Genomic DNA, 230,686 nt, shown 5'->3' on the forward strand with positions numbered 1-230,686 from the left:
GCTGCCAGAAAGCTTCTGTCCAGTTTTTAGGAGCTGCTGGAGTTAATGGCGAGCCTAGCGCCTCTGCCATGGCCTTGCTGAAATTGAGCAGTTGCTCGGTAGCATTCCCATCGTGCACCCCCGAAAGTTCAAAAATAAGCTGTTCCCGGAAGACCGAGCGTATCAGGAAAGTCTTCCCAACCCTTCGCCTGCCAAAAACCGCTAGAAGTTCCGATGAAGACGAGGCAAGCGCCTCAGATAGTATTTTTTTTTCCGGTATTCTTCCAATGAGCAATTCCATCTTTCTCCTTTTTAATGATTAAAACAAATTATCTGCAGCCAAAATGTATTTCAAATATATGGTTTTGGCTGCGGATAAAAAAGTATCTGCAGCCAAAACTCATGTAAATCATGTTAATTTGGCTGCGGATAAGTTGCTTTATCTGAACGCTCTCATTATACAAATAGAGATTAAATCAGACTTCTGGAAACAAGCACGAGCCCAGGAAGTCCCAGGCGCGCCAGTGATCGCAGCTTACCTTTTTGCAGGTTCATATACGGCAACTGCAACCCTCGAATCGGCACATCCATAGTATAAAAACCATTTTTGCTGATGGAAAATAAGCCCCTCTACAAATACAGTTCCTGCCGGATATTGCCCGCTTTTTTCAAAAGATTCTGTAGGGACAAAGAATGGCTTGTCTAGCCGGCCGATTACTTTTTCTGGATTTTTAGCATCAAAAAGTACCTGTCCGGCCGCGTAGGTATTGGCCGTATAATTTTTATCTGCTTTGTCGCCAGATGCATTTTTTCCATTGTACAATACCAGTATTCCTTTGTCAGTTAACAGGGCAGGAGGTCCTGCTTCTGTAAGGTCGCTGTCGAAATAATTTCTTCTTGGTTTGATCAGTTCCTTGATTTTTCCTTCTGCATCCAGTGCAGGTGCCCAGTTTACAAGATCGTCAGAGGTTGCAGCATTCAGAAACTTTTCGCCCCAGTACATCAGGTATTTTCCATTCACTTTTGCGATGACCTGCTTTCCATTTACCAGTTGGGTAACGATGGAGGCAGATTTGGTGAACATATTGTAAAATTTACCATTGTAGGCCTTTGCAAATGCTGGCCCGTGTTTGGTCCATTTAATGAGGTCTTTGGAAGTGGCAACACCCAGGCGGGCAACTTTTTTGTTCCACTGCGTGTAAAACATGACATAAGTGCCATCGCTGGTTACCGCTATTCTTGGGTCTTCACATCCTCCCGGATTTTCAAGTTCTTTTTGGCTATCGTTGCCGGGATAAAACACAGGTTCAGCTTTTCTTTTAAAGGTTAGTCCGTCTGTGCTATAGGCATATCCAAGTCTGGATGTTCTGTGGCCAATTCCAACACCTGACTTGTCTTCGGCTCTGTAAAGCACCACAATCTCTTTTCCTTTTACAGTAGCACCAGGGTTAAAAGTATCGTTAGATTCCCAGTCGACATATTTACCTGAGAGCGGATCAAGAAAGGTTGTACTGGTGTTTGGTGAGATGATTGGGTTTACACCAGCAGGTCTTAAAAAAGGACCTAAAGCCCATTCGGGCAGTTTTTCGACAGCTGTTTGTGCCTTGGTCTTTTCTGCAGGTAGCAGCAAAAGGAAGCCGATTAAGGCATATGGGAAAAACTTTTTCATATTATTCTATTCCGAATTGTTTGTTTGGTTGTGCGCCCATGACCAGTTCCAGTTTACCTCCGCGGGTGATGTCCTGATGGTCTAAATAGGCCTTATTATAGGGCTTGCCGTTAAGCTTAGCGCTTTGGATGTAGATGTTTTGTGCACTGTTGTTCTTAGCCTCAATTGTGAAGCTTCCGCCTTTATAAAAGTTCGGATCAAGCCTGATCTGGGTTTTGCTGAAAACCGGGCTGGTAAGCTCATATCTGGTGCTTCCGGGGGTAACGGGGTGGAAGCCGCTGGCGGCCAATACGTACCAGGCCGACATCTGTCCTACGTCTTCATTCCCAACCAAGCCTTCCACAGCGTTGTGATAGGCACGACTACAGATTGCCCTGGTCCACTTTTGAGTAAGCCAGGGCGCGCCAACGCGGTTAAACAGAAAAGGCACATGATGTACCGGTTCATTGGCATGGTTGTAATAATCGTTCCACATCATGTTTTGAGGAACTCTCTCAAAGAAATTGGTCAGGTCTGCCAATACTTTTTCCTTGCCACCCATTAAAGCGGTCATTCCCTCTATATCCTGAGGTACAAACCAGCCTTGCTGGTATGGATTGGCTTCTACTGATCCGTACCATTGTTTCAGTCGGCCTTCCTGCGGCCAGGGTTGCCATTTACTATCTTTATCTTTAGGTCTGAACCATCCTTTTTCGGGATCAAATATGTTTTTGTAAGATTGCGACCGCTTAAAATACTTTTGCTGATCACCTGGCTTTTTCAAAGCTTCGGCCATTTTAGAAACACACCATTCAAAATAGGCATATTCCAGGGTATTTGAGATGCCGAAAGGTTCATAGGCGTATCCCAGTTCCCCATTGCCATATTTCTCTACGCTGTTTACGCAGAGCTCGTATGCTTTCGGGACATTGAAATTTCTTAAGCCTTTGGCGTAAGCATCAGCAATGACCGATACAGCGGGGTTGCCAATCATACAGCCACTGTAAGCATTGAGAAATTCCCAGCGCTCCAGGTAGTTTTCCTGTTTCTCATCGGCCAGGGTAACCAATGAATTGATCATATCGGTTACAACCGAGGGGTTAATTACAGTTTGTAAGGGCATCTGACTTCTGAATACATCCCATCCGCTGAAGATGGTTCTTTTCGTAAAGCCATCTGCTTTATGTGCCTTATGATCGCCACCGTAATATTGCCCGTCTGCATCCTGAAAGGTGCGGGGATCAATCTGGGTGTGATACAGGGCAGTGTAAAACACTGTTTTTTCTTCTTCAGTGCCACCTTCGACTTTTATTTTTGATAGCGACTGGTTCCATAGTTTGTTGGCATTGGCTTTTACTTTATCGAAATCCCAGCCCTGGATATCGGTATGGAGGTTCAGCTTTGCACCCTCCATGCTTACGAAGGAGATGCCGCTTTTCATGATGACCTGTTCGTTTTCACTGGTCTGGAATTCAGTGAAAAAACCTAAGTGCTTTCCTTCTTTTTCGTTTATGTTGTTTAAAATAGCGGCCTGGGCTACCCTTTGCTGGTATTTGTCGCTGGTAACATCCTCAAGCTTTCTTTTCCAGTCGTCAGGAATATCGGCTGACCATATGCCATATTGGGTTAGCGGCTTACTGAATTCTGCGTAAAAATAAACGGTGTAGTCAGCCTTTCCATCGCCATTTCCCCATCCGCCTCCATCAGGAGTGCATTTCATCCATCCCTGGATGGTGTTTTTATTGACAACTTTGATGTATTGAATGGTAGAGGTTCCCCCAACCCTTCGGGCCAGGTCAATTTGTATGCGGGATTGTTTGCTCGCGGGAAAAGTAAAGCGCAGCATTCCACTCCGTTTGGCTGCGGTTGCCTCTGCTTTGATGTGGTTTTCTGTGAGTATTACCGAATAATAGCCTGCAGAGGCCTGTTCAGACTGCTTATCGTAACTGGAACGGTAACCGGATTTGGGGTCACCTGGTTTGCCTGCGCTGGTTTGAAGTTTTCCGATGGTTGGCATTACCAGGAAGTTTCCCAGATCTCCGTACCAGCCTATGCCACTCATTTGCGTAAATGCAAAGCCCTCAATGGAAGTATGCTCGTTACTGTAGCCCGAACCGTTATCGCCACCGGTAATGGTGTTGGGGCTTACCTGAACCATTCCGTATGGAGTGGTAGCTCCCGGGAAGGTTTTACCCAGGCCATGATAGGTGCCTGCAGCATCGGCACTGGTACTTGCACCAATAAAAGGATTAACATAGTCGGCCGGCAGTTTTTTGTCAGGATTTTTATAGGCCGAAAGGGCAACTGCGAGTATAAGAAGGAAAAAAAGTCTGGAATGTTTCATTTGGTTAATGGCAAAAAGGGCGCCTCTTCTTTTATTTGCTAAACCTAAATTAAGTTAAAATAAAGCGTTTTAGCAAATCGATCAAATTTGATACAAAAGTTTTTATGAATTATCGTTAAAAATTATTAACTCACACTTATTATGAGAAAAATAATTTTATTTCTGTTCGGTGTTTTGTTGTATACCCATGGTTTTGCCCAGGAGACGACTTACGAAACAAAGAAAGACATCAGCTATTACCCGGCATCAACCAAAGGCGATGCCTATCGTGATCAAAGGTGTAAGCTGGATGTATATTACCCTAAAAATAAAACCAGTAGCTCAACGATAGTCTGGTTTCACGGCGGTGGCCTGACCGGAGGCAACAAAGAAATACCAAGGGAATTGCTTGAAAAGGGCTTTATCGTAATTGCAGTGGGTTACAGACTGTCGCCTAAAGTACCTGTTAAAGATATCATTGAAGATGCAACCGCATCTGTAGCATGGACTTTTAATAACATTACGAATTACGGAGGAAATAATAAGTTGATTTTTGTTTCGGGTCATTCGGCGGGAGCTTACCTTGGTATGATGCTGACCTTAGATAAAAAATACCTTGCCGCGTACAACGTAGATGCCGACTCCATAGCAGGGTTGATCCCTTTTAGTGGACAGGCCATTACCCACTTTACGGTAAGACAGGAGCGCAAGATAAAAGATGTTCAGCCTATAATTGATGAATATGCCCCGTTATATCACGTTCGTCCAACTGCACCACCAATGTTATTGCTTACCGGCGACAGAGAAATGGAAATGCTGGGGCGCTACGAAGAAAATGCCTATCTGGCAAGGATGATGAAATTAGCAGGAAACAAGACCTCAGTGTTGCATGAGTTGCAGGGGTATGGACATAATATGGTTTATCCGGCGATTCCTTTGCTGATAGAAGAGGTAAACAGGCTTAGTAAAGAGATCAAGACAAAGAATAAGATCGGGTTATAAAACTACATTTAATTATTATGTTGTTTCTGTTCCTGGTCTTCAAGTCTTATGTAGCTTTTGGACAGAATCCTCACGCCTAAGTTTTTGCATTTGCTGAAAAAATGGCGAAATTCCTGAGCATACATTGTCTCAACAAATCGGTGTGAATTACCCTTGTTCATTAGGCAAAATGTTGAGTTCATCACAAGTTCATTCGAAAAAATGTAATGATCAGCAATAACATGTACGTATATGTGTATGGTGGTGCCCTGGGTGGCCGTTCACAGCCAGTTGCTTAGGAATTGCTTCATCGCCTCTTTGTACTGTTCTCCGATGGTGATATTGATGCCCCCGATCTGTACAGTATTTTTGGTGACTGCATCAATTTTATCCAAAGAGATGATAAATGAGCGGTGTACCCTCATGAAAAGGCGGGTTGGGAGTTTATCCTCCAGCGATTTCAGGGTAATCAGCGATAGCAAGGGTTTGGCCTGTTCGACCAGATGGATCTTTGCATAGTCTTTTAACCCTTCGATGTAAACGATGTCCTTTATGGCCACCCGAACCAGCTGATATTCGACTTTTAGAAAAATGTATTCCTCATTATCGGCGGCAGGTTGCCTGGCAGTTAACATCTCGGAATATGTTTTGGCCTTGCCTGCTGCTTTTAAGAACTCCTCATAATCATAAGGCTTTAAAAGGTAGTCAAGCGCATCCACCTTATATCCTTCTATGGCATAATTGTTAAATGCGGTGGTAAAGATTACCCTTGGTTTTGCGTTTCCCGGTTTGTTTTCCAGTGTTCTTGCCAGCTGGATGCCGGTTAGATCGGGCATTTGTATGTCCAGAAAAATAAGGTCTATATGCTGATCGTGCAAAGCCTCTAAAGCCTTTATACCGCTGGAAAAGCTTCCCGCCAATTTTAAGAAAGGCGTTTGCTCAATAAAACTACAGATCAGACCTAGCGCTAGTGGCTCATCATCAACTGCTATGCAATTCAGTATCATCGAGGGTTAGGTTTAAGTTAACAATAAATGCTTTGGTATCTGCTGTGGTATGGGCACTAAAGGTGTGCTTTCCGGGATATAACAATTCAAGCCTTCTTTTGGTGTTGCTTAAGCCAATTCCACCATAGTCATCGGCTGTTATCGAATTGTTTTTAAAAATGGAGTTTTTTACGACCATTGTTAGTTCTTTATCCTGTAATTCGAGCGATATAGATATGGTAGAAGGTTCGGTGGTACTGACTCCGTATTTAAAGGCATTTTCAATATATGGAAGGAATAGCATTGGTGCGATCTGCGGATCCGATTTCAGGGTCGGCTCCTGGAAAACCACGGTAGTGGTATCGTTTAAACGCAGTTTCATGAGTTCAATGTAATCGACAATAAAGGAAACTTCTTTGCTGAGCGGGGTTATACCCGATTGGGTTTCATAAAGCAGGTAGCGCATCATCCGCGACAACTTGTGTAAGGCTTTCCTGGACTTGTCGACATCTACATGGGTTAACGCATAAATGTTGTTTAAGGTGTTAAAAAAGAAGTGAGGATTGATCTGTGCTTTTAGAAAGGACAGTTCTGAACCTATCTTTTCTTTCTCCAGGGCCTCTCTGCTTTGTTTGTCTGCCTGCCATTTCTGAATTAAGGTAACGCTGGTGCTGATACCCACCATAAACAAGGTCATCATGATCTGGAAAACATCAATTCTATTTGATCTTTTTGGCGGCCGGGGTATTCCTAATTCACTAAATGCCTTTGACATCAGCTCCGGTAAGTCCAGTGCGTTGTCTATGATCTTTACCAGGGGACCGGCTAAAATGGCTATGGCCAGAATAACCAATACAAAGGTGAGTGTTTTGTTTCTTAGCAGCAGCCCAGGGACAAGGATTTTGCTGTTTACATAAAATACAGTGATCAACATCACCAGGATACAGCCCTGCTTAACCCAGAACTCAGGAGGTAATGTAATATTCCATGATAAAGGCTGGTGAAAAAGAAGCACAAAAGCAAATAGCATCCATGAAAATACATGGAGTAATATGCTAAGGTAGGAACGGCTTTTTAGGGAAACCATTGGTTTAAAATTTAATGATTATTAAGTGTGTACAAGGTAGGGAACCTATCCAGATAAGTGCAAATGTTTCCGTCGATTCATAACAACCCTCGGTCGATGTGTTTGGTATGCCGGTCTATCGCGTTTTTTTTAGATGCTAAATAGCTGTTGATTTGATCAGTTAATATAGTTTTTTATATAGAGATATGTCAAAATTAACAATGAAAATTCTGCTGCTTTTATGCATCACCTGCTTTAGCCTTCGGGGCTTTAGCCAGGATACCGCATTAAAAGTTTTGCCACCGGTCTGGGATCTGGAAGCATGCCTGCAGTACGCAAAGACAAATAACATTCAGCTTAAGAGCTTGCAGCTGGATAAGCAAAGCGCCGAGCAGGATAAGCTGCTGGCAAAATCGGCATTGCTGCCTGATCTTTATGGCTCGGCTTCGCAATCCTTTAATCATTATAACATGGCTACCAACGGGAGTAATGGCGGGCTTAATTATTCAGGGTCATATGGCTTGAGTTCTTCCTGGACGCTATATAAAGGAGGCTACCTTAAAACTGATATAAAGCAAAAGGATTTGTCAGTCCAGTCGGCAAACTTCAGCATTCTGGAAAATGAAAACGACATTACCTTACAGATTACGCAGGCTTACCTTAATATCCTTGTGGATAAGGAGAGTATCATTTACAACCAGGACCTGGTAAAAACATCCCAGGCTCAGCTTGAACAGGCAAAACGCCAGTTTGCTGCGGGATCGGTGGCCCGTAAAGTGGTGGCACAGTTTGAGGCACAGCTTGCTTCGGATCAATACAATCTGACCACTTCCCAGAATGCCCAGCGCCAGGATAAAATATCCCTTAAACAGTTGTTGCAGTTACCGGATGCTGAAGATTTTGATGTAGTGAAACCAGATACGGTAATTTCGACAGCAGGCATCACCGATCTGAGCACCGTAAAGCAATATGCTTTGCAAAACCGTCCGGAAATAAAGAATGCAGAACTGGGTGTACAGATTTCGGACCTTGGGCTTACCAAAGCGAAAGCAGGTTACCTGCCATCGTTAACGCTGGGTGCAGGGATGGGTACAAGTTATGCGAAAGACCCAAACTACAATGCTTTTAGACAGTTTGATAATAACTTTTATCAGCAGGCGGGCTTAACCTTGTCTATCCCAATTTTTACCAAAAGGCAAAATAAAACCAATGTTGCCAAAGCAAAGATTGACATCGCACAATCTAAGCTAACCCTGGAAAATACGAAGACCACGCTGGCTTTGAATACAGAGAAAGCATACATCAATGCGCAGAATTCTCAAGGGCAGTTTGCATCAGCGGCGGAGCAGTTGAAGTTTAACCAGGAAGTATACCGTATTGCCAACCAGGAATTAAAGATTGGGGTTGCAAATATTGTAGACTTCTACCAGCAAAGGAATTTATATGTACAGGCAATGCAATCGTACATACAAGCAAAATATAATGCAGCCCTGGCTGCAAGAATCTATGAGTTTTACTTAGGAACACCCATTAAATTATAAGTCATGAAGTCCAGAAAAATTATTCTAATCATTATCTCCATTATAGTTGTACTTGGTTTAGTATGGTACTTCTTTTTAAGGGCTAAGCAGCAGCCCGTCGTGCTGACCAAAGAGCAGCCTTTGAGGGGTTCAATTTCAACAAGTGTAACTGCTACAGGAACAGTACAGCCGGTGGATACAGTTACCGTAGGTACGCAGGTATCGGGAACCATTTCTGCATTGTATGCCGATTTTAACTCTACTGTTAAGAAAGGACAGTTGCTTGCAGAATTGGATAAGACGCTGATACAGGCCACGGTTGATCAGGCAAAGGCCAGTTTGGCACAATCTCAAAGTAACCAGACCTATCAGCAGGCAAACTTTAGTCGCCAGAAACAATTGTTTGAAACGGGATCTATCAGCAAGGCAGAATACGACCAGGCTTTAAATACCTTACAGGTGGCAACCGCTAATGTAAGTAACGCAAAGGCACAGCTGAGATCGGCAGAAAGGAACCTTTCCTTTACCCAGATCTATTCTCCAATAGACGGGGTGGTATTAGGGCGAAGTGTTAGCATAGGACAAACTGTTGCGGCAAGCTTTAATACACCGACAATTTTTACCATTGCCAAAGACATTACGAAAATGCAGGTTCAGGCAAAAGTGGATGAGGCAGATATAGGTAATGTAGTTAAAGGTCAGCGATCGACTTTCACCGTGGATGCTTTTATAGACGATACTTTTAACGGAACGGTAAAGGATATTAGGTTACAACCATCCATATCAGCAAACGTAGTTACCTATGCCACACTGATTGATGCGCCAAATGATGATAAGAAATTAAAACCCGGCATGACTGCGAATATTATAATTTACACCAAAGAAGTAAATAATGCTTTGCTGGTTTCGGCCCAGGCCTTAAAATTTAATCCGGATTCGAGTTTACTTAAAGAATATGAAATTGTGCCGCTGCCAGGAAGAGGAATGGGGAGAAAAGGTGGTAAAGGCAGGATGAGAAAGGATACCAGTGCGACTAAGCAACTGAAAGCACCAGTTGGAGAAACGGAAAAGATGGAGCCTTCTTTTGTGTGGGTATTGCAAGGCAAAAAGCTTATCCAGAAAAGAATAAAAACCGGACTGAATGACAATACACATGTAGAGGTACTTGAAGGGTTGAATGAAAATGATGTAGTGATCAGCGCAGTGGATGGCGGCTCGGCAGGAGCTCCGGCAGCAGCGGCAGCCTCAAGTCCATTTATGCCAAAAAGACCAGGAGGAAACAGACGATGAGCCACAAGATTCTTCAAATAGAAAATGTAAAGCGTGAGTTTAAAATGGGTACCGAAACAGTGAGGGCCTTAAAGGGAGTTTCATTTGATGTGGATTCGGGCGAGTTTTTAACCATAATGGGGAGCAGCGGGTCTGGTAAAACGACCTTGTTGAATATGCTGGGCTGTCTGGACAAACCTACAGAGGGTACTTATATGCTCGATAATGTAAACGTAAAAGAGCTGACCAGAGACGAACTTGCAAAATTAAGGAACCATAAGATAGGCTTTGTTTTCCAGTCGTATAACTTATTGCCACGGACCTCTGCGCTTGAAAATGTGGAGCTCCCACTATTGTACAACCCCACTATTGGCACGAAAGAGCGGACAGAGCGTGCTATTGCAGCCCTACAGGCCGTAAAGCTTGATGGACGCTTTGATCATATGCCAAACCAGTTGTCGGGCGGACAGCAGCAACGTGTTGCTATTGCCAGGGCATTGGTGAATGAGCCTGTTATGATCCTCGCAGATGAGGCTACAGGAAACCTGGATACGCGGACATCTTACGAGATCATGTCGCTTATGCAGGAGCTGAATCAAAACGGGAAAACCATTGTGTTCGTTACCCATGAGCCGGATATTGCCGCATTTAGCACCAGAACAGTTATGCTAAGGGACGGAAAGGTTCAAAAAGATTCGATGAATAAACACATTCGTTCGGCTAAAGAAGCATTGGCTTCCCTGCCTGCGACAGACGATTACTAAGGAGGAATTTATGAAATTTATTAATCTCATCAGACTGGCCATTAAAGCCCTGCAACGTAATAAACTACGTGCACTGTTGACGATGCTCGGCATTATTATAGGCGTTGCATCAGTAATTACCATGATGTCTATTGGAGAAGGCTCAAAGCAGAGTATTAATGCTTCGCTTGCCAGCATGGGTTCGAATATGATTACCATTATGCCCTATAGCAATGAACCTGGTGGCGCGAGGATGATGGGCAGCAGTCTTAAAACACTTACCATTAAAGATGTAGATGCCCTGAAAAACAATGCAGTTAATATTGCAGAGATTTCTCCGCTGGCATCCTCGAGCGGACAATCTATTAACGGCGCAGCCAACTGGCCTACTTCTATTCAGGGGGTGAGCCCGGAATACCTGGATATCAGAAAGCTATCAGTTAAAGAAGGGATCATATTTTCAGAGCAAGACGTCAGGTCCTCGGCCAAGGTATGCTTGCTAGGTAAAACAGTTGTTGATAACCTGTTCCCTAACGGAGAAGACCCGATTGGCAAGATCATCAGGTTTGGTAAAATCCCATTTCAGGTAATAGGAGTGCTCACCCCAAAAGGTACAAGTAACTTTGGTCAGGATCAGGATGATATCATTATTGCCCCGTACACAACGGTTCAGAAAAGGATTTTATCGTCCATTTATTTTGGACAGATCTATGCATCAGCAACCAGTGAAGCCGCTTCGGACGCTGCCGTTGCAGAAATAACCAGCACACTTAGAGAAACACATCGGTTAAGAGATGCTGAGGACAATGACTTCCAGGTAAGAACCCAGGCAGAATTAATGACGATGATGAATTCTACAAGCAGTATGATGACTGCGCTGTTAACTGCAGTGGCAAGTATCTCGCTGGTAATTGGAGGAATAGGAATTATGAACATCATGTATGTTTCGGTTACAGAGCGAACCCGTGAAATAGGTTTGAGGATGTCGATAGGGGCAAGGGGCATAGATATCTTGTTACAATTCCTGATAGAGGCTATTGTGATTAGTGTAACCGGCGGGGTAATTGGCGTGATATTGGGAATTTCGGCAGCCCTGATTGTTCCGGCTTCATTGAACTGGCCGACGGTAATTTCTGAATTCTCTATTGTAATATCCTTTTTGGTTTGCGCAATAACAGGAATTTTCTTTGGCTATTATCCGGCACTAAAGGCATCAAAATTAGATCCTATAGAAGCGTTGAGGTACGAATAAGGGAAGCGGTGTAAGGTTAATTATCGCAGAAAATAGCGTCTTAACCTATGAATTTAGCCCGTTAATCTCAATTAACATTTGTTAACATATGAATTTTACTATTACTTGGATTTACAGGCGTCATGAGCATCTGATTACTGATAAATCTTATAAACAGGTTAGCGGTTTTACAGAAATTACCCCGGGAACTTATTCTTTTGATACCAAGAATGCTGCTGAAGGAACAGTTATGAATACTTTAACCAGCACTGTTCTGGAAGCACGGCAGTACTACACGGTTATGGCGATAGGATTGGTACAACCGAATGATGTAGAGGAATCATTTAAATCGCAGATTTACACCCACAAATAGGCGGTATTATTTTTCGTTTTTACCAACCATGTAAACCTTACGGCCGCATGATCCGCATGCGTATCTTTTCAGGTCGAGCCAGAATAAGAGTGATTTAACTAAAGTGCCTCTTTTAACTCTCGAATCTAAGTCTCCTTGTTTGCAATAGGGGCATTTTTTGTAGGTTTTGTTGGCATTTAACCAGGTCATTTCTGAGGTTTTCATTTCTTGGAAGCAATAAAATTATCGCTGAGCTTAAATATTAGATATAAATAAATTTATTTATTATTAACAAATGTAATCAATAGGTTATCTGCTGGCAAGAAAAGGAAAGAGAATTAAGTCCTGATTTATAATGCGGGACTTAATTTTGTCCGGACCTGGCATATTCAGAAGGAGTCATGCCGGTATGTAACTTAAATTCAGCAAAAAAGGCACTTCTTGATGAAAATCCACCTTCTTTTCCTAGCGCCTCTATGGTGAGGTGTTGCCATGCGGAGGTGTTGTGCAATTTGTTTCTGACATAATCCACTCTATAGCGATTTATAAAAGCAGTGAAACTCTTTTTGTAATGGAAATTTAATACATGTGATAGCTGATGAGTAGGGATTCTAAGGTCGGCGGCCATCTTCGGCAGGGTTAAACCATGCTGTTTAAATGCCTCCTGATTCCTCATATAATCTTCAATTAACTCGAAATAAGTTTGTACTGAAGCCTCATTTGGCTCTTTTGCCTTTTTCAAAATCTTATGGGGTGTTTCGGGCTTTATATCTAGCAGATCGGCAATATATTGAGGGGGGATTCTTTGTATATTATGATTTGTTGTGCTGAGGTAGAATTCATATTTCTCCTGGGCCGATCCCATTCTGACCAGATTAGACCTTTGGTGTGCAGATTTGTAAAAGGACTCGACCATTTTTCTGATGATGATGTTCAGCTCAAAAGAAGTTTGGAGCCACTGCAGCAGGTTGCGTATTGGTAAGCCGATCAGAAGGGAATCCTCTACGGCATAAATACTTTCGCCGGAGGGGCCATCGCCATACATTCCATTTATAGCTGAAACAGATTCACCTTCCAGACATATATAAGTGGTGAGTTTTTTATTTTTAAGTGTGGTGTAGCCAACTACCAGACCTTTAATGATCAGATACAAGTATTCACTTGTTTCGCCCTGCTTCAGCAGGTATTCATTTTTCTTAACCCGGACTTCAAACAAACACGCTTTGATTTCCTTTTCGAGCACTTTGGGAAGGAGGTGATAGGAAGAAAGATGATTGATGACCAGATCCATTAACTCCGGATCTGGCTTTACAAATGGTTGATGCCTTAACGTTGAGGCGTCTGGCATTAAGAGGCCATTGTTTTGGTAGTTCTGCTTACGGCAATCTTTTTTACGGTATTAATAATTGCTGTTGTGTCATAACCACATAAAGCCCATAACTCAGCCTGCTCGCCGTGCTCAATAAAGTCATCAGGAATACCCAAACGGATTACCTGAGCACTGTAGGCATTGTCGGCCATAAATTCAAGGATTGCACTTCCTACGCCACCTTGCACACATCCATCTTCAATTGTTATGATGTGTTTGTATCTTTTAAATACATCATGAAGCATCCCCTGGTCTAAAGGTTTGGCAAAACGAAGGTCGTAATGTGCAGGATGTATGCCTTCGCTATTCAGTTCCTTGCATGCATCTACTGCAAAATTACCGACGTGACCGATGGTAAGTATGGCGAGGTCTTCGCCGTCACAGATTTTTCTGCCTTTTCCTACTTCTAATGCTTTTAGCGGACGTTTCCAGTCGACAATAACACCGTTTCCTCTAGGGTAACGTATGGAGAAAGGCCCCATGTTGTCTTGCTGGGCAGTATACATTAAATTACGTAATTCTTCCTCATTCATTGGAGCGGCAACTGTCATTTGAGGGATAGAGCGCATGTAGGCCAAATCATAAGCGCCATGGTGTGTGGCGCCATCGGCACCGGCTAAACCTGCGCGATCCAGACAGAATACTACGTTTAAGTTTTGTATTGCAACATCGTGAATTACCTGATCATAAGCCCTTTGCATAAAGCTTGAGTAGATATTGCAAAATGGAATAAGTCCCTGAGTAGCCAATCCTGCGGAAAAAGTAACGGCATGCTGTTCGGCAATGCCAACATCAAACGCGCGGGTAGGCATTGCTTTCATCATGATGTTCATTGAAGATCCGGATGGCATAGCAGGGGTTACACCCACAATTTTTTTATTGGCTTCTGCGAGCTCAACCAAAGTGTGACCAAAAACATCCTGGTATTTTGGAGGTTGTGGTTTATCAGGAACAGATTTTTTAATCTCCCCGGTAATTTTATCAAAAAGGCCAGGTGCATGCCACTTGGTTTGATCTTTCTCTGCCAGGGCAAAGCCCTTGCCTTTTACAGTTACACAATGTAAAAGCTTAGGGCCGGGGATGTCTTTTAAATCTTTAATGACCTGGGTTAGGCGGACCACATCGTGACCATCTACCGGGCCGAAATATCTGAAGTTCAGTGCTTCGAACAAATTACTTTGTTTAAGCAGTGTGCCTTTTATGCTTTTCTCAATTTTCTTAACAAATTTATGTGCATTGGGACCCAGCTCAGAAAGCTTGATGAGCACATTAGAAATGTCATCGCGGAAGCGGTTGTAAGATTTTGAGGTCGTAATGTTTGTTAAATATTCTTTTAGTGCACCAACATTAGGATCGATAGACATGCAATTGTCGTTCAGAATCACCAATAGGTTTGAATTTTCAATGCCGGCATGATTTAGCCCTTCGAAGGCCAATCCGGCCGTCATTGCACCATCTCCAATCACTGCAACATGCTGACGATCGGTTTCTCCCTTATAATGGGACGCTACGGCCATTCCTAAAGCTGCTGAGATGGATGTAGAAGAGTGCCCTACACCAAAAGTATCGTACTCACTTTCACTGATTTTAGGGAAACCGCTAATGCCGTTTAATATCCTGTTGGTATGAAAAACAGGCCTGCGTCCGGTAAGGATTTTGTGTCCGTAAGCCTGATGTCCAACATCCCATACTAATTTATCATAAGGGGTATTTAGTGCGTAATGTAAGGCTACTGTAAGCTCAACAACGCCAAGACTGGCACCAAAATGTCCACCATTTACACTAACAACATCTATAATATATTGGCGAAGTTCCTTGCAAATTTGTTCAAGGTCTTGTTCCTTATACTGCTTTAAATCAGTAGGATAGTTTATGTTGGGTAGTAATGGACCGTTAATATCTTCCATGCAGGGGTTTTATCAATAGAAATACAAAGTAAGGTATTTTGTTATCAAAGTAAGAAGGAAAATTGCTAATTTTACAAAAATATACTTCGATAAATGACTAGAGATACTTTAATTTTTGATTTGATTGACAGGGAATTGGACCGTCAGGAAAATGGACTTGAACTGATAGCTTCAGAAAATTTTGTAAGCAAACAGGTAATGGAAGCCGCTGGTTCTTGTTTAACAAATAAATATGCTGAAGGCCTTCCGGGCAAAAGATATTATGGTGGATGCCAGGTGGTAGATGAGGTGGAAACTATTGCTATTGAACGCGCAAAGAAACTTTTTGGTGCGGAATGGGTGAATGTACAACCACATTCTGGTGCACAGGCGAATGCTGCTGTAATGCTTGCTGTAATTCAACCCGGAGATAAAATTTTAGGATTTGATCTTTCTCATGGTGGTCACTTAACTCATGGTTCTCCGGTTAACTTTTCAGGAAAATTGTATCATCCGTTATTTTACGGTGTTAAAAAAGAAGATGGTTTAATTGACTATGCTAAGCTTGAAGAATTAGCTTTAGCTGAGCGCCCAAAATTAATTATTGTTGGTGCTTCCGCTTATTCAAGAGAGTGGGATTATGCTTTTGTACGTAGTGTGGCTGATAAAATTGGCGCATTGGTAATGGCAGATATTTCTCATCCGGCAGGTCTTATTGCCCGTGGATTATTAACCAACCCGCTTCCGCATTGCCATATCGTTACCACCACTACACATAAAACATTACGTGGCCCACGTGGCGGTATGATTATGATGGGTAAGGATTTTGAAAACCCATTCGGATTAAAAACACCTAAAGGCGAAATCAGAATGATGTCGTCAGTATTAGATATGGCTGTTTTCCCGGGTACACAAGGTGGTCCATTAGAACACATTATTGCCGCAAAAGCAATTGCTTTTGGGGAAGCTTTAAGTGACGATTATTTGGCCTATATTAAACAAGTGCAGGCAAATGCGCAGGCAATGGCAAAAGCGTTTGTATCAAGAGGTTACGGAATTATTTCTGGTGGAACTGATAACCATCTGATGCTGATTGATTTACGGAATAAAAATATCACAGGTAAACTTGCTGAAAATGCGCTTGAAAAAGCCGACATTACAGTAAATAAAAATATGGTTCCTTTTGATGACAAGTCTCCATTTGTTACCTCGGGTATACGCGTGGGAACTGCTGCTATTACCACAAGAGGATTTAAAGAAAAAGAAATGGACCTTATTGTTGATCTGATTGACCAGGTAATTACCAATGCTGAGGACGAAAATAACCTTAAGCAGGTAAAACAAAAGGTTATTGAATTGGTAAGTAAGTTCCCCCTATATAAGTAGAAAGGGAGTTATAAATTAAATGTTATTGAAGAGCCGGGATTCATCTGCCAGTGAAAGTGAGCGTATTAAAGCATTGCATGAGTATAATATTTTGGACACACCTTCAGAGGAGAAGTTCGATAATATTACCAAGCTTGCAACTTTAATATGTAATGCACCTATTGCGGTTATTATTCTGGTTGATGAAAGCCGGCTTTTTTTGAAATCCTTTATCGGTATCGGAAATGCTGATGTTGCAAAGGACGTATCTTTTAGTGCAGAAACCATTAAAGGAAACCAGATACTTGAAATACCGGATACTTTAACCGATAAGAGGTTTAAAGATCATCCTATGGTTACCGGTAAACCCGGTGTTCGTTTCTATGCCGGTGCGCCCCTTCTGGATGAAAATGGTTTTAAAATAGGTGTTATTGCAGTGTTTGATGTAATAACCCGATCTTTAAGCGATGACCAGAAAGATGGTTTGGTAACCCTTGCCAATGAAACCATTACCCATATTACTTTAAGGAAAAAGACGATAGAGCTGGAAGCCAAAACCAAGCGTTTTGAGGAACTGCTAAATCTATCAACCGTTTCGCCGGAGATTCATTGCATTTTAGATTATTCAGGCAAAATCCTATTTATAAATGATGCCGTCACCAGTATACTTGGTTATACTGTTCCCGAAGCTATAGGATTAAGTATATGGAAGTTTTGCAATAAAGAAGACATCAACAGGTTGGTGGGTATTATTGAAGAAGGGCTGAAGAAAAAAATTAAAGAATTCCATGTAGAATTTAGGGTAAACAGTAAGCAGGGCCCTGTGCGTTGGCTTAGCTGGAATATGGTGGCCCGTGAGGGACGCTGGTATACGTATGGAAGGGACATAACCGAAAACAAACGGGTAGAGAGTGAATTGGTTAAGCTGTCTTTTGTGGCAAGTAAGATCAATAATGCGGTAGTGATCAGCGATGCGAATAACCACGTAACCTGGGTGAATGATGCCTTTGAAAAGATCACTGGATATACCATTAATGATTTAAAGGGAAAACGCCTGGGTGACTTGATAATTGGCCCCAAAACTGATTTGGAGCTATTGAAAAAGGCAAGACTCCTGATCAAGCAAAACAGGTCTTTTACAGTAGACCTCCTTTCCTATAGAAAGGATGGCCAACCAATTTGGCTATCTATTTACAATACAGTGGTGCTGAATGATAAAGGGAAGGTTGATATGGAGGTTGAGATCATTATAGACATTACTGAAAAGAAAAAGGCAGAAGAAGAGCTGCAGGTGCTTTCTTTGGTCGCAAGCAAAACCAATACTGGGGTGAACATCTCCGATGCGGAAGGTAAAACTACATGGATAAACCAATCCCTTAAAAGGTTAACCGGTTATTCCTTGGCAGAGCTGAAGGGCAAGGAGCTGGGCGATATCCTGTCTAAAGATGAAGTGCATAAAGAGCTGATCTTAAGCTCCAGGGCAAAGTCGCTGAAAAATGAATCTTATCAGATAGAAGTACAAGCCAAAACCAAGGATAGCCAATCTATCTGGCTTTCGGTTTCTAATACCCCAATTATAAACGATAAGGGCGCGCTTGAGCGCCAGATTGATCTGATCTCGGATATCACTCAGCGTAAGCAGATAGAGCATGAGCTACTTGAAGCTAAAGAGCAGGCTTTGCAGCTGAGCGAGGCTAAAGAGATGTTCCTGTCTGTAATGAGCCATGAGATTAGAACCCCATTAAATGCAGTAATTGGAATGACCCATTTACTGATAGATAATGATCCTAAAGCATCACAGATAGAAGATCTGAATGTGCTTAAATTTTCTGCGGAAAATCTTTTGCATATTATTAACGACATCCTGGATTTTACAAAAATAGAAACCGGTAATCTGCAACTGGAAGCGATACCGTTAGACATAAAAAGTCTGGCCAGCGATATTGTGAATTCCTTGCAAATTAATTCCGCACAAAAAGGAAACAAGCTGACATTGGAATGTGATGATCAGATACCCGTGAATATTCTTGGGGATAAGACCAGGTTGTATCAGATCCTGATGAACTTACTTGGAAACGCAATTAAGTTCACAGATTATGGAGCAATAGAACTAAAGATTTCACTTGTGAGTGAAAATGAAGAAGCTGTAGTAATGCACTTTGTGGTAAAGGATAATGGCATTGGAATTCCTGAGGATAAACAGTCGTACATTTTTGAAACTTTTACTCAGGCTAAAACGGATATATCACGAAAATACGGTGGCACAGGTCTTGGTTTGGCCATTACCAAGAAGCTGTTAAAGTTATATAAATCAGATATTGCAGTAAAAAGTAAGGAGGGAAGCGGAACCGAATTCTCTTTCGAGATTCAATTTGGCAAAGCAACACAAAAGACCAGACTTGTTAAATCAATAGAACCACCTGCCTCATTTATTGGAAAAAAGATATTGGTTGTTGATGATAATGAAATTAATATTCTGATTGCAAACCGCATACTTAGTAAATGGGGCTTTGAGCTTGAGTTTGCCAGAAATGGTAAAGAAGCCATTGAGAAGGCGATGACCAAGACCTTTGACCTTATTTTTATGGATATTCAAATGCCCGGTATTGATGGGTTTGAGACTACAAGTATTATAAGGGAGCTGGATGACCAGTATTTTAAAACTATTCCTATAATTGCCCTTACTGCATCTACACTACAGGATGAAAATAGCAAGTTCAAAGCTTGTGGTATGAATGGACATATATTGAAGCCATTTAAGCCTGAAGAAATAAAGAATATTATTTCTATAAACTTCTCTCAGTAGTAAAATTTAATTGGATTTTTTGTAAAAGATAAAGGGCCGATAGCCCATTTGCATGGAATTATCGACCCTTAAATTAACGCTCTCATAACAAAGGAACGAATTATTTTTTAATTGCCAAAAAATAAAAGACTTATTTGAAAATAAAAAGTAAAGGGCCGGTATTTCTATTAAGAATACCGACCCTTACCATCTAAATTAACGCTCTCATTAACATAAACGACCTTATATTGAAATTGTTATAATTGATGTGAGTTTTTTTAATTATACGCGTAGCACCGGACTCGGGAAAGCCGGGATCAATATTTAACCTCTGTAGTTATTCCTTTAACAAACTAAGATAAATTTATTCTGCAAAGGCAGTGGCGGATGGTAATCTGTATAACGAATGGTATATAAACATTTACTGCATAGAAATGACTCGCCAAGGTAAATGCTGACACCACAATCGCCGCATAGATTTGGAAATAGCAATCCGATTAGACCTTGAAAGCGTTTGTTAACGAAGTTCATCCGCTAATCTATTCTCTTTTTGGGCTTAAATGGTTGGAATCTGGTGATTAATTTTGCTGTTTTACTGCAAGCTGCCCGCAGGCCGCATCAATATCTTTACCACGGCTGCGTCGGATATTTGTAGTGATGCCCTGGCTTTTCAGATAATTAGAGAAAGCATCGATTTTATCCCCTTCGGCATTGACAAAATCAGCGAACTGAATCGGATTGTATTCAATCAGGTTTACCTTGCAGGGAACATGTTTACAGAATTTTGCAAGCTCTATGGCATCTTCAATTTCATCATTGAAGTGATTAAATACAATGTATTCGTAGGTTACCGCGTTTTTGGTTTTGGAATAATAGTATTTTAATGCTTCTTCGAGCGCTTTTAAGGTATTGTGCTCATTGATGGGCATAATTTCATTGCGCTTTTTATCATTGGCTGCGTGTAATGACAAGGCAAGATTGAACTTAACGCCATCATCGCCCAGCTTTTTTATCATTTTAGAGATGCCTGCTGTAGATACTGTAATTCGTTTGTACGACATGTTTAAGCCGTCAGGAGCAGTGATCCGCTCTATCGACTTTAATACATTGGCATAGTTAAGCAGGGGCTCCCCCATACCCATATATACGATATTTGTTAACGGGGCATTGTAGTTTTGTTTAGCCTGCTGGTCAATTAATACGACCTGGTCATAAATCTCATCAGCATTGAGGTTACGTTTACGATCCATGTAGCCTGTTGCACAGAATTTGCAAGTTAAGCTGCAGCCAACCTGAGAGCTTACACAAGCAGTCATGCGGTCGTCCATTGGAATTAAAACGCCTTCTACAATGTTGCCGTCATATAGTCTGAAAGTATTTTTGATGGTATGGTCATTACTGAATTGAGAGTTATTAACCTCAACTACGTTGATGGCATAATTTTCATCAAGCTTAATTCTAAGCTCTTTTGAGAGATTACTCATCTGGTCAAACGTGCGTGCTGATTTTTCCCAAAGCCATTGGTAAACTTGTTTGGCTCTATAAGGAGGTTCTTTCATGGCGGTAAAGTGCTGTTGCAGCTGCGCCAGGTCTAATGAACGTATATCAGTTTTCTTTGTCGTAAGCATTTGGCTGCAAAGCTACCTAAAAAATATTCTTTCCCCGTCATTGATAATTCATTTCAACGCGGCGGGGAATTTTGATGCCAACAACTATTATCGTTTGGGACTTCTGGTTTTTGCAGCAGGGGCGCCGGATCTGCCTTTTGTTGGCCTTACAGGTCTTTTGCTTGGTCCGTTGTTTTTGTTCCAGTCAGTACTTGAAGAAGCGGATTTGAAACCTCCGGCAGATTTTGGTGCCGATTTGCCTTTGCCACCAGCGGGACGATCGGCTCTGCTTACCGTACCTGAAGATGCCTTGCTATAAGGTTTTTTAGGGCCGCCGGGTTTGCCTGAAGACTTTCTTGGGGTTACATTTTCTGATAAATCCTCTTCTGCCCTGGCTTTAGGTTTTTTATTTACTCTTTTGGGAGCAGCACTTTCGGAACTTGATTTTGCAACCATGTTAAATATTTCAGTCTGTTCAGCCGGAGTAAGCTCGCGCCATTCGCCAACAGGAATGCCTTTTATACTGATGTTCATAATCCTAACGCGTTCCAGCTTTGTTACTTCAAAACCAAAATGCTCGCACATGCGTCTGATTTGTCGGTTTAGACCTTGAATGAGTATGATTTTAAATACAAAAGGACTCTCCTGAGTTACCTTACATTTTTTGGTCATTACGCCCAATACCGGTACACCTTTGGCCATGCCGGTTAAAAAGGATTCCGTAATCGGTTTATTTACAGTAACTATATATTCTTTTTCGTGATTATTACCAGCTCTAAGTATTTTGTTTACCAGGTCGCCGTTATTGGTAAGGAAGATTAACCCCTGAGAGTCTTTATCCAGACGTCCGATTGGGAATACCCTTTCACTATGATTTACGTGGTCAACAATATTGCTTTTTACGCCAGCCTCAGTAGTACTGGTAATGCCAACAGGTTTGTTGTAAGCAATAAGAACAGAGTTCTCGACTTCTTTAGGCTCAATAGTCTGTCCGTTGACAGTAACAATGTCTCCAAAGATGACCTTGTCGCCAACCTTAGCCCGTTTGCTGTTGATAAATACATTGCCCTGCTCAATATATCTGTCGGCCGCTCTACGAGAGCATAAACCGCTTTCACTAATGTATTTATTTAATCGGATGCTAGAATCAGACATGGATATTGAAGTTATAAATTGATTTCTTTTTTACAAAGGAATCAATTTATAACCAAATATGCTATCAAAATATTTTTAAGCAACTTATTTTAGAAAGAAAAGCATGGTCATTCTGATCACAAAATGACCCCATTTTAAAATAAAGCAAATCATTTTAAAAATCCATTTCATCAGCACTGGGACCAAAACTTCCCGGAATTGGGATGTCAAGAAGTCTTAAAAACACGCCTAACTGAGCCCTGTGGTGGATAATTTGATTGATACTCATTCGGATTACGTCTGCTTTTGGTTCAACACTATAAATCTGCTGTCCATTTCTTAAGGTCCAGTCCTTATCTAAAAGATTTTCATTTTCTGCTTTAAGCTCAGATCTGCCATCGGCCAGTGAACTTTCAAAATAAGCCAATAATTCTTCGGTAGTATTTACATCAGCAGGTTGATAAGGGTTGTCGGCGAAGTCAAGTTCATCGGTTTTGATGGCCATGGTAATCCAGGTTGGGAGCTCAGCAACGTGGGTGGCCAATCGCTTAATGGTCATGCTTTTTTCATGTGGCTGCCAGGCAAACTTATCAGTAGGCACTCTTTGCAACATTTTACGTGTGGTTAAAGCCTCTTGCTCAAGTTCCTTTAAATACATTTTAATTCTGCTCATAACTTTGTTTTTTGTTTTGTAGAACAAAGTAAAACACGGCAACTGACAACCCTATGGCAGTCTGTTTTTGAGAAAGAAAATTTATTTTAATAATTGACCGGAAGGAGCTTCATATACTTACTTAATTGCATGTGCTCGGTTTTTCGGAACGGGATTTCTAAATTTTTTACGGACTCAATTCGGGATACTTTAAAATCACGATATTCACAGCGAAGATGGCACCATGCGATTAAATGCCAGCTAAATGCATAAAATATGAGTCCGATTGGCTCCAGTTCCCGTTTAGTAGTGTGCGCTTTGTTATTTGTATATGCTATTTCTATAATGCACTGCGAGGAAATGGCGTTTTGCAGGGCCGAAAGGTATTCAAATTCATTTTTTATTGAATCTGGTAGTTGCATTATCATGTTGTTGTTTAGCAGTTCCAGTTTCTCTTTCTGATTACTGCGCAGTACCGCTTTTACCTTATTTAATGCGGTGGTGTAATGCTTAAGAATAGATTGATCGGTGAAGCCGGAAACCAAACGTTCCATAATTAATAAGGCATTCGCTTCTTCAGAATTAAACGATACGGGCGGGAGAAAGTATCCCTGGACAATGAAATACCCTTTTGGCTGCTCGAAACTAATTGGAATTCCCTGTTCAGTAAGTGCTTTAATGTCGCGATAAACGGTACGGATGCTAATCTCAAATTGATCCGAAATTTTGTCGGCTGTAACATATTTTTTTGTCTGAAGTAGGACAAGTATTCCAAAAAGTCTGTCTATCCGATTCATTTATAGTGTTGTTGATGTTTGCAAATTGATGTAAAATAGCTTTTAACGGGTACTAATTTATAGATTTCTGCGCTTATTATCCGTTCTTTGTAGTTATGATTTCTTATATATCTGCGTCTTACGTATTTCCTGTGGTTGGGCCACCAATAAAAAATGGGGTTATAGGAGTTGAAATTGATGGCACAATAGCCAGTGTTTTAACACCTGAAGAAGCCGGAAATGAGAAAATAAAGGACATAACCCATTATGAGGGTTTATTGGTCCCGGGATTTGTGAATACACATTGCCATTTGGAATTGTCGCATTTAAAGGACCAGATAGAAACACGTACAGGGTTATTGGGTTTTGTGCAGACCATAATGAAATTGAGGACCTCTGATGAAGATGCGCTGGATCTGGCCATGCTGAGGGCAGACAGAGAAATGTTTGAGAATGGAATCGTTGCCGTTGGTGATATTTCCAATCAGATCATTTCAAGGGGAACTAAGCTTGGAAGTCCTATTTATTACCATACTTTTCTGGAGATTATGGGTTTTAATCCCTTAACGGCAAAAGAATCTATAACACGTGCGCTCGAATTTAAGGAAAAGCTTGCCCCGCTTAAAGTTTCAATTGTTCCGCATGCCCCATATTCAGTTTCGGCTGAGCTATTTAAAGAACTGCGCGGCAATGGTGAAACGAACAGGGAGTTGCTGAGCATTCATAACCAGGAAACGGCTGATGAGAATTTATTTTTTGAACGTAAAGAAGGAGGTTTTTTGGAATTGTATAAAGTTCTGGGACTTGATATTGACTTCTATGAAGCCTCTGGTAAAACATCGTTACAAACATTTTTACCAATGTTATCTGATAAACAGAAAACGCTGCTGGTTCACAATACTTTTACTTCCAAAGCAGATGTTGAATTTGCAGAAGCATACCATCCTAATTTATATTGGTGCCTTTGTCCGAATGCGAATTTGTATATAGAGAACAGGCTGCCGGATGTAGATATGCTGAGGAATGCCGGAGTTAAAATTACGTTGGGTACCGATAGTTTAGCCAGCAACAACAGGCTGAGTATATTTGCAGAGATGCAGACCCTGCAAATCAATTTTGGAATTGACTTTGATGATCTTTTAAAGTGGGGCACCATTAATGGGGCTGAGTTTTTAGGGGTTGAGCAGCGTTATGGCAGTTTGGAGCCAGGAAAAAGGCCGGGCATAAACCTTGTTGATTTTGAAGAGATAAGCGGGATAATAATGCTAGGATCCAGAGTAGAAAGATTGTTTTAAGTTTTATTTAGATAAATATCTTTTCTTTGCATCTGATGAAGAATAGAATTGCAGCTCTTTTTAGTATTCAATATCCAATTATCCAGGCCGGGATGGTTTGGTGTAGTGGATGGAGACTGGCTTCTGCGGTGTCTAATGCGGGTGGCTTGGGCATTATTGGTGCCGGGTCTATGTATCCTGAAGTTTTGCTGGAGCATATTCAAAAATGCAAAAAGGCAACATCAAAGCCATTTGCGGTAAACGTTCCCTTGCTTTATCCTAATGTGCAGCAGGTAATGGATATTATCGTTGACCAGGGGGTAAAGGTGGTATTTACATCGGCAGGAAATCCTGCCAGCTGGACGGGGTTTTTAAAAGAAAAGGGGATTACGGTGGTACATGTTATTGCCAATACAAAGTTTGCATTAAAAGCAGAGGCTTGCGGAGTAGATGCGGTTGTGGCCGAAGGGTTTGAAGCAGGCGGACATAACGGAAGGGAAGAGACTACCACAATGTGTTTGATACCCATGGTTAAAGCTGTGGTTAAAGTTCCCCTGATTGCTGCCGGAGGAATTGGAAGTGGAAGTGCAATGCTTGCCGCTTTTGCATTGGGTGCCGAAGGGGTGCAGATAGGATCGGCATTTGCTGTTGCCCAGGAGTCATCAGCTCATCCCAATTTTAAACATAGGATAGTAGAGGCACTGGAGGGGGATACTAAGCTGACCATGAAAAAATTGGTCCCTGTACGGTTATTGAAAAATGAATTTGCAGACGCAGTAGCTAAAGCAGAGTCGGAAGGTGCAAATGCCGAAGCCTTGAAGCATCTTTTAGGCAAGGCGCGCGCTAAACTGGGTATGTTTGAAGGAAATATGGATGAGGGAGAGTTGGAAATAGGTCAGGTATCGGCTATGCTACAGGATATTAAGCCGGCAGCGGCTATACTACACAGCATTTGGTCGGAATTTTTAGAAGAAAAAAATAGGTTAAGCGCATTAGAATTTAGCGATTACCGTTAAAGGTTTAAAGTTTACATGGAAACGAAACATATAGATATTAAAATAACAGGAAAGGTGCAGGGGGTATCTTTTAGAGCTACCACTAAGGCTGTTGCGGATCAGATGGGCATTAGAGGTATGGTAAGGAATGAAAAAGATGGTTCATTATACCTGGAAGCAGAGGGTGATGATACTTTACTTGAAGTTTTTGTAGAATGGTGTAATGAGGGGCCAGACAGGGCTAAAATTGAAAATATTGAGGTTACACCCGGGGAGGTGAAAAACTATCAGAATTTTGAAATCATTAAGAAGTAGATGTCGGTATTAAAGAAGTTTCTGGGTCAAACGGCGGTTTATGGTATAAGTACTGTATTCTCCAGGCTGTTTAATTTTATACTCACACCAATTTATACCGGTAAATTTGCTGCAGGTACTTATGGTATATTTACCACAATGTACGCCTATGCTTCATTAATTAATGCTGTATTGGCTTTTGGAATGGAGAGTACTTATTTCCGTTATCTGAATAAGCATGAAGATAAAAAGCAAGAGGTATACAACAACTCTTTTCTGTGCATAGCCTTTATCTCGGTTTTGTTTTTAGTGACCGGATTGGTTTTTACCAATCCAATTGCTGCGTATTTAACGGATGATCCTAATCAGCTTGCTGATTATAAAAGCTACCTCCAGTTCTTTATCTGGATTTTATTTATAGATGCTATCTGTGTGATCCCTTTTGCTAAATTGAGGGCAGACAATAAAGCATTCAAATACAGCCTGATTAAATTTTTAAACATTGGCTGTTTTGTAGGGCTCAACCTGATCTTTATTTATATTATTCCTTTGATTATTAAGCATCATTGGCCTTTATCGGAGTGGTTTGGTTCTTGGTACAGAGGTATTTGGGTAGGCTATGTTTTTATGGCAAACCTAATTGCCAGTCTGGTTACTTTCTTTTTGTTACTCCCTGAGTTTTTGAAACTTCAGCCGAAATTTGATAAGGAATTGTTCGGTAAAATGTTCTCTTACTCCTGGCCTATTCTAGTGGCTAACCTATCTTTTATTGTTAATGAGAACTTAGATAAAATTGTGCTGAGCAGGTTACTGCCTGATGCCATAGCGGACCATCAGGTAGGTATTTATGGTGCGGTCTGTAAAATAGCGATCTTCATCAGTATTTTTATTACAGCTTTCAGACTGGGAGCGGAACCTTTCTTTTTCAGTCATGCTAAAAATGCAAATGCCAAAAAGACCTATGCCTTCATCCTGCATTATTTTGTGATTGCTCTGGCTGTATTATTTGTAGGTCTGATAGCGAATATAGAAATACTGAAGTATTTTATCCGGAAAAATGAATACTGGGTAGGATTACCCGCTGTGCCTTATCTCTTATTTGGTTACGTTTGTTTAGGGATATATATGAACTTGTCTATCTGGTATCGTTTATCCGATCAAACCCGTTTCGGCTTGTACATTTCTATAGTTGGGGCGTTTATTACCATTGTCTTAAATTTTGTGCTAATCCCTAAATACAGTTATATGGGTTCGGCATGGGTATCTATGCTGGCATATTTTGTAATGATGGTTATCTCATATGTTTTAGGACAAAAATATTATCCTATTCCTTATGATCTGAAAAGGATTTTGGCATATTTGCTTATATCAGTGGTTCTTGTAATACTTTCCTTTTGGGTATTTAACAGGAATATTTATATTGGTAATGCGTTATTGCTCGCATTCCTTGGGGGCATTACTTATTTTGAAAAGGATCAGTTGAAATCTATATTATTTAAAAAATGAACATAAACATCATAAACAATTCCCCACACCCATTGCCTCAATATGAAACTGAACATGCTGCCGGTATGGATATTCGTGCTTTTATAGAAACTGAAATTACGATTAAACCTTTACAACGTATTTTGATTCCAACAGGTTTACATATTGAACTTCCTGTAGGTTATGAAGCGCAGATACGCCCGCGTAGCGGCCTGGCTTATAAACATGGAATTAGTATTGTGAATTCGCCCGGTACGATTGATGCAGATTATCGCGGTGAACTGAAAGTTTTATTGGTTAATCTATCTGATACGGATTTTGTGGTGAATGATGGCGATAGGATAGCTCAAATGGTGATTGCAAAACATGAAACAGTAAGCTGGAAATCGGTAGGCGAGTTGAGCGACACAACGCGCGGCGCTGGCGGTTACGGACATACAGGGAAATAATTTGTTATGAGAAGAGGTCAGTGGTTTTTAATGTTATTGCTTTCCGGCAGCACCACAGTGTTTGCCCAGGAGCCTGTGGTTTCTGCAATGGACAGCATGGCTATAAAAACGCTCTTCTTTGCCGGGTTAAAAGAAAAACTGAATGAAAATTATCCGAAGGCAGCTGAGAACTTTGATAAGTTGTTAAAGATCGATCCTGATAATTCTGCTGCTTATTTTGAGATTGCTACGCTGAATTTCAGACAAAATAAACTGATGGAATCGGAAATGGCCGTTAAAAAAGCGACTTTCCTGAGCCCTAATAACGTTTGGTACTGGAAATTACTAGCAGAGCTTTATAAGCGAAAAGGAGATATGGATAATCTGGTTGGCGTTTTTGATAAGTTAATTGCGCTTTCTCCTGATGAAGACTCGTATTATTTTGATAAATCCAATGCTTTGCTTTTAGCGGGTAAAGAAGAAGCAGCTTTGAAAGGGTATGATGTACTGGAAAAGAAGTTTGGTCCTTCAGATGCTTTAACAGAAGCCAGGCAGCGCGTTAGTATGGGGAGAGATGACGGGCTTGATAAGAAGGAGGTTGAGAAGATCCTTGCTGAAAATGTAAAGGATGTTAAGAGTTTACTATATACAAGTGGTGTACTGGTACAAAAAAAACAGAACGCTGAAGCTTTGGCCGTACTTAGCAAAGCAAAGGAACTGGAGCCTGATGATTTTGAGGTGGACCTAGCTATGGCTGATGTTTACAGTGCCTTAAAGAATAATACAGAGGCGCAGATGTCCTTAAAAAAGGCTTTTGGGAATGTTATGATGCCTGTTGACCAGAAAGTTAAAATTGTAGTGATGCTTTTGGGAGGCAAGAAAGATCAGTTAAGGCTAGATGATGCTGCTGAACTTGCAATGATCGCAACGAAAGTTCATACGGATGATCCTAAAGTTTTTGCTTTGTACGGTGATGTACTTTATCAGCAAGGAGATTCCCAGGGCGCATTGACACAGTTCAAATCTGTATTAAAGCTGACTGATCAGCTCTATGCAGTATGGGAACAGATGTTGAATATACAAACTTCGCTTGGTTTATATAAGGATGCAATCAAAACTGCTGATGATGCTTTGTCGGTTTATCCGAATCAAGCCATTTTATATTATTACATGGCATTGGCCCTTCAAAATGATAATCAAAATGCATTGGCTTTAACAAATATTAAAACAGCATTGCAGCTGGATGCAGAAAATCCGTTATATATAGAGTACTATGGTGATGTTTTATTTCTGAAGGGAGATAAAGATTTGGGATTGGCACAGTGGAAAAAGGCCAAAAGCGCCGGAAATGATTCAGAGAAGTTAAATAAGAAGATTAATGAAAAGAAATATATTCAATAGCTTGCTATTTGTTGCTCTTGTTTCGGTAGTAATGGCTTGTAAAACGAAGAAAGCCATTGTTAAACCGCCAACGGCAGCAGAAACTCCGGCTGATAATAAGAGATCGGAAACGATAACCGTGCTTAAAGCGAAGGATATTTCTTTTAGTACACTTTCGCTTAAAGCAAAGGCTAGTCTAGATATTAATGGGAACACAAATAATGTGAACATGAACATCAGGATAGAGAAAAATAAAAAGATCTGGGTAAGTATTACCGCTTTGGGTATTGAGGTGGCAAGGGCATTAATTACTCCTGATAGCATTAAGGTTAGAAATAATTTACAGGGGGTTTATTTAAAGAAGCCTTTTAATTACGTACATACTTATACCAACAAGCAGGTTAATTTTGAATTATTACAGGCTATTTTCTCTGGAAATACGGTTAAAGACTTCTTTAGGGATGAGACCTTGGTCGCGCAGGAAAACGGCGTTTGGACGCTTAGTGGCGTGAATGAAGGCCTGGCTTACAGAGTGATTTTTAATACCTTGCTAAAGGTTAATGAAAACAATTTGAATGATATTGCTTCCGGAAGATCTTTGCGGGTTGTTTATGGAGAATATCAGAATATTAATGGGGCTCTTTTTCCGACTAACCTGAAAATTAACTCTATGGCCGGGGATAAAAGAATTAATATCAATTTGGACTTTTCGAAAATTGAAAGCAATCTTGCTCTTGAATTTCCGTTTAATGTTCCAAATAAGTATGAGGTAATAAACTGATTTTTTATACTTTTGATGCAATGAAGCTAAACAAATTACTTTTACTCCTCTTATTTTTACTATCTGCCTCTGTTGTTTTTGGACAAAGTAGTGCAGAGTTGAAAAGAAAAAAAGAAGCCATACAGCGCGAAATTGATTTGTTGCAGAAAAATGCAAATAAAGCAGCAAAGAACAAAAAGCTTACTTTAAGTCAGATCAATGCACTAAATGCCAAAATTGGCTTAATGCAAAGCAAGATCTCTGTGATCAATTCGGAGATGAAAAATCTTGACAATCAGATTCATGAAAACACGAACGTTGTTCATAATTTGAAGGGCCAGCTCGGGCAGCTTAAAAAAGAATATGCAAGTATGATCAGGTTTGCACAGCGGAACAGGAACTCTTATGATAAGATGATGTTTATTTTTGCAGCCAGCGACTTTAATCAGGCATATAAACGGATTAAGTATTTACAGCAGTTTGGTCAGTACCGTAAAAAGCAGGCCGACTATATACAGGGTAAGCAGAAAGATCTTAATTATAAGATCGTAATTTTAGATAAAAACCTTAAAGAAAAGAGCAATCTTTTGCATGAACAGGAGCAGGAGAAAAGTAAGCTTGGTAAGAATAAGAGTGAGCAATCCCAGGTACTGAATAAGTTTAGCAGGGAAGAGAAGAAATATAGACAAGACATCGCAACGCGGAAAAAAATAGCTGCGCAGCTTGATAGAAATATCCGTGCGGCAATTGCAAGGGAGATCGAGAAAGCAAGAAGAGAAGCAGAAGAGGCACGTTTAGCCGCCGAAAGAGCAGCTGCCGCCAAGGCAAAAGCTGAAAATAAGCCTGCTCCGGCTGTCGCTGCACCAAAAGCAAAAACAAACAGCGGATATTTAACGGCAACTCCAGAAGCTGCAAGGTTGTCATCACAATTTGAAAGTAACCGCGGCTCGTTGCCATGGCCTGTGGCTACCGGTTCAATTACGGAACGTTTTGGAAGACATATGGAGGGCCAGGCATCGTATACCAACGATGGTGTAAACATTGAAACTGCTGAAGGAGCTGCTGTACGTGCGGTATTTAATGGTAAGGTTACTACGGTGATGGAGCAATATGGTAGATATTTTGTGTTGATTAAGCATGGTGAATATTTCACGGTTTACCAGAACTTAAAATCGGTTAGTGTATCTAAAGACCAGACAGTGACTACAAAACAAACAATAGGTACTGTGGGGACAACCGAAGGTACACCTCAGCTGCAATTCCAGATTAGAAGAGGGATGGCCGCGCAGAATCCAGAAGCATGGATAGCAAAATAGGATATTGTGGATTATAAATGTTTATATTTGTATTAATTAATTATAAATCGGTAAGAAAATGTATAGAGGGACGTTAATAGAATTCCTGAACATGGGTGGCGGCGAGATTATGCTCATCCTGGCGGTGGTACTTTTGTTATTTGGAGGTAAAAAATTACCAGAACTAGCAAGAGGTTTAGGGAAAGGAATCAGAGATTTTAAAGATGCCTCAGAAGGGGTTAAAAGAGAAATCCATCGTAACATAAATTCCGTAGGTATTGTTGATGATATCGAATCGGTTATTAATGACACCAATGCTAATCGTCACCATCCTTCTGAAACTACTCCGGAGCCGCAAGCGCAGGCTGTAGAGGAGGGTAAGGAGTCACCGGATTTTGAGAAGCAGGACCTTGTTGCTGCCAGTAACGATACAGAGAACACAAAAATAGAAACAGATAAAACTAAACTTTAACTAAAATATCATGTTAAACACAACGATATCAGCCGCGTTAGGTGGCATGGAAATAGCCATTATTCTTGTCATAGTACTTCTGCTTTTCGGAGGTAGAAAGATTCCGGAACTAATGAAAGGTCTGGGAAAAGGTATTAAAGAATTTAAAGATGGCAAAGACGGAGTTGATGATAACGAAACGGTAGAAAGAAACCGCACCAACAAACCGTTATAGGTTTTAGGACCTAATTTTTAATCTTAATGTATTCTTGAATTTGAAGAAGTATAGCTCCTTAACAGAGATACAAACTCTTATTGGTCAAAAAAAGCTCAGCTTAACTGAGTTGTTAGATTATTATTTTAAGCAAATAGAAGCTCATCAACACCTCAATGCATTCAATGAGGTGTTTTTTTATTCAGCTTCAGAGCAGGCAAAGCTTGTGCAGAAAAAAATCGATAGTGGAACTGCTGGTAAGCTTGCGGGGATGGTAATTGGTATAAAAGATAATATATCTTATAAAGACCATATGGTTACTGCATCTTCCAGAATGCTTGAAGGTTTTGTATCTCCCTATTCTGCTACCGTTGTGGAAAGACTGATCAGTGAAGACGCTGTTATTATTGGCAGGTTAAATTGTGATGAATTTGCTATGGGCGGCTCTAATGAAACTTCCTATTATGGCCCGGTAAGTAATGCTGCAGATATTGAAAGGGTAGCAGGCGGATCATCAGGTGGATCGGCTGTAGCTGTTCAGGCAGATTTATGCTTGTCGGCCTTAGGAACCGATACCGGGGGATCTGTTAGACAGCCAGCGGCTTTTTGTGGATGTATTGGGTTTAAGCCAACTTATGGACGTATTTCGAGATATGGGGTAATTGCTTATGCTTCCTCATTTGATCAGGTAGGTACCATAACATCCTCAGTGAGTGATGCGGCAATATTGTTAGAGGTTTTGGCCGGAACTGACGATTATGACAGTACAGTTTCTAAAAAAGAGGTGCCTGCTTATTCTGCAGCCCTGGGCAATGGGACCAAAAAGAAAATTGCAGTGATAAGGGAAACGCTGGAAAGCGAAGCCTTGGATCCTGCAATTAAGGATTCGATATTGAATGCTATAGAACGATTTAAAGCACAGGGACATACCGTAGATTATGTGTCATTTGATTTGCTGGACTATTTGGTTCCTGCATATTATGTGCTTACTACTGCAGAGGCTTCCTCTAATTTATCCCGTTATGATGGGGTGCATTATGGTCACCGTAACCTGGAAGCCGGCAATTTAAATGAATTGTATAAAAAATCAAGAGCTGAGGGTTTTGGAGAAGAAGTGAAAAGACGGATATTGTTGGGGACCTTTGTTTTAAGTGCCGGATATTATGATGCGTATTACCAGAAAGCACAGCAGGTAAGAAGGTTGATCAGAGAGAAAATGGAAGAGATGCTTAAGGAGTTTGATGTGATTTTAACCCCTGTAACTCCCACACCGGCTTTTAAAATTGGCGACAATATAGATGACCCGTTGGTGATGTATATGGCAGATATATTTACTGTATTGGCCTCTTTAACCGGGATTCCGGCGGTAGCAATACCTTTGGGCAATAATGACGATGGTTTGCCGTTAAGTATTCAATTGATGACCAAACATTTTAGGGAGGAAGAACTACTTTCCTTGTCCCAAACATTTTTAAATGATAGTTTAAACTAAGGAGGTTTTTTTAGAAAAGCCTTGAAAGCAGAATGAAATGCCTATGAAAATAAAAGTACACTTCGTATCCTATTGCATTTTAGCATTAATTAGCTTTTCAGCATCGGCCCAACAACGTGGCTTAATTTTGAACGACACAACTTCAGTGCCTGAGGTTGATGAAACGCCCCTGTTTAATAACTATAATTACAATTACAAGAACAGATTAGATTCTATTGAGAAGACCGTTCCGCTTACTTACAATGAATATGTACAGAAGTACATAGACATTTACAGCGGAAGGAAGGAAATGATGGGCAGAATGCTGGGCATGTCTGACTACTATTTTCCGATTTTTGAAAGAGCGCTTAAAAGCCTTAATATCCCGGAGGAGATTAAATACTTGCCAATCATAGAATCATCTATGAACCCCTATGCCGTTTCCCGAGTTGGCGCTACCGGATTATGGCAATTCATGTTTGGCACGGCCAGAGAGTATGGTTTAAATATGGATAATTTTGTTGACGACCGAAAGGACCCGATACAAGCAAGTTATGCTGCTGCAGCCTATTTCAGAGATGCTTACGAGGAGTTGGGTGACTGGCTTCTGGCAATTGCCGCCTATAATTGCGGAATGGGAAATGTGAAGCGGGCAATGCAGAAAGCCAACTCCAGTGATTTCTGGGAGCTTAGAAGATTTTTACCAACCGAAACAAGAAATTATGTGCCTGCGTTTATTGCTGCAGTGTATGTAATGAAGTGTTCCGATAAACACCATATTAGTTCACAGCGGCCATCTTATATCAAGATTACAGATACTATTCAGGTTAATCGTTTTATTTCTATCCCCACTTTAGCTAACGCTTTGAATATGGATGAAGAAGAACTTTGTACCTTAAACCCTTCTTATAAGAAGAAGATTGTTAACGGTACAGAATCGACGCCGAAGCGTGTGATTGTCCCAAAAGTTAGCTTAGCCAACTTTGCCCGAATCTACGAGGTACTGAATCCGGAAACAGAAACCAACATGAAAATGGTATTGGCGTCAAATGAAGAGAGACGGCCTGTAAGGAATGTAAAATCAAGACCGGTCTTCTTCTATCATAAGGTTAAACCCGGACAAAATTTAGGAGCGATTGCCAATAAATATCATGTTGAAGTTCAGGATCTTAAAGTCTGGAATAAGTTAAGAAGTTTAACGATTGTTCCAGGACAGAAAATAAAAGTGTATAGCACACATCCCGATAATGACACCCCAAGTCGCCTGAAAAGCTAGCGTTCAGTTTGTTTATTTTCCTGTTCATTTTGTTCATAATTGCATTTAAACACGCGAAATCCGTAATTTAATTGCCTTTTTTTTATTTTAAGCCCTAATAAAAGAATTGTAACTTTGACCCTTTACAATTGACAATTTTATGACTAAAATAAACAGGAAGCAGGATGCTTTAGATTACCATTCGCAGGGGCGACCTGGGAAGATTCAGGTTATCCCAACAAAACCAACAAACTCTCAAAGAGACCTGGCGCTTGCCTATTCACCTGGGGTTGCAGAGCCATGTTTAAAGATTGCTGAAAATACTGAAGACGTTTATAAATATACAGCTAAGGGGAATTTAGTGGCTGTAATTAGTAATGGCACTGCTGTATTAGGCCTAGGTAATATTGGGCCGGAAGCAGGAAAACCTGTAATGGAAGGAAAGGGTCTCCTTTTTAAAATATTTGCAGATATTGATGTTTTTGACCTTGAACTGGACACCACAAATGTGGATGATTTTGTTAAGATCGTGAAAGCCCTTGAGCCTACTTTTGGCGGAATAAATTTAGAGGATATTAAAGCACCTGAGTGCTTCGAAATAGAGCGTCGTTTAAAGGAAGAAATGAAGATTCCTGTAATGCACGATGATCAGCATGGTACTGCCATTATCTCAGCAGCGGCATTGTTAAATGCCTGCGAACTGCAAAAAAAGAAAATAGATAAGGTTAAAATAGTCGTGAATGGGGCAGGTGCTGCCGCTATTTCCTGCTCACGCTTATATGTTTCTTTAGGTGCAAAAAAAGAGAATATTGTGATGTGTGACCGCTCTGGCGTGATCCGGGATACACGCGAGAACCTTGACGCAATTAAAGCTGAATTTGCAACTTCCAGAAATTTAGATACACTGGCAGAGGCAATGAAGGATAGTGATGTGTTCATTGGCTTATCATCTGCTAATTGTGTAACAGAAGATATGCTGAAATCAATGGCAAAAAATCCTATCGTATTTGCTATGGCAAATCCCGATCCGGAAATTGCTTATGAGCTGGCTCTTAATTCCCGCAAGGATATTATTATGGCTACCGGTCGTTCTGATTATCCTAATCAGGTGAACAACGTTTTGGGATTCCCGTATATTTTTAGAGGTGCGCTTGACGTAAGGGCAACCGCCATTAACGAGCCCATGAAGATCGCTGCGGTAAGAGCAATTGCCGAGCTGGCCAAAAAACCAGTGCCTGAGGCGGTGAATATGGCCTACAATGAAACCAACATTAAGTTTGGTAAAGATTATATTATTCCAAAACCAATGGATCTTCGTTTAATGACGAATGTATCTACAGCTGTAGCCAAGGCAGCAATTGAGTCTGGTGTTGCGCGTAAGGTGATCACCGATTGGGATGCTTACATTGAGGAATTGAAACACCGATTGGGTGGTGATGATGCGATTATGCGTGCGATTACGAATAAGGCTAAATCTGATCCTAAGCGCGTTGTGTTTGCTGAAGCTGATAACTATAAAATATTAAAGGCTGCTCAAATTGTAAAAGATGAGAATATAGCTATCCCGATTCTGCTTGGAAACAAGGAAGTCATTAAGAAAATAATTGAGGAAAATGCACTGGAATTAGATGGCGTTACCATAATTGACCCTTTTGAAGAGCAGCAGCGCATGAGTAAGTATGCGAACTCATTATATGAGAAGAGACAAAGAAGAGGAGTGACTTTAATTGAGGCAACCAAATTTCTGCGTGACAGGAATTATTTTGGTGCTTCTATGGTTGAGTTTGGAGAAGCTGATGCAATGATTTCTGGTTTGACTAAGAATTATGTGTCGACAATTAAACCAGCTTTGCAGGTTATTGGTACTGAAGAAGGTGTAAATCGTGTTGCCGGAATGTACATGATGATGACCAAGAAAGGGCCTGTATTTTTCGGAGATACGACTGTGAATGTTGATCCCACTGCAGAAGAATTAGTAGATTTAACGTTGCTTTTGGAGCGTTCTGTAAGTAAATTTAACATACAGCCAAGGGTGGCGTTACTTTCATATTCTAACTTTGGGTCTAATGAAGGTATTGTACCGGAAAAGGTTAGGAAAGCTGTAAAGATATTACACGAGAAATATCCGCACATCATGGTGGATGGTGAGATGCAGGGGAACTTTGCCATTAATAATGAGATGTTAAAAGATAATTTCCCTTTTAGCAGATTAATAGGCGCCCCAGCCAATACGCTGGTTTTCCCTAATCTGGAATCTGGTAATATTGCTTATAAACTATTACAGGAACTTGGAGAGGCGGAAGCTGTTGGCCCGATCTTACTGGGTCTGAAAAAACCAGTACATATTGTGCAGCTTGGTAGTTCAGTAAGAGAAATTGTAAACATGGTAACCATTGCGGTTTTAGATGTACAGGCTAAAGAACAAGAAGCAAATCCGAAAAAAGGTCTATTAAAAAGAATTTCAAAAAGATAAAATATGTTTGCATATATTGATGGTAAGTTAACCTTTAAATGCCCCGCGTATATTGTAGTGGAAGCCGGTGGCGTAGGCTACCATATTAATATATCTCTAAATACCTACAGCAGTCTTGCCGATGCGGAGCGATGTAAAATCTATACCTGGCTTCATATTAAAGAAGATGCGCATACTTTGTATGGTTTTGCTGATGAAGGTGAAAGAAGACTATTTCTGCACCTGATTTCGGTATCTGGTATAGGACCCAATACTGGAAGAATGATGCTTTCATCTATTACTCCCAATGAAATTCAGTCGGCTATTATTAGCGGCGACCTTCCACTTATACAACGTATTAAGGGGATAGGTGTCAAGTCTGCACAAAGACTTGTGCTTGAGTTGCAAGATAAATTAAAGAAAGAAGGAACGGGGTCGTTAATTGCGGCCCCTTTAAACAATACTGTAAAGGAAGAAGCTTTATCAGCTTTAATGATGCTCGGGTTTGCGAAACCCGCATCTGAAAAGGCAATTGATAACGCGGTGAAGGTGGGTGGTCAGGATCTGTCAGTAGAACAAATGATTAAGCTAGCCCTAAAAAATTTATAACTTTTTTTACTCTTGAAAAACAAATTAGCGCTAATATCATCTCTCCTTTTGGTTACACTCTTTTGGGGAAAAAATGCTGTCTCTCAGGTAGTGGTAGGGCGGTCTGCCAGTGATACGTCAAGAAATTTATTCGGTTTAAAAGAAAAGCAACGGCTGGGCATTAGGCCGTTATCAAATCCCTTTAAGCCCTTGCCAGATAATGTGAAACGGGAAGTTGAATATGACGCAGTAAATAAAAGATACATAATAAGACAGCTGGTAGGTGATAAGTTAATTGCCGCCCCTCAATACTTAACCATTGCCGAATATCAGCGGTTGATCAGTAGTGAAATCAAGCGTGAAAACTGGAGGACGCTTTCCAATGAGGAGATCAATGATGTAAGAAGAACGGGGATCATTCCAAGTTTGAGCATCAATAGTAAAGCCTTCGAGAAAATATTTGGTGGGAACACCATTAATATCCAACCGCGAGGGGAAGCGGAACTTACTTTTTTGGGTAGAATAAACAGAAATGAAAACCCCTTGTTTAATGAACGCCAGAGAGTACAGGGGAATTTTGACTTTAACCAGCGCATCCAGATGGATGTTATTGGTAATATCGGTACCAAGCTGAAAGTTAATATGAACTACAACACTGAAGCTCAATTTGATTTTGAGAACCAGATTAAGTTGGATTATACGGGTGGTGATGACGATATTATAAAGAAAATAGAGGCAGGTAATGTAAGCCTTCCTTTAAATACGACCTTAATTAGCGGGACACAAGCGCTATTTGGGATAAAAACACAATTGCAGTTTGGTAAACTGAACGTAAATACTGTTTTTACCCAGCAAAAATCACAGTCGAGGGAAATACAGATCAATAATGGTGCGCAACAGAACGAATATAGGATCAGCGCAGATAATTACGAAGCAAACAAACACTATTTCCTTGCTCAGTATTTCAGGGACAATTATAACAAGGCCTTATCCAATCCGCCTACGATCACTTCGGGTATTATCATTACCAAAATAGAAGTTTGGGTTACCAATAAGGCCGGCAATACTCAGGATTCCAGAGATGTACTTGCCTTTATGGATCTGGGAGAGAATAAGCCGTATAATACTACACTGACCGGAGGAACTTCCGTGCTTCCGTCGGCATTTAAGAATAATCAGTTTCCAAGGCATTCAAATAATTTATTGGATAGGTTACCGGCAGATGTGAGACAAACCAACTCTAATGCAGTTATTTCTTTCTTTCAGCAAAGCAAGGGTACAGACAACTACGCGAAGCTCACTTATGCCAGAAAACTAACTGAAAGAGAGTTTACTTTTCATCCTAAACTGGGTTACATCTCTCTAAATAATGCCCTCAATACAGACGAAGTGCTTGCCGTTGCGTATCGCTATACTTATAATGGAGTAGAATATCAGGTGGGTGAGTTTACTACCGATGTTCCATTTGACCAGGGGAGCCCTAAAGTTTTGTTCGCAAAATTATTAAAGAATGAAACGACCAAAGTCAACATGCCTACCTGGGGACTGATGATGAAAAATATTTATTCTATTGGTGGATACCAGATCAGTCAACAGAACTTTAAGCTGGATATCTTTAGAATAGACGAGAAAACAGGTATTGAGAGGCCAGTTATTACAGAGGGGGAGAAGCTGGATAAATTTAAGCGGCCACTGAAAGATAAGTTATGGATACAGGTAGCTGGTTTGGATCGTTTGAATCAGCAGGATGAAGCAAAACCGGATGGGATTTTCGACTTTCAGGCAGAGAACAACCCTTTTAATTCAAATTCTAATCAGAATGCTTCAAACACATTTGGGAACAATAGCGCTTTTAACAATACGGGTACGATTAATAATACAAACGGAAATACAGCCTATGTACTTTCAAACACCAAAAGTGGATACATTACTATAGATCCATTAAATGGCAGAATAATTTTTCCGCTTGTTGAACCTTTTGGAAGAGATTTGGCGAGCCAGTTCTTGCCAACTGAACAAGCTTTTATTGATAAATACACCTATACTGCATTGTACGACTCTACCAAGGTTGTTGCCCAGCAATTGTTTACCAAACAGAACAGGTATATTATTAAAGGAAGTTATCAATCAGATATTGCCTCTGAGTTTAGTTTAAATGCCATCAATGTGCCGGAGGGTTCGGTGCGGGTTTTTGCGGGAACAATTCCGTTGCAGGAAGGAGTAGATTTTACAGTAGACTACCAGGGAGGAAGGGTAAAGATATTGAATACTGGAATTTTAATATCAGGTCAGCCCATAAGAATATCAACAGAAAATAATGAACTTTTTGGGTTGCAGCAACGATCCTTATTTGGGGCAAGGCTAGACTATAAAGTAAATAATAAATTGAATTTGGGAGGTACAATCATGAACCTTTCAGAAAAGCCGTTAACGCCAAAAGTAAACATTGGAGAAGAACCCATTTCCAATACCATATGGGGGTTGGATATTAATTATAGCTCACCTTCAAGGTTTTTAACCAAGTTGGTTGATAAATTACCTTTTCTTTCTACTAAAGCTCCTTCGAGCATTACATTTTCAGGAGAGTTTGCCCAATTGTTACCCGGTCACCCCAGGGCACTTAATTTCGGAGGTCAAAAAGGTGGTGTAAGTTACCTCGATGATTTTGAAGCCTCGAGATCTATAATAGATCTGAAAAGTGCTGTAGCATGGCAGTTGTCGGGCACCCCTCAGCTGTTTTCTGAATCAAATTTGATCAATGACCTTGCCTATGGCTACAATAGGGCGCGTATCGCATTTTATAATATTGATCCGACTTTTTACAACAGAAACGCAAGTAATTTACCTGCCAGTATAAGAAGTAACCGTACGGAATTGTCTAATCATTATGTGCGCGAAATTATAGAGCAGGAGGTTTTCCCTTTTAAAGAAACAAGTACCGGCCAATCGATCACCCTGCCAACCTTAGATGTTGCCTTTTATCCAACGGTGAGAGGCCCTTATAATTATGCGCCAAATGGATTTGGGTCTAATGGTTTGTTAAATAATCCAAAATCAAGATGGGGTGGTTTATTCAGAAGAATTGAAACCAATGATTTTGAGGCTTTGAATATAGAATTTATAGAATTATGGGTTATGGACCCGAATATATATAAACCAAATTCTGCCGGAGGTGATTTATATTTTAATGTTGGAAATCTTTCAGAAGACATTCTGAAGGACGGACGTAAATCATTAGAGAATGGTTTACCTGCAAATGGAGATCCAAGTAAATTTGATGAAACCAATTGGGGCAGGGTACCTAAACTGCAACCGGTGGTTCAGGCATTTGACAATGATCCAGCGGCCAGAAGAAGCCAGGACGTAGGATTGGATGGGTTGTCCAGTAATGATGAACGTGCCAAATTCGCCTCGCTTATTAATCAAATAAAAGGGCAGTTAAATCCAGATGCTGCTGCCGAATTCGAAGATGACCCATCATCGGATGACTATTCCTATTATCGGAGTAATGCACTCGATCAGGCTGGTGCAGGAATTTTAAAACGCTACCAGAGATACAATGGTACTGAAGGAAATTCTAAGACCCCTGAACAATCTCGGGAAGATTTTGGTGTAGAGAATTCAGCTTCTACTTCCTTACCCGATGGAGAGGACATCAACAGAGATAATAACATGACCCAGTCTGATGAGTATTTCCAGTATAAGGTGTCAATGCGTCCGGGGGATTTATTGGTTGGACAAAATTTTGTTACTGACAAGGTAACCTCACAGGTTAAACTTGCTAATGGGCAAACACGGCCTGTTACCTGGTACCAGATCAGAATTCCGTTGGCACAATACCAGCAAAAGGTTGGAAATATCCAGGATTTTAAGTCGATCCGTTTCATTAGAATGTTTCTGACCAATTATGCCGATACCACCGTGCTCAGGTTTGGAAAGATCCAGTTGATAAGAGGTGAATGGCGTCAGTATAATGCAAATAATGATCCTGCACAGGTAATTGTTGACCCGATATTACAGCCAATTGGAGCAGACAATTCGACAATAGAAGTAGCTACGGTGAATATTGAAGAGAACGGAAAACGTACTCCAATACCATATGTTGTTCCTCCTGGCATTGAAAGGGAACGCGATTTCAGCAACTACCGTGGTGATACCAGACAAAATGAACAGTCGCTGTCAGTAACGATCAAAAGTTTAAGGGATGGATACGGAAGAGCTACATTTAAAACCGCTATTAATGATTTTAGATCATACAAGCATTTGGAAATGTATATTCACCTGGAGGCCCTTGGTAGCAACATATTGAATAACAATGATCTGAGTGCCTTTTTAAGGATCGGAACCGACAATCAGGATAATTATTACGAATACGCACAGCCTTTAAGGGTTACTGGTCCTGGAACAAGCGATCCTTATGCCATCTGGCCGGATCAGAATAAACTAGATATTGAACTTGAGATTTTTCAAAAGGCCAAAATAGCCAGAAACAAAGCCATGCTTAACGGACAGCCATGGCCGGTAAATATCCCTTATGAATTTATTGAGAATGGAAAAACAATTACCATAAAGGGCCAGCCTGATATGAGTAAGGTTAGGGTGTACATGCTTGGTGTAAAAAACCCGCTTAGAAATCCTGCAAACCCTGGTGAGGACGATGGACTGGATAAAAATGCAGTGGTATGGTTTAATGAATTAAGATTAACCCAATTTGATGAAAGAGGGGGCTGGGCTGCAACAGCAAGGATGAATGCCCAACTGGCAGATTTTGCTGATGTAAACATTTCGGGAAGTAAATCTACCATTGGATTCGGTTCCCTGGAAAAAAGAGTGAGTGAAAGAAACAGAGCTGATAATGTATTTTTTGATATCTCTTCGAGCATGGAGCTAGGTAAGTTTTTACCCAACAAATCGGGGGTAAAGATTCCTATGTTTATTAGTTATTCAAGTCAGATCAGTACACCGCAGTATGATCCCAGAACGCCGGATATTGAGTTGAAAACAGCATTGGAAGGAGCCACGAAAGCAGAGAAAAAAGAGATTCTGAACTATGCACAGGATTACACCACCCGTAATAGTATCAGTTTTACAAATGTAAGAAAGGAGCGTACCGATCTTAATAAAAAACCTCAGCTATGGGATATAGAAAATCTAAACGCAAGTTATGCCTATACAAAGTTTGCGCATAGAGATTTTATAAATCAGAATAACATTCAGCAGACTTACCGGGCCTCGCTAGCCTATAATTATGCAGGACAATCAAAAAGCTATGAACCGCTTGCCAAGATCATTAAATCAAATACGCTGGCATTATTAAAAGAGATAAACTTTAGCTTATTGCCTAATTCGATAAACTTTAGGATCGATCTGGATCGCTATTATTCGGAAAACAGCCTGCGCAACAATGACCCTAATAATGCCATTCCTATAAACACGACGTTTAATAAGAATTTCCTCGTTACCAGGGTGTATGGTATTTCGTGGAATTTTACACGTTCACTTACCTTGGATTTTGATGCCACCAATTACTCTATTATTGACGAACCTGAGGGCCGAATTGACGGATTGAAAAGAGACACACTTTGGCAGAATTTAAAGCGACTGGGCAGAACTACAGACTACTCCCATAATTTAAATGTTACCTATAATTTGCCGATAAATAAGATCCCGGGAATGGACTGGTTAAATGTGACTACCCGTTACGGAACAAGCTTTAACTGGCAGACTGAACCGTTATCAACACTTAGAAATCCACTTATTGATTTGGGAAATACCATTCAGAATTCCAGAATCATTCAGATTAATCCAAACCTGAACCTTGCAAGTCTTTACAACAAATTTGGATTTGTTAGAAAGGCAGGTACAAGTACTACGGACAAGCAATCGGGAACAGGATTTTTTGTGGGGTTGCTTACAGGAATTAAAAATATTGTAGGTGCTTATACACAGACCAGGGGTATATTTATGCCCGGGTATTTACCTAAAACCAATTATTTTGGTATTGATGATGTGACTGGAGCTCCAGGGCTGGGATTTGTGTTTGGAAGTCAGCGTGACATCAGAAGCATGGCCGTTAATAATGGATGGCTCACTACCGATACCTTACAGACACAGCTTTATGTGAATACCCTACGGGAGGATCTAAGCTTTACCAGTTTAATTGAGCCCATTCGGGATTTGACCATTACCCTTACTGCAAATAAGAATAGAACATCGAATTTCTCTACAAATTACAGGTATGATAGTGACAGTCGTGAATTTGAGGATTTAAGTCCATATACAACCGGGGATTATAGTATTTCATTTATTTCTTTACGCACCTCATTCTCAGAAAAATCAGGCAGTACGGTTTCTAAGTTGTTTAATCAATTCATGGCAAACCGGCAGGTGATTTCGCAGCGTTTGGGGGCACAAAATCCAAATTCCAGAGGAATAGTTGATGGGTATGCAGATGGCTACGATAAGAATGCCCAGGATGTAGTTGTTTCGGCATTTTTGGCAGCTTATTCCGGCAGAAGTGCATCATCCGTTAACCTGAATTCTCTTCCAAGCATTCCTTTGCCGAACTGGCGGTTGAATTACCGTGGATTAACCCGTATTGCTTTTCTTGCAGACCGGTTTAACTCGATAGACATCAGGCATTCGTATCGCTCAATTTATAGTGTTAACAGTTTTAACTCTTTATTGCGGTATCAGGAAAGTAATGGTTCTGTAATTAGCAGAGAGGATGCCAGTGGAGGGAATTTCTTGCCTAAGTTCCAGTATTCTCAAGTAACCATTGCTGAACAATTTGCCCCACTAATTGGTGTTGATACCCGATTGAAAAATAACATGACTGCTAACTTTGAGTATGGTCGATCGAGGTTGCTGGGATTAAGCCTTGCAAACAGTCAGCTGGCTCAATTAACGGAAAATAATATGGTTTTTGGTTTGGGCTACAGAACAAATAAATTCAGGTTCCCGTTTGGATTATTTAAAGGATTAAAGACCGATAATAATATGGACTTTAAGTTAGACATTGCATTAAGAGATAATAAGACGGTGATTTATCGTGCAGATATTACTGAGGCAGAAGTTTCATCAGGAGCTCAGAACATAACCTTCAGACCTAGTGTGGATTACGTTCTTAACCAGCGTTTTAATGTGCGGGTGTTCTACGATTCTAACGTTACCAAGCCATATACTTCGCAGACCTTTAACACCTCTTTCAGTAATTTTGGTTTTAGTCTAAGGATTACGCTAAATTAAGGATTGCTATAAACACTGATATTAATTACCTTTGAGCGCGCGCAGCTTATTTAATGTGTTGAGCGGTAAAAGATTTACGAAAAAATAAATTTAGAGAAATGAATTTTCCATCAGAATTGAAGTACACTAAAGACCACGAATGGCTTAGAATTGAGGGTAATGAAGCTTATATCGGTATTACTGATTTTGCACAGCGTGAGCTAGGTGACATCGTGTATATTGACATTAATACCGTAGGAGATCAAGTGAGCAAAGATGAGGTATTTGGTACTGTAGAAGCGGTTAAAACAGTTTCAGATCTGTTTATGCCGGTAACTGCTACTGTGACAGAAACTAATGCTGCGCTAAATGACAACCCGGAACTTGTAAATTCTGATCCTTATGGACAGGGATGGATGGTTAAGGTTGCAGTTTCTGATCTTTCGGAAGTTGAGGGCTTGTTAACCGCGGATGCTTACAAGGCACTTGTAGGAGCATAATTGATGAATAAATTCGGGGAATTAAAATATCAGGTCTGGGCCATTGTATGGACCATTGTGATTTTAGTGCTTTGTAATATGAAAATGCCTGATACCAGTGGATCAGGCATTTTTTTTGAAGGCTTTGATAAATTGGTTCATTTAGGGTTCTTTTATGTGCTTACTATTCTTTTGTTTTATGGTAAAATAAAACATCAGCATAATTATAGCTTCCGCTCGCTGACCATATTTAAGATCATTCTCATTACAGCAGCACTTGGAGGTGGTATTGAAATATTACAATGGAAGTTTTTCACTTACAGATCAGCAGAGTGGTGGGATTTTGGGTGTGATATGACAGGTGTTTTTATGGGCGTTTTTAGCTATGTTTTACTACACAAATCTAATTACAATGAAAAGACGATTTAATTTATTGGTGCTGTTAATGTTAGTGGGATTAATTAGCAGTTGCAGCATTTTTAAACCAGGTTGTAAATGCCCAAAAGTTAGCTATTCCAGCTACCCACGCAAGTAATGCTATCAGTTTAGCAAGTAGCCCCTTATTTATTAGAGGGCTTTTATGACTATATATAAATCCCTGCTTATTTGGATTTATTATAAATTAAGTCTAAATTGCGCCTCAAAATAACAATATACATAGATGAAACTTTCACAGTTAAATCCAGGAGAACAGGGTACTATCGTAGCGTTTACAGATTTAGAAATGTCTGTAAAATTAATGGAAATGGGATGCTTGCCTGGTGAAACAGTAGAAGTAGAACGTTTTGCGCCACTTGGTGACCCAATAGCTATTCGCGTTGCAGGATATCAACTTTGTTTGCGTAAAAACGAAGCGTCTATTATTATAATTCAATAATAATTTTGGCAAAAGATATTAAAATTGCTTTAGTTGGTAACCCCAACACTGGGAAATCTACACTTTTTAACCTACTTACGGGATTAAATCAAAAGATCGGAAATTTTCCGGGTATAACTGTTGACAAGAAAGTAGGCTATTGCAAATTAGCCGATAACAAACAGGCTGAAATAATTGATTTACCTGGTACATATAGCCTGTATCCGAAAAGCAAAGACGAAAGCATCGTATTTCAGGTGTTGGCTGATAAAAATAATTCAAGTCATCCTGATCTTGTTGTGCTGGTCGCCGATGCGACAAACCTTCGAAGAAATTTATTGCTTTATTCGCAGGTCGCCGATTTGGGTGTTCCAATGGTTCTGGCACTTAATATGACCGATATGGCCAAAAAAGAAGGAATTGATATCAATATCAATAAACTTTCTGAGCGGCTGGGGATACAAGTAGTCGCAATTTCTGCAAGGAGTAATTCAGGCTTAACCGAGCTAAAGGAAGCTATTCATAATACTACAAAAATTGCTACTCAGGTAGCCGGAGCGGATATGCATGTACTGGCGCCAGAGGCTATTGATTTGGTTAAGCAGCGCATCAAGACAGAAAATAATTATCTGTCCTTACAAATACTACATCAGCACGAGCATCTTAATACATTTTCCCTTCAGGATCATGAAACCTTTGAGCGGATAAAGGCTGAACATACTTTTGAGTCTTCTAAGTTACAAGCGGCTGAAACCATTGCCCGCTACAGATATTTAAGCACCATTTTAAGTGGGGTGGTAGAAGATACCGGAGCGGCGAGAAAATTCGTTTTCAGTGATAAACTGGATTCGGTACTTACCAATAAATTTTGGGGCTTTCTGATCTTCATTGGGATTCTATTTTTTATTTTTAATTCTATTTTCTCCTGGTCATCTTATCCAATGGAGCTAATTGAATATGCTTTTGTCTGGCTTACTGAATACGGACACCAGCATCTGCCGGATGGTATTTTAACCAATCTTCTTTTGGATGGCGTATTGGCCGGTTTAGGTGGTGTAGTGATATTTATACCTCAAATAGCGATCTTGTTTGCTTTTATATCTATACTGGAGGATACCGGCTATATGGCCCGAGTTACCTTTATGATGGATAAGATTATGCGCAAGTTTGGCCTTAGCGGAAAATCTGTAGTACCCATGATTGGAAGCCTGGCGTGTGCCGTTCCCTCAATCATGAGTGCAAGGAATATTGAAAGCTGGAAGGATCGTATTATCACTATTATGGTCGCTCCTTTGGTAAGCTGCTCTGCCAGATTACCTGTTTATACCTTACTGATTTCATTGGTTGTTCCAGAAAAAATGGTATGGGGCTTTATCAATTTGCAAGGCTTAACCCTTATGGGGATGTACGTTATTAGTATTTTGGCGGCAGTTGTGGTGGCTTTTGTAATGAAGTTCCTAATAAAGGCGAAAGAGAAATCATATTTCATTATGGAGCTGCCTGTGTACAGAATGCCAAGATGGACAAATGTGATTTATACCATGTATGAGAAATCAAAGACTTTTGTATTTGAAGCAGGTAAGGTGATTATTGCCATCTCTATTATCCTTTGGGTATTGGCAACGTACGGGCCCTCTGACAGATTTAAAGAAATTGACGATAAATATGCGGCTATAGAAGCCCAAAAAGATAGTGTGCAAGTTAGCACATTGGAGAGAGATAGAGCCGCAGAGAAGCTTGAAAACTCCTATGCAGGTATTTTAGGGCATGTGATAGAGCCTGCAATAAAACCATTAGGATTCGACTGGAAAATAGGCATCGCTTTAATTACCTCATTTGCTGCCAGAGAAGCTTTTGTGGGTACAATGGCCACTATTTATAGTGTGGATAATGACGGGGAGGTTGCTACCATCCGCAATAAAATGCGGGGGGCGCGAGATCCGGATACCGGACTGCCAGTATTTACATTTGCCACAGCATTTTCCCTGATGTTATTTTATGCTTTTGCAATGCAGTGTATGAGTACGGTGGCAGTAGTATTCAGAGAAACGAAATCGTGGAAATGGCCTATTATTCAAATTGTGTATATGACTGGAATGGCATATGTAGCAAGTCTGATAGCCTATCAACTTTTAAAGTAATTTAATTATCTTGGCCTTTGTGAAAAAGGAGAATATCTTAGCACAATACATGCCTGTTGCCGCGGCTCCAATTATAGCCCGGTGGATAGATTATTTTCAATGCGAATTTAAGATTTCTAAAAACAGGGCAACAAAGCTTGGCGATTACGGACATCCCTTTAAAGGGGCAGGACATAAGATTTCGGTTAATAATGATCTTAATGCTTATGCTTTTCTGGTAACCACCGTTCATGAGTTTGCACATCTGCTGACCTGGAACGATCATAAAAATAAAGTAAAGCCTCATGGCGATGAATGGAAACGGAATTTTAAGCGCATGATGGTGCCTTTTATTGAACAGAACATTTTTCCCCAGGATGTACAATCTGCAATTGTAAGCTATTTAAATAACCCATCTGCTGCCAGTTGCACCGATTTGAAGTTGTCGAGAGCCTTGAAAAAATATGATCTGCTGTTAAATGTTTCCCGCCTGGAAGAGCTTCCTATAAACACCGTATTTAGCATAAAAGACGGAAGACAATTTAAAAAAGGAGAGCGACTGAGAAAGAGATATCGTTGTGTATGTCTTGATAACGGTAATACTTATCTTTTTAATCCGTTAGCCGAAGTAACACTGGCAGCTACCGGTACATAGACCGCCTCTTTATCTTTTACCTCCCACTTTATATTCAATTTTTTGTCTTTAAAATTTGCTGGGTCTTTCAACAGACTATCCACATAGCTGTCCGTATCCTTTATTGAAACGCTTGCGGTATAGCCACTGGCGATTTTACTTTTTAAGAGAATATACCTTTCATCCGGAGCAGATATCACATTATCGAAAACCAAGTCAAATTTATCAGCGCCATTAACTGCATCGTTTAACAATTTTAGGTCTTCATTATACGCTTTTGTCTGATCAGGGGCAGTTTTCTTTCTGATTTGGAAGGGCTCAGCTTTAAGCAATGAGAGGGTGGGCGAACTGCGGTATTCTTCTTTAAACGGGATGTTGTTTCTAAGGTATGTACGATGGTCTTCAAAAATATCTGTTCCCTGTTTGTTGATTTTAGCTCCTTCCTTCAATAAAATCAGGCTATCATTTTTGAAATAATACTTTTTTATTTCATTGCTTATTCCTTCATCATTTTTATACTGAGAAAACAATACCGGTTTGCCATTCCAACTGTATTTTTCTACACGCATGGTTGCCTGCCCTAGTTGATAAACCAGGCTGATATTCTTTTCATAAGTGTTGAGGGTTGCGTCAATGGAGTCTGCGTAAAGTAATATCGAAGCCTCAGTCATTGGAGTGCCGGTGCGTGCATTAACAAGATCGGCTTGAGGATGCTTAGGGCCCTGATTACAGCTCATAATGGTCATAGTGAGCAGGGAAAATAGACATAATAATTTCATATTTTAAACTTAGCTTATGCTTAACTAACAGGCCATTATCATGCCAAGTTAAACTAGTAAGCCAACAGGCGTTTCACGGTATCGGGCAGACTGCTTTTTGCCAGGAAACTATCTTCAAGTGTTTTACTCATAGGTATGGCTGTATCGGCACTTGCGCAACGCATAACCGGAGCGTCGAGGTTTTTAAAGCAATGTTCAGAGATCCATGCTGCCAGTTCAGCACCAAAACCACAGGTTAATGTATCTTCATGTAAGATCAAGGCTCTGCCCGTTGTTTTAACTGCTGTGGCAACAGTTTCTTTGTCCCATGGCTGCAAACTTCGTAAGTCGATTAAAGTGGCTGAAATCTCCGGATTTTCACCAAGATAAGAGAGGGCCCAGTGAACACCTAATCCATAGGTTATGATCGTTAGTTGTGTTCCATGCTTTAAAATATTAGCCTTTCCAATCTCTATGTTATAATATCCGGATGGTACATTGCCACTCAAACTACGATAAAGGTATTTATGCTCGAAATACATTACAGGATTAGGATCGTCTATAGCCGAAAGTAGCAATCCTTTGGCATCGTAAGGAAAAGCCGGATAAACAACTTTTAATCCAGGGGTTTTGGTGAACCATACTTCATTGCTTTGAGAGTGAAAAGGGCCCGCGCCAGTTCCTGCTCCTGTGGGCATGCGGACTACAACATCAGCTTTTTCTCCCCACCGGTAATGGGTTTTAGCCAGATTGTTCACAATCTGATTAAAACCGCAGGTAACAAAATCTGCAAATTGCATTTCTACTACTGCTTTATATCCATTTATTGAAAGTCCTAAACCAGCACCAACAATAGCGGATTCGCAGATGGGAGTGTTTCTGACCCTTGCTTTTCCAAATTCATTTACAAAACCATCAGTAATCTTAAAAGCTCCGCCATATTCAGCAATATCCTGCCCCATCAAAACAAGGTTTTCATGTTTTGTCATGCCAGTTCTTAGTCCATCTGTAATGGCATCTAAGTAACGCATTTCTCCTGGTGGACCGGTTGGTTCGGTAGCTTCAAACAGGTAGGGTGAATACATGTCGCTAAGTTCTGTCTGCAGATCGGCAATAGGCTCTTGGTCCTGAAACGCAATTTCCACCTCCTGGTCAATAGCTGTTTTAAATGAGGCTCTTATTTCCTGAACTAAGTGCGCTGTAAGAATATTTTGCTCAACTAAGTAATGCTCAAAGTTTTTAAGGGGATCTTTTGCAGCCCATTTATCGAATAGCTCCTGAGGAATATATTTAGTTCCCGAAGCCTCTTCGTGTCCTCTCATTCTGAATGTAAGGCATTCAATTAAAACTGGTCGCGGGTATTTCCGGATGGAAGTAGCTATCGAGTTAAGGGTATCATATACCTCCAGAATATTGTTGCCGTCTACCTGGATTCCTTCAATCCCATATCCTATAGCCTTATCTGCAAGATTTTTGCATTTGAATTGCTCATTAATAGGAGTTGAGAGTCCATAGCCGTTATTTTCTATAAGAAAGATCACAGGTAAATTCCATACCGCTGCAACATTTAATGCTTCATGAAAATCGCCTTCACTTGTTGCGCCTTCACCGGTAAATACTAAAGTAGCTTTCTCTTTATGTTCAATTAAATCTGCAAGTGCAATCCCATCCGCCAGGGCCATTTGCGGGCCCAGGTGAGATATCATTCCAATAATCTTATAGTCCTGAGTCCCAAAATGAAAGGAACGGTCTCTTCCCTTGGTAAAGCCCGTAATTTTGCCTTGCCATTGGGCCATCAGCTTTCGTAAGGGAATATCACGGGTAGTAAACACACCAAGGTTACGGTGCATGGGCAGAATATATTCATCAGCACCCATTGCCATGGTACTGCCTACAGCAATAGCTTCCTGACCAATTCCTGAAAACCACTTGCCTATCCGGCCCTGGCGCAGTAGAATTAACATTTTCTCTTCGACCATTCTTGGATAAAGTAAACGCTTATAGAAATTCAATAATGCGCTGTCACTTTTGTCTTTTCGGTCGAAGGTCATGTTTATAAGTTTTTAGGTTCCTTATTTTTTTCTTCCCATTGCTTGGCAAAAGATTTTGGAGATATTACCGGCATGGAACGGTACTTACCCCATATTTTTCTAAATAGATTTTTGAGGAAGAAGTTCTTGATCTTTCCGCTCAGGAAGTCCATTCTTGATCTTTTTAACATTCCTACCTTCCAGATTCTCCAACCCACTTCCTCAGCCTTACTATTGTCGTGGTTGGTAGCGGCATCTCTTCTGTTCAGCAACAACATTTTATGAATGTCTATTTTAACAGGACAAACTTCCGAGCATTTTCCGCACAGGCTGGATGCATAGCTTAAGTGCTTGAAATCTTTCATCCCTTTAAGATGCGGGGTGATGATAGAGCCAATAGGCCCACTGTAAGTCGTGTTATAAGTATGGCCGCCAATATTTTTGTAAACCGGGCAAGCGTTAAGACAGGCGCCGCAACGGATGCAATACAGGCCTTGACGCTGTTCTTTTTGCGCAAGTAAATTGGTACGTCCGTTATCAAGCAAGATTACGTACATTTCTTCCGGACCATCAGTTTCCTCACCTCTTCTGGGTCCACTCAGAATCGTATTGTAAACGGTTAGGTTTTGTCCTGTGCCATGGCTTGCCAAAAGCGGCCAGAAAAGGTCCAGGTCGGCCATCGATGGAATGATTTTTTCGATACCGACAATAGCAATGTGAATTTTGGGGAAAGTTGTACATAGCCTGGCATTACCTTCGTTTTCCGTTAATGCAATGCTTCCGGTGTCGGCTATTAGAAAGTTTCCCCCGCTAATCCCAATATCAGCTTTCAGGTATTTATCTCTTAAAAGCTCACGTGCCTTTTGAGTAAGCTGCTGAGGGGTATAGTCTACAGGAGTGCCGAATTTTTCATGAAATAATTTGGCAATATCCTCTTTGCTTAAATGCATTGCAGGTGTTACAATATGATATGGGGGTTGCCCCAGTAATTGTACTATATATTCACCAAGATCACTTTCTAGGGACTCAATATCATTTTTTTCAAGGAAATCATTTAAATGAATCTCTTCTGTGGTCATGGATTTCGACTTAATAACTGTCTTTCCACCATTCTTTTTAATGATATTCAGAATTTCTTTTTGGGCTTCATTGGTGTCGTTTGCCCAGATTACTTTGCCGCCTCTGCGTTGGAAATTGGATTCGAACTCTGGTAAAAACTTATCCAGATTCTCCATCACGCGCCACTTAATTACGTGTGCTTTTCTTTTGGAGTTTTCTAAATTTTCAAACTTGGATAATCCGCGTTCAACAGCAACATTATACTTGCCGATGTTATGATTAATAGTGTTGCGATGTCCTAAATCGAAGGCCTTCTCATCCGCCTTCTCCAAAAATTCCTCTGATATATCCATCGTTTTCACCTGTTTTTATTTACCTATTCAATTCTCAGATATAGCTTTTTAAGGCTTTAAACCATTTCCCCTGGTTTTGAATCTTGCTGGTTCCAAACTTAGATAAAACTATGCAAGAATTCAGGAAAAAAAGTAATTTGACCATTACATCTTTGGCGTGCCGTCCTCGTTTTTATTAACCATAGGACGTTTTAGACCATTTGCAAGCTCCCAGGCGGTAAAATAAACTAATTTTGCTCTTTTGGCAAGCATAGGAAAATCTATCTTGCTTACTTCATCTCCGGGCATGTGGTAATCATCATGTACACCATTAAAATAAAAAATTACCGGTATGCCATGTTTGGCAAAATTATAATGATCAGAGCGATAATAAAACTGATTAGGGTCTGTGCGGTTATTATATTTTTCATCAAGGTTGATGTTCACATAAGTCTTATTGGCTTTTTTACCAATTCGATCCAAGTCAGCGCTCAACATGTCTGATCCAATGATATAAACGAAGTTATTATCACTTTCGTGCGCCTTGTCTCCGCGGCCAATCATATCGATGTTTAAGTTTGTAATGGTATTTTCTAAAGGAAAGACAGGGTTTTCAGAATACCATTCAGATCCTAGCAATCCTTTTTCTTCACCCGTAACAGTCATAAACAAAATACTTCTTTTAGGGCCCTTGCCTGCTTTCTTGGCTTTTGCAAAGGCTTCTGCGATTAATAAGACACCTGTGGTGCCAGATCCATCATCATCGGCACCGTTGTTGATTTTATCATCGCCTTTGGCATCAGGTGTAATCCCAATGTGATCATAGTGGCCTGTTATTACTAAAACTTCGCGCTTTAATTTAGGATCAGAACCCGGCAAAAAACCTAAAACATTATCTGATTTAACTTTTTTCTCGACCTTGCTTGCACTTGCACATACGCTGATTTTAATTTCTTGTGGAGATGGTTTTCCACTGTCGGTTATTTTCTTTTTAAGGGCATCGATGTTCGTGCTAGCCCCCGCAAGAATTTTATTTGCAAGCGAAGTTCCTATTGTGATAACCGGCATGGTTTGAGGGACATCCTGGCGGTCCATCGTTTCCTTATTCTTTAATGCCATTTCCTCCGATTGGAGATAGCCTTTTAAATTGTCAGGCATATTGTCAACAATGGGGTCAATAAGCAGAACTGCCTGTGCTTTTTGTTCGGTCAGATATTTAAGTTTGGCATTTAAAGCGCTGGAATTTCTTATAGATGCAGTAGGGGCAGGAGATCCGGCTTCTCCAGACTTAAAGATCATGACTACCTTTCCGGCTACGGTTTGACCAGCATAATCATTGTAATCATCTTTGGTTAAGCCATATCCGGCGAATAATATGCTGTTGGCATTAAAAGCAAAACCTTTGGCCGAAACTGTTCTGGGGATAATGAAAAAATCAGTTAAAGCCTCGGCAGGTTGACCATCGACTGTTACTATTTGTGAAAGGCCAAACGATACAATGTCAACTGGCTGAAAGTAGTCTCCGGATACAGGACCTTTTAAGCCAATACTTTTAAAGTGGTTCTTAATATACTCGGCTGCCATCCAGCCACCTTTTTTGCCGGTTTCTCTACCTTCATATTCATCGGATGCCAATACTGACAGATGTTTATACGCATTGTCTTTATTGATGGTTTGACTGAATTTTATGGCGTCTTTATTTTGTGCTACAGCACTACAGCCAATAAGTAATAAAAAACTTGAATATAAAAGCTGCTTTTTCATGCCGGCCGGATTAAATTTCTTAGGTTCTGTTATTTCGATTGGTTTTTAGCAGGACATTTTTCCAACCCTTATGCCATGCCTGCCTCCTTCAAAAGGTGTGTTGATGAAGGTTGTTGCCATTTCCTTTGCAAGATCTTCTGAAACAAATCTGGCAGGAATGCACAAAACATTTGCATTGTTGTGTTGTCTTGCGAGAGCGGCAAGCTCATTAAGCCAGCAAATCGCTGCTCTTATTTGCTGATGCTTGTTTGCAGTTATTGCAACGCCATTTGCACTTCCACATACTAGAATGCCAAAGGTATACTCCCCACTTTCAACTGCTGAGGCTACAGGGTGTGCAAAATCAGGATAATCAACAGATTGGCTTGAATAAGTTCCAAAGTCTTTAACTTCATAATCAGTTAGGTAAGATTTTAATAGCTCTTTATATTCAAAACCTGCGTGATCTGCGCCTATTGCAATTTTCATTTTTTTATCTGTTGACATGTTAAAACTTTGTTATTTAATTAAATATTGTATTAAGCCTATTTTACCTTGGCTACACCATAAATATCTTTATTTCTTTTCTTCTCTATATTTGCAGATATAAAGATACTCAATTCATAAAGCAAGAATAAAGGTAGCGCCACAATAAGCATTGTATACGGATCAGCGGTAGGTGTAACTACAGCTGCTATTATTAAAATAAGAACAGTTGAGTACCTTCTGCTCGCCCGCATAAATGCCGGGGTCATTATACCTAATTTTGATAAGACATAGATGATAACCGGTAACTGGAAAATTACTCCCGAACCAAGTGTTAAGGTCATTACTGAGGAAAGATAAGAGTCGATTGTAAAGGTGTTTTGAATCTCAGGACTTACCGTAAAATTGGTTAGGAAGTTGATGGATAAAGGGCAAATGATATAATATCCAAATAGTATACCTAAGAAGAATAGGAAGGAAGCAAAAGCAACAAAACCACTGGCTGATTTTCTTTCGTTCTCGTGTAGTGCAGGTTTTATAAATAACCAAAGTTCAAATAGCAGGTAGGGGATACCCAATATGATACCGACCATCACACATGAATTCAATTGAAGTGTGAACTGTCCGGCCATCTCTGTGTTAATGATTTTTGCATCAATTTTTGTAATACATAAATCGTGGTCTAATGAGGGAAAGCGATCTACCAACCTGCACATCATACGATAGGTCCAGAAGCTGGGGTTCTTGGGACCCATGATGATCGTATTAAAAATAAAATCGGTATAGTAAAATGCTCCGATGGTAAGGACCAGAACAACGCCCAATGCACGCAATAAATGCTTTCTAAGTACGTCAATGTGGTCAAAGAAAGACATTTCTGCTTCTAATGTTTTCCCTTTTTCTTTTATAGCACCAATAAGGTCCCTTTTTTTAGTATCACTCATGTACGTTATTTGTAAAACAAAAATACCATTCTATTTTATTCAGAATGGTATTTACGTTTTAAATCTTATAAATAGTTTTTTCTATTCTGAAAATTCGAAGGTTTCCATAAACTTCGTGGTAAAATTACCGGCTCTAAAGTTAGGATCTTTCATCAATTTTAAGTGAAAAGGTATCGTAGTTTTTACACCTTCAATTACAAACTCACTTAAAGCACGCTCCATAGTACTAATTGCTTCCTCACGCGTTTGTGCAACACAGATCAATTTAGCAATCATAGAGTCATAGTTAGAAGGAATTTGATAACCAGCATAAACATGCGTATCAACCCTTACACCATGGCCTCCAGGAGAGTGGAAGTTAGTTATTTTACCTGGACAAGGTCTGAAGTTGTTAAAGGGATCTTCAGCATTAATCCTGCATTCAATTGCATGCATATCGGGCAGATAGTTTTTGCCTGATATAGGAACACCCGAGGCCACTTTAATTTGTTCTTTGATCAAATCGTAGTTGATTACTTCTTCAGTTACCGGATGCTCAACCTGAATACGGGTATTCATTTCCATGAAATAGAAATTGCGGTGTTTGTCAACCAGGAATTCAATTGTACCAGCACCTTCGTATTGAACAGCAATTGCACCTTTTATTGCAGCTTCACCCATTTTCTCTCTCAACTCAGGAGTCATGAAAGGAGATGGCGCTTCTTCAACAAGTTTCTGGTGACGACGCTGTATCGAACAATCGCGCTCAGATAAGTGACAAGCTTTGCCATACTGATCACCAATGATCTGGATCTCGATATGACGTGGATCTTCGATGTATTTTTCTAGATATAATGCATCATTGCCAAAAGCAGCACCCGATTCTTGTCTTGCACTGTCCCATGCACTTTCAAACTCTTCATCTTTCCATACCACACGCATTCCACGACCACCACCACCTGCTGTTGCTTTCAGGATAACCGGATAGCCCATGCCATTGGCAATTTTTATACCTTCTTTAACACTTTCAAGCAAGCCTTCGGATCCTGGAATAGTAGGGACGCCTGCTTTTTTCATCGTTTCTTTAGCCGACGCTTTGTCGCCCATAGAGTTGATTTGTTCAGGTGTCGCTCCAATAAATTTAATCCCGTAATCACGGCAAACTGAAGAGAATTTAGCATTCTCTGATAGAAATCCATAACCTGGGTGAATTGCATCCGCATTTGTTAGTTCAGCAGCAGATATAATGTTAGGAATGCTCAGGTAAGAATCTTTACTTGGTGGTGGCCCTATACAAACAGCTTCATCAGCAAAGCGTACATGTAAGCTTTCCCTGTCAGCAGTAGAGTACACAGCTACCGTTTTAATGCCCATCTCTTTACAGGTGCGGATAATTCGCAATGCGATTTCGCCCCTGTTGGCAATTAATATTTTCTTAAACATATATTTTTCCTTTTCGTCATCCTGAATTTTCAGGAGTAGTATTTATTGATTTTTTGTTTTCAAGAATGCTACGCAGTTTATTTCGGGATTTATTCTTAATATTCGTTAACACATATTAAAGATACCGAAATTTAGCATGACGGATTAAATTGGTTCTACTAAAAACAATGGCTGATCGTATTCTACCGGTGATGCATTGTCAACAAGTACTTTTACGATTCTTCCAGAAACTTCACTTTCTATTTCATTGAACAGTTTCATTGCTTCAATAATGCAGATTACTTTACCAGCAGAAATCTCGTCACCAACGTTTACGAATAGTGGCTTATCAGGACCGGCTGAGCGATAAAATGTTCCGATCATTGGAGATTTAATGGTAATGTATTTTGAAGTGTCCTCAGCTGCAGGAGCTGCTTTAGTTTCCGTAGCTGACACCGGTTGTGGCGCTGCGGCTGCAGGGATTGCAGACGTAACAACAGGGGCTGGAACAGTAGCATGAACAACTGTTGGGGTCTGATTTGTTTTAATAGTTATCTTGAAGTCTTTTTGCTCAATAGCGACTTCATTTACGCCCGAACGAGAAACAAATTTAATAAGTTCCTGAATTTGTTTGATATCCATTTTTTGGTGTTATTTTAAGAAAACAATGTGTTTTTAGAATTAACTAAGTTATGATTAATTATGATAAAATCATCATGAGTTTGCATTCAAAAAATCGATAAATGTGGCTCATAACGACTTAACAGTCTTTAAGTTGTATTCTGATTAAAAATTTAATAAGCCCATTTTAAGTAAACCGAACCCCATGTAAAACCACCGCCAAAGGCTGCAAGTATAATGTTGTCGCCTTTCTTTAACTGACTTTCCCACTCCCACAAACATAGAGGGATGGTACCGTTAGTCGTATTGCCATAGCGCTGAATATTGATCATCACCTTTTCAGACCCAAGCCCCATTCTTGAAGCTGTAGCATCAATAATGCGTTTATTGGCCTGATGAGGTACTAACCACGTTACATCTTCAGAGGTAAGGTGATTACGTTCCATAATTTCAGCTGCAACATCTGCCATATTGGTCACGGCAAATTTGAAAACGGCCTGCCCTTCCTGATAAACAGCATGCTCATTGTTATCAACTGTTTCATGGGATGCCGGTCTTGCCGAACCCCCGGCTTTCTGGTGCAAAAATTGCCTGCCAGAACCATCGCTTCTAAGGATTGAGTCCATTACCCCCAAGCCTTCTTCGTTTGGTTCCAACAGTACGGCGCCACAGCCATCGCCAAAAATAATACAGGTGGTACGGTCCTGGTAGTTAATGATGGAAGACATCTTATCGCCTCCAACTACCAATACTTTTTTGTGTTTACCAGATTCAATGAATTGAGCACCGGTTGAAACACCATAAATGAAACCAGAGCAAGCAGCCTGAAGGTCGTAACCCCATGCATTTTTTGCGCCAATTTTGTCTGCCAGTATATTCGCAGACGCAGGGAAAGGTAAATCAGGTGTAGTGGTACAGAAGATGATCAGTTCAATCTCTTCAGCAGTGATTCCACGTTTTTTAAGTAATCCATTAACGGCATGAACTGCCATATCTGAAGTGCCTAAACCTTCACCTTTTAGTATTCTGCGCTCTTTTATGCCTGTTCTGGACGTTATCCATTCATCCGTAGTGTCTACAATCGATTCTAGCTCTTTGTTTGTAAGCACGTATTCGGGAACGTATCCATTAACAGCCGTAATCGCAGCATGAATTTTACTCATTTCTTGATATTAATTATTAAAAGCGGCTTGTATTTTGCCTACCAAGCCTGTAGTAATCATGTCTCTGGACTGTAATATCATATTTTTTACTGCCGTCGGACTAGAGATTCCATGCCCTATAACAACCGGAGCATTTACGCCCAGAACCGGGCTTCCACCGTAGTTCTCGTAATTAAAGCGGTCAAAGAATTCGTCTTTCAAACCTCTTTTTAAAGTTAGTACATAGAATGATTCTGCCAGTTTAAGCATTACATTTCCAGTAAAGCCATCACAAACAATTACATCGGCTTTATCGTTAAATAAATCCCGGCCTTCTACATTACCGATGAAGTTAAACAGGTTGGTTTCTTTCATTAAAGGGAATGTTGCCAAACTAAGCATATTTCCTTTTTCATCTTCCTCACCAATGTTCATCAAGGCTACTTTAGGATTACTTATACCCATTACATTTTCTGCGTACAAGCTTCCCAATACGCCAAATTGTAATAAAGTATCAGGCTTGCAATCTGCGTTTGCGCCTACATCCACCATTAAACCTACACCACCGCTAAGCTTGGGTAAAAAAGTAGAAAGACACGGTCTGATGATTCCGGGAATAGTTTTTACACTAAAAACGGCACCAACAAGCATGGCTCCCGAATTACCGGCGCTGGCAAATGAATCAAGTTTACCTTCTTTAAGTAAATTGAAACCTATAGAAATACTGGAATTAGGCTTCTGAACGATAGCCTTAGTGGGATGTTCACCCATACCTATTACCTCCTCGGTATGAACATATTCAAAGAGATCCGGATCAAATCCGTTTTCGGAGAGTAAAGGTTTAATCTGCTTCGTATCTCCAATAAGCACTATCTGCTCATCTGGAGATAACAATGGATGGGCTGCTATTGCTCCTAAAACATTTGCTTTAGGAGCATAGTCTCCGCCCATTATATCGAGACCTATTTTCATAGTAAAAAATCAGTTTGTGTATAAGGTAAAATCACCCTTGTTTCCAGTCTCTAAGTTAAACTTTCAAAGACTTAAAACACAAACTATTTTTCAGAAAATTAACCTATTGAGGTGTTTTCAATAACCAATTTACCGTTGTAGTACAAGTTACCATCAACGTTGTAAGCGCGGTGAGGTGTGTGGATTGCACCTGTTGTTTGACAAGTAGCTAAAGAAGGAGCTTCTGCTTTATAGTGGGTTCTTCTTTTATCTCTTCTACTTTTAGAAATCTTGCGTTTTGGATGTGCCATTGCTGATTTATTTAATTATTATTTTAATTTTTTTAATGCTGCCCAACGTGGGTCATCATCTTGTTGTTCTTCTTCTTTTTGTGTTCCGATAGAAAGACTTTCCAGTCTTGCTATCATTTCCTGGTCGCATTGCTGGCCTTCGCCATTCTGCTCGCATATTTTTATATATGGTACAGATACCGTGATGAATTCATAAATAAGCTCTGATACATCGATCTCACTTTCTTTCTTACTAAGAACAATGATCTCCAGATCATCACTCTCTAACTCATCTTCAGCAAATTTTACAATCTGCCTTTCCTGTACGCTTATCGGTGCTCCAAACTCGGCTAAACATTTGTCGCAGTCTAAAATTATAGTTCCTTCAATGTGGAACTGTAAAATCAGCATTGTTTCTTGTTTGTCTAATTCAACGCTAGCTTTTAAATCACCTTTTTTTACTAAAGAGTATTCAAAAGCATCAAAAAAGCTGTTATCAATCTCAAAATCAAACTGATGTTTGCCAATTTTTAAGCCGGTAAATGGGATTGAAAATTGTTTTAATGGTTTCAATTGTAACAAAATTTTAGCCCGCAAATGTAAGAATTAATTTGACATTTCTAAAATGTTATTGAAAAATAAAATAAGCTTAATTTGCATCATCCTTCATGTCTGCTGCAGTTTCAATAATTTTTCCACCACTGCGGAGTTGATTTTTTAATAATTCTTCTTGTTCTCTACGGTTTTTTACAATATGGGTAGCGGCAAAAACAGCTTCTATAAACGAAGTTGGATCTGCAACATTCTTTCCTGCTATATCGTATCCGGTGCCATGGTCTGGCGAAGTACGTACAATCTTCAATCCAGCACTATAATTAACCCCTGTGCTAAAGGCAATTGTTTTAAAAGGGATAAGGCCCTGGTCATGATACATCGCTAGTACCGCGTCGAATTGCTTATGTCCGCCGTTACCAAAAAAGCCATCGGCAGGATAAGGACCAAAGCAAATTACTCCTTTGTCGAAAGCCTCCTGAATAGCAGGTGTAATGATATCAGCCTCTTCTTTTCCTAATAAACCATTGTCGCCAGCATGAGGATTAAGGCCCAGTACTGCAATTTTTGGTTTTTCTATCCAAAAGTCTTTCTTAAGACTTTCATTCATCATGACCAGTTTCTTTACAATTTTGTCTTTGGTAATGCTTGCAGGTACCTCTGTAATTGGAATGTGCCCAGTTACCACACCTACACGAATGTCCTCGCTTATTAAAAACATCAGCACATCATCGCTACCGCTGCGTTGCTGCAAGTACTCTGTATGTCCAGGGAAATTAAAAGTATCAGATTGGATATTGTGTTTATTAATAGGGGCAGTTACCAATGCATCAATATTGCCATTAATGAGGTCGTCAGTGGCTTTCTCTAACGATAAAAGGGCATATTTACCACCAATTTCGTTAGAAACTCCTAAGTCTATTTTAACATCTTCTTCCCAGCAATTGATCAGGTTTGCTTTTTTTGGATTCGCTGCATCAGCGTTATTAATCACATTAAAAACAAGGTCATTCATGCCCAATGCCTTGCGGTGATAAGAAGCAACTTTAGTATGGCCGTAAACAATTGGCGTACAATAATCCAGGATGCGGTTTTCGGATAAGGTTTTAAGGATAACCTCCAATCCTATGCCGTTTACATCACCTATACTTATACCGATTTTAATTTTATTGCTCATGTCTAAATAGAAAATTTAGCGCAAATTACAGAATTTCACCTTAATGTTAGTCCGATACTAGTAAAACTTTACTTATTTTGCAGCTTTTAATAGATCAGGATATGAGTTTGGTAAAGGCAAAAAAACATTTAGGGCAACATTTTTTAACGGATAAAAACATTGCGGCAAAAATAGTAAACGGCCTTATTCATACCGATAAATACAAACAAGTACTTGAGGTTGGCCCTGGCATGGGGATCTTATCAGATATCTTGCTGGAACGGACAGACCTTGAAACTTTTTTGATTGATATAGATGTTGAATCGTATCGTTTTCTGAAGGAAAAGTATCCTCAGCTAGGCGATAGACTAATAAATGGTGATTTCCTGGCCTTAAATCTCTCTGAGATTTTTCCTGACAAATATGCGATCATCGGAAACTTCCCTTATAATATTTCTTCTCAAATCCTGTTCAAGATTCTCGAAAACAGAGCTCATGTAGTAGAAATGGTTGGTATGTTTCAGAAGGAAGTTGCAGAACGTTGTGCATCTAAAGCAGGTACCAAAGATTACGGTATTTTAAGCGTGTTGATCCAGGCTTATTACGATATTGAATACCTGTTTTCTGTTAAGCCCGGTACATTTAATCCGCCACCAAAGGTAAATTCCGGTGTGATCAGGCTGAGCCGGAATGATGTAGAAACACTGCCGTGTGATGAAAAGCTTTTCTGGCGTACGGTAAAAGCAGGTTTCAATCAAAGAAGAAAAACATTGCGTAATGCACTATCCGGGGTTGTACCTAAAGATAAAATGGATGGTCATGTGTTTTTTGATAAACGTGCGGAGCAGTTAAGTGTTGCAGATTTTATAACACTTACGCAGCATTTAGCACAGTTATCCCAGTAGGATTAAATCAGTAGACCCCGTATTTTTGCATAAATAGAATTCTAATAATGACCAAAGGGAAAATATTAATAGTTGACGATCTGCATCCGGCATTTAAAGAAAGTGCCATTGCACTTGGATACCAGGTAAATGATCAGCCATTAATTACAAGAGCCGAAACGCTTGCTGTGATTGCTGAATATGAAGGAATAGCTGTTCGAACAAAATTTTTAATTGATAAAGAACTTTTAAGCGCTGGCGTTAAGTTAAAATTTGTTGCAAGGGCAGGAGCGGGCCTGGATAATATTGATGAAGCATTTGCAGAGGAAAAGAATATTGAACTGCTAAATGCCCCGGAAGGGAATATGGATGCAGTTGGGGAGCATGCTACAGGCTTGTTGCTCGCGCTTATGAATAACTTCCGCAGGGCAGATATTGAAGTAAGAAACGGTGTTTGGGACAGGGAGGGCAGTCGTGGATTTGAACTTAAAGGTAAAACCGTAGGGATAATAGGCTATGGTTTCATGGGTAAAAGCTTCGCGAAAAAAATGGCTGGTTTTGAAGTTAACGTAATTGCATATGACAAATATAAAACAGGCTTTACCGACGCTTACGCCAAAGAAGTAAGCATGGAAGAGATTGTAAAGCAAAGCGATGTGCTGAGTCTGCATGTTCCACTTACCTCAGAAACCAGGCAGATGGTAGATCAGGAGTACCTGTTTCACTTTCGCAAGCCAATATTTTTTATCAATACCGCAAGGGGAGAGGTGGTCAATACCAAGGCAGTTTTAAATGCAATTGCAGCAAATAAAATACTCGGAGCAGGGCTTGATGTGCTCGAAGTTGAGAAATTTCCTGCTTTGGGAAATCAGGACTGGTATCAGGACCTCGCTAAATCCGACAAGGTGATATTAACACCACACGTTGGCGGCTGGACCTTCGACTCTTATCGTAAAATTTCAGAAGTTCTGGCTGAGAAGTTAAGCAACTTATAATTTCTTTTGCCAAATATTATCAGAAGGCCTGGCATCCATAAAAATGCCGCCATCTAACGTAATGGATCGTACGGGAGCATTGGCTCTGATTTCAAAAAGTGTCTCCTTACGGTTGTTTTTCCAGGTTTCCGGGCTGCGATGAATGAGCTGTTCCTTACCATCGTTATAGATAACCTTCAGGTCAAAAGGAATGGCAAATCCTCCTGCATTTTTTATTGAAACCGTATAATTGTTCCCCTTTACAATTACCTTTTCAATAGCAAGGTCTATGTAGCTGTTGCTAAAAAACCAATTGTTCCAAAACCAGTTTAAGTTTTGTTTTGTGGCATCATTAAAGGAATAAAAGAAATCCCATGGAATGGGGTGCTTACCATTCCAACGATCCATGTAAGTATGCAGGGCTTTTCCAAACACCTCGTCTCCAAGTAAATCTTTTAAAGCCAGGTATGCCAGTGAAGGTTTACCATATGCATTATTGCCATATCCGGCATCGGATACCTGGGTGGACATAGAAATTATTGGTTGATCTTGCTCTGTTGAGGGGTTGGATATCCAACGTTGTACCCTGAACTTCTTATAATTTTCGGCAGCTTTTTCTTTGCCCAATTGCTGCTGCCCTATCAAATATTCTAGTGTGGTGGCCCAACCTTCATCCATAAAGGCATAGCGTGTTTCATTGGTGCCCATGTAAAAAGGAAAATAAGTATGGGCAATTTCATGATTAAGTACAAATTGCGAAAACTCAAGGTCAGGGGTGCTGGAATCGTTCACCATCATTGGATATTCCATGTCCGCAAATCCCTGAAAAGCGGTCATTTTGGAGAAAGGGTAAGGCACTCCAGGCCAATTGTTCGAAAACCAATCCAGTGCAAGCTTTCCCCATTCAACTGCATGAGAAAAATCATTCGCGGCTTCATTATAAGCGGCCTGAACACTAACTCTTCTATTGGTTTTCTTATCAACCACAACACTTCCTGCGTCCCATAAATAGCTGCTGCTTAATGAAAAAGTAACATCGCTTATATTGTTGGCTTCAAACTTCCAGGTGTTATCGTCTTTTGGTTTTGTTACCCCGCCTTTTTTCATTTCGTCAGCAGTGGCAATATGTATTACCTCATCAGCAGTATAAGACTTTTTAAGCCTTGAAGCGTATTCCGCTTCCAATACTTCATCGGGGTTTAGCAGATCGCCGGTTGCCCAAACTACGTAATTTTTTGGCGCTTTAACAGCAAGTTTATAATCGTTGAAATCGTTATAAAACTCAGTCCTGTCGCTATGCGGAATCATATCCCATCCATTGTAGTCATCATACACAGATATTCTGGGGTAAGCATAGGCAACAAAAAGAGAAGTGTTGTCAATTTGTCCCTCGCGACCGCTCTGCTTTGACAAGGGATAATTCCATTCGATCACAAATGTTGCCGATTGACCAGGGGGTAGTGCGTTCTTAAGTGCAACACTTGCAACCGTACCCCAATCGGTACTGTTCACTTCATAGGTTTGGCCATTTACTGCAAATGAGGTAATCTTTAATCCGGAAGTTAAAAAATCAGCACCCACATAACCCGATCTTGGAGCTTCTGGTTTGTGGATATTGTTTACAAACCTAATTGCTGTTGATTTTAACGTATCCGGACTATTGTTTGTGTAGACAATTGTTTCTTTTCCTGTTACGATCTTGTTTTTTTCGTCAACCGATACCTGAATGTCATACTTCCCCCGATTTTGCCAGTAATTTTTACCTGGTTTCCCATCGTATGAACGTGTTCCATTATCATATGCATTTTTTATATTTCTTGGTGTGTATAATTCTTGTGCACTAACTGTAAATGAAGCGATTAAGAATAGAAATAGGGTTTTTAAAGTATTCATTGTACAACTGTTAACTTAATGGAAATATAAAAATAGCCTTATTTTGTTCATAACTGCATCATTTTAGATCAATAATTTGTTTTTGTGGTATTACCCCATTATCTTCGTTTTAATTGAAGCAAGACTATGTAGGTTTAGAATCCCATGTAGTCTTGTTTGTTTTTTAGAGTAACTAACATAATAAACGAGCTATGACAGAGGTAACATATTATACCCAAGATGGTTTAGAGAGACTAAAAGAAGAGGTACACTATTTAAAAACTACCGGAAGGCAGTTAATATCTAAAGCGATAGCGGAAGCAAGAGATAAAGGTGACCTTTCTGAGAACGCGGAATATGATGCAGCAAAAGAAGCCCAAGGTTTACATGAAGCCAAGATAGCTAAGCTTGAAACAACACTTTCAACAGCAAGGCTAATTGATGAATCGAAACTGGATACTTCTAAAGTATTGGCATTATCAATCGTAAAGATCAAAAATGTTAAGAATGGCGCAACAATGAGCTACCAATTGGTAGCGGAGTCGGAGGCAGATTTAAAAACAGGAAAGATTTCTGTAAAATCTCCTATTGCCCAGGGTTTATTGGGTAAGTCAGTTGGCGATAAAACTGAAATTCAAGTGCCGGCCGGTAAAATTGAATTCGAAATATTGGAAATCACGAGATAAAACCCAAAATCATGTCAAGCATATTTTCAAAAATTGTTAATGGTGATATTCCAGCACACATAGTTGCAGAAACCAGCGAATTCCTTGCTTTTTTAGACGTTAGTCCGTTAGTGATGGGGCATGTTCTGGTTATTCCTAAAAAGGAAATCGATTACATCTTTGATATGGATGACGAAAGTTATTTTGGACTAACCTTGTTCGCTAAAATAGTAGCTAAGGGGGTAAAGGAAGCTTTTCCTTGTAAAAAAATAGGCGTAGCAGTAATCGGACTTGAAGTACCACACGTACATATGCACTTGATTCCAATGAATGCCGTAAACGACATGAATTTTAGTAAAGAAAAGCTAAAACCTACAAACGAGGAATTAGCAGAAGCGGCAGCTAAAATTAAAGCAGCACTAACCCTCGATTAAAACATTATTTTTAAATACCTGAAAAGCAGCGTCTAAAAACGCTGCTTTTTTTAATAGATGTTCCCATTATTTAATGTGATCTTCATGATGACTATCCATCAGCCCCGCTCGCTCTGAAGAATACCTTCAATTATATATGTTTAAATCTTCACCATCATCCTCATTTTAGCTTCTCGTTGTTTTTATGTCTTTGCGCATCGCGGATATTTTTTTTAACCAGGTTCTTCTCCAGAGCTGTGGTTAAGTCAATACCTGTCTGGTTGGCGAGGCATATCAACACAAAAAGCACATCTGCCATTTCATCACCCAAGTCAACTGCTTCGTCGCTTTTCTTAAAAGATTGTTCTCCGTACTTTCTTGACATGATTCTGGCTACCTCACCAACCTCTTCCATTAAAATGGCGGTATTGGTTAGTTCATTAAAATACCTGATGCCTGTAGTATTAATCCATTGGTCTACAGTTTTCTGTGCTTCTTCTATTGTCATTTTTAGTCCTCTTTCATTTCCGCCCTTAAACGGGCATTGATATCAATTTTAGCGTTCTCCAGTAAATACACTGAAGTTCCATATTCACGGGCCATTTTATTTTTAATAGAGTTGATTTTCGTTACCCGTTCAAATATAGGTTTTTCCACTTTCCGATCGGGATCATCATCCTCAATACTGGTAACAAGAATCACATTTTTAATTTGTTTATCGAGGTTAACCCAGGTAATGTAGTCTGCGCTGAATGAAACAGCATTGATGTTCTTGAAAACAGAATAATGATTTATAGCTCCGGCTTCTCCATAATTATCACAAAGAATAATCAGATTTTCCTTTTGCGGAATCTTTTTATAGACCTCATCTACCATCTTTGCCAATTCCTTCCAGCCAAGCATATCTGCGAAATCCTGCGGAAGGTGATGATTTTTCCCGTCTTCCCATCGCATAACGCCTAGTTTTTCAAATTTCTCCTTTTTAAGGGTGATTTCTCCGGGGGTTAATATTGGATAGGCATAAGGAAGGATAAGAAAGAACATTCCTATAGCAGTAATTAAAGGGACAGCCCTAAGATACCTTTGCCATCCAGTTTTAAGCGCAGCGGCAAGATAAACAGAGCCGCAAGCTAATAAAACAGGATAAAGTCCGGCTGCATAATACGCTTTTGCCCTAAACCAGGTAAATAAGACAATCGCAATCAGGTAGCTTAAGCCAATCCATCTTAAACTTTTAAATGGTTTATAGACAAAAAAGGCAATTGCAGCCGCAAATAAAATCCACAGATCACCAATGTAATAAAGCAGCTGATCTTTGAGAAAATCTATCCGGTTAATTTTATCCAGTTGGGTTGCTGCAAGCTCCTTCATATGTTCAACCACAGGAAAATGGTTCTGATATTGCCATAAAAGGTTTGGTAAAACCAGCAGTAAGCCTATGGCAATGGCGAAGTATAAGTGTTTTACAGAAAATATACGCCGTTGCCTAGATATGGAAAATCCCAGTGCTAAACCGACAACCAAAAAAGCAATGCTGTATTTGTTTAAAAAGCCAATTGCAATGACAAATATTGCATAATAAATAAACCTGGGCGTATTTGTAGAGATGTATTTTATAAAGTAGTAGTATGTGGCTGTCCAGCAAAGAATATCAAAAGCATTGGGCTGAAATAACATATCCAAACGCGCAATGGCACATGCAAACAATGCCACCATACATAACACCTTAGCAAACAGATCACCTTTTAGCTCTTTTACAATAAACCACGAATATACTAATGTGCCTGCGCCAAAACACGCAGTAACCAGGCGTATTATAAAAGTGCTGCCGCCGAGCATTTTTATGATCCAGGCGAAAATAGAGGTGACGGGAGGGACAGATTGGAAACCCCATGCCAGGTGGTTTGCCTGATCAAGGTGTAAAAACTCATCACGGTGTAATTCGTATGCCGGATTAATCAGGAAACAGTGTAAAAAAAGCTTCAATACAACAAAGGATACTAAAACAATGGTTTCAGTGCTGGTTTTTTGGAGTTGCATACCAGTAATTTAGGTAAGATTAATTTATGATAGAAATAAATTTACCCAAAATTCAGGAAAGCTGCTACGCTTTGTTTTTAGTGTCGATAGTGATGGTAACCGGGCCATCGTTTATAAGGCTGATCTTCATGTCTGCTCCGAATATTCCGGTTTGTACTTCTTTATTAAGCAACCAAGACAATTGCTTAATCATGGATTCATATAGTGGAATGGCCTTATCAGGCCTTGCTGCCTTGGTAAAGCCGGGTCTGTTCCCTTTTTTAGTAGAGGCAAATAAGGTAAACTGACTGATCAGTAAAATATTTCCATCAATATCCGTAAGCCCCTTATTCATTAGCCCGTTTTCATCTCCAAAAACCCGCATGTTCACTATTTTTTGTGCCAGCCAATCCAGGTCTTGCTGTGTGTCGGCATCTTCAATACCTAACAACACCAGAAAGCCATCAGTAATAGCACCTGTTATTTTGTCATCAACCTTGCAGCTGGCTTCAGTAACTCTTTGGATAACCGCTCTCATATAGCTTAGGCCCGTGTTTCGTTGCCATTGTAAATACTAAGGTAGCTTTCGTATCGGCTCAGCTCTATTTCACCGTTTTCTACCGCTTTTATCACTGCACATCCTGGTTCATTAACATGCCGGCAATTATTGAATTTACATTCATTCATCAAGTCCCTCATCTCTCTGAAATAATGACCAAGTTCTTCAGGCCTGATGTCAAATATGCCCAGCTCTCTGATGCCCGGGGTATCTATAAGATAACCTCCAAAAGGTAAAGTATGCATCTCTGCAAAGGTTGTCGTGTGTTGGCCTTTGTCGCTAGCTTCTGATATTTCACCAGTCTTAATGCTTCTTCCGGGTAGCAGTGCATTAATGAGACTTGATTTTCCTACGCCGGAATGACCAGAAAACAAAGTCGTTTTATCTTTAAGTAAAGTTTCAATCTGAGGGATATTGGTGCCCTCTATAGCAGATACAGTATAGCACGGATAGCCGATGTTTTCGTAAATAGCTGCATATTCAGCTAAAATGGCCAAGCCATCTTCATTAAAGAGGTCAAGTTTATTGAAAATCAGAACTGCAGGAATGGAATAAGCCTCGGCAGTTGCCAAAAAACGATCAATAAAACCCAAAGAGGTGCGCGGCGAGGCAAGGGTAACTACCAGAAAAGCCTGATCCATGTTGGCCGCAATAATTTGGGCTTGCTTGGATAAATTGATGGACTTACGGATAATGTAGTTTTTCCGGTCGTGCAACTTATGGATCACTCCATTGTCGGAATTTGGCTCAAGTTCAAACTCTACCTGATCACCAACGGCAATAGGGTTTGTGGTCTGGATACCCTGAATTCTAAACTTGCCCTTAATCCGGCAGTCATAATTGATGCCATTTTCTGCATGTACCTGATACCAGCTTCCTGTTGATTTAATTACTAATCCTCGCATATAAAGGTGTAAAGGTAAGAAACCTGGTATAAAATATTTTTATAATCATTTGCTAATTAGAAAAATATAACTTTACTTTACACCACGGCACACTAAGTGTAAAAAATACAATGTATATGAACTCAACAATTACTACCACTACCACCACCACCGGGATTACTCGGAGGAAGGTAAGCTAATGGTGTAACTGAAAAAATAAAAAACCACGAAAAGCGCCTTCCTCTAAACCGGGAAGGCGCTTTTTTTTTAACCAACAACTATGAATATTTTAAAATTTGGAGGCACATCAGTCGGTTCTGTCGATAGCATAAGCGCTTTGATAGAGATACTTAAACCACTGCAGGGAGAGGAGAACCCTATAGTAGTTTTATCAGCAATGGGCGGTGTTACCAACGCATTACTCGACATGGCAGAAAATGCCCGGAACCTAAGAGACTACGGCGACGCATTGAAACTTGTTGAGGAAAAACACTTCAAGGTAATCAGAACTTTATTGCCTGCAGTAGCACAAAATCCAGTGCTTACTAAGCTTAAAATTTACTTCAATGAACTGGAAGATATTTTACAGTCAGTGTATAATCTTCGTGAGCTTAGTGCCCAAACCAAAGATCTGATTCTTAGTTATGGAGAAAGATGCGCTACCATAATGATCAGCCACATTGCCAAACAACAATTTCCCAACGCGGTGTATGTTGATGGCGCAGAGCTGATCAAAACAGACAGTAATTTCGGCCAGGCTAAGGTAAATACTTATATGACCGAGATGCTCATAAATGATTTTTATGAAGCCAACCAAGGCAAGCTTTTGTTTGTTACGGGTTTCATATCAAGCAATGATGATGGGCGTGTAACCACCCTTGGCCGTGGGGGCAGCGATTATACCGCTGCAATATGGGGTGCAGCTTTGAATGCATCAGAAATACAAATCTGGACTGATGTTGACGGAATGTTAACTGCAGATCCGCGCATCGTTAAAAAAGCTTTTTCATTACCTGAACTGAGCTATACAGAAGCAATGGAGCTTTCTTATTTTGGTGCCAAGGTGATCTATCCTCCAACCATGATCCCTGCTTTTTTAAAGAAGATTCCAATTGTAATCAAAAACACCTTCAATACTGACTTTGCTGGAACATACATTAAGCACGGTATAAGCCCTTCAAACCTTCCGATAAAGGGAATCTCGTCAATTGATGAGATCAGCGTTTTAAACCTTTCAGGAAGCGGTATGGTAGGCAAGGCAGGCTTTAGTGGCAGACTGTTCTCTATGCTTTCACGTGAACAGGTTAACGTAGTACTAATCACTCAATCGTCATCTGAGCACAGCATCACCTTTGCGGTAAAACCAGCCGATTCTTTAAAAGCATTGTCATTAATCAATAAAGAATTTGAACTGGAGCTTCAAGCCAGAAAACTTGAATATCCTGAAGTAGAAAACGGGCTGTCGGTGGTAGCGATAGTTGGCGAAAACATGAAGCGTACACCAGGTATGTCTGGTAAGCTGTTTAGCTCCCTTGGCCGTAATGGTGTAAATGTAAGGGCCATTGCACAAGGTTCTTCAGAATATAACATCTCGGTAATTATCTCAAAAACAGATTTATCTAAAGCGGTAAATGCCATTCATGATGCATTTTACGCAGATCTTAAAAAAACCTTACATGTGTTCTGCCTGGGTACCGGTAACATAGGTAAAACCCTATTTAAACAACTTCAGGATCAGATGCCTTTCCTTGCTGATAATAACGATCTGCAAGTAAAAGTTATGGGGGTGAGTAATACCCGTAAAATGTATCTTGACCCAAGAGGAATAGACCTTAACACCTGGGAAGAAGACCTAAACAACCAGGATACAAAAGCAAGTTTGCCTGATTTCATCAGACGCATGAAGGCGATGAACCTTCCGAACTGTGTGTTTGTTGACAATACTGCAAGCCATAATCCGGTTGAGTTTTATCTGGATATATTACAATCGAGCATCTCTGTAGTTACCTGCAACAAAATAGGAAACTCTGCCGATTACGAACAATATGCAGCCTTTAAACAAGCAGCAAGAACTTACGGAGTCGACTTTTTCTACGAAACCAATGTTGGAGCAGGCCTGCCAATTATCCGTACACTTAAAGACCTGATGTTAAGTGGCGATAAGGTAGCTTGTATAGAAGCCATCCTTTCGGGTACCATCTCTTACATCTTTAATAACTATAAAGACGGAGTTCTTTTTCATGAGGTAGTAAAAGAAGCACAGGAAAAAGGTTATACCGAACCTGACCCAAGAGATGACCTTAATGGTAAGGACTTTATGCGTAAAATGCTTATTCTCGCCCGTGACGCCGGATATGCATTAGAAGAAAAAGATATAGAATTAGAAAATATGTTACCTCCATCGTGTATGGCTGCAGAAAGTGTGGCCGACTTTTATAAAGAGTTAAAAAATAATTCAGCATACTTCGAGAACCTGAAAAAACAGGCAACCCAAGACAATAAAGTATTAAGATATATTGGTAAGCTAGAAGACGGTAAGGTTTTCATTAACCTGCAAATGGTTGATGAGAATCACCCATTCTATACCCTTTCAGGTAGTGATAACATTATCTCGTTTACCACTAATCGTTATAAAGACAGGCCTTTGGTTGTAAAAGGACCTGGTGCCGGTGCAGAGGTAACTGCTGCAGGTGTATTTGCTGACATCATAAACGTAGGTAAACGATGAGAAAGTCTATAAAAGTTTTCGCTCCCGCTACTGTAGCAAATGTGGTTTGTGGGTATGATGTTTTGGGTTTTGCCGTAAACCAACCAGGTGATGAGGTAATTATGAGCCTTACCGAGGGCAAGGGTATTTCCATTTCAAAAATTACAGGTGATGATGGGAAGCTGCCATTAAACCCAACAAAAAATACAGTAAGTGCCAGTGTACAACATTATTTAAACCATATTGGTAAACCTGATCTGGGTGTAGAAATTGAACTGCACAAAAAGATGCCAATAGGCAGTGGGCTTGGCTCAAGCTCTGCAAGTACCGTAGCCGGTTTGTTTGCTATAAACACATTGATGGGCAATTTACTAACCAACAAGGAACTTGTTCCTTTTGCCATGAAAGGCGAGGAACTGGCTTGTGGCTATGGTCATGCCGACAATGTTGCGCCTGCTTTAATGGGTGGTTTTGTATTGATCAGAAGCTATCAGCCTTTGGACATCATTAGCCTGCCTTTTCCTGAACAGATGCACGCTGCAATTGTGTATCCCGAAGTGGATGTGCCAACTAAGGATGCCCGCCAGATGATCCGTTCTAAAGTGTTATTAAAGGATGCTGTAACCCAATGGGGAAATGTGGCCGGCCTGGTTAGTGGATTGTTTATGAAGGATTATGATTTGATTGGAAGAAGTATGACAGACATACTTGTTGAACCAACACGTTCCATCTTAATCCCTGATTTTTATAAACTGCGCACCATTGCAATGAAGGCGGGTGCTGTGGGTTTTGGTATTTCAGGATCAGGACCATCGGTATTCGCGCTTACAAAGGATGTGGAAACTGCAAACAAAATCACTGAAAAGCTAAAGCAGCATTTAAAGAGTATTTCGATAAACAGTCTGTCTTTTGTTTCGGAAGTAAATAAAAGAGGCCCTATTATATTGGATTAATAACCAAACATGATGAAACTATACAGTACCAATAACCACAGTTTAAAAGTAGATTTTGCCACTGCTGTTTTTAACAGCATGCCTTTGGATAAAGGCTTATATATGCCGGTTCACATTCCCGAATTGGATAAAGAATTTATTGATAATATAGATCAGCTCACTTTATCGCAAATTGCCTTTAAAGTAGCTGCAGCATTACTTAAAGATGCTATACCTGTAGAGGATCTTCAAAGCATCATTGATGATGCTATCAATTTTGAAGCTCCTGTGGTAACACTTGATCAAAACACTGCAGTACTAGAACTATTCCACGGCCCATCACTGGCTTTTAAAGACTTTGGCGCCAGATTTATGAGCCGTATTATGGCTTATTTCTTAAAGGATAACGAGAAAACCCTGGATGTGCTTGTTGCCACATCTGGCGATACCGGCGGGGCTGTAGCATTAGGCTTTTTAGGGGTTCCTCATACCAGGGTAACCATTCTTTATCCTAAAGGAAAGGTAAGCGAAATTCAAGAGCTGCAGCTTTGTACAAACGGGCAGAATATTCATGCAGTAGAGGTAGATGGAACTTTTGACGATTGTCAGGCCTTGGTTAAACAGGCTTTTGCAGATGAAGAGTTAAATGCAAGGTTAAGGTTAACCTCGGCAAATTCTATCAATATTTCCAGACTAATCCCCCAAACATTCTACTATTTCAATGCGTATGCCCAGCTAAAGAGACAAGGTAAACAGGAGGTCGTGTTTTCTGTGCCAAGCGGAAACTTTGGGAACATTGCCGCAGGCCTTTTGGCTTATAAGATGGGATTGCCCGTAAAGCAATTTATAGCAGCAACCAATGTAAATGATACTGTTCCGAGATTCTTAGAAACAGGTGTTTATGAAACCAGACCATCTGTACAAACCTATTCAAATGCAATGGATGTAGGGGCACCAAGTAATTGGGTAAGGATAATGGACTTGTTTAAAAACGATAAGGAAGCATTGCAGCAGATTGCGCAAAGCTATCGCTTTACCGATGAGGAAACACTAACCGGAATAAATGCAATATATGAACAGTTCAATTATATTGCCTGCCCGCATACCGCAATCGCATGGCTTGCATTACAAAAATATAAAGGAGAACATCCTGACGATAATTATACCGGCGTTTTCCTTTCTACAGCGCATGCCTGTAAATTCCCTGATGTTTTTCCGGAGGCAATCAAAGCAAATATTGAGTTCCCAGATCAGGTAAAAGATCTTTTGGCCAAACCAAAAAAAGCAGAAAAGCTGAATACAGATTATGAGTCGTTTAAAAAGTATTTAACTACTTTTTACTAAACCGCATAATAGCGATATCGCCCATCATAAAGTTAAGGGTGGTATCGCTGGTTACTGAATAACTGCCTACTTTCTTTAACATTTGTACAAATGTAGATTCCCCTTCGCCCGGACAAGCCATTTTTGTCATTGCAAAAGGAGCCGTAAAGTTGATGGATATATCATCAGCTACAAGTGCTCCTGAGTAAGAATTACAGCTGGTATTACCACTGAATTTTTTATCTGCCACTTCGAATGTGATCGTAGGTTTTTTACCCGGATATAAACCATTAAATGCTATTCTTGGACCCGAAATATAGTTCAGTTCCCAGGTTCCGCTCAATTGAGATAACCCGCCATTTCCTATTGTTCCGGACTTTATAGTAGTACAGGCAGTAAAGGCACTTGCAATTACAAGTATAAGCAGCATCAGTTTTTTCATCGCGGTAAAGTTAGTTTCTTACCCTAAAGGTACAAAGACTATTTTAAAAACGATCGGTATCCTGATTTTTTTAGGATGCCGATCGTTTTGATGGTACTGTTTCTTAAAATATTGCCTGAGCGATCTTTTTGGTAGGTTCAGGGTTACTCATTGTATAAAAGTGCAATACAGGTGCACCAACCTGGATTAGCTCCTTGCATTGATGTATCATCCACTGTATGCCCACTTCTTTCACCTGTTTCTCATCCTTGCAAGCCTGAACTGCTTCAGTTAGCTCTTCCGGAAGATCGATGTGAAATACCTTTGGTAAACTGATTAACTGCTTAGAAGAAGTAATTGGTTTTAAGCCTGGAATGATAGGTACGTTGATCCCGTTCTCTCTGCATTGCTGTACAAAATTCACGTATTTGGTGTTGTCAAAAAACATTTGCGTTACAATGAACTCTGCACCCATATCCACTTTTTGTTTCAGATACTTAAAGTCAGTTTTCAAATTGGGTGCTTCGAAATGTTTTTCCGGATAACCGGCAACACCGATACAAAAATCTGTTTTAAATGCCGAATGATCTTCGTGTAGGTACTTTCCGCTGTTCATGTCAGTTACCTGTTGCAGCAAATCGGTTGCAAAAGCATGTCCGCCGGGGGTAGGAATAAAAGACGAATCTGCATGGCGGGCATCTCCTCTTAATACCAATACGTTGTCGATACCCAGAAATTGAAGGTCAATCAATGCATTCTCTGTTTCTTCTTTGGTAAAACCACCGCAAATCAGGTGAGGCACTGCATCTACTTTGTACCTGTTCATTATAGCAGCACAAATGGCTACTGTACCCGGTCTTTTGCGATAAGAAACTTTTTCTAACAGGCCGTTACTGTGTTGTTTATAGATATAGTCTTCTCTGTGATAGGTCACATCTATAAAAGGAGGGTTAAACTCCATCAACGGATCTATCGCTTTATAAATTTCGTCTATGCTCTTGCCTTTTACAGGCGGTAATAATTCAAAAGAGAACAAGGTCTTACCCTTGGCATTATTAATATGATCTACAATTTTCATTTTGGTCAGTGTGTTTGGTTAATTTAATAGGCAAGATTAGGACTTAGCCATCTTTCTACTTCTTCTACAGGCATGTCTTTTCTGATCGCATAATCATCGATCTGGTCTTTGGTTATTTTACCAAGACCAAAATACCTTGATTGCGGATGGGCAAAGTAGAAACCACTTACCGCTGCGGTAGGATGCATGGCATAGCTTTCAGTTAAATGCAGGCCAATTCTATTCTCCGCATCAAGCAATTCGAACAAAGTGCCCTTTTCTGTATGCTCTGGACAAGCGGGGTAACCCGGTGCCGGACGAATACCTGCGTATTCCTCTTTAATCAGTGCCTCATTGTCCAGATTTTCATCCTTTGCATAACCCCAGTAATCCTTACGGACAAGCTCATGCATTTTTTCAGCAAAAGCCTCAGCAAGCCTATCGGCCAATGCTTTAGCCATAATACTGTTGTAATCATCATAGTTAGCCTCAAATTCAGCTACCATTTCATCACAACCAATCCCTGTAGTAAGCGCGAAACCGCCAAAATAATCAGGAACACCCGTTTCCTGTTGTGCAATAAAATCTGAGAGCGCATAATACGGTTGTCCGGCAACTTTTTCAGCCTGTTGACGTAAAGTATGGATCACCACCTCTTTACCTTCAACATCAAGCACAATATCGTCGCCTTTTGCGTATGCAGGCCAGAAGCCGATTACCGCTTTTGCGGTAAGTAATTTTTCGTCAACAATCTTTTTTAATAGTACTTTGGCATCATTAAAAAGTTTTTTAGCTTCATCGCCAACAACTTTATCCTCAAGGATACGCGGATAACTACCACGCAATTCCCAGGTCTGGAAAAAAGGAGTCCAGTCTATATAAGGAACCAGCTCCTCTAGCGGATAATTCTCAAATACCTTGGTTCCTGTAAAAGAAGGAGCAGGAGCAACTAATGCAGTATCTATCTTAAAGTTATCTTTTCTGGCTTCTTCAATTGTTTTAAAGCGTTTATCAGAACGCTTGTTTAAGTGCGCTTCACGCGCTTTATCATATTCTTCGCGGATACCCCGAATGTACTCATCGCGCGTATCTTTGTTCATTAAAGTACTGCAAACAGTTACACTTCTCGAAGCATCGAGCACGTGTATGGCCGGCCCCGAGTAGTTCGGTGCAACCTTAACAGCAGCATGAATCCTGGAAGTAGTAGCGCCGCCGATAATTAAAGGAATGGTAAAGCCTTCGCGCTCCATTTCTTTGGCAAAGTGCACCATTTCATCAAGCGAAGGGGTAATTAAGCCACTCAACCCAATAATATCCGCATTTATTTCTTTGGCTTTTTTAATGATTTCCTGTGCAGGAACCATTACACCCATATCCACAATTTCGAAGTTATTACAAGCTAAAACTACGCCTACAATGTTCTTCCCGATATCATGAACATCACCTTTTACAGTAGCCATTAATACCCTTCCGGCCGATGAATTCTGATCCTGATCCGGGTTATCTAGCTTTTCCTGCTCAATAAACGGCAACAGATAAGCTACAGCCTTTTTCATTACGCGGGCGGATTTTACAACCTGTGGAAGGAACATTTTGCCGGCACCAAACAGATCACCTACAATGTTCATTCCGTCCATTAATGGGCCTTCAATTACCTGGATTGGTCTGGCGTATTTCTGGCGTGCTTCTTCAACATCGGCATCAAGGTATTCTATAATTCCTTTAACTAATGAATGAGAAAGCCTTTCTTCGACACTGGTTTTACGCCATTCTTCATCCCTAACAATCTCTTTGCCTTTAGATTTGATGGTGTCTGCAAATTCAACCAACCGCTCTGTAGCATCATCTCTGCGGTTTAACAATACATCCTCAACAAGCACTAAAAGCTCTGGCGGAATTTCCTGATAAACCTCGAGCATCCCCGCATTTACAATCCCCATATCTAAACCAGCTTTGATGGCGTGGTATAAAAATGCAGAGTGCATAGCTTCCCTAACGGTATTATTACCTCTGAACGAGAAGGAGATGTTTGAAACACCACCACTTACTTTTGCATGTGGCAGGTTTTCTTTAATCCATCGGGTAGCATTTATAAAGTCTACCGCATAGTTATTGTGTTCCTCTAATCCGGTTGCAACGGTAAGGATGTTCGGGTCAAAGATGATGTCCTGAGGCGGAAAGCCAATTTCATCAACTAAAATATCATATGATCTTTTACAGATCTCTTTTCTTCTTTCAAAATTATCGGCCTGTCCTTGCTCATCAAACGCCATAACTACTATGGCAGCACCGTAAGTCATGATTTTGCGTGCACTTTCGCGGAATTTATCTTCGCCCTCTTTAAGAGAGATGGAGTTTACAATTCCTTTTCCCTGCAAGCATTTTAATCCGGCTTCGATAACCGTCCATTTAGACGAATCGACCATGATAGGCAACTTGGAAATATCAGGTTCAGAGGCAATCAGGTTAAGGAATTTGGTCATCGAGGCTTCCGAATCAATCATTCCCTCATCCATGTTCACATCAATAACCTGTGCGCCACCTTCAACCTGCTGACGTGCAACAGCAAGTGCAGCTTCGAAATCTCCGCCTAAAATGAGTTTAGAGAATTTCGGAGAACCGGTAATGTTTGTACGCTCACCAATGTTTACAAAAATACTCTCTGGAGTTATGGTAACCGGCTCTAATCCGCTTAAACGCAGATAAGGGTCTATTTGAGGTATTTTACGCGGCGCTACATTTTTCGCTTTTTCGGCGATACAGCCGATATGCTCAGGTGTAGTTCCGCAGCAACCACCTACAATATTTACGAAGCCATGCTGAATAAAATCTTCTACCAGATGAGCCGTTTCATGAGGCATCTCATCGTAAGCACCAAATTCATTTGGCAACCCCGCATTGGGGTATGCAGAAACATAGCAGCCTGCCTTAGCAGAGAGTTCTTCTATGTGCGGCCTCATGTCTTTTGCCCCTAAGGCGCAGTTGAAGCCTATGCTTAACGGGTTGGCGTGTATTACAGAATTTAGGAAAGCTTCGGCAGTTTGACCTGACAAAGTTCTTCCGGAAGCATCAGTAATGGTTCCCGAGATCATGATCTCTATTTTACGGCCAATTACATTCTCATATTTTTTGATGGCAAATATCGCAGCCTTGGCATTTAGGGTGTCAAAAATGGTTTCAATTAACAGCAGGTCTGAACCGCCATCAACCAGTCCGCGTATTTGTTCGTAATAAGCATCAACTAATTCATCGAAAGTAAGTGCCCTGAACCCTGGATCGTTTACATCCGGAGAAATAGATAGCGTTCTGTTGGTAGGACCTACGGCACCGGCAACGAAACATTTTCTGTCGGGATTAGCCGCCATGAACTCATTAACTGCCTCTTTGGCTATTTTAGCCCCTTCAAAGCTCATCTCATAATCGAGCTCTTCCATCTGGTAATCGGCCAGTGAAATACGTTGGGTACTAAAGGTATTGGTCTCAATGATATCTGTACCGGCCTTTAAATATTCAGTATGAATGGCCTTAATGATATCTGGACGGGTAATGTTTAGTAAGTCGTTATTACCTTTTACATCACACGGGTGATCTTTGAACCGCTCGCCCCTGAAATCTTCTTCAGAAAGGACGTAACGTTGTATCATAGTGCCCATCGCACCATCAATGATCAGGATACGTTTTTCTAACTCTGCTCTAATGTCCATTTTTAATAGTAATATGAGTAGGTAATAAGCTAAAGTTGATAGAGGCTACGCCTAAACAAGTGCCGAACTCATTACATACAAAGCTTATTCGAAAAGTCCGGTTTAGGTGTCGACTTTAACTTATCTTTCGGGAACCAATGGTTTGGCTCCAGTAGAATGTAGCACCTTGTAAGCACAGGTTGCTAAGACTTCGCAGGGTCTAATCCCTCCGTCTTTCTCTATAAGCATTACAAAGGTGCAACAAAGAAAAATCATTTCCAAAATTTCGACCGTTAAAGCATATAAAATTGTACAGAGGAGACAATTAACTCAGGACTTCGAAACATTGTTTTGAAAACATGGCCATGTACAGCTGAATTTGAAAGTGTAAAATGTGCTTAATTAACAAGCTGGTAATGTACTCCTGAAAGATAAATATGTAAACAATGAAAAGGCGGGTGAAGCATAATTTATTGCTCTACCCGCCTGTTCATTGTTTAAGAAAACAAGTTGTTATTTTCTGCTTCCGAAGATTCTTAATAGATATAAGAAGATGTTTATAAAGTCTAGGTAAAGAGATAAGGCTCCCATAATTGCCAATTTCTTAGCATCAGTTGCCGCCATTTGATCTCCATTTTCTTCAATACCTGCACCAATACGTTTCAGTTTTTGAACATCATATGCTGTTAAGGCGGTAAAGATTGCTACTCCAAAGAAGCTCATTATGTAGCTAAAACGATCACTTCCGATAAACATGTTGATGATACCGGCAATGAATAAGCCTACCACACCTACCATTAATATAGGGCCAAATTTGCTTAGATCTACATCTGTAGTGTAGCCTAAAACTGCCATTATTCCAAATATACCCGCTGCGGCCGCAAAACATGCTACAATTGAACCAGCAGTATAAATAAGTAATATAAAGCTTAAACTAACGCCTAACAGAACCGAAAATAACACAAATACGCCTAATAAAGCACCATAAGACAGGCGGTTAAATCCTGTACCCATTAAAATTACCAGACCAAGAGGTGCAAACATTGCGATATAACCTAGTATTGTTCTTTGTCCTGTTTCAAAATTAATTAATTGACTTAAAGCTGCGGGAGAGGTTGAAATAAGAAACGCAGCTAATGTTGATAAGCCAAGCGCCACAAACATCCATAAAAAAACATTAGCGAAGAATTTCTTGGCAACCTTGCCAGTTAAGTCTTCTACAAAAACGGACTGTTGTGCCCAATCATTATTATTGTTATTATTCATGTGTTTTAAATTTATTTAAAGATACGAATTGTTTCGTTCTAACAAAAGCTATGCCCCGAGCCTTTTTGTCAGGATTTCTTCAACTTTCTTGAAAAACTGAAGGGGTTTTAAGGTTCTCCATGCCATATCGTCAAGTTCGCCACCAAAATTGATGTAATAATCTATATTGCTGTTACGGAATTCATTGATTACATGTTCCTGGAAATTGATGCCTGTAATCCATCCATCTTCAACTTCCTGAAACCATTCTTCGTAATAACTATCTTCAGAAGAATGGAAGTTCAGTACATTTTCGCCAATCAGGATGAATTTGTTTATTCCCTCGTCAATCATGAGCTCAATGATTTCACGTTTCAGAAGCATAATGTCGTTACCAATGGCATCGTTCCACTCTCCAATGAGCTCTATGATTGCATAATTTCTATCATAGTCAACATACAATACTTTAAGGTACATCGTACTTGATCCGAAATCATCCCATTGGGGATGTAACAGGAAATTATACAACTGCTTGTCGAAATAAAATTCCGAGTACTCCGTGTTGTAGAATGGAGAACGTTCATCTTCTGCCGCGATATAATCATCTCGCCATAGATAGTAAGGCTCTATTTCGTGCATGCTGGATTATTTATGGGTAGATTCAACAGCTTTACGGACACTTCCATAACGGATCAGCAAATCTGCAGCATGCTCGTAATCAATATTCAGTTCGTCCATTACCATTTGTGTACCTCTGTCTACCAGTTTATGATTGGTTAGCTGCATGTCTACCATTTTATTGCCCTTTACCCTGCCTAGTTTTATCATTACTGTAGTACTAAGCATGTTCAGAACCAATTTTTGCGCAGTTCCGGATTTCATTCTGGTAGATCCCGTTAAAAATTCAGGACCAACTACTACCTCTACAGGGAAATCACTTTCTGCAGCTATCGGCCCTCCCTCGTTGCAAACAATACAACCCGTTAAAATACCATTTTTACGGGCAGTGTTTAGTCCACCGATAACGTATGGAGTGGTTCCTGATGCGGCAAGACCAATTAAACAGTCATTAGCATCAATTTTAAACTCCTGCAGATCAATCCATGCCTGTTGGTCATCGTCTTCAGCATTTTCAACTGCTCTTCGTATGGCAGTGTCTCCGCCGGCAATAATACCAACAACCCAATCAAACGGAACACCAAAGGTAGGAGGGCACTCTGAGGCATCAACAACACCCAGTCGGCCACTTGTGCCCGCACCGATGTAAAATAACCTTCCCCCGTTTATCATTCGCTCGGCAACAGCAGAAGCCAGTTTCTCTATCTGAGGAATTACTTTTTCCACAGCATGGGGAACTGTTTTGTCCTCATCATTTATGCCCTTTAGAATTTCTAGTACTGACATTTTATCAATATCGTTGTACGTTGATTCTTGCTCGGTTACTCTTATCATTAGATTAATTTTTGTTAAAATTCGTGATTTTCTTGTTAAACCAGAAATAATAGGGGAAATCAATTCAAAATAAGGATTTCTTCTCAATTTTGGGGTAATCGAAAAAATACTAAACAAATAAAAATCAGAAGAGGTTAATTGATTATATAACAGTCTAATTTTGTACCTTTACGGTGTCTTTAGCCATGAAAAAGAATACCCGCTATAATCTCTTAATTGCCCTCACTTATTCTGTAACTTTAATAGGTGGGATGTTTTTTGGCTACAAGTTTCTGAAAGACCAGGGGTATACCTTTCAAAAGACAACTTATATAGCAGATAACAATGCGCAAAAGGTTGACGAAATTCTCCATATCATCAATAAAAACTATGTAGATGAGGTTAATGCCGATAGCTTAAATAACCTGCCTATTGATAGTTTGTTGCATAAACTGGATCCTCATAGCATATATCTTCCACCAGAAAAGGCGAATGAATTCACTGAAACATTAAATGGAAATTTTGAGGGCATAGGCATTGAATATTATATTTTGAATGATACCCTGCTGGTTACGAATGTGATTAAGGATGGCCCGGCGTTTTTGGCCGGAATAAAACAGGGCGACAGAATTATTAAAATAGATACCATTTTTGTTAGTGGCAAAGCTTTGCCCAGAGAACAGATGATTGGTAAGATTAAGGGCAAAAAGGGCACGGCAGTAAAATTAACCATTGTGCATCCTGGCAGTCGCCTAGCAACTGTTTATACGGTAAAACGCGATAGGGTGCTGGTGAGTAGCATTGATGCTTCTTACATGCTCAATTCTGAAGTTGGCTATGTGAGAATCAGTAAGTTCGGTTCAGATACAGATCGTGATTTTGTCGAATCTATAAAGTCGCTTAAATCTGAAGGGATGAAAAAGCTTGTGCTTGACCTTCGTGACAATGGCGGAGGCTATTTAACGGCAGCAACGGGCTTGGCTAATCAAATTCTTGAAGAGAACAAACTAATTGTTTATACGGAAGGAAAACATGAGCCACGCACAGATTATGTGGCAACAGGCGGAGGTGAGTTTGAAGATGGAAAACTGGTAGTGCTTATTAATGAGAACACGGCCTCGGCCAGCGAAATTCTGGCAGGTGCGGTACAAGATCTTAACAGGGGGCTTATTATTGGTCGCCGCTCTTTTGGTAAAGGGCTTGTTCAGGAGCAGTTTCCTTTTGTAGACGGATCTGCATTGAATTTAACCATTGCACGTTATTATACCCCATCTGGCAGAAGCATTCAGAAATCTTATAAAGATGGTTATAAGGCCTATCAGGATGAGATCGAGAATCGTTTTAATGACGGAGAACTTACTGCCTCAAAAAAAATTGTTAAAAAGGACACTATAAAAAAGGGCAGATTGGTAGCAGGTGGTATTCAGCCAGATATTTATGTGAAAATGGATACTATTGGTTATAACAAATGTTATACTATGTTGGCGTCTAAAAAGATATTGTTTGATTTTGTTTATGATGTTTTAGCCAGCAGGTACTCTGCACCATTTATTGAACAGAACCTGGCTACGTTTAATGTTAGTGATGCAGACTATCGCGACCTGGTAAAGTATATTCAGAATCGTAATGTTGTTGTTGATCAGAAACAGCTGGCCTCGGCAAAGCCGCTTATCTTAAATGACATGAAGGTGCTTTTATGCAAGTATCACTTAGGCGATGCGGGTTATTATAAAGCGCTTAACCTAAGTGATGCTATGGTAAGACAGGCGTTAAATAGCTTGCAGTAAGCTTATTTCTGTCTGAAATAAATCTGGATTGGTACTCCACTGAAATCAAAATGCTCACGAAGTTTATTCTCAATAAACCTTTTGTAAGGTTCTTTAATGTATTGAGGTAAGTTACAGAAGAAAGCAAACATTGGAGATGTTCCATTGATCTGTGTGATGTATTTTATTTTGATATACTTTCCTTTTAATGCAGGTGGCGGATAGTTTTCTATGATCGGCAACATTACATCGTTTAATTTAGATGTAGGGATTTTTTTGCCTCTGTTTTTGTGTACTTCTAACGCAGTTTCAATAGCCTGGAAAATACGTTGTTTAGTTACCACTGAAGTGAAAACAATAGGTACATCGGTAAACGGCTGCAATTTCTGACGAATCTGCTCTTCGAATGCTTTTACTGTTTTATTGTCTTTTTCTATCAAGTCCCATTTGTTTACAAGAATTACGATGCCTTTCTTGTTTTTCTCTGCAAGGTGGAAAATATTCACATCCTGTGATTCTAAACCTTCAGTTGCATCAACCATTAAAATAACCACATCAGCTTCTTCTAATGCTTTAATGGTACGCATTACAGAATAAAACTCAATGTTCTCTTTTACCTTGGTTTTTTTACGTAAACCGGCAGTATCAATAAACATGAATTCATGACCGAACTGGTTGTAGTGAATGTGTATAGAGTCTCTGGTGGTACCGGCAATTGGAGTAACAATGTTCCTGTCTTTGCCAATCAGTGCGTTGATTAAAGAAGATTTACCAACGTTTGGTCTGCCTACGATTGTGATTTTGGGAAGTGTGTTTTCTTCTTCAGGAAGGTCTTCAAAGTTTTTGATAACATCATCCAGAAGATCACCCGTTCCAGATCCGGTCATAGACGAGATAGGATAGATTTCGCCAAGGCCAAATCCGTAGAATACTGCAGCTTCGTTTTGTAGTTGGGTATTATCAACCTTGTTTACTACTGTAAATACAGGTTTTTTACTTCTTCTAAGTAGTTGTGCTATTTCGTCGTCAAGGTCAGTAATGCCTGTGGTTACATCAACCATAAACAGTAATACACTTGCTTCTTCGATAGCGATAATTACCTGCTCGCGGATAGCGGCTTCAAAAACATCTTCAGAGTTTGCTACGTAACCACCAGTATCAATTACTGTGAATTGTTTGTCTGTCCATTCCGCTGAACCGTAGTGACGGTCTCGGGTTACGCCGCTAAAATCATCGACAATAGCTTTACGACTTTCTGTTAAGCGGTTAAAGAGGGTAGATTTGCCTACGTTTGGTCTTCCGACGATTGCGATAATATTGCTCATATTGTGTTGTGAATTGTATTAATTATTAAGGGGTTGCAAAGGTAAGCTTAATTTTCGTACCCGAAACTTTTTAAGTAGTTCTTTTTGCTGCGCCAGTCTGGAATTACTTTTACAAAGGTTTCAAGAAATACTTTTTGATCCAAAAATTTCTCAATATCCTTACGTGCTTCAGTTCCTACCTTTTTAAGACTTGCGCCTCCTTTGCCTATCAGTATGTTTTTTTGAGAATCACGTTCTACTATAATTTCAGCGCTGATTTTGGTAATATTTTCTTCTTCTTTAAAGGCAGTAATAACAACTTCAGTACTGTATGGTATTTCTTTTTGATAATTGTTAAAGATCTTTTCTCTGATGATCTCAGATACAAAGAATCTTTGGTTACGGTCTGTAAGGTCTTCTTTGTCGTAAAAAGGTGCATGTTCCGGTAAATGATCTAATATCATGGCAAGGATGCCTTCTAGATTGTATTGGTGAAGTGCAGAGATGGCATATATATGCTTTGGATTTAGTTTTTCCTGCCAGTATGCTGACTTTTCTTCTACCTGTTCCTGGGTTGCGTTGTCGATCTTGTTGATTAACACAATCATTGGAATAGTAGTATTGATGATTTTCTCTAATACATCATTCTCGTCGTGCTGTTCGTTAATGTCGGTAACAAACAGGATTAGATCTGCATCAGTTAATGCTCCTTTTACGGAACTCATCATGGAATCCTGCAGGCCATATCGAGGTTTTATGATGCCCGGCGTGTCAGAAAAAACTATTTGATAATCTTCTTCATTAACAATTCCTAAAATACGGTGGCGGGTTGTTTGGGCTTTCGGAGTGATGATCGAAAGTTTTTCGCCCACCAGGGCATTCATTAAGGTAGATTTACCCACATTGGGCTTACCTATGATACTTACAAAACCTGCTTTATGCGACATAAAAATATTTTTTGAAATAAATTTGCACCGCAAAGAAACGAATTATATCTTTGCATTCCAATTCGGAAGAAGAGTTAAGGATTTAACAAAAACTGCCAAATTGTATATAGTGCGGGGTGGAGCAGTTGGTAGCTCGTCGGGCTCATAACCCGAAGGTCATCAGTTCGAGTCTGGTCCCCGCTACCAAAAGGTTCGCGGCTTTAATAAAGCTGAGGCAACCAAAAATGGCCCGTTCGTCTAGGGGTGAGGACGCCAGATTTTCATTCTGGAAACAGGGGTTCGATTCCCCTACGGGCTACAGCGACCGCTTTAAAAAATTGAGCGGTTTTTTTATTAAGAAAGACATAGTGCGGGGTGGAGCAGTTGGTAGCTCGTCGGGCTCATAACCCGAAGGTCATCAGTTCGAGTCTGGTCCCCGCTACCAAAAGGTTCGCGGCTTTAATAAAGCTGAGGCAACCAAAATGGCCCGTTCGTCTAGGGGTGAGGACGCCAGATTTTCATTCTGGAAACAGGGGTTCGATTCCCCTACGGGCTACTTAAGGAAATGATCTTAATCGACCATTTCCTTTTTTTATGCAATTAACACACTGACGATAAGATGATTAATGCTAATAATCAAGCCTTAAAAAGGTGTTCGATATTTTATCTAAGATTTTAGCTAAATCCTGACCTTCTAAAAACACCTATCCCGAAGACTTTTAATCAACTATCCAGGTGTTCGATTTGTCCTTTAAGTCACAGACCTGTTTCATCTGGATTGTCGGCATGTTTAAATGTCTTTGCAAGCAGGTAAAGGAAATCCAGGATTATTCCCGCCTGATCTTCACTCGTTTCAATACCATTACGTTTTAGTACCTTAACTGCCTGGCTAGTTGAAACCTTTTTGTGTGAAAAGTCCGTAGACCTTCTGAATAGAGATGGCTGCATTTTTCTAAGTTTTTATTTTAATTTTTAGTTGGTTGGATGAGCCCAAAAAGTAATGGGGTAGGACATCACCTAATCTGCCGTATCGCAATAGTGGACAACAAGGGATAGAGCTTCGCTGAATTGCAGGGGCCTAAGCGTTTTAGTAAAAGGATTGATTCTTGATGGGGCAAATAGGCTTATAATTCTACGCTTTTCTTCAATGTCCTGATTTTTATAAGCTTGAAAAATATTGAAATTTTCCTGTGGCCAGTCATTATTTTTCTGACAGCTACGTAATAGTTTCGTAGTAATTGTCTTCAGCTGACTATCCAGGTAGCCGGAAATCTCATTGTGCTCCTCTTTAATTTTTCCAAAATCTTCAAAGTCTATTTTTTCGTTAAGGTAGAACCTCCGTGCCCTTGACATTAAGGACTGTTGTTTTGAGATCTGATCAAGAATGCTCTTTCGGTCATTTATCTGTGTCCTACGGTTTGTGTAGATATTTTCATCTTCTAGTACTAGGTCAAATAATTCATGGACCTGGGGTATCAAGTGTATCTTCTTTAGTTCCTTTTCATATGATTCATTTAAGGCTTCAATGTGTATTACGCAGATAGTAGACACTCCATTCCGGGCCAAACTGTGCACCCGAACTTCTGCCTTAAATTTCAGGAGGCATCTTAGCCTTTAGGCCAAATATATTCAAATCCCGAAAATTCAACTTTACCCATTTCTTGGATAAGCTTTTTTGTTTTTTGCATTTTGACTGATAGCGGATAGCTCATAAGGCTTTTTTTTTGATCAGGAGGGAGATTGTAGCGTCGCTTTTTGATAAATCTGCTTGTCTAAAGAAGTCTTCATGGATGTGCTTCAGAATTTTGCAATGAAACACAATTAGAGGTGCGCTGATTAATTTTAATGATCAAAAAGGGTATTCGGCTCATATCGGTTTTTCTGAGGCTAAAAACCGCTTAAAATGAGCCGAGTGACCACTTTTCAGCGAAATCGACTGATCAATTTGGGCCGTAATATGAGGCCACGTTCCGCGAAAGAGGTGGCCACATATGGAATAATCCCCACTTCAAGAACTGAATACGAATCAATTCCAATTTATGGGGAAGAACTTACTTTAAAGCTAAAGTGAGGGTGTCAAATATTTCTAAAACTTTTTTTACCTCCTCGCAGCAAACCGGAATAGGGGTCTATCGAGATAAGCTAACGTTAATATATGGAGCAGATTCAAACAAAAAATCAAAAAGTGAATAATCCCTTTTAGGGTCTGAGTGATCCTGACCATACGGAACACCATTCGTTTTTATCGAAAATAAAATCTCAGGATCCACGAATTGATGTGTTGGAAAACACTCAGCAACAATTTCCTTTATTCGCCCTACTGATTCAGGGTGCAAATTTTGTGAAATTACGGTTGTAAAATGTGGGCGTCCGAAACTATTCGTGATGGATGTATGCTTAATTACTTCCTCTAAAAAGAAAGTATAGCAGTTGGTCAAAAGCGATATTTTCAAATTCAATCTCTGTACCTTTTCCAATTCGGAAAATTCATCCTTTCCAATTTCTATTGAAATGGAATAGCTTGGGAAGTTTCTATGAACATCAAAATATAACGGCAATCCCACGAATAATTTCTTTAATTCGGTTTCTAATCTCAATAATTCTTCAGGTATCTTATTTTCCATCACCTGTTTGATTTTTCTATCTACAATGTTTTTCAATTCTAGATAACCATCAAATTGTTCATTTACGAATTCAAATCCCAATGGATAGAATCGGTGGACAGATCTGATTAGGTCGCTAATCAGATCAGAATTTTCGGGTACTACAGTTATATTTTGAATCATAATATAATTTTACCAAATAACCAGGTCCAAGCCCTGCAATTCCACTAAATCCTTATCCTATTGAAAAAGCACTATCATCTGAATATTGATTAGGGGAGCAAGTATTAAATACTGTTTAAAAATACAAAGTTATATTTTTAACCTATGCTCCACAAGTTTTGGAATTGATTCGTTGTGGTCTCGCTTGCATTCGTTCGATTTCTACTAATAAAAACTACGTGATGAATCTGTACCTATGCTTCAAAAAGTAGCTCAATGGGTTTAAAGGCATTTTTTACAAAGTTCAATTTCCTCTTAACGATCAAGATGTTTTTGATCACCATCGTTTGGGTTGTAGGTCTTGGCGATGACATACAGAAAGTTCAATATTGCAGCAGTCAAGCTTGTCAGCCATATATCGAACCTCATAATCCTGGTCGCCCGCAACATGGCTACGGCTACGGCCATCCTGTTTGTTTTTATGGTCTGACATAAGAGATATGTTTTTGTTGATAACACTTCTTTGCTTTTGTTTCCTGCCTCATCATTAGCTACAGTCTTTTAGCTATTTATCCGTTTGATATTTAAAAAGTATTAAGAATATTTGTAGTAGCTCAATAAATAATTTAACTATGAAAAATATCTTGGACTTCCAGTTAGGTGTGTATTACGCAGATAGTAGACACTCCATTCCGGGCCAAACTGTGCACCCGAACTTCTGCCTTAAATTTCAGGAGGCATCTTAGCCTTTAGGCCAAATATATTCAAATCCCGAAAATTCAACTTTACCCATTTCTTGGATAAGCTTTTTTGTTTTTTGCATTTTGACTGATAGCGGATAGCTCATAAGGCTTTTTTTTTGATCAGGAGGGAGATTGTAGCGTCGCTTTTTGATAAATCTGCTTGTCTAAAGAAGTCTTCATGGATGTGCTTCAGAATTTTGCAATGAAACACAATTAGAGGTGCGCTGATTAATTTTAATGATCAAAAAGGGTATTCGGCTCATATCGGTTTTTCTGAGGCTAAAAACCGCTTAAAATGAGCCGAGTGACCACTTTTCAGCGAAATCGACTGATCAATTTGGGCCGTAATATGAGGCCACGTTCCGCGAAAGAGGTGGCCACATATGGAATAATCCCCAGTCCTACATGTCTATCAGCTCTACTCAACAATTGTATTACTTCCATATTATCAAGATGCCATTCCCTGTTTATCACATTCGGTTGGAAACTTTTGTAATATCCCTGGTTTATTTGCTTTCCTGAATTGTATTTGTTCATTTTCAATAAATCTTAAATAAAGATATACTTATTTAAGTAAACAGCAAAAAAACTTAAATAAAGAAGTGGTTATTTAAGTTTAGGCGTCATTTGGTTAATTAACGCGGGGCTAATTTAAGAGTGAAAAGACTTGGACTCAATGCCATCTAAATTAGCCAAAAGCATCAAATCTTCCTGAAAGGTGTTCGACAAATGTAACGCTTGGGCTACTTCTCCCATCTTGGGAACAACATGGGAAATTATCTCATGGAAATTATTAAGAGAGCCTTCAGATTTCTGAAGGCTTTTTTTGTCTAAGGTAATGGAGCCGACTATAATTTAACAGGTGTTGAGCTTTAATCTATTTTTTGAATAAGTCAAAATAATCTTTAAAAACATAAAGCTTGTTTCTTTGAGCACCGGATATCTCACTCAAAATCTCTAGTTGTTCTAAATCATTAATCAGTTTATAAGCTGTTACATAAGATTTTTGGATGATTGTTTCAACATTGCTGACATTAATCACAGGCTGGGTATATAAATAATCGATTACTTTCTGTGCATTTATATTTCGGTTACCTAATGTTTTCAGTTTTATTTCTAAGCTTTTTTGCAACTGAAGAATTGCATCGAATGTAGTGACGCCTTTCTTGGCGGTTTCTATAATCCCTGTTAAGAAAAACTTCAGCCATTGAGATATGTTGTTTTGAGTCCTCGCTAACATCAGGTTATCGTAATATAATTGCCGGTTATTTTCGAAAAAATCTGAAAGGTATAAGATAGGTTGTTTAAGAATTCCTTTACTTACCAAGTAAATTGTGATAAGAAGCCTGCCTACACGGCCGTTTCCATCTAAAAATGGGTGAATAGTTTCAAACTGATAATGAATAATAGCAATTTTTATTAGATCGGGTAATGGGTTTAAATCATCATTTGCAAACTTCTCTAGATCAGACATAAGTTCATCAATTGATGTATGTACTGGTGGAATAAAAATTGCATCATTTAGAGTTGCCCCACCAATCCAGTTCTGACTACTTCGATATTCCCCTGGGAGCTTGTGCTCTCCTCTAACCCCTTGTAATAATATCTTATGAGTTTTCTTAATTAAACGAGATGAAAAAGGTAGGCGGTGTAGTAATTTTACGGCCTCATTCATGGCACTTATGTAATTCTGAACTTCTTCCCAATCATCTCTTTTCTCAGCAATTATTTCGTCTTTACTTAAAAAGGCCTCTTCCATATTTGTTTGAGTACCTTCAATTTTCGAAGATTGTGTAGCTTCTTTTGCAATATGCATTCGTATGAATAATTCTATGTTCACATATTCGGAATATATATCTAGCCGTCCTACATGTCTATCAGCTCTACTCAACAATTGTATTACTTCCATGTTATCAAGATGCCATTCTCTGTTTATCAGGTTCGGTTGGAAACTTTTGTAATATCCCTGGTTTATTTGCTTTCCTGAATTGTATTTGTTCATTTTCAATAAATCTTAAATAAAGATACGCTTATTTAAGTAAACAGCGAAAAAACTTAAATAAGAAGACGGCTATTTAAGTATAAATGGTATTTGGTTAATTAAAGTGAGGCTAATTTAAGGGTTAAAAGACTTGGACTCGGTGCCATCTAAATTAACTAAAAGCATCAAATCTTCCTGAAAGGTGTTCGACAAATGTAACGCCTGGGCTACAAAAACTCCCATCATGGGAACAACATGGGAATTTATTCCATGAAAATTATTAAGAGAGCCTTCAAACCTGAAGGCTTTTTTTGTTGACTTTTTTAGCGCAGTCTTTTTAAATGAAATTTTAAACACGTATATTTGGTTAGCGGCATGTAGCGAATTTTGTCTCGCAGCCCGGTCAACAGATCATCGCCAATGTTGGCTAAAAGCATTAATCGTCCTTGAAAGAGTTCAATATTGGTAAAAGCAAGTAATCCTATGGTTACTGCCTTTTTACGACTGATTTTTTGATTCTTGTCAAACACCCAACACCCAAGTCACATCAAAGGCATCAGTTACTTCAATTAGTGTTTGTTCTTCATAATTCCTGGAACGCAGGCCCCTGCGGCCAGATTTTATCTTCTCAATAAGAACCTTCCGATCATCGGTATTTTTACACTGTAAAAAAATAGAAAGATAATTCCCAATTTTTCTTCCTTCGTTGGGGACCAGATCCGAACCGTGAATGACTATACTATCAGAAACTAACGAGCCGCTAATGACTGGTTTTTCTATGTAACCCTGTAATTCCTTGTCAAACGTTTCAAAATGCAGCATGCCGCCAAAACACGTTTGGTAAAACGTAAGTGCCCTTTTACAATTTCCGGAAAATGTGATAAAGATCCCGCTGGTAAATTTATCGCTATTGTTAACTAACATACTATTACTGATTTGCCACTTTGGTTGATCAATTATTTCTTTTTAGTAATTGCTTTTTCCTCATTTTCCTTTTTCCTGAATGCCACAATTTTTTTAATTAGCTCTTCAGGGAGCGACTTATTTGTGGGAAATTGGATAACTGCTTTACTTGTTTTGTACCCTTCCAGATCAGCCTTAAAGTGTTTCCAAAAGGCTTCACTAAAGGGGTTCGATAAGGAGATGTGATTAGGAAATGCACAATAGTATATCAGGTAACCATTGTATTTAAAGCAAGGTATTTGATAACTGATACTTTCGTCTGCATCCGGTACTATTTCATGGATAATTTTCCTGATCGTTTGCATTCTTTCGAGCGCTTCGCCGCTAAATACCTGATGGTACTCATCAATCGATTGGTAGTTTGTTTTAGCCATTGTTCTGAATCTTATTATTATAGATGTAAGAAACTGCAAGAATGCCCAGCACTATAAGTGGTAATAACATAAACCCGATATTTTGATCTACACAGGCATGGCTGATGAATGCATAGATTAAACTAAATGCCAGTCCTGCATATGCCCATTCCTTTACCTTACCCTGGATTTTAGGAAAAGAGATTGCTATAATTCCAAGTACCTTGCAATAGATGAGCGTATAAGCAAAGTAATCAGGGTATCCTAAAGGTTTTGTACCTGCATTTACATATTCTGGTGCAAACAGCACGGTACCCAGCGGCATTACCCCCTCCCATAGTATGAGGATAGAGGTAGCCACCCAAAAGATTATTTTATTCTTTTTCATCTTGTTAATTTTTATTTGTTTCTAGTTATTTGTTTTCTACGTATTTCACGAAATTATTTAAAATAGCCTGCCAACCTTGTTTCTGAAATTCAGGATCATTTTCTGTTTCTGGATCAAAAGTTGTTGTTAGCGTGGTCGTATCGTTTTTCTCTTCAAACAATGTTGTGGCAGTTCTGCCGTCAGCCATGGTATAAGCTATTTCCTTATGCAATTCAACCTTGTCATAAGTGCCTTCAAAATCAAAACCAAAACTGCCATCTTTAGCTTCCATTCTATTTTTAAACTTGCCGTTTATCCGGAGGTCGTTTTCGCTGCTTGGCGTATGCCAGCTTGGGTCTGGGGTATTCCATTGCGTAATGTCGGCCGGAGTATTCCAAGCCTTCCAGACTTTCTCTACAGGAGCTTTAACTGTTGCTTCTACCGTAATTTTTGTTTGTTCTGCCATGATATGTATTTTTAGTGAATGTTATGATACAAAGATGCTACAGGCTCTGAAACTTAGTCTGTTGTAAAAACGACAAATTAAGGGTAGGATTACGACAAAGCATGTGTACCTTTAAATAAGACAAAATATTATGCAAGTTTCAGTTTTCGTTCCCCAGTATGGCGTAATAGAAGCTATTACGCCGGCATTCAGAACCTTTAACACGGCCAATGAGTTTCTAACGACATTCGGTAAAAAACCCATCTTCAAAGTAGAGTATGTAGGCTTAAATGAATATGTACCTGCCAACAACGGCGAGTACACGGTAAAAACAGACAGGCTGCTCAAAGATGTTACCCATACTGACCTGCTCATTATACCACCCACTTTTGGAGACACCAATGCAGGAATCGACGCCAATGCAGAGGCAATACCTTACTTCAAAAAGCTTCATCAAAACGGCGCCAGCCTTGCCAGTTTATGTATAGGTGCTTTTCTGCTGGCAGAAACAGGCCTGCTAAATGGAAAAAAATGCTCTACCCATTGGGCACACATAAGCGAGTTTAGAGAAAAATATCCACTGGTAGAAGTTGAAGACGGTGCTATCATCACAGAACACAATAACATTTATAGTAGTGGTGGCGCAAGTAGTTTATGGAATTTAATCTTGTATCTGGTGGAAAAATTTTCCGACAGAGAAACGGCTGTGATGATCTCCAAATATTTTGCTTTAGATATAGGTAGAGACAGCCAATCACAGTTTGCCATTTTCAAAGGGCAAAAAAACCATGGTGATGCAGACATTCAAAAGGTACAGGCTTATATAGAAACAAATTATGAGGACAAAATAAGCATCGAAGATTTGGTAAACCTTACAACTGTTGGACGGAGAACTTTCGAGAGAAGATTTAAGGATGCAACAACCAATACGCCAATAGAGTATATACAACGGGTAAGAATAGAAGCTGCAAAGAAGTTTTTTGAAGCCTCACGAAAGAATGTCACTGAAGTAATGTATGGTGTGGGTTATACCGATACCAAAGCATTCAGGGATATTTTCAGGAAGATAACAGGTCTTACGCCAATAGAGTATAGAAATAAGTTTGCAAAGGTAGCGAACGAGGTATGATTTGCCGTTCAAGGAATTTTGCATCAACTACGGTTGCTATATAAAAAAAGCTTTACTATTTCTGAAGTATACTTTGAGAATAGTAAAGAATTTCTACGGACGTCATCTATGTCCCGCAGTGTCGAGGCATCTGAATCAGAAGTAAATCACAGCATTAACTGGGATGAGACATACAGGTAAAACAGCTGATGCAGGATTCTGCTATAGTTCAGAAGTATTACTTTGATCTTGAACGCACGGATAATCGTACATTGTTTTCTGAACCAAATTACGAAACTATTATTACGCACTTACTCGACAAGGAGCGGATTCTAAAGAAAAAGTATTAATAGCGATTGATGAGATTCAACTGGTGCCAAACCCGCCAAGTATACTGAAATATCTATATGATACTTATGGTATTAAGTTTATTGTGACTGGCTCAAGTGCATACTACATGAAAAATATGTTCTCAGAGTCTTTGGCTGGGCGGAAGAAGCTCTTTGTATCAGTACCTTATTTCCCAGGTATGTGTCCCAGATTTAACATTTCTGATTACCCAAAATTTGCCATCGGGTATTGCTTTTAATGACCTCCCATCTATAAGTATCCGGTCATTTTCTGTTTGTTTTGGTAAATAAACTACTCCTGTGGTATTGGAGGGGATGTTAATCTTTAACTCGAATTGAGTGGAGGACTGATTAAAAGCAACATTGATTTTTCCGCGCAAGGTTGATAACTGGAGCTCAGCCGAACGAAGTGTTCCTGGTTGTGGTTTTATTTGTATAGTTCCAAAGGCAGGAACTAATGGTTCGACTCCCATAAGTTTCCTGACAATAATATTAGCAGGAGCAGCACCCCAGGCATGATTCCAATCCTGATTGTTTTTATAATCCGTATCCCAGGCTTCTGTTGTCATGGTTGAGCCGGAACGGAGCATATTATGCCAGCTGCGCTTGTCTGTTGAGGTTAAAAGCTGTAAGCCATAATCTCCTTCATTCGCATCATATAGAGCATCTAGGAGAAACTGTGAGCCGTAAACACTGCATGCCATTCCTCTTGTACGGATATGAGCTATTACCTTTGCCTTGTTCTCATTTGGCACCAGGTTAAAAGCAAGAGCTAACATATTAGCATGTAATGAGCTGTGCATGGTATCTTCACCATCTTTTATTGTTCCTGTGTTTGGATCTATAAAACTATGTTGAAAGGCTTGTTTTACTTTGTTGGCTTGCCGCTTATAGAATGCGGCATCTTCTTTTTCTCCTAATGCCTGAGCCAGCTCCTGCATGCAAATCAAGGCTTGATAATGAAAGGCATTTACCACTGCATTATAGTCTGTGAAAACAAAACCATCTGTTTCTCCGGGATAGGAGGGTGGTAGCCCAAAACCTCCTTTTTGTGGCCAATCTACAATGTCTTTTAGCACTTTTTCTCCATTAAAAGTAGAGAAATGGATGGATTTGGTAAAGCTACTGTCTTGTTTACCCGTTCTGGTACTAATTAACCCGTCGGGTCTGGCAAGGGCAAGCAGCAGTTTTGGTTTTAATTGAGGGTAAAGTAGCTGTACAGTTCTGATGTCACCAGAATAGAGGTAATCATTCCAGGCCACCAGCAGGTTTTGTAATGACCATTCGGTTGGCCAGGTGGCATGATAAATCAGGTAATCTAAAGACCTTTTGGCCATGTTAAATTCAGCATCGGAAGCATAGTGCGATAACTGATTAATTAAAGCATCGGCTTCGTAAGGAATCCGTTCACGGTCGCCATCAACATACAGGCCTGTAAATGAAGTGGCTTTAATAGTGTGTTTAGAAAGATCCCAGATTTGGTTTAAAAGGGTGTCGGAGCTTTTAAATGATGAGGCTTGATCATTAAAAGGATAGTTTACAGCATAACGCTGGACCTCAATTACTGTTTTGTCATTCTTTTCCAGTTCTACATATCGAAAGGGAAGTACCTCGCCGATGTAATCGGGCATAAGTATGGCCTTAGACCCGGTATTACGTTCATCGGCTAAAAATTTAAGATCATAACTGTGGTCTCCCTTTTGCAATGCCAGTTTTAATAAACGGTAGCGGATAGTACCTCTTGGTTTTCTTTCCACGCGCCCTGCAGCGTCTATTGCTTCGCCCACATGGATTTGCAAGGTATCTCCATCGGACGGCGATTTGATGCGTATTTTTAATTGAGCAAAGGCATCATTCCCAAAATCGTATAAAGTATTAAGACCGTTTAATTGCTTACTGGAAACGGGTTTTTCTAATGATTTTACAAGAGGTTGATGAGCAGCTCGGTAGGACTTTAGTGCGCTGTCGGTAATAAAAGAGGTGGGTTTTGAATAGTCACTTGCGATTTGTTTATTGTTCCAGGTATTTACTTTCCAGTAGTAAATAGTATTTGGGTTAAGCTTGCGCCCGCCGTAAATGATACCAGTCTGTTGGCCTTTAATTACTTTTCCGGAATCCCAAAAATCTCCTTTATTCGCTTTGAGGTTTTCTAAGGAAGATGCAACAAGAATTCTATACGCGGTTTGTGAACTGCCTTTAGAACTATCATTTACTACCCATGAAAAATATGGGTTTTGATTAGCTACGAGTGCCATTTGATAGGGAGTGCCTGATTGCTTTGCCTCCGGAAGCGATAGCGCCACTGGCATCCCATTTTTCCATACTTTATCGGCATTCAAAAGCAAATCAACTCTCAAATCTGAAGGAGGATTAAGCGATTGCGCATTTGTTTTTAGGGAGACTAATAAAACTATAGCGAGGAAAAGGTTGCTTCGAGGATGCATAAGGTGTACTTGGTTTTAACAATAATAATTAAATAATATGTGTAATACCGTAAAACTTATGTTAGAATTACCTGCTTTAACTTTTTGGTATCTTTACGAACTGAACATCTTACAAAATGACCCATATTTTAGATAACCCTATCTACAATGCTTTAAATTCGGCTCATAGTGCTTTTTCGAGCGGAACAGATCACGTAAAATATTACCTGGAAGAGGTTGCTTCATTTGCCGGTCTGAAGGACAATTCGAAACTTGATTTTGAAACACTTTATGAGAACAGCCCTTTGGAAAGCCTGTTTATTGTTTTTACACCTTCTGCTGTAGCTATCCCTGATCAGTGGAAACTTGTTGCACAGATTGATATGTTTCAAATGATCTATGGATCTAAAGAGATTCCGGTAGGAACCGATATTGATTTTGTGGATTTAGATAAATCACATGTTGGTCAGATGACAGCTCTTGTAGAGTTAACCCAACCGGGGCCGTTTAGAGCAAGAACCATAGAGTTTGGAAATTATACGGGTTTATTTAGTGGCGGTAATTTGGTAGCAATGGCAGGACATAGGCTCAATCCTACACCTTTTAGGGAGATTAGTGCGGTATGTACGCATCCAGACCATCTTGGTAGAGGCTATGCCTTTGAGCTACTTCGTGAGCAGATCAAAAGGATACTAAGGAAATCTGAAATTCCTTTTTTACATGTAAGAAATGATAACCATGGCGCCATTAAGCTGTACAAGAAGTTAGGGTTTGATATAAGGGCTGATATGTTTGCTTACGTTATAAAGAAGTAAATAAGTAACAACCTTTCTAACCAATAGAAAGGTTGTTACTTATTGCTTTAGTGTCTGAATTATTTTTTAATGTATTTTAATAGTCTTTTGAATATCTCAGTATTAGAATATACACCTCTGAAATCATCGGAATGAGGGCCATAAGCAAACACCGGAACCGGAACAGCTGTATGGTCATTTGTAGAAAATTCGCCTAATACATAGCCTGATTGAATGTCACCATCAAGAAGTGTTAGTCCTCCGGTTTCATGATCAGCTGTAACCACTATAAGTGTTTCGCCATTGCTGTCTGCAAATTCAAGTGCTTTGCCAATCACCTTGTCGAAATCAAGATTTTCGGTAATCACTTGTGAGACGTTGTTTCTATGGCCACCGTAATCGATTTGTGCGCCTTCAAGCATCATGAAAAGACCTTTTGGATCTTTAGCAAACTGTTGAGTTGCTTTTAAAAAGGCTTCCGTTAAAAATTCCCCACGGCCCTCAATTTTTGGTCTTGTTTCGTTATCCGCAACAAGTCCAACCAGTTTTTCTGCATTGCTTTTTTTGAAATCTTCAAAAGTATAGGTCACGGTATAACCTTTTTTTTCTAATAATTCAACGGCAGTTGTGCCATTTAAGGTTTTCTTAAAGTTTGAGATGCCGGAGCCCAGGAACATATTGATTCCTGAAGTGTGCATGTCTTGCGCGATTTGGGGTTCCATTGAACGATCGGGCTGATGTGCGTAGAACGCTGCTGGAGTAGCATCGGCAAGGTCGCCAACAGAAATAACGGCAGTTTTTTTACGTTCTTCTGCAGCATAGACAGCTAATGATTTCAATGGTTTTTCTGTTGAATCTACGCCAATTGCGCGGTTATTTGTTTTTTCTCCGCCTGCCATTGCAGTTCCGCCCGCTGCCGAATCGGTGATGTAAGTATCTGCAGCATTTGTAACAGAGACCCCAATGTTGCGCATCTTAAATAGATTGAGCTGACCTTGATTTGCGGTAAATGCAGAATATATTTGGGTAAGGCCCATTCCATCGCCAATTAAAAGAATTACATTTTTTATTTTTCCGTTTTTGCCGTCTGATTGATAGGTGGGCTGGTATGTTTTGTGGATTTCTTTATTGATATAAATGTTTTTATCCAGGTCTTTTATAAAGTTTCCAAGTGATTCTACAGCATCAGTGCCTATTAAATCTACGTGTAGATTCATTAAAGCCAGCCAGGAGCTTTTTGTATCAGGAGTAGCCCAAAACCGGATCTTTTTTCCTTCTGCATGGACACTATCTATAAGTCCTTTGACCCTTGTGTAGTCGGCATGCTCTAATCTACCTTTTCCATTCCATTTGCTGTAAGCGGTGAATGGGAAGCTTACTAATTCTACATGTTTTGATTCTTCGGGTGTATGTTGTAATGGCCATTCCCCATCAAAATAGATATAATCAGGATAGTTTTTGTAATCGTTTGGTTTTGGTCTGGAACCACTTATTGTAATGGTCAACTGGCCGGCATGCGTGCTTGTTTTAAGGATGTCTTTATGAGGTTCCAGCTGCTTGATTAATATAGCTAAAGCGGTCGGGTAATTTTCTTTAATGTCGATCAGTAAATGAAGTTTGCGTTTAGGGTCTTTCTGTAACGCTGCTATTGCAGGTTTAATATACGTGCCATATAGTGTAATTGAAGGGTTAACATGCTCCTTACTATGGGCAACAAGTAAGTCGTTGTTTATAGGGAAAATGTCTGCCTCAATGGAACCGAATCCTTTTTGAAAAGCTCTTTGGAAAGGAATGTCATTTTCATAGTCATTATGAGAATGAGCGTTTAATAAAGCGTATTTAGCTTCTTTGTTAGAAGCCTCCTGCGCCTGAGAATAATTAGCGCTAGCGGTTAATAAAAGTGCAAAGAGACCCGCTTTAATAATTTTTTTGATCGGTTTTTCTGTTTTCATTTCTAATATGTTCTTGTTTGCAATATGGCAGGTATTGCATTTATGTACGTTTAGCATTGATGTGATCTATTTGTTGGATCTACTTGCAGAACAGGAATGTAAATCTAACAAATGGTTTGATTAGGTAGCTGATGATTTTAATAAAAGCAAAAAGGTGTCCGATATTAACGGACACCCTTTTCAATTTTCTTTATTTACCAGCCTGGTGTTTGTTTGTAGGCACCATTGCTTCTGGTGATTTCATCAGGACTTATTGGCCATGCCATTTTTGAAGCATTAAAGTTGCGTGCGGGCCATACTTCCTTTACTACGAATGGTGAGTTTGGATTAGTTTTATCTGAATGATCACGGCCATGAAGGGAACCATTAATTTTAGCAAAATCTCCCCATCTCTTTAAATCCTGTAATCTATCAGTCCACTCACAAGCAAGTTCCACACGACGTTCATGTTTCAAATCATCTAAAGTTGGTGTGTTTATTGATGGTAGGCCAACTCTTGTTCTAAGTTCATTTAAAGGGGTCGCGGCCTCTCCGTTTTTACCTTGTTCTATTAACGCCTCAGCTTTAAACAAAAGTATTTCAGCATAACGTATTAAAGATAAGTTAAGCATGGTGGTTGGATAATCACCACTAGGGTTAATTTTATCATTTGAGGATGCATCCCCATCAGATCCATAACCAAAAGGCTCCATGTATTTATTGATTTGGAAGCCAGAAAGACTATTGGTAGAGAAATATGATCTTTCCTGCCCAAAGAATTTGAACTTATCACCAAATTTCAAAATAGTAACTTCACGTCTAGGGTCATTTGCTTCATATTCGTTATAAAGCTCAAGTGTTGGTTGGAAATACCCCCAGCCGTTGTAGATTCCCCAGCCTTTATTTTCAAGACTTACACCTGGGAATTCTGAGCCCCCATCTACTCCAGAAGTAACGGACCATATATATTCTGAACTCCAGTTGTTGGCAATTGTAAATACACTTTGGTAATTCTCTTTGCCGTTTGCTTTTCCAGTAATTAAAGCACGATGTCCTTCGTTTTTTATTTTATCACAAAGAGGAGGAACTAATTGCCATTTAGTTTTATCGTATTGTGCCCAATATGCATAAGCTTTTACCATATATGCCCAAGCGGCTGCTTTATGTGCTCTTCCACGGTCTCCAGCACCATAGCTTTCAAATAATGGTAATAAATCTGCTGCTTTTCCCAGATCAGATATAATCTGTGCATAGTTGTCGGTTACTGATTTTAGCTGAGGTGGTATTCTTTTGCCATATTCAGGATTTTCTACCGCATCAAATGGTACGCCCTGATCCTTATGGCCCCAAATATAGGCAATCCAAAAATGTGCGAATCCCCGAACAAAATATGCTTCTCCTAAAGATCTATTACGAATAGCTTCACTTGCCTGGCTTGCTTTTGGAATTTCTTTAATTGCATCATTTGCCTTACTCAACATCCAGTATAAGTCATTCCAGCCGCCTGTTAAATAACCCTCTCTACCACTAGGGATAAAGTTTTTGATGTTCTCACCATCAGCTTTTGTTCTTCCTACAATAAGATCATCACTTGCATTTTGTACCCAGAACAGGTCTCTTCCCCAGGTTGATTCATAGCGCATTGGAACATATAAAGCTGCTACACCTTTTACCAACTCCGCGTCTGTACGCCAAAAAAATGCTGTTGATGGCTCTCCTGTGGGTTTATTGTCAACCCAACTTTTTTTACAGGCACCTAACAATAACAACAGTAAGGCTGTAAGTATATATTTAAAATTCTTTTTCATGATTGAATTGCTTTGATCAGAGTTTAAGTTTTAGTCCAAATGTATATATGCGAGATAGGGGGAATTGCCCTCCATCTAGCCCTATGCCGCCAACCTCAGGATCCATTCCTGTGTATTTTGTGAAGGTAACAAGGTTGTCTGCGCCTACGAATATTCTTAAGCTTGATTTAAAGGGCATGTTTTTAAAGGTATATCCCAAAATAACACTCTTTATACGTAGGTAATCTCCGTCTTCGAGGTACCAATCTGATGCGGTTTGGAAATTTTGATTCTTGTCACTTGCAGAGATTCTTGGAATGTTGGAGCCAGTGTTTTCAGGTGACCAGGCATCAAGAATTTTATCCCATCTGTTGTATCCTTGCTCTGATCCATTAAGGGTAGATTGTTTAAATGCATGGAAAAGTTTTACTCCACTAACTCCTTGTAAAAACATACTGAAGTCAAAGTTTTTCCAAGCTAAATTAGTTGTAAAGCCGTAGGTGAGTTTTGGAGCTGCACTTCCCATATAAGAACGGTCGGCATCATCAATTTTTCCATCATTATTTAAGTCTCTGAATTTAAAATCGCCTGCCTTTGCATCAGGCTGAATTTTCTTTCCATCCTTTACATACGCGTTTGCTTCTGCGTCTGATTGAAATATTCCCTCATTTTTTATCAACCAATATGAATAGTACGGTTGTCCAACTATTGAACGAAATGGTCTTAATACCGTTCTCCAATTATCTGTATGTAACCAGAAAGACTGAGGGTTTTCATCAATGTATTCGACTCTGTTTTTTAGGGTGGCAATGTTTGCCCCAAAATCATAACTTAATCCTCCGGCATTATCTTTCCATGTAGCTGCTAACTCATAACCTGTATTCCTTATTTTACCCTGATTAATTAAAGGGGCTCCTAAGCCAAATGTATTGGTCCATTCAGTATCTTTTTCTTTAATCAGGTCATATGTTAATTTGTTAAAATAATCACCTGTTATTGATAGTCTCTGGTTTAAGAAGCTAAAGTCAAAGCCGATGTCTTTCTGCTCAGAGGTTTCCCAGGTTAGTTGAGGATTAAACAAACTTCCTAAAGAAAGAGAATTGCTTCTTGGGGCACCATCACCCACCTGATTTGTATAGTTAGCACTTAATCTAGGGTAACCATATCCAAGATCCTCTATTGAAGCCATATTGCCTATTCTTCCCCAGCTGGCACGGAATTTTATTAAATCAACTCCTTCAACATGAAAGAAAGGTTCTGAACTTAACTTCCAAGCAGCAGTCACCCCCGGAAGTCCCTTGCCGCGATAGTCTTTAGCGATACGACCGGCCATATCGTAGCGATAACTTCCTGTAACAAAATAACGATCTGCCCAGCTATAGGAAAGTCTTCCTACATAAGATGCATTTCTGTCATATTCGTATTTATCTTCAGGTTTATTCTGATCAAAAATGGTCGCATTGATAAAATATTGAGCCCACTCTTCTTCCGTTTCAAAGCCTTTGCCTATAACCTTTAATCTGCGGACTCCTTGATCTTGTGCTGTCATCGAAACCATTGCACCAATACTGTGTCGGTTAAATGTTCTGCTGTAATTGGCCGTGTTTTCCCAGATCCAGTGGAAATTGTTGTTTGTTTCGTAAGTTAATGTATTTTGCGAGTTTGGTTTTCCTGGCTCTGTTCTTTTTGGTTCGAAATTTTTCCATAAAGAATTGGTTTTGCGATAAGAGAAGCGAGATAAAACACTTAAGCCAGGTATAATGTCTGATATAGATAATTCTGTAACTGACTGTAAATCGCTGGTTTTATTATAAGGTTTGTTTCTTAGTAATGTTGCAACTGGGTTAATTACATCGCCATGAATACCTAAATAATTAGAATCTCTTGGGCCAACGCCCCCGAATGACCCATCTGGATAATAAGGCGTAGCAGAACTTGGCATATAGATGGCAGAAAGAATAGTTCCTGAATAGCCGCTTTCTGTTTCCGTCCCTCTATTGTCATTGTTATTCCAAAATACTTCCTGTCGCAACTTGATGTTTTTGGTGAATTGGTAGTTAGAGTTAAAACGAAGAGAGAGGTTTTGATTGTAAGTATTTAATAAAGTTCCCTCTTCTCTTTCATAACGTCCCTGGATCAGGTTGGAGAATTTTTCAGTACCAGCATTTATACTAACATTATGTCTTTGGATTAAGCCTGTTCTGAAGATTTCATTCATCCAATCTGTTCGGGTTACTTGTGCATATGGATTTTTTGTAATATCCCAGCCTTCTGAAGGATTAGATCCGGAATTTGTTAAAGCAAGGTTAGCTACTTTTGCCTCGTTTTCAGCTGTTAGGGCATGAGGGAGGCGCCATGCATTTTTTAGCCCGGTGAAGCCGCTATATTCTACACTTGGATTTCCTTGTTTAGCTTGACGAGTTGTAATTAGGATGACACCGGCAGAGCCAGAAAATGCGCCATAAATCGCAGCAGACGCAGCATCTTTCAAAATTGTTATTGATTCAACATCAGCCGGATTGTAGGGGGCGTTCGGAACACCATCTACAACGTACAATACATTCTCATTTTTTCTGGAACCGACACCCCTGATTGTTATTTTTGGTGATTTGTTGGGATGCCCTCCGTCGTTAATTGCCGTTACGCCAGGAACTTTTCCCTGAATCATTGAAGCGACGTTTAATACCGGCCGGTCTTTAATCTTATCCATATCCGGAACTGTTGCAACAGCAGCAGAGAGATCTTGTTTTCTGGAGGTTCCATAACCAATTACGACAATTTCATTTAAAGATTGTCTGTCAGTTTTAAGGACTACATTTAAACTAGCTGAGCTTCCTACAGTGATCTCTTGCGCAAGATATCCCATATAACTGAAGACAAGGATTGACTGATCATTCTCGACAGCAATGCTATACTTTCCTTCTAAAGTAGTCGCAGTTCTTTTATTTGTCCCTTTTAATTGAACGGTTACGCCAGGTAAAGGACCCACAATATCATCTGCCGTTACTGTACCGGTTACCATACGCTCAATGGGCGGTTTGGCCGGTTTAGGTGGTGCGGGCTTTTCATCAATGATAAGGTTGTTGCCAATTTGTATGCAGCGTAGATTGGTTTCATCCAGAATCAGCTTTAAAGCTGTCTCCATTGAGATCTGACGTGCACTAATGCTGGTTTTTTTTTCATTTCTTTTAATTAGTGCCTCTCCAAAGGAGAACTTGATGCCAGTTTGTTTCTGAAGGGTTTGGAAGCATTCTTTTAAACCAGCATTTTTAAGCTTTAGGTTTAACTGTATCTTGTTCAAATCCTGACTATTGGCGCTGTTTGCAAACAACATTCCTGTTAAGGTAAGTTGTACAATTAGTGTGATTGCAGATATCTTCATAATAAATCTGATACATGGGTGGAGGTACAATCCTTTTTGCATATTTTTGTTTGTTTAGTAGGTTTTTTCCCAAAGAAAATGGGGTAATAAATCTGTTAACCTTCTGAGGTTTTACTCAGAAGCGAATCCTTATAAGTCTTGAGGCCTCGTAAACCAAGGACTAAATGGATTTCTAGTGAATTCGCCCTGTTAAACAGGGCGTTTTTTTTGGTAGCTTTTTCTGTTTACATAGTTTGATTTTTAATTAGTTAGCAATTATAATTTGATCGCTCTCCAGTTTATATCTAAAGTCACCCGCTTTACCCATTACCCCTAGAATTTTGGTTATCGGCTCATCCAAAGAACAAGTCGTATTTATGCGGTAATTGGACAACTTATTGGAGGAGATACGAATGTTTACATTGTAACGTCGTTCTAATACTGTCATCACATCTGCTAAACGCTGATTGTTGAAAGTTAAAATCCCATCTTTCCATTGTTCCAGTTCCTGAGGGGAAATTTTAGCTAAGGTTGTTTTTTTTGTCTTTTCATCCCAATTTACAAGATTGCCTGGGGTAAGAACGGCAACCGAGGTTAGTTGTTTTTTGGTAGGGTCAGCTTGTCTATCCACGCTAACTTTTCCTGTCGCCACGCTAACTTCAATCGGATTTCCTTTAAAGGCCTCTATTTTGAAAGATGTGCCAAGAACCTTAGTTTGAATGTTGTTGGTGTGAATTATAAACGGTTTGGCGGGGTCTCTTTTTACTTTAAAAAATGCTTCGCCTATTAGCACGATTTCTCTGACATTAGAGAATGTTTTAGGGTAGCATATTTTACTATTTGAACCAAGATAGATTACTGTTCCATCTGATAGGGATACTATTGAACGCTGACCTTTCGGATTATAAGATTCTATAAGAGCTACCTTAGCAATTACTTCTTTTTTGTTTTTTGAGCGTTGGTAAAGGCCAAACATAAGCGGAAGAATTAAGATTGCTGCAGCATATTTAATCCATCTTGTTGGCCAGAGTTTGCTTGTTTCAGGAATACTTTCATTATTGTTTTGAACCTTTTGCATCAATTGTTGGCGGTAATTTGCCATTGCATGAAGATTCAATTCAGGCGCTTCCATCTCTTGCCAGGCTTCATCAAGAACCTCACGAAACAGATCTGCCGATTCCGGTTGTTTTAGGAATTGCCTTACCTGCTCCAGTTCTTGATCACTGCAGGTATTGTTTAAATACTTTTTAAGTAATAGTTTGTTCAATTTGGTTTGGTATTTGGGCCTTCATTAATGAATACGTAGAAAAGGAAAAATACCCTGAATGTAAAATTCAACTTTTTATTAAGTGGTTGATTTTCAGTTATAAAAAATGAATAGTGATAATTGTGAGGATAAGGTTCACATGGCTTCTCATTTTTTTTCTGAGAAAAAGAAGTGCCGCAGAAACGTGACTTTCTACTGTTTTTACAGAGAGGTTTAAGTTAGCGGCAATTTGGCGGTAGCTGAGGTTCTCATGTCTGCTCATTTCAAACACAAGCTTCCTTTGAGGGCTTAATTGATTAAGATGATCTAGATAAATTTTTTGAAGCTCATTGTAAGAAACGGCTTCATTTGTTGTATCCTGAATGAAAGAATCTTCTATTAATTTACAAATTGGACTTGTAGAGAGCTCTTTTTTCCGGAAGTAGTCTATCATAGAATTTTTGAGCGCTTTAAAGAGGTACGGACCTAAAGAACCCTCTTCCTGGAAGCTGTCCTTTTTCTCCCAAACCTTTAACATCAGATCCATTATGAGTTCTTCTGTTATAGATTGCTGGCGAATGTATTTTAAGGCAAAAAGGTTTAATTTGTTAAAATATCGTTCAAATAGCAAATCAAATGCACGGGTATTTCCTTCCCGGCATCGCTGTAACAATTCATGATCTGGTAAACTCTTATTCGCCATTACGCAACAAAATTAGCTACTTACTTGATTTGCTTTTATTATATTTTAGTTAATTCCGGTTAACATTTATTTAACATGACCCTTTCCTAAGGAAGTTTTTTTATTCAGGTGTTTGCATTAGCTCAGAAATCCCTATCAATCTGTTGCTAAACGGTTTTTGGTATTTGTAAATGGTTTTGTTAAGGTACATATTTGTCTGATTTTCCCGAATTTTTTTAATTGAATTTTTAATTATGTGAAATTTTGAGATAGCCTATTTTTGAATTTGATGCATAAAAATGATGTGGTATGACAAATTGAGGTGCTTATGGGGTGTAAATGCGTCAATGTTAGGGGGTTGATTATGACAAAACATATCATTAATTTTAGATTATGAAACATATATCTATCCTGGTTCCCAAGGGGGCTATTTTGGGGAGCCTTGAAGGATCCCGTCAATTGTTTAGTCAGGTGAATGAGTTTTTTAAAGCGAAAGGCCAGCCACCTTTATTTAAAGTTCAACTAGTAGGTTTAGGTAAGGAAACTCCCGTTAGCGGTGGATTATTTACAGTAAATACAGATCTTTTGATTGGAGATATAGAAAAAACTGACCTTATCATTATACCTGCCATTGATGGGGAAATAAGCGAAGCTATAGAAAAGAATAAAGATTTTATTCCGTGGATTGTAAAACAGTATAAAGAGGGAGCCGAAGTTGCAAGTTTATGCCTGGGAGCATTTTTATTAGCCTCTACTGGTTTATTGAAAGGAAAGAAATGCGCTACGCATTGGCTGGCCGAAAATGATTTTAGAAGAATGTTCCCGGATGTAAGTCTGGTTACTGAGAAAATTATTACAGACGAGCATGGAATTTATTCTAGCGGAGGTGCTTTTTCTTACCTTAATCTTATCTTATACCTGATCGAGAAATATGCAGGTCGTGAGATTGCCGTTCTTTCTGCTAAAGTTTTTGCTATAGAGCTTGATCGTGAAAACCAGCTGTCGTTTACAATATTTCAAGGACAAAAAGAACATGAAGATGAATCGGTTAAGAAGATCCAGGAATTTATAGAAAATAATTTTCAGGAGAAAATAACCATTGATCAATTGGCTTCTATGCAAGCAATTGGCAGAAGAAATCTGGAAAGGAGATTTAAAAAAGCGACTTCTAATACCATTGTTGAATATATTCAAAGGGTAAAAATGGAAGCTGCAAAAATTAGCTTAGAATCTTCGCGAGAAAATATTAATGAGGTGATGTATAAAGTAGGGTATACTGACAACAAGGCTTTTCGTACAACTTTTAAAAGAATTACGGGTTTGTCACCAATTCAGTATCGTAGCAAATACAATAGAGAAATGGCCGTATAAGTTAAAATTTAGTGCTTTTACGGATACTGAACATTTTCATTAAGCTTTCTTGGGTGGATGTTTGGGAGTTTTGCCGGCGAACTTTCCCATAAGTCTTTATAATATACCGTATTTTCAATGGCTATATCTGATGAGTTTTTAAGCTTTATGATATGACTGTTGTCTTTTGCCTGCACCACTTTTATGGATGATATTTGTGCACCTAAAACATCATCCAGAAATATTGCATACCTGCTATCTCTTGCCTCGTAATTAAAAGTGCTGTTGCTAACCGTAAGACCTTTTACATGACGTGCCCACAGGCCGTATGAGGGCTGTACATTAAGATTGGCAACATTGTATTGTCCTACTCCAAGTTCAGGTGCAAGGTTCACGGTGTCGGAAGCTAAATTTCCTCCTTTAACTAATATGTGAACATCATTGAACTGGATGTTGGTAATGTATCCTGTATGCTGGCCATTTGGGAGCTTAAAATTGAGCCCCCCTTTAACTGAATCTGTATCGGGCAGTTTGTAGCCTGCAATGATTGGCGTTGCTTTTTTCTGGGTACCATCATAAGCTTTCCAACGGCCATTTTTTCCCCCGTAAGAGCTCCCACCATATACTTCTGACACATCTATTCCGTTAAGAATAATGTTCTCTACCTTTCCTATGTTTACATTTTTTACAAGTAATTCATCGTGCTTAACCCCATTTTCTGTAAATACATACCTGCCAATTGTTGCGCCTAGAATACGGGCACGATTTGATATAGAGATAAAGAAAGGAGCTCTGGTTCTGTACATTTTTGATCTGGAATGTACCTTGCCTGTATGTCCGCAATTTAGATGAATATCGCTGATGTGTGCGCCATCGTTCGTTGATATGGAAAAGCCTGCTTTATTAGCGCCGAGAACATAAATGTTATCAACGCAGATGTCTTTAATGTCATCGGCCGTTTCCGATCCTACCTGGAAAAGGTTGCAATTTGTATCGCCAATAATATTACGAACTTTATAGTTTCTGGCGGGTCGGGTAAAACCAAGTGAGCAATCTGAGCCGGGTTTTATAATGTCATCTGAACTCACTTTTGAATAGATGTTGGTGGCGGTAACATCATTACATCCCATAAAATCATAAATGTCTCTGGCATTAGATTGATTGTCTTTCGCAAAGTAAGTATTGTGTACGTTGATGTTATCGGTACCCGTAGCGAGTAGGACAAAATGACCGGCCCGATCTATTTTTAACATATTGTCGTGATCAAATATTTTTGATCCATCGATTCCAATATAGTACGGTTCGTCTTTCTCTGCATCATACCATAGATCTTCCTCACGATGAATGCCTCCAATTTCAAGGTTTTTACATAGCTTTAGGGTAAACATTTTGTCGGCTCTATTGTCGGGAGCGTTTTTCATTACGTTATCACCATTTACAAGATTCCCATTTCCAGTGATTAAGCCATTACCTATAATTTTTACATTGTCTAATCTTTCACCAAAAAACATGGTATTTCTGAAATAATGATGTCCAACGTCCTGTTTTGTCATGTAGTTTTCTGGATCTGCATAGGGGCCTGGATCAGTAGGAGATAGGCCGGATCTATATTTTTTATCACTAAACCATGTAGATTCAGGAGCATCAGCTCCTTTTATAGCCTTAATAGTTGCATTTTTACTTATGTATAAATAGACATCACTTTTTAAATGAATGGTGCGGACATTATATATCCCTTGAGAAAATAGAAGCGTGCCGCCACCAATTTGATTTAAGTAAGCGATGGCTTTATTGATCGGTTCTGTGTTGTCGTCTTTTCCATCTGCAGTTACCCCAAAGTCCTTTATGTCCATTTTGCCCGAATAGAAGTATGCCGAGTTGGATGTGTCTTTGTTCGTGCCCTCGGTAACTAATAGTCGAAACGCATATAATTTATTAGCGACCAGATTTGATACTGTTGCCCTGCATTTTTTTTGATCTATATGTGCAGATGCTTTAATCCAGCTCTTTCCTTTGTCGAGTGATTGCATTAATTGAATATGGCTGGGTTTTTTATTAGATCCCCATTTAAAAGTCGCATTGGCATATGTTAAAGGAGATTCTTTATATTGAATGTCTTTTTTGAGAACCCTTTCAAAGTCTGAAATGGTTCTGGTTGCAGTTAGTATTGCAATCTCGGAACCTATGCCTGGGCTTTTAAGGATTTCAGGCTTTGATGTGGTATAGCTGGCTTTGAAAAGGTATTTGCCTCCCACCGATAAGTTTACATTAGAAATGACAATTTTAAGGTCGGCCCCGTTTGCTGGTCTTAGATCGAGATGTTTAAAGTTAAGTATTTGTCCTTTTGGCGTTGGTGTAATAGTTATACTGCCTACCTTTGAGTAGGAGTAGCTGCTGCCAGTGCGACCTATAGACTGTTTGCTAAGGTCTTTTAATTTTACATCACCACGTCCGATAACATTTACAGTTGTATTGTCTAAGGTAGCGTTGATGCCTTTTGGTAGTGAAATACTTACAGCAGCATCCGGACTTCTTTGGCCGGCTGTAAAATATAACGTAAGATGTGTGTTTGTATTGGCAGTTATCTGCTGTTTATCTAGTTGGAGGCTTCCTCCTATGGCCATAGGCTGCAGTTTAATGACATACTTTTTTTCACTTTGTTTATCCCCGGAAATAACAACAAGTCTATCGCCTGTAATTAATGCGCCCTGAGTTTTCGAAGTACCATCTTTGGTAATGATCTGATATCTTTGTAAAGAACCATCTTTAGATGTTATTTGCCGGGTAAGCTGACTTACGGTAGGGCTGGTGGTAATTAATCCTTTATCCTCGGGCGTATCAACGGTGAATAAATATGTGCTTCCGGTAATAACAACGACTGTGTCGCCCTTAATAAGGGCCACATGGGTTGCACCGGTAGCAATTGTAATTTCGACAGCTGTTCTTTTTATGGCCTTTGCTTGTGAAAGTATTAACAACAGCGCAACACATGTGAATGTCAGTAATTTCTTCATGTTTGGTTTGAATAGGACAGTTAAAATTCGATATTAATTGTTGAATTTTTTTGGCCAATTACTCAGCTAAACTGGCATTAATAAGTGGAGTTTTTAAGTTGGTTAAGCGTTTTAAGGGTTAAATGGAATAATACTTGTAGTTAGTTTAAATTGCAAACGCTAAACGGAAATACAAACTTAGTATTGGCGTTATAATTAGAAAGTTAAGATGAATAGTACCCCCAGAAAGAGTTTCATGAAATCGATAAAAGGTAAGGTTATAATAGCTTTACTCTTGGCATGCTTTGCCCTTTTTATGGCCTGGGGTGTGAGCAGGGTCGCATTTAAGGAAATGTTAAACACGGTTGAGAACATTTCTGCTCCCAGTGAACGATTAAGGGTCGTTAACGTTATTTCCAGGAAGATTAGCGGCCTTGATCAACTGCAAAAGAAACAAGCCTTTAATGATCCGGGGAATTATAGAAAACTTTTTAAAGAATCGCGGCAGCTAAGATCTATTTTAGACAGTTTAGGGTTTTTGTATGCTAATGATTCTATCCAATTGGATCGAATCGCTACGATAAAGAGGCTGCTGAGCGAGCGCGATAAACAGTTTATTAATTATTTAAAAGTTAGGGAGCGTTTGGTAAATAACAAGTCGTTTTCTGTGCAGGTTCAAAATATTAATGACATTGTTTCTAAAAGTGCCGAGCAGGCAGATAGTACTATTCTTGCTACTGAAGAAAAAACATCTACAACAACTATTTACCCTAATGAGGATAAGCCAAGAAGTTTTTTTGGGAAGCTTTTTGGTAGAAAGAAAAGTGAGAATGATAACTCCATAAGAATTGTAAGCGAAGAAAAGGTAAAAAGAGATACCATAGCATTGTCTGCTGAAGAGAAAATGGCTAGTGATTTGAAGAAATCATTAAAGATTATTGAAGATGATCAGAAGCAAAAAAATGCTAGTTTTTTAAATAGAGAAGCCGTGCTTGCCAATGCCAACAGTGTGTTAATTAGTCAGATGCTGGACGTTTTAAGAAAAGTTGAGAGCGAAGTGGTCAGCCAGATTGAAGTAAACGGAATTCAAGCGAAAAAGGTCGTAAATACTGGAATTAATACGATTTCATTGATCATGCTTATTTTTTTGGTGTTGACCGGAGTATTACTATATCTTATTTTGACTGACATTACCCGAAGTGGGCGGTATAGGAATGAATTGGAATTGGCGAAGGATGAAGCAGAATATCATGGAAGGGCAAAACAACGTTTCCTTTCGAATATGAGTCATGAGATTAGGACGCCTCTGCAATCTATAATTGGTTATGCGGAGTTGATTAAGCAGCAGGAATATCCACAAGCTAAAGATATTGATGCGATTTATCACTCATCTGAACACCTGTTGCAAATTGTTAACGAAGTACTGGATTACAACAGGATCATATCCGGTAAGTTCACTTTCTCTAATAAAGTATTTGATGTTGGGCAACTTTTAGCTGAAGTTATCTCCGTAATGCGGCCGCAGGCTGAGGCTAAATCATTAAAAATGGTAGCCGATTTTGATTTGAAGGGCCTTAAATATATTTACGGGGATCCGTTTAGATTAAAACAGATCCTTTATAACTTATTGGGAAATGCTGTGAAATTTACTCAAGTAGGGGAGATTGTGCTTTCAGCATTTTACAAGAGGCAAAACGAAAATGTTCATTTTACATTCATAGTTAAAGATACGGGTATTGGACTTTCTGAGGAAGACAGTAAATTAATTTTTAACGAATTTGAACAGATTAACACTATTGAAAGTGAAGTAGTAAACAGTACCGGGACAGGGCTGGGGTTAACAATTATAAAATCGCTTGTTGAGAATCAGGGAGGTAGAATATATGTTAAAAGTAAGGCGAATGAAGGAAGTGCTTTTACTGTATACCTAACTTTTACTTATGCGAATGAACCAGAGGTTGACAATACTCAGCTGTCAACTTATGAACCATTGTCACATCATAAAGTATGGATTGTTGACGATGATCAATTAATCCTGGATTTATGTGAGATTATCTTTAAAAAGAATGGTATTACTTATAAAAGTTTTAACTCCCCAACTCAGTTATTAAATGCGGATTGGGACCCGGCTGTTAGTTATGTTTTAATGGATATGCGAATGCCTGAAATGGATGGCATAAAGCTGTGTAAACTTTTGAGAGAGAAGGTGGGGAATGAGGTAAATATATATGCAATTACTGCTCAGGTTTTGCCTGATGAACGTGCCTTTTTGTTAGAAAATGGTTTTGATGGAATTGTAATGAAACCATTTAGAGAGGCTGAACTTTTAGCTGCTCTTCTTGAGCATCCGGTCAATAGTGAGCCTTTATCATATGAGTTAGCGCTTGATTTGTCGTCATTGAAAAAAATGACATATGGCGATACGGAGCAGCTGAATAAAATCCTGTTAAGATTTAAAGAAGATTGCCAGAGTGATAGCGATGAAATTAAACTGGCAATAGCGGGAAATGATGTAGTGGTCCTGCGTTTACTGACACATAGACTGGCTGGGAGGATAGCTCAGATCGGTTCTAAAGACCTGGCAAAGGAATATAGGGAATGTGAATTGAAATTGAATAATATAGAACAGTTGGACGAAGCTTTAAAAGCTGAAATGATATTATTGCTTGAAAAGCTTGACCGACTTTTGGATAAAGTTGATGAGGAATTGAAAAAGCCCGATTATTCTATTTCGTAACGTTCCATTTTGCTGTACAGCGTTTTTCTATCAATGTTGAGCAATTTAGCAGCCTTTGATTTGTTGTACTTTACCTTTACCAATGTCTCCATGATAAGTGCTTTTTCATTGACTTCATTAATTGCTTTGAGGTCTGATCCGCTAGGTTTAGGTGTTTGATTGATAGCTACGATCATTTCTTCTGGTAAAGAATCCACTTCGGCTGTCTGGTTTGGAGTTAATAATACCATTCGCTTAATTACGTTTTTAAGCTCTCTTAAGTTTCCGGGCCAGTCGTACTGAAGCAGCAATTCTTTTGCAGGAGAAGATATATTTAAGACATTCCGCTGTAATTCAGCATTTGATAACTTGATGAAATGATTGATGAAAAGCTCAAGGTCTTTCCCGCGATCCCTTAATGCCGGGAGATGTATTTTAAATTCATTGAGACGATGGTATAAATCTTCTCTGAAAGATCCATTGCTTACGCTTGCTTTTAGATCGTCGTTTGTAGCAGTAATGATGCGGACATCAACTTTGATGGTTTTGGTACTTCCAACAGGTTGTATCGTTCTCTCCTGAAGTGCTCTGAGTAGCTTAACCTGGACCTCATAACTTAAATTTCCAACCTCATCTAAAAAGAGGGTTCCTCCACTAGCTATTTCAAACTGCCCTTTTTTATCATTTAATGCTCCGGTAAACGCTCCCTTAGCGTGACCAAAGAGTTCACTGGCTGCGAGATCCTTGGAAAGTGCGCCACAATCTATTGCTATAAAAGGCTTGTTTTTGCGTTTACTTTGCATGTGTAGCGCTCTTGCAGCATATTCTTTACCGGTGCCGCTTTCCCCCTGAATAATGACAGACATATCTGTAGGTGCAACTAGATTTATATGTTCATATAGCTTATCCGCAATAGCACTTTTCCCTTTTATGGCATCTGTATGCTCTACCGAATTACTTGTGCTCTCTGGCTCTTTTTTGCCCAAAGCATTATTGATGATCATTAACAATTCTTCTGGATTGACAGGTTTTGTAATATAATCGAAAGCGCTAAGCTGAATAGATTTTACAGCAGTTCTCACATCATTAAAGCTTGTCATGATGATGATAGGCTGTAGTGAGCCCTTTTCCCGAAGATGGGCTAATACATCCAGACCTGTTCCATCAGGCAAACGATAGTCGACTAAAAGTAGATCGAAGGTTTGTTTTTCCAGTATTTGGAAGCTTTTTTTTACTTCGTTTATAGCTAATGGCTCGTGCCCATGCTTTGTTAAAAAGCCCTCTAATATCTGAGAGAAAGTTAGATCGTCTTCAATAATGAGTATTTTCGCCATAGGGATTAAGCAGGTAAATATTAGCAAAAATACAAAAGCCAGACGAAATTTGGCTTTTATTCGACACAAATTGCTAACAGTTGACTTTTAGGCCATCTGACTCCCGGTTTAATCTATAAGCTGCTATTTTGAGAAGATAGGTGGAACGCTATTGTATTTGTTTAAACTTTCAGTAATTTTTGAACTTTTGATATTTAAATCTATTTTTGAGCATGGAATTATCAGAAGGAAGATTAAAATTTATTGAAGCCTGGGGTAAATTGGGCTCTGAATGGGGGATTAATAGAACTATGGCTCAGATTCATGCTTTACTTCTTATTTCTCCTGAAGCATTAACCACTGAAGAGATTATGGAGGAACTTACTATTTCCAGAGGAAATGCCAATATGAATTTAAGAGATTTAATTGGCTGGGGACTTGTAGAGAAACAGCATAAATCTGGTGAACGTAAGGAGTATTTTTACGCAGATAAGGATACATGGAACATTGCCAGGCAAGTGGCTAAAGAAAGAAAGAAGCGTGAGCTAGATCCTATAATTAAGCTTTTAAATGAGTTGTCTGAAGTGAAGGGCGATGATAAGGATCGAAATTATAAAACATTTAGAAGTTCAGTAAAGGATATAAATAAACTCGCAAAAAATGTAAATAAGACTCTGGAAACGATGTTGAAGGCAGAGGAGAGTTGGTTCTGGGGTTCTATTTTTAAAATATTCAAATAGAATTTCTAAATTTTCAGTTTATATTGAAAATTTAGAAAGATATTTTGTTTTGATTCGAACGCTTGAAATGAGGTGTAGGTTTTGGATTTATTACCTTCATCAACATTCATGAACCTTGTTGCCTTGGCAGTTGGTATACATGAATGGTAAATTGCCCTTCCTTAAGGAATCAATTGGAAGAACTTAAAATAATGTTCGGTAAAAACCAAAGATTATACTATAAAAACACAATTTGTTAACTATTTAGTTAAATTATCTTTGATGAAGCTTTACTATACTTATATCTTTTCTTAGCTTTGTTATATGCTGTCTAAGAAAACGAAATATGCGATAAAAGCACTGGTTGCTCTTGGTAAGAACACTGGTAACCCTCCAATGCAAATAGTCAGATTAGCTGAACAGGAAATGATTCCCAGAAAATTTTTGGAACAGATCCTGTTAGATATGCGTAATGCAGGATACCTTTATAGTAAAAAGGGTGCCGGAGGTGGATACAGTTTAAATAAAGACCCCCAAGATATATTTCTTGCTGATATCCTGCGCATTACTGATGGGCCGATAGCAATGGTACCATGCGCAAGTTTGAAATTTTATCGCAAATGCGATGAGTGCCATGATGAGGTAACTTGCGGTATTAGAAAAACATTTATAGATGTAAGAAATGCCACGTTAAACGTATTGGCACAGACTTCTATAGCTGATGTGATTGCCCGGGAGACTGACGAAGGCATTGTTTCTTAAATCATAGTTATGAAATGACGATTCAATTATAGTCTTATCTTAAGATTGGAATACATTTTGCTTTGTTATTGGAAAACCAGATATTTTATATCTGGTTTTCTCGTTATATCGGGTGATAATCACACATTTGTTATTAACTCCCTGAAATATTATTTAATTAACTTTGTTTTAAAACTTATATATATGAATAAAAAGAACATGAGTAATTTTTCTAGTCGAATACTTGGAATGTCTTTATTGATGATTATTCCTTTTATGTCGTTCGCTCAAAAGCCTAATTGGCAAAACCTGGATCTGAAGGTAGATTCTACATTTGGAATTAGCACAGAAAGAGCATATACCGAATTGCTGAAAGGTAAGAAGTCTACAAAAGTAATTGTTGCGGTTTTAGATGGCGGAGTTGATATTAATCATGAAGACCTGAAAACAGTAATCTGGATAAACAAGAAAGAAAAGGCCGGCAATAGCAAGGATGATGATAAAAACGGTTATATTGATGATGTAAATGGCTGGAACTTTTTGGGATCTAGTAAAGGATCAATTAACTATGAAACATTAGAGTTGACCAGATTGGTGCGAAGAGATAGTGCTAAATTTGGAAAAGCTGATGCAACTTCAGTTCCTGCGGGTGATCTAACTGCTTTTGAAGCATATCAGAAGAATAAAGCGGAACTTGATAAAGAGCTAGCTGAAGCAAAGGAAGGATTAGAAAATTATTCAGCTATTAAATCTGCCATTGATGATTTAGTAAAGAAGTTAGGTAAAGATAAACCCACTATTGAAGATATCCAGGCATTTAAACCATCTTCAGATATTGAAACAAATGTTCAGAGAATATTACTGCAGCAATTAAAAAACACAACTTTCGATGAGTTTTATAATGCTCAGATATTGGCAGGCTATGAACATTTTAAGTCTCAGGTTGATTATAATTTAAATCTTGATTACGATCCAAGATCTATAGTTGGTGATGATCCTAATAATAGCAAGGAGAAATTTTATGGGAATAATGATGTAGCTGGGCCGGACGCCAGACATGGATCTCACGTTGCCGGTATTATTGGCGCGGTGAGGAAGAACGATTTGGGTATAGATGGTATAGCGGATAACGTAGCAATTATGGCTGTTCGTAGCACTCCAAATGGAGACGAACGTGATAAAGATGTCGCAAATTCAATCCGCTACGCAGTCGATAATGGAGCTAAGGTTATAAATATGAGCTTTGGTAAATCTTATTCATGGGATAAAGCTATTGTAGATGATGCAGTTAAATACGCTGTTTCTAAGGACGTTCTAATTGTACATGCTGCAGGAAATGATAATGAAAACCTGGAAGTAGCTAAAAATTTTCCAAATCCAAATTACGAAAATGGGGGAACAGCCACTTCATGGATTACAGTAGGGGCATCTGGACCAACAAATGATGAGAGCATAAAAGCTAGTTTCTCGAATTACGGAAAAAATACTGTAGATGTTTTTGCTCCGGGAGTAAATATAAATTCTACTGTACCTGGTTCTAAATATGAAAAACTAAACGGAACAAGTATGGCTTCTCCAGTAGTGGCTGGCCTAGCTGGGTTAATTCGTTCGTACTATCCAAAATTAACCGCAATAGAGGTTAAAGATATCATTATGAAATCAGTTGTTAAGGTAGAACAAAACGTTATAATTAAAGATAATGATGAGACGACCAAAACCGTACCGTTCTCAGATCTTTGTGTTACAGGGGGGATAGTGAATGCGTATGATGCATTAAAACTTGCCTCTGAGTATAAAAAATAATATATGCAGATGATACCAATCACTAATTAAGGATTGGTATCATCTTTAAAACCTTTTTGTTTCGTTTGGTAAAGCGAATAAATGGTGTGATATTTTATTATCTTCCATAAAACAAAGACGTTCGTATTTATACTCATTAACTTTTACAGGATCTTTCAGTGCTGTAAAAATCTCAATAATAAGCGTATATACACTCAAGGAATTCAAGTTCAACTGATTTCTCTTAAAAAGTTCCAGGCATTCGTTGCAGTAATTGAAAGCCATTGTATATTCCCTTCTGTTTTTGGCTTGATAAGCCTGCATTAACTTGATAATTGATTCAGTGTACTTTGTGATCCTAAATCTGGATTTATTATCTGCCAATGAAACAAGAATCTGTTCTAATCTATCCGTTTTTTTATCAGGGTTTATTTTAGAACTTACAAGTGCAAAAATGGCCATTAAAAAAATCGACATAGGCGCCCTTGTCGAAAGGGATTTAGCATGCTGCGTAGAAACGGCATTAATAAGGTGCAGCGTACTCGCTTTCTCATCAAAGAGCTGATCTAATATAATAATGAGTAAATAAGAAATGGCTTGTTGAGGCGTTACATCATTCGGATCTTGCATTAAGATTAACGCCTCAATATCATTAAATGTTAATTCCTCTTGAGAGGAAGGTACATCCATGATCTTAGCATGAATCATAGAAATAATATTATGAGGAGCTATTAACCATTTGGGGCTCTTAAATTGGGCTAATATTTCAATTCTTTCATTAATCAGTTTGGTATCTAAACTTAAAATATCGAAGAAGGCCAATAAGGAATGATATATTAATAGATTTTCATTTGTATCAGCTACTTTGATAAGGACTGATATGGCTTCTTTATAACAAGAGTCTATAAAATCAAAGTTGATGAGCTCTTTAATTAAGATATCATGAAGCTTATGCTCTCTTAATAATTTGATGGTTTCAGGATTATGTTTATTCCGGTATTCTAAATTCTCGGCTATAAAAAGGATTAAGTAATTCTTTTCGTAGTTATTTAGTTCGAGATTGAAAATGTTAGTTAAAGACTTAAAATCGCCAATCCTTATAATAAATCTGATAGTCCACTGCAGGAGCTGAAATCTAGCATTGGTATTCTTATATTCCTCTTTAATATAATCAAAGAAGGAAATATCCACCTTTAGATGAAATTTTTCTAAAAGCTCAATGAATAAAAAATACTCAAAAATATGAGGATGGATAAAACGAACATATTCCCTTGGGTGGAATTCTTGTTGGCTTTTTTCTTCCATAAGTATTCCCTCCGATAAAAGTTCCATGTATGCATTTTTGAATGCCGACAATTCACTTATAAGGTCATCTTTTGGTACTGAATTGCCTTTTTTCCCACAATCGGTTAACTGAATTATTTTCTTTAGAAAAAGGATTTTTTCAGTATAATAATTAGATCTGTATATCTTGTCTTGAATAAAACGAGATATTAACTCATAGAAAGTAATATTTGTAGAATAGTTAAAGTAAGGATCTTCCTCTTTTAACTGATAATAGAGCTGAATATGAAATGGAAATTTTAATTGAGCCTTAAGTTTTGAATTGATTCCATTCGGATCGATGTTGTTAATTTTGGTTAGAATTAAATCGACTTCTTTTTCTGTAAGTGGAGGTACATTTGAAACGTCGTTAACATTAAAGTAATTTCCAGGAAACCACTTTGTTTTTAAGTATGCAGAATGCCTTATGCGGTCATAAAATTTGATCCAAGTGGTGGATCTCATGCTCATCACCAATTTAATACATTCATTATCTTCAATGTTGCATATAAAATTAATAATGCTTTCGAACAGCTGTTTTTTAAGATCGGCCTTGACCACTAATTCCGAAAAGCCATCAAGAAAGATTACGAATTTCCCCCCCGAGGCGTTATAATTTTGCTTGATGTAGCTAACTAGACTATCCTTAGGATGAATTCCCAATTGCAACTTTAGTTGATCTTCAAAATTTGGAGATATATGGTCTTTGTTAAAAAAACTATAGGCCGTAATGAAAAGCAGGGTAGAGTCTTTGTACTCCGGAAGATTACTGGTAAGAAATTTTTCGGCTAGGTGGCTGAGCAAAATGGTTCTGCCATAACCAGGTTGGGAAATAAAACAAGTGAAGCTGTAGCTATTCTTAAAGAAGTCTTCAAAATCGTGTTCGGCAAATTTCCTTCCTATTGTCAATTCATATGGCATTCCAGAACGATTCCTCACACTTTTGAGTGTGAAGTCGGTTACTTTGGTGGCCTTATCGTGAATTTCTTTCCATGTGCGAAGACAAGTCTGCTTGCTGAGGTTTAATGCGTTATTTCCTGTTTCAGGATATTCTTCATTAACATACTCTGATAATGTAGTTAAGGTAAATTTGGAGAAGTTGTGTTTAACCATAGCAAAGCCAAACAGCCTCTTAATAGTTGTTTCACTAACATTCTTGTTCAATGTCTTGCTGATCTCAATTGAAATTCTTTTACAATCTGCAGGTGTGATGGTTCGAATTCCTGTTTTGGATAGAATTAAGCTTTTGAGTTCGTTTAAGATAAATGTTTCATCCATACATTATAATTGAGCGTCAAATTCTTGAACGAAACGAATATAATGGTTTATGTAGGAACAATGAATATTTCTTCCGTGGATAAAAAATGAACGTCAATGAATTTATTTTGTAATTATCTGTTTTACAATGTGTTATTTGTTTGACATTAGGTTTGTTTGTTTTTTTTATTCAAAAATGAACAAAATGAATGGCGAATAAGGGTTTTGGGGTCTTAAATGAACAATTCGAACGTGGTTTACGATCTAATCTATGAGTAAAATTGTACCAAGTAAATATAGATAATCTCAATCCCTCTCCTATGAAATGGACATCTACCCTACCAGGAAATCTTAAAAAGTCTATTCTTGTTCTTATAAGTATTGTAACTATAACGTTATTAAATACGAAATCGTATGCGCAAGCTAAAACTTATGCAACCACGACTCCTTCAAGCGGACTAGTTGGATATTATTCACTTCTGGGTATTCCAACAGTTAACAATAACCCTGGCGCAGACGCGGGTGCAGTAGTCACTCCGGAGAATGTTGCGGATGCTAGTCTGACAAACTACGCGACTCTGACCGCTAACTACAATAGTATATTGGGTTTAGCTACAGGGGAAGGAGAAGCTTGGCTACAATTGAAATTTCCTTCCACCATCACTGCCGGCAAAACTTCTTACATCAGATTTGATCAACCAACAGGGGGAGGAGGTCTGAGTTTGGATTTAATAAATATCATTGGGGACTTAACGGGTTTACTAAAACAAAATCTTGTGCAGCTGGATGCCTATTCTGGAGCATCAGCAGGAAGTAACGGAACTGTAGTTCCGGCGAACAACGTAAGTACCATGGTTGTAAAAGATGCAGCTGGAAAAAATTACTTTGCGGTAACTTCTACACAAGCATATAATTCTGTACGTGTAAGACTTAGATTTAGAGGTAATCTTCTTGGTCTGGCATTAGGTGCTTCGGTTAATATGAATGTCTATGACGGCGTTACTGTTGCTGATCAAAATTGTGCTCCTTCTATATTTACAAACATTGGAGAGTTTTCAGGATTAAATGTTTCTTTAACTAGTTTGTTAATAAATCCAGAAAGAGCAATAGATGGGAATGCGGGTACCTTTTCTACACTACAGTCAGGATTAGTAGGGTTGGGCTCAGCCGTTTCTCAAACTATATATCTAAATGGTTTATCCGGAGCAAATGATTATGCCAAAGTTCTCTTGTCTAAACCTGGGAGTTTACTGAGTGTAGACTTGGCTAAAACAATTACTGTACAAGCATATAATGGTAATACTCCAGTTGGAACTCCTACTTCTTTGAGTAGTTTATTATCTCTTGATCTTCTCGGGTTATTATCGAACGCTACTCCAACACCTATATTCTTTAAACCAGGTGCCCCATTTGACCGTGTAAAAATAGGCATAAACAATGCCCTCGCTGTTGGTGGAAATATTCTTTCAGGGGGATTAAATATACATGAGGCATATCAAACAGTTGAGAAACCATTATTTGGTGGGCTAACCAATGGTGCTGCTAGTGTATGTGGTAATCAAGTTGCGCTTTCGGTAAACAATCCAAACGCAGGCTATACCTATAATTGGTATAGATCTACGACAGGAGCGACGGCTAAAGTTCTTTTATCTGGAGCAACTGGCCCAACCTACTCAGACAATAATCTTGCTGCTGGTGTTTATACATATTATTTATCAGCTCAAAAAGCTGGATGTGCAGGCGAGTCAGATTTAGATAGTGCAAAAATAACTGTTACAGCTGTTCCTAGTTTGCCAACTGTAGCAACAGTGGCTCCTATCTGTTCGGGTTTAACAGCAACCCTTAATATTAGTAGTCCGGTAGCAGGAGTTATATATAAATGGTATTCGGTAGCAACTGGAGGAACTGAGCTTGCCTCTGGGAACAGTTACACAACTGCGGCTTTAACAGCTAATGCTACCTATTATGTAGAAGCTGTTTCAGGTACTTGTATTAGTCCAACAAGAACTCAAGTATTAGTGACCGTTAGTCCGATTCCCGCTCTTGCTTCGATTACGACACCAAATGAAACCATCAGTTCCGGACAAACGGCTACCCTTCAAGCCACGACAGGTGCAGGAAATACCATTAAATGGTATGCTGCCCCAACCGGAGGTGTAGCACTAGCTACAGGAACAAGCTTTACCACTCCTGCATTGACAACTACCACTACCTATTATGTGGGGACAGAAAACGGATCAGGTTGCGTTAGTGCCAGCAGAGTTGCAGTCAAAGTTACTGTGATACCAATATCTGGTGGCCTGCCTTGTAATGCAGCAACCAGTCAACAAAGCGGTATAGATGGTATCTGTTTATTGTGCGGTGTTGAAAACGCCGGAGCTTCTACAGATGCGGACCTGACCAATTTTACCAGCATCCACCTTGCAGTGGGAGTAGGGGCCAGCGGTTATCAGAGATTGATCTTTGCCAATCCAGGATCGGCTACAGATAGCATCCGATTAGATCTTGCGACCCCGACAGGTCTTGCCGATGTAAGTTTACTTGGTGGTGCTACGGTGACTGTTTTAAATGGTAACAATGTAGTAAACACATATCCATTAAACTCTTCACTAGTAAAACTAAGCCTGTTAAGTGGCAACAGATTTAAAGCCACAGTTCCTGCAGGGGGTATCTACGATAGGGTAGAGATCCGCATTGGGGCATTGGTTTCCGCTTTAGATGATTTAGACATCTATGGTGCAACGGTAGTTTATCCAAATCCAACAATAGCGGCAACCGGACAGGCAATCTGTTCAGGTAGTACTGCTACATTAACTGCTGCTCCTAACGGCGGAACCACCTTGAAATGGTATGCTTCAGCAAGCAGCACAACAGCTCTGGCGACAGGTAATACCTTCACTACTCCTGCATTAACTGCTAATACTACTTATTATATAGAAGTAACAAAAGGAACTTGTTCAAATGTAGAGCGTGTGCCGGTTACAGTTACAGTAAACCCGGCTATCGTTTTTGCAACGACTACATTAAGCAATGCTACAGTAAATTCAATATATTCAAAACAGATCAATGCGGCAACAGGAGGCACTCCTGCATTTACTTATACACTTGCTTCAGGCAGCACACTTCCTGCAGGTCTGACTTTGTCAGCCAGCGGAGTGATCAGCGGTACACCAACAGCAGCAGGTGATTTCACCTTCTCTATTGTGGCTACCGACAGCAAAAGCTGCAATGCAACTGCGGCATATACGTTAAAGGTAACAGCTGCTTTAGCATTAGCTGATGCAACACTTCCAAACGGAATAGTGGGTACAGTTTATCCACCACAAACTCTTCCGGCTGCAACAGGCGGAACCGGTCCATATGTTTATACTGGAACTAACCTGCCTCCGGGATTAACTTTTAACCCTACTACACGTGTGATCTCAGGAACACCTACAGCACCAGGTACCTATACTGTTCCGGTAACAGTAACTGATGCAAACGGAAATACAGTAAGAAGAGATTACACCATTATTGTTAGAGATCCACTGGTATTGCCAACTGCTGTTTTAGCTGATGGTACCGTGGGTACATTATATCCAACACAAACTATCCCATCTGCAACAGGAGGTAAAGGACCTTATACTTATGCAGCAACAGGTCTTCCTCCGGGATTAACCTTTGATCCTTTAACCAATAAGATTGATGGTACACCAACTACTGTAGGAACATTTACTGTTCCGGTAACAGTAACCGATGCGGATGGTAAAACCGTAACCACTAACTATACCATTAAAGTCGGAAATCCTTTGGCGCTTGCACCAAAAGTACTTCCTGATGGTACAGTAGGGGTAGTTTATCCTGCTCAAACTATTCCTTCGGCAACCGGCGGAACAGGACCTTATACTTATACTGCAACCAACCTGCCTGCAGGCTTAAGCTTTGATGCGGCTACCCGCCAGATTACAGGCACTCCAACTGCTTCAGGAATAAGTAATGTAAGTGTAACAGCTAAGGATGCTACTGGTAAAACAGTAACACAAACTTATGCGATTAAGGTAAACGGGGTGCTGGTTCTTCCGGCAGCTACGTTGCCAAACGGCTTGGTAGGTACAGTATATGCAGCGCAAACTTTGCCTGCCGTAAGTGGTGGAACAGCACCATATACCTATGCCGCAACAGGTGTTCCAGCAGGATTAACCTTTGACCCAATAACACGTAAAATCAGCGGCACTCCAACATTGGGAGGAAGCTTTACTATAAAATTAACAGCTACAGACAATACCGGTATTTCAACCAGCACAGATTATGCATTACTGGTAAATGTTGGTGCTCCTGTAGTTGCAGGTGTTACCACTTGCAGTGGAACAACAGCAACCTTAACCGTAAGCAACACGCTTTCTGGTGTAACCTATAAATGGTATGCTGCAACCGGAAGTACTTCAATTGCTTCGGGCGCAAGCTTTACCACTCCGGCATTAACTGCCACTACTACTTATTATGTTGAAGCAATTTCAGGTACAGCAGTAAGCAGCCGTACAGCTGTTACAGTAACGATTAATCCTGCTCCCGCCTTAGCTTCGATCCTTACCGCTAATGAAAACATCAGCTCAGGACAAAGTGTTACACTTCGTGCGAGTGCTGAAGCAGGCAGCACCATTAAATGGTTTGCAGCAGCAACAGGTGGGGTAGCTTTATCAACAGGCCCTAACTACACTACTCCTGCATTAAACGCTACTACTACTTACTATGTAGGAACAGAAAGTGCTTCGGGCTGTGTGAGCACAACCAGGGTTCCGGTTACAGTTACAGTTACACCAATATCCGGTGGCCTGCCTTGTAACGCGGCAACCAGTCAACAAAGCGGCATTGATGGTATCTGTTTATTGTGCGGTGTTGAAAACGCCGGAGCTTCTACAGATGCGAACCTGACCAATTTTACCAGCATCCATCTTGCGGTAGGAGTAGGAGCCAGTGGTTATCAGCGCCTGATCTTTGGTAAAACAGGATCAGCTACAGATAGCATTCGTTTAGACCTTGGAATTCCAACTGGCCTGGCAGATGTAGGCGTATTGACTGGAACTACAGTTACTGTTCTAAACGGTACCACCGTTGTAAAATCTTACCCATTAAACTCATCATTATTAAACCTTGTACTGTTAAGTGGAAGCAGGGTTAATGTAACCGTCCCTGCGGGCGGTGTTTACGACCGTGTCGAAATTCGTTTCGGTGCAGTAATTTCCGCATTAACTACCTATAATGTTTATGGTGCAACTATCATTTACCCAGATCCAACAGTAGCGGCAACCGGACAAACAATCTGTTCAGGTAGTACTGCTACGTTAACTGCAACTGCAAATGGAGGAACTACCCTGAAATGGTATGCTTCAGCAAGCAGCACAACAGCTCTGGCTACAGGTAATACCTTTACTACGCCAGCATTAACTGCCAATACTACTTATTATATAGAGGTGAGCAAAGATGGTTGCGCAAACTTAAAACGTATTCCGGTTACCGTAACGGTAACAACAGCTCCAGCCACCCCAGTGGTAGCCGCCGTTACTCCGGTTTGTTCTGGATCAGCAGCTGTTCTTGCAGTTACTACGCCGGTAAGTGGTGTAACTTATAAATGGTATGCTGCAGCAACTGGTGGAGCATCATTATTTACAGGCTCCAGCTTTACTACTCCTGTATTAACTGCTTCAACTACTTATTATGTAGAAGCATCAGCAGGTAATTGTACCAGTGCAACACGTACTGCAGTTGCCGTAACGGTGAATGCTTTACCGGCTCTTGCAACAATTTCAACTAATAATTCAACAATCAGTGCAGGACAGACGGCAACATTAGCAGCAACTGCTCCTGCAGGCATAACAATTAAATGGTATAGTGCACCTACAGGTGGTGTAGCACTAGCTCAGGGAGCATCTTACACCACTCCACCACTATCTGCTACCACTACTTATTATGTGGAAACATCCAATGCTTCAGGTTGTACAAGTGCTACCAGAGTTCCTGTTACCGTAACGGTATTAGGTGGACCTGTTAATCCTAATTGTAATGCGGCAAACAGTCAGCAAAGTGGAATTGAAGGCATCTGTGTACTATGTACAATTCAGAATGCTGGTAATTCAGTTGATAACAACTTTACAAACTTCACTACGATCTCTCTTCCGGTAGGAGTTGGAGGCTCAGGATATCAACGTTTGATTTTTGCTGGCCCAGGCGTAGCTACTGATAGTATCCGTTTGGATCTGGAAACTCCAGGAGGTCTTGCAGATGTTACTTTATTGGGTGGCATCAAAGTAACGGTAATGAATGGTACATCTGTGGTTAAAACATATAACCTTCAGTCTTCACTACTTAAATTAACATTATTGAGTGGTAACCGCTTTGCCGCAACTTTACCTGCAGGAGGCGTTTACGATAGGGTAGAAGTAAGAGCCGAAGGCCTTGCTAATGTTTTAGTAAACCTTAATGTATATGGTGCTACAATTGTTTACCCTAACCCAACAGTTTCAGCTGCAGGTCAAACAATCTGCTCTGGAAGTGCCACTGTACTTTCTGCCGCTGCAAACGGTGGAACAACCTTAAGATGGTACAGTGCTGCTACTGCGGGAACTTTACTACATACAGGTGAAAACTTTACTACACCAGTATTAACAGCAACAACAACTTATTATATAGAAGTAAGTAAAGGTAGTTGTGCAAATGCCACGCGTGTTCCGGTTACTGTTAAAGTAACTACCGCGCCGGCTCTTCCAGCTGTAGCTGCCGTAGCTCCTGTTTGTTCAGGATCTTCAGCTGTAATTTCGGTAACCGCTCCGGTAGCTGGTACTGATTACAAATGGTACACAACGGCAACTGGAGGTACAGCTGTATTTACGGGATCAACATTTACTACTCCTGTATTAACTTCAGGTATTACCTATTATGTAGAGGCTGCAAATGGAAGTTGTGTAAGTGCAACTAGATTAGCGGTGCCGGTTACAGTAAATCCGCGTCCTGTACTACCGCAAATTTCTGCTTCTGCAACTACAGTGAACGTAGGTCAGACAGCTGTATTAACAGGAACGTCATCAGATGCAAATGTTACTTTCAACTGGTATACATCAGCTACTTCTACTACACCAGTATTTACTGGCCCAACTTATGTTACTCCTCCACTTACCGCAACAACTACATATTTCCTTGAGGCTAAAAATGCATCAGGTTGTACTTCTTCTGCTCGTGCACAGGTAACCATCATAGTAAACGGTGGCGGACCAAATCCTATTGCCTGTGAAGCACCAACAACTCAAGAAAATGGTGTTGATGGCGTTGCACTTCTTGCAGGAGTATTCAACCCACTGCTGGCAATCGACGACAACTCTAAAACCGGATCATCACTAGTAATGCCTGTCGGCTTACTTAACGCATCTGTTTATCAAAGAGTAGGCTTTACCACACTTTCAAATGTGGGTGATACGGTTCGTGTATCTATAAGTGCTCCAGGTAAGCTACTTTCAATAGGTTTACTGTCAAATATTATGATAGGTACCTACAGTGGTAATACAAGTAACGGTGATGCTGTTTCATTAAACAATCAACTTGTTCGTATTGAATTGCTAAGTGGAAACACAGAGGCTTTGGTAACTTTCGTGCCAACAAAAAGATTTAATAAAATTGAAGTTCGCTTAAACTCAGGCTTAGCCGGAGTGTTATCTACCGTAGATTTCAATTATGCACAACGTGTAGTCGTAGCACCAGTTGTTACCTCACAAAATGTAACAATCTGTGCAAATCAAACGGCTACTTTAGCAGTTCAAACTGCTCAACCGGGTATCACATATAAATGGTACAATGAAACTGGTGTTTATCAAGCCGGAAAAGATGGCGCCACCTTTACAACACCTGCATTAGCAGCTAACGCCAAATTCTATGTTGAAGCAGTTACTGCTTCGGGATGTACTAGCTATAGAACAGCGGTTAATGTAATTGTTACTCCGGCCCCAACAACACCGGTGTTGGTTAATTCAACTATTAACAGTTGCGTTGGAAATCAGGTTACCATTCAAGTAAGTAATCCACTTGTTGGCGTAACTTACAGATGGTACAATGGTAACGGTGTTTATCAAACTGGTAAGGACGGTGTGACATTTACTGCAACAGTAGGAGCCGCCCAGACTTCTTATTCAGTAGAAGCACAAACTTCATGTGGTACTTCAGCAAGAGCAACAGCTACTATTAATGTAGGTAGCTTAAACCCGCCTGTAATTACTCCAGCAGCTGTAACCATTAGTTCTGGTTCTCCTGCAGTGCTTGTTGCTACTTCAAGTACAGCTGGTGCCACCTTTAAATGGTACAGTGATGCTGCTTTAACAACATTAGTTCATACAGGCGCACAATACACAACAGGGCCACTAGATAATTTAACCAATGCACCAATCATTAAAACATTCTATGTAACAGTGGAATTAACAGGCGCATGTCCTGCTTCTGCTGCTGCAAGTGTTAATGTTACTATTCTTCCAAAAGCGGATCCACAAGCAGTTCCATGTCAGGGAGCAACAGTAGCAATCAAAGATGGCGTTGATGGAGTTGCTATATTAACAGCAGTATTCAACCCTGGATTTGCAGTGGACAACAACACAGAAAGCGGATCTTCTTTTGTGATGCCGGTAGGCGCCTTAGGTGCTTCCGTTTATCAACAAGTAGGTTTCACTGGTGGTCTCAGCAACCTAGGTGATACACTTAGATTACGTATCATCTCTCCGGGTAAATTACTTTCATTAGGTGTTTTACCTTCTATTGAAGTAAAAACCCTAAATAACGGAGTAAGCAATAACGATATGCTTCTTGTGAGCAACCCAATTGTGAATGTAGAGATCCTTAGCGGTAATGGCGAAGCAATCATTACTTACGTACCACAAAAACAATTTGATGGTGTAGAGTTAAGATTAAGATCTGGTTTAGCCGCTGTGTTAACCACGCTCGACTTTAACTATGCTCAACGTATCCTGGTAGCGCCAACAGTACAGAGTGCCACTGCCACAGCATGTACTGGTACTTCGGCAAATCTGTTTGTTAAAAACCCAGTATCTGGTCTTACTTACAAATGGTTCTTACGCAACGGGCAAAGCATTAATTACTTAACAGGAAAAGATGGTGTGAGTCTTGCAACCGACCCAACTCTTGCTGCTGGAACTTACGATTTCTATGTAGCAGCTGTTAATGATGTTATTGGTTGTTTAAGTGCTAAAACAAAAATAACAGTAACAATTCTTGCAGCACCAAGCGCTCCGGTAGCCGCAACAGGAAACCCAGCAAGTACTTGCCCTAACACTTCGGCAACATTAGCTGTGAATCCTGTAACAGGAGTTACTTTCAACTGGTACGATGCCCTAACAGGTGGAAATCTGTTGGCAAGCAATACCAATACTTATGCCACACCTGCAACTCTGGCGGTAGGAACTCATAATTTCTATGTAGAGGCAGTGAATGGAAATTCTTGTGCGAATACAACCCCACGCACTAAAATTACATTAACGATTAACCCTTCTGCAGTAGCAGCTGATATAAATGTTGCGGGAGCAACTGCACCATTCTGCGCAGGAACTTCAGCTAAATTAACAGCAAGCAGTACTACTGTAACTAATCCGGTATTTACCTGGTACAGTGATGCCGCATTAACTGATGTTGTATTCCAAGGCGATATATTCAATACTCCGCTTCTTACAGCCACAACAACTTATTATGTGTCAGTAACCGGAGCTAATAAATGTGCAAATACAGCTGCGGGTGCTAAAGTGGTTACCGTTACGGTAAATCCACCAGCAACAGCCGCTGATCTGAATGTAGCAGGAGCAGGCGCGCCATTCTGCGCGGGTGCTAGCGTTGAACTTACTGCAACTACTACTACTGTCACCAATCCGATATTTAACTGGTACAGCGATGCTGCATTAACTAAACTCGTATTTACAGGGGCTAAATTTACGATCCCTGCACTGGCAGCGACAACTACGTATTATGTAACCGTTAGCGGATCTAACAAGTGTGAGAACTTATCTTCAGGTGCAGAAATCGTAACCTTAACTGTAAACCCTCCTGCGATTGCATCTGATATCAGTGTTACTGGTAACGATGCGCCATTCTGCGCAGGAGCAATTGCCACCTTATCGGCAAGTAGTGCTACCGTATTATCACCGGTGTTCACATGGTATAGTGATGCAGCCTTAACAACAGTTGTATTCACAGGACCAATTTTCAAAACACCAATATTAACTGCAACTAAAACTTACTATGTGACAGTAAGGGGTAGCAATAAATGTGAAAATACAGCCGCCACTGCGAAAGCAGTAACAGTAGTGGTTAACCCTCCTGCAACAGCTGCCGATATCAATGTGGCAGGTGCAGATGTGCCATACTGTGCTGGTACAAAAGCGAAACTGATAGCAACTACGACTACAGTAACAGCTCCAATATTTAACTGGTATAGTGATGCAGCATTGACTAAGCTCGTATTTACAGGTGCAACATTTGATACTCCTGTGCTTACTGCAACTACTACATACTATGTAACAGTTAAAGGATCCAACAGATGTGAAAATACAGGAGCTACCGCAAAAACAGTAACTGTAACGGTTAATCCACCAGCATTGGCTACTGATATTAGTGTGTCTGGTGCAGATGCGCCATTCTGTTCAGGAAACATAGCCAGATTAGTAGCCAGCAGTACTACGGTTACCAATCCAATATTTACCTGGTACAGCAATGCTGCTTTAACTACAGTAGCCTTCACAGGTCCGGTATTTAATACCCCTGCTCTTACAGCAACTACTACTTATTATGTAACGGTTCGTGGTTCTAATAAGTGCGAGAATGCAACAGGAAATGCGAAAATCATCACCTTAACAGTGAATCCACCAGCAACAGCTGCGGATATAATAGTTAAAGGTGCCGACTCACCATTGTGTACAGGAACAACGGCTACTTTGGATGCCTCAAGCACTACAGTAACTAGTCCGGTATTTACCTGGTATACAGATGCAGCATTAACAAATGCGGTATTTACCGGTGCTAAATTCGTTACACCAATACTTACCGCTACAACTAAATATTATGTAACCGTAAGAGGAAGCAATAAATGTGAAAACTTAGCTGCAGGTGCAAAAGTGGTTACCGTAACGGTTAACCCGCCGGCGACAGCTGCTGACTTAAGTGTTGCAGGTAATACTGCTCCACTATGTGCAGGTTCAAAAGCAACCTTAACAGCAAGCACCACTACCGTAACCAGCCCTATATTTACCTGGTACAGTGATGCTGCGCTAACAACAGTTGCTTTCACGGGTCCGGTATTCCAAACGCCAGTTCTTACTGCTACAACCACTTACTACGTAACCGTAAGAGGAACTAACAAATGCGAAACAGCTGCCGCTAATGCAAAAGTGGTAACCGTAACGGTTAATCCACCAGCAACGGCTGCTGATATCAATCTAGCAGGTAACGATGCCGCATTCTGTGCAGGCACAAAAGCTACTTTGAAAGCAACTACTACTACAGTAACTAACCCGGTATTTACCTGGTACAGCGATGCTGCTTTAACGACGGTAGTCTTCACAGGCCCTACGTTCGAGACTCCAGTATTAACTGCAACCAAAACATACTATGTAACTGTTAGCGGAGATAATAAATGTGAAAATAGTGCAGCCTCGGCGAAAGCAGTAACGGTAGTGGTTAATCCACCATCATCTGCAGCAGATCTTAATGTAGCAGGAAATAATGCTGCATTCTGTGCCGGTACTACAGCAACATTAACTGCTTCAAGTACTACAGTAACTAATCCAGTATTTACCTGGTATAGTGACGCAGCATTAACTAATGCTGTGTTTACAGGAGCAGGGTTCACTACTCCTGTACTTACTGCAACAACTAATTATTATGTGACAGTTAGCGGAGATAATAGATGCGAAAACACAGCAGCAACAGCGAAAGTGGTAACATTGACAGTTAATCCACCCGCAACTGCTGCAGATGTTGCAGTAGCCGGAGCAGGGGCACCATTCTGTGCAGGTACTACGGCAAGATTAACTGCAACAAGCACTACAGTAACTAATCCAGTGTTTACCTGGTACAGCGATGCGGCATTAACTGATGCTGTGTTCACAGGTGCAGCGTTTACTACTCCGGCTCTTACCGCAACCACTACTTATTATGTAACAGTAAGAGGAAGTAACAGATGTGAGAACCTTGCCGCTAGTGCAAAAGTGGTTACTTTAACAGTTAATCCTTTACCAGAAACACCAGATGTGGCCAGTGCAGGAACAAGCATATGCAGTGGCGAATCAACTGTGTTAAAAGTAAATAATGCTGAGGCAGGAATCTTGTACCAATGGTACAGTGCGTCAGTAGGAGGAACATTATTATTTACTGGTGAACAATTCACCACCCCTACCTTAACCAGTAATACAGATTACTATGTATTGGCAGTAAGCGCTTCAGGTTGTGGAAACGCAACTGGCAGGGTTAAAGTAACAGTAACTGTTTCACCAAAACCACTAACACCAATTGTAGTTTCAGCAGTGCTAGATGCTTGTATAGGAACTCCGGCTGTATTGAGTGTTTCAAGCCCTCAAACTAATGGCGTAACCTACAAATGGTATACCACTGCAATAGGAGGAACAGCTGTTGGTACAGGCACAAGCTTTACTACGCCTGCAATAACAACAACTGCTACATATTATGTAGAAGCTTCAACAGCATCTTGTGTAAGTGCTGGTCGTACAGCAGTTAAAGTAAATGCTTCACCAATTCCTACAGCGCCAACTGCAATATCGGGAGCTGAAGGTCCATTGTGTTCAGGTACAACGGCTACACTAACTGTAACCAATCCTGATGCAGCACTTACATATAGTTGGTATACGGCTGCAACTGGAGGAACTTCAATTGCTCAGGGTGTTACATTTATTACGCCGGCATTAACAGCAACCACAACTTACTATGTAGAAAGTAGCAATGCAGCAGGGTGCTCAAGTACAACACGCACATCGGTTGTGGTAACTGTACTAGGTAAACTGGATGCACCAGTGGTTACGGTTAAAGAAAACAAAGCAACAGAAATAACATTCGAGTGGAATTCAATACCAGGAGCAACTGCTTACGAAGTATCATTAGATAACGGAGTAACATGGGTGGCACCTACAGGTGGAGCTACCGGAACTACTTATCTGGTTGCTGGTTTGAAACCTGATCAAAGTGTAACGATAAGAGTTAGGGCTAAAGGTCAGCTTGACTGTCAACTGAGTGATGCAACCAGCTTAACCGCTAAGAGCGATAATCCTTTAGGAAACACAGTTTTTGTCCCTAATACATTTACACCAAATAATGATGGTAAAAATGATATTCTGTACGTGTACGGAAATACCATTGCAAAAATGAAGTTGCGTGTGTACAATCAATGGGGACAATTTATTTACGAATCATTAAACATTCAAAATGGATGGGATGGAACGTATAAAGGTGATATACAACCGAACGGTGTATATGTATATTTCCTGGAAGCGGAATTTAATGACGGGACTAAAACCACTAAAAAAGGCACAATAACCCTATTAAGATAAAAGATGTTTCCAGTTAATATTAATCATTTACCTAAAAACTCGAAAAACAAATTTGTTATGAAGAAACTAATAAAAATAATAGCACTAGGAGCGTTTTTAAGTTTGGGAGCTGTAAGGGTGGTTGCACAGATTGATCCGCACTTCTCTCAATACTACGCCCACCCGCTATGGCTAAACCCAGCACTAACCGGGGTAACGGACGGTGAATACAGGGTTTCCTTGAATGCCAAACAACAGTGGGGAACTATTTCAAATTCATTTTTAACCGGGGGAGCGTCATTTGACATGGCCCCGGTTAAAAACTTAGCATTTGGTGCAATGGTTTTGAATCAGAATGCTGGAGATATTAGTTATAATCACCTAAGCGCAATGGTTTCAGGAGCTTATCGTATCCACTTCGGAAAGATCGGTTTAAACATGATAAACTTTGGTTTGCAAGCTGGGATTCTGAATAAAAGCTTTGATCCATCAAAGATTACCCTGGGCGCACAGTTCAACCCAATAACGGGTTACGATCCTAATTTTGGAATAAACGAATCTTTTGCATCATCTAACACGTTAGTGCCGGATGTGAATGCAGGATTTATGTATTTCGATGGAAATCCGGGACAAAGGGTTAACGTATTTGGAGGTGCAATGGCGGGGCATATTACCAGACCGGTCGACAAGTTTTTAGGGAATAGCGTTCGTATGCCAATTAGATACGCCGCTCATGGTGGTGCCAGAATTAAAATGTCAGAAGTTCTTGATATTACACCAAACGGGCTATACATGAAACAAGGTAATGCACGTGAAATAGCAATCGGTGCTTATGCACAGTTTATGCTTAATCAGGAATCGGATTTGCTTTTCGGGTCTAACTATAGGGTTGATGATGCTGCAATGGCTTTCTTTGGATTACACCTAAAAAATATGGTCTTTGGGGTAAGTTATGATTTTAACACTTCAAGTTTAAGTAGAGCTACGCGCAATCAGGGAGGGTTAGAGTTATCCATTTCATTTACCAGTAGAAAGGGAATTACAGGCCCTAACTTCTTTTGTCCAAGATTATAAACTAACGCGATATGAACCGAGCATGATTCATCATGCGAGCTCCATCTGACCACCTAAACATAAATAAATCATTTACAGATGAAACTGCTTAAAACATTACTGATCCTGTGCTTATTCACAACTGCTGCTAATGCGCAATTTGTAACCAATAGTAAGAGAGTAGCGGATGTCTATTTTCAAAATAAAGAGTATTACGCAGCTGCAGAATATTATAAAAGATCACTGCAACTATCCTCAGCAGATAGTGCTGGGTTTGTAGTGCCTTATGGTTTTGCAAATAAGATTAAACAAGATAATCCTAAAAAGGAAGATTACGAATACAGCGTATTTCAATTGGCTGAATCTTTAAGGAATTATAAAAACTTTACTGATGCAGAGAAATGGTATGCCTTGGCAAAGGATTTTAAGGATCCCAAATATGTACTCGCTACATTCTGGTATGCCGAATCACTGAGAGCTAATCAAAAATTTGAAGAAGCAATTACGGCTTTCAACGAATTTGCCGGCAAGTATAAACTTAATGATGCTTATGCCGCAAAAACAAAATCTGAAATAGCTTCTTGTCAGTTTGCATTATTTGAATTGCGCTACCCAAGGTTGTTTAAGTTAACCAAGCTTCAAAACGACATTAATCAAAAAGGATCGAACTATACACCAGTTATAAAAGACAGTAAATTTTACTTTACATCTTCCAGACCGGTCGGTGATCCAGGCAAGAAGGAAATCTTAACTGATCAGAATAATGCTAAGGTGTCAAAAAAAGAAACCCAGTATTTGAATGCTGTATACGAAACTCCCGGGAATCCTTTAACAGGCGGTATTACCATTAAAAAAGTAGCGTTAAACAGTTTAAACAAAGAATCAGCAGCTCCGGCTTTTCATCCAAACGGAAAGGCAATTTATATTACCAGCTGGACAGCTCAGGGAGACAAAAAGGTCTATCAGCTAACCTCGTCGGATAAAGGATGGGGCGATCCTGTTGAACTAGGAAGCCAAGTAAATGTTAAGGGATTTAATGCCATCCAGCCTTTTGTTACTCAAGATGGCAAGTACTTGATCTTCTCGTCTAACAGACCTGGTGGACAAGGTAAATATGATTTATGGTATTGCCCTTTAAGAGCTGATGGATCATTAGGGCAAGCGATAAATTTAGGGAATAAGGTGAACTCTCCTGAAGATGATCAGGCTCCATACTATAATGCTCAAACCAATAAATTACTTTTTAGCAGTAATGGCAGAATAGGAATGGGTGGATTTGATTTTTATGAAAGTGACGGTGATTTCACGAATTGGTCAGAGCCTCGCAATGTTGGTTATCCATTTAACTCATCAAAAGACGATATATATTATACTCCTTCTGATAATTCTGACACCGAAGGTTATATTAGTTCAGATCGTGAATCTCTTTGTTGTCTCGAGGTTTTTAACGTAAAACGTGAATACCTTACCGTCAAAGGTGTCGTTTACGATTGCGATACAAAACAGCCTCTACAAGATGCCACCATTATACTTGTTGATTCGCTGCAAACACTTAAAACCACTACAAATCAAGCAGGAGAATACACCTTCAAAGTAAATTCTAATCGTAAGCTAAAGCTAACAGCAGAAAAAGATAAATACTTCTCCAAGATTTTAAATTTCGGTTATGATGATTTAGCAAAAAAAGACACCTTATTTAGTCCTGATATCTGTTTAACTCCTTATGAAATTGACAAGCCTATAGTACTTAAGGATGTTCTGTATGAGTTTGATAAAGCAACGCTGACCGAAGATTCAAAAGGTAAGCTGGATCATTTATTTTCAATAATGGAGGATAACCCTAAAATTGAAATCGAGCTAAGCGCACATACAGATAGCAAGGGCTCAGATGCTTATAATATGGATCTGTCAGTGAGAAGAGCGAAATCTTGTGTAGACTATTTGGTTTCCAAAGGAATACCTATTTCAAGAATGACAAGTAGAGGCTATGGTGAAACAAAACCAGTAGCTCCTAATGAACTACCTAATGGTAAGGACAACCCTGAGGGACGTGCCCTTAATAGGCGAACTGAATTTAAGGTTACAAAGAAATAAAATACTCATACCCGTCTCTTGTCAGGCCTTCAGAATTTTAATTTTGAAGGCCTCTTTTTTATTACAAGCTTGTCTATAAACATCGGGAAAATGATTCCAATTTGGGGAAAGTTTACCCCTGGTTACTTCTCCTGGGTTGTAGCTTTTGTCATACATAATCCTGCTTCGTTGTTTTCATTGTGAATCATAAATCTTAAACAAACCCCCTTCTATTAATAATGGGGGGGACATTTATTCGTCGTGAGCCATAAAAAAGCAATTTTTTAAAGCATAATATCAAATCAGGTATGGTAATTGCCATGTAACAGATGTGTTAGCTGCTATGCAATGCCTTGATTGCAAGCGCTATGGGATAAGATAAAGTTTAATTGTTTTGCGAATTGTAAGTATGATTGGAATCAATGTAATTTCACCAAATGAATACCCTTGCCTGGAAAATTTAGAGCAATATAAAATTTTGCATACTAAGCCGGAGCCAGTGTTTGACAAACTAGTAGCGATATCAGCAAAGATGTCGAATGTCCCTTTGGCAATGATCAATTTTGTAGACAACTATAAAGTATGGGGTATGTCAGAGCAATCGGCATCTGCTGATATAGACACTGATCAAACTAACAATATATGCTCAATTGCAATACAGAAGGATAGCCTTGTGAAATTTGAAACCATCACAAAAAATCCCGGTTTAATTTTAAATCCAATGATGCTTGGTGAACTCGGATTACAATTTTTTGCTTCAGCAGTTATCACTACTAAGGAGGGGCTTAATGTAGGGACAGTTTGTATTGTAGACAGTCAATATAGAGACTTTAATTCAACTGAACAGAAAAAATTGGATTGGATTGCCTCCATGGTAACCGCCGAAATGGACAAGCGAATAGCAGTCCATGCAGTAGCTTAAGTCTTCTATTACAGCCCAGAAAAGATAATTATTTAAAACCTGGGTAGACAGTTGGTTGGTTTCATGTAAGAATATATAGATTCCCTAAATTGTATTTACATGATTGAGGAAAAACGCTGTTTATGGTATAAAAAGATAAGACAGCTTAAACCGTGATGCCTTCTTTTCTTAAGATGTAGTTGTAAATGCCCTCAATAGGTTTTTGATATATCTTGCCAACTTTTACCTGGTTCTCAATACAAACCGCTCTCAGAATATCCTGATAGTAAAATGCAATAGAGCCTACAAAGTGAGTATCAAGGCTTTTGTAATTAGGGTAATCCTTAATGTTAGAATCTACAAATTCCTGGAAACCCTCACGTAAAATATTGATGATAAAAGGATGGTCAGGATGAGAAGCCATAAAACGACTTATCGAGGCCAGGTAGATATTCGGTGCCGGTTTTTGATAAAGATTGGTAATAACAGATTCCTTGTCAATTTGATAAGTGTCAGCAAATTCAACAGCAAGTTCAGCAGGCATCTGATGGTACAGGTAGCTTGTAATTAGTTTGCGACCAAAGTACGTGCCCGAACCTTCATCCCCAAGAGCATAGCCCAGACCATGTGCCCCATTATGAACCTCTTTACCATCGTAATAAGAAATATTAGATCCGGTACCCAAAATACAAGTCAATCCTTTTTTGTCACCACAAGTTGCATATGCCGAACCAATCAAATCATGTTCAACAGAAACGTAAGCCTTGGTAAAGAAAGAAGAAATCCCATTGGAGATTACTTCAATTTTATCAGGTGACGAGCAGCCTGCGCCAAAGAAATAGATTTCTTTAACCTTATCAGCGTAAGGGGCAATTTCTTTCTTCTTTGAAAACAATTTGAAAATATCATGTGCATTTAAGAAATAAGGGTTTATTCCTTGAGTGCTAAAGTTGATTTTTTCATTGGGGCTGTAACCCATCCAATCGGTCTTAGAAGAACCACTGTCTGCTACTAGAATCATGCGATAAAAATACTAATCTTATTGGATATTTAAAGTGCCACTTATCTCTTTTAAACTTATTTCTGCAAGTTTTGCCTGATATTGAGCATCTAAAAATCTGGTGACTGCATTTATAGCGTTTCTTTGGGCCTCTCTAAGTTCCAGAGGGGCAATACTTCCAAGCCTGTACTTTGCTAAAGTGATGTCTAGATTTTGCTTGGCAATGTCAACATTTTTAGTCTCAACCTTTAACAAATCCAAGCTCGTTTTATAATTCTCGAAAGCAGTTAGCAGCTGGGCGCTAATGGTTTGCTTGGTTTTCTCAAGCTCCACTTCCGATGAATTAATCTGCACCTTAGCATTCCTTTCATTCTGCCGCTGTAAAAAACCATTAAAGATATTCATGCTTGCCGTTAAGCCATAAGAGATGCCCTGGCCTCTAAATTTCTGGTTAAATCCTGTCGGATTAGCACTTCTTGAAAATGCATAACCACCATTTACACCAACCACCGGATACCGCTGGCCCTTCACTTCCTTTAAACTAAGTTCAGCCACCTTTTTATTAATAAAAGCATTCTGTAGATCAGGATTTAACTGTAACGTTTGCTCCTGTAGCAACGTATAATTCAGTTTGTAATCAATGTCCATATCCTCTTCCGCAGTAAACTTAGTATCAATAGCTCTGGCCATAACCCGATTAAGGGTAATCATTGATGTTTGTAACAGGTTTTTTTGCTGTAAATAAGCAGACGTATCCGTGTTGTAGTCAACCTGAGCGGCTAAAACATCAAGTTTAGAACCCTTACCAAGCTGCAGTTTGTTATCAGCAATGGTCAGCCTAAATCTCGAAATATCCAATGCACTATCATTAGCAACGACGAGCTGTTGCTGTTTTACCACTGCATAATATGAATTAATTACATCAGCAATTGTAGTTAATATGGTGGCTTTTGCGTTTACCTCGCCCTGTTTTTGCAATTCCTTTAACTTATCATAAGTGGCAAACATCTTAAATCCGTCAAAAATAGTCCAATCCAGCGCAACACCATAGTTCATACTAGTGTTCCTTACCCCATCGGCAACTCTTTCGGCACCGGTAGAGGTTGTCTGCACAGTGTTTTGTCTACTCCCGTCAGTTGCAAAATTCCCTGTAACCCCAGGCAAAAACCCGGCGTTGCCAATATTGGTATTGTTTTTTGCAATCTGCAAATCATTGTTAACCAGTTTTATATCGTAATTATTTTGCAAAGCGATGGTAATTGCCTGTTGAAGCGTTAGTTTCTCCTGAGCCGATGCATTTTGTACAAAGGCTGCAAGAAGTATGATCAAAATAAAGTTAAGCTTTTTCATGTTTCTCTTTGTAAATGGCCACTTATACATTTTCCGTTTTCAACGCAGCGATTAAAGACTCTTTTAGTTCCGAATTTTCCTTGTGCTCTTTAGACCAGAACGAATAAATAGCGGGGATAACAAACAGCGTAAGAATCAGCGCGAATATAGTACCACCAACAATCACAATACCCATACCCATCCTGCTTTTTGCAGCTGCACCTAATGCCATTGCAATAGGAAGCGCACCAATGGCAATGGCTAAACTGGTCATCAAAATAGGTCTTAACCTCGATACAGAAGCCTCTCTAATTGCATCATGAACACTCTTGCCCTTTTCTTTAAGCTGATTAGCAAATTCAACAATCAAAATGCCGTTCTTAGTTACCAATCCGATCAGCATAATGGTGCCAATCTGGCTAAAAATATTCCAGCTTTGGCCAAATAACCACAGGGATAAAAATGCCCCGGCTACAGCCATCGGTACCGTTAATATAATGATAATAGGATCTTTAAAACTTTCGAACTGAGCCGCAAGGATCAGGTAAACCAGTAATAATGCAAGGCCAAAGGCGAAAGAAGTATTAGATGAGCTCTCTCTAAAATCCCTCGACTCACCACCTAAATCTGTAGAAAAGGTTTCATCCAGTACTTTAGCCGATATCCTGTCCATTGCATCCAAACCATCGCCAATACTTTTACCAGGTGCCAAACCTGCCGAAACGGTTGCTGCGGTAAAGCGGTTGTTACGGAATAGCTGCGGCGGACTACTCTCTTCTTTACTCGAAACCAGGTTGTCAATCTGAATCAACTCACCTTTATCGTTTCGCACATATACAGAGCTAAGATCAAGCGGATCTTTCCTGTCACCAACCTCAAACTGACCAATAACCTGGTACTGCTTTCCGTTCATAAAGAAGTAAGAAAAACGCTGACCGCTTAAGCCCAGTTGCAAAGCAGAACCAATATCTGCAACAGAAACCCCCAGGTTTTTAGCCTTAGCCCTGTCAATAGTTAAGTCAATTTCGGGCTTATTAAATTTCAGGTTCACATCAGAAGTAGTAAAAGTAGGGTCCTTAGCCACCTCATCCATAAACAGAGGCACTTTTTCTCTTAGCTTTTCAAAATTCTGCGCCTGTATAATATAATTGATAGGCAAGCCGCCTCTACGACCAACCGAAATAGTAGGCTGTTGTGTTACAACCACTTTTCCTTCAGTGTATTTCCTGGTAATTTTTGTCAAAGCATTGGTAATATCAGCTTGCGAACGTTGCCTTTCTCCCGGGTCAGTTAAGCCCATTCTTACAAATCCACTATTTGTAGATGCCGAACCACCAAAACCCGGCGAGGTAACCGTAATGGCCACTTTCTTTTCCGGTACAGAATCCTGAACCATTTGCGCGACCTTACCAACAAAGTCATCCGTATAGGCAAAAGAAGAGCCTTCAGGCAAGCTCAGGTTCATGTTAATTGCACTTCTGTCGTCATAAGGAGCCGTTTCTTTAGGTAATATCTTCCAAAACAAAACAATAAGGCCTAAACAAACCAAAATAATAGGCAAAGCAAGCCACCTTCTATCCAAAAACTTGTTTAGTTTTTCTTCGTACCAATCATTCATGGCCACAAAGTATGGCTCGGTCATGTCGTAGAATTTGGATTTTTTGTGCCCGCTTTTTTTCATCAGGTAAGCATTTAGCATCGGTGTTAGTGTAAGCGATACAAATGCCGATATGAGCACTGCGGCGCCAATTACCACCCCAAACTCCCTAAACAGCCGGCCTACAAAGCCCTGCAAAAATATAACCGGTAAAAACACTGCAGCCAGAGTTACTGAAATTGAAATAACGGCAAAAAAGATCTCATTAGAACCTTTAATTGCGGCTTCAAAAGGCGAGTAGCCCTCTTCCACTTTTTTAAAGATGTTTTCTGTTACCACAATACCATCATCAACCACCAAACCCGTGGCCAATACAATTGCCAGCAGCGACAATACATTTATAGAAAACCCAAAAATGTACATGATAAAAAACGTAAAGACCAGCGATACGGGAATATCTATCAGCGGCCTCATTGCAATTGCCCAATCCCTAAAGAATAGGTAAATGATCAGAATAACCAGAATCAGCGACAGGATAATCGTCTCGGCAACCTCAGTAACCGAGCTTTGGATAAACCGGGTAGTATCCAGTGAAACATTAAGTTTTATATCCTGTGGTATATCTTTTTGAAGCTGTTCAAACCGCTTGTAAAACTCTTTGGAAATATCGAGGTAATTAGCCCCCGGCTGGGGAACCAAGCCAACAGCAACCATTGGCTTTCCCGACTCCCTTAGAACTGTTTCTTCGTTTTCAGAACCCAGAACCGCATAGCCAACATCTTTTAACTGAACCACGTTGTCCGAATCATTTTTCAGGATCAGGTCATTAAATTCTTCTTCGTTGGTCAGCTTGCCTAGGGTTTTTATAATGAGCTCCGTACTTGCACCCGTAATTTTGCCAGAGGGCAACTCTACGTTTTCCCTGTCTAAAGCAGTAACGATATCCTGCGAGGTTAAGCCGTAAGCGGCCAGTTTATTCGGGTCGATGCGAATACGCATGGCATATTTTCTCTGGCCCATTATCTGTATACTACTCACCCCGGTTATGGTCTGCAATCTATCGGAAATTACGTTTTCCGCATAATCACTTAGCTGCGTCACATTACGCTTGTCGCTCTGAATGGTCATCGTAATTACCGCATCCGAGTTGGCATCGGCCTTACTTACAACCGGATTACCATCAATATCTTTAGGTAAACTCCTTGCAGCCTGCGATACCTTATCACGCACATCATTGGCCGCATCATCTATATTTTTATCCAGGTTAAACTCTATGGTAATATTGCTACTGCCCTGATTACTTGAGGAAGAAATATTCCTGATCCCATCAATACCGTTAATAGATTTTTCAAGCGGTTCAGTGATCTGCGATTCAATAATATCAGAGTTGGCACCCGGATAAGAAGTCCGCACAGAAACCACCGTAGGGTCAATATTCGGGAATTCCCTAACTCCTAAAAAGTTATAGCCGATAACTCCAAACAAAAGAATCATCAGGTTCATTACAATGGCCAAAACGGGCCTTTTTATACTCGTGGTCGAAATACTCATCCTGCCGCTCTTAGTTTTTAGTAACTGTTACATGTACCGGTGTCCCTGTTTTAAGAGCCATGGCACCTGTGGTTAAAACTGTATCACCAACTTTTAGTCCCGAAGTAATCACGATGGCTTTTGCCGTACGGGTACCTGCCTCAACAGAAACCTGCTGCGCCTGTCCGCCCTTACTTACAAACACCGTCTTCCCGTCAAGCACCGGAATTATAGCCTCGTTAGGAATTAAAATAGCATCGTTTAAAGTGGTAAGTGCTAATTTAATCCTTGCAAAAGCACCAGGCAGCAACTCGTTATTCGGGTTAGGCGCCAATGCTTTAATCTGTAATGTTCTTGTTTGCGAATTTATTCCCGGTTCAATAGCAAATACCTTCCCGGTGTAAGATTTTGCAGATCCATCTGTTCTAAACGAGATCTCTGAGTGTAATTTGATCTGGCCTACATATTTTTCAGGAACCGCGAAGTTTATTTTAATCGGGTCTATGCTAAGCAGGTTTGCAATAACACTGGCAGGGGTAATATACTCGCCAACCGAAATAGAGCGCAACCCAATTTTACCGCTAAAAGGGGCATATATAGATGTTTTAGCCAATTGTGCACGGATCAATTGCGTTTGCGACTTAAGTGATTGCAGATCGGCAAGCGAGGTATCATACTCTTCCTGACTAATTGCTCCCTTTTGCAAAAGCTGCTTTGCACGGGCTTCGTTAGTAGCAGATAATCGTTCTTTGGTAAGCGCGTCTTGTAGCTGTGCCTGTATATCTCTGTCGTTAATTTTTACCAGCAATGTCCCTTTACTTACGTTGGTGCCTTCCTTAAAATTAATTCCGGTAACCAGGCCAGATACCTCACTTTTTAACGTTACAGCCTCGTTGGCTTCAATAGCCCCTGTTATTTCAAGATCGTTGTTAAAAGCAGCAGTGTTTACCACAACGCCATTTACATTCATTGTTGGTGCGCCGCCTTTGGCACCTTTGCCTCCGCCTTTGCCGCCACCTGAATTTTCGATCGCCTTATTGGCCGAAATCCTGTAATAGATAAAATAAAGAAACCCTAAAACAATTAGGGCATAAACGATATACTTGAGCTTCATATTGGCTGTGTTGACTTTGTTAGCGTACAAAAATATTCAAATATGGTGCCCCACAACCCTTGTATTAAGGATGTTACAGCCCCATTAACGTAATATTTTACTTACGAGCATATTAAACGGTACATAAAATATACACTATTTTAAGCACTTTTATCTAAGTTTGGCACAGTAAAAAACAACTAACTTATATAATAAAGAATTTTTGATGAAAACATCATTGGCAGGATTAATCGTATTACTATCAATAAGTATGACAGCTAAGTCGCAGGTAAAGATTGGGTTCGAGGTAAATTTCATTGAACCACAGGCACATTACGTTGAAATGGAAATGAACATTTCAGGATTAACTAAGGATTATGTTGACGTTAAAATGCCTGTATGGGCGCCGGGATCTTACTTGGTTCGTGAATTTGCAAAAAATGTGGAAGGCTTTTCGGCCACAGCAAACGATAAACCTGTTAAGTTTGAGAAAGTAACAAAAAATGCCTGGAGAGTGTACTCCGCAAAAGCAAAAAACATCAAAATCAAGTATCGTGTGTATGCTTTTGAAATATCTGTGCGTACCTCTTTTGTCGATGAAAGTCATGCTTTTTTATCTAGCACCGGAATATTTATGTATCCTGATGGCATGTTAAGCCTACCAAGCACGGTTAAAGTAAACCCTTTTAAAGGTTGGGAAAAGGTCTCAACAGGCTTGGAACCTGTAAGTGGAAAACCGTTTACTTATACAGCATCGAACTTCGATATTTTGTTTGATAGCCCTATTGAAGTAGGTAATCAGGATGTTTTTGAATTTACTGCGTCTGGTGTTAAACACGAGGTGGCTATGTATGGCGGTGGGAACTATGATAAGGACAAATTAAAGATAGACATGGCTAAGGTTGTTGAACAGGGAACGGCTATTTATGGCGAAAATCCAAACAAACATTATACTTTTATTGTGCACAACCGCTCTGTTGGAGGTGGTGGTCTGGAGCATTTAAACTCTACCGTACTTGGTGCATCCAGAGATAAATATGCGGATGCAAAAGGCTATAAAGATTTTTTAAATCTTGTTGCGCACGAGTATTATCACCTTTGGAATGTAAAACGCTTACGTCCTGTAGCCTTAGGTCCGTTTGATTACGACAATGAAAACTATACCACAAACCTTTGGGTTGCCGAAGGTTTTACCTCGTATTACGAGAATAAACTAACGCACCGTGCTGGCTTTTTTACTGTTGATGAAACGGCACAGGCGCTTGCAACTGCTATTGCTAATGTGGTAAACACACCGGGTGCTAAAGTGCAGTCGGCCGCCGAAGCGAGTTATGATGCATGGATTAAAGCCTACCGTCCTAATGAAAACTCTAACAACGCCACCATTTCTTATTACAGCAAAGGCGAGGTTGTAGGCATGCTTATGGACATCGAAATTGCTCATGCTACAAAAGGAGCCAAGAGTTTGGACGATGTAATGAAAGCCATGTATCATGAGTATTATAAAAAACTGGGCAGAGGTTATACGGATGCTGAATTTAAGGCTATGGTAGAGAAAGTGAGTGGCATCAGCTTTACTGACTTCTGGGCTAAATATGTAAATGGAACGGATGCTATTGAATACAGAAAATACTTTGGCTATGCGGGTATTAGTGTTGTAGACGAAAATGAAGGTAAAAGTATTCCGTATTTAGGTGTGGCGTCTAAAAAAGTAGAGGGTGACATTATTGTATCGGCTGTTTCGCGCAATTCTTCTGCCTGGGATGGTGGCTTAAACGTGAATGATCAGGTAGTCACTGTTGATGGTGTGCCTGTTGAAGTTGCCATCGAGAAAATGCCGGTTGTTGCCAGTAAAAATGTTGGCGATGTGATTACTGTAACGATTAGAAGAGATGGTTTGGTAAGGGATATTAAACTTACTTTAAAGGCTAATCCGAATGTTAAATTGGTAACATCGCTTAATGCAGATGCTACTGATGCTGAAAAGGCTGTTAGAACTCGATGGCTTTCGGGCAAATAACCTATTCCTTCAGCATGACGATCGCTTTAACTGGGCATTTAACGTAAAAGCACATAAACAGCAAGGGCTGCGAATTCATATTCGCAGCCCTTGCTGTTTTTCAATAGGGAAGATGTGTAGTTTTATCTAGAACGCATAACGTAATGAAATACCGAAACGTGCCGCGGTAAATTCTGTTCCTTGATTAAGGGTAAACATTGGGCGCCAGTCAAATGCAAAATCAATTGGTGCATTTGGGATTTTAAAATCTAAACCAGCAGTAGGTCTAAGTTGAACTGCAGTTGAATGTTTTCCAAACAAGAAATTCGGACCAACACCCAAGTACCAGTCTAATCCTCTTGCGCCTGCAATTGGAGCTTGGTATTGAAATTCAGCACCTAAACCAACAACGTTTCCGTCAAAAAAGATAAGGTTAGCGTCAACTGCACCATTTCTAGAGAAGAAGTGTTTTACGTTAAAACCAACGCCGGTTGAACCGTCGCCAGCATCAATACGCATACCTAGTGCAGTTTTATAACTTTGAGCATTAGCCACATTTGATGTTAATGCTAGCAATGCTGTACAACAAAATAGAGTAAAGATTAATTTTTTCATAATGTCTGTTTTTAACTTTTTATTAGATGAAAGCATGATAGCAACTATTGTGCCACGGCATGACATTCAAATTATAAATACTGGTTTTCAGCGAGGTAGTTCTGTGAAAAAGGGAAATTGCCCGTATTATATTGAGATATAAGTGTAAAACTGATGACATTGCTATACGATAACTGTAACCTATTCCATTTTGACCTGCCTGATGTATTTGGCTCAGGAAGAGATTAGAATTTGGTGAAATCTACCAAATGCTATTGAACAACCTTTGAGATACATTTGAGAAATGCCTGAACTTAGATATGTTTAAACAATGCTAATAGATGTTTTTGATGAAATTTCTCTCCCTGTCGTATTAACAACGACAGTTTAAACAATTCGTTATACTATATCATACTCGGTCATCTCCTTTGGCTAACCAAAAGAGATGACCGAGTGGCCAAGACGGGAAAGAATGACAAGTTGTGGCATGATGAATTGTTCATTATCCTCCTCCTAAAAATGACCAAAATCACACTACAATTGTAAAATAATATTGATTATTTTTAGTTAAGTTTGGAAAACAAGGGGCGTAGAGGAAGAATATATGGGCATATCCTTTGTGAACCAAATTCCTATAATATAAATATTAAGCGAAGTACCATGGCTGTAACGATAACAAGAGTATTCGACTTGCTTCAATACAATTTAGAGAAATTTCCAAAGGAAGAATTTGTTAGTGGTAAAATAAACGGAAAGTGGGTAAAATACAGTACCCAAAAGTTTTGTGATACCGTAGATGCACTGAGTCGTGGCCTGATTGGCATCGGAATAGGAAAAGAATCCAGGGTAGCGGTGATCTCACCAAACAGACCTGAGTGGAATATCACCGATTTCGCCATCATGCAAATAGGTGCGTATCAGATACCACTTTACCCAACCCTCGCAGAGCACGACATCAAGTTTATTCTTGAAAATGCAGCCGTTACGGTTGTGTTTGCAGCCGATGAAGCCCTTTATAAAAAACTAAAAAACGTATGTGCAGAACTGAGTTCGGACATAAAAGTATACACGTTTAATAACGTGCCGGGTGCCGATAATTGGTCTGTATTGTTAGATGATGGTGCAACACAAGCTCAGCTAAATCTTGATGAGTATAGAAATCAAATAAAACCTGAGGATATCCTCACACTTATCTATACTTCGGGAACAACCGGAACACCTAAGGGAGTGATGCTCACGCATGATAACCTGGTTAAAAATTTCGAGAATTCAGCGGTGCTTTTGCCAGAAGGAATTACAACGGGTTTGAGCTTCCTGCCGCTGTCTCATATTTTTGAACGGATGGTTGTTTACCTGTACATGTACAGCAATACAGCGGTTTATTATGCCGAGAGTATGGATACTATTGTGGCTGATATTCAATTTGTAAAACCTACCGTTTTCTCTACCGTTCCAAGATTATTGGAAAAAGTATACGAAAAGATCATGGAAAAAGGCAAAGCGCTTACCGGTATTAAAAGGGGAATCTTCTTTTGGTCGGTAGCCCTGGCAGAGAAGTATGAAATTGAAAGCGGATGGTTCTATAATTTTAAATTAGGCATTGCCAGAAAATTGGTATTTAAAAAATGGCAGGAAGCCTTGGGTGGCAACATCATTGTTATTGTTTCGGGCGGCGCGGCATTAAATCCGCGGTTGGCAAGAATCTTCTGGGCGGCAGATATGCCGGTATTTGAAGGTTACGGACTAACCGAAACATCACCGGTAATTACAGTAAACCATTTCGGTAATACCATGTTTGGTACCGTTGGGCCTGCAATTAAAGGGGTAGAGGTAAAGATTGCCGAAGATGGAGAAGTTTTGGCGCGCGGCCACGACATTATGAAAGGCTACTACATGCGCGATGACCTGACTGCCGAAACTATAGATAAAGATGGTTGGTTTCATACCGGAGATATTGGTGAGCTGGTAGGTGGTAAGTTTTTGAAAATCACAGACCGTAAAAAAGAGATATTTAAAACGGCAGGTGGCAAGTACGTGGCCCCTCAAATGATAGAGAATAAATTTAAGGAAACTCCTTTGGTGGAACAGGTGATGGTATTGGGCGAAAATCGTAAGTTTCCATCTGCTTTAATTGTTCCTAATTTTGTAGCGTTAAAGACCTGGGCAGAGAAAAAGGGAATTGGGTATACTACCGATGCTGAAATGGCAAAGGATCCGAATGTGTTAGAAAAGTTCCAGCAAATCGTTGAGTTATCTGGTAAAGAATTTGGTAAGTGGGAGCAGGTTAAGCGCTTCGCCCTGTTGCCGAAACAATGGAGTATTGACGGGGGTGAACTTACCCCTAAGCTAAGTTTGAAACGGAAAGTTATTCTGGAAAAGAATAAAGATATTATAGAGAAAATTTATGCTGACGCGGAGAATTACAAAGAAGAGAAACACACATAGGAACATTGTATTAGCTTTAATTACAGGATTAATGCTATCGGGGTGTGTTGGGGGACAGCTTGGAAAGCATAACAGCAACCAGTATAGAAACGGAATGGTGGTTGCTGCCAGTCCGCTTGCCTCTAAGGTTGGCCTTGGTATTTTAAAAAAAGGCGGTAACGCGGTTGATGCTGCGGTTGCCGTACAGTTTGCACTGGCAGTAGTTTATCCTAATGCCGGTAACCTGGGTGGTGGTGGCTTTATGGTTTATCGATCTGCTTCTGGAGAAACCAATAGTTTAGATTTTAGAGAAAAAGCAGCAGCATTGTCATCAAGAGACATGTACTTAGATTCTGCCGGTAATGCCATTACCGATAAAAGTTTATACGGCCATCTGGCTGCCGGTGTTCCCGGCTCTGTAGCCGGAATGGTTGAAGCACATCAAAAATATGGTAAACTGAAATGGGCCGATTTAATTGAACCATCTATAGAATTGGCAAGAAATGGTTTTAAAGTAAGTGCCAGGCAGGCCAGAGAGCTTAACGGATTAAAAGAAACGTTTACCAAATTCAATCCAGATGGTACTGCTTTTTTGAAAGCAGGCGATTGGGTTGAGGGTGATGTTTTGCAGCAGCAAGAGCTGGCCAATACTTTGGAGCAGATTAGAGATCATGGCCGCGCCGGGTTTTATGAAGGTGCTGTTGCCGATAGCTTAATAGCCGAAATGCAACGCGGACAAGGCATTATCTCCAAAGAAGACCTTAAAAACTACAAGGCAGTTTGGCGTAAGCCCACGATAGGTAACTATAAAGAATATAAAATTATTACGATGCCTCCGCCGTCAAGTGGTGGTATTGCTTTGTTGCAGTTGCTTAAATCGGTAGAGGCTTATCCCTTAAAAAGGTGGGGTTTAAATGCTGATTCCACAGTTCAATTGGTGGTTGAGGCCGAACGTCGGGTATATGCTGATAGGGCTGCCTATCTTGGAGATCCTGATTTTTTTAAAGTGCCGGAGCAGCAGCTTGTAGATTATGCTTATATAAAAAGCAGGATGAGCAACTTTAGCTGGAACAGGGCAACGCTAAGTGCAGAAGTTAAAGAAGGTAAATTAAATACCCCTGAGCATGAGGAAACCACACACTTCTCTATTGTAGACAGGGATGGAAACGCGGTATCAATAACTACAACATTAAACGGATCCTACGGTGCAGCTGTAGTTGTAAAAGGAGCGGGTTTTTTGTTGAACAACGAAATGGATGATTTCTCCGTAAAGCCCGGAACGCCTAATATGTATGGTTTGGTTGGTGGCGAAGCCAATGCCATTGCACCAGGCAAGCGTATGCTAAGCTCCATGACGCCAACCATTATCGAAAAAGATGGTAAGCTGTTTATGGTAGTAGGTACACCCGGTGGTTCAACCATTATTACTTCGGTTTTTCAAACGATATTAAATGTAATAGAGTTTGATAAAAATATGCAACAGGCTGTGTCGGCCAAAAAGTTTCATCATCAGTGGTTACCTGATGAGGTTTATACTGAAGAAAATACGCTTGATAGCTTAACTGTGCTAAAACTTAAGGCTAAAGGGTACAATATTATCCCTCGCGGACCAATAGGCAGGGTAGATGCGATATTGAAAACCAAGTGGGGATATTATCAGGGGGGTGCCGACCCTCGTGGCGATGACAGCATTGCTGCATGGTAGTTTTGTATAGTATATAGCACAGTGGCTTTATCTCTAAAGACCTGTTAAAGATGGTTTTGGCTGTTTGGCCTGAGTATTGAATAATTGAACTGGAATTAAAAAGATTCCGATAATTATTTAAAAACTCGATCTATGAAACTAAGACTATTTAAATGTTTACCCTTAGCTGTTGCAGCGCTGTTTGTTGGCGGTGCAGTTCAGGCTCAGGATTCAACAGGGGTAACAACTAGCGATGCAAATAAATTAAATACGTGGTCTATTGGTATAAATGGCGGTGCATTAGCGCCAATTTCTCCACTAGGAGGGAAAAATGATTTCTCTAATTGGAAAAGCAACTTCGGTTACGGATTATACATTAAAAAACAATTTACACCATATTTCTCACTGCGTTTAGATGGGGTAAGAGGTAAATTGACTGGTGATAATTCGGAACCATATAAAAGTGGAGCGGTAAACGATAGCCCGATCAGTGCTTTCGAAACTACTCTGGATTATTCGGCAAGCTTAAATGCTGTAGTGAATTTGTTTAATATTGATATGTTTAATAAAAACAATGCATTGCAGTTATATGCCTCAGCTGGTGCCGGTGTTGCTGGTTATAAAGTTAAAACTGCCACTGGTGGTGGTGAGTTGGCTGACTTTAAAAACGGCGAAACACTTAATGAACTGGTTATTCCGGTTGGTGTTGGTGCTAAATTTAAATTGTCTGACAGGATGAACCTTGATTTAGGCTGGACAATGAACTACGTTGATGACGACAATCTTGATGGTTATTATCGCGGAAGCAATGATAAATACTCATATGCTTATGGTGGTTTAGAGTTTGCTTTGGGTAGCGGTCAGAAACAACTGGCATGGCATAATCCTGTAGCTTTAACTTATGATGAGGCGTTACAGGCTAAGCAAACGGCCAATGCATTGAAAGGCGATCTTGAAGCTCAGAAAGCTGAAAACCAGAAATTAAGAGGCGAAATGAACGATCTGTTGAAAGATACAGATGGTGATGGTGTTGCCGATAAATTGGATAAATGCCCGGATACTCCTGCAGGAACTGTAGTTGATGGATCTGGATGTCCGTTAAAAGTACCAGCTCCGGTTGAAAAAGTTGTTATTACAGAAGCTGATCGCAAGGTTGTTGCTGATGCAATTAAAAACTTAGAATTTGATTTGGGTAAAGCTACAATCAGATCAAAATCATATGCTACTTTAAATCGTGTAGCTGCGCTATTGGTTGAGAAAAACTTTAGTTTAAAATTAGCGGGTCATACTGATAATACAGGATCTGATGCGTTAAATATGAGATTATCAAAAGCTAGAGCAGAATCTGTAAAAGCTTATTTAGTGTCTCAAGGAGCTAATGCTTCTCGTGTTGAGGCGACTGGATACGGCGAGAGTCAGCCTATTGCAAGTAACAAAACTGCAGCAGGCCGTCAGAAAAACAGAAGGGTAGAGTTTACGCTTTACTAGTCTGAAACAGTATTAAGTTTAAAAACCCCACTCTAAAAGAATAGAGTGGGGTTTTTTATGATATAATATTTTGTAAATTATACTTGCAAACTAATTATTATTTCAATAGCTTTGTTATGCAAGCATAGTATTTAATGAAACAACAGGAGACAATAGACTATTTTTTAAAGGTAGTGTGGCAAAACATGGCCAATACCTATAACCAGATCGCGTCCGGATTCGGAATAACGCAGGCAATTGGTTATGTATTAATTAATATTGACAAAGAGGGGACGGCAGTATCTCAGCTTGCAGGTTTACTTGGGGTCAAGGCAACGAGTTTGTCCAGAATGCTAAACAATATGGAAGAACTGGGGTTAATATACAGAGAAACTTCTGCTGGGGATAAGCGATCGGTTAAAGTTTACCTTACTGATTTTGGTCGCGAGAAAAGGCAGCTGGCAAAAGGGGTTGTTATTTCATTTAATGAGTATTTAAATGAAAATCTAAACTCCCACGAGAAGAACAATTTGATACTATCCTTACAGAAACTAAATAAACTGACTTTAGCTTATAAAATACCTGAAGAAAACGGAGGAAATAAAGGCTAACCAGGTAACAGCTTGATAATCATTAAAAGCAAAAATATACTGATGGAAATGATAAACAAAAAGATAAATAAGGTAGCGGTATTGGGATCCGGAATTATGGGATCGCGTATTGCCTGTCACTTTGCAAATATAGGTGTTGAGGTCTTGCTGTTAGATATTGTGCCAAAAGAGGGGCCAAGAAATGGTATCGTTGATACCGCATTGCAAACCGCTGTAAAAACCAATCCCTCGCCAGTTTATTCCAAAAAGGTACTTAACAAAATTACTACTGGTAATTTTGATGATGATATGGCTAAAATTGCAGGTTGCGATTGGATAATAGAAGTCGTTGTAGAGAATCTGGATATTAAGAAAAAAGTCTTTGAGCAGGTAGAGCAGCATCGTAAACCGGGTACTTTGGTTACTTCAAATACTTCCGGAATCCCTATTCATATGATGGCTGAAGGCAGAAGTGACGATTTTAAAGCTAATTTCTGCGGAACGCATTTCTTTAATCCCCCTCGTTACTTAAGGCTACTTGAAATTATACCTACTGCGCATACCAAACCTGAGCTGGTAGATTTCTTGATGCATTATGGCGATAAGTTTTTAGGTAAAACCACGGTTTTATGTAAAGATACGCCTGCATTTATAGCGAACAGGGTTGGTGTGTATTCTATTATGGCATTGCTACATCTGGTTGAAAAGATGGAGCTGACGGTAGAAGAGGTAGATAAATATACCGGTCCGGCTTTGGGCCGACCAAAATCGGCAACTTTCCGTACTACTGATGTGGTAGGGCTAGATACCATGATTAAAGTTGCCAAAGGACTTTATGATAATTGTCCGGATGATAAAGCACACGATCTTTTTAAGCTTCCGGCTTATGTAGAAAAGATGGAAGCCAATAAATGGCTCGGTGATAAAACCAATCAGGGTTTCTATAAGAAAACAAAAACTGCAGAAGGCAAAACAGAAATTCTTGCCCTTGACTTAAAAACACTTGAATACAGACCGCAGGTAAAAGTTAAATCGGCTACGCTGGATTTGACCAAACCGATTGAAAACGTAAGAGACAGAATGAAGGTGTTTGCTGCGGGTAAAGACAAAGCAGGCGAGCTTTTCAGGGCTTCGTTTTTTGGCTTGTTCGAATATGTATCTGACAGGATTCCAGAGATATCTGATGAACTATATAGAATTGATGATGCCATGCGTGCAGGTTTTGGATGGGACTTAGGTCCGTTTGAAGTTTGGGATGCCGTAGGTATAGCAGAATCTATTGAGGGCATGAAAAAATATGGACACGAGGCTGCGGCTTGGGTTCATGAAATGCTTGCTGCGGGTAATACATCGTTTTACAAGGTAGAAGATGGGGTTCGTAAATATTATGACATCCCTACTAAAAGCTATAAAGCGGTGCCAGGTACAGAGGCATTTATTATTCTGGATAATTTAAGGGCCAACAAGGTGATCTGGAAAAACTCCGGTGCATCCATTATTGATTTGGGCGATGGAATTATTAACGTAGAGTTTCATTCTAAAATGAATACCATTGGTGGCGATACTTTACAGGCCATTAATAAAGCCATTGATATGGCAGAGCAGGATTATAGGGGGGTGATTATTGGAAATGATGGTGCAAACTTCTCGGCCGGGGCCAACGTAGGGATGATCTTTATGATGGTGGTTGAGCAGGAGTGGGACGAGTTGAATATGGCGATAAAGACGTTCCAGAATACTTCTATGCGCATCAGGTATTCATCTATCCCGGTAGTTGTTGCGCCACATAACCTTACACTTGGTGGTGGGTGCGAGTTCAGCTTACATGCTGATCACGTGCAGCTTAATGCCGAAACCTATATGGGTTTGGTTGAGTTTGGTGTAGGGGTTATACCCGGTGGTGGTGGTACCAAGGAGTTTGCTTTAAGGGCATCTGATGAGTATAATGACGATCAGATTGTTCAAAATGTGCTTAAAGATAGGTTTTTAACTATAGGTATGGCTAAAGTTTCTACCTCGGCTGTTGAGGCTTTTGAGCTGGGTTACTTGCAGAAAGGTAAATATTCTATTTCTATGAACAGGAGCAGGTTAATTGCAGATGCCAAGGCTAAGGCAATTGAACTTGCCGATGCAGGTTATACCAAGCCGGTTCAGCGTAAGGATATTAAAGTTTTGGGTAAACAAGGCTTAGGCATTGTTTATGCAGGTGCTAATACCATGTATTCGGGCCATTACATCTCCGAGCATGATAAAAAGATCTCTGAGAAATTAGGTTGGGTAATGTGCGGAGGTGATCTTTCATCGCCAACAGAAGTAACAGAACAGTATTTACTGGATTTGGAAAGGGAAGTGTTTTTATCGCTTTGCGGCGAAAGGAAAACGCTTGAACGGATTCAGAGTATTGTAACTAAAGGCAAGCCATTAAGAAATTAATTTTTTGATTAAAAAAGATAAGACATGCAAGAAGCATATATTATAGCAGGATATCGTACCGCAGTAGGCAAAGCCCCTCGTGGTGTATTTCGTTTTACGAGGGCAGATGATCTGGCAGCTGAAGTAATCAGGCATTTGGTAGCATCTATACCCAATCTGGATAATGAGCAAATTGATGATGTGATTGTAGGTAATGCTACGCCTGAAGCAGAACAGGGACTAAATATTGGTCGTATGATATCGCTGATGGGTTTAGGTACGGATAAAGTACCAGGTGTTACGGTTAACCGGTATTGTGCATCGGGCTTGGAAACTATTGCTACGGCGGTAGCCAAAATTAAAAGCGGCATGGCCGATTGCATTGTTGCCGGTGGGGTTGAAGTGATGTCGGGTATGCCTTTTGGCGGTTGGAAGGTCGTTCCGAATGCCGAGGTTGCCAGGGTTAATCCGGATTGGTATTGGGGAATGGGCTTAACTGCTGAGGCAGTTGCCAAAGAATATAATGTGAGTAGGGAAGATCAGGATGAGTTTTCTTATCACTCGCATCAGAAGGCTGTTGAAGCCATTAAGAACGGTCATTTGAAAGATGGGCTTTTGCCAATTACGGTAAATGAAAACTACCTGGATGCCGACATGAAAAAGAAAACCAGAAGCTATGTAGTGGATACTGATGAAGGACCAAGAGCAGATACTTCGGTAGGGAAACTGGCTAAATTGAAACCTGTATTTGCTGCTGATGGTTGTATTACTGCAGGTAATTCTTCTCAAACATCTGATGGTGCTGCGTTTGTACTGGTTGTTTCTGAAAAGAAAATGAAAGAGCTGGGTGTTGAGCCTATTGCACGTTTGATAAGCTATGGCATTGCCGGGGTGCCTCCGCGCATTATGGGAATTGGGCCTATCTATGCCGTCCCTAAAGCTTTGAAACAAGCGGGTATGACGCTTGATCAGATTGAATTGATTGAATTGAATGAGGCCTTTGCCTCTCAGTCGCTAGCGGTTGTTAGAGAATTAGGCATCAATAAAGATATTTTAAATGTTAACGGAGGTGCCATTGCGCTTGGTCACCCGCTTGGGTGTACCGGTGCCAAGCTATCTGTGCAGTTGTTTAATGAATTAAAAAGAAGAAAACAAAAATACGGTATGGTAACCATGTGTGTGGGTAGCGGACAAGGTGCGGCCGGTATTTTTGAAATGCTTTAATCTTATAGGTATTATGGAAACTACAGACAAAAAGACTATTAAGGGTGGAGAGTTTTTGATAACAGAAACCACTTATCAGGATGTATTTATTCCTGAAGAATTTGATGAAGAGCAAAAAATGATTGCGCAAACTTGTCGAGATTTCCTTGCAGCAGAGATATATCCAAATCTTGATCGCATTGATACGCAGGAAGAAGGGTTGATGCCTTCGCTAATGGATAAAGCCGGAGAACTGGGTATTCTGGGTGTATCTATACCTGAAGAATATGGCGGTTTTGGAAAGAACTTTAACACCTCTATGCTGGTAGCTGATGTTATTGGTGCCGGTCACTCTTTTGCTGTTGCGCTTTCTGCTCATACGGGAATTGGTACTCTGCCTATTCTGTATTATGGAAATGCTGCCCAAAAAGATAAATATATTCCTAAGCTGGCAACTGGCGAATGGAAAGCAGCGTACTGCTTAACTGAACCAAACTCCGGTTCTGATGCCAACTCTGGTAAAACAAAAGCAAAATTAAGTGCTGATGGTAAACACTATGTGATCAATGGTCAGAAAATGTGGATTACCAATGGTGGTTTCGCTAATGTGTTTATTGTGTTTGCCAAGATTGATGACGATAAAAACCTAACCGCATTTATTGTTGAGCGTGAGTTTGGTGGCATTACCATGAACCCTGAAGAACATAAGATGGGCATTAAAGGTTCGTCGACCAGACAGGTGTTTTTTAACGACTGCCCTGTACCTGTTGAGAACATGTTATCTGAGCGCGAAAACGGATTTAAAATTGCTGTAAATATCTTAAACATTGGAAGGATTAAACTGGCAGCTGCAGCTATCGGTGCTTCTAAATCTGTTATAGATACGGCTATTAATTATTCGAATGAGCGCATTCAGTTTGAAAGGCCTATCTCTAAATATGGTGCTATCCGCTATAAACTTGCTGAGATGGCTTCTAAAGTTTATGCTGTGGAGTCGGCTAATTACCGTGCGGGTCAGAATATCGATGATGCATATGATACTTTAGTTGCGGGTGGCATGGATGCCGGTAAGGCGAAATTAAAATCTACAGAGCAGTTTGCTGTTGAGTGTGCTATTTTGAAGGTATGGGGATCTGAAGCGTTAGATTATGTGGTTGACGAAGGTGTGCAGATTTATGGTGGTATGGGATTCTCGGCGGAAGCGCCTATGGATAGGGCTTATCGCGATGCGCGGATTAACCGGATATTTGAAGGTACCAATGAGATAAACAGGTTGCTTACTGTTGACATGATGTTGAAACGTGCAATGAAAGGCGAACTGGATCTGATGACTCCGGCAACTGCTGTTGCGGGTGAGCTGATGTCTATCCCTGAATTTGGTGAAGAGGATGATACTTTGTTTGCTGCGGAAAAGAAAACCATTAAAAACCTTAAGAAGGCTACGTTAATGGTTGCTGGTGCTGCCGTTCAGAAGCTGATGATGAGCTTGTCTAAAGAACAAGAGATTCTGATGAATATTGCTGATATGGCTAGCTATATTTATGTAGCTGAATCGGCAATGTTGAGAACGGAGAAGCTGGTAAGTATCAGGGGTGAAAAGGAATGTGAGGGGCAGTTGAATTTAATGCGCATTTACTTTGTGGAAGCTGTTGACGCGGTTCAAAAGGCTGGTAAAGAAGCGCTATGGGCGTTTGCCGAAGGTGATGAACTGAGGATGATGATGGTTGGCTTGCGCAGATTTACTAAAGCAGAGCCGTTTAATGTTAAAAATGTTCGCCAAAGTGTGGCACAGCAGCTGATAGCTGCAAATAGATATTGTTACTAACTTATTTTATACTAGAAGTAACATTTCATAAATAAACTGGGCGCCCCTAAAGTATTAGGGGCGTTTTTTATGGATTGTAATGGTCATGTTATCACCACTTTGTCATTGGTAATTTATTTCAGCATCCCGCAAAAGAAAAGAAACCCTGCAAGTCCGAGATGCTGAAATAAATTACCAATGACAAGTTAGAATATTCTCTTTAACAATTTCCCAACTTTTACCCCCTAATTGTTAAAATTGGTTAAAAATTGTTCTATCGCCAATAAAAGACTATTTTTGTGCATTATGTTAAAAAATAGGCTTTTATTAGGGATAGCTATCGTCGTTGGTGTTTTAGCCGCGTGTACAAAACCTGAAGTCTATGATGAAAAGGCTCAGTTTGAGATTGATGAAACGATAATTAAGGACTGGGCAGAGGCAAATGAGGTTACTTTAACAAAAGATACGAGCGGGCTTTATTACAGAATTGATTCTGCTGGTACAGGAGCCGACGACCGTGCCCCGACTGATACGTTAACTGTAGAGTATGAAGGCCGCTTAATGACCGATTCAGTTTTTAGTGAGGCTACCGCTGATAATCCGTTTAAGTTTATTCGCGAAAGCGTAATGCCGGGCTGGAGAATAGGTTTGTCTTTAATTAAGCCAGGTGGACGGATAGAGTTACTGGTGCCCTCAAAGCTGGCATATAAGAATTACCCTACTCCCGGAGTACCGGCAAATTCTGTATTATATTTTATTATTGATTATAAAAAAGTTGCTAAAAAAGTAGATAAACAAAAATAGTATGTTAAAAAAAATTACCTCATATACCTTTCTTATAGTGGGTTTGATTCTTCTAAATTCTTGTAAAAAGGAATATGAGTCCATTCAAAGTATAGATGATGCTAAAATAAAAAATTACATCTCAAGCAATAATATCACCGATGCAGTTGAAGATCCTGATAAAACAGGATTTTATTATCAGATTAAAACACAAGGAACCGGAGAGCTTTTGAAGACTACCGATTCCGTTTTGTATTCTGTATCTGTAAAATCGTTGCTTAACGGAACTAATTATTATACTACTCCTGCAATTTCTAACTTGGGAATGTATGTAGGATATGCAAGTACTTTTGCTTATGCCAATACAGGTATCCAGCTACCAAGTTTAAGGAAAGTATTACAGGCACTTAAGCCAGGTGGCGTTGCAAGGATTTTATTGCCTTCGTACCTTGCATTTGGGAAAAATGGAGCTACTCTTTTAAACGTCCCTTCAAATGAAAATATAGAATTTACGGTTACTACTTATCCTGAAAAGTCTCAAAGATTATTGGACGATAGAAGAATCAGAGAGTTCATACAATCAAAAGGATTAACGGCTACAAAAGATCCTTCAACCGGAGTTTATTATTCTGTTATCCAGGCGGGTACAGGTACCGAGGTTATTGATCTTGCTTCAACTTTGAAAGCGAAGTATACAGGTCGTACACTTGATGGAACTTCATTTGATTCTAATACTGATGGAACATTTTCAACCACACTACTTGAAGTTATTTCTGGCTGGGAAGTGTTGACGAAATTTACAAAGGGCGCAAAAGTTAGGATTTTCATCCCATCTTCAGAGGGTTATGGAACTACAGGGAAAGTAAATCAAACAACAGGGCAGTACGATATTCAACCTAATATCTGTTTAGATTTTGATATCGAAATTGTTGATGTTACCAATTAATTTGATGAGTTAAACGGGATATACCTATTCGTTTAGGGCATCCTTAAAAACTTTTAATACTCTTTCTCTTGCAAAAGCATGTTCAACTATAGGTTGTACATGCTTTTGTTGTTTATACTCAGGTAACCACTGGTTGATATAGGCTTGATCCGGATCAAATTTTTTGGCCTGAAGTTCCGGATTAAATACCCGGAAGTATGGTGCAGCGTCGTTCCCGCATCCGCATGACCATTGCCAGCCTCCAATATTGCTGGCCACTTCGTAATCCAATAATTTCTCTGCAAAATAGGCTTCGCCCCAGCGCCAGTCTATTAATAGATGCTTAGTTAAAAAAGAGGCTACTACCATGCGTACCCGGTTGTGCATATAGCCGGTTTGATTGAGTTGTCTCATTCCGGCATCTACCAGTGGATAGCCGGTTTTGCCCTCACACCAGGCGTCGAAGTCTGATTCGTTGTTTAGCCATTGGATGTTGTCGTAAGCAGGCTTAAAGGACTGATGCACGATTCTGGGGAAGTGCCAGAGGATCATCATATAAAAATCCCGCCAGGCAAGTTCGGATAGCCACTTGTCTGCCCCTTTTTTTAAAGCTTGTTTGGCAGCCTTACGGATGCTTATTGTGCCAAAACGAAGGTGCATGCCAATATGTGTAGTTGCATCAACAGCAGGGAAATCTCTTTTGTCTTCATAATCGGTAAGTTTACTGCTGAAGTGCTTTGAGGGGTACTTTTGGCTCGATTCTTTGAACCCGATTTCTACTAAAGTAGGTAATGGAAGAGGGGGTATTTTTAAAAGATTGTTGAAGTAATTGTTTGTGGGATATGACTTAACATAAAATTCATTAAGCTTTGCCTTCCATTGGTTGAAATAGGGGGTGAAAACGGTATAGGGCTTTCCGTCGTCCTTTAAAATCTCGTTCTTTTCAAAGATGACCTGATCTTTTAATGTTTTAAACTCAATTTGTTCCGATGCAAGATATTCTGCCAACGCATCATCTCTTTCAATTGCACCAGGCTCATAATCATGGTTGGCATAAACAGTTTTTACATGGTAGGTTTTTAAAATTTCGATCCATACTTCTTCAGGTGTGCCATGTTTAACGGCTATGGTAGATCCCAGTGTTTCAAGTTCGGAGTGAATTTCCTGTAAGGTGTGATGTATAAAAGTTACTCTTGGATCTTCCGGGTTTGAAAGTTTTCTGAGAATCTTTGTGTCAAAAATAAAAAGGATCAGCACGGAGTATGGGCCTCTTAGCGCTTCATAAAGTGCTGCATTGTCATTTAATCTCAAATCTCTTCTGAACCAGCAAATACTTACTTCTTCTTTCACTACTTGTAAATATCGGTTAATGCATCTTCCAGGTGGGTGTATTTAAATATGAAACCTGCATCCAGGAGTTTTTGGGCAGATGTGTTTGTGCTTATGAGCGGGAGGATACTCATTTTTCCGAGAATCATTTCCAGCACTTTTTCCGGTACATGTATTGGCCATACCGGACGTTTTATTGTTTTTGCTATTGCTTTTGTTAAGGTCTCATTGGTTACCGGAAAAGGGGCACAGGCGTTGTAAACGCCATGGTACGATGGATTCTCTACTGCTGAAAGAAACATGTTTACAATATCATCAACGTGTACCCATGGCGTCCATTGCTTCCCAGTGCCAAGAGGGGCGCCAACAAAATAGCGGATGGGCCTTTCTAAAGCCGCCAACCCACCTTCTGATTTGCCAAGAACAAAGCCAATTCTGAATTTAACTATTCGCAGGCCAGCTGAGGCGCCTTCATCAACAGCCTCTTCCCATAATTTACAGCATCTGGAAAGAAAACCTGTGCTGGTCCCTGATTCTTCAGTCAATATTTCATCGCCGCGATTTCCATAGTAACCAATGGCGGAGGCAGAAATAAAGGTTTTTATAGGCGCCTGTGTTTCTTTAACGGTTTTATAAAGCAATTGGGCGGACATTACCCTACTATCTATAATTTGTTGTTTACGTTCTTTTGTCCACTTCTTTTCTGCAATGTTTTCGCCTGCCAAATGAATGATGGTGTCTATCCCCTGCAGGCAGTCTGGGTCTATGGTCTGTTTGTAAACATCCCATAAATAGACGGTTGCATTTTTTATGCTGGTGGCTTTCCTTGTTAGTACGGAAACTTTATGCCCGGATTCATGTAGTGCATTTATTAGTTTTTTGCCTAACATGCCGGTAGCTCCTGTAATCAAGATTTGGTTCTTCATACTTTTATAACCTATGGTTTTAACTTTAAGTTTTGCGAAAAGCGCTTTTTATGCCTTTGATTTGTTTCGCTAGTGTAAATATTGGGGTTGTGATTCTTATTCGGATAAAAAATCGTATATTTTTGTAAATAGTACACAAAACTCAGTTGCAAGTTAATGAAGTCTAAGAAAATATTGGTGTGGTTCAGGAATGACCTTCGCTTACATGATAATGAAATGTTAGTTGAAGCAATTGCTAAATCGGACTGTATTTTACCTATTTATTTTTTTGATCCCCGACATTTTGAGAGTACTTCGTTCGAAACAGAAAAAACAGGAGCACGCAGAGCACAGTTTTTGTTAGAAAGTGTTTCATCTTTGAGAGCAGCATTTCAAAAATTAGGAGGGGACATCTTGCTGATACAGGGTAAACCTGAAGAGCATATACCAGCCATTGTTGAGCAGTTAGAAATTTCTGAGGTTTATCATCATAGAGAAGTTGGTCCCGAAGAAACTATAATATCTACTTATGTAGAGGATGCTTTGTGGAAGCAAAGGATTAATCTAAAACATTTTATTGGGCATACACTTTATAATAAAGAAGATTTACCTTTTCCTATTAAAGATATTCCAGATGTATTTACTCAGTTTAAAAAGAAAACAGAGCGCGATGCAATTGTGAAGTCCTGTCATGAATCTCCATTAGAGATTGCTTTTGTTGAAAATGAGAATTGGGGTGCACTTCCTTCATTATTGGAGCTGGGATTTGTGGAGGCCGGTTTTGTGAGTTTTGATAATGACGCTAAAGGAGGAGAATTAGATGGGCTGGAGCATCTAACGGAGTTACTTAAACCCGGATCAGATATTTATATTAAAAGTACTTCAAAAGTTGCCGCGGATAAGCAGGGTTTTTCTTCTAAAATTTCCGGATGGCTTTCGTTCGGTTGTCTTTCGCCAAGAAAGGTTTATTGGATGGTTAAAGAGGCCGAAGCGAGCTTTGGTGCCAACCCTAATTTTAATCAAATATTATTGGGATTGCTTTGGCGCGATTACTTTAGGTTTATGTTTAAAAAACATGGAATTAAGTTTTTCCAGGAACCAGATTTTGAAGAACTGATCTTATCGCCCGTTGAAGTTGATGAGACTTTACTGAAAAAATGGAAAGACGGGGAGACAGGACATTTGCTTGTTGATAAATATATGAAGGAGCTTAATGACTCTGGATTTATTCCTCATGGAGGCCGCTTAGTCGTTGCTACTTTTCTGATTCATGTTTTAAAAATTCATTGGACAATTGGGGCTGCATATTTTGAAGAAAAGCTGATTGATTATGCTCCTGCGAGTAATTGGGGTAACTGGGCAAATGTTGCAGGTGCCGGCCTTGACCTTAAATCGAAGAACACATTTGACCTTGATAAACAAATGAAAATTCTGGATGTAGTATCTCCTGATGCTGCGTCTCTTGTCTGATATTCTTGTCTAATAACTGGCGCTTTTGAGCAGTTATTAAAAAAATGTTAAACAAAAATTGTTTTTTAAACAAACTTGTTTAACATTTGTTGTTCAATATAGTGTGAAAAAATTCTCAATTAGCGACATAGAAAGTCTTATAGGCATAAAAGCACATACCATTAGGGCGTGGGAAATCCGGTACAATCTTGTGCCGCCTAAGCGGACATTGACCAACATCAGGTATTACGACGAGGAGGATTTAAAGTCCCTTTTAAATATTGTTACGCTTAATGAGAATGGCTACAAGATCAGTAAGATAGCCAAAATGAGTAAGAAGCAGATCTCTGATCTGGTTACTCAGCTTAAAGCAGATTGGAATAATGATTCGGTTCAGATGCTTAGCCTATCTAACGCTACTATCGACTATGATGAAGTAGCTTTTTCTAATACTTTAGCAGGATGCATTGAGGAAATGGGGTTGATTAAAACTATGGACCTTGTGCTTTTCCCTTTTATGAAGAAGGTTGGGATGCTTTGGCAAACCGGTGCTATCGATCCTTCTCATGAGCATTTTGCTTCTACCCTGATAAGGGATCGTATCATTGTTGAGATTGATAAAGTTGAAAAACCGCATAAAGATGAGCCTAAACGATTTCTGCTCTTTTTGCCTGAGGCAGAGATGCACGAAGCCGGTTTGCTATTCGCCAGATTTTTATTGAAAAACTGTGGGCAGGATACACTTTATCTTGGTTCGGGAATACCTTATGCTGACCTGAAAAAAATTGTGGCCGCTTATAAACCAGATTATTCGTTTATTGTGTTAACCTCCTTAAATTTAGGCAAAGACATTAATAAAGTTGTAGGAAAAGTGATGGATAATTTGAATGTGCCGTTGTTAGTGGCAGGGAGTTTGATATCAGAATTTGACATTCTTGTGAAGGATCAACTGACACCATTGAAAAATGTTTGTGATATGGTTGAATTTCTTGAAGATTTATAAGGAAATTTACCTGTTTATTAAGGTAAAAAAACCTAATTTTGCAACACTTATAGCAATTCACACATAATGGATAATTTATCTTATCTCAACGGCGCAAATGCCGAATACATAGAATCCGTATATCAGTCTTATAAACAAGATCCTAATTCTGTTGAGTTTGGTTGGCAAAAGTTTTTTGAAGGCTTTGATTTTGGAAGAGGGTCTTCCGGAACATCGGTTAGTTCAGAGACTCCTGAGCATTTTTTAAAGGAAATTAATGTTCTCAATTTAATCAATGGCTATCGTCAGCGTGGTCACTTATTTACCCAAACCAATCCGGTAAGGGAAAGACGTCACCATCTACCTACTTTGGACATGGAAAACTTTGGATTAACAAAGGCAGACCTGGACACTGTATTTAATTCTGGAATTGAGATTGGTATTGGAGCAGCTAAGCTTAGTGATATAATTGCTTTTTTAAAGCAAACTTATTGTCGCTCTATTGGTGCAGAATATAAGTACGTACGTACTCCTGAAATCCTTTCGTGGATTGAAGAGAAAATGGAGAGCGCACGTAATACGCCAAACTTCTCTATTGATGAGAAAAGAAGGATATTAAAGAAATTGAATGAAGCGGTTAGCTTTGAGAACTTCCTTGGAACCAAGTTTCTTGGTCAGAAGCGTTTTTCTCTTGAAGGAGCTGAGGCTTTAATCCCTGCCCTGGATTCGGTAATTGAAAAAGGCGCAGAACTTGGAATTGAAGAGTTTGTAATTGGCATGGCACACAGAGGGCGTTTAAACGTTCTTGCCAATATCATGCAGAAAACCTATAAGGATATCTTTGCTGAATTTGAAGGCAAGGGTTACAGTGCCGAGTCTCCTTTTGGAGGTGACGTGAAATACCACCTCGGGTACTCAACTGATGTTACCACAAACAATGGTAACAGTGTGCATTTGAGTTTATGCCCTAACCCTTCTCACCTGGAAACAGTGAATGGGGTAGTAGAGGGTATGACCAGATCTAAAATTGATTTTAAATACGGTGGCGACAATGCACGTATTGCACCAATTTTGATACATGGTGATGCTTCTGTTGCAGGACAGGGTATTGTTTATGAAGTAATTCAGATGGCTGGTTTGGATGGTTATAAAACTGGTGGAACAATTCACTTGATTATTAACAACCAGATTGGTTTTACTACCAACTATAAAGATGGTCGTACCAGTACTTATTGTACTGATATCGCTAAAGTAACATTATCGCCGGTATTTCATGTGAATGGTGATGATCCTGAGGCTTTAGTTTATGCGATTAATTTAGCAATGGAATACCGTCAGAAATATAAAAATGATGTGTTCATTGATATTTTATGTTACCGTAGATTTGGCCATAACGAGGCCGATGAGCCTAAGTTTACTCAACCCCTTCTATATAAAAGCATAGAGAAGCACGCTAATCCGCGGGATATTTATATTCAGCAACTGATTGGCGAGGGTAAACTTGAAGCAAGTTTAGCCAAGGAAATGGAGAAGGAGTTCCGTGGCATATTACAGGAACGTTTAAATGAAGCGAAAGAAATAACTTCTACTTATCATGAGGTGAAATTTGGCGGTGCGTGGTCAGACATGCGTTTAGCTACACCTAAGGATTTTGAAACTTCTCCAAATACTTCCGTTAAGAAATCAACACTACTTGAAGTTGCGAAAAGAATAAGCACGCTTCCATCAAATAAAAAGTTTTTTAAGAAAATAGAGAAGCTTTTTGAAGAGCGCAGTAAAATGGCAAATACTACTCATGTGTTCGATTGGGCAATGGGTGAGCAATTGGCTTATGGTACTATCCTTGCGGAAGGAAAAAGAGTGCGTTTAAGCGGACAGGATGTAGAACGTGGAACATTCTCTCACAGACATGCGGTTATAACCCTTGAAGATTCTGAGGAAGAATATATCCCATTGGCAAACATTTCTGATCAACAAGCCCCGTTTGATATTTACAATTCGCATTTATCTGAGTACGGGGTACTAGGTTTTGAGTATGGTTATGCAATGGCTAACCCTAATGCGCTTACCATTTGGGAAGCTCAGTTTGGCGATTTCTTTAACGGAGCGCAGATTGTGATAGATCAGTATATTGCAAGTGCAGAAACGAAATGGCAACGTGAGAACGGTTTGGTAATGTTGTTGCCTCATGGTTATGAAGGACAAGGTCCGGAACACTCCTCTGCAAGGATTGAGCGTTTTATGGAACTTTGTGCTGATTACAACATGCAGATAACGAACTGTACTACTCCGGCTAACTTCTTCCATGCATTACGCAGACAGTTTAAACGTGATTTTAGAAAACCTTTGGTCGTGTTTACGCCTAAGAGTTTATTGCGTAATCCTCAATGCGTTTCGAAACTTGCTGAGTTTACTGATGGTAAATTTCAGGAGGTTATTAACGACGAAAATGTTAAAGCAGCTGATGTTAGAAGAGTATTATTCTGTTCTGGTAAGATCTATTATGAGTTGTTAGAAAAACAACAAAAAGATCAAATCAAGGATGTTGCTATTGTTCGTGTTGAGCAGCTTTATCCAACTCCATTGGCGCAAATGGAAACTGTATATGCGAAATACAAAAATGCTAAAGAAGCAGTTTGGGTACAGGAGGAACCTGAGAATATGGGTGCATGGCCATATTTGTTGCGTAAATTAAGAAGAACTATCTTTAATGATATTGAACTGATTTCAAGAAAAGAAAGCAGCAGTACTGCCACCGGATTTGCAAGACAACATGCAGATCAACAGGCTTATATTTTAGCTAAAGCTTTTGAAGCTCCTGTTACTGAAACAGAGAAAAAGATTGCTAAAAAATCAGTGAGTAAAGTTTATAATGTAGATTAGAAAAAATAATACATCAGTTATGAGTATAGAAATAAAAGTTCCGCCAGTAGGCGAGTCGATAACCGAAGTTGTTTTATCACGTTGGGTAAAAAACGATGGGGATGTAGTTGAAATGGACGAGGTAATTGCTGAATTGGAATCTGATAAGGCAACGTTTGAATTAACTGCGGAACAAGCCGGAACTTTAAAAACAGTAGCTGCCGAAGGCGATACACTTGCCATTGGTGCTGTAGTTTGCAAAATTGAAGATGGTGGCGCTGCACCTAAAGCAAAAGAAGAACCCGCTAAAGAAGAAAAACCTGCTGCTGCTGCAGATAAGGCTGCAGCCCCTGTCGCTGAAAAAGGCAGTGAAAATTATGCTACAGGAACTCCTTCTCCTGCTGCCGGAAAAATCCTTGCTGAAAAAGATGTTGATCCAGCTTCTGTAAAAGGAACAGGTGTTGATGGAAGAATTACTAAGGAAGATGCTGTTGCTGCAGAGAAATCTCAACCGAAAGCTACGGCTCCTGCTGCTAAAGCTGCCCCTGCGGTAACTGCTGTTGCAGGTTCAAGAAATGAGCGCAGAGAGAAAATGTCGCCATTGCGTAAAACAGTTGCTAAGAGATTGGTTACAGTTAAAAATGAGACTGCAATGTTAACTACGTTTAACGAAGTTAATATGAAGCCGATTATGGATTTGAGAGGTAAGTATAAAGATCAGTTCAAAGAGAAATTTGGCGTAGGCTTAGGCTTTATGAGTTTCTTTACTAAAGCTGTTTGTGAGGCATTAAAAGATTTCCCGGCCGTAAATGCTAAAATTGATGGCGAAGAGATCGTTTATAATGATTTTGCTGATATCTCAATTGCAGTATCTGCTCCTAAAGGATTGGTTGTTCCGATCATTAGAAATGCAGAAAGTATGAGCCTTGCTCAGATCGAGAAAACTGTTATTGAACTTGCTACTAAAGCGCGTGACAGCAAATTAACTATTGAGGAAATGACTGGTGGTACATTCACAATTACTAATGGTGGTGTGTTTGGATCTATGATGTCTACTCCAATTATTAATGCTCCTCAGTCTGCAATTTTAGGTATGCACAATATCATTGAGCGCCCGATTGCTGAAAAAGGAGAAGTTGTAATTCGTCCGATGATGTATGTGGCTTTATCTTATGACCACAGAATTATTGATGGAAGAGAGTCGGTAGGCTTCCTGGTAAGGGTTAAGCAATTGTTAGAAGACCCAGCTAGATTATTGTTAGGCGTTTAATCGCTTAAACTATATAGAAAAACCCCAATGTTTTTAAGCATTGGGGTTTTTTATTTATTTGTGTGTGTTTATATTTTTCGTACTCCGCCTGATCCGGATACGGATTTTTGAATTGTAGGATTGCCTGAGTAGCTTATATTTCCTGATCCGCTTATCGCTGCATCAATGCTTTTCTGAACATCTATGTATACGTTCCCTGATCCACTTACGTGAGCAGAAACCGTCTCTACTGAGAAGCTCTTGCCTGAAAAAGTTCCTGAGCCACTGATACTGATTTCAGATTCCTTGGCCTTTCCGTTAATTGACAACCCACCTGAACCGCTGATTGCGCCTTCGAAATTAGTTACACTTGCGGATGCTTTGATATTGCCAGAACCGCTTACTGCAACGCTTAGTGAAGAAGAGTTGATTATTCCTTCAACATCTATACTACCGGAGCCGCCCAATCCTAATGAAGTGATCTTCTTTGCGGTAATATAGGCTGTGATTTTTGCGTTTTTGAATTTTTTATACCAGTCGTTCCATTTTGTTTTTGGTTTAATGGTCAGTACACCATTTTTTACCTCAGTAATAAGGTTATCTATGGCCTCTTGATCGCCTTCTAATCTAAGACTTTCTGTATTGCCGAGCTTAACTTTTGCATTAATAGAACCACCAATCTCGATACCTGTAAAATGGCTTACCTGTCTCTGTTGATTTGAGTAATATGTTGATTTGTTGGTTGGATTAGAAGCTTGACTTGCTATTCCCAATGCCAGGAATGCCAGGATTAATATTGATCTTATTTTTTTCATTTTGCTTAGGTTTTTCTATATGACGCACAGAACTGCAATTAGTTGCACCATCTTTAAAAAAAAATCTATGACTTTTTAAGTTTAATATAGAAGTTCCGATCTGCTTTGAAAGTATTTGCTGTTACGCCTTTGCCCAATTCGGCTGTTTTCCATTGAGTAGTTGGGTAGAGGAGGGAAAAGGTGTTTTCTTTTAAGCTTACTTTAACCGGCATGTCAAAATTCTTTACATCGGCTAGCCATCTGTATGATAATTTTGAGCCTTCAATTTTATATTCTAATGTTGGAATATTCGCATAACGAAGGTATTGGTCAAATACCTTATCCAGCTTTAAGCCACTTTGCCTTGCTATATAATTCTCAACTTCTTGCGTGGTAACAGTTTTATGATAGAATGTTTTATTTAACCCCCTTAATATGCTTCTGAATTTTTCATCATTATTGACCAGCTGACGAATGATGTGGATCATGTTTGCTCCCTTGTAATACATATCACCAGATCCTTCTTTATTCACGTCATATTGTCCAATAATTGGAATATCGTTCTGGATGTTATGTCTTATACCCACAACATAATCTGATGCAGCTTGTTTTCCATGTTCTGATTCCGTGAATAGCGTTTCAGAGTAGTTTGTGAAGGCTTCATGAATCCACATATCGGCTATATCTTTTGAGGTGATGTTGTTTCCAAACCATTCATGTCCGCTTTCGTGAACAATGATGAAATCGAACTTTAGACCCCAGCCTGAGGCGGACAAGTCTTTTCCAAGGTAGCCCATTTTAAACTGATTGCCGTATGCAACGGCACTCTGATGCTCCATGCCCAGATGAGGTGCCTGAACAAGCTTATAGCCGTCCTCATAAAAAGGGTAAGGGCCAAACCAATGCTCAAAGGATTTTAACATGGGTTTCACATCTGCATCCCAATGGGGATGGGCTTTTAGGCTATCCTCTTTAAGTGCCCAGTAATCAAGGGATAGCTCGCCTTTTTCGCCCTGGTACTGATCAGACCAATGTGCGTATTTGCCAATATAAAAGGTTACGTTGTAGTTGTTTATTGGGTTGGCGACAAACCAGTTGTATTGCGTGTAGCCATCTTGTTTTTGAACAGTGCTTCTTAAGCGTCCGTTTGAAATATCCTGAAGGTCCTTCGGCGCAGTTATACTAATAAGCATACTATCCACCTCATCGCTTTGATGGTCCTTGTTTGGCCACCAGCAGCTGGCGCCAAAGCCCTGGCAGGCTACAGAAACCCACGGGTTGCCAGACTTATCTTTGGTAAAGATAAAGCCCCCATCCCAGGGTGGGTTCTTTGCTATAACAGGATTGCCTGAATAATATACAGTAAAGCTTTCCTTTGCATCTTTTTTAATCTCAACAGGGAAAGTTACAAATACTGCATTGAATTCTCTTTTGTAAGGAAGCTCAGCACCCTTAAATACAATTTTATCAACCTTAAGGTTATCGAACAGGTCAAATTGCAGTTTGCTGAAGTTTTGAGTAGCTGTAAATTTAAATTCATTGCTTCCGCTGATGAATTTATCATCAATGTTTATTTTAACATCAAGATGGTAATAATTGACATCGTAGCAGGTTCTTAGTGAAGTAAGTGCACCTCTTAGGCTATCAGCCCTGGAAGATTTTTCGGCCCCCGTAAGTAGCTGTGCCTTTGCAAGATTTATTGTACACAGTAACGCAATCGCACAGAATAATAGCTTCTTCATTAAATTATTGTTTTAGTACGGTTACAGTTAGTGAAGAAGAATTGTGTACATCGTGAAAAATGCGGTGTGTTGCTTTTTGGAAATCACTTGGTTCGGCCTGATAGATGTTCATGAATTTTTGAGGGTTTCTGTCTGCTAATGGGAACCATGAATTTTGTATCTGTATCATTATCCTGTGACCTTTTTTGAAAGTGTGGGCAACGTCAGGCAGGGCATAGTTAACTTTAGTGATTTCGCCCGGATTGATGGCCTCCGGCTTTTCAAAGCTATTACGATATTTCCCACGCATAATTTCTCCGCGTACCAGCATTTGGTAACCACCCATAATCAGGTTTTTTGGATTTGTGGTTGGGTTTGGAGTGTTTTCAGGATAAACATCAATTAGTTTTACCACGTAATCTGCATCTGAGCCGGTTGTAGATACAACCAGATTGGCCAATAGTGGTCCGGTTAGTGTGATATCTTCAGTTAAAGTATCAGTTTGGTATACTTTAACATCTGGTCTGCGGGCAGCGAAACGTTGATCATCGATCATGTATTCGCGTGTTCTTTTCGCTTGAACTCCATCCTGATAAGGAACAGGATTATTAGGGTCACTTACGTATTCGTCCCAGCTATCGGTTCTCTTAACTTTTTCAAAACTTAGCTTTCCGTTGGGTTGCAAATACAGCGTTTTGGTTTCGGTATCTTTGGGTGGCCAAGTACTAAATTTTTTCCATTCGTTGCTGCCAGTTACAAAGATGTTTGCTTCTGCGGCATTAAAATCACCCTGACCTTTAAGGTAGTACTTAAAGAAAGGGAGCTCAAAGTTTTCCTGATAATATGTGCTGGTTGGCTGTCCGAATTCAATATCTCCAAAGCTGCTTCCGGTACTGCGTACCCAGCCTCCATGAAACCATGGCCCCATAACCAGGATGTTGTTTGCTTTTGGATTTTGTTTCTCGATGCTTTTATAGGTTGCAAAGGTACCATAGGCATCTTCTGCATCGAAGAAACCTCCTACAACCATAACGGCAGGTTTTACATTAACTAAATGCGGCTGGATGTTTCTTGCCTGCCAAAAGGTATCCAGATTAGGGTGTGCAAATAAGTCATTCCAGAATTTAATGCTATCAGCAAAATATTTATCCTTTAGGTTTTTAACTGATCCGGATTCCAGGTAAAAACGATAGTTGTCTTGTATTGGGAATTCGAAACCTTTAGGTCCTTTGTCTGGAGTAATTGGCTGCGGTCTTGGAACACCGAATGTGCTCATAAAGCTAAACGCATCCATTAAAAACAGACTTCCATTGTGGTGAAAATCGTCGCCACGGAACCAGTCGGTAACAGGTGCCTGCGGGGAAACTGCCTTTAAAGCAGGGTGTGCTCCCGGTAAAGACGTAGTAGAGTAAAAACCCGGATAAGAAATACCGTAGATGCCAGCTTTGCCATTATTGTTTTCTATATTTTTTACAAGCCAATCAATGGTATCGTAGGTATCAGTGCTCTCATCAATGTCTTTTTTAGTTTTTTTGTTGGCCACCTGTGGTCTTATATCATCGAATATACCCTCACTCATCCATTTGCCTCTCACATCCTGATAAACAAATATGAATCCTTCTCTCATCATTGCAGGAAAGTTACCCAAACTGGTTTTGTATTTATCCGCTCCGTAAGGTGCAACAGTGTACGGGGTTCTGTTAATCAGAAATGGGTACTTTTTTGTCTTATCTTTTGGGATATAGATTGAAGTAAATAATTTGACACCATCTCTCATGGTAATACTACGTTCAATCTTAGTGTAATTTTCTTTTACATACGCCGAATCGGATTGTTGAGCAAAAACAGCTGAAAATGTAAAAATGTGGATAGCAATAAGCCAAAGGAATTTGATATGGGCCATTTTAAGTTAATAAGTTATAAATAGTAAATATAGTAAATGGAAATGTTTTAGGCTAATAAGTGTCTGATTTTGCCTCAGGTTTACTAACTTTGTTTAATAAAAAAAACCTTTAATATGCAATACGATGTAGTTGTAATTGGCTCGGGCCCGGGCGGTTATGTTGGAGCAATAAGATGTGCCCAATTAGGCCTAAAAACGGCAGTTATAGAAAAATATAAGACTTTTGGTGGGACCTGCTTAAATGTAGGTTGTATTCCGTCTAAAGCATTGTTAGATTCTTCAGAGCATTATCATAATGCTGCTCATACTTTTAAAACCCATGGTATTGATCTTAAAGATTTAAAAGTTGACATGCCGCAGATGATTGCCCGCAAGAATGATGTGGTTGCTCAAAATACTGCTGGTATTCAATATCTTTTTAAGAAAAATAAAATTGACACATTTGAAGGTGTAGGTTCATTTGTTGATAAGAATACAATAAAAATTACCAATGCTGATGGTAAAACTGAAACGATAACTGCTAAAAATGTAATTATCGCATCGGGATCTAAACCAACTGCTCTTCCATTTTTACCTGTAGATAAAAAACGCATCATTACTTCAACTGAAGCTTTGACCATTACTGAAGTGCCTAAACAAATGATTGTTATTGGTGGAGGGGTAATTGGTTTGGAGTTAGGTTCTGTTTATGCTCGTTTAGGTACCAAAGTATCTGTTGTTGAGTTTATGCCATCTATTATCGGTACTATGGATGCTGGTTTGGGCAAAGAGCTACAACGTGTTTTAAAGAAATCTTTAGGCATGGAGTTTTATATGGGCCATAAAGTTACCGGTGCCACTACAAAAGGTAAAAAAGTTACTGTAACAGCTGATAATGCTAAAGGCGAGCAAGTGAAACTTGAGGCTGATTACTGCATTGTTGCTGTAGGACGTACTGCTTATACTGCTGGCTTAGGCTTAGAAAATATTGGCATCACCACTGAAGAGAGAGGAAATAAAATTCCTGTTAACGAGCATCTTGAGACCTCAGTACCGGGAGTGTATGCTATTGGTGACGTAATTAAAGGTGCTATGCTTGCGCATAAAGCAGAAGATGAAGGTGTTTATGTAGCGGAGAGATTAGCCGGACAAAAACCACATATCAATTATAACCTTATCCCTGGTGTTGTTTATACATGGCCTGAAGTTGCATCTGTAGGTTATACTGAAGAGCAGCTAAAAGAAAAAGGTATTCAATATAAAGCAGGTTCATTCCCTTTCAAAGCAAGTGGAAGAGCTAAAGCAAGTATGGATACTGATGGTTTTGTGAAAGTATTAGCTGATGCCAAAACCGACGAGATCCTTGGTGTTCATATGATTGGTCCTCGTGCTGCTGATATGATTGCTGAAGCGGTAGTTGCGATGGAATTCCGTGCTTCTGCTGAGGATATTGCAAGAATTTGTCACGCACACCCAACATACACTGAAGCCCTTAAAGAAGCGGCTATGGCAGCTACAGAAAACAGAGCGATACATATTTAATTGCAATAATGCATTATTAAAGAAAAGGCCTAGATTATTCTAAGGCCTTTTCTTTTAAAGCAGGATAGGTTTCGTATAAAACCTTTATGGCTATTTCAATAAGTCTTAAATTTTCTTCCTGATGGCCGTGTTGCACTTCTACATTTATGTAAGGGATATTTTTACTCATGGCATAAACGGATAAAGAACCATCATCAGGTGCTTCAGGAGATTGAAGTATTACATTTACCTTTTCTTGTTTTAAGCGATTAAATAACTTCAGATCAGTCACTAAAATCAGATCATCATTATCCATCTCAAAATTGATGTATACAGAATCTGCAGCGCTTTCTAGTTCATAACCCTCCAGGTATGATGAAATACCAAACGCGCCATCCCCATTATTATGTAAGGTGAAAATGTATCCAAGTTTTTTAGGGTTGTAAAAGTCGAGGATCAGTTTGCCGGTTCGTTCTAGTTGCATTAGAACTTCATCATTATCTACATTTTCGTACTTTTCAAGCCCCATAATAATTCCTTCTTGCGTATAAATGCTGTTGGGATCTGTTTGGAAGTTAAAACCGTCATTTGTGAATTTAAAATTCCTGACACCGCCATACTGACAATCAATGATGTTGCCACCGTTAAACTGTATGTATTCAAAAGCAGCTTTTACCCCTGTGTCTTCATCATCATGTATGGCAAGGAAACTGATCTTTGGTTTCCCGTAACTATATTTTACAAGATTGATGTCCAAGTCGTTTAATGCAATAGCACTTGTGTCAGTCAGCATACCCTCAAAAACAGGAGGGTGCTGTGCTTTTATCCCTAACGAAAAGCTGCATAACAGCAGCAGTAATATCATGCGTCTCAACATATTCCCTGTAAATACAACAAAACAATTATAATTGTTTTTAATTATTAAAACAAAAAGAGGAACTTTTTTAGGGCTCCTCTTTTTGTTATTATCTATTTGAAATGTTATTCTGCAAGGTCATATTCCAGAACATCTTTATGTTCGTATGATTCCTCCAATAATTCGTCTATTGTTTTGCCTTTTTTGTTAAAGCCTAATTTATCTAACATAATATCAAAAATCAGGTAAACAACCGGCACAACAATTAATGTTAAAAATAACGAACTTGTTAAACCACCGACAATAACCCAGGCCAGTCCATTTTTCCATTCCGCACCGGCACCACTTGCCAGCGCAATTGGTAGCATACCAAAGATCATGGCTATGGTTGTCATCAAAATTGGGCGCAAACGTGCGTGGTTAGCTAAAACTAATGCTTCTATTGTAGATTTTCCTTCTGCTTTCATGTGGTTGGTAAAATCGACTAGTATAATCGCATTCTTCGCCACCAAACCCATTAGCATAATTAAACCTAAGATGGTGAAAATACCGATCGAGTTATTTGTTAAAGCTAGCGCCAGGAAGGCCCCGATTAATGCAAGTGGCAAAGAGAACATTACCACTAAAGGATAAACAAAACTATCATATAGCGCCACCATAATTAAATAAACTAAAATAACGGAAGCCAGTAAGGCAATACCCAGAGTACCAAAACCTTCGGCCTGATTCTCCTGATCTCCTGCCCATGCATAACTTACACCTATAGGAGCTTTTAACTTTCCGTCTTTTTGTAGCTGCTCCAGTTTTGCCTGAAATTCAGCAACAACAGTTCCTGTCGGTCTCCCAATGGATTGCGCTTTAACAGATACTGAGGTCGATTTATTTAAACGCTCTAACTGACTTGGTCCGGAACCCTCGGTAATCGTTGCAAACTGTGAGAGCTTAATTTGCTCGTTGTTCGTATTTACAAAGATAAGGTTACGCACATCGTCAACATTTTTCCTGTTGAAATCCTGGTATTGGATATTAATGTCATACTCGTATTCGCCTTTTCTGTATTTACCGTCTGTGTTACCCGCAAAAGCAGTTTGCATGGTAGAACCTACAGTTTGTAATGTTAAGCCAAGAGCCGACATCTTATCACGATCAACCTGAACATTAATTTCAGGAGTTCCTTTTTCTACAGATAACTTGATCTCCGTTGCACCTGGAATTGCTGCAAGTACTTTTTGGGCACCTTCTGCATATTTTAATGCGCTATCCAGGTCAGAACCCATTACCACCAACTGTATCGGAGCGTTTTCTGCAATACCCAAAATACTAATTGGTACCGTTTTAACTTTAGCACCTACCAATTCTTTAGCAAGCGCACGGCTCATTTTTGTTGCGAAAATGTCGGACGAGATCCCCTCGCGTTCATTACGCTCAACCAGCTTTACGTTGATCTCCGATTTATAAGCTGTTGCCTGAGTTCCACCGAAATCTCCACTGGCCTGACCAACAGTAGTAATTAACTGAGTAATTTCCGGCTGTTTATCCAAAAATGCTTCCGCTTTTTGTGTGTAAAAGTTAGTTTGCTCCAGAGGTGCATCTTTTGGCAATTCAATTTGAATTAAAAACTCACCTTTATCAGATTTAGGGAAAAACTCAGAACCAATAAAACCAGCTCCAGCTAACCACATTGCCCCAACAAATAATACGACAACGGCTGCTATGGTACGTCTTTTATGGTTTAACGACCAGGTTAAGATGTTTGTAACCCATAATGTGAATTTTTTTAATTGTTTTTCAAACCAAAGGATAAAACGACCGAATATGTTTTTGCCTTCAATATGTTCTAATTTACCGTATCTAGAGAAAAGGAGAGGTACAATGGTAAATGAAGCAACTAATGAAAGTAACGTTGCAATAATTACAACCACACAGAACTGGCGTAGAATGTTCGATACCAGACCTGTACTAATGGCGATAGGGAAAAACACAACCACAATTACCAGTGTAATGGATACAACTGTAAAACCGATTTCCCTTGTCGCATCAGAAGCTGCTCTTACTTTATTTTTACCCATCTCCATGTGTCGCTGGATATTTTCCAGAACCACAATCGCGTCATCCACAAGGATACCTACCACCAGAGACAAACCTAATAATGACATCAGGTTCAAAGTAAAGCCAAATAAACTTATACCAATAAACGTTGCAATTAATGATGCCGGAATGGATACCATTACAATTAATGCATTACGTAAACTATGCAGGAAGAATAGCATTACAAATGCTACCAGTACAACTGCCAGAATTAAATCGTGAATAACGGCATCTGCAGATTCTAGGGTGAAGATGGAACTGTCGTTAACAATTTTAATGTTAAGTTTATTAGCAGCGTATTCTACTTTTAGTTTCTCTATAATTTTATGTACGCCTTTACTTACTTCTACCGCATTTGCATCACTCTGTTTAATGATTTGGATAGCAATAGCCCCTTTTCTATCAATACGAGCTAGTTTTTCGGTTTCTTTTTGAGAATCCTGTACATCAGCAACATCACCCAAACGAATTTGAGCGCCAGCTTTTGAAGTTGTTAAGACAAGGCTTCTTAATTCCTCAAGATTTCTGTATTTACCTGATAAACGAATTAAAACATCCTGATTTTCTGTTTTAACACTTCCTGTAGGGAAATCCAAGTTTGAGCTTAAAATCATTTGTTGTACCTGAGGTACAGAAAGATTATAGCCTTGTAATTTATCTGCATCTAAAGAAACCTGGATTTCTCTTTCAGATCCACCAATTAGGTTAACCTGCGCAATCCCGCTTACTCTGGAAATAACCGGAGCAATCCTTTGGTCAATTAAATCGTAAAAGCTAATGTCATCCATGTCTGCAGAGGCCGACATGGTGATAACCGGTAAATCATCTAATGAGAATTTACTTAATGATGGTGTTTTCACATCCTCAGGTAAATCTGAAAGGATGGCATTTACCTTACGTTGAGCATCATTTAATGAAATATCAATGTTGGCTGCATCAGTTAACGTAATCGTAACTGTCGATAAACTCTCAAATGAAACCGCATTTATTTTTTTGATATTTTCCATTGATGATACCGCATCCTCAATTTTCTTAGTTACGGTATTTTCTACCTCAGCAGGTGAAGCTCCAGGATAAATGGTTGAAATAGATACTACGTTGTTTGAGAATTTTGGTAATAACTCATAGCCCAACGAAAAGTAACTTAATAGCCCTAATAAAGTAAGTGCAGTAAATACTACAATTACCAGGGAGGGCCTTTTTATCGATATGTCTGTTATCTTCATTTTCTTTTTTTATTGCGTATTGCGATTGGCATATCGCGATCATTAACTGCCGGGATTGACCTATTTTACTATGCTGACAGGAGTGCCTTCAGCCAAATTAATCTGTCCGCTTGTAATTACAGTTTCTCCTTCGTTTAATCCTTCAAGGATTTCAACGGAATCCCCTAAAATACGGCCAGCAACTACTTTACGGATTTTAGAAGTGTTATTTGATTTATCTAACATAAATACCTGGTTGCTGCTTACACTACCCACAAATGCAGTACGAGGTATTAAAATGCCCGGTGCTTGCTTAGGGAAATTAAATACAGCTGTTCCATACATACCTGCTTTTAGGCTGTTTTTAGTATTGTTATCTACTTCAATTTCAATAGGGAAGTTTAAAGATGCATCGGCTTTTGCTGCAATGAATGTAACCTTGCCATTGAATTTTTCTGTTGGGAAAACAGAAGATTTGATGCCAATTTTATCACCTATTTTTAGGTTTGCTACTTGCGATTCGTTAACGTTTACCCTTAGTTTTAATTTAGAAACGTCTACAATTTCAAATAACTGAGTTCCTTGTGTGTTTACAAACGCACCAACTTCAATGTATCTTTTATTGATGATACCATTAATAGGCGATTTAAGATTCGCATCGCTTACTTTACGCTGTGAAGCTTGCAGGCGCAATTTTGCGTTTTGTGTTGTTAATTTAGCCTGGTCTAATTGCTGTTGGGTTACACCACCAGTTTCATAAGAACTTTTGTATCTGGCTTCATCTCTTAAAGCATTTTGATAGTTTGCTTCCGCAGTTTCTTTGTCAGTATTGATAATTTCAGCATCAACACGTGCTAAAACTTGTCCTTTAGTTACACGATCACCTTCATCAACGTAAATTTTACTTACCCTACCAGCATTTTCTGAAAGGAAGTTTAATTCTTGTTTAGGTACGAAGTTTCCATTGACAGCAAAATCCAGATCAACTACTTTCTTTTCTACAGTTGCAATTCGAACAGCAACAGCACCACCACCTTCTGCGATAAAGGCCGTTTTTGCTTCGTTTTTCTTCTTGTTGTTGCTTAAAACATAAGCTATTGCGCCAAGGGCGACAACGATTATAACAATTATAATAATTACTCTTTTCATTTCTATTTTGCTAGCGATTTAATATTTCCGTTCGATTTGATTAATTGTATTTCGGCTATTTTGTAATTTAATAAAGCCTGGATGTAGCTATTTTGAGCTTCAGTAAGTGAATTTTCTGTGTCCAGTAGATCCGTTAGGTTCGCCAAACCATTGTTGTAATTGTTCTGCGTACTTTTATAAATCTCATTTGCCAGTTCAGCATTTTTCTTTTGTGCATTAATGGTGTTAATGTTATTGCGCAATTCGATTTTAGCATTCTCATAAGCTAAGTTTAATGAGTTTGTCGATTCTCTTCTGTCCTCTTTTGCTTTCTTAATATCAACATCGGCCTGACGTACCTTTGAACGAGTCAGGAATCCGTTAAAAATTGGTATTTTTAAGGTTAACCCAATGGCTGATGCATCAAAACCAATAGCTTTTTTATTTGTAGTCAGGAAATCGAAATTATTAGCCTGACTGGAATAAGTATAGTTCCCTGTTAACGATAAGTTTGGATAATACTCCGCTACGTAAGCTTTACGCTGTAGTGATAAAAGTTTGTCCTGAATATCCAGGAGTTTAATTTCCGTCCTGTTGTCTAAACCAATAGAATCTGCAAGTTCAGGTAATTGGGTTACTTCAGTAAGTTCTGTTTTTGGTAAGGTAATACTGGTACTTACCGGCATGCCCATCGAAAACTTTAACTGGTTTTCCAATTGTGTAATCGCATTTAAAATTTGTGAGCGCTGTGTTTCCAAATTGGTAAGGTTAACATTGATACGATCAACATCAATTTTTTTAGCCAAGCCATTTTTGTGCTGATTGGAAATGATATTTTCAATAACTTTTACATTCTTGATGTTGGTGTCGATTACATTCATTTGCTGTCTGTTTACCAACACCTGATAATAATTATTGGCAACTAACTCTATGATCTGCTCTTCCGTAAATTGAGCAGTAAGGTTGTAATACTCCTCACTTGATCTTGCAGCCTGCAGACCCGTGAAAACTTGTTGATTGAATAATTGCTGTGAAAGTTGAACCCCGGCAGATGAATTCCATTTTTGACCCATTTTAAATGATTGTGTAGTGCCATTGCCTATATCTGCTACCAATTGGCCAATAATAGGATTGTAAGTTAAACCTGCATTACCTGTAATCTGCGGTAAAGCCTGAGCCCTAACTTCCTGGGTTTTGTATTTCCCCCCGTCAATATCAAGTTTTGCTTTTCGCACATTTGCGCTATTCTGGATGGCGTAATTTAACGCATCTTTTAAGCTTAGCGTTTGTTGTGCACTAACTGTATTTGATAATACCAAGCCCAATAATAATAGTGGGATTGTTTTTATCTGTTTAATAATAGTGTTCATATAATATAATTAGTCGTCTGTTTATTTTAATCCTTTAAGGAATATATTCGAGAGGTTTATTTGTTTTTCCAGCATCGCCTTCATTTCTTTTTTGCTTGGAAACAGCTCCTTATTACCATGTAAAATACATAGAGAAGTAATTCCGGCTAAACTCTCAAGATATAGCTCCGCAATTTTGTCAGCATCGTCTTTGGCTAGTTCTCCTCTCTCCATTGCTGCTCTGAAGATCTCAGCATGGAAATGTTCATTTTTCAATTTCATTTTCATGAAATGTCCTCTTAATTCATCAGAATTTAAGGATGAATCCGGGCTGCCTCCAGATAAATGAAGCATATAGTATTTTTGAAAGAAACGGTGTTTAACTTCTATAAAGCCGGTTAAACGATCTTTAATAGACATCTCAGTTGATTTATCTTTTTCAATTATTTCAAAATAATCAGAGAATATCTTGTCGATAACACCAAATACCAAGCTGTTTTTATCTGGGAAATAATAGTATAATGAAGGTTTTGATACTGATAGATCCTCAGCGATCTCATTCATTGTGGTTTTGTTAATACCATAGTGAATAAAACGTTTAATAGCCCCCTCAATTATAGCATCCCTTTTTTTATCAATTTCTACCATTTTACTTTTTTACTTTTTGACTTTTTTAATTCAACAGTCAAAAATACTGCCATTATTTTACTTGAAGAATTTTAGTGTTAAAATCTCATTAAACTGACGAAATTATGACAAAATAGGGTGGTTTGTAATGAAAGCTGTGGTTGACAGCCTTTTACAGATGCAGTAATTGTGGCGTAAGAAGGGGGGTGTCAGGCTATTTGGCCTTTAAGCCAGCTAGAAAAATCTCTGCAAGCATTTTCTCTTTTGCAAAAATTTGCTTGAATTGCTCTTTGCCAGGGAACATAATCTTATCTCTGCTAAGGATATTAAAGTGAATCCCTGACAGTGCGTCAATGAATATATCTGTAGCTAATTTAGGATCTTCTATTGCTAATTCGCCGCTCGCTATTCCCCTGCTAAAAAGAGAACCGATGATAATTGCCTCGAAGGTTCTGGCTCTTTGGAATTTTTCATAAAGGCCTTCTGGTAGTTCAGTGCTGATTACTTGATTCGACTCAAATAAATTATAATATTTCTGAATATAACCCTGACGTTTTTGGAGTAATTTAAGTACACCTTCGGTCGCAGTTGTGGTTTTATCGATAGACTTAACCAGGTCTCTGCTCATGATTTGCATAAGGTGTTCAATGGAACTTACGTAAAGACTTAATTTATCAGGGAAATAGTAATAAAGAAGTGCCTTTGAAAAAGAAATGTCTTTGGCAATTTCTGTCATCGTGGTTTTTGATAATCCATAATGAGCAAACCTTTTTAACGCAGCTTCAATAATTAAAATTCTTTTCTTATCCTGATTTTCCATAGAAATATTAATGTTCTCCCTTACTGTTCCTGAATTTACCTTAACGCCCTATAATAGTATAATGCGCCTGTTGCGGTAAAATTTCATGAAAAATAGTCAAAATTTTTAAATATTGATTTTAACATGTTTATTACAGGGCTTATCAATTACATTTGTAGTGTTTACTTAATCTGTTGAAACCTGTATGTTAGACGTGCAAAAGAATAAATCATTAAAACCTTACAATACATTTAGTATAGCTGTAGATGCAAATTATTTTGCCGAAATCCTCTCTGAACAGGACCTTAAGGATGTATTGAAATCGGAGCTTATTAGACAGCAGAATTTATTGGTTTTAGGCGGAGGTAGCAATGTGTTGTTCACTAAAGATTTTAACGGCCTGGTAGTTAAAATTAGCATACCGGGGATTTCGAGTATTGAAGAGGGAGATGACATTATTGTAACAGCTGGGGCAGGAGTGGTTTGGAATGATCTTGTAAAGTACTGTGTACGAAATGGGTTTGCCGGTATTGAAAATCTTAGCCTTATTCCAGGAACTGTGGGGGCATCACCAATACAAAACATAGGTGCTTACGGCGTAGAATTAAAAGATGTTTTTAAATCTTGTGTGGCTTATGAAATAACAACATCCGAAAAACGAGTATTCAATTTTGAAGATTGCCATTTTGGATATAGAGATAGTGTTTTTAAAAATGAACTGAAAGGTCAGTATATCATTACATCTGTTAGCTTTAAATTAAGTAAATCTGCAAAAATTAATACCCAATACGGAGCCATACAGGACGAGTTAAATAATAAAGGCATTGCTGTTCCTACAATTGCAGATATTTCTAATGTTGTTTCTGAAATAAGGGTTGCCAAACTACCCGATCCTTCTACAATTGGGAATGCCGGAAGCTTCTTTAAAAACCCTGTTATTACGAGCGATGAGTTCGAAGCAGTAAAATCTGAACATCCGAATGTGGTTCATTATCCGGCTCCGGGGGGTAAAGTAAAACTTGCAGCGGGCTGGTTAATAGAGCAATGCGGGTTTAAGGGCGTGGTCGTCGGACAAACAGGTACATGGAGGAATCAGGCATTGGTTCTGGTCAATCACGGCACTGCTACGGGGATGGAAGTGTATAGTTTTTCAGAACAAATCATAAATGATGTGAATGCCAAGTTTGGTGTTCAATTAGAAAGGGAAGTAAATATTCTGTGACAACGTTCCCTTCGATACTGTAGGCATCGAAAATTAATTTCATAACACTAGGATCTATTTTTTGGTACACATGTTGTATATGTTTTGGAGTGTAAGATTAAACAAACTGGTGAGCGCCACTCATAAATCCCTGTTTGTTTGCTTTTTTAACCCAAAACTTAAAACATTATGACAAAAAATGAATTCAACCTCAAATTAAATGACCACTCGGTCTCTTTACAGTCATTCGCTTTAAATTTTACAAAAGATATTGAAGACGCAAACGACTTGGTGCAGGATACTATGTTGAAGGCCGTAACTTACTATAGTAAGTTTAAAGAAGGAACAAATCTTAAAGGATGGTTATTTACTATAATGAAAAATACCTTTATTAATAATTATCGTCGTTTGGTAAAAACAAATGCATTAATTACTAAATCGGATGATATTTCCTCTGCAAATCTTCATTACAGCGCTTCGAAAAATACCAGTGACAGTAAGTTTGTTATAGGTGACATAAATAAGGCTTTGGCTACTTTGCAGCCGGAATATCATATTCCATTTGTTAAGTATTTTGAGGGATATAAATACCATGAAATTGCTGAAATGCTGAATATTCCAATTGGCACTGTAAAAACAAGAATACATGTTGCCCGTCAGATTTTAAAGAAATATCTAAAAACATATTCTAAGGACGTCCTTGGAGCAGAAATTGTTTAAAAGAGTTGGTTATACAATGTTGTTCTGTATACGATCGTCATCCTGAAATAAATTCAGGATGACGATCGTGTCTTAATACGACTGTGTCTTATTTACTTTTCTACAAAAGCTTTTAAGTTTGCTAACCCCTTTTCATAGTCTTTTCCGATCATAGAGTCGTATGCCAGCGACAACCATCTGGAAAAAATAGATGTGTTTTCACCTCTAAAGTCCCATGTCACCTTTGTGCCGCCATTAGCGGTGGGCTCAAAGTAGAATGAGGTAATTGCTGTGCTTTGGAAAGGTTTAATGAACTCCAGTTTTTCGTCGATCTGCTTATTTGGGTTAAGCTTTTCAATTGTAATACTTCCGGTTCCAACCTCTTTTCCTTCCCAGCTAAACTTCGATCCAACAGAAATACCATCGCCTGTTACGGTATGTTTAGCTGCCTTGTCCATTTGCATCCATGGATTCCATAGACCGAAATCATTAAAATTTAGTGTTTTCTGATAAGCTATACTGTCAGGTTTGTTAATTTCAATGGATCTGCTTACGCTGTAAGTTTTTGGAAGAAAAAAACCAATGATAAAGAAGAGGGCAATGATTATTACAATAATGCCCGCTAAGACTTTAATTATTTTCATTTTTATTTGTTTTGGTTACTTAAAATTAACTTAAAAAGTTTTGTTAGGCAAACAATTAATTCTTAGAATATATAGATAGGAGATAAGGTTGTTTAACTGGGTCAAAATCATATTTTTGAGGCTGAATTTATTTCTATACATGAGTTACTATTATTTATTGATCAATCTGGCACTGCTTCTTTTATCATTTTTGTTGGCCTTGGATAAAAAGGTCAGTCCAATCAGGAGTTGGAAGCCAATGATTCCGGCAGTACTGGCTTCAGGATTGTTTTTTTCAGTTGTAGCGTTGATCTTTAATCAATTCAAGTTGTCAGTATTTAACACTGAATATACTGTTGGAGCTCATATTCTTCAATTACCAATTGAAGAAATCTTGTTTCACTTTATACTGGCCTTTGCCGGGCTAAATATTTATGTGGTTTTGAATGCGCGTTTTCCGAAAAATAATCTGGAGAAATTTAGCCTGTCTGTCAGTAATTTATTGCTTGGAGTGCTTATTGCTATGTTGTTTTTTACACACACTAAAATGTATAGTGTTATTACTTTTTCTGTTCTGTTTCTGTTCCTTTTTTATATAGAGTATGTGAACAAGCTCAGGTTCATGTATAAGTTTTACAGGGGTTATATAGCACTGCTTATTCCTTTTTGCTTGTTATATCTACTTATTGGGGGCTTACCAATCCTTACCTATGTATTTGAGGAAACCATTAAATTAAAGGTAAGAGCAATTCCATTTGAAAGCTTCTTTTACCTTATGAGTAATCTTCTGTTAAGTGTTTACTTATTTGAAGTGATTAAAAGTAAAAGCAAAGCATAATGGAGCTGCCAATTTATACAAAGCAACAGCTTGCATTACGGAATGGGCAGGACAAACCACAGATATGGGTTGCTTACAGAGGTATTATTTATGATGTAACAGATAGCAGGCTGTGGGGGAATGGCAAGCATTATGAACATTGGGCAGGCCAGGATCTGACAGATGAGCTACCGGATGCACCTCATACAGAAACCGTATTTGAGAAATTTACGGCAATAGGTAAATTAAGTACATAAAGAAATACTTATAAGAGTGTTTCTTTATGTACTTAAGATTAAGTTTTATGATTCTATTGTGAATGAACTTAGGGTTACAAATTCCTGAACACGTGCTGCAACTTCTGCTGAGGTTAGGTTAATGATTTTTTCTGTTCCAAATTTCTCTACGCAGAAAGAAGCAAGGGCAGAACCAAAGATTATCGCATTTTTCATGTTGTTGAAGTTCACCGTCCCTACTTTAGCCATGTAACCTATAAATCCGCCGGCAAATGTGTCTCCTGCACCAGTTGGATCAAATACCTCTGCCAATGGCAATGCCGGAGCTGAGAAAATTTTATCCTCGTGGAATAATAGGGCACCGTGTTCGCCTTTTTTAATGATCAGGTATTTAGGGCCCATTGCTAAAATTTTCTTAGAAGCTTTAACTAATGAGTATTCTCCAGAAAGTTGACGCGCCTCCTCATCATTGATGGTAAGAACATCTACCATTTTAAGGGTTTCTAAAAGATCTGGCATCATAATATCCATCCAAAAATTCATTGTATCTAAAACAATTAGCTTAGGCTTGTTTTTAAGACGTTTGATGACGGTCTGCTGTACAATTGGAGTAAGATTGCCTAACATTAAGTATTCGCAGTCCTGGTAGCTCTCAGGGATAATGGGGTCGAAATTCTCTAGTACATTAAGTTCAGTAACTAGAGTGTCGCGACTATTCATGTCGTTGTGATATTTTCCAGACCAAAAGAAAGACTTTTCTCCCTCTTTTATTTGCAGTCCTTCGGTATCAATACCATGTTCGGTAAACGTATCTATGTCCTCTTTATGGAAATCGTCGCCTACAACACCAACAATTTTTACTTTATTGTAGAAGTAAGAAGCAGCTAAACTTGCATAAGTTGCGGCACCACCTACTATTTTATCTGTCTTTCCGAAGGGAGTTTCGATCGCGTCAAAAGCTACAGTACCTATGATTATCAGGCTCATATGAAATAATTGATTTTTTTTTAAATTTTTTCTCTGCAAATATTGCATAAATAAATTAAAACCCCTAATATTGCATTCCCAAAACGAACAAGATATTATGTTCCTAGGAACACATCAGAAGCGTTTTTGGAAGACCAGACTCCTTCTTAGCTCAGCTGGTTAGAGCATCTGACTGTTAATCAGAGGGTCGCTGGTTCGAGCCCAGCAGAGGGAGCTCAAAATGAGGTAGTTAGCCTCACCATAAAGGTGAGGCTTTTCTATTTGCAGGAAATTTGCACACAATAGGGATCAATGGAGGATCAAGCGGAATTCGGGATCAAGTGGCTGTTGCACAACTATGTTTAAATCATTCTCTAAATTGGCCGTTTGCCTTTTGAATAACTTAAATATTTATATTTTATTCTGACAGGTACGAGAGAAGGCCTTTTATTATTTATTCAAAAGTTTCTTTGTTACAAATTCATTAAAAAAGAAATCCCTATAAATATTGCCAATCGGTATTTCGTTTTTTCCAATATATACAGTATTGTTGTCTACAGAATCTATTTTATTTACATTGATAATGTACGATTTGCTGACTCTGACAAAAGAACTTTTTGGAAGCAAATCATGAATGGTTTTAATATTCATCAGTGTAATCACTTTTTGATTTTCTATGTAAATAATAACATAATCTTTTAACCCTTCAATATAAAGTATATCACTAAAGTATACTTTAAACATTCTGCGGTCTGCCCTTACAAAAATATAATCATCGGTTATGTTTTCTATATTGCTGCTTGTATGATCAGTATGGAATAGTTTACAATACGTCTGCGCTTTTTCAACCGCTTTTTGAAAGCGCTCTAATTTTACAGGTTTGATCAGATAGTCAATAGCGTCGACTTCATAACTCTCAGAGGCAAATTCATGAAAAGCGGTAGTAAATACTACTAAAGTATTTTTAGGAATAGTTCTGGCAAATTCAATTCCATTCACTCCTGGCATTTGAATATCAAGAAATACCAAATCAACAGCATTTTTTGCCAGAAATTCTCTTGTAGCATCTGCTCCGTTAAATGAAGCTATGGATTCCAGATTTTCTGTCTCGTTAACCAGTTTTTGGATTGCTTTTCTTGCTAATGGCTCATCGTCAACGATTATGCAGTTCATTTTATAATTTTAAAGTTAAGGTAACGCAGTAGGTTTCCGAATTGTCTTCTATTTTCAATTGATGTGAAGAAGGGAACAGGAGTTCTAATCTTCTTTTAATATTAACCAGACCTAATCCTCCGGATTTATTAACTGCTTTTACAGTGGGTTTTGAGTTGATGCATTTGAAAAAAAGCTCGGAATGGCAAACATTAAAAAACAAATTTACATAGGATAATTTCGCTGAGTCATTATTGTGTTTTACAGCATTTTCGACAAACGAAATGAATAATAAGGGGGGAACCTGAACACCGCTCAATTCTCCTTCTTTGGATATTAAAAAATTAAAATTATCCCTTCTGACTTTTTCCAGGTTTAAAAAATCTTCTAGAAAATGGATTTCTGAGGTTAATAAAACTTTATCTCTCGAGCTGTCATAAAGCTGATAACGAAGCAGGTCACTTAGTTTCATCAAAACCTGCGAAGCTTTTTTAGGATCATCTTCAATTAAAACATTAGCGTTATTGAGCATATTAAAAAGGAAATGCGGATTGATTTGATTCTTGAGCTGTTCCAGTTCAGCATTAGTTTTTGCCAGGTCGAGGTCATGAATCAGTTGGGCATCAGATATCCACTGCTGGAATAGTTTAACTGCTGCCGATGCAATAATAAGCACCATGATCATAAAGGAAAAGGTAAAAAAGTTAATACTGTCATCCTCGTAAGGCAGTAAATCAGATTTAAAATAACTGGAAAAAACTTCATGGATGTAAAACGAAAGAATCATCGCTGAAAGCACAAAAAGACCATAACCCAGGTATTTTTTTCTGAATAAAAATTGAGGTACAAAAAAATACATATTACTGTAAGCCAGTGAAATGATCAGGGAAAAAATAGCCAGTCGGTTATAGGTTTCGAAAGGTTCTACATAATCCGGCGGACTGTAATACAAAACAACAATACAAAACGCGATTAGTAACAAATGACGTTGAAACCGGTATTTTTCTGAAATGATCAACTGAAGGATACAATTGGCATCCATAGTTTTTCTGTGTAAAGTTTTATTCATAAGCCTATTCTAGATTTCGAGCAAATGTAGCAGTACGCCAGAAATATAAATTTTTACTATACAAAAGCACCTTAATAATATACCAAAATAAGATTTAAAGAGCGTAAACCTTTGTTATGAGTTAAAAACCCCGCTTCTGTCGCTGAAATCTTAGTGCGCATTTATTTTACTAGATGTAAAAGCTGCTTTAATATATAAAGTAAGGCATTTTGTATATATAAAATATGCGGATTCTGCAAAAATATACTTTAGCCAAAAATTGAAACACTTAACTCAAAACTTTAATAAATGAAAAGCAGAATTCCATCGTTTCTAATACTCTTTTTTGCCTTTGTAGTCCATGGGTATTCGCAGGAAAAAGTTACCCTTAGCGGCACAATATCTAATAAGTCCAATACCGAAACACTAATTGGCGTGAATATTTACATTCCAGAAGCGAAAGTAGGCATCACGACCAATTCTTATGGGTTTTATACCACAACCTTGCCAAAAGGGACTTACACCATTATCGTAAGCTACGTAGGCTTTGATAATATAGAAGAAACCATCACGCTGACCGAAAACACAAAAAGGAACTTTGGGATGACCGAAATCAATAAAACATTGGGTGAAGTTGTGATTAAAACCAATACCATAAAAGAAAACATCCGCAAACCTGAAATGAGTACCAATAAACTGTCTATTGCCACGATAAAAAAGATGCCGGCCGTTATGGGTGAAGTAGATGTTTTAAAATCGATCTTACAGCTTCCCGGGGTTACCAATGCTCAGGAGGGTGCATCGGGATTTAATGTCAGGGGAGGTTCTGTTGATGGAAATTTGGTGCTGCTTGATGAAGCCGTTGTTTATAATACCTCACATTTATTCGGTTTCTTTTCTGTTTTTAACGCTGATGTAATCAAAGATTTAAAACTTTACAAGGGAGGAATTCCCGCTAATTTTGGCGGACGTATATCATCGGTACTGGATATTTATCAAAAAGAAGGAAATAACAAGGAGTTTCATGTTAACGGGGGGATCGGATTGGTCTCAAGCCGGTTGCTTGTTGAAGGTCCTATTGTTAAAGAAAAAAGCTCTTTTGTGGTTGCGGGAAGAGGATCTTACGCACATCTTTTTTTGAAAATGGCAAATGAACCAAATTCAGCAAATTTCTACGATTTGAACACCAAGTTTAATTACAAATTCAATGATAAAAATAATGTTTTTGTATCAGGATATTTTGGTAACGACAACCTGAATTTTAATAACAGTTTTATAAATACCTACGGTAATAAACTTTTTAATCTCAGATGGAACCATATATTCTCAGATAAGATTTTCTCTAATGCATCTGCCATTTATAGTGATTATGACTACCAGATCAAAGTAAAATCCGCTGGTCTTGACTGGAAAGCAGAGGTAAGAAATTACAATTTTAAATATGATTTTAAACATTATGTTTCAAATAACCTGACTTTAAATTATGGTGTAAATTCAATTTACTACAGTTTTAATCCTGGTACAATCAGGTCGTTTGGAGAGCGTTCAGCTGTCAATCCGGACCAGTTGGCCAAGAAATATGCTTTTGAAAATGCTGTATATATCAGTGCTGAACAAAATCTTTCTGACAAATTATCTCTGAATTATGGACTTCGCTACAGTAATTTTCAAAGATTAGGCGCGCAGGAAGTGTACACCTATGCTAATAATTTACCGGTTGTTTACAATAAGGAGCTTCATATTTATGAAGAGGCTACGCCAACAGGGATGATTAACTATTTGAAAAACAAAAAGATAGCGAGTTTTGGTAACCTGGAACCCAGACTTGCCATTGCGTATTCGCTAAACAATGATCAATCCATCAAGGCTAGTTACAATAGAATGAGCCAGTATGTTCATTTAATTTCCAATACTGCTTCTGCAAGCCCGCTTGATATATGGGCGCCTTCTGACCAATACCTTAAACCGGAAATTTTAGATCAGGTAGCACTGGGGTACTTTCACAATTTTAAAGATGATAAGTATTCTTTGGAAGCTGAAACATTCTACAAGAAAGTAAAAAACAAAGCAGATTATATTGACGGCGCAGATTTACTTGGAATAGATGCAATAGAAAGTGTGCTTTTAAACGGAGAAGGAAGAGCGTATGGTCTGGAAATGATGCTCAAAAAAAATACAGGAAAGCTGACGGGCTGGGTTTCCTATACGCTTTCTAAAGCACAACAAAGAACACCAGGCAGAAATGTAGATGAACCGGGTATAAATAACGGAGATTGGTACAGGGCAAATTATGACAAATTGCACAATTTATCTGTTACCGGCGCTTATGCTTTAAGTCCAAAATGGTCACTCGGGGCTATTCTAACTTTCCAAAGCGGAAAAGCAGCAACATTTCCTAATGGAAAATACCTATATCAGGGCATTAACGTTGCGAGTTATGGAGTAAGAAATGAAAATTCTTTAGCTGCATATCACCGTGTAGATGTATCTGCAACTTATACTCCTAAACCCGACAAGAAAAAAGGATGGCAGGGTGAATGGAATTTCAGTATCTACAATCTTTACAACAGAAACAATGCTGCATCGTACGCTTTTAGACAGAATGAAGATACAGGAACAAGTGAGACAAGAAGAGTATCCATTTTCGGCATTGTTCCCAGTGTAACCTACAACGTAAAATTTTAAAAGCAACTCACCTATTTATAAAAAGATAAAAATGAAACTACTACAAAAAATTATAATTCTATCCGTTGGACTGTTTGTGACAGGATGCGAGAAAGCTATTGATGTGGATCTTAAGACAGCATCGCCAAGATTGGTTGTAGATGCGTCTATAGACTGGGTAAAAAATACAGCAGGCAATGAACAAAAGATTGTATTGTCGACCACAACAGGTTATTACAGTCCCGAATTCCCGAGTGTTTCAGGAGCAGTAATTACGGTAACAAACGCGTTGAATACGGTTTTTATTTTTGTAGAAACCTCTGGAACAGGGCAATACATTTGCAGCAATTTCCTTCCTGTTATCGGTCAGACTTATAACTTAAAAATTGTTTTAAACGGAGAAACCTATACTGCATCGGAAACATTTACCGCTGTTCCTAAGATTGAAGATCATATTGATCAGAACAATGAAGGGGGTGAGACCGGTGATGAAATTGAAATCACATTTTCCTATAAGGATGATGCAAGTCAGATCAATTCTTATCTAACCAGAGTTACCCAGCCTCACACGGCGTTTCCCGAGCTTGAGGTTGAAGATGATGAACATAGTAATGGTAATTTAATGCAGGAGTCCTATTCGCATGAAAAGTTTAAAGCCGGGGACCAGGTGGACATAAGACTATACGGGGTTTCAAAAAGCTATTACAATTACATGTTCAAATTAATACTGGCTTCTGGTAATGATGGCAACCCTTTCCCTACAACACCAAGTGCGGTCCGCGGTAATATTGTCAATCAGACCAATAGCAAAAATTACGCTTTTGGCTATTTCAGACTTGCAGAAATGGATACTAAAATCTATACGATTAAGTAATTAAGTGTTGTGCGTGTAGTGAAAATCGGGAATTAGCGATGCGACAAAGCATATCGACACAGTGTTTCTGTGCTTAATTGAATAATCTAAATGAATAAAATCAATGGATAAAATAATAACTGTGCTTTTGCTGCTCTTATCCGTTTTAAAGGTTAGCGGACAAAGCGCTTCAATTGACTCAACAAAAAACAATAAAAACATTCAATTCAAATGCAAATCACTCATCATTTCAACTGCTTTAATCGGATATGGAGTTGTTGGTCTTGTAAGCCCTGCTTTAAAGGATATCAATATCAGTACAAAAAATGAATTTAGGGAACATGATGACAAGAAAGTAAATTGGGACGATTATGCTCAATATAGTGCGTTCTTATCTGTATATGCTTTAAATGGGTTGGGCATACCCGGAAAAAACAATTTTAAAGATAGAACCATTGTTTTGGCAACGGCATATCTCATTATGGGTGGCTCTGTGAACCTCATAAAAAAAGCTTCAAAAGTGACCAGACCAGATGGCTCAGACACCAGGTCGTTTCCTTCGGGGCATACCGCCACGGCTTTTATGGGTGCTGAATTTTTACGCCAGGAATATAGGGATATATCGGATTGGTATGGTATTACCGGCTATGCGGTTGCTGCTGGCACCGGTCTTTTTAGAATGTCCAACGAAAAGCATTGGCTTACCGATGTTGCCACTGGTGCTGGAATCGGAATTTTAAGTACTAAAGTTGCTTATTGGATTCATCCATTAATTAAGAAGACGATTTTTAAAGACGAAGATAAGACAAATGGAATTGTTATGCCTTTTTATAATGGAAGAGAATATGGGTTGGGATTGTCAATGACATTCTGAAAAGAAAAATCTACGCACAACAATAATAGCCGTTGCGCAATCCTATAATTGGGAATTTCAACAAAATTATACAGCGGGCATACAAGGAAAAAATAGTTTATAGAGCGATTGGTTCAACAACCTGACATCCAATTTTATAAAGCTCGCCATTTAAACTTGCTTATAATTACGGGAAACCGGATTTTGTTTTTTAACCTTTTGCTTTAGTGGTGTAGGTAGTTGGTTTTTGGACAAACCAGAGTCGCTTCCCCTTGTTGCTAAGAATTATTTTGTTCGATCCTATAGTAGTAATTAAGGCTGTTTGAATTTGGCGAGGGGAGCAAATTTATTAGTATTTCCAATGGCAAAGATTTTATAAAGCATTTTGAGTATACACATTAGTAAGTTCTACCTTTTAACTTAATATGCTGTTGAAATAACACAAGATAAACGATTATCAATCGTTTATCTTGTTAATATTTTGCATTTTTAACTGTTTTGTGTAATTTTAATATAAGATAAACGAAAAAAACCGTTTATCTTATTGATATTTATAATGGATATTCAAGCAGCACTAAGAGAGCTGTCTAATCAGCCGCTGACCCACCAGTTCCTGGCCGGCCTTTTGAAAGAGACCATCAATGAAGAGGAATTCAGGAAATTATTGAGTGAAAAGATCGAAAGTGTTAAAATGGACTTTGTCAAAGCTGACATCTCTAGATTTATAAAGAATCCAAAGGCACTTGAAATATGGTACCCAAGTTATTTCCACGACCTGAGTGCGAAACTAAAAATCAAGACATCTAGTTAAGCTCTGGGCCTCGGTTTGGAAAAATTAAAACCAGAGGCTATGTATTATAAAGAATGTACTAAATTCGTTAATAATTAAAAACCGTTACAAATATTTAACGGGATTCCTTTGATAGCTTGTAAATAATTGATAAACATGTTGTTAGAAATGGGTAGCGTCCGTCTGTTAATCAGAGGGTCGCTGGTTCGAGCCCAGCAGAGGGAGCCATAATGGGCGAGCACGGTAAAGCGGTCGCTTGCCCTCTTTTTTAGTCCGTAATTTGCTGTTAATCTGATAGATAATGGCAAAAAGGAAACTCACCTTAGCGGTTCCATATTTCAAGTTTTCGAAAGTGAATTTTTCGGGATCAAGCAAAAAAGTTGGGGAGTACATCCGGGTTACATACCTATATTATAGGTGTATCGGAGGTCTATACCTTTATGAAAGGTTACTAAAGGGGCTTTGCTACCCGGGTGTCAAAGAGGAAGGCCTACGCAAGCTGAATGAAGCAATGAGTGAGCCGGTTCACCTGGAGCTTAACTTAAAAATACCTTAAATTGTACTTCTGATATTGTATGATATAATTAAAATCCCTAATATTGCATTCCCAAAACGAATAGGTTATGCGTCCTTAACGACGGATGAGGAGCGTTTTGGAAGGCCAGACTCCTTCTTAGCTCAGCTGGTTAGAGCATCTGACTGTTAATCAGAGGGTCGCTGGTTCGAGCCCAGCAGAGGGAGCAATTAAAAAGCCCATTTCTTAATTGAAAATGGGCTTTTTTGTGGAATATATCTATGGAGCTATCAGCGGTGCTGGGCAATCTTGACACCTTTTAATAATGATCTGCTTTCTCTTAACGCCCAGATGACCTTGTAGGTCAGCTCCTTCAATGATTACGGTATAGGTACCTGGGTTATCGGCAGCATAGAAGCTAATTGTTGCTTTCCCGTCCTTATCCGTGATGATATTTGGCGTCCAATATATTGTTGAACGTATATCAGACATGTCAGAGATATTACCTGCGGTGTACTTCGGACTATAAAACTCTTTTGGAGTGATAAAAGGCATTGGCTTATATAGATAAGTGCCAACGCTTTTTTTTAGGAAAGGGCCTTTTCCACCCCGAGTAGTTATTTCAATAAAGGAATGATCCCATGGCACATCTAGCGGTTTGAGGTAAGTACTGGTATAACTCATTTGATACTTACCACTTACCATTACCTCAATTCCTTTAATTTCTTCGGCATCGTAATAATCAAAGATATCTTTGAGGTATTGATACCGTGATGCTTCCGGCAAAATAAAGAATTCAGTATTTATACCGTCGATAACCAGATGGACAAACATACTGTGCACTTTATAATGGAGTTGTCCAGTTTTGTCAGCTCTAATACCGAATCCCTTAACATTCTTACTCAGGAGATCACCCAGAGTAGTTCTGCCGGCTTTTTTTAACTGTTCTTCATCAATAATGATATCTGCACCACCAGGGCCATTTAAGTTTTTGGAACCTTTAATAACCTTTTTTGCATTAATAACTACCTCTTTAAGCAAATTCCCTCCTGTAACGCGTAATTGTTCTTTTTTTAAAGCCACCCGATTATTAACAGTTGAATAGGTGCTGGTGTCAATATTTACAAACCATGGGACAATCGAATTGGTAGCCGGTGAGAAAACGGGTGCTTTAAATTCATCCATTTCAATGCCCACATTAAAGCTTTTTCCTCTCTTGTTTTTAGCGCTTATAAAGTAGGTAGGGGTATCAATTGGAGCAACTCCTTTAAAAATAAAATGTCCATAATCATCAGTAATACTCTCTAGCACGAGTAATGGATTTTTTGAGAATAATGTAATTGCAGATTTAGCGACTGGTTTATTAAAGGCATTTGTGACTTTACCTTTTATTAAAAACTCTTCCTCACTGGAATAGATCAATGACTTAACGGTTTTAAAGACTTCGTTCCAATCGTAACCTGCCCAACCTTGCGCCATCAGCAAATGATTAAGATGCTGCCATTTTTCGGGACGAGTTGCAGCATCATCGTAATAACCGGGATCTTCTACATTGCCTTTTAAGTCTGAAGTTAATAGTATGTAGCTTACTATTGAACGTTCTGCGATACTGTCTTTTTTAACCTGTCCGTTGTCTGTTACTGCAAGTGAAAAACTACCTCGTATGGGCTTTCCGGTATTGTCACTCACTTTCATACTTAAAGAAATACTTTCCCTTTGCAGGTATTCACTTTTATTGGATTCCAATTGGATACTCAGCTGATCATCATGATCGTTGTAAAACATACGTTCATTCAATCCAATTTTGTTCTCGTTCATTAAAATGAGGCGAACTATACCACTCGGAAAGACCTGTTTATTTAAAGTGAATTTAACCTGCCCTTTACTGAATTTAACCAAAGCACCCCAGCAAACTGCATTTCTAGCCATACCAACTAGGTAATAAGTCTGATTGGCAGCAACGATGTCTGGTGTAGGCGTAAGTATTATTTCACAAGAATCACTTTTAAACCGATTCGTAACGTTTAAGGTTATGCCGGTACTTTCAACAGATGGAAGTTGATAGGTCTGATATTTCTCATCAGGCAACGGAATTCTGGCAGTATAAGTCTCTGCATTTTCAGGTGTAAGATTAAATGTCCCCATTCCTAAATGTGTAGTCGTAAAAGACGTGATTTCCTGCTGTTTGCTGTTATAGATTTTGCCTGATACAGCTGCGCCGTATCCATCTTCATTTAAGGCCTTAAAAGCAATATTGGTTTGTTGACCTGCAATCAATTTTCCTCCCTCGGGCATAAATTGCAGGTCGACTTTTTCTGGCCGGTTTAGTATAACGGGGATCGAAATCTTACGACTGCCCTGACTTTTGCGCAAGTCCTGAATCCCCAGAGAGATGTTTTTTGAGTAGGTCTTCTCGGGTAAATCGAAACTTAACTTTAAGCCACCGTCTAAACTTGTTTCAACTTTGTCTTTAAACAATGTTCTTTTACCATCGGAAATACTCAACTGCATTTCTCTTAATCCTATAGGAGCTTTGTCAAACTGAGTGATCTTTAACCCCATCTCAATTTTGTCCTTGTTGCTGTCCTTTATTAAGCGTGCATTATAATTGATCAACCACTCAGATCCGGCATCAGTACTAACATAAAAATGTTTCTTAAAAAGGTAGCTCTCTCCAAAGTTTCTCATCCAATTGGTGTATCCTGTTAAAGTATATCCTCCTTGCATCAGATCTTGAGCTAATCCTATATAGCCATATGCCATTCCGCCGTTTACAGGAACCATAATTCGCTGAATAAGTCGATTGCTGTCATTTGAAAGTTCCAGATAAAGTACCCCGCTTTTATTAGAGTAGGTTAGAAAGGAAGCGTTCAGTAAATAAGCTTTGAACCACAAGGTATCTCCGGCGAGATAAGATGATTTGTCAGTTTGCAAGTAAAGCTTTTCAATAGAAAGACTGTCGTTTTGTGTATTAAGCTTAGCAATGATCTGATTTAGATTTTGTTTGGGAAGTACCTGAGAGCAGCATGGTGAAATGTTGAAAAGGTTAAGCAGAACACAAATAAAAATATTTGTTATAATATGAACAGCCTTAGTTTTCATAGTTCGAGTATCTGGTTTAGATGAGTTAATTTCTTATAAAGATACTGATACACAATCTTTTTTAAAAGAGACGATTGCGATCCGGGTTAAAAGAAAGAAGGTGTCCAAAGAGTGTACCATATAGTACACTCTTTGGACACCTTCTTTTAATAACTTACCAGCTGGTTTAAAGTTTAACCGTTGCTGGTAAGTATTTGGCGATCAGATCTTCGTAATACGGTTTGAGTTCTGATACAACGGGAGGCTTAGGACTTTTCGAATATAAATCGTAAGGGTTAAACTTGTCAACCCATTTAAACATTTCTTGATCGTGAGCGCTTAACAGGTGATCGTAAGCGTGTTCACGGTGTTGTGAGTAGAAGGAGTGGTAGCGGATCATGTACAAAGCCGGTTCCGGTAGGTAATTCTTGGTGATGTGGTATAGATACTCGTCATGTCCCCAAGACATATGGATGTTGTCGAGTCCGCATTGATGCGTGTACACGCCATATTTAGTGTTATAGCGTTCATCTGTGCTATCGGGATTTGCTGAAAAGAAATCAGGGTACACAATTTTATCTGAGAACTTACAGCCTACAGGGAATGAATCGCCAACAACGTTCCACTGAGGCTCTCCAAAAAGGCATAACACCTTACCAAGATCATGTATAAAACCGGTTAATACAAACCAGTCCGGGTGTCCGTCGGCACGGATCGCTTCTGCAGTTTGCAATAGATGCTGTAACTGATCTAGTGATGTGTCAGGATCTGAATCATCAATTAATGTATTCAGGTATTCCATTGCGGCCCACCATGGCATCTCTTTTTTATCAAACTGTAAAAAGTTAGCTTTTTTTGCAAGTACATTCCCATAGGTTTGGTACTTGTGATTCAAACGATAGAATTCGCGTACTGAATCATTTTCCGGGCTATCGTAATTTCTAAATTCTTCTTTCTTTTTTTCAGGTACACCGGGTTCCGGGTATCTTTTTAATACATCGTCCTCCCACACATCGAGGCTAGACAATGGAGATATTTCCTCTTTTCTTGACTCTTTCATAATGCTTAATTTTTTATAGTTAATTATTTATTCTATTTATTTTTTACCAAAACACTGTATATAAAGCAGTAAGTATGCCCATGATAAGAATAGAACCTATGGCAAAACTAGTGCTGACCTTAAACATAGAGGTGTCCACTTCAATTGCATTTTCACTAGCAATTTTTTGAGGCCTGCTCAAACTGATCACAATCATCAGGATCACAATGACTACAAAGTCAATAGCCATTCTGTCGAGGAAAGGATAATCCGGGAAGGCACCATTTGTCCAGACAGGAAGAAACTTTAACACAGTTGAAAGTGGAATTGTAATCAGTGCTCCCGTCATAGCTGCCGCAGTTGTGGTGCGTTTCCAATAAAAGCCCAGCAAGAATATGGCCAGTACTCCTGGTGAAATAAAGCCCACATATTCCTGGATAAACTGGTAAGCCTGATCAAGTGATTTTAAGGATGGTGTTACAATCGCCGCAACCAGCATGGAAATCACAACCGCCCATCGGCCAACATTAACCATCTTTTTATCAGACGCTGTTTTGTTGAAGTATTTTTTATAAATGTCAAGCGAAAAAATGGTAGATATACTGTTTGCTTTACCCGCCAATGAAGCAACAATGGCAGCTGTAAGGGCAGCAAATGCCACACCTTTTAAACCTGCGGGCAATAAATTCATTAAGGTTGGATAAGCATGATCAGGTTTCAATACACCTCCATCCGACATTTCTGTAACAAATAAGCCTTTATTGTGAAGCACATACATCACAATTCCCGGAAGGACGGCAATTACCGGTACGAGTAATTTTAAAAACGCTGCGAATAAAATACCCTTACGGGCCGTATTTAAATCGGCGCCTAATGCACGCTGTACGATGTACTGGTTGCAGCCCCAGTATGCCAGATTGTTGATCAGCATACCACCAATTAGTACAGACAACCCCGGCAGTTCTTTATAGTATTTATCAGATGAATCAAATATCATGTGAAAATGATCTGGTGCCTCCTTTCTTAGGATAGACAGCCCCTTAAAAATATCCTCGCCAAATCCATATTCTCTGGAAAGTAAGGAGAGGGCAAGATAAGTGGTAATCAAACCGCCAAAGATCAGGACTAGTACCTGGATCACATCGGTATAGCCAATAACTTTCATTCCCCCTAAAGTGACCACCATGGAAAAGATGCTGAGTCCTACGATACTCCACTCGAAGCTGATGGGTGATATAGAGGAGATGGCTAATGCACCCAGGTAAATGATAGAAGTAAGATTCACAAAAACATACACCAACAACCAGAATACAGCCATAATGGTGCTTACCTGATCATTATACCGCTTTGATAAGAACTGCGGCATGGTAAAGATCTTGTTCTTCAGGTATACCGGGATGATAAAAATAGCCACGATGATCAGTGTGGCGGCTGCCATCCACTCGTAAGAAGCAATGGCAAGACCCAGCGCAAAGCCAGAGCCGGACATCCCAATGAAATGCTCTGCAGAAATATTTGAAGCAATCAATGATGCCCCGATAGCCCACCAGGTGAGCGAACCCTCTGCCAGGAAAAAATCCTTGGCACTACTGGAGGTAGTTTTTTTCTTATGATAAATGTAATAACCATAGCCGGCTATCGCAATAAAATAAATAAAGAAAACTATATAATCGGCGATGTCAAGATGATTCATATTTGGTTTGCGCTAAATCAGTTTCCCTCATATAAATGAGTTAAATTAATTATATTACATTTGGTTAAAAGCAAAACCTTAGGGTGGTCTCACTTATCAAAGCTGTATATAAAAATATTAATTCTGAGATTAAGCGGGCATTTTATTTACGAATACGTTTAAGTAAAAACATGACCATTATTGGGAAAAACTTTCAAAGTTAAATGTAAATGAAGGGAACTGTAACTGTAAAAACGCTAGCTAAAGAATTAAATATATCTATTGCCACTGTTTCAAAAGCATTAAATGACAGTTATGAAATTAGTTTGGAAACCAAGCAAAAGGTTTGGGACCTGGCTAAGAAATTAAAATATGAACGTAACCCATCTGCCAGTAACCTCCGCAGCCATAAAACAAAAACTATAGCTGTTATTATTCCGGAGATTGCTAATAATTTCTTTTCACTGGCCATAAACGGGATTGAGGAAATAGCCAGGAAACGCGACTATCATGTATTGATCTATCAAACCCACGAAAACAGTGAGACAGAAATTGCTTTTACTGATAGCCTTTTAAGCGGCAGGGTAGACGGGATATTGATCTCTGTTTCGAGTAACACAAACAACAATGAGCATTTTAAAGAGCTGGTTAAGAAAATACCTGTTGTTTTCTTTGATAGGGTTTTTGAAGATATAGACGCTGTAAAAATAACTACAGATGATTACGAAAGTGCTTACAATGCAACATGTCATTTAATAGAATGTGGTTGTAAAAAGATTGCTTATCTGTTTGCGCTTAATAACCTGGTAACGGGTAAAAATAGGTTTGCCGGGTATCAGGAAGCTTTAGAGAAGTATAATATGGTATATACAGATGAGATGATTGTTCATTATGATAAAAACACCAGTAAGAATTATGAAAATATAAAAGCCATGGTGGCTGGTCAGAAGCCCGATGCCATTATCTCTTCTATTGAGGATCTTGCTTTGCCTTGTTACTATGTTGCTCGCGAGTTAAATCTAAATATTCCGAAGGATCTAAAAATTATAAGTTTTTCCAATCTTAACACTGCGCCACTTTTAAATCCATCCCTTACGACAATTGAACAGCCTGCTTTTGAAATTGGAAAAGAGGCGGCTGGTATTTTATTCAAAATATTGGATAAAAAGTATTTTGAACCAAATGAAAACCATATCCTAAAATCCAGCTTGATTAAGCGCGAATCAACATCTTGCCGCTAGTTTGTTCGTTTCTGTTTATGGTGTGGATTAACAAGAATAAATAAAATCTGATCATGTAAATATTCCTTAGATTTTCTTAACATTGTCTTAATCTAAATTAACCAAATGGAGAATAAGCTCTTGCATCATTTATTATGGGAACGTATCAGGGGAGGTGATAATGGTGCATTTTTTGATCTTTATAAAGCGCTTTATTATGATCTGGTTAATTTTGGTATCCGTGTTTGCGGTGATGCAGAAACATCAGGGGAGGCAACCGACCAGGTATTTATTACCATATGGGAAAAGCATGAGCAACTAAACAGAGTTGATAATGTGCCTGCTTACCTGCGTACATTTTTAAAACGTAAGATTTTACGGCTGTTGGAGCGTAAGCGAAAAATTAATGATGCTTTGCAAAATGCAGGTGCAGAGGGCGAGTGGATGGAAATGTCGTACGAAGAGTTTATAGTAAAAGTTCAGACCGATGAACTGGTGCGATATAAACTGAAAAATGCCTTGGAGAAATTGACCTTCAGGCAAAAGCAATTAATTCATCTAAAATTCTTTGATGGACTGAGCTATGAACAAATAGCTGATCAGACTCAGCAAACTATTAAAACCGCTTACAATACGGTTTATGATGCACTTAAGATATTGCGCAAAGAGTTGAAAGACTGATAAAACAATCTGATCATAAAAAGTGCGCAAATAACACGTAAAACGATGTCGTCAAGCAATGTTATTTGCATAAAGTAAAAAAAAGTAAAATTTTCTTAGGAAAAACATAATATTTTAGGCACTGGTATTATAAAAGCCAAATGTTATGATAGATCGTAGTCTTTTCAATGTTGAAGACTTCTTAGTAGATAATACCTTCCAGCTATATTGTGCCGGAACAGATAAACTTTGTATTAGCTACTGGGAAAATTATATTAAAGCACATCCTGAGCAAGAGACTGTTATTGCCGAAGCAAAACGCTTGTATATGATATTAAGTGGGAACAAGAAACCACTAAATAAACAGGTAGACCTCTTGAAAAATAATATTGAACCTCAAAATGAGGCTGGTATTATCCCTATCCATAAAAATTATATGTGGCTAAAAATTGCAGCAGCAATTCTACTAATGGTAGGCGTTGCGGTTGTCTTTAAAAATAATCCTAAAGAAAATATCCCAAACGCTAGTTTGGTTACCCATTTTAGTACAAAAGGTGGCGAAAAGAAAAAAATCACTTTATCTGATGGTTCTGTGGTTTTACTTAATGCTAAAAGTGTATTAACGTTGGATAAGAATTTTAATGAGAAAAACAGAGAGGTTAATTTAGTTGGGGAGGCCTTTTTCGATGTTACACATAATAAAAATAAACCCTTTAAGGTACATACTGAAGATTTTGACATCAATGTGCTTGGCACCTCATTTAATGTTAAAATATACCCCGGAGAGGCAACATCTGAAACAGTGCTGATTAAAGGTTTGATTGTGATGGAGGGAAAAGGAACCAAGGGGAGTTCTATAACCTTGAGGCCAAGTCAGAAGGTTACTTTTTATAAAAAAACTGAAGAATTGCCTAGTGACATCAAGCCACAAAAACCTGCAGTTGTACATCCACAAATAGCTATTAATCAATATACCAAAGTTAACGACAGCACAATTGTAGAAATGGCCTGGACGCAAAACAGGCTGGAGATTTTAGATCAAACTTTTGCTGAAGTTAAAGGAGATTTGGAAAGATGGTACAACGTGGAGATCATTTTTAATGATCGTGAAGTAGAGAAATATCGTTTTACAGCAACGTTTAAAGATGAAAATATAGAGCAGGCATTAAAAGCATTTCAAGGGGCAGAACATTTTAAATATGAAATAAAAGGGAATCAAATTACCATATCTAAATAATTAGAAAGGGACGGTGTTGACGCACCGCCCCAATAATTTTTTTGATATAAGCACTGGCAGTTTTATGCGCAAACAGATTGCTGCCAAATACTAAAGCAACCAAAAAAACAAAAATATGATTAATTATTACTTACTGCAAGTGCGTCCCGATGTCAGGACGTTCTTAAAATTCATTATTTTAATGAAATTAACCTGTATTATAATTTTTATTACATGTCTCAATGTTTCGGCATCTGTCTTTTCTCAGCAAAAGATATCACTAGATGTTACCAAGACGAAACTGGGCAAAGTTTTGAAGATTATTGAAGAGCAAAGTGATTATCATTTTGTGTACAGTTCGGCAAATGTTCCTATAAATAAGGATATTACATTGTCGGTAAAAAATACTTTGGTTACAGATGTTTTAGCTGTAATATTTAACAACACCAACTTAAATTATTCTGTTTCCGGCGCGGGGCTGATTGTAATTAGCCGGAAAAAAGATATTAAAATCAGTGGCACAGTCAAGGATTCTAATGGTGGTCCTTTACCGGGGGCTACGGTTCGAATCAAAGGAAGCGGTGCAGGAACATCAACCGATATAAATGGTAAGTTCTCAATATCTGCCCTTCCAAATGCAATTCTGGTGGTTTCATATGCTGGTTTCCAAACAAGAGAAATAGCCGTTGATGGTAAAACAGACTTACAGGTTGTATTAACAGAAGACACCAAATTGTTAAACGAGGTTGTGGTAACAGCTTTGGGTATTAAAAAGGAACGCAGGGCACTGGGGTATTCTGTTTCTCAGGTTCAGGGCGAATCTTTAACACAAGCCAGAGAAAACAACGTAGCCAATGCCCTGGTGGGTAAAGTTGCGGGTCTGGACATCAGTTCAACTTCAGGTGGTGCAGGTGCAGCTACAAGTGTTACCATTCGTGGTGTATCCAGCCTTAGCCAAAGTAATCAGCCACTGTATGTAATTAATGGTGTGCCAATGGAAAATAAGCCTACAGGTTTAAACAACATCAATCCAAATGGAAACTCAGGTAGCCAGTGGGACAACGCCCCGGATCTGGGAGATGCTGTGGGTAATTTAAATCCTGACGATATTGAAAGTATCTCTGTATTGAAAGGTGCAGCCGCATCAGCACTTTATGGCTCAAGAGCTAAAGCAGGTGTTATTCTTATTACAACTAAAAGTGGTAAAGGAAATAGCGTTGACTTTAATAGTAATTACGTGGTTGAGCAGATCATGGACAGAACTGACTGGCAGTATGTATACGGGCAGGGGGCTAACGGTACAAAACCATTAGACAAAGCTGCGGCCGCGCAAGTTGGTGGGTCGAGCTGGGGTGCAAAATTAGACGGAACCAGTGTAGTTCAGTTTGATGGTGTTTCAAGACCATATTCAGCGCAGCGTAATAATATAAAGGATTTTTATGGTAATGGCGGAACATGGTCTAATACACTTGCCTTAAACAAAACATTTGAGGGAGGCGCAATCCGCTTTTCTGCTAATGATGTAAATAACAATTCTGTAGTTCCTAATTCAGGTCTGAATAGACAATCATTTAATTTGGTGGGTACATTTGAGCCAGTTAAACGCTTAAACATTGATGCACGCTCTAATTATATTTTGGAGCAGGCTAAAAATAGGCCAATGGTATCAGACGGTGCCGGTAATGCCAATTATAATGTGGTGTTTTTACCCACCAGCGTTAGCGTAAATGATCTAAAGCCAGGTAAAGATGCAGATGGGAATGAATTAAAGTACAATACTGGAAATGCATTTGCTACCAATCCATGGTTTGCTGCAAATGAATTTGTGAATGACACTAAACGCGAGCGGCTAATTAGCTCTTTCAATGCTCGTTATACTTTTGATAATGGCCTGTTTGTTCAGGGGCGTGCAGGTCGAGATGCTTATTCTGATACTTATAAAAATGTAGTGCCATCAGGAACTGCATATTATGAACCAGGTAAAATCGCCGAGCAGCAAACCAAGTTTGCTGACGTTAATGCCGATTTATTATTGGGGAAATCATTTGCTGTAGGTGATGAGTTTACCGTTACTCCAAATGTTGGGGCAAGTTTCAGAAATACCAGGATTAATCAAACAACAAATAATGGGACTAATTTTGCAGTATTTGGAGTTTACAATATCTTAAATGCTAAAAATAAATCAGTTGGACACATAAAGACCGAATCAGAAACTCACTCGGTGTATGGTACTTTAGAACTTTCTTATAGAGACGTACTTTATGTAACCGGTAGTGGCAGATCAGACTGGTTTTCTACGCTTGCAACTCCTGGAAAGGATAATAAGCTAAGCGTTTTTTATCCTTCTGTGAGTGGTTCATTTGTATTCTCGGAACTTTGGAAACCCTCATTTCTTAATTTTGGTAAGTTAAGAGCAGGATATGCCATTGTTGGACAAGCAACGGATCCATATCAAACCTTACTTACCTATGGTTTCAGAAGTGAAACATTGAATGGAAATCCATTAGGTATCATAAATAACTTAAGTATTCCTAATCCCGGACTGAAAGCATCTAAAGCAACTGAGCTGGAAATTGGTACTGAATTGAGATTCTTTGGCGATCGTTTAAACCTGGATATGACCTGGTACAAAAAACGTTCAAAAGATGAGATATCTGTAGTTACTACATCAAGCACAACTGGTTATTCCGGAGCAGTATTAAACTCTGGAGAAATTGAAAACAAAGGGGTAGAGGCACTAATCTCTGGAGTTATTCTTAAAAATGAAGATTTTACCTGGACTTCATCAGTAAATGGAACCTACAATGATAATACTGTACTTTCCTTAGCAGAAGGATTGCCTTCTCAACTATTGGCAACTTCCAGATCAGGCGTTGGCTTTTTACAGAATCTACCTGGGTTAGCCGCCGCTCAGGTAATGGCATACGATTATAAGTATGATGCTAACGGCGCAATTTTAAAAGATGCACTTGGAGAACCATCAAGAGGAGATTTAAAAGCATATGGATCGGCATATAATAAATGGTTTGCAGGCTGGAATAATGAGTTTAATTATAAGGGGGTAAGTCTTTCTTTTCTTATTGATGGAAAATGGGGTGGTAAGGTATTCTCGGCAACCGATTACTATGGATATATTTTCGGATTACATAAAAATACCCTTGTAGATCGTGAAACTCTTGGAAATAATGCGGCAAAATTCTATGAAAATACCGCCAATAACGTATCTAATAAATTTGTACAGGATGCGAGTTTTATCAAATTCAGACAGTTAACGTTGGGTTATAATTTCCCGGCAAAAATGTTTAATAACAAAGTAAAAAGCTTAAATGTAAGTCTGGTTGGCAGAAATTTATTTATTCTGATGAAGAAAACAGATAACATCGATCCTGAATCGAGCTACAATGCTACTTTTCCAGGAATGGAGTTAGGAGGGGTGCCGCCAGTAAGAACTTTCGGCGTAAACCTAAGTGTTAAGTTTTAATTATTTAAAGATAAAGAAAAATGAAAACGAATATATTAAACAAATATAGCCTGGTATTACTTGTTACTGTACTAGTAAGTACAAGTTGTACAAAAGATTTTAAGGATATCAATACCAATCCAGTTGCCTATGGGCCGAATAGTTTTGATCCAAATTATACATTAACCTCAGCACAACTTACTTATACAGGAAGTATAGATTTTGCATATGATACCTGGCGCGGAAATTTGATTTACTCTGCCACAATGATGCAAGGTTTTTCGACAGTAATTAGTTATTGGGCGGGCGATAAGTATCTTTTGAATGAAGGCTATACGGCTGCATATTGGGGGAATGGTAGTGTAGGTGCTTATATAGAGCAAGTACGACCAATTGTTGATGTTGTGGAGTACTCAAAAGGTAAACCAAAGTTAAATAATGTGTATCAGGTAGCACGCATCTGGAAAGCACTGATTTTTGAGCGACTTACTGATTTGTATGGAGACGTTCCTTATTCAGAAGCTGGATTGGGAGTGTACACTGGTAATTTTACGCCTAAATATGATAAGCAACAAGCTATTTATATGGATTTGTTAAAAGAGGTTGAGGAAGCTTCGATTGCTTTGAATGAGACTGGAGATGCAGTAACGGGCGATGTTATTTACAAAGGGAACATTGCTCAATGGAAACGGTTTGCCAATACTTTAATGCTGCGGTTAGCGATGAGGTTAACTAAGATTGATGAAGCCACTGCAAAAACATATGTTCAAAAAGTTGTTGGTAAAACAATGAATGATAATAAAGATAATGCATTTCTGGCTCATGATGCAGCTGGATCAAGGGTAACTCAAAACAGAAACAGCCAGGTATTGCTAGGTGATGGCGGACAGGAAAATTATTATGTTAAATGGTCGAAAACCTTTATAGACTTTTTAAAAAATAATAATGACCCTCGCCTGGAGAAAGTTGCTGTAACACAGTTGTATTTAACAGAGAGTGGCAAAGCGCAAAATCCACTTTATGTTACAGCTGCCGCGGCTCAAAAAGGAATGCCAAATGGTAAGGATTTAAGTGGACTAGCTGGTAGAGACGTTAGGCAGGATCCATCATTTACCAGTTTCTCTGACTATTCATCTCCAAATCCGGCAATGATAAAGCAAAACGGGGTAACATTTATTCTTACTTATGCAGAAAGTGAATTATTGCTTGCAGAGGCAGCACAAAGATGGGGAATAGGAGGTGTTGCGGCTGATCATTATAAGAATGGTGTTGCAGCTGCAATTACTTTTCTTGGACAATATGATGCATCGCTGGCAATTTCAGAAGGTATTGCTGTGAATTACGCGAATGCACATCCTTACAGTGCGGCAAATGGTTTAGAAATGATTAACAACCAATACTGGGCTCATACTAATACCATGCTTGATTTTTATGAAACCTGGTCTAACTGGCGTAGAAGTGGATTTCCTGCATTAACACCGGTTGTATACCCTGGAAATGCAACTAACGGTACCATTCCTCGTCGTTTCCCATACCCTGTAGAAGAGGGGGCGAAAAATGCTGCCAATTATAAAGAAGCATCTGCTGCAGTGCCGGGTGGCGATAAATTATCTGGTAGAGTATGGTGGGATAAGCAGTAACTCCTTAAAAACTATTTATTAACAATCAGAAGGCCCTTCAATTTTACTGTTGGGCCTTCTGAATTTATCGAAAAATCTTGTAATAGTAAGCTAATTCACGTAAATTCACAGTACATTACGTCAAATCTATCTGTTTAATCTGAACAGTTAAAATCATTTAAATGGCATGTCAAATATTAACTTGATTATCGAAGAAAGACCAAGTAACATTGGCAATTTTATGGTCGGCAGACTTTTGCCCTTCCGTGAAAAAAGAATGGTTGGGCCATTTGCCTTTGTAGATCACATGGGCCCCACAAGTTTAAGTGATCATGAAAATTTCGATGTACCACCTCATCCACATATTGGACTTTCTACCTTAACTTATCTTTTTGAAGGGGCCATAATGCATAAAGATAGTTTAGGCAATGAGACTGAAATTCAACCAGGTCAGGTAAACTGGATGACTGCAGGAAGCGGGATTGTCCATTCAGAAAGAACGCCAGTCTATTTAAGGACTTCTAATAAAATGCTCCACGGGCTTCAGATATGGGTTGCTTTGCCAAAAGCCCTTGAGGAAATGGAACCAGAGTTTTTCCATTTTAATGAAGATGAAATTCCACGCTGGACAGAAAATGGAATTGATTTTAAACTTATTGCCGGTGATGTATTTGGACACTTCTCACCGGTACCGGTATACAGTCCGCTTTATTTTCTGGAGCTAAAAACTACCAAAAGTCAAACCGTTAAAATAGGTAAAGATTTGTTCGGTGAAAGTGCCCTATATATTCTTGAGGGTGGGGTTGAAAGTGAAGGACATACCTTTGGGCCTAAGCAACTCCTGGTCGCCAAAGACAGTAAGCTGTGCGAATTTGTAATGCAGGAAAATTCAACCGTATACATATTTGGCGGAGAACCTTTTGCTGAGGAACGTTTTATTTATTGGAATTTTGTAGCTTCTACCCGCGAAAGGATTGAGGAAGCAAAGGCAAAATGGCTTTCACAATCTTTTGCCCCGGTACCAGGCGAAATTGATTTTGTTCCCCTGCCGGAACAAATTAGAAATATTAAAAACTAACTATATCAAATGAAGATTTTAGCCTTCGCAGGAAGCACCAGTCGCCATTCAATTAATCGGAAATTGGTTATCCACACCATTTCTTTTTTTAAAGATCATGATGTCACACTGTTAGATTTAAATGATTTCGAGATGCCATTATTCTCTGTAGATAGAGAGGCAAACGATGGGTATCCGGAAAAGGCCTACAAGCTAATAGACCATATATCGGAGACTGATCTTATTATCCTTTCGCTGGCGGAGCACAACGGAAGCTACAGTGCGGCCTTTAAGAATGTGATGGATTGGTGTTCCCGTACCAACAGCAAGTTTTTCCAAAGCAAGCCCATGTTGCTAATGAGTACTTCCCCTGGTGGATTTGGAGGTGGTAATGTCATGAACGCGGCAATAATCAGGCTTCCAAAGTTAGGTGCAGAAGTATTGACAACCTTTTCGCTTCCTTCCTTTCATCAAAACTTTGACCAGGAAACAGGCATCTCAAATTCAGAACTTCTTGAAGCACACCTTTCCAAAATTAATGAGGTAAAAGCTAGAATGTCTCTTTAATTATAGTATCTATTTCTATGATTACCCTCGGGTCAATAATTATTTTAGCATGAGTGGTATCATCATACCTGGAAGCATTTATTGTTGGGTACTGTTCTAGGAATGTTTCAATAAAACCTGCAGGAGAAATATAGTCGTTAACTTCATAGATGAGCAGGTGTTTTATCTCGTCAGAAAAAGTGTACATGTCGTTTAATAAAAAGCGATTGGTACTCATTTGGTAAAGCGCTTCGAATTCACTAAAAAAACGTTGTTGTACATTTTCAGGGATGCTTACAGCTGTCATAGACGATTTGAAGTTCTCTGTTAGATTAACCAGGGGTGCAATGCTGATCAGGAGTTTAGGGAATTGCGATGTTTCCTGTAGAACCAACGTATTGGCCATACCACCTAGTGAATGGCCTATCATTACATCGGGAGCCCCATAAGTTTTTTGGAATTCTTTAATGGCCTCTGCAAAAAGGATCAGGTTGCTCAGTTCACCTTCAGAGCTCCCATTCCCTGGTGCATCGAAGGCCCATATCTCAATATCTTTGTTAAGCAATAAAACATCGATCAACTCGCTAAAATCGATTGCCTTAGAGCCCCATCCGTGTGTAAGCAAAACCTTTATAGAACCATTGCCCCATCTGAAACAATTAAAGTTCAAATCAGATTTGCTAAAATATTGATCATACACTTTTAAGGTAGAGGTTTTAGCAGCATTTAAAAGATCTTGCTGATGTAAACGACTTGGCATTTTTGGGGAGTAACAAATAAATTTCCAGAGCGTTGCTTGCAAAAGCTCAGGATTGTGGCCCTGAACTTTTATATCTTCGATGATTTGTTTTAGTTTTTTCACTTTATAATTCCCGTTGCATTACCCTTGCCGTTTGTGTACTGCCATCGTGGCTCCATCCTGGGGGGTAAAAAATGTACTTTAATTTATCGCTAAATGTAGGTGCTTTTTTAACATCCGCATACAGCGCAATAAATTCATGAAAAATTATATTTACGGGACCAGAGTCTTCTGGCTGCTTTGTTAATCCATACTTTATTTCTTCCTCTGGTATCTCTGCCTGGAATGTCCCGAATATCCGATCCCACAGGATTAAAACCATACCCATATTCTTATCGAGGTAACGTATATTACTTGCATGATGAACACGGTGATGTGAAGGTGTAACAAAAAGGAATTCTATTATTGGATGTAATTTTCCAATCGATTTAGTATGTACAATATTGCCATAGATTTGAGTAACCAGGTAGGCAAAAAGAATGTCAACTGCGTTAAATCCCATTACTGCCAAAGGCAAATAGAAGAATACCCTGTATAGGGGTTCAAATACCGTAGACCTGAAGCCTGTGGTAAGGTTAAAATGCTCGGAAGAGTGATGGGTAACATGCATGGCCCAAAAGAACCGAACATAATGGCCGGTGTAATGTAAAAGCCAGTATAAAAAGTCTTGAGCAAGAATTAGTACGATCCAGTAAATCACCACATTTGAAATTTGGAACAAACGATAATGAAGATAGAAGTATTGAAGTAACATAAAGGTACCTGCCTTTGTAAGGATATTGACTACAAAGGCGCTGGCCATCAGATAAACATTAGTAAGTGTGTCACGTTTCTGATAGTGTTTTTTATCATGGACGTAACTAAAGTACATTTCAAACAAGGTAAGTAATATAACGAAGCCAAATAGGGTTCCAACCGTTATACTTTTATCCAAATCTGTCATTTTGAGGGCTTTCTATAAATTTACGGATTAATAATGCTTAAAGCTCAATACTATAAGCATAAACACCGTTTAAGCAGTAATGATTTAAACAAATCAAAATTCCTGATTTTTATAGAAATAGCTGTCCTTAGAGTGTCATAATCAATACTTTTACCCTAAAAGTCTGACTTTTATTATCTTCCGGTCAGATCGATTGAAAATCTATCAAATAAAGTGGCTTCTTCATCAGTATTTAAACTTGGAACAGTATAGTATTCACCTTGGATAGTGAAACTAAAAGGTGTTTTTTCGATACTGACTTTTAAAAAGCCGTGTCTGTTGTCGCAATAGCTATCAAGCTGAACCTTATTGAATAAATCGCTTTTAGCGCAGTAATTGCTGTCGTAAGGATCTGCAAGTTGGTGTAATTCGTCAAAACCACCGGCTCCTGCAACAATAAATGGTAGTGTTTTTCCATCTTCATATTGTTTACTAAAGCGTTGGTAATTGTGCACATGTCCGCTAAAAATAATATCTGGTTTTACACCAGCATCTTTAAAAGCGGTTTCCAGAAATTCTATCATTGATTTGCTCGACCCATGATTTGTATCTGCAGAATATGGCGCATGGTGCATACAAACAATTATAGCCTTATCGGACCGAAGAGTGGCGGCATCTTGTAGCTCTTTAACAAACCAGTTTTTTTGTTCCTTCGTAATGTGGCCGTATTTAGGAACATTTGTATGAAGGCCAATTATTGTTGCCAGAGGAGATTCCATTGTCCAGAATACATGCGGTTGAACTTGGCTTTTTCTATTGCTGTCGGTACCAAAATAAATTGTTTTAGGACAAGTATTGCAAAAAGCAGCATAAAACGCTTCAAGACTTTCGTAATGTAAATCGCAGTCTGGATTTATATCTGTATCATGATTCCCAGCGATGGCATAAATAGGACCAGGGTAGGTTTCGAAGGGTTTTAAAAACTGCTCATCATATTGCTCTGCCTCGCCATAATGATAAACAATATCTCCAAGGTGGTATAGGAATGCCGGTCTGTCGTGTTCGCTTGTTGCACACAGGTATTGCTCTGCCATTTTTCCAGCCACCTGTTTCTGAGCATCAACAGATTTCAATCCGCCGGTATCACCAACCATATGAAAAACCATTTTTCCTGGTGCTGTTTCGTTTAAGCGATTTCCAAGATTTAATCGGTATGGGTAACTACCGGTAGGTTCAGGCAAAGGTTGAAATTTATCAAGGTCATCTACCTGATCTGTTTTAAAAACAGCATTGTACAGAATCTTTGTGCTGATCATAATCTTAACGTTTGGTGATTACTATAAAATTAGGAGGCTAATATTAAGTCAGCATTAAAAATTGATTATTATCAAAAATGGTAATATAGCCTTATCGGGAACAATTGTGATAAATCTATTGTTAAGGGTTTTGATTATGTTAACATAATGATAATTGCATATTAAAATGCAGTTAATTTATATTTGCGCAGTGACGACACCTCTATACGTACTTTACGAATTACTGATCAGACTCACAGAGTTAGATCCAATGATCGGCGATTTTTACGCCCATAAATACACAGATGCCGGTGTAATTATCCGAACAAACAATGGGTCATTGAATGTTCCTCAACATCTACTTGAAAAGCAATTTTCAAATCCCTCTCAGATAACCGATGCAGATTTAAAGCAATTGGTAAATGAATTTAAGTGGAGTACCTGATTTTGAAGTATGCGGAGAAATTTTTGTTGCGATAAAGTAACTAAGATATTATGGATTATATAGAAGTTAGGTAGTAATCTTTTGTTAAATTTGGTTTAACACTTATTTCTTATTCATAAATTTTTAAATAAATGAAAATAAAAAAATCTTTCAGCATCCCTTTTGCGGCCTGCTCTTTACTGCTGATGACATCCTGCAACAATTCGGAACCAAAGCAAGAACTGCATTCAGGCCTCATCCTTAAAAATATGGATACTACCGTGGCACCGGGGAATAATTTTACGGCCTATGTGAACGGCACCTGGATGAAGAATACAAAGATCCCTTCTGATAAGGCCTCATATGGTGTTGGGTCTATGGTGAATGATAAAGCGCAGGAAGATGTTAAAGCAATAATAGAGAATGCTGCTAAAGGCAATCCTGCGGAGGGCTCTGACGAACAGAAAATAGGTGATTTTTATGAATCTTATATGAATATGAAGGTTCGTGATTCTATTGGACTTGCGCCTTTAAATGCTGAGTTCAAAAAGATAGACGCTATCGCTTCAGGAAAAGATTTGGCTTCCTATTTTGCTTATGCCAATAAGATAGGGAATATGATCCCTTTCAATCTAAGTGTTGGTGAGGATTTGAAAGACCCAAGAAAGTATATGCTGTATACCTGGCAAGGTGGTCTAGGTTTACCAGATCGTGAGTATTATTCGTTAAAGGATGCGAAATCTGTGGATATCCGTACTAAATACGTGGCACATATTGAAAAGATGTTAACTCTTGCCGGAATTCCTGATGCAAAAGCTAAATCTGCTCAGATAATGGCGCTGGAAACGCTGATAGCCTCAAAGCAAATGAAGAAGGAAGAAACCAGAAATATGGCTGGCCTTTATAATAGTTTTCCGATTAAGAACCTGAGCTCAGTAACGCCGAATTTTGATTGGAACACTTTGCTTGCAGAGGCAGGAGTTAAGAACCATGACACATTAATTATTACCCAGGTAGCATATACGAAAGATCTAAATGCCATTTTAAAAAATACTCCGCTTGATACCTGGAAAAATTATCTAAAATGGAGTGCTGTTACAAGCGCTGCAACTGCTTTGAACGCTGCACTTGATCAGGAGAATTTCAATTTCTATGCTAAGACCTTATATGGTGTTAAAGAGCAGAAGCCTCAATGGCGCAGAGCTGTCGATGTAGTTAATGGAAACCTTGGCGAGGTAGTTGGCAAACTATATGTTGAAAAGCATTTCCCGCCTGCAGCAAAGGAACGCATGCTTAAACTTGTTGGCAACCTATTGAAAGCTTATGAGACGAGTATTAAAGAACTTGATTGGATGGGTGCGGAAACTAAAAAACAAGCACTTGAAAAAATAAGTAAGTTCACTCCAAAAATTGGATATCCTGATAAATGGAGAGATTATGGTAAACTCAAAATTGCAAAGAACGATTTGTTTGGTAATGAAAAACGAGCCACAGCGTTCGAGTACAATCGCACTTTTAATAAACTAGGTAAACCTGTTGATCGTACGGAATGGGGGATGACACCGCAAACCGTTAATGCATACTATAATCCTAGTATGAATGAGATTGTTTTTCCTGCCGCAATCCTTCAGCCGCCATTTTTTGACATGACCGCAGATGACGCCGTAAATTATGGAGGTATTGGTGCGGTGATTGGTCATGAAATAGGCCATGGTTTCGACGATCAGGGGAGTACATTTGATGGCACAGGTGCAATGCGTAACTGGTGGACAGCTAAGGACCAAAGTGAGTTTAAAAAGAGAACAAGTGCTTTGAAAGCGCAGTACAGTGGGTTTAAGGTTTTTCCTGATCTGAATGTAAATGGAGATTTTACACTTGGCGAAAATATAGGAGATCTTGGAGGATTAAGCATTGCGCTTAAGGCCTATAATGCAAGCTTAAATGGTAAACAAGCACCGGTTATGGATGGATTTACCGGCGAGCAAAGAGTATTCCTTGGATGGGCTCAGGTATGGTTAAATAAATCTACTGATGAAGCTTTAAGAAATCAAGTAGGCACGGACCCCCATTCCCCAGCTAAGTTTAGGGTTAATGGTGTAGTTAGGAACATACCGGAGTTTTATACTGCGTTTAATGTAAAACCAACAGATTCTTTATACCTGGCACCAGAGAAAAGAGTTAAAATCTGGTAGAGCATTAGGAAAGACTCTGCATAAAAGAAAAACTCGTATCATTAATCATGATACGAGTTTTTCAATTTTAATTGAGATTACAGTTAATATTAGATTGATAAAGTTCTTTAACTACTGATATAGCTTTCTAGCTGAGATATGGTTTGTTTCTGATCTGCAATGATGAATTTAACCACATCACCTATTGAAACCATTCCAAGTAATTGATTGTCCTGCATTACCGGTAAATGTCTGATATGTTTGTCCGTCATGATTTGCATGCAGAGGTCTATACTGTCCGTCGGCACGATCGTGATTGGATCGGGCGTCATTACCTCTTTTATCGGAGTGCCGGCCGACGATTTCCCATACAATATGATCTTCCGAGCATAATCTCTTTCTGTAAATATACCCTGTAGCTTATGATCTTCAAGAATAAGCAATGCACTTACATTCTTTTCCATCATCAACTGAAGCGCCTCTAAAACAGATGAGTTTTCTGTAACTGAGAAAATCTGTACAGGTTTAGTATTAAGTATTTGTTGTACTGTTTTCATAAGCGATTAAGAATTAGCTATTTAAATTTAACTAAAAAAAATTAAATCACCATTATCTTGTACAAAAAAATATTATTTCATTAGAGGCAATATTTCCTCTACATATTTCCTGTCATTTGCCAATCTGGGAACCTTATGTTGTCCTCCAAGTTTACCTTTTGATTTTAGCCAGTTATAAAAAGTATTATTGGGCGCATTGTGTACTTTAGGACGACGTAGTGCCATATCTTTAAATCTTTTGGCATCATAATCAGAATTCACCTCTCTTAAAGTCTGGTCCAGTACATCTACGAAACGTTCAAAATCGTTTGGTTGATGATCAAATTCGATGATCCATTCATGACCCCCAACTTCTTCGCCTTTAAAGTAAATAGGACAAGCGGTGTAATCTTTAAAAACGGCGCCTGTTGCATCGCAGGCTTTACAAATCGCTTGTTCGGCATTGTCTATAATAACTTCTTCTCCAAAAGCATTTATGAAGTGTTTTGTCCTGCCGGTTATTTTTATTCGGTAAGGAGATAAGCTCGTGAATTGAACAGTATCTCCGATCATGTATCGCCAAAGACCACCGTTTGTAGAAATAATAATGGCGTAGTTTTTATTGAGTTCTACCTGTTCAAGAGTTAACGTGTCAGGGTTTTCATCATCAAGTTTTTCAAACGGCAAAAATTCGTAGTAAATACCGTAATCAAGCATCAGTAAAAGTTCATCAGAATCTACTTCGTCCTGAATGCCAAAAAAACCTTCGGAAGCATTATAGGTTTCCAGGTAATACATGTGATTACAAGGAATCAATTCTTTAAACTGTTCTCTGTAAGGCTTAAAATTTACTGCTCCGTGAATATAGAGTTCTAGATTTGGCCATACCTCCAATAAATTGGCTTTGCCGGTTATTTCCAGTACTTTTTTAGCCAATACTATTGTCCATGTGGGCACTCCTGCAATATTGGTCACATTCTCTTTGATGGTGGCTTCTGCCATTTTTTCCATCTTCTCCTCATAGTTCTCCATCAATGCAATGGAGATATTCGGTGTGCGGTAATATTCTGCCCACATCGGTAGGTTTTTAATCAGGACTGCCGAAAGGTCCCCATAAAAAGAATCTTCATTGAGCTGGTTGATTTGGTGGCTACCACCAAGGACCAATCCTTTTCCTGTAAAAATCTCATTGTCAGGTCTGTTGTTGCAGAAAATCGACAACATGTCCTTCCCACCTTTAAAATGACATTCCTGTAAAGATTCCTCAGATACAGGAATAAACTTACTCCTGTCGCTTGTTGTTCCAGATGATTTGGCAAACCATTTAATTTCAGACGGCCAGAGAATGTTTTGTTCTCCTTTTAGCATCCTTTCTATATATGGTTTTAGCGTATCATAATTCTGTAAGGGAACACGTTCTTTAAATTGCTTAGGGGTCTCAATAGTACGGTAATCATATTTTTCTCCCCATTCAGTATCCTCAGCACTGGAAATTAGTTTTTGAAACCATTCTTCCTGTACATCATGTGGGTACTTCATAAAAAGCTCAATCTGGTGAACGCGCTTTTTCATATACCAGGTAAAAATTGAATTTACAATTGCCATGCTTTTGTTTAAGTAGTGAATTATAAGTTTTTACTTCGTAATACGAAATTAGAGCCTAAGTAAACTCGTCTTACCATTTCATTGGCAGCAAGTACTTCCGGAGTGCCTGATTCAAGGATTTTACCCTCAAATAGTAAATAAGCTCTGTCGGTGATCGATAAAGTTTCTTGTACGTTGTGGTCGGTAATCAGAATACCTATGTTTTTTTGTTTTAGTTTGGCTACGATGGTCTGAATTTCTTCAACAGCAATAGGGTCTACTCCTGCAAAGGGCTCGTCCAATAAAATGAAATTTGGACTAGCAGCAAGCGCTCTGGCAATTTCGGTTCTTCTGCGTTCTCCTCCTGAAAGCAGGTCGCCACGGTTCTTGCGTACCTTGTGCAAGCTAAATTCGGTAATCAGTTCTTCCAGTTGTTCATGGCGTTCTTCTTTGCTCATTTTAGTCATTTCTAAAATAGCCATGATATTATCTTCCACTGAAAGTTTTCTGAAAACTGAAGCTTCCTGAGCTAAGTATCCAATACCTTTCTGTGCCCTTCGGTACATTGGGTCGGTAGTGATGTCCTCCTCATCTAAATATATTGTACCCTCATTTGGTTTAATCAGACCTACAATCATGTAAAAAGAAGTGGTTTTCCCAGCTCCATTTGGGCCTAATAAACCAACAATTTCACCCTGACTAACACTAAATGAAACGTCATTAACAACAGTTCGTTGCTTATATTTTTTTATCAGATTTTCAGCTCTTAATATCATCTAATTATATTAGTTATCAATCTCTATCGCTTTAATGTTTAGTTGCAAGCGCCGTTGATCTTTCCATATATTTTCTTCCACTGTATAACAAACAGAGAAGGGTTGGTTTGGTTGCAAAAGCGATTCATACTCTGCTAATCCAAATCCAATGCTTTCAAAAATAGTGGAATTTTGTTGTTTTAAATTTAATTTTAAATGTTTTATACCTACAACGTAAGGTTTTCCCGTAACATATACATTATGTGAAACAAAAACCGGCGCTGTATTCAGCGGGCCAAATGGGGCCATTTGTGCTACAATACGTTGAAATTTACCATCTATTTGTTGAAATTCAATTTCTGTATCAATATTTATTTCGGGGCTTAATAGATCATCGGTAATGGTTGAAGCAACGATATTTTCAAAACGATCGGAAAATAATTGAACGTTTTCTGGTTTTATAGTTAGCCCCGCAGCAAATTTATGGCCGCCGAACTGGACCAAAAGGTCTTGGCAACCTAGCAATGCTTCGTATAGATCAAATCCTGCAACGGATCTGGCTGAACCTGTAAGCAATCCATTTGAGGCCGTAAGTACAACCGTTGGCCGGTAGTATTTTTCAATCAGTCTGGATGCAACAATGCCAATTACACCCTTATTCCAGCTTTCATGATACACCACCGTTGTTTTTTTATTAACAAGGATGTCGCATTCTTCAATCAAAGCAAGTGCTTCTGCGGTGATGTTCTGATCGGATGTTTTGCGTTCTGTGTTTTGTAAATTGATAAATAAACTCTGTTCCTGAGCCAGCGTGCTTTCTGTACAAAGTAGCATTTTAACAGCTTCCGATGCATGATCCATTCTTCCTGCCGCATTTATGCGCGGGGCTAATGTAAACACTACGTCTGTAAGCGTGTAATCCTTGCTCTTACCGGAAATATCCATTAGCGCCTTTAACCCAATGCAAGGCTTCGCGTTTAACTTAATTAAGCCATGATACGCAAGGATTCTGTTTTCATCAATTACAGGGACAATATCTGCGGCAATACTTACCATTACCAGGTCAATATACTGCTCGTATTTTTCGGCCGCTAACTGATGCGTGTGGCAATACGCCTGGGCAAGTTTAAAGCCAATACCGCAGCCTGCAAGCTCCTTAAAAGGGTAGGGGCAGTCGTTACGTTTTGGATCAAGTATTGCGATTGCGGCTGGAAGTTCATCGCCCGGTAAATGGTGATCGCAAATGATAAAATCTATATTTAAGCCTTTAGCGTAAGCAATTTTGTCGTTAGATTTTATTCCGCAATCAAGAGCAATGATTAAAGTAAAGTCATTTTTTGCAGCATAATCAATTCCAGCTGTTGAAATGCCATAGCCTTCTTTATGCCTATCAGGGATATAATATTCAATGTCTGATGTAAATTGACTAAAGAAACTGAATGCAAGCGCGACTGATGTTGTGCCATCTACATCATAGTCTCCATATATTAATATTTTTTCTCTTTTGGCTAGGGCCGCATCAATTCGTGCGATGGCTTTATCCATATCCTTCATCAAAAAAGGATCATGTAAATGAGACATTTGCGGCCTAAAATAATCACGTGCGATATCAAAGGAAGAAATACCCCTTTGAATTAATATTTGTGCTAGGCTATTGTCTATGTTTAATTGTTGTGCAAGCAAATCTGTTGTTTCTGTATTGCCCTTTGCGGCCTGCACCCATCTTTTTTTCATTTAATATCTGTCTTCTTTTTCTCTGCGAAGCTTGCATAAACTTCTGTTTATTTTATTGCCAGCGTGTTAACTTCATGGAGGTTCCCTATCTTTGCAATGATATTGTTGTAAAGATATCATTTAATTTTCTTACTAATAACTACGCCATTGCAAGTTTTCACTTTATACGAAGGATCTTATTCTGTAGACGCTACTAAAAAATTTATCCCTTTTAATGCCGAAAAAGATAATCCTAAAGATCGCCCCGCCTCTCTTTTTATTCATGTACAACCTTTTTTAGTTAAGCTGAAAAATAGCCTTGTTTTGTTCGATACGGGCTTAGGGTATAGTGATGAGGATGGGCAGCTGATTTTGCATAAAAATATCAGGAAGGCTGGTTTTGATCCTGAGGACGTAGATATGGTCTTAATGTCTCACCTGCATTTTGATCACTCAGGAGGTATGGTCCATAACAAGCTAGATGGCAGTGTGGAATTAAGCTTTCCGCATGCAACTTATGTTGTTCAGCATGGAGAGTGGGAGAATGCCTTTACCAATACCTCTTCATCTTATAAAACAGAAATATTTGAATTTTTACAACGTAATGCACAGCTGAAATTTGTTGAAAACTCCGGTCAGCTAACGGATGAGATTAGTTATGAACTAACAGGAGCACACTGTCCATTTCATCAGGTATTTTTATTGGACGATGGTGTGGATAAAGTGTTTTTTGGAGGCGATGTACTGCCGGAACCAGAAGAGCTTTTAAGGAGGTTTATTGCCAAGTATGATTTTGATGGCCGAAAAGCAATGGAACTAAGAGAAGCGTTTGGTAAAAAAGCAGCAGAAGAGAATTGGAATTGTCTTTTTTATCATGCAAAAAGTAAAGCTACCGGTTATATAACCTATACCGATGGACAGTTTAAAATAAGCTAAGGAGTAACTAACTGTAAAAGCTCTTTGAGTCTCTCAATCGTTAATGGTTTAGAAATAAATCCATTAACGGCTTTGAATCCCTTAGCTTTCTCGATGTCATATTCATAAACAGATGAAGAGAGCATATACAAGAAAACTTTTTGGCGCTGAATGTTAAGTTTTTCATAGACTTCCAAAAATTCCCATCCATTAAGAACAGGCATATTGATGTCTACCAGAATAATGTGTGGAAAAATTTCTACATTATTGGCGATGCTGGTTAAATAATCTACAGCTAATTGGCCATTACTTTTCGAAATCATATCTACCTCATAGCCCGTTTTTTCTATCACTTTTTTTATGATAAATATATTGATGTCATCATCATCAATAACAAGCATATTGATTCTAGAGTTTGCCATAAATTTAGTAGAGAGCGGAAAATGTTAAGTCCAAAATTAAAACATATTTTAATGTTTTAACAGGTATATATATAAGAGCAAAAAAAAAGCCATTAAATGAATAATGGCCTTTTGGTTTCTGTTTTTTTTATTTTTTAGCTACAAGCTTTATAGCCAGCTCAAAATCATCATAGATCATTTTATCGCCAACATCAGGGAACACCCCTTTTGATCTAAATTTGATGCCAAATTTAGTTCTGTCAACAGTAACTTTTTCGGCGGTAGCAGTTACAGATCCGTCAGCGTTCCAGGCAATAGTTGCAGGGAAAGTGATAGAATTTGTAACTCCTTTAATGGTAAGGTTTCCTGTTACATTTGCAGTGTTAGCTCCTGTATTTGCAATCTTTTTTATTACAAAAGCAGAGGTTGCAAATTTATCAACTCCAAAAAAGTCATCTGCTTTTAAATGGCCTTCTAATTTCTCACTTTTGTCGGCATCTTTAATTGTTGCCATATTTATAGTGAAATTACCACCTGCGAGTTTTTTATCATTGAAAATTAAACTTCCCGACTGAAGATCGATAGTTCCATTGTGGCTGCCTGTAAGTTTTTTGCCAACCCATGTGAGTGATGATTTCTCAACATCCACCTTATAGGTAGTCGCCTTAAACACAGGAGCAATAAATGCCGAAGAGACAAATACTATTAGAAGTAATGCCAGCGAAGTGATTTTTAATTTCATTGTATTTTTATTTAATTTTTTAATACTAAGGCCTGTTTTAGCCTTTTGATACATTTTAGAAAGCAAAGGTATCAAAAGGTTTAACCGCCTAAATTGACTTATGATAAGTTTTTAAGCCAGATCTTCGGCATAGCTTTCAATTGGCGGACAAGCACATATCAATGATCTGTCACCAAATGAATCATTTACTCTTCCAACCGATGGCCAGAATTTGTAAGCGGCTACATAAGGTAGCGGGAAGGCTGCGGTTTGTCTGCTATAGCCATGATTCCACTCATTACCAGTTACTATAGCTGCAGTATGCGGAGCATTTTTTAGTGGGTTATCAGTTTTATCAAGCTCACCAGTTTCAACTGCAGTTATTTCATTTCTGATGGCAATTAAAGCATCGCAGAAACGATCTAACTCATGCTTAGGCTCACTTTCTGTTGGCTCAACCATTAAGGTTCCAGCAACCGGGAAAGATACAGTAGGAGCATGAAATCCATAATCCATCAAACGTTTTGCAATGTCAACAACCTCAATACCAAAGTTTTTAAATCCTCTGCAATCTAAGATCATTTCGTGTGCACAACGGCCATTGGCACCTGAGTAAAGTACAGGGTAATGTTTTTCTAAACGAGCCTTCATGTAGTTGGCATTCAGTATTGCATATTTTGTAGCGTTGGTTAATCCTTCGCCACCCATCATTGCTATGTAAGCATGAGATATGATCAGAATTGAGGCAGAACCCCATGGGGCCGAAGAAACTGCATGAATAGATTTATCATTATTGATGTCTACCACGGCATGTCCCGGTAAATAAGGAACAAGATGTTTTGCAACACCAATCGGACCCATACCAGGGCCACCACCACCGTGAGGAATACAGAATGTTTTATGCAAGTTAAGGTGACAAACATCGGCACCAATATTTGCAGGGCTGGTTAAACCAACCTGGGCATTCATGTTGGCTCCATCCATGTAAACCTGACCACCATTTTCGTGGATGATGTTACAAATATCTACTATGCTTTCTTCAAAAACACCGTGTGTAGAAGGATAGGTTACCATTAAACAAGAAAGATTGGCTGCGTGTTCAATAGCTTTAGCTTTTAAATCCTCGACATCAATATTTCCGTTTTCTAATGATTTTACAACCACAATCTTCATCCCGGCCATTGCTGCAGAAGCCGGGTTGGTTCCATGAGCAGACGAAGGAATTAAAGCGATGTTACGATGAGCATCGCCACGATCCTGATGGTAGGCTCTGATGACCATTAAACCTGCATACTCGCCTTGCGCACCAGCATTTGGCTGTAAACTCATAGCTGCAAAACCGGTAATTTCACTTAACCATCTGTCAAGCTCATTAAATACAGTATAATATCCAGCTACCTGATCAGCAGGAGCAAAAGGATGCACTTTGCCAAATTCAGGCCATGTAACCGGAATCATTTCAGTTGTTGCATTTAGCTTCATCGTACATGAACCCAAAGCAATCATAGAATGACAAAGAGAAAGATCTTTAGTCTCTAATGATTTTATATAACGCAACATTTCATGCTCAGAATGATGTGCATTAAATATCGGATGTGTTAAATAGGCAGATGTACGTTGTAAATTTGCAGGAATTACAGTTTCAACGTTTTCATCAGCCAACTCAGCAGCATCAGCAGCAATTGCTTTTACTTTTGAGAATATTTTTGTTAATAGCTTTATATCTGCTACTGAAGTAGTTTCATCAAGAGCTATGGTAACTACACTGCCTTTATAGTTAAGGTTGATCTCATTGTCGATGCATTCTCTGTGTATCGAATCAACTAAATCGCCAAGGTCTAACTGGATGGTATCAAAATAAGTTTTGTTTAATTGTTTATAACCTATTTTTTCTAACGATTTAGCCAGGGTAATGGCCAAGCCATGTGTACGTTCAGCAATAAGCTTTAATCCTTTAGGACCATGATAAACAGCGTAAAACCCAGCCATAATAGCCAATAGCGCCTGTGCAGTACAAATGTTAGAAGTTGCCTTATCTCTGCGGATGTGCTGCTCTCTTGTTTGCAAAGCCATGCGTAAGGCATAGTTGTTATTACTATCGATGGTTACACCAATAATACGTCCGGGAATGGAACGTTTGTATTCATCTTTAGTTGCAAAGAATGCTGCGTGAGGTCCGCCAAATCCCATTGGTACGCCAAAACGTTGTGTTGTTCCAACGACAACGTCGGCTCCCCACTCTCCCGGAGGAGTTAATAAGGTTAAACTAAGTAAGTCAGCAACAACCGTAACTTTAACATTCTTTTCGTGTGCTTTTTGAGCAAAACCAGTATAATCAAATACCTCACCGTTTCCGGCAGGATATTGAATAATTGCGCCAAAGAATTCTTCATTTAGCTCAAACGATTCATGAGCACCAATTACCAATTCAATTCCAAAAGGATTTGCACGGGTTTTTAAAATGTCGATTGTTTGAGGGAATAACAATTCAGAAACAAAGAATTTAGTTGCTTGTTGATTTTTACGCAAGCTATATTGCATAAACATGGCCTCAGCTGCAGCAGTACCTTCGTCAAGAAGTGATGCATTTGCTATTTCCATACCGGTAAGGTCAATAACCATCGTCTGGAAATTCAACAAAGCCTGTAAACGACCTTGCGCAATTTCAGCCTGGTAAGGAGTATATTGAGTATACCATCCCGGGTTCTCCATTACATTACGTAAAATTACACCCGGAGTTAGCGTATCATAATATCCCTGACCGATATATGATTTGAAAACTTTGTTTAAAGAAGCAGTTTGTCTTAAGCTGCTCAGGTAATCTGTTTCAGATTTTGCTTTTGGCAAATTTAACGGTTGTTTCAACCTGATCTTTTGTGGAACAGTTTGTTCTATTAATTCGTCAACAGAACCAACGCCAAGCGTGGTTAGCATTGCGTTTGTGTCATCTGTATTAGGCGCAATGTGGCGGTCTTTAAAGTCTTCTTGGTAATGAATGTTTAAGCTCATGTATTCTTTGAATAAAAAGTTGCGCAAAGGTAATAAAAAAATAGCCTTTTAACCACCAACTAATATCCAGCCCACTTCTTTCTTAAGCTTCAACTTATAAGTTTTGGTAATGAAGTTGCTGCCAACGTTTTTATCCTTAAAGAATATCGAGAAATCTGTCATTTCTTTTTTGAGTGAAACCGTAACACGAGCTATTTTTGAGTCGCCTTTTATAAGCGTAATCGGCTTCTCTTCATCAAGCACATAATTAACGGCCCTTACGGTAGCACTATGTGTATCGTGCTTAATGATGTAAGGTTTTGATTTATCTGTTAGTGTAATTAAATAGAAGTATACACTGTCTTTAGATAAGAACTTCTTTTTTTGATTCTGAAGTTCCATTTCAACAAGCCCTTTTTCCTCCAGCGCCTTATACTTTTGCAGCTCCAGTTGATCGTTTTTACTTCTGAACTTAATTTCTCCAATATTTATTTTAGTGCTCTCGTATTCAGGATTCGCTTTCAGGTGCGCTGATATTACATCCTCGGCCGTACCCTCGTCTAAATTACCACCGCTTTTACAAGATGATATAAAGAAAATCAATGTTGCTGCTATAGCTAATAATGTAAGGTTTTTCATAGTATGAGCATAGTAGATTAGTGTTTCAATTGCTTAAGGTATAATTGAATGGTGTTTTCTAAACCTAAATAAAGGGCATCACTGATTAATGCGTGGCCAATACTAACCTCTAGTAATCCCGGAATGCTTTCAGCAAAATATTTTAGGTTGTGTAAATCTAAATCATGGCCTGCATTAATGCCCAGACCTATCTCATTGGCCTTATGTGCAGCCGCGATGTATGGTAAAATGGCTTTTTCTCTGTTGTCGTAATAATTGTGGGCATAAGCCTCAGTGTAAAGTTCAATTCTGTCGGTTCCACTTTCGGCGGCTGCCTCCACCATTTCCACTACAGGATCTACGAAAATGGAAACACGAATTCCGGCAGATTTAAATAAAGAAACCATTTCTTTCAGGTAATCTTTATGCTTTATGGTATCCCATCCATGATTGGAAGTAATTTGACCTTCGGCGTCAGGAACAAGGGTTACCTGAGCAGGTTTATTGGCTAAAACCAGGTCAACGAATTTTTGCTCTCTGCAATTACCTTCTATATTAAATTCTGTTGCTATTGTTGCTTTCAAATCAAAAACATCCTGATATCTGATGTGTCTTTCATCAGGTCTTGGATGTACTGTTATTCCTTCCGATCCAAAGCGTTCACAATCCAATGCTACTTTAACAAGATCCGGATTGTTTCCTCCACGACTATTACGAAGGGTTGCTATTTTATTGATGTTTA

The 230,686-nt window shown here is 39.2% G+C and carries 172 protein-coding genes, 6 tRNA genes, 1 pseudogene and 1 riboswitch (2 of these 180 only partly in view); of the genes and pseudogenes, 89 read left to right on the plus strand and 90 right to left on the minus strand.

The features are described 5' to 3' along the window. From AC6CH7_RS15010 to AC6CH7_RS15020, 3 genes are all read right to left on the minus strand, one after another. A protein-coding gene (locus AC6CH7_RS15010; RefSeq protein WP_498263535.1) for an AAA family ATPase crosses the window boundary here: on the minus strand, positions 1-280 show its start. 1,163 nt of this gene lie to the left of the window's left edge; 280 of the gene's 1,443 nt are visible here — the first part of the coding sequence; its start codon is at positions 278-280; its stop codon lies beyond the left edge, outside the window. Between the two features lie 234 nt (positions 281-514). Continuing rightward, on the minus strand, positions 515-1,648 hold the full coding sequence (locus AC6CH7_RS15015) for a beta-1,2-mannosidase (protein WP_498263536.1): 1,134 nt from the start codon (positions 1,646-1,648) through the stop codon (positions 515-517). A 1-nt stretch (position 1,649) separates the two neighbouring features. Then, a complete protein-coding gene (locus tag AC6CH7_RS15020) occupies positions 1,650-3,971 on the minus strand; it encodes a GH92 family glycosyl hydrolase (RefSeq protein WP_498263537.1) in 2,322 nt (773 codons plus the stop codon). A gap of 141 nt (positions 3,972-4,112) precedes the next feature. On the opposite strand from AC6CH7_RS15020, the gene AC6CH7_RS15025 reads away from it, so the two are divergent. Continuing rightward, a complete protein-coding gene (locus AC6CH7_RS15025) occupies positions 4,113-4,952 on the plus strand; it encodes an alpha/beta hydrolase (protein WP_498263538.1) in 840 nt (279 codons plus the stop codon). A gap of 260 nt (positions 4,953-5,212) precedes the next feature. Here AC6CH7_RS15025 and AC6CH7_RS15030 read toward each other — a convergent pair whose 3' ends face one another. Together AC6CH7_RS15030 and AC6CH7_RS15035 are read right to left on the minus strand one after the other, a co-directional pair. Beyond that, on the minus strand, positions 5,213-5,938 hold the full coding sequence (locus AC6CH7_RS15030; RefSeq protein ID WP_498263539.1) for a LytR/AlgR family response regulator transcription factor: 726 nt from the start codon (positions 5,936-5,938) through the stop codon (positions 5,213-5,215). Then, positions 5,913-7,004 carry a sensor histidine kinase gene (locus tag AC6CH7_RS15035; RefSeq protein WP_498263540.1) on the minus strand — a complete coding sequence of 364 codons (1,092 nt, stop codon included), beginning with the start codon at positions 7,002-7,004 and terminating at the stop codon, positions 5,913-5,915. Before AC6CH7_RS15035 ends, AC6CH7_RS15030 begins: the two co-directional genes overlap by 26 nt. A 185-nt stretch (positions 7,005-7,189) precedes the next feature. On the opposite strand from AC6CH7_RS15035, the gene AC6CH7_RS15040 reads away from it, so the two are divergent. The 5 genes from AC6CH7_RS15040 to AC6CH7_RS15060 all read left to right on the plus strand — a co-directional run bounded on the left by AC6CH7_RS15040 (position 7,190) and on the right by AC6CH7_RS15060 (position 12,119). Beyond that, positions 7,190-8,524 (plus strand): TolC family protein, encoded by a 1,335-nt coding sequence (locus AC6CH7_RS15040; RefSeq protein ID WP_498263541.1) that lies wholly within the window; start codon positions 7,190-7,192, stop codon positions 8,522-8,524. Positions 8,525-8,527: 3 nt separating this feature from the next. Continuing rightward, positions 8,528-9,793, plus strand: a complete 1,266-nt coding sequence (locus AC6CH7_RS15045) for an efflux RND transporter periplasmic adaptor subunit (RefSeq protein WP_498263542.1) — start codon at positions 8,528-8,530, stop codon at positions 9,791-9,793. Continuing rightward, positions 9,790-10,536 carry an ABC transporter ATP-binding protein gene (locus AC6CH7_RS15050; protein ID WP_498263543.1) on the plus strand — a complete coding sequence of 249 codons (747 nt, stop codon included), beginning with the start codon at positions 9,790-9,792 and terminating at the stop codon, positions 10,534-10,536. Before AC6CH7_RS15045 ends, AC6CH7_RS15050 begins: the two co-directional genes overlap by 4 nt. A gap of 10 nt (positions 10,537-10,546) precedes the next feature. Beyond that, positions 10,547-11,767 carry an ABC transporter permease gene (locus tag AC6CH7_RS15055; protein WP_498263544.1) on the plus strand — a complete coding sequence of 407 codons (1,221 nt, stop codon included), beginning with the start codon at positions 10,547-10,549 and terminating at the stop codon, positions 11,765-11,767. An 88-nt stretch (positions 11,768-11,855) separates the two neighbouring features. After that, positions 11,856-12,119: a hypothetical protein gene (locus AC6CH7_RS15060; protein ID WP_498263545.1), complete on the plus strand. Its 264-nt coding sequence runs from the start codon at positions 11,856-11,858 to the stop codon at positions 12,117-12,119. 6 nt (positions 12,120-12,125) lie between these two features. Here the strand turns inward: AC6CH7_RS15060 and AC6CH7_RS15065 are convergent, their stop codons facing one another. The 3 genes from AC6CH7_RS15065 to dxs all read right to left on the minus strand — a co-directional run bounded on the left by AC6CH7_RS15065 (position 12,126) and on the right by dxs (position 15,374). Next, complete coding sequence (locus AC6CH7_RS15065) at positions 12,126-12,323, minus strand: hypothetical protein (protein ID WP_498263546.1); 198 nt, start codon at positions 12,321-12,323, stop codon at positions 12,126-12,128. A gap of 139 nt (positions 12,324-12,462) precedes the next feature. Then, positions 12,463-13,446, minus strand: a complete 984-nt coding sequence (locus AC6CH7_RS15070; protein WP_498263547.1) for a helix-turn-helix domain-containing protein — start codon at positions 13,444-13,446, stop codon at positions 12,463-12,465. Beyond that, a complete protein-coding gene (dxs, locus tag AC6CH7_RS15075) occupies positions 13,446-15,374 on the minus strand; it encodes a 1-deoxy-D-xylulose-5-phosphate synthase (RefSeq protein WP_498263548.1) in 1,929 nt (642 codons plus the stop codon). Before dxs ends, AC6CH7_RS15070 begins: the two co-directional genes overlap by 1 nt. A 93-nt stretch (positions 15,375-15,467) precedes the next feature. Here dxs and glyA point away from each other — a divergent pair, with 93 nt between their 5' ends. Continuing rightward, on the plus strand, positions 15,468-16,739 hold the full coding sequence (gene glyA / locus AC6CH7_RS15080) for a serine hydroxymethyltransferase (protein ID WP_498263549.1): 1,272 nt from the start codon (positions 15,468-15,470) through the stop codon (positions 16,737-16,739). Between the two features lie 19 nt (positions 16,740-16,758). Beyond that, a complete protein-coding gene (locus AC6CH7_RS15085) occupies positions 16,759-19,524 on the plus strand; it encodes a PAS domain S-box protein (protein ID WP_498263550.1) in 2,766 nt (921 codons plus the stop codon). Positions 19,525-20,081: 557 nt separating this feature from the next. Here the strand turns inward: AC6CH7_RS15085 and rlmN are convergent. The 4 genes from rlmN to AC6CH7_RS15105 all read right to left on the minus strand — a co-directional run bounded on the left by rlmN (position 20,082) and on the right by AC6CH7_RS15105 (position 23,693). Next, the gene (gene rlmN / locus AC6CH7_RS15090; protein WP_498263551.1) at positions 20,082-21,131 is read right to left on the minus strand and encodes a dual-specificity RNA methyltransferase RlmN; all 1,050 of its coding nucleotides are present in this window, start codon (positions 21,129-21,131) and stop codon (positions 20,082-20,084) included. Between the two features lie 87 nt (positions 21,132-21,218). Continuing rightward, positions 21,219-22,265 carry a 23S rRNA pseudouridine(2604) synthase RluF gene (gene rluF, locus AC6CH7_RS15095; protein WP_498263552.1) on the minus strand — a complete coding sequence of 349 codons (1,047 nt, stop codon included), beginning with the start codon at positions 22,263-22,265 and terminating at the stop codon, positions 21,219-21,221. 154 nt (positions 22,266-22,419) lie between these two features. Then, a complete protein-coding gene (locus AC6CH7_RS15100; protein ID WP_498263553.1) occupies positions 22,420-22,917 on the minus strand; it encodes a DinB family protein in 498 nt (165 codons plus the stop codon). 86 nt (positions 22,918-23,003) lie between these two features. Beyond that, positions 23,004-23,693, minus strand: coding sequence for a helix-turn-helix transcriptional regulator (locus AC6CH7_RS15105; protein ID WP_498263554.1), 690 nt, complete (start codon positions 23,691-23,693; stop codon positions 23,004-23,006). A gap of 95 nt (positions 23,694-23,788) precedes the next feature. Here AC6CH7_RS15105 and AC6CH7_RS15110 point away from each other — a divergent pair, with 95 nt between their 5' ends. The 20 genes from AC6CH7_RS15110 (at position 23,789) to AC6CH7_RS15205 (ending at position 49,351) form a co-directional block, all read left to right on the plus strand. Next, complete coding sequence (locus tag AC6CH7_RS15110; protein WP_498263555.1) at positions 23,789-24,967, plus strand: amidohydrolase family protein; 1,179 nt, start codon at positions 23,789-23,791, stop codon at positions 24,965-24,967. Positions 24,968-25,002: 35 nt separating this feature from the next. Further along, on the plus strand, positions 25,003-25,962 hold the full coding sequence (locus AC6CH7_RS15115) for an NAD(P)H-dependent flavin oxidoreductase (RefSeq protein ID WP_498263556.1): 960 nt from the start codon (positions 25,003-25,005) through the stop codon (positions 25,960-25,962). 15 nt (positions 25,963-25,977) lie between these two features. Beyond that, entirely contained in the window at positions 25,978-26,256 is a 279-nt protein-coding gene (locus AC6CH7_RS15120; protein ID WP_498263557.1) for an acylphosphatase, read from the plus strand. Continuing rightward, on the plus strand, positions 26,257-27,741 hold the full coding sequence (locus AC6CH7_RS15125; protein ID WP_498263558.1) for a lipopolysaccharide biosynthesis protein: 1,485 nt from the start codon (positions 26,257-26,259) through the stop codon (positions 27,739-27,741). It begins immediately after the preceding gene. Further along, complete coding sequence (dut, locus tag AC6CH7_RS15130; RefSeq protein ID WP_498263559.1) at positions 27,738-28,169, plus strand: dUTP diphosphatase; 432 nt, start codon at positions 27,738-27,740, stop codon at positions 28,167-28,169. Before AC6CH7_RS15125 ends, dut begins: the two co-directional genes overlap by 4 nt. A gap of 6 nt (positions 28,170-28,175) precedes the next feature. Next, the gene (locus tag AC6CH7_RS15135) at positions 28,176-29,549 is read left to right on the plus strand and encodes a tetratricopeptide repeat protein (protein WP_498263560.1); all 1,374 of its coding nucleotides are present in this window, start codon (positions 28,176-28,178) and stop codon (positions 29,547-29,549) included. Then, positions 29,527-30,309, plus strand: coding sequence for a lipoprotein insertase outer membrane protein LolB1 (gene lolB1 / locus AC6CH7_RS15140; protein ID WP_498263561.1), 783 nt, complete (start codon positions 29,527-29,529; stop codon positions 30,307-30,309). Before AC6CH7_RS15135 ends, lolB1 begins: the two co-directional genes overlap by 23 nt. A gap of 20 nt (positions 30,310-30,329) precedes the next feature. Then, positions 30,330-31,604, plus strand: a complete 1,275-nt coding sequence (locus AC6CH7_RS15145) for a murein hydrolase activator EnvC family protein (protein WP_498263562.1) — start codon at positions 30,330-30,332, stop codon at positions 31,602-31,604. Positions 31,605-31,662: 58 nt separating this feature from the next. Then, complete coding sequence (locus AC6CH7_RS15150; protein ID WP_498263563.1) at positions 31,663-32,055, plus strand: Sec-independent protein translocase subunit TatA/TatB; 393 nt, start codon at positions 31,663-31,665, stop codon at positions 32,053-32,055. Between the two features lie 10 nt (positions 32,056-32,065). Continuing rightward, on the plus strand, positions 32,066-32,269 hold the full coding sequence (locus tag AC6CH7_RS15155; protein ID WP_108206269.1) for a Sec-independent protein translocase subunit TatA/TatB: 204 nt from the start codon (positions 32,066-32,068) through the stop codon (positions 32,267-32,269). A 40-nt stretch (positions 32,270-32,309) separates the two neighbouring features. After that, positions 32,310-33,740 (plus strand): Asp-tRNA(Asn)/Glu-tRNA(Gln) amidotransferase subunit GatA, encoded by a 1,431-nt coding sequence (gene gatA / locus AC6CH7_RS15160; RefSeq protein ID WP_498263564.1) that lies wholly within the window; start codon positions 32,310-32,312, stop codon positions 33,738-33,740. 43 nt (positions 33,741-33,783) lie between these two features. Continuing rightward, on the plus strand, positions 33,784-34,995 hold the full coding sequence (locus AC6CH7_RS15165; protein ID WP_498263565.1) for a lytic transglycosylase domain-containing protein: 1,212 nt from the start codon (positions 33,784-33,786) through the stop codon (positions 34,993-34,995). Positions 34,996-35,134: 139 nt separating this feature from the next. Continuing rightward, complete coding sequence (locus AC6CH7_RS15170) at positions 35,135-37,447, plus strand: NADP-dependent malic enzyme (RefSeq protein ID WP_498263566.1); 2,313 nt, start codon at positions 35,135-35,137, stop codon at positions 37,445-37,447. Positions 37,448-37,450: 3 nt separating this feature from the next. Beyond that, positions 37,451-38,035: a Holliday junction branch migration protein RuvA gene (ruvA, locus tag AC6CH7_RS15175; RefSeq protein WP_068888257.1), complete on the plus strand. Its 585-nt coding sequence runs from the start codon at positions 37,451-37,453 to the stop codon at positions 38,033-38,035. 48 nt (positions 38,036-38,083) lie between these two features. Continuing rightward, on the plus strand, positions 38,084-45,262 hold the full coding sequence (gene sov / locus AC6CH7_RS15180; RefSeq protein WP_498263755.1) for a T9SS outer membrane translocon Sov/SprA: 7,179 nt from the start codon (positions 38,084-38,086) through the stop codon (positions 45,260-45,262). 98 nt (positions 45,263-45,360) lie between these two features. Next, positions 45,361-45,741: a glycine cleavage system protein GcvH gene (gene gcvH, locus AC6CH7_RS15185; protein ID WP_498263567.1), complete on the plus strand. Its 381-nt coding sequence runs from the start codon at positions 45,361-45,363 to the stop codon at positions 45,739-45,741. Between the two features lie 3 nt (positions 45,742-45,744). Next, positions 45,745-46,149, plus strand: a complete 405-nt coding sequence (locus AC6CH7_RS15190; RefSeq protein ID WP_498263568.1) for a VanZ family protein — start codon at positions 45,745-45,747, stop codon at positions 46,147-46,149. A gap of 232 nt (positions 46,150-46,381) precedes the next feature. Beyond that, a complete protein-coding gene (locus AC6CH7_RS15195; protein ID WP_048903622.1) occupies positions 46,382-46,597 on the plus strand; it encodes a FeoA family protein in 216 nt (71 codons plus the stop codon). Between the two features lie 5 nt (positions 46,598-46,602). After that, complete coding sequence (gene feoB, locus AC6CH7_RS15200; RefSeq protein ID WP_498263569.1) at positions 46,603-48,717, plus strand: ferrous iron transport protein B; 2,115 nt, start codon at positions 46,603-46,605, stop codon at positions 48,715-48,717. A 19-nt stretch (positions 48,718-48,736) separates the two neighbouring features. Continuing rightward, a complete protein-coding gene (locus AC6CH7_RS15205; protein WP_498263570.1) occupies positions 48,737-49,351 on the plus strand; it encodes a SprT-like domain-containing protein in 615 nt (204 codons plus the stop codon). Here the strand turns inward: AC6CH7_RS15205 and AC6CH7_RS15210 are convergent. The 13 genes from AC6CH7_RS15210 to pdxA all read right to left on the minus strand — a co-directional run bounded on the left by AC6CH7_RS15210 (position 49,300) and on the right by pdxA (position 62,816). Continuing rightward, the gene (locus AC6CH7_RS15210; protein WP_498263571.1) at positions 49,300-50,109 is read right to left on the minus strand and encodes a hypothetical protein; all 810 of its coding nucleotides are present in this window, start codon (positions 50,107-50,109) and stop codon (positions 49,300-49,302) included. The two genes, AC6CH7_RS15205 and AC6CH7_RS15210, sit on opposite strands and share 52 nt — an antisense overlap. 53 nt (positions 50,110-50,162) lie before the next feature. After that, on the minus strand, positions 50,163-52,139 hold the full coding sequence (locus AC6CH7_RS15215; RefSeq protein ID WP_498263572.1) for an alpha-ketoacid dehydrogenase subunit alpha/beta: 1,977 nt from the start codon (positions 52,137-52,139) through the stop codon (positions 50,163-50,165). 2 nt (positions 52,140-52,141) lie between these two features. Continuing rightward, complete coding sequence (locus AC6CH7_RS15220; protein ID WP_498263573.1) at positions 52,142-53,530, minus strand: LutB/LldF family L-lactate oxidation iron-sulfur protein; 1,389 nt, start codon at positions 53,528-53,530, stop codon at positions 52,142-52,144. 144 nt (positions 53,531-53,674) lie between these two features. Next, positions 53,675-55,273: a M28 family peptidase gene (locus tag AC6CH7_RS15225; protein WP_498263574.1), complete on the minus strand. Its 1,599-nt coding sequence runs from the start codon at positions 55,271-55,273 to the stop codon at positions 53,675-53,677. Positions 55,274-55,318: 45 nt separating this feature from the next. After that, positions 55,319-55,759 (minus strand): ribose 5-phosphate isomerase B, encoded by a 441-nt coding sequence (rpiB, locus tag AC6CH7_RS15230; RefSeq protein ID WP_048903629.1) that lies wholly within the window; start codon positions 55,757-55,759, stop codon positions 55,319-55,321. 38 nt (positions 55,760-55,797) lie between these two features. Next, positions 55,798-56,682: a twin-arginine translocase subunit TatC gene (gene tatC / locus AC6CH7_RS15235; protein WP_498263575.1), complete on the minus strand. Its 885-nt coding sequence runs from the start codon at positions 56,680-56,682 to the stop codon at positions 55,798-55,800. A gap of 81 nt (positions 56,683-56,763) precedes the next feature. Further along, the gene (accC, locus tag AC6CH7_RS15240) at positions 56,764-58,104 is read right to left on the minus strand and encodes an acetyl-CoA carboxylase biotin carboxylase subunit (RefSeq protein WP_498263576.1); all 1,341 of its coding nucleotides are present in this window, start codon (positions 58,102-58,104) and stop codon (positions 56,764-56,766) included. 144 nt (positions 58,105-58,248) lie between these two features. Next, positions 58,249-58,725, minus strand: coding sequence for an acetyl-CoA carboxylase biotin carboxyl carrier protein (gene accB, locus AC6CH7_RS15245; protein ID WP_498263577.1), 477 nt, complete (start codon positions 58,723-58,725; stop codon positions 58,249-58,251). Between the two features lie 152 nt (positions 58,726-58,877). Further along, positions 58,878-59,867, minus strand: a complete 990-nt coding sequence (locus tag AC6CH7_RS15250; RefSeq protein ID WP_498263578.1) for a beta-ketoacyl-ACP synthase III — start codon at positions 59,865-59,867, stop codon at positions 58,878-58,880. A gap of 9 nt (positions 59,868-59,876) precedes the next feature. Beyond that, positions 59,877-60,818 (minus strand): phosphate acyltransferase PlsX, encoded by a 942-nt coding sequence (gene plsX / locus AC6CH7_RS15255; RefSeq protein WP_498263579.1) that lies wholly within the window; start codon positions 60,816-60,818, stop codon positions 59,877-59,879. A gap of 98 nt (positions 60,819-60,916) precedes the next feature. After that, the gene (gene rpmF / locus AC6CH7_RS15260; RefSeq protein WP_048903635.1) at positions 60,917-61,108 is read right to left on the minus strand and encodes a 50S ribosomal protein L32; all 192 of its coding nucleotides are present in this window, start codon (positions 61,106-61,108) and stop codon (positions 60,917-60,919) included. A gap of 18 nt (positions 61,109-61,126) precedes the next feature. Beyond that, the gene (locus AC6CH7_RS15265) at positions 61,127-61,660 is read right to left on the minus strand and encodes a YceD family protein (protein WP_048903636.1); all 534 of its coding nucleotides are present in this window, start codon (positions 61,658-61,660) and stop codon (positions 61,127-61,129) included. A 76-nt stretch (positions 61,661-61,736) separates the two neighbouring features. Next, positions 61,737-62,816, minus strand: coding sequence for a 4-hydroxythreonine-4-phosphate dehydrogenase PdxA (gene pdxA, locus AC6CH7_RS15270; protein WP_498263580.1), 1,080 nt, complete (start codon positions 62,814-62,816; stop codon positions 61,737-61,739). 101 nt (positions 62,817-62,917) lie between these two features. Between pdxA and rsmA the strand changes: the two genes are divergently transcribed. After that, a complete protein-coding gene (rsmA, locus tag AC6CH7_RS15275; RefSeq protein WP_498263756.1) occupies positions 62,918-63,700 on the plus strand; it encodes a 16S rRNA (adenine(1518)-N(6)/adenine(1519)-N(6))-dimethyltransferase RsmA in 783 nt (260 codons plus the stop codon). Positions 63,701-63,747: 47 nt separating this feature from the next. Next, positions 63,748-64,674 carry a 2-hydroxyacid dehydrogenase gene (locus tag AC6CH7_RS15280; protein WP_498263581.1) on the plus strand — a complete coding sequence of 309 codons (927 nt, stop codon included), beginning with the start codon at positions 63,748-63,750 and terminating at the stop codon, positions 64,672-64,674. Here the strand turns inward: AC6CH7_RS15280 and AC6CH7_RS15285 are convergent. Beyond that, positions 64,669-66,546 (minus strand): M1 family metallopeptidase, encoded by a 1,878-nt coding sequence (locus AC6CH7_RS15285; protein WP_498263582.1) that lies wholly within the window; start codon positions 66,544-66,546, stop codon positions 64,669-64,671. The two genes, AC6CH7_RS15280 and AC6CH7_RS15285, sit on opposite strands and share 6 nt — an antisense overlap. A gap of 191 nt (positions 66,547-66,737) precedes the next feature. Here AC6CH7_RS15285 and greA point away from each other — a divergent pair, with 191 nt between their 5' ends. After that, positions 66,738-67,211 carry a transcription elongation factor GreA gene (gene greA / locus AC6CH7_RS15290; RefSeq protein ID WP_048903641.1) on the plus strand — a complete coding sequence of 158 codons (474 nt, stop codon included), beginning with the start codon at positions 66,738-66,740 and terminating at the stop codon, positions 67,209-67,211. A gap of 11 nt (positions 67,212-67,222) precedes the next feature. Next, entirely contained in the window at positions 67,223-67,624 is a 402-nt protein-coding gene (locus AC6CH7_RS15295) for an HIT family protein (protein WP_498263583.1), read from the plus strand. Between the two features lie 160 nt (positions 67,625-67,784). On the opposite strand, the gene AC6CH7_RS15300 is transcribed toward AC6CH7_RS15295, so the two are convergent. From AC6CH7_RS15300 to rsgA, 4 genes are all read right to left on the minus strand, one after another. Continuing rightward, on the minus strand, positions 67,785-68,111 hold the full coding sequence (locus AC6CH7_RS15300) for a nucleotide pyrophosphohydrolase (RefSeq protein WP_498263584.1): 327 nt from the start codon (positions 68,109-68,111) through the stop codon (positions 67,785-67,787). 2 nt (positions 68,112-68,113) lie between these two features. After that, positions 68,114-69,643, minus strand: coding sequence for a glycosyltransferase family 39 protein (locus AC6CH7_RS15305; protein ID WP_498263585.1), 1,530 nt, complete (start codon positions 69,641-69,643; stop codon positions 68,114-68,116). Between the two features lie 64 nt (positions 69,644-69,707). Then, positions 69,708-70,160, minus strand: coding sequence for a D-aminoacyl-tRNA deacylase (dtd, locus tag AC6CH7_RS15310; RefSeq protein WP_498263586.1), 453 nt, complete (start codon positions 70,158-70,160; stop codon positions 69,708-69,710). Positions 70,161-70,165: 5 nt separating this feature from the next. Continuing rightward, on the minus strand, positions 70,166-71,086 hold the full coding sequence (gene rsgA / locus AC6CH7_RS15315) for a ribosome small subunit-dependent GTPase A (RefSeq protein WP_498263587.1): 921 nt from the start codon (positions 71,084-71,086) through the stop codon (positions 70,166-70,168). A 259-nt stretch (positions 71,087-71,345) separates the two neighbouring features. Between rsgA and thrA the strand changes: the two genes are divergently transcribed. The 3 genes from thrA to thrC are packed head-to-tail and all read left to right on the plus strand — an operon-like array spanning position 71,346 to position 76,048. Continuing rightward, positions 71,346-73,793 (plus strand): bifunctional aspartate kinase/homoserine dehydrogenase I, encoded by a 2,448-nt coding sequence (gene thrA, locus AC6CH7_RS15320; RefSeq protein ID WP_498263588.1) that lies wholly within the window; start codon positions 71,346-71,348, stop codon positions 73,791-73,793. Then, on the plus strand, positions 73,790-74,725 hold the full coding sequence (locus AC6CH7_RS15325; RefSeq protein WP_498263589.1) for a homoserine kinase: 936 nt from the start codon (positions 73,790-73,792) through the stop codon (positions 74,723-74,725). Before thrA ends, AC6CH7_RS15325 begins: the two co-directional genes overlap by 4 nt. Positions 74,726-74,737: 12 nt before the next feature. Next, on the plus strand, positions 74,738-76,048 hold the full coding sequence (thrC, locus tag AC6CH7_RS15330; RefSeq protein ID WP_498263757.1) for a threonine synthase: 1,311 nt from the start codon (positions 74,738-74,740) through the stop codon (positions 76,046-76,048). Here the strand turns inward: thrC and AC6CH7_RS15335 are convergent. From AC6CH7_RS15335 to murQ, 6 genes are all read right to left on the minus strand, one after another. Beyond that, positions 76,035-76,469, minus strand: coding sequence for an META domain-containing protein (locus AC6CH7_RS15335; protein WP_498263590.1), 435 nt, complete (start codon positions 76,467-76,469; stop codon positions 76,035-76,037). The genes thrC and AC6CH7_RS15335 overlap by 14 nt on opposite strands. A gap of 103 nt (positions 76,470-76,572) precedes the next feature. Then, positions 76,573-77,526: a methylenetetrahydrofolate reductase [NAD(P)H] gene (metF, locus tag AC6CH7_RS15340; RefSeq protein ID WP_498263591.1), complete on the minus strand. Its 954-nt coding sequence runs from the start codon at positions 77,524-77,526 to the stop codon at positions 76,573-76,575. A gap of 23 nt (positions 77,527-77,549) precedes the next feature. Beyond that, positions 77,550-81,209 (minus strand): methionine synthase, encoded by a 3,660-nt coding sequence (gene metH / locus AC6CH7_RS15345; protein ID WP_498263592.1) that lies wholly within the window; start codon positions 81,207-81,209, stop codon positions 77,550-77,552. A gap of 117 nt (positions 81,210-81,326) precedes the next feature. Then, positions 81,327-81,436: riboswitch (SAM riboswitch) on the minus strand. 265 nt (positions 81,437-81,701) lie between these two features. Beyond that, positions 81,702-82,454, minus strand: a complete 753-nt coding sequence (locus AC6CH7_RS15350; RefSeq protein ID WP_048903653.1) for a Bax inhibitor-1/YccA family protein — start codon at positions 82,452-82,454, stop codon at positions 81,702-81,704. A 48-nt stretch (positions 82,455-82,502) separates the two neighbouring features. After that, positions 82,503-83,072 (minus strand): hypothetical protein, encoded by a 570-nt coding sequence (locus AC6CH7_RS15355; RefSeq protein WP_294873092.1) that lies wholly within the window; start codon positions 83,070-83,072, stop codon positions 82,503-82,505. A gap of 6 nt (positions 83,073-83,078) precedes the next feature. Further along, positions 83,079-83,885, minus strand: a complete 807-nt coding sequence (gene murQ / locus AC6CH7_RS15360; RefSeq protein WP_048903684.1) for an N-acetylmuramic acid 6-phosphate etherase — start codon at positions 83,883-83,885, stop codon at positions 83,079-83,081. A gap of 185 nt (positions 83,886-84,070) precedes the next feature. Between murQ and AC6CH7_RS15365 the strand changes: the two genes are divergently transcribed. Next, a complete protein-coding gene (locus tag AC6CH7_RS15365) occupies positions 84,071-85,651 on the plus strand; it encodes a S41 family peptidase (protein WP_498263593.1) in 1,581 nt (526 codons plus the stop codon). 2 nt (positions 85,652-85,653) lie between these two features. Here AC6CH7_RS15365 and der read toward each other — a convergent pair whose 3' ends face one another. After that, the gene (gene der / locus AC6CH7_RS15370) at positions 85,654-86,955 is read right to left on the minus strand and encodes a ribosome biogenesis GTPase Der (RefSeq protein ID WP_498263594.1); all 1,302 of its coding nucleotides are present in this window, start codon (positions 86,953-86,955) and stop codon (positions 85,654-85,656) included. A 47-nt stretch (positions 86,956-87,002) separates the two neighbouring features. Further along, positions 87,003-87,881: a GTPase Era gene (gene era, locus AC6CH7_RS15375; RefSeq protein ID WP_498263595.1), complete on the minus strand. Its 879-nt coding sequence runs from the start codon at positions 87,879-87,881 to the stop codon at positions 87,003-87,005. A 110-nt stretch (positions 87,882-87,991) separates the two neighbouring features. Between era and AC6CH7_RS15380 the strand changes: the two genes are divergently transcribed. The 4 genes from AC6CH7_RS15380 to AC6CH7_RS15395 all read left to right on the plus strand — a co-directional run bounded on the left by AC6CH7_RS15380 (position 87,992) and on the right by AC6CH7_RS15395 (position 88,416). Further along, positions 87,992-88,067, plus strand: a tRNA-Met gene (locus AC6CH7_RS15380). A 40-nt stretch (positions 88,068-88,107) separates the two neighbouring features. After that, a tRNA-Glu gene (locus AC6CH7_RS15385) sits at positions 88,108-88,179 on the plus strand. Positions 88,180-88,229: 50 nt separating this feature from the next. Continuing rightward, positions 88,230-88,305 (plus strand) — tRNA-Met (locus AC6CH7_RS15390). Between the two features lie 39 nt (positions 88,306-88,344). After that, positions 88,345-88,416: transfer RNA gene (locus AC6CH7_RS15395), tRNA-Glu, on the plus strand. A gap of 200 nt (positions 88,417-88,616) precedes the next feature. On the opposite strand, the gene AC6CH7_RS15400 is transcribed toward AC6CH7_RS15395, so the two are convergent. The 3 genes from AC6CH7_RS15400 to AC6CH7_RS15410 all read right to left on the minus strand — a co-directional run bounded on the left by AC6CH7_RS15400 (position 88,617) and on the right by AC6CH7_RS15410 (position 90,646). Continuing rightward, positions 88,617-88,808 carry a hypothetical protein gene (locus AC6CH7_RS15400; RefSeq protein ID WP_498263596.1) on the minus strand — a complete coding sequence of 64 codons (192 nt, stop codon included), beginning with the start codon at positions 88,806-88,808 and terminating at the stop codon, positions 88,617-88,619. A gap of 69 nt (positions 88,809-88,877) precedes the next feature. Then, positions 88,878-89,213, minus strand: a complete 336-nt coding sequence (locus tag AC6CH7_RS15405) for a hypothetical protein (RefSeq protein ID WP_498263597.1) — start codon at positions 89,211-89,213, stop codon at positions 88,878-88,880. Positions 89,214-89,989: 776 nt separating this feature from the next. Then, positions 89,990-90,646, minus strand: coding sequence for a hypothetical protein (locus AC6CH7_RS15410; protein ID WP_498263598.1), 657 nt, complete (start codon positions 90,644-90,646; stop codon positions 89,990-89,992). Positions 90,647-90,901: 255 nt separating this feature from the next. On the opposite strand from AC6CH7_RS15410, the gene AC6CH7_RS15415 reads away from it, so the two are divergent. Continuing rightward, positions 90,902-91,120 (plus strand): hypothetical protein, encoded by a 219-nt coding sequence (locus AC6CH7_RS15415; RefSeq protein ID WP_498263599.1) that lies wholly within the window; start codon positions 90,902-90,904, stop codon positions 91,118-91,120. A 1,125-nt stretch (positions 91,121-92,245) separates the two neighbouring features. On the opposite strand, the gene AC6CH7_RS15420 is transcribed toward AC6CH7_RS15415, so the two are convergent. The 5 genes from AC6CH7_RS15420 to AC6CH7_RS15440 all read right to left on the minus strand — a co-directional run bounded on the left by AC6CH7_RS15420 (position 92,246) and on the right by AC6CH7_RS15440 (position 95,498). Next, complete coding sequence (locus AC6CH7_RS15420) at positions 92,246-93,370, minus strand: Fic family protein (RefSeq protein ID WP_498263600.1); 1,125 nt, start codon at positions 93,368-93,370, stop codon at positions 92,246-92,248. Between the two features lie 501 nt (positions 93,371-93,871). Further along, positions 93,872-94,273 (minus strand): VOC family protein, encoded by a 402-nt coding sequence (locus AC6CH7_RS15425; protein WP_498263601.1) that lies wholly within the window; start codon positions 94,271-94,273, stop codon positions 93,872-93,874. A 32-nt stretch (positions 94,274-94,305) separates the two neighbouring features. Next, complete coding sequence (locus tag AC6CH7_RS15430; protein WP_498263602.1) at positions 94,306-94,686, minus strand: iron chaperone; 381 nt, start codon at positions 94,684-94,686, stop codon at positions 94,306-94,308. Further along, positions 94,679-95,053 carry a DoxX family protein gene (locus AC6CH7_RS15435; RefSeq protein ID WP_498263603.1) on the minus strand — a complete coding sequence of 125 codons (375 nt, stop codon included), beginning with the start codon at positions 95,051-95,053 and terminating at the stop codon, positions 94,679-94,681. Before AC6CH7_RS15435 ends, AC6CH7_RS15430 begins: the two co-directional genes overlap by 8 nt. Before the next feature lie 25 nt (positions 95,054-95,078). Then, entirely contained in the window at positions 95,079-95,498 is a 420-nt protein-coding gene (locus AC6CH7_RS15440; protein WP_498263604.1) for an SRPBCC family protein, read from the minus strand. Positions 95,499-95,628: 130 nt separating this feature from the next. Between AC6CH7_RS15440 and AC6CH7_RS15445 the strand changes: the two genes are divergently transcribed. Together AC6CH7_RS15445 and AC6CH7_RS15450 are read left to right on the plus strand one after the other, a co-directional pair. Beyond that, positions 95,629-96,606 (plus strand): GlxA family transcriptional regulator, encoded by a 978-nt coding sequence (locus AC6CH7_RS15445; protein ID WP_498263605.1) that lies wholly within the window; start codon positions 95,629-95,631, stop codon positions 96,604-96,606. A 310-nt stretch (positions 96,607-96,916) separates the two neighbouring features. Next, positions 96,917-97,174 (plus strand): annotated as a pseudogene (locus AC6CH7_RS15450) (AAA family ATPase); the annotation flags it as partial. Here AC6CH7_RS15450 and AC6CH7_RS15455 read toward each other — a convergent pair. Then, on the minus strand, positions 97,094-99,379 hold the full coding sequence (locus AC6CH7_RS15455) for an alpha-L-rhamnosidase-related protein (protein WP_498263606.1): 2,286 nt from the start codon (positions 99,377-99,379) through the stop codon (positions 97,094-97,096). The pseudogene AC6CH7_RS15450 and the gene AC6CH7_RS15455 overlap by 81 nt on opposite strands. Before the next feature lie 116 nt (positions 99,380-99,495). Here AC6CH7_RS15455 and AC6CH7_RS15460 point away from each other — a divergent pair, with 116 nt between their 5' ends. Beyond that, positions 99,496-100,173 carry a GNAT family N-acetyltransferase gene (locus tag AC6CH7_RS15460; RefSeq protein WP_498263607.1) on the plus strand — a complete coding sequence of 226 codons (678 nt, stop codon included), beginning with the start codon at positions 99,496-99,498 and terminating at the stop codon, positions 100,171-100,173. 59 nt (positions 100,174-100,232) lie between these two features. Here AC6CH7_RS15460 and AC6CH7_RS15465 read toward each other — a convergent pair whose 3' ends face one another. From AC6CH7_RS15465 to AC6CH7_RS15485, 5 genes are all read right to left on the minus strand, one after another. Beyond that, positions 100,233-102,104, minus strand: a complete 1,872-nt coding sequence (locus AC6CH7_RS15465; RefSeq protein WP_498263608.1) for an alkaline phosphatase — start codon at positions 102,102-102,104, stop codon at positions 100,233-100,235. Between the two features lie 194 nt (positions 102,105-102,298). Then, complete coding sequence (locus AC6CH7_RS15470) at positions 102,299-103,891, minus strand: RagB/SusD family nutrient uptake outer membrane protein (RefSeq protein WP_498263609.1); 1,593 nt, start codon at positions 103,889-103,891, stop codon at positions 102,299-102,301. A 16-nt stretch (positions 103,892-103,907) separates the two neighbouring features. Further along, on the minus strand, positions 103,908-107,252 hold the full coding sequence (locus AC6CH7_RS15475; protein ID WP_498263610.1) for a SusC/RagA family TonB-linked outer membrane protein: 3,345 nt from the start codon (positions 107,250-107,252) through the stop codon (positions 103,908-103,910). A gap of 244 nt (positions 107,253-107,496) precedes the next feature. Next, entirely contained in the window at positions 107,497-108,498 is a 1,002-nt protein-coding gene (locus AC6CH7_RS15480; protein ID WP_498263611.1) for a FecR family protein, read from the minus strand. A gap of 97 nt (positions 108,499-108,595) precedes the next feature. Beyond that, positions 108,596-109,180, minus strand: a complete 585-nt coding sequence (locus AC6CH7_RS15485) for an RNA polymerase sigma-70 factor (protein WP_498263612.1) — start codon at positions 109,178-109,180, stop codon at positions 108,596-108,598. Positions 109,181-109,552: 372 nt separating this feature from the next. Here AC6CH7_RS15485 and AC6CH7_RS15490 point away from each other — a divergent pair, with 372 nt between their 5' ends. Then, positions 109,553-110,530, plus strand: a complete 978-nt coding sequence (locus AC6CH7_RS15490) for a GlxA family transcriptional regulator (RefSeq protein ID WP_498263613.1) — start codon at positions 109,553-109,555, stop codon at positions 110,528-110,530. A 17-nt stretch (positions 110,531-110,547) separates the two neighbouring features. On the opposite strand, the gene AC6CH7_RS15495 is transcribed toward AC6CH7_RS15490, so the two are convergent. After that, the gene (locus AC6CH7_RS15495) at positions 110,548-113,523 is read right to left on the minus strand and encodes an endopygalactorunase (protein ID WP_498263614.1); all 2,976 of its coding nucleotides are present in this window, start codon (positions 113,521-113,523) and stop codon (positions 110,548-110,550) included. A gap of 235 nt (positions 113,524-113,758) precedes the next feature. Here AC6CH7_RS15495 and AC6CH7_RS15500 point away from each other — a divergent pair, with 235 nt between their 5' ends. Continuing rightward, a complete protein-coding gene (locus AC6CH7_RS15500; RefSeq protein WP_498263615.1) occupies positions 113,759-116,239 on the plus strand; it encodes an ATP-binding protein in 2,481 nt (826 codons plus the stop codon). On the opposite strand, the gene AC6CH7_RS15505 is transcribed toward AC6CH7_RS15500, so the two are convergent. Beyond that, entirely contained in the window at positions 116,224-117,552 is a 1,329-nt protein-coding gene (locus AC6CH7_RS15505) for a sigma-54-dependent transcriptional regulator (protein WP_498263616.1), read from the minus strand. The two genes, AC6CH7_RS15500 and AC6CH7_RS15505, sit on opposite strands and share 16 nt — an antisense overlap. A gap of 212 nt (positions 117,553-117,764) precedes the next feature. Between AC6CH7_RS15505 and AC6CH7_RS15510 the strand changes: the two genes are divergently transcribed. The 3 genes from AC6CH7_RS15510 to AC6CH7_RS15520 all read left to right on the plus strand — a co-directional run bounded on the left by AC6CH7_RS15510 (position 117,765) and on the right by AC6CH7_RS15520 (position 120,794). Beyond that, the gene (locus AC6CH7_RS15510; protein ID WP_498263617.1) at positions 117,765-118,271 is read left to right on the plus strand and encodes a GbsR/MarR family transcriptional regulator; all 507 of its coding nucleotides are present in this window, start codon (positions 117,765-117,767) and stop codon (positions 118,269-118,271) included. 303 nt (positions 118,272-118,574) lie between these two features. Continuing rightward, a complete protein-coding gene (locus tag AC6CH7_RS15515) occupies positions 118,575-119,012 on the plus strand; it encodes an RrF2 family transcriptional regulator (protein ID WP_498263618.1) in 438 nt (145 codons plus the stop codon). A 183-nt stretch (positions 119,013-119,195) separates the two neighbouring features. Continuing rightward, complete coding sequence (locus AC6CH7_RS15520) at positions 119,196-120,794, plus strand: S8 family peptidase (RefSeq protein ID WP_498263619.1); 1,599 nt, start codon at positions 119,196-119,198, stop codon at positions 120,792-120,794. A 45-nt stretch (positions 120,795-120,839) separates the two neighbouring features. Here AC6CH7_RS15520 and AC6CH7_RS15525 read toward each other — a convergent pair whose 3' ends face one another. Beyond that, entirely contained in the window at positions 120,840-123,374 is a 2,535-nt protein-coding gene (locus AC6CH7_RS15525; protein ID WP_498263620.1) for a hypothetical protein, read from the minus strand. Between the two features lie 299 nt (positions 123,375-123,673). Between AC6CH7_RS15525 and AC6CH7_RS15530 the strand changes: the two genes are divergently transcribed. The 4 genes from AC6CH7_RS15530 to AC6CH7_RS15545 all read left to right on the plus strand — a co-directional run bounded on the left by AC6CH7_RS15530 (position 123,674) and on the right by AC6CH7_RS15545 (position 140,957). Continuing rightward, entirely contained in the window at positions 123,674-136,930 is a 13,257-nt protein-coding gene (locus AC6CH7_RS15530) for an Ig-like domain-containing protein (protein WP_498263621.1), read from the plus strand. A 57-nt stretch (positions 136,931-136,987) separates the two neighbouring features. Beyond that, the gene (locus tag AC6CH7_RS15535) at positions 136,988-137,983 is read left to right on the plus strand and encodes a PorP/SprF family type IX secretion system membrane protein (protein WP_498263622.1); all 996 of its coding nucleotides are present in this window, start codon (positions 136,988-136,990) and stop codon (positions 137,981-137,983) included. A 78-nt stretch (positions 137,984-138,061) separates the two neighbouring features. Further along, the gene (locus tag AC6CH7_RS15540; protein WP_498263623.1) at positions 138,062-140,056 is read left to right on the plus strand and encodes an OmpA family protein; all 1,995 of its coding nucleotides are present in this window, start codon (positions 138,062-138,064) and stop codon (positions 140,054-140,056) included. A gap of 388 nt (positions 140,057-140,444) precedes the next feature. Next, positions 140,445-140,957 (plus strand): GAF domain-containing protein, encoded by a 513-nt coding sequence (locus AC6CH7_RS15545; protein WP_498263624.1) that lies wholly within the window; start codon positions 140,445-140,447, stop codon positions 140,955-140,957. A gap of 145 nt (positions 140,958-141,102) precedes the next feature. Here the strand turns inward: AC6CH7_RS15545 and AC6CH7_RS15550 are convergent, their stop codons facing one another. From AC6CH7_RS15550 to AC6CH7_RS15565, 4 genes are read right to left on the minus strand one after another with little or no spacing between them, the layout of a single operon-like run. Continuing rightward, the gene (locus AC6CH7_RS15550) at positions 141,103-141,957 is read right to left on the minus strand and encodes an N-acetylglucosamine kinase (protein ID WP_498263625.1); all 855 of its coding nucleotides are present in this window, start codon (positions 141,955-141,957) and stop codon (positions 141,103-141,105) included. Positions 141,958-141,975: 18 nt separating this feature from the next. Next, positions 141,976-143,286: a TolC family protein gene (locus AC6CH7_RS15555; protein ID WP_498263626.1), complete on the minus strand. Its 1,311-nt coding sequence runs from the start codon at positions 143,284-143,286 to the stop codon at positions 141,976-141,978. A 22-nt stretch (positions 143,287-143,308) separates the two neighbouring features. Continuing rightward, complete coding sequence (locus AC6CH7_RS15560; RefSeq protein WP_498263627.1) at positions 143,309-146,413, minus strand: efflux RND transporter permease subunit; 3,105 nt, start codon at positions 146,411-146,413, stop codon at positions 143,309-143,311. Between the two features lie 10 nt (positions 146,414-146,423). After that, a complete protein-coding gene (locus tag AC6CH7_RS15565) occupies positions 146,424-147,506 on the minus strand; it encodes an efflux RND transporter periplasmic adaptor subunit (RefSeq protein ID WP_498263628.1) in 1,083 nt (360 codons plus the stop codon). 205 nt (positions 147,507-147,711) lie between these two features. Between AC6CH7_RS15565 and AC6CH7_RS15570 the strand changes: the two genes are divergently transcribed. Continuing rightward, entirely contained in the window at positions 147,712-149,505 is a 1,794-nt protein-coding gene (locus AC6CH7_RS15570) for a M61 family metallopeptidase (RefSeq protein ID WP_498263629.1), read from the plus strand. Positions 149,506-149,631: 126 nt separating this feature from the next. Here the strand turns inward: AC6CH7_RS15570 and AC6CH7_RS15575 are convergent, their stop codons facing one another. Continuing rightward, entirely contained in the window at positions 149,632-150,099 is a 468-nt protein-coding gene (locus AC6CH7_RS15575; protein WP_099439747.1) for a hypothetical protein, read from the minus strand. 639 nt (positions 150,100-150,738) lie between these two features. Here AC6CH7_RS15575 and AC6CH7_RS15580 point away from each other — a divergent pair. The 9 genes from AC6CH7_RS15580 to AC6CH7_RS15620 all read left to right on the plus strand — a co-directional run bounded on the left by AC6CH7_RS15580 (position 150,739) and on the right by AC6CH7_RS15620 (position 163,391). After that, positions 150,739-152,523 carry an AMP-dependent synthetase/ligase gene (locus AC6CH7_RS15580; RefSeq protein ID WP_498263630.1) on the plus strand — a complete coding sequence of 595 codons (1,785 nt, stop codon included), beginning with the start codon at positions 150,739-150,741 and terminating at the stop codon, positions 152,521-152,523. Positions 152,524-152,554: 31 nt separating this feature from the next. Beyond that, positions 152,555-154,207, plus strand: coding sequence for a gamma-glutamyltransferase (gene ggt, locus AC6CH7_RS15585; protein ID WP_498263758.1), 1,653 nt, complete (start codon positions 152,555-152,557; stop codon positions 154,205-154,207). Between the two features lie 132 nt (positions 154,208-154,339). Next, complete coding sequence (locus AC6CH7_RS15590; protein WP_498263631.1) at positions 154,340-155,674, plus strand: DUF6089 family protein; 1,335 nt, start codon at positions 154,340-154,342, stop codon at positions 155,672-155,674. A 134-nt stretch (positions 155,675-155,808) separates the two neighbouring features. Further along, positions 155,809-156,264 carry a MarR family winged helix-turn-helix transcriptional regulator gene (locus AC6CH7_RS15595; protein WP_498263632.1) on the plus strand — a complete coding sequence of 152 codons (456 nt, stop codon included), beginning with the start codon at positions 155,809-155,811 and terminating at the stop codon, positions 156,262-156,264. A 48-nt stretch (positions 156,265-156,312) separates the two neighbouring features. After that, positions 156,313-158,676 (plus strand): 3-hydroxyacyl-CoA dehydrogenase/enoyl-CoA hydratase family protein, encoded by a 2,364-nt coding sequence (locus AC6CH7_RS15600; RefSeq protein ID WP_498263759.1) that lies wholly within the window; start codon positions 156,313-156,315, stop codon positions 158,674-158,676. Between the two features lie 24 nt (positions 158,677-158,700). Next, entirely contained in the window at positions 158,701-159,879 is a 1,179-nt protein-coding gene (locus AC6CH7_RS15605; protein WP_498263633.1) for an acetyl-CoA C-acyltransferase, read from the plus strand. Between the two features lie 13 nt (positions 159,880-159,892). Continuing rightward, positions 159,893-161,683, plus strand: a complete 1,791-nt coding sequence (locus tag AC6CH7_RS15610) for an acyl-CoA dehydrogenase FadE (RefSeq protein WP_498263634.1) — start codon at positions 159,893-159,895, stop codon at positions 161,681-161,683. 285 nt (positions 161,684-161,968) lie between these two features. Then, positions 161,969-162,466, plus strand: coding sequence for an FKBP-type peptidyl-prolyl cis-trans isomerase (locus AC6CH7_RS15615; protein WP_498263635.1), 498 nt, complete (start codon positions 161,969-161,971; stop codon positions 162,464-162,466). A 1-nt stretch (position 162,467) separates the two neighbouring features. Beyond that, on the plus strand, positions 162,468-163,391 hold the full coding sequence (locus AC6CH7_RS15620) for an FKBP-type peptidyl-prolyl cis-trans isomerase (RefSeq protein WP_498263636.1): 924 nt from the start codon (positions 162,468-162,470) through the stop codon (positions 163,389-163,391). A gap of 24 nt (positions 163,392-163,415) precedes the next feature. Here AC6CH7_RS15620 and AC6CH7_RS15625 read toward each other — a convergent pair whose 3' ends face one another. After that, complete coding sequence (locus AC6CH7_RS15625) at positions 163,416-164,720, minus strand: cryptochrome/photolyase family protein (RefSeq protein ID WP_498263637.1); 1,305 nt, start codon at positions 164,718-164,720, stop codon at positions 163,416-163,418. After that, complete coding sequence (locus AC6CH7_RS15630; protein WP_498263638.1) at positions 164,720-165,625, minus strand: TIGR01777 family oxidoreductase; 906 nt, start codon at positions 165,623-165,625, stop codon at positions 164,720-164,722. Before AC6CH7_RS15630 ends, AC6CH7_RS15625 begins: the two co-directional genes overlap by 1 nt. Positions 165,626-165,781: 156 nt before the next feature. Here AC6CH7_RS15630 and AC6CH7_RS15635 point away from each other — a divergent pair, with 156 nt between their 5' ends. From AC6CH7_RS15635 to odhB, 4 genes are all read left to right on the plus strand, one after another. Next, complete coding sequence (locus AC6CH7_RS15635) at positions 165,782-167,074, plus strand: DASH family cryptochrome (RefSeq protein WP_498263639.1); 1,293 nt, start codon at positions 165,782-165,784, stop codon at positions 167,072-167,074. Between the two features lie 103 nt (positions 167,075-167,177). Then, positions 167,178-168,056 (plus strand): MerR family transcriptional regulator, encoded by an 879-nt coding sequence (locus AC6CH7_RS15640; RefSeq protein WP_498263640.1) that lies wholly within the window; start codon positions 167,178-167,180, stop codon positions 168,054-168,056. A gap of 66 nt (positions 168,057-168,122) precedes the next feature. Next, positions 168,123-170,918 (plus strand): 2-oxoglutarate dehydrogenase E1 component, encoded by a 2,796-nt coding sequence (locus AC6CH7_RS15645; RefSeq protein ID WP_498263641.1) that lies wholly within the window; start codon positions 168,123-168,125, stop codon positions 170,916-170,918. A 19-nt stretch (positions 170,919-170,937) separates the two neighbouring features. Continuing rightward, positions 170,938-172,167 carry a 2-oxoglutarate dehydrogenase complex dihydrolipoyllysine-residue succinyltransferase gene (odhB, locus tag AC6CH7_RS15650; RefSeq protein ID WP_498263642.1) on the plus strand — a complete coding sequence of 410 codons (1,230 nt, stop codon included), beginning with the start codon at positions 170,938-170,940 and terminating at the stop codon, positions 172,165-172,167. Between the two features lie 68 nt (positions 172,168-172,235). On the opposite strand, the gene AC6CH7_RS15655 is transcribed toward odhB, so the two are convergent. From AC6CH7_RS15655 to AC6CH7_RS15665, 3 genes are all read right to left on the minus strand, one after another. Then, positions 172,236-172,961 carry a head GIN domain-containing protein gene (locus AC6CH7_RS15655; RefSeq protein WP_498263643.1) on the minus strand — a complete coding sequence of 242 codons (726 nt, stop codon included), beginning with the start codon at positions 172,959-172,961 and terminating at the stop codon, positions 172,236-172,238. A gap of 65 nt (positions 172,962-173,026) precedes the next feature. Beyond that, on the minus strand, positions 173,027-174,682 hold the full coding sequence (locus AC6CH7_RS15660) for a M1 family metallopeptidase (RefSeq protein ID WP_498263644.1): 1,656 nt from the start codon (positions 174,680-174,682) through the stop codon (positions 173,027-173,029). A gap of 4 nt (positions 174,683-174,686) precedes the next feature. Next, entirely contained in the window at positions 174,687-176,564 is a 1,878-nt protein-coding gene (locus AC6CH7_RS15665; RefSeq protein ID WP_498263645.1) for a CocE/NonD family hydrolase, read from the minus strand. A 114-nt stretch (positions 176,565-176,678) separates the two neighbouring features. Between AC6CH7_RS15665 and lpdA the strand changes: the two genes are divergently transcribed. Next, on the plus strand, positions 176,679-178,085 hold the full coding sequence (gene lpdA, locus AC6CH7_RS15670; protein ID WP_498263646.1) for a dihydrolipoyl dehydrogenase: 1,407 nt from the start codon (positions 176,679-176,681) through the stop codon (positions 178,083-178,085). A gap of 34 nt (positions 178,086-178,119) precedes the next feature. Here the strand turns inward: lpdA and AC6CH7_RS15675 are convergent, their stop codons facing one another. The 6 genes from AC6CH7_RS15675 to AC6CH7_RS15700 all read right to left on the minus strand — a co-directional run bounded on the left by AC6CH7_RS15675 (position 178,120) and on the right by AC6CH7_RS15700 (position 186,137). Further along, entirely contained in the window at positions 178,120-178,929 is an 810-nt protein-coding gene (locus AC6CH7_RS15675) for a hypothetical protein (protein WP_498263647.1), read from the minus strand. Positions 178,930-179,045: 116 nt separating this feature from the next. Further along, positions 179,046-182,234, minus strand: coding sequence for an efflux RND transporter permease subunit (locus AC6CH7_RS15680; protein ID WP_498263648.1), 3,189 nt, complete (start codon positions 182,232-182,234; stop codon positions 179,046-179,048). A 60-nt stretch (positions 182,235-182,294) separates the two neighbouring features. After that, positions 182,295-183,362: an efflux RND transporter periplasmic adaptor subunit gene (locus tag AC6CH7_RS15685; protein WP_498263649.1), complete on the minus strand. Its 1,068-nt coding sequence runs from the start codon at positions 183,360-183,362 to the stop codon at positions 182,295-182,297. Positions 183,363-183,364: 2 nt separating this feature from the next. After that, the gene (locus AC6CH7_RS15690) at positions 183,365-184,711 is read right to left on the minus strand and encodes a TolC family protein (protein WP_498263650.1); all 1,347 of its coding nucleotides are present in this window, start codon (positions 184,709-184,711) and stop codon (positions 183,365-183,367) included. Positions 184,712-184,732: 21 nt separating this feature from the next. Then, the gene (locus tag AC6CH7_RS15695) at positions 184,733-185,338 is read right to left on the minus strand and encodes a TetR/AcrR family transcriptional regulator (protein ID WP_498263651.1); all 606 of its coding nucleotides are present in this window, start codon (positions 185,336-185,338) and stop codon (positions 184,733-184,735) included. Between the two features lie 193 nt (positions 185,339-185,531). Continuing rightward, positions 185,532-186,137, minus strand: a complete 606-nt coding sequence (locus AC6CH7_RS15700; protein WP_498263652.1) for a TetR/AcrR family transcriptional regulator — start codon at positions 186,135-186,137, stop codon at positions 185,532-185,534. A gap of 184 nt (positions 186,138-186,321) precedes the next feature. Here AC6CH7_RS15700 and murB point away from each other — a divergent pair, with 184 nt between their 5' ends. Together murB and AC6CH7_RS15710 are read left to right on the plus strand one after the other, a co-directional pair. Next, positions 186,322-187,338: a UDP-N-acetylmuramate dehydrogenase gene (murB, locus tag AC6CH7_RS15705; protein WP_498263653.1), complete on the plus strand. Its 1,017-nt coding sequence runs from the start codon at positions 186,322-186,324 to the stop codon at positions 187,336-187,338. Positions 187,339-187,506: 168 nt separating this feature from the next. Then, positions 187,507-188,037, plus strand: coding sequence for an RNA polymerase sigma factor (locus AC6CH7_RS15710; RefSeq protein ID WP_068888111.1), 531 nt, complete (start codon positions 187,507-187,509; stop codon positions 188,035-188,037). Between the two features lie 92 nt (positions 188,038-188,129). Here AC6CH7_RS15710 and AC6CH7_RS15715 read toward each other — a convergent pair whose 3' ends face one another. Continuing rightward, entirely contained in the window at positions 188,130-188,660 is a 531-nt protein-coding gene (locus AC6CH7_RS15715; RefSeq protein WP_498263654.1) for an SRPBCC family protein, read from the minus strand. Positions 188,661-188,799: 139 nt separating this feature from the next. Here AC6CH7_RS15715 and AC6CH7_RS15720 point away from each other — a divergent pair, with 139 nt between their 5' ends. Both AC6CH7_RS15720 and AC6CH7_RS15725 read left to right on the plus strand, forming a co-directional pair. Beyond that, positions 188,800-189,477, plus strand: a complete 678-nt coding sequence (locus AC6CH7_RS15720) for a lycopene cyclase domain-containing protein (RefSeq protein ID WP_498263655.1) — start codon at positions 188,800-188,802, stop codon at positions 189,475-189,477. After that, positions 189,477-189,713: a cytochrome b5 domain-containing protein gene (locus AC6CH7_RS15725; protein ID WP_498263656.1), complete on the plus strand. Its 237-nt coding sequence runs from the start codon at positions 189,477-189,479 to the stop codon at positions 189,711-189,713. Before AC6CH7_RS15720 ends, AC6CH7_RS15725 begins: the two co-directional genes overlap by 1 nt. Positions 189,714-189,758: 45 nt before the next feature. Here AC6CH7_RS15725 and AC6CH7_RS15730 read toward each other — a convergent pair whose 3' ends face one another. After that, positions 189,759-190,679: a PfkB family carbohydrate kinase gene (locus AC6CH7_RS15730; RefSeq protein ID WP_498263657.1), complete on the minus strand. Its 921-nt coding sequence runs from the start codon at positions 190,677-190,679 to the stop codon at positions 189,759-189,761. Between the two features lie 140 nt (positions 190,680-190,819). On the opposite strand from AC6CH7_RS15730, the gene AC6CH7_RS15735 reads away from it, so the two are divergent. After that, positions 190,820-190,893, plus strand: a tRNA-Asn gene (locus tag AC6CH7_RS15735). 215 nt (positions 190,894-191,108) lie between these two features. Here the strand turns inward: AC6CH7_RS15735 and AC6CH7_RS15740 are convergent. Both AC6CH7_RS15740 and AC6CH7_RS15745 read right to left on the minus strand, forming a co-directional pair. After that, the gene (locus AC6CH7_RS15740; RefSeq protein ID WP_498263658.1) at positions 191,109-191,831 is read right to left on the minus strand and encodes a LytR/AlgR family response regulator transcription factor; all 723 of its coding nucleotides are present in this window, start codon (positions 191,829-191,831) and stop codon (positions 191,109-191,111) included. A gap of 1 nt (position 191,832) precedes the next feature. Then, the gene (locus AC6CH7_RS15745) at positions 191,833-192,879 is read right to left on the minus strand and encodes a sensor histidine kinase (RefSeq protein ID WP_498263659.1); all 1,047 of its coding nucleotides are present in this window, start codon (positions 192,877-192,879) and stop codon (positions 191,833-191,835) included. A gap of 288 nt (positions 192,880-193,167) precedes the next feature. Here AC6CH7_RS15745 and AC6CH7_RS15750 point away from each other — a divergent pair, with 288 nt between their 5' ends. The 6 genes from AC6CH7_RS15750 (at position 193,168) to AC6CH7_RS15775 (ending at position 198,759) form a co-directional block, all read left to right on the plus strand. Further along, positions 193,168-195,543, plus strand: coding sequence for a TonB-dependent receptor (locus AC6CH7_RS15750; RefSeq protein ID WP_498263660.1), 2,376 nt, complete (start codon positions 193,168-193,170; stop codon positions 195,541-195,543). Between the two features lie 31 nt (positions 195,544-195,574). Next, positions 195,575-196,396, plus strand: coding sequence for a DUF4249 family protein (locus AC6CH7_RS15755; RefSeq protein WP_498263661.1), 822 nt, complete (start codon positions 195,575-195,577; stop codon positions 196,394-196,396). 103 nt (positions 196,397-196,499) lie between these two features. After that, positions 196,500-197,249, plus strand: coding sequence for a phosphatase PAP2 family protein (locus AC6CH7_RS15760; RefSeq protein ID WP_498263662.1), 750 nt, complete (start codon positions 196,500-196,502; stop codon positions 197,247-197,249). Positions 197,250-197,784: 535 nt separating this feature from the next. Then, entirely contained in the window at positions 197,785-198,039 is a 255-nt protein-coding gene (locus AC6CH7_RS15765; RefSeq protein ID WP_498263663.1) for a hypothetical protein, read from the plus strand. Between the two features lie 280 nt (positions 198,040-198,319). After that, positions 198,320-198,574, plus strand: a complete 255-nt coding sequence (locus tag AC6CH7_RS15770) for a hypothetical protein (RefSeq protein ID WP_498263664.1) — start codon at positions 198,320-198,322, stop codon at positions 198,572-198,574. A 111-nt stretch (positions 198,575-198,685) separates the two neighbouring features. After that, positions 198,686-198,759, plus strand: a tRNA-Asn gene (locus tag AC6CH7_RS15775). A 52-nt stretch (positions 198,760-198,811) separates the two neighbouring features. Here AC6CH7_RS15775 and AC6CH7_RS15780 read toward each other — a convergent pair. From AC6CH7_RS15780 to AC6CH7_RS15790, 3 genes are all read right to left on the minus strand, one after another. Continuing rightward, entirely contained in the window at positions 198,812-201,634 is a 2,823-nt protein-coding gene (locus tag AC6CH7_RS15780) for a hypothetical protein (RefSeq protein WP_498263665.1), read from the minus strand. Between the two features lie 166 nt (positions 201,635-201,800). Further along, on the minus strand, positions 201,801-202,673 hold the full coding sequence (locus AC6CH7_RS15785; RefSeq protein WP_498263666.1) for an inositol oxygenase family protein: 873 nt from the start codon (positions 202,671-202,673) through the stop codon (positions 201,801-201,803). 43 nt (positions 202,674-202,716) lie between these two features. Then, positions 202,717-204,345 (minus strand): sodium/sugar symporter, encoded by a 1,629-nt coding sequence (locus tag AC6CH7_RS15790; RefSeq protein ID WP_498263667.1) that lies wholly within the window; start codon positions 204,343-204,345, stop codon positions 202,717-202,719. A 209-nt stretch (positions 204,346-204,554) separates the two neighbouring features. On the opposite strand from AC6CH7_RS15790, the gene AC6CH7_RS15795 reads away from it, so the two are divergent. The 7 genes from AC6CH7_RS15795 (at position 204,555) to AC6CH7_RS15825 (ending at position 214,123) form a co-directional block, all read left to right on the plus strand. After that, on the plus strand, positions 204,555-205,565 hold the full coding sequence (locus AC6CH7_RS15795; RefSeq protein ID WP_498263668.1) for a LacI family DNA-binding transcriptional regulator: 1,011 nt from the start codon (positions 204,555-204,557) through the stop codon (positions 205,563-205,565). A gap of 105 nt (positions 205,566-205,670) precedes the next feature. After that, positions 205,671-206,225, plus strand: coding sequence for an RNA polymerase sigma factor (locus AC6CH7_RS15800; RefSeq protein ID WP_172659324.1), 555 nt, complete (start codon positions 205,671-205,673; stop codon positions 206,223-206,225). A gap of 145 nt (positions 206,226-206,370) precedes the next feature. Beyond that, positions 206,371-207,441 carry a FecR family protein gene (locus tag AC6CH7_RS15805; protein ID WP_498263669.1) on the plus strand — a complete coding sequence of 357 codons (1,071 nt, stop codon included), beginning with the start codon at positions 206,371-206,373 and terminating at the stop codon, positions 207,439-207,441. A 181-nt stretch (positions 207,442-207,622) separates the two neighbouring features. After that, entirely contained in the window at positions 207,623-210,901 is a 3,279-nt protein-coding gene (locus tag AC6CH7_RS15810; protein ID WP_498263670.1) for a SusC/RagA family TonB-linked outer membrane protein, read from the plus strand. A 20-nt stretch (positions 210,902-210,921) separates the two neighbouring features. Further along, a complete protein-coding gene (locus AC6CH7_RS15815; RefSeq protein ID WP_498263671.1) occupies positions 210,922-212,520 on the plus strand; it encodes a SusD/RagB family nutrient-binding outer membrane lipoprotein in 1,599 nt (532 codons plus the stop codon). 166 nt (positions 212,521-212,686) lie between these two features. Beyond that, positions 212,687-213,577 (plus strand): pirin family protein, encoded by an 891-nt coding sequence (locus AC6CH7_RS15820; RefSeq protein WP_498263672.1) that lies wholly within the window; start codon positions 212,687-212,689, stop codon positions 213,575-213,577. A 9-nt stretch (positions 213,578-213,586) separates the two neighbouring features. Next, the gene (locus tag AC6CH7_RS15825; protein WP_498263673.1) at positions 213,587-214,123 is read left to right on the plus strand and encodes an NADPH-dependent FMN reductase; all 537 of its coding nucleotides are present in this window, start codon (positions 213,587-213,589) and stop codon (positions 214,121-214,123) included. Here the strand turns inward: AC6CH7_RS15825 and AC6CH7_RS15830 are convergent. The 3 genes from AC6CH7_RS15830 to AC6CH7_RS15840 all read right to left on the minus strand — a co-directional run bounded on the left by AC6CH7_RS15830 (position 214,107) and on the right by AC6CH7_RS15840 (position 217,139). After that, entirely contained in the window at positions 214,107-214,964 is an 858-nt protein-coding gene (locus AC6CH7_RS15830; RefSeq protein WP_498263674.1) for an alpha/beta fold hydrolase, read from the minus strand. The genes AC6CH7_RS15825 and AC6CH7_RS15830 overlap by 17 nt on opposite strands. A 1-nt stretch (position 214,965) precedes the next feature. Beyond that, positions 214,966-215,844 (minus strand): sterol desaturase family protein, encoded by an 879-nt coding sequence (locus AC6CH7_RS15835; RefSeq protein WP_498263675.1) that lies wholly within the window; start codon positions 215,842-215,844, stop codon positions 214,966-214,968. 173 nt (positions 215,845-216,017) lie between these two features. Continuing rightward, a complete protein-coding gene (locus AC6CH7_RS15840) occupies positions 216,018-217,139 on the minus strand; it encodes a metallophosphoesterase family protein (protein ID WP_498263676.1) in 1,122 nt (373 codons plus the stop codon). A gap of 166 nt (positions 217,140-217,305) precedes the next feature. Here AC6CH7_RS15840 and AC6CH7_RS15845 point away from each other — a divergent pair, with 166 nt between their 5' ends. Together AC6CH7_RS15845 and AC6CH7_RS15850 are read left to right on the plus strand one after the other, a co-directional pair. Next, entirely contained in the window at positions 217,306-217,563 is a 258-nt protein-coding gene (locus AC6CH7_RS15845; protein WP_498263677.1) for a hypothetical protein, read from the plus strand. A gap of 131 nt (positions 217,564-217,694) precedes the next feature. Continuing rightward, complete coding sequence (locus AC6CH7_RS15850; protein WP_498263678.1) at positions 217,695-219,734, plus strand: M13 family metallopeptidase; 2,040 nt, start codon at positions 217,695-217,697, stop codon at positions 219,732-219,734. 107 nt (positions 219,735-219,841) lie between these two features. Here the strand turns inward: AC6CH7_RS15850 and AC6CH7_RS15855 are convergent, their stop codons facing one another. The 4 genes from AC6CH7_RS15855 to recJ all read right to left on the minus strand — a co-directional run bounded on the left by AC6CH7_RS15855 (position 219,842) and on the right by recJ (position 224,322). Continuing rightward, a complete protein-coding gene (locus AC6CH7_RS15855) occupies positions 219,842-220,270 on the minus strand; it encodes a CBS domain-containing protein (protein WP_498263679.1) in 429 nt (142 codons plus the stop codon). A 72-nt stretch (positions 220,271-220,342) separates the two neighbouring features. Further along, complete coding sequence (locus tag AC6CH7_RS15860) at positions 220,343-221,854, minus strand: GH3 auxin-responsive promoter family protein (protein ID WP_498263680.1); 1,512 nt, start codon at positions 221,852-221,854, stop codon at positions 220,343-220,345. Positions 221,855-221,874: 20 nt separating this feature from the next. Continuing rightward, positions 221,875-222,609: an LPS export ABC transporter ATP-binding protein gene (lptB, locus tag AC6CH7_RS15865; RefSeq protein ID WP_172659337.1), complete on the minus strand. Its 735-nt coding sequence runs from the start codon at positions 222,607-222,609 to the stop codon at positions 221,875-221,877. A gap of 9 nt (positions 222,610-222,618) precedes the next feature. Then, positions 222,619-224,322 (minus strand): single-stranded-DNA-specific exonuclease RecJ, encoded by a 1,704-nt coding sequence (gene recJ, locus AC6CH7_RS15870; RefSeq protein ID WP_498263681.1) that lies wholly within the window; start codon positions 224,320-224,322, stop codon positions 222,619-222,621. Positions 224,323-224,469: 147 nt separating this feature from the next. Between recJ and AC6CH7_RS15875 the strand changes: the two genes are divergently transcribed. Then, complete coding sequence (locus tag AC6CH7_RS15875) at positions 224,470-225,237, plus strand: MBL fold metallo-hydrolase (RefSeq protein ID WP_498263682.1); 768 nt, start codon at positions 224,470-224,472, stop codon at positions 225,235-225,237. Here the strand turns inward: AC6CH7_RS15875 and AC6CH7_RS15880 are convergent. The 5 genes from AC6CH7_RS15880 to AC6CH7_RS15900 all read right to left on the minus strand — a co-directional run. Then, positions 225,234-225,638: a response regulator gene (locus AC6CH7_RS15880; protein WP_498263683.1), complete on the minus strand. Its 405-nt coding sequence runs from the start codon at positions 225,636-225,638 to the stop codon at positions 225,234-225,236. The genes AC6CH7_RS15875 and AC6CH7_RS15880 overlap by 4 nt on opposite strands. A gap of 127 nt (positions 225,639-225,765) precedes the next feature. Further along, a complete protein-coding gene (locus AC6CH7_RS15885) occupies positions 225,766-226,359 on the minus strand; it encodes a YceI family protein (protein ID WP_498263684.1) in 594 nt (197 codons plus the stop codon). A gap of 111 nt (positions 226,360-226,470) precedes the next feature. After that, a complete protein-coding gene (gcvP, locus tag AC6CH7_RS15890) occupies positions 226,471-229,347 on the minus strand; it encodes an aminomethyl-transferring glycine dehydrogenase (protein WP_498263685.1) in 2,877 nt (958 codons plus the stop codon). Between the two features lie 48 nt (positions 229,348-229,395). Then, positions 229,396-229,965, minus strand: a complete 570-nt coding sequence (locus AC6CH7_RS15895; protein WP_498263686.1) for a hypothetical protein — start codon at positions 229,963-229,965, stop codon at positions 229,396-229,398. A gap of 17 nt (positions 229,966-229,982) precedes the next feature. After that, positions 229,983-230,686, minus strand: the 3' portion of a protein-coding gene (locus AC6CH7_RS15900; protein ID WP_498263687.1) for a pyridoxine 5'-phosphate synthase. The gene runs 16 nt beyond the window's last position; the window shows 704 of its 720 coding nt (coding positions 17-720); the start codon falls outside the window, past its right edge; the stop codon is at positions 229,983-229,985.

The sequence above is a fragment of the Pedobacter sp. GQ55 genome (assembly GCF_059758925.1).

Bases quoted from the DNA above. Each gene is read 5' to 3' on its own strand.
- AC6CH7_RS15015 (WP_498263536.1), bottom strand. From the start codon at position 1,648: ATGAAAAAGTTTTTCCCATATGCCTTAATCGGCTTCCTTTTGCTGCTA.
- AC6CH7_RS15020 (WP_498263537.1), bottom strand. From the start codon at position 3,971: ATGAAACATTCCAGACTTTTTTTCCTTCTTATACTCGCAGTTGCCCTT.
- AC6CH7_RS15025 (WP_498263538.1), top strand. From the start codon at position 4,113: ATGAGAAAAATAATTTTATTTCTGTTCGGTGTTTTGTTGTATACCCAT.
- AC6CH7_RS15030 (WP_498263539.1), bottom strand. From the start codon at position 5,938: ATGATACTGAATTGCATAGCAGTTGATGATGAGCCACTAGCGCTAGGT.
- AC6CH7_RS15035 (WP_498263540.1), bottom strand. From the start codon at position 7,004: ATGGTTTCCCTAAAAAGCCGTTCCTACCTTAGCATATTACTCCATGTA.
- AC6CH7_RS15040 (WP_498263541.1), top strand. From the start codon at position 7,190: ATGTCAAAATTAACAATGAAAATTCTGCTGCTTTTATGCATCACCTGC.
- AC6CH7_RS15045 (WP_498263542.1), top strand. From the start codon at position 8,528: ATGAAGTCCAGAAAAATTATTCTAATCATTATCTCCATTATAGTTGTA.
- AC6CH7_RS15050 (WP_498263543.1), top strand. From the start codon at position 9,790: ATGAGCCACAAGATTCTTCAAATAGAAAATGTAAAGCGTGAGTTTAAA.
- AC6CH7_RS15055 (WP_498263544.1), top strand. From the start codon at position 10,547: ATGAAATTTATTAATCTCATCAGACTGGCCATTAAAGCCCTGCAACGT.
- AC6CH7_RS15060 (WP_498263545.1), top strand. From the start codon at position 11,856: ATGAATTTTACTATTACTTGGATTTACAGGCGTCATGAGCATCTGATT.
- AC6CH7_RS15065 (WP_498263546.1), bottom strand. From the start codon at position 12,323: ATGAAAACCTCAGAAATGACCTGGTTAAATGCCAACAAAACCTACAAA.
- AC6CH7_RS15070 (WP_498263547.1), bottom strand. From the start codon at position 13,446: ATGCCAGACGCCTCAACGTTAAGGCATCAACCATTTGTAAAGCCAGAT.
- dxs (WP_498263548.1), bottom strand. From the start codon at position 15,374: ATGGAAGATATTAACGGTCCATTACTACCCAACATAAACTATCCTACT.
- glyA (WP_498263549.1), top strand. From the start codon at position 15,468: ATGACTAGAGATACTTTAATTTTTGATTTGATTGACAGGGAATTGGAC.
- AC6CH7_RS15085 (WP_498263550.1), top strand. From the start codon at position 16,759: ATGTTATTGAAGAGCCGGGATTCATCTGCCAGTGAAAGTGAGCGTATT.
- rlmN (WP_498263551.1), bottom strand. From the start codon at position 21,131: ATGCTTACGACAAAGAAAACTGATATACGTTCATTAGACCTGGCGCAG.
- rluF (WP_498263552.1), bottom strand. From the start codon at position 22,265: ATGTCTGATTCTAGCATCCGATTAAATAAATACATTAGTGAAAGCGGT.
- AC6CH7_RS15100 (WP_498263553.1), bottom strand. From the start codon at position 22,917: ATGAGCAGAATTAAAATGTATTTAAAGGAACTTGAGCAAGAGGCTTTA.
- AC6CH7_RS15105 (WP_498263554.1), bottom strand. From the start codon at position 23,693: ATGAATCGGATAGACAGACTTTTTGGAATACTTGTCCTACTTCAGACA.
- AC6CH7_RS15110 (WP_498263555.1), top strand. From the start codon at position 23,789: ATGATTTCTTATATATCTGCGTCTTACGTATTTCCTGTGGTTGGGCCA.
- AC6CH7_RS15115 (WP_498263556.1), top strand. From the start codon at position 25,003: ATGAAGAATAGAATTGCAGCTCTTTTTAGTATTCAATATCCAATTATC.
- AC6CH7_RS15120 (WP_498263557.1), top strand. From the start codon at position 25,978: ATGGAAACGAAACATATAGATATTAAAATAACAGGAAAGGTGCAGGGG.
- AC6CH7_RS15125 (WP_498263558.1), top strand. From the start codon at position 26,257: ATGTCGGTATTAAAGAAGTTTCTGGGTCAAACGGCGGTTTATGGTATA.
- dut (WP_498263559.1), top strand. From the start codon at position 27,738: ATGAACATAAACATCATAAACAATTCCCCACACCCATTGCCTCAATAT.
- AC6CH7_RS15135 (WP_498263560.1), top strand. From the start codon at position 28,176: ATGAGAAGAGGTCAGTGGTTTTTAATGTTATTGCTTTCCGGCAGCACC.
- lolB1 (WP_498263561.1), top strand. From the start codon at position 29,527: ATGAAAAGAAATATATTCAATAGCTTGCTATTTGTTGCTCTTGTTTCG.
- AC6CH7_RS15145 (WP_498263562.1), top strand. From the start codon at position 30,330: ATGAAGCTAAACAAATTACTTTTACTCCTCTTATTTTTACTATCTGCC.
- AC6CH7_RS15150 (WP_498263563.1), top strand. From the start codon at position 31,663: ATGTATAGAGGGACGTTAATAGAATTCCTGAACATGGGTGGCGGCGAG.
- AC6CH7_RS15155 (WP_108206269.1), top strand. From the start codon at position 32,066: ATGTTAAACACAACGATATCAGCCGCGTTAGGTGGCATGGAAATAGCC.
- AC6CH7_RS15165 (WP_498263565.1), top strand. From the start codon at position 33,784: ATGAAAATAAAAGTACACTTCGTATCCTATTGCATTTTAGCATTAATT.
- AC6CH7_RS15170 (WP_498263566.1), top strand. From the start codon at position 35,135: ATGACTAAAATAAACAGGAAGCAGGATGCTTTAGATTACCATTCGCAG.
- ruvA (WP_068888257.1), top strand. From the start codon at position 37,451: ATGTTTGCATATATTGATGGTAAGTTAACCTTTAAATGCCCCGCGTAT.
- gcvH (WP_498263567.1), top strand. From the start codon at position 45,361: ATGAATTTTCCATCAGAATTGAAGTACACTAAAGACCACGAATGGCTT.
- AC6CH7_RS15190 (WP_498263568.1), top strand. From the start codon at position 45,745: ATGAATAAATTCGGGGAATTAAAATATCAGGTCTGGGCCATTGTATGG.
- AC6CH7_RS15195 (WP_048903622.1), top strand. From the start codon at position 46,382: ATGAAACTTTCACAGTTAAATCCAGGAGAACAGGGTACTATCGTAGCG.
- AC6CH7_RS15210 (WP_498263571.1), bottom strand. From the start codon at position 50,109: ATGAAATTATTATGTCTATTTTCCCTGCTCACTATGACCATTATGAGC.
- AC6CH7_RS15215 (WP_498263572.1), bottom strand. From the start codon at position 52,139: ATGACCTTCGACCGAAAAGACAAAAGTGACAGCGCATTATTGAATTTC.
- AC6CH7_RS15220 (WP_498263573.1), bottom strand. From the start codon at position 53,530: ATGGATATATCAGAGGAATTTTTGGAGAAGGCGGATGAGAAGGCCTTC.
- AC6CH7_RS15225 (WP_498263574.1), bottom strand. From the start codon at position 55,273: ATGAAAAAGCAGCTTTTATATTCAAGTTTTTTATTACTTATTGGCTGT.
- rpiB (WP_048903629.1), bottom strand. From the start codon at position 55,759: ATGTCAACAGATAAAAAAATGAAAATTGCAATAGGCGCAGATCACGCA.
- tatC (WP_498263575.1), bottom strand. From the start codon at position 56,682: ATGAGTGATACTAAAAAAAGGGACCTTATTGGTGCTATAAAAGAAAAA.
- accC (WP_498263576.1), bottom strand. From the start codon at position 58,104: ATGTTTAAGAAAATATTAATTGCCAACAGGGGCGAAATCGCATTGCGA.
- accB (WP_498263577.1), bottom strand. From the start codon at position 58,725: ATGGATATCAAACAAATTCAGGAACTTATTAAATTTGTTTCTCGTTCG.
- AC6CH7_RS15250 (WP_498263578.1), bottom strand. From the start codon at position 59,867: ATGAGTAAAATTCATGCTGCGATTACGGCTGTTAATGGATACGTTCCC.
- plsX (WP_498263579.1), bottom strand. From the start codon at position 60,818: ATGAAAATAGGTCTCGATATAATGGGCGGAGACTATGCTCCTAAAGCA.
- rpmF (WP_048903635.1), bottom strand. From the start codon at position 61,108: ATGGCACATCCAAAACGCAAGATTTCTAAAAGTAGAAGAGATAAAAGA.
- pdxA (WP_498263580.1), bottom strand. From the start codon at position 62,816: ATGAGCAATAAAATTAAAATCGGTATAAGTATAGGTGATGTAAACGGC.
- rsmA (WP_498263756.1), top strand. From the start codon at position 62,918: ATGAGTTTGGTAAAGGCAAAAAAACATTTAGGGCAACATTTTTTAACG.
- AC6CH7_RS15280 (WP_498263581.1), top strand. From the start codon at position 63,748: ATGACCAAAGGGAAAATATTAATAGTTGACGATCTGCATCCGGCATTT.
- AC6CH7_RS15285 (WP_498263582.1), bottom strand. From the start codon at position 66,546: ATGAATACTTTAAAAACCCTATTTCTATTCTTAATCGCTTCATTTACA.
- greA (WP_048903641.1), top strand. From the start codon at position 66,738: ATGACAGAGGTAACATATTATACCCAAGATGGTTTAGAGAGACTAAAA.
- AC6CH7_RS15295 (WP_498263583.1), top strand. From the start codon at position 67,223: ATGTCAAGCATATTTTCAAAAATTGTTAATGGTGATATTCCAGCACAC.
- AC6CH7_RS15300 (WP_498263584.1), bottom strand. From the start codon at position 68,111: ATGACAATAGAAGAAGCACAGAAAACTGTAGACCAATGGATTAATACT.
- AC6CH7_RS15305 (WP_498263585.1), bottom strand. From the start codon at position 69,643: ATGCAACTCCAAAAAACCAGCACTGAAACCATTGTTTTAGTATCCTTT.
- dtd (WP_498263586.1), bottom strand. From the start codon at position 70,160: ATGAGAGCGGTTATCCAAAGAGTTACTGAAGCCAGCTGCAAGGTTGAT.
- rsgA (WP_498263587.1), bottom strand. From the start codon at position 71,086: ATGCGAGGATTAGTAATTAAATCAACAGGAAGCTGGTATCAGGTACAT.
- thrA (WP_498263588.1), top strand. From the start codon at position 71,346: ATGAATATTTTAAAATTTGGAGGCACATCAGTCGGTTCTGTCGATAGC.
- AC6CH7_RS15325 (WP_498263589.1), top strand. From the start codon at position 73,790: ATGAGAAAGTCTATAAAAGTTTTCGCTCCCGCTACTGTAGCAAATGTG.
- thrC (WP_498263757.1), top strand. From the start codon at position 74,738: ATGAAACTATACAGTACCAATAACCACAGTTTAAAAGTAGATTTTGCC.
- AC6CH7_RS15335 (WP_498263590.1), bottom strand. From the start codon at position 76,469: ATGAAAAAACTGATGCTGCTTATACTTGTAATTGCAAGTGCCTTTACT.
- metF (WP_498263591.1), bottom strand. From the start codon at position 77,526: ATGAAAATTGTAGATCATATTAATAATGCCAAGGGTAAGACCTTGTTC.
- metH (WP_498263592.1), bottom strand. From the start codon at position 81,209: ATGGACATTAGAGCAGAGTTAGAAAAACGTATCCTGATCATTGATGGT.
- AC6CH7_RS15350 (WP_048903653.1), bottom strand. From the start codon at position 82,454: ATGAATAATAACAATAATAATGATTGGGCACAACAGTCCGTTTTTGTA.
- AC6CH7_RS15355 (WP_294873092.1), bottom strand. From the start codon at position 83,072: ATGCACGAAATAGAGCCTTACTATCTATGGCGAGATGATTATATCGCG.
- murQ (WP_048903684.1), bottom strand. From the start codon at position 83,885: ATGATAAGAGTAACCGAGCAAGAATCAACGTACAACGATATTGATAAA.
- AC6CH7_RS15365 (WP_498263593.1), top strand. From the start codon at position 84,071: ATGAAAAAGAATACCCGCTATAATCTCTTAATTGCCCTCACTTATTCT.
- der (WP_498263594.1), bottom strand. From the start codon at position 86,955: ATGAGCAATATTATCGCAATCGTCGGAAGACCAAACGTAGGCAAATCT.
- era (WP_498263595.1), bottom strand. From the start codon at position 87,881: ATGTCGCATAAAGCAGGTTTTGTAAGTATCATAGGTAAGCCCAATGTG.
- AC6CH7_RS15400 (WP_498263596.1), bottom strand. From the start codon at position 88,808: ATGCAGCCATCTCTATTCAGAAGGTCTACGGACTTTTCACACAAAAAG.
- AC6CH7_RS15405 (WP_498263597.1), bottom strand. From the start codon at position 89,213: ATGTCAAGGGCACGGAGGTTCTACCTTAACGAAAAAATAGACTTTGAA.
- AC6CH7_RS15410 (WP_498263598.1), bottom strand. From the start codon at position 90,646: ATGATTCAAAATATAACTGTAGTACCCGAAAATTCTGATCTGATTAGC.
- AC6CH7_RS15415 (WP_498263599.1), top strand. From the start codon at position 90,902: ATGGGTTTAAAGGCATTTTTTACAAAGTTCAATTTCCTCTTAACGATC.
- AC6CH7_RS15420 (WP_498263600.1), bottom strand. From the start codon at position 93,370: ATGAACAAATACAATTCAGGAAAGCAAATAAACCAGGGATATTACAAA.
- AC6CH7_RS15425 (WP_498263601.1), bottom strand. From the start codon at position 94,273: ATGTTAGTTAACAATAGCGATAAATTTACCAGCGGGATCTTTATCACA.
- AC6CH7_RS15430 (WP_498263602.1), bottom strand. From the start codon at position 94,686: ATGGCTAAAACAAACTACCAATCGATTGATGAGTACCATCAGGTATTT.
- AC6CH7_RS15435 (WP_498263603.1), bottom strand. From the start codon at position 95,053: ATGAAAAAGAATAAAATAATCTTTTGGGTGGCTACCTCTATCCTCATA.
- AC6CH7_RS15440 (WP_498263604.1), bottom strand. From the start codon at position 95,498: ATGGCAGAACAAACAAAAATTACGGTAGAAGCAACAGTTAAAGCTCCT.
- AC6CH7_RS15445 (WP_498263605.1), top strand. From the start codon at position 95,629: ATGCAAGTTTCAGTTTTCGTTCCCCAGTATGGCGTAATAGAAGCTATT.
- AC6CH7_RS15455 (WP_498263606.1), bottom strand. From the start codon at position 99,379: ATGCATCCTCGAAGCAACCTTTTCCTCGCTATAGTTTTATTAGTCTCC.
- AC6CH7_RS15460 (WP_498263607.1), top strand. From the start codon at position 99,496: ATGACCCATATTTTAGATAACCCTATCTACAATGCTTTAAATTCGGCT.
- AC6CH7_RS15465 (WP_498263608.1), bottom strand. From the start codon at position 102,104: ATGAAAACAGAAAAACCGATCAAAAAAATTATTAAAGCGGGTCTCTTT.
- AC6CH7_RS15470 (WP_498263609.1), bottom strand. From the start codon at position 103,891: ATGAAAAAGAATTTTAAATATATACTTACAGCCTTACTGTTGTTATTG.
- AC6CH7_RS15475 (WP_498263610.1), bottom strand. From the start codon at position 107,252: ATGAAGATATCTGCAATCACACTAATTGTACAACTTACCTTAACAGGA.
- AC6CH7_RS15485 (WP_498263612.1), bottom strand. From the start codon at position 109,180: ATGGCGAATAAGAGTTTACCAGATCATGAATTGTTACAGCGATGCCGG.
- AC6CH7_RS15490 (WP_498263613.1), top strand. From the start codon at position 109,553: ATGAAACATATATCTATCCTGGTTCCCAAGGGGGCTATTTTGGGGAGC.
- AC6CH7_RS15495 (WP_498263614.1), bottom strand. From the start codon at position 113,523: ATGAAGAAATTACTGACATTCACATGTGTTGCGCTGTTGTTAATACTT.
- AC6CH7_RS15500 (WP_498263615.1), top strand. From the start codon at position 113,759: ATGAAATCGATAAAAGGTAAGGTTATAATAGCTTTACTCTTGGCATGC.
- AC6CH7_RS15505 (WP_498263616.1), bottom strand. From the start codon at position 117,552: ATGGCGAAAATACTCATTATTGAAGACGATCTAACTTTCTCTCAGATA.
- AC6CH7_RS15510 (WP_498263617.1), top strand. From the start codon at position 117,765: ATGGAATTATCAGAAGGAAGATTAAAATTTATTGAAGCCTGGGGTAAA.
- AC6CH7_RS15515 (WP_498263618.1), top strand. From the start codon at position 118,575: ATGCTGTCTAAGAAAACGAAATATGCGATAAAAGCACTGGTTGCTCTT.
- AC6CH7_RS15520 (WP_498263619.1), top strand. From the start codon at position 119,196: ATGAATAAAAAGAACATGAGTAATTTTTCTAGTCGAATACTTGGAATG.
- AC6CH7_RS15525 (WP_498263620.1), bottom strand. From the start codon at position 123,374: ATGGATGAAACATTTATCTTAAACGAACTCAAAAGCTTAATTCTATCC.
- AC6CH7_RS15530 (WP_498263621.1), top strand. From the start codon at position 123,674: ATGAAATGGACATCTACCCTACCAGGAAATCTTAAAAAGTCTATTCTT.
- AC6CH7_RS15535 (WP_498263622.1), top strand. From the start codon at position 136,988: ATGAAGAAACTAATAAAAATAATAGCACTAGGAGCGTTTTTAAGTTTG.
- AC6CH7_RS15540 (WP_498263623.1), top strand. From the start codon at position 138,062: ATGAAACTGCTTAAAACATTACTGATCCTGTGCTTATTCACAACTGCT.
- AC6CH7_RS15545 (WP_498263624.1), top strand. From the start codon at position 140,445: ATGATTGGAATCAATGTAATTTCACCAAATGAATACCCTTGCCTGGAA.
- AC6CH7_RS15550 (WP_498263625.1), bottom strand. From the start codon at position 141,957: ATGATTCTAGTAGCAGACAGTGGTTCTTCTAAGACCGATTGGATGGGT.
- AC6CH7_RS15555 (WP_498263626.1), bottom strand. From the start codon at position 143,286: ATGAAAAAGCTTAACTTTATTTTGATCATACTTCTTGCAGCCTTTGTA.
- AC6CH7_RS15560 (WP_498263627.1), bottom strand. From the start codon at position 146,413: ATGAGTATTTCGACCACGAGTATAAAAAGGCCCGTTTTGGCCATTGTA.
- AC6CH7_RS15565 (WP_498263628.1), bottom strand. From the start codon at position 147,506: ATGAAGCTCAAGTATATCGTTTATGCCCTAATTGTTTTAGGGTTTCTT.
- AC6CH7_RS15570 (WP_498263629.1), top strand. From the start codon at position 147,712: ATGAAAACATCATTGGCAGGATTAATCGTATTACTATCAATAAGTATG.
- AC6CH7_RS15575 (WP_099439747.1), bottom strand. From the start codon at position 150,099: ATGAAAAAATTAATCTTTACTCTATTTTGTTGTACAGCATTGCTAGCA.
- AC6CH7_RS15580 (WP_498263630.1), top strand. From the start codon at position 150,739: ATGGCTGTAACGATAACAAGAGTATTCGACTTGCTTCAATACAATTTA.
- ggt (WP_498263758.1), top strand. From the start codon at position 152,555: ATGCTATCGGGGTGTGTTGGGGGACAGCTTGGAAAGCATAACAGCAAC.
- AC6CH7_RS15590 (WP_498263631.1), top strand. From the start codon at position 154,340: ATGAAACTAAGACTATTTAAATGTTTACCCTTAGCTGTTGCAGCGCTG.
- AC6CH7_RS15595 (WP_498263632.1), top strand. From the start codon at position 155,809: ATGAAACAACAGGAGACAATAGACTATTTTTTAAAGGTAGTGTGGCAA.
- AC6CH7_RS15600 (WP_498263759.1), top strand. From the start codon at position 156,313: ATGATAAACAAAAAGATAAATAAGGTAGCGGTATTGGGATCCGGAATT.
- AC6CH7_RS15605 (WP_498263633.1), top strand. From the start codon at position 158,701: ATGCAAGAAGCATATATTATAGCAGGATATCGTACCGCAGTAGGCAAA.
- AC6CH7_RS15610 (WP_498263634.1), top strand. From the start codon at position 159,893: ATGGAAACTACAGACAAAAAGACTATTAAGGGTGGAGAGTTTTTGATA.
- AC6CH7_RS15615 (WP_498263635.1), top strand. From the start codon at position 161,969: ATGTTAAAAAATAGGCTTTTATTAGGGATAGCTATCGTCGTTGGTGTT.
- AC6CH7_RS15620 (WP_498263636.1), top strand. From the start codon at position 162,468: ATGTTAAAAAAAATTACCTCATATACCTTTCTTATAGTGGGTTTGATT.
- AC6CH7_RS15630 (WP_498263638.1), bottom strand. From the start codon at position 165,625: ATGAAGAACCAAATCTTGATTACAGGAGCTACCGGCATGTTAGGCAAA.
- AC6CH7_RS15635 (WP_498263639.1), top strand. From the start codon at position 165,782: ATGAAGTCTAAGAAAATATTGGTGTGGTTCAGGAATGACCTTCGCTTA.
- AC6CH7_RS15645 (WP_498263641.1), top strand. From the start codon at position 168,123: ATGGATAATTTATCTTATCTCAACGGCGCAAATGCCGAATACATAGAA.
- odhB (WP_498263642.1), top strand. From the start codon at position 170,938: ATGAGTATAGAAATAAAAGTTCCGCCAGTAGGCGAGTCGATAACCGAA.
- AC6CH7_RS15655 (WP_498263643.1), bottom strand. From the start codon at position 172,961: ATGAAAAAAATAAGATCAATATTAATCCTGGCATTCCTGGCATTGGGA.
- AC6CH7_RS15660 (WP_498263644.1), bottom strand. From the start codon at position 174,682: ATGAAGAAGCTATTATTCTGTGCGATTGCGTTACTGTGTACAATAAAT.
- AC6CH7_RS15665 (WP_498263645.1), bottom strand. From the start codon at position 176,564: ATGGCCCATATCAAATTCCTTTGGCTTATTGCTATCCACATTTTTACA.
- lpdA (WP_498263646.1), top strand. From the start codon at position 176,679: ATGCAATACGATGTAGTTGTAATTGGCTCGGGCCCGGGCGGTTATGTT.
- AC6CH7_RS15675 (WP_498263647.1), bottom strand. From the start codon at position 178,929: ATGATATTACTGCTGCTGTTATGCAGCTTTTCGTTAGGGATAAAAGCA.
- AC6CH7_RS15680 (WP_498263648.1), bottom strand. From the start codon at position 182,234: ATGAAGATAACAGACATATCGATAAAAAGGCCCTCCCTGGTAATTGTA.
- AC6CH7_RS15685 (WP_498263649.1), bottom strand. From the start codon at position 183,362: ATGAAAAGAGTAATTATTATAATTGTTATAATCGTTGTCGCCCTTGGC.
- AC6CH7_RS15690 (WP_498263650.1), bottom strand. From the start codon at position 184,711: ATGAACACTATTATTAAACAGATAAAAACAATCCCACTATTATTATTG.
- AC6CH7_RS15695 (WP_498263651.1), bottom strand. From the start codon at position 185,338: ATGGTAGAAATTGATAAAAAAAGGGATGCTATAATTGAGGGGGCTATT.
- AC6CH7_RS15700 (WP_498263652.1), bottom strand. From the start codon at position 186,137: ATGGAAAATCAGGATAAGAAAAGAATTTTAATTATTGAAGCTGCGTTA.
- murB (WP_498263653.1), top strand. From the start codon at position 186,322: ATGTTAGACGTGCAAAAGAATAAATCATTAAAACCTTACAATACATTT.
- AC6CH7_RS15710 (WP_068888111.1), top strand. From the start codon at position 187,507: ATGACAAAAAATGAATTCAACCTCAAATTAAATGACCACTCGGTCTCT.
- AC6CH7_RS15715 (WP_498263654.1), bottom strand. From the start codon at position 188,660: ATGAAAATAATTAAAGTCTTAGCGGGCATTATTGTAATAATCATTGCC.
- AC6CH7_RS15720 (WP_498263655.1), top strand. From the start codon at position 188,800: ATGAGTTACTATTATTTATTGATCAATCTGGCACTGCTTCTTTTATCA.
- AC6CH7_RS15725 (WP_498263656.1), top strand. From the start codon at position 189,477: ATGGAGCTGCCAATTTATACAAAGCAACAGCTTGCATTACGGAATGGG.
- AC6CH7_RS15730 (WP_498263657.1), bottom strand. From the start codon at position 190,679: ATGAGCCTGATAATCATAGGTACTGTAGCTTTTGACGCGATCGAAACT.
- AC6CH7_RS15740 (WP_498263658.1), bottom strand. From the start codon at position 191,831: ATGAACTGCATAATCGTTGACGATGAGCCATTAGCAAGAAAAGCAATC.
- AC6CH7_RS15745 (WP_498263659.1), bottom strand. From the start codon at position 192,879: ATGAATAAAACTTTACACAGAAAAACTATGGATGCCAATTGTATCCTT.
- AC6CH7_RS15750 (WP_498263660.1), top strand. From the start codon at position 193,168: ATGAAAAGCAGAATTCCATCGTTTCTAATACTCTTTTTTGCCTTTGTA.
- AC6CH7_RS15755 (WP_498263661.1), top strand. From the start codon at position 195,575: ATGAAACTACTACAAAAAATTATAATTCTATCCGTTGGACTGTTTGTG.
- AC6CH7_RS15760 (WP_498263662.1), top strand. From the start codon at position 196,500: ATGGATAAAATAATAACTGTGCTTTTGCTGCTCTTATCCGTTTTAAAG.
- AC6CH7_RS15765 (WP_498263663.1), top strand. From the start codon at position 197,785: ATGGATATTCAAGCAGCACTAAGAGAGCTGTCTAATCAGCCGCTGACC.
- AC6CH7_RS15770 (WP_498263664.1), top strand. From the start codon at position 198,320: ATGGCAAAAAGGAAACTCACCTTAGCGGTTCCATATTTCAAGTTTTCG.
- AC6CH7_RS15780 (WP_498263665.1), bottom strand. From the start codon at position 201,634: ATGAAAACTAAGGCTGTTCATATTATAACAAATATTTTTATTTGTGTT.
- AC6CH7_RS15785 (WP_498263666.1), bottom strand. From the start codon at position 202,673: ATGAAAGAGTCAAGAAAAGAGGAAATATCTCCATTGTCTAGCCTCGAT.
- AC6CH7_RS15790 (WP_498263667.1), bottom strand. From the start codon at position 204,345: ATGAATCATCTTGACATCGCCGATTATATAGTTTTCTTTATTTATTTT.
- AC6CH7_RS15795 (WP_498263668.1), top strand. From the start codon at position 204,555: ATGAAGGGAACTGTAACTGTAAAAACGCTAGCTAAAGAATTAAATATA.
- AC6CH7_RS15800 (WP_172659324.1), top strand. From the start codon at position 205,671: ATGGAGAATAAGCTCTTGCATCATTTATTATGGGAACGTATCAGGGGA.
- AC6CH7_RS15805 (WP_498263669.1), top strand. From the start codon at position 206,371: ATGATAGATCGTAGTCTTTTCAATGTTGAAGACTTCTTAGTAGATAAT.
- AC6CH7_RS15810 (WP_498263670.1), top strand. From the start codon at position 207,623: ATGAAATTAACCTGTATTATAATTTTTATTACATGTCTCAATGTTTCG.
- AC6CH7_RS15815 (WP_498263671.1), top strand. From the start codon at position 210,922: ATGAAAACGAATATATTAAACAAATATAGCCTGGTATTACTTGTTACT.
- AC6CH7_RS15820 (WP_498263672.1), top strand. From the start codon at position 212,687: ATGTCAAATATTAACTTGATTATCGAAGAAAGACCAAGTAACATTGGC.
- AC6CH7_RS15825 (WP_498263673.1), top strand. From the start codon at position 213,587: ATGAAGATTTTAGCCTTCGCAGGAAGCACCAGTCGCCATTCAATTAAT.
- AC6CH7_RS15835 (WP_498263675.1), bottom strand. From the start codon at position 215,844: ATGACAGATTTGGATAAAAGTATAACGGTTGGAACCCTATTTGGCTTC.
- AC6CH7_RS15840 (WP_498263676.1), bottom strand. From the start codon at position 217,139: ATGATCAGCACAAAGATTCTGTACAATGCTGTTTTTAAAACAGATCAG.
- AC6CH7_RS15845 (WP_498263677.1), top strand. From the start codon at position 217,306: ATGCAGTTAATTTATATTTGCGCAGTGACGACACCTCTATACGTACTT.
- AC6CH7_RS15850 (WP_498263678.1), top strand. From the start codon at position 217,695: ATGAAAATAAAAAAATCTTTCAGCATCCCTTTTGCGGCCTGCTCTTTA.
- AC6CH7_RS15855 (WP_498263679.1), bottom strand. From the start codon at position 220,270: ATGAAAACAGTACAACAAATACTTAATACTAAACCTGTACAGATTTTC.
- AC6CH7_RS15860 (WP_498263680.1), bottom strand. From the start codon at position 221,854: ATGGCAATTGTAAATTCAATTTTTACCTGGTATATGAAAAAGCGCGTT.
- lptB (WP_172659337.1), bottom strand. From the start codon at position 222,609: ATGATATTAAGAGCTGAAAATCTGATAAAAAAATATAAGCAACGAACT.
- recJ (WP_498263681.1), bottom strand. From the start codon at position 224,322: ATGAAAAAAAGATGGGTGCAGGCCGCAAAGGGCAATACAGAAACAACA.
- AC6CH7_RS15880 (WP_498263683.1), bottom strand. From the start codon at position 225,638: ATGGCAAACTCTAGAATCAATATGCTTGTTATTGATGATGATGACATC.
- AC6CH7_RS15885 (WP_498263684.1), bottom strand. From the start codon at position 226,359: ATGAAATTAAAAATCACTTCGCTGGCATTACTTCTAATAGTATTTGTC.
- gcvP (WP_498263685.1), bottom strand. From the start codon at position 229,347: ATGAGCTTAAACATTCATTACCAAGAAGACTTTAAAGACCGCCACATT.
- AC6CH7_RS15895 (WP_498263686.1), bottom strand. From the start codon at position 229,965: ATGAAAAACCTTACATTATTAGCTATAGCAGCAACATTGATTTTCTTT.